The following is a 224202-nucleotide window of genomic DNA, read 5'->3' as shown; positions in this document are numbered from 1 at the left end:
CGGAAAAGTGTCTGGCTGACCGAACGTCCCCCGCTGAAGCGGAAGGCGGACCAGCCGGCCGGGCTGGACCTGGACAAGATCGTGGCGACGACCGTCCGGCTGCTGGACGCGGACGGGCTGGCGGCGTTCTCGATGCGCCGCCTGGCCGCCGCGCTCGGCGTCACGGCGATGTCGGTCTACTGGTACGTCGACACCAAGGACGACCTGCTGGAGCTGGCCATCGACGCGGTGGCCGGCGAGATCGAGCTGCCGGACGAGGACGACCCGGAGCAGGACTGGCGGGACCACCTGCGGCACCTCGCCGCCGAGTACCGCAAGGTGCTCGTCACCCACCGCTGGGCGCCGCGGCTGCTGGGGGAGTACCTCAACGTGGGCCCGCACGCGATCGCGTTCTCCAACGCGACGCTGCGGGTCATGCGGGACAGCGGGCTGACCCCGGAACAGGTCTCCGGCGCGCTCGGCTCGATCTTCCAGTTCGTCTACGGCTTCAGCACGGTCGAGGGGCTGCACGAGCAGCGCAGCCGGGAGACCGGCAAGTCGCTGGACGAGCAGTTCGACGAGGTCGTCGGGGCGGTGCAGGACCGCCCGGAGTTCGCCGAGACGATGGAGATGTCCGCCAGGTCCCTGGAGCTCCGGCAGGGCATCGGCGTCCGGGAGATGCGCGAGCGCGACTTCGCCTTCGCGCTGGACGTGCAGATCGCCGGCATCGAGGCGATGCGCGACCGGGGCCGCATGCCCTGAGGCGTACGTACGGTCGGCCGCTCCGACCGCGCCGCTCCGACCGCACGGGAAAGGGCGGTGGCTGTCCGCGCAGGGACAGCCACCGCCCTCTTTCTCTTCCGGGTGACCGGCCGGCCGTCGGGAGTGATCGGCCGGCGGCGGGCGCTCAGCCCGCCATCGGCAGCGAGTCCCCCTGGACCGCCTGGATGTCCAGCTCCACCCGGAGGGTGGTGCCGATGGCGGCGATGCCCGCCGCGACGACCTGGTTGTAGTTCATCTTGAAGTCCTCGCGGCGCAGCTCGGCGGTGGCGCTGAACGCCGCCCGCGTACCGCCCCACGGGTCCGGGCCCGTGCCCAGGTACGAGAGGTTCAGGTCCACCGGCCGCGAGACGCCGTGCAGCGAGAGGTCGCCGTGCACGGTCCAGCGGTCCGGCCCGGCCGCCTCAAGACCCGTGGAGCGGTAGGTCAGCTCCGGGTAGGTCTCCACGTCCAGGAAGTCGGCGTTGCGCAGGTGGCCGTCGCGCATCCCGTTGCCGGTGTCGATCGACGCGGCCTTGATGACGGCCTCGACGCGCGACTTCTCCAGGTCCTCGGAGATGTCGATGCGGCCCGCGAACTCGGTGAACCGGCCGCGCACGCTGGAGATTCCCAGGTGCTGCGCGGACGCCGCCACGGACGAATGCATCGGGTCGATCGTCCACGGTCCGGGCGGCGGCAGTTCGGCGCCGCCCTGGCGGGCCAGCGTCAGGTTGCCGACGTCCATCCGGCCGCTCGCCGTCACGATCGAGGTCGAGGCGACCGGCGTGTAGCCCACGGCCGTCACGATCACCGTGTACGGGCCGGGCTGCAGCGGCGTCGCGTCGCGCACGACGCCGTCCTCGTCGGCCGTTGCCCGCAGGACCTGCGTGCCCGTCATGTCCGTGACGGTCAGCACCGCGTGCTTGACCGCCCAGCCGTCGCGTGTCCGGACCTGTGCCCGAACGCCCGCGCCTGTCGAACTCATACCCACTCCCGATGTCGTGCTTGGTACATGTGGGCCCCGGCCGGCGGCGAGCAGGCCGTCCCCTGCCTTTGATGCCCGCCGCCGCCGGGGCCCTGTGGTCCGGTCCGGGGCGCGTCTCCGCTCAACGCGCGCCCCCGACCGGGGCTGTGCTACGGGGCGTGATGCCCCGGCCCCCGTTGGCTCTATCGCCGTGGCGGTGTCAGTCGCCCGGGTGGGCGAGTTCGACGTCGTAGCCGTCGGCCCCGCTCGCGTCCACCGACAGCGCGTTGGCCACCGGCGGGTATCCGCTGGCGATCACCGTGTAGTCGCCGGTGTCCAGGTCGGTGAAGGCGTACGCGCCGTCCTCACCGGTCGTGGAGGTGGCGACCACGTTGCCGGCCGCGTCGACCAGCGTGACCCGCGCGTCCGGCAGCGGACGGCGGTCCGCGCCGGCCCGGACGATGCCCTGGACACGGGCGCCGGACTGCAGCGCGATCTCCAGGCGGGTGATGCCCTGTCCGCTGACCTCGACCGGCTGTGCCGTCGGCCGGAAGTCGGTGGCGTTCACCGCGACGGTGTACGTACCGGCGGCCAGCTCGTCGAAGGCGAAGGAGCCCTCGGTGCCGGTCTTGCCGGTCGCCAGCACCTCACCGCGGATGTCCGTGACCACGACCATCGCGCCGTCCACCGGCTCGCCGGTGACCACGCTGCGGACCAGGCCGCGCAGGCCGCTGGTGCCGCTGAGCAGGATGTCGTAGCCGATCGGCTGGTCACCCACGACGACCGTGGACGCCTGCGGCTGGTGACCGTCGGCGGCCGCGATCAGGACGTACGAGCCGGCGCCGGGGGCGTTCAGCACGTACGAGCCGTTGGCCTGGGCCACCGAGCGGCCCAGCTGGCGGCCGCTGAGCGAGATCAGCGTGACCGCGGAGCGCGCCACCGGCTGGCCGTCGGCGTTCCGGACGAAGCCGGTGATGGCCGGGCCCTCCGGGGTGCCGGGGTCGCCGGCGGAGGCGTACGCCGCCAGGCGCTGACCCTGCGCTGCCACGGCCGGCTGGGGCTGGGCCCAGGACGGGGCGTGCTCGTCCGGGGCGACCGACGGGGCGCCGACCAGGGCCGGCTCCAGCGCCTCGGTCGAGGCGGCGGAAGCGGCGGCCGGGGCGGCGGCGGCGGCCGGGGCGGCGGCAGCGGCGTCCGTGGTGGCGCCGGACGCGGTGGCGTCCGAACCGTCGTCGGAGGACTGGGCCAGTCCACCCTTGGTCTTCAAGGCGACCTCCTTGATGAAAAGCGTCAGAAGGAAGGCGAGCAGCGCGCAGGGGGCGGCGATCAGGAAGATGTCGGCGACAGCGTGCCCGTAGGCACTCTCCATGACCGTCCGGAGGGGCGCCGGGAGGGCGTCCAGGTCCGGGATGCCTCCGCCGCCGGCACCGCCGGACTGGGCGGCCTTGGCGGCAGCCGGTCCGAGGTCGGCCAGGCCGTCCTTGACGTAGTGCGTGACTCGGGTTGCCAGCACCGCGCCGAGCGCCGAGACACCCACCGCACCGCCGAGGGAGCGGAAGAAGGTGACGACGGACGAGGCGGAGCCGAGGTCCTGGGGGTCGACCTGGTTCTGCGTGCAGAGGACCAGGTTCTGCATCATCATGCCGATGCCGAGACCCATCAGGGCCATGAAGATCGCGACGTGCCAGTACTCGGTGTCGTACCGGATCGTGCCCAGCAGGCCGAGACCCGCGGTCACGAGCACACCACCGGAGACCAGCCAGGCCTTCCACTTGCCGGTCTTGGTGATGACCTGGCCCGACACGGTCGAGGAGATGAACAGACCCGCGATCATCGGGATGGTCATCACGCCGGACATCGTCGGCGACTTGCCGCGCGCCAGCTGGAAGTACTGGCTGAAGAACACGGTGCCGGAGAACATCGCGATACCGACGAACAGGGAGGCCAGCGAGGCCAGGGTGATCGTCTTGTTGCGGAACAGCCGGAGCGGGATGATCGGCTCGGCGGCCTTGGTCTCCACGAAGACGAAGATCAGGGCGAGCACGACGGCACCGCCGACCATGGCAGCGGTCTGCCAGGACATCCAGTCGTACTTGTCACCGGCCAGGGTGACCCACACCAGCAGCAGGCAGACCGCCGCGCTGATGAAGAAGGCACCCGCCCAGTCGACCTTGACGCCCTCGCGCTTGACCACGGGGAGCTTCAGGGTCTTCTGGAGCACGATCAGCGCGATCACCGCGAAGGGCACGCCGACGTAGAAGCACCAGCGCCAGCCGAGCCACGAGGTGTCGGTGATGACACCGCCGAGCAGCGGGCCGCCGACGGTGGCGACGGCGAAGACGGCGCCGAGGTAGCCGCTGTACCGCCCGCGCTCACGCGGGGAGATCATCGCGGCCATCACGATCTGGGCCAGGGCGGAGAGACCGCCCACGCCTATGCCCTGCACGACGCGGCAGGCGATCAGCATGCCGCTGTTCTGCGAGAGACCGGCGACGACGGAGCCGCCGACGTAGATGACCAGCGAGAGCTGCACCAGCAGCTTCTTGCTGAACAGGTCGGACAGCTTGCCCCACAGCGGGGTCGTCGCGGTCATCGCCAGCAGCGAGGCCGTCACGACCCAGGTGTAGGCACTCTGCCCGCCGTCCAGATCATGAATGATCTGCGGGAGCGCGTTCGACACGATGGTCGAAGAAAGAATGGCGACGAACATACCGAGCAGCAGCCCGGACAGCGCCTCCATGATCTGACGGTGCGTCATGGGGGCTCCGGCGGAGGCGTTACCGCCGCCTCCGTGCTTGGCGTGGCCGCCCCGCACACCGGCTGGTGTGGTTGTAGCCATGTAATTCCTTCTCATCCTGCTGGTGTACGGGTGGTGTGGTCGTGTCCCGCCCGGGTGCGGCAGTCGCCGAAGCTTTCGTGCAACTTCGCGAGCAGCTCGTTCAGCCGGCCGACGTCGTCGTCGGACCAGTCGTCGAGGTACCGGGCGAGGGAGTCCGTGTAGCGGACGGCCAGCTCGGCGAGGAGCTCCCGTCCACGGGGTGTCAGTCGAAGCAGCCTGGACCGTTTGTCCAGAGGGTCGGGCTCCCGCTCGATCCAGCCGCGCTCCGCGATGTGGGCGACGTGCCGGCTGGTCACCGACATGTCGATCATCAACAGCTCGGCCAGCTTGCTCATCCGCATCTCGCCGTACCGGTCGAGGATGGTGAGCACGCCTACCGAGGCGGGCGGGCAGTCGTGGGGCAGGATGCGCCCGAGTTCGCGTTTCACAGCGCCGATGGCGGTGAGTTGCCTGGCCAGCTCCTGGTACTGACCCTGCGCTGCCATGGGCACCTCCACACATCTTTTGTTGCTTGAGGCAACCATAGAAGCATTTGGTTGCCACAGGCAAACGAATCCTGGGTTCATGAGGTAAAGGAAACCAAAAAGATGTACCGTGCATGAGTCAAGGGTGCGGATGTGCTCCGTAAATCCGCAGGTCAGGGCGGTGTGCGCACGCCCTCACAGGGGCATACGGGCTCCCCTGCGCCCCCTCCGGTGCTTTGCGCCGCTCTGACCGACTCGCCACCGGCCGCCGCCACTCCTGGCACGCGCCGCACCGGGGCCGTCCGGGGGTGTCCCCCTACCCGCCGGTTCGCTAGGGTCTCGCCCTATGGCGAACAACCCGCAGACGCCCGGCGGCAACCACGACCCGGCCGGCAGCACGCAGATGTTCCGCGCCTTCGTCGACGAAGGCGCCCCCCAGTCCCCCCGCGCCGCCGCGGCCACCCAGCAGACCTCCTCGGGCCCCCGCGCGGGCATCATCATCGGCGTGGTCGTCGCCATCGTGATCGTCGCCGCGGCGGCGTGGCTGGCACTGGCCTGAGGCCGCTTCTTCTCCGGGCCCGCGCGTGAGGCGCGCGGGCCGCACGTCCCACGTCCCCTTCTCCGCCCCCGTACGACCACAGGGCTTCTCCCGGACGGCTGCCGTTCCCCGGCGCCGTCGGGAGAAGCCCTCGCGCATGTGCGGGCCTGGTGCCCCTCAGTCGAACTCCCCGTCCCGCACCCCGGCGCAGAACGCGGTCCACTCCTGGGCCGTGAACCGAAGATCACCGCGCTCCGGATGACGCGAGTCCCGCAGCGCCACCGCTCCGCCGTCCAGCTCGGCGACCTGCGCGCACGCCCCGTCGGCCCAGCTCTTACTGCTCTTCCGCCACCGCGCGTCCGTCAGTTCCAGCCCGTACAGCCCGTCCTTCGCGTTCTCCATACCGTCTCCTCTCACGACCCCCCTTCTTCCACCGCTCACCCTCGCCCGCCCCGCGTGAGCGCGCACCACGACCGGGGCTGATCGGCAGGCCCTTCGGCTGTTGCGGTTACCGATGCATCCGCCCGGCACGGCTCTCCGCAATCCTGAGCGCGTCCCGCAACGCCTCCACGAGCCCGTACGCCACACACCGCACCTCATTGGGGCGCGCCCGCCGCGCCTGCCCCGTCGCGCCGAGCACCTCACCGGCCCGCTCGACCATCCGGGCCCCCATGGCAAGCTGCACGGCTTCCATCTCGTCCGCGAGCCGCGCGACGTACCCGCCCCCGTCCGCGTCCGTCGACAGATAACACCGCCGCCCGTCACTACCGGCCCAAGGCAACAACCGCAGCCGCTCGGGCCCGCTCACGCGGCGAACACCGCGTACACCGAGAACTGCCCGTCGTACGCGAAGAGACGAGCGGCCCGCTCCCGGGCGAGCCGCTCGCAGACGACGAGGTAGGGCCGCACGAGCCGGGAGGCGTCCCCGTCGATCAATTCTTCGGTCCCCCGAGGTGGTTGCGAAGGCAAGGGAGGGGGACTGGCCGCTTCACGGTTGCCGTAATCCGTACGGGAGTGGCTGACCGTAGCAACGGGCCGGGAGAACAGATCTCCCAGCCACGCCACGGCCCGGGCGATACGGTGACGCATGTCGGCGCTCCTCTTCAGGGCTTGCGTTGACCACACCCCGGGGCTGTTGCCGCAGCCGCCGGGGCCTCGAATTCTCAGCTCTGGTGCAGTCTGCTACCCCTAGCTCGCCTAGGCACCGTAGCTACGTCTCGCGTGGTATGGCGTGGGCTGCTTACCTTGGTCCCGTGATGGAGTTTGCACCGGACGAGCCACGATGGCGCCAAGTGGCACGGATCATCCGCGCGCGCATAGAGGACGGCACCTACCCACCCGGTACGCGAGTGCCGTCCGTGGCCGAGATGCTGGAGGAATTCGGCATCGCCACGTCCACCGGCCAGAAGGTCCACCGTGGACTGCGTGCAGAGGGCCTGATCCAGACCCAGGTCGGCATGGGCTCCTTCGTGACGAAGGGCGCCCAGGAGAAACTGGCCGAGAGTCCCCAGGACGGATGAAGGGCGCCCCGAAGAAACGCTTCCGTGCGCCTGGGAGAAGTAGCGTCCGGCTGTGACGGACTTCGAACCGGGGCGCCCGCGTTGGCAACAGGTCGCTGACGTAATCCGCCGCCGCATCGCGGACGGCACCTACGCCCCCGGTACGCGCGTGCCCTCCGTACTGGCTCTCTCGGCGGAGTTCGGCATCGCCACGACCACCTCACAGAAGGTCCACCGCGGCCTACGCGCAGAGGGCCTGATCCACACCCAGCACGGCATGGGCTCCTTCGTCTCGTAAGTGAGCCCGCGTCACTTCCAGTCCACATCCACATCCTTCGTGTCGATGTGCATGCCGAGCGGCACTCGCCACGCGTCGACGCAGATCTTCCAGGTGTGCTTCTTCGTGGTGCCGGCGGGGATCGGGGTCGGGAGGTCGCGGGTGGCCTTTCTCGTGCCCCAGTCGATGCCCAGGCCGCCGATGATGTGGGTGTGGAAGGTGAGGGTGCCTTCGCGTACCGGTTGGCCGCCGGTGTTGCGGAGGTTGAGGGTGACCTTTTCGCACCAGCGGGTGTCGGTCTCGGTCAGGTCGGGGGCCGAGAGTTCGAGGAGGGCGGGGGAGTCCGTGTCCGGGGTGGACGGTGTGGGGTCGTCGCCCGGGCGGTCGCTCGGGGTGCCGTCGGCAGGGGACGTGCCGTCGTCCGCCGGGGGGTCTGCGTCATCGCCGTCGGCGCCGCCGCCACCGGGGCCGTTGCTGTCGGACGGGGGAGCGTCCGAGGGGGCGTCGGGGGGATCGGGCTCGGTGGCCCCGTCGGGCCCGTTGGACGCTTCCGGGGCGTCGGACGGGGGGCTGTTGATCCCGTCCGGGCGGGAAGGGGCGGGGTGCTGGGGCCCGGAGGCGTCCGGGCCGTCCAGCGGAGTCAGGGTGACGTCGTCGGTGGGGGCCACGGGTTTGGACGGGTAGCGGCCGGCGTCCGCCGCGCCCGTTGCGATGTAGCCCTGTTCGTCGCTGCCTCCGGGGGCGGCCAGTAGGGCAGCGCCCAGTAGCAGTAGTACGCCTGTTGACGCGCCAGCTGTCCTCCGTCGCATCGCGCCAGTGTGGCTGACGGGGCGTCAGGTGTACAGACCCGCGGCAGTACACGGAGCGGTGTACGCGCATGGCTGTGCCCCGGGCCGGGACGGGTCCCTGGTGCCCGGGGGGCTTCGCGTCGTCAGTCCGTGGTCAGGCCGTCACGGAGTTGGGCGAGGGTGCGGGTGAGCAGGCGGGAGACGTGCATCTGGGAGATGCCGACCTCTTCGCCGATCTGCGACTGGGTCATGTTCGCGAAGAAGCGGAGCATGATGATCTGGCGTTCCCGCGGGGGGAGTTTGGCCAGGAGGGGCTTGAGGGACTCGCGGTACTCGACCCCCTCCAGCGCGCTGTCCTCGTAGCCGAGGCGGTCCGCGAGGGAGCCCTCGGTGCCGTCGTCCTCGGGGGACGGGGAGTCGAGGGAGGAGGCGGTGTAGGCGTTGCCGACGGCGAGGCCGTCGACCACGTCCTCCTCGGACACCCCCAGGCACGCCGCCAGTTCGGAGACGGTGGGGGAGCGGTCGAGCTTCTGGGACAGCTCGTCGCTGGCCTTCGTGAGCGCCAGCCGCAGCTCCTGGAGGCGGCGCGGGACCCGTACCGACCAGGAGGTGTCGCGGAAGAAGCGCTTGATCTCGCCGACGACGGTAGGCATGGCGAACGTCGGGAATTCGACGCCGCGTTCGCAGTCGAACCGGTCGATCGCCTTGATCAGGCCGATGGTGCCGACCTGGACGATGTCCTCCATGGGTTCGTTGCGGCTGCGGAAGCGGGCAGCGGCGTAACGCACCAGCGGGAGGTTCAGCTCGATGAGCGTGTCGCGGACGTACGTACGCTCCACGCTGTCCTTGTCGAGCGTGGCCAGCCGCAAGAAGAGGGAGCGGGAAAGCGTACGGGTGTTGAGGGCGTCGTCGTCATGCACTTGCGGTGCTGGTGCGGGAAGCACCTTCGAGCTGCCCAGTTCTACGGACATGCCACCCCCTTGAGGTCGCGGTCGGGTCGCCGCTGCGCCTCCTCTGCCCCATGCGGAGCGAAGAGTTCAGCCTCCACCTGAATACCGGAGGCGGCGCCACGGCAAACGCGGTTCCTGCAGAATGTCACATGTCGGCAACACGCTGTAGCGCCAAGTCGACATATCCCTGCAGGAAGGAGTGGTGTGACCGGGGTGGTCGTACCTCGTCCTGGTTAGGCGTCGATCCTGTTTGCGGATCTCAGCCGGGCGAAGCTCCGGGAGAGCAGCCGGGAGACGTGCATCTGGGACACGCCCAGCTCCGCGCTGATCTGGGACTGGGTGAGGTTGCTGTAGTAACGCAGCAGGAGGATGCGCTGCTCCCGTTCCGGGAGCTGGACCAGGAGGTGGCGCACCAGGTCGCGGTGTTCCACGCCGGCCAGCTCCGGGTCCTCGTAGCCGAGGCGGTCCAGGAGGCCCGGCAGGCCGTCACCTTCCTGCGCGGCTTCGAGGGACGTCGCGTGGTACGAGCGGCCGGCCTCCAGGCACGCGAGGACCTCCTCCTCGCCGATCTTCAGCCGCTCGGCGATCTCGGCCGTCGTGGGGGACCGGCCGTGCAGCACGGTGAGGTCCTCGGTGGCGCCGTTCACCTGTACCCACAGCTCGTGCAGGCGGCGCGGTACGTGGACCGTGCGGACGTTGTCCCGGAAGTACCGCTTGATCTCGCCGACGACGGTCGGCATGGCGAAGGTGGGGAACTGCACGCCGCGGTCCGGGTCGAACCGGTCGATCGCGTTGATCAGGCCGATGGTGCCGACCTGGACCACGTCCTCCATGGGCTCGTTGCGGCTGCGGAAGCGCGCGGCCGCGTAACGGACCAGGGGGAGGTTCGCCTCGATCAGCGCGTCCCGCACCCGGGCGTGCGCGGGGGTGCCCGGCTCCAGGCCCGCCAGCTCGGCGAAGAGGACTTGCGTGAGCGCCCGGGTGTCCGCACTCCTGCTCTGGCGGGATGGCGCCTTCGGCGCAGTACGGGCCGTCACGGTTCACGCCTCCCCTTCACAGGACTGGGCTTTGTGTCGGACTGGGCTGTGCCGAAGCGGATGTATCCGGCAAAAGCGGTCATAGCATCACAAGACATGTGCAGTGTGTGCAAGCACCGCATAACGCCGTGTTGAGCGGCAGTTGATACGGCCAGGCGCAGGTGGGGGTGGCGGGGAGGAGGCGCCGAGCGGTCGGCGGCGGGCGGTACGGGGCTGCCGGAGGGCGGCTTTTCGGGGGCGCCGGAAGGGGCGCCAACACGAAGAAACCCCTCGCCCGCTGGGGCGAGGGGCGCTGTCGGCCCGTGCCGGGCCGACGGCGGCGCGACCCGGACGCGGCCGGGGACGCCGTGGTCCGGACGCTGCCGGACCGGCGGATCAGATCTCGTAGTCGGCGATCACCCAGGTGGCGAACTCCGCCCACTGGCGGACGCCCGCCTGGTGGGCGGGGTGCTCCAGATAGCGCTTCAGGGCGTCCTTGTCGGCGACGGCCGAGTTGATCGCGAAGTCGTACGCGATCGGGCGGTCGGTGACGTTCCAGCCGCACTCCCAGAACTCCACGTCGGCGATGAGGTCGCCGAGCTCCTGGAACGCCTTCACGCCGGCCGCGACGCGCGGCTCGTCGCGCTCGACGCCCTCGTTGAGCTTGAACAGGACCAGGTGGCGGATCATGGGCGGGCCTCCGTGAGTGCGTACGTACGGGCGTGCGGGCCCGCTGGATCGTTTCTGCCGGACTGGCGGCGGGCGCCCGGCCCTACGGGTGGACGGGCCGGCGCGAGGGGCTCTGCCGGTCGGCTACTGGATCAGCGAGGTCATGAACTGGCCGACGCCCTGGGCGGCGTCCGAAATGCCCTCGAACCCTATCTGGACGAGATCGGCGGCCCGGGTGGGGGACGTGACGATCGTGTACAGGACGAAGACGACGACCACATACAGCGCGATCTTCTTCGTTTCCACCATTCGTCCCCGTCTCCCCTACGGCCTGTACCGGCAGCTCCCGCCCTGTGCGGTCGGGCGAGTGTAACCACACCGGCCCCAACGCAGCAGCCGCGTCCGGGGCGGCCCCCTTGCCCCGGGGTCGCTTTCGCGACTGCTGCACGCCGCCGCTCACCGGCGTCCGAGGACGAAAGTCCCGGTGATCGGGGCCGTTCGGCGGCCTGTCGGGCCGGGGCGCGGCAGCAGGCTGGACGGTGCGCCCGGCGGATCTGGCAGGAGTCCGCCGGCGGGACCGGGCCTCGCTGCGGGGTCCGCACCGTGTTCCTCCCGGCCGCGGTGCGGGCCAGAGGTCCGGATACGACGAAGGGCCCGACTCTGATGAGTCGGGCCCTTCGTGCGAGCGGTAGCGGTGGGATTTGAACCCACGGAGGAGTTGCCCCCTCACGCGCTTTCGAGGCGCGCTCCTTCGGCCGCTCGGACACGCTACCGAGGCAGAGCCTAGCCCATGAGGGGCCGTGTGCCGAAATCGGTTCCGGGAGGCGGGCGCGCGGACCTCCCGGAACGGCGTTCGGCAGTACCCGCCGAGGCCGGACGACGGCCCCTCCGCACCCGCCGGAGGCCGGGCGCCGGCCCCTCCGTACCCGCCGAACCGCCCTCGGCGGCCGCGGAAGGAGTCGGTTCAGCGGTCGCGGAAGAAGTCGGTCAGGAGCGCAGCGCAGTCCTCGGCCAGGACGTCGGTGATCACTTCGGGGCGGTGGTTGAGGCGTCGGTCACGTACGACGTCCCAGAGCGAGCCGGCCGCGCCCGCCTTCTCGTCGCGAGCGCCGTAGACCACCCGGTCGACCCGGGACAGCACGATCGCGCCCGCGCACATCGTGCAGGGTTCGAGCGTGACCACGAGAGTGCAGCCGGTCAGCCGCCAGTCGGTGGTGCGCCGTACGGAGCCGTCGCGCTCCCCGGCGACGGAGCTGTCGCCCTCCCCGGCAGCGGCCGCGTGCGCCTCCTCCTGGAGCGTGCGGGCCGCCGCCCTGATGGCGAGCACCTCGGCGTGGGCCGTCGGGTCGCCGGTGGCCTCGCGTGCGTTGTGGCCGGTGCCGATCACCCGCCCGTCAGCGGACAGCACAACGGCGCCCACCGGGACGTCTCCGGTCCCGGGGGCGAGCGCGGCCTCCGCCAGGGCCTGCCGCATGGGCGCGGCCCACGGGTCGCGCAACGGATGGGGTGCGGGGGCCGGGGCGGACTGTGCGTCGGTCATGACAACAGTGTCGGCGACCGCGGCGGTGCCGGGGACCGGCGGAGGCGGCCCCGCGGCGGGCGGCCGCCGGCCCGGGACGGGCGCGGCAGGCCGCACGGCGGGCGTACGAGGGCCCGCGGCGGGCGGACGGGGAGCGGCCGCGGTGCGCCGCTCCCCGTCCGTCACCGCACCGCCTCCAGCACGTCCGTGCAGCCCAGCGCGTCGGCGATCTCGCCCAACGCGTCACCGTTGCTGTCGAACGTCAGCAAGTCCTTGCCGGTGACGCCGAGGTCGTCGAGGAGGTCGACGTCACCGAGCGGCCCGGCCGGCAACCGCTCGTCGGCCTCGGCCTCCTCCGTCTCGTCCTCGGCGCCCTCGGGCTCACCGTCTTCCGTACCGTCCAGATTGGTCAGATCGTCGAGGTCCTCCGAGGCTTCCTCGTCGCGGCCGATCAGTTCGTCGGTCAGCATGGCGCCGTACGAGCTGCGGGACGCGGCGGTGGCATCCGAGACAAAGACGCGCGGGTCGTCCTCGCCGTCCACCCGGACGACGCCGAACCACGCGCCCTCCTGCTCGATGAACGCCACCACCGTGTCGTCGTCGACCGCTGCCTGCCGGGCCAGGTCGGCCAGGTCGGCAAGCGTCTCCACATTGTCGAGCTCTGTATCGCTCGCTTCCCACCCGTCTTCGGTGCGCGCGAGCAGTGCGGCGAAGTACACCGTGACTCTCCCACTGGTCAGAGGCGTATCCGGGCCGGGCGAGGGCGGCGCGTGAGCGCCCGGAGTCCCCGCCCCAATCGGAATCGTGGCAGAAACAACGCGTTCGCGCGGGGTCTTCGACGCTGCGTCGTGCCCGGGTTCTGCGAGATCCGGGTCGTGAGGGGGCCGGATGGGTGCCGTAACGGGGCCGGATCCGCCCCCCGGAAGGCCGGACGGGACCGGATGCGGGTGTCGGAAGCAGCGCCCGAATGGTGGCGCGTAAACGGCCCATATGTGGCGCGCGGAGGTCCTTGCGGCGGTGTGTCCGCGGCCGTGCGGTGACGCGTACGGGGATTCGTGGTGACGCGCAGGGGGCTTCCCGGCGCGGCGGGCCCGGGTGCGGCGGCGCGGCCGCTGAGGCGGTGGGCGCGGGTCCGGTCGGGTGGTCCCGTGCCCGTTGCGCTACCAGCGGAACGTGCGCATGCGCATCGCCTGCCGCATCCGGGCGGCGCGGGCGCGCCGGGGCTGGACGCGGTCGCGCAGCTCCTTGGCCTCGTTCAGCTCACGGAGGAACTGCGCCCGGCGCCGGCGGCGGGCCGCGTCCGGCTCGCCCTCCCCGCCGGCCGCCCGCGCGTCCATGGCCACCTTCTGCGCCGTGTCCTCGGGGCGGGGGGCCGCGGCGGGCGCCGGGTCGGGTCTGGTGCCGCCCCCGTCGCCTCTCGCCGCACCGCGCGCGGCACCGGTCCTGCGCGCGGCCGGCCGCGGGGTGCGCGAGCCCCCGGAAGGGCCGGGCGGGGGCAGGCTTCCTTCGGGCCGTGCGTCCTGATGGTTCTGGCGCGTCTGAGCGTTCTGGCGAGTCTGACCGCTCTGGCGACTCTGACGGTTCTGGCGAGTCTGACGGTTCTGCCGTGCGTCCTGACGGTTCTTCTGGTCGGGCATGAGCGACACCGCCTCGGGCCGAGGTCCTCGCCCGGAGGCCGGCCGGCGGTCCGGGCGTCTGTGCCCACTTTCCCCCGAAGTGCGGGGTTGATGCGAATCGTTTGACGTTGGCCGAGGGGCCGGGCGTGGCCGGCCGGTCTCCGTACGGCCACCGGCGGGCGCCTCAGGGTCCCGGCCTCGGTTACTGTCGATGTCATGCGGATCCACGTCGTCGACCACCCGCTGGTGGCGCACAAACTCACCACTCTGCGCGACAAGCGCACCGATTCCCCCACGTTCCGGCGTCTCGCCGACGAGCTGGTCACCCTGCTCGCGTACGAGGCGACCCGCGATGTGCGCACCGAACAGGTCGACATCGAGACCCCGGTGACGGCGACCACCGGCGTCCGGCTCTCCCACCCCCGCCCGATGGTCGTGCCGATCCTGCGCGCGGGCCTGGGCATGCTGGACGGCATGGTGCGGCTGCTGCCGACGGCCGAGGTCGGCTTCATGGGCATGGTCCGCAACGAGGAGACGTACGAGGCGCAGACGTACGCCACCCGTATGCCGGAAGACCTCTCCGGACGGCAGATCTACGTCGTGGACCCGATGCTCGCCACCGGCGGCACGCTGGTCGCGGCGATCAAGGAACTGATCCAGCGCGGGGCCGACGACGTGACGGCGCTCTGCCTGCTGGCCGCGCCCGAGGGCGTGAAGGTCATGGAGAAGGAGCTGGCCGGTACGCCGGTGACGCTGGTCACGGCCGCGGTCGACGAGCGGCTGAACGAGGACCGCTACATCGTCCCGGGCCTGGGCGACGCGGGCGACCGCATGTACGGCACGGCCGGCTGAGGCCAGGATCCGGGCGGGCGCGCCGGAGGCCCGGCGCCACAGGAGGCGCTCAGCAGCCCGGCGTGCCCGGCTTCTCCTTCGGCGGGGCGGTCAGCGCGGCGAGCGCGGCCTTGGCGTCCTTCTCCTTCGTCAGGGCCTTGAACTTGTTGCCGATGATCAGGTCGACCTCGCCGCCCTTGCGGCCGTCGGTCTTCCGCTCGACCCCGGCGGCCACCTGCGTGCCCAGCACCTTGAAGGAGCTGTCCGTCGCGGCCGGCGCGCCGAGCAGCAGGCCGGTGCCCTTGACCTTCTTGTCGTAGGCGGCGGGCGCGTTGCCCACCTCGCCGATCGTGAAGCCGCGCTTCTTGAGCGCGTCGGCGGTGCTCTTGGCGAGCCCGCTGCGGGTGGTCGCGTTGAGCACGTTGACCTTGACGGCCTTCGGCTTCGGCAGCGGCTTCGCCGTGCCGCGCGGCTTGGCGCCGTCCTGGCCCGGGGGACACTTCGGTTTCTCCTGGGCGGCCTGGGCGGTGCCGCTCTGCCCGGTGAAGACGTCGATGAGCTGTACGGCGCCCCAGGCGCCGACGGCCAGCACGCAGGCGGAGGCCACGACTGTCATGGCGATCCTGCGGTCACGGCGGGGACGGCGCATCCGCGGATACCTGTCGCCCGTGATGCGGTACTTCTTACCGCCCATGCCGGGGGGCGTCAGCATGCTCATGTCCGCAGCGTAGTGCGGTCATGGCGCTCTGCCTATTAAATGATCTGTTCGTGGCGCGAGACCTGACCCGAAAGGGCCAATACCGGGCGCCACGGCTACGTTCCGTGAGGCTCGGGGCCGGCCCGTCGCCGGGCTCCGACGCGCGTCAGTCCAGTTCGAGGACGCGGGCGTGCAGCACCTGGCGTTGCTGGAGGGCCGCCCGGACCGCGCGGTGCAGCCCGTCCTCCAGGTACAGGTCGCCCTGCCACTTCACGACGTGCGCGAACAGGTCGCCGTAGAAGGTCGAGTCCTCCGCGAGCAGCGTTTCCAGATCGAGCTGCTGCTTGGTGGTCACCAACTGGTCAAGGCGTACCGGGCGCGGGGCCACATCCGCCCACTGGCGGGTGCTCTCCCGGCCGTGATCGGGGTACGGCCGCCCATTTCCGATGCGCTTGAAGATCACACGGAAAGCCTACCGGTCACCCGGCCTCGGGCGCAGCCATGTCGCACGGGTGCGAAGTGGAGGCAACCGGTACAAGGGGAGCAATGCGCCCGTGGTCACCCGAGTACGGCGGAGCGTTCCGCCGGGGCGGGCCCGGCGGAACGCGGTGGTACGGGGCCCGGCCGGGGATCGGGGGTCGCTCCCCGGCCGGGAGCTGTCACCAGAGGAGGGCGTCGGCCGGGTTGTCCTGCCAGTACGTCACCTTGGCGACGCCCGGCTGGATGAAGACCGGGCCGCCCTTGACGGTGACGGACTTCAGGGCGGTGTCCCTGTCCACGGCCACCTCGATCCTGCCGGTCCTGAAGCCCTTCTCCGACGAGTCGGCGGCGGAGAGCGTCAGGCCCGCGTAGGCCGTCTCGCCGGGCGCGATGGTGACCACGGCCTGCGGCTGCGAGTCCTCGACGACCGGGGTGACCGCCTGCTGGTCCTTGTGGAGCCGCAGGAGCGGGTAGGTCTCGGCGGAGAAGTCGCAGGTCTTCTTCGAGGTGTTGGTCGCCTTGATCAGGACGTGGTTGATCGGGCGGCTGACGGTGCCGGCCTCGAACTTCAGCGCCGACGCCGCGCAGGGCGCGATCTTGGCGGCGGGCGCCGGGCGGGCGGTCTGCGCCAGGGCGGGGCCGGCGGTCGCGGCCAGCGCGCCGACGGCGATGAGGGAGGCGACGGCGGCCTTGACTGTCTTCTTCGACATGGTGGGTTCCCCCGTGGATGGTGACTTCGATGGCTGGTGGTGGTGCGGCCGGCTGGTCTCTCCGGCACGACAACCACTCTGTCCCCGGGCGCTATTGGTCCGCTAACGTCCGGCTAACGCCGTCTATCCACTACCAAATACGACGAAGCCGGGCGGCCGTCGGACGGCCACCCGGCTGCGCGGTAGGCGGGACCGTGCAGAGCGCACGGCCACCCGCCTTCGGGGATCACATCGTCGAGACGTCGATGACGAAGCGGTAGCGGACGTCGCTCGCCTGCACCCGCCGGTACGCGTCGTTGATCTCCTCGGCGGAGATCACCTCGATCTGCGCGCCGATGCCGTGCGCCGCGCAGAAGTCCAGCATCTCCTGGGTCTCGGGGATGCCGCCGATGGACGAGCCGGCCATCGCCCGGTTGTTCTGGATCAGTGCGAAGGGCGACGTGCGGAGCGGCTGCTCGGGCGCGCCGACCTGGACCAGCGTGCCGTTCGTGCGGAGCAGGCCCAGGTACGCGCCCAGGTCCAGGTCCGCGGAGACGGTGTTGATGATCAGGTCGAAGCTGTTGGCCAGCTCCTCGAAGGTGGCCGGGTCGGAGGTGGCGCGGTAGTCGGAGGCGCCCAGCTTCAGGCCGTCCTCCTTCTTGCGCAGCGACTGGCTGAGGACGGTGACCTCGGCGCCCTGGGCCGCGGCGATCTGCACGGCCATGTGGCCGAGGCCGCCGAGCCCGACGACCGCGACCTTCTTGCCGGGGGCCGCGCCCCAGCGGGCGAGCGGCGAGTACACGGTGATGCCGGCGCACAGCAGGGGTGCGGCGACGTCCAGCGCGAGGCCGTCGGGGATGCGGACGGCGAAGTCCTCGGTGACCACCACGTGGGTGGAGTAGCCGCCGTAGGTGGGCTCGCCGTCGCGGCCCGTGGCGTTGTACGTCATCACGGGGCCGGAGCCGGTGCAGTGCTGCTCGAAGCCGGCCTTGCAGTTGTCGCACTCCCGGCAGGAGTCGACCATGCAGCCGACGCCGACCCGGTCGCCCACCTGGTGGCGGGTGACCTCCGGGCCGGCCGCGGCGACCACGCCGGCGATCTCGTGGCCCGGGACCATCGGGAAGGTGCCCGGACCCCAGTCCGAGTCGACCTGGTGGATGTCGGAGTGGCAGATCCCCGCGTACTTGATCTCGATCAGGATGTCGTGCGCGCCGAGCTCACGGCGCGGAATGGTGGTGCGCTCCAGGGGTGCCTTGGGCGCGGGTGCTGCATACGCGGTGACAGAGGTGTGTGTCATGACATCGAGCCTGCGTCAGAAGCGGAAGCGGAGCCAGATCCCCCGTTTTCGTACGAACGCCGTTGGTACCAATGTCAGTGACACCCTCACGACCTGCGGTTTCGCAGAGTTGTCCACAGGCCACAACGGGTTGTCGCCAGGTTGCGGATACTGGCCATATGGACCAGCGCACCGAACTGAGCGAATTTCTGCGCACCCGCCGTGCCCGTCTGCAGCCCGAGGACGTCGGACTGCCGCGGCACGGCGGGCGGCGAAGGGTGCCGGGGCTGCGGCGGGAGGAGTTGGCGCAGCTGGCCGGCGTGAGCGTGGCGTACTACGTCCGCCTGGAGCAGGGCCACGGGCAGAACGTCTCCACGGCCGTCCTCGACGCGATATCCGGCGCCCTCCGGCTGAACGCCGCGGAGCGGGCGCACCTCAGTCACCTGGTCAAGCCGAAGGCCAAGCGTGCGCGCGGGGCCGGCCGCCCGCAGCGGGTGCGGCCCGCGCTCCAGCAGCTGCTGGACGCGATGGAGGGGATACCGGCGTATGTCGCGGGCCGCCGCCTGGACGTCATCGGGTGGAACCGCATGGCGTGCGCGCTGCTCGGTGACTACGCCGCGATGGAGCCGGAGCAGCGGAACGTCGCCTGGCAGGTCTTCCTGGACCCGGCGGCCCGCGACTTCTACGTCGACTGGGAGCGCAAGGCCGCCGACATCGTCTCCTACCTGCGGCTGGACGCCGGCTGTCACCCCGACGACCCCGAGCTCGCCTCGCTGATCGGGCGGCTGTCGGTCAAGAGCGAGGAGTTCCGGCAGCTCTGGGCCACGCACGACGTGCAGGACAAGGGCTTCGGGGTGAAGCGGCTGCACCACCCGGTGGTCGGGCCGCTGACCCTGTCGTACGAGACGCTGCGGCTGCCCGCCGACCCGGACCAGCAGCTGATCGTCTACAACGCGGAGCCCGGCTCGGCGTCGGCGGAGTCGCTGCGACTGCTGGGCAGCTGGGCGGCGGAGGGCCCGGCGGACCGTTCACCGCTGAGCCAGGACACCGCCGAACGACAGGACGCGGGGGGCTGACTGGGGATGGGCTGAGCGGAGGGGGAACGCCGGGCGTTTCCCGCCCGGCGCGTTCTCATCCCTCCGCCGCATCCCCGTCTTCCCAGCGCAGCAGGTCGCCCGGCTGGCATTCGAGCACCTCGCAGAGGGCGGCGAGCGTCGTGAAGCGCACCGCCTTGGCGCGGCCGTTCTTGAGTACCGCCAGGTTGGCGGGCGTGATGCCCACGCGGTCCGCGAGTTCACCCACGGACATCTTCCGCCTGGCCAGCATCACGTCGATGTCGACGGTGATCGGCATCAGATCACCTCGTCCAGCTCGGCCCGCATCAGCGACGCCTCGGCGTCGCGCGTGACGGCCTGGGCGAGCAGTGTCCGCAGCACGAGCACGAGGAGTGCGACGCCCAGAATGGCCACGCCGATCCCGCCCATGATGACGGTGACGCCCGGGTCGGCTCGCTGGCCCGGTGCGTTGAGGGCCGTGACCGCGAACCACATGAGGGCAGCCGCCACGATCGCGGCGATCACGCCGTCCACGTACCGGAAGGCGGTGTGGGAGAAGACGGTTCCGCGTCGCACCATCGTCACCAGCCGCCATACGCAGACCACGGCGACCTGGACCGACACCATGCCCAGGATCGTGATCACGCGCAGCGGGGTCAGCGGGAGCGTCCCGTCCTCCGGGTCGCTCCCGCTGACCAGCGTCCACGCCATCGATGCCTGTACGAAGACGGTGCCGGCGAGCACCACCCCGAGTACGACGCGCAGTGCGCCCACTGTCAGTTTTCCCATGACCCCGTCCCTCCATCGACTAGCGATGCAAATCTATCGAAATTCGATAGGTGAGGCAAGGGTCGGGGAGATGCGACGAGGTCGGGAAGGGGAAGCAGAGGGGGCAGCGAGGGTCGGGAAGGGGCGGGATAGAGTGACCCGGCCGTGGTGTTCGGGAAGACCGGTGCAGACCCGTTGGACCTGCAAGAACTGCAGACCTTCGGGTCCGATTCCGGAGCGGCCCTCGCCACTGTGATCGGGAAGTTTCCGACCCTTCCCGTGCGCCGGACGGATCCGGGCGTGCGGGGGCCACTGTCCGCGGAGTGCGGGCGGGAAGGCCGGGCCGGAGGCGTCCTCCTGCCGCCCCCGGGCGGACCGGGAGGTTCCCCGTAAGCCAGGAGACCGGCCACGGCATCTCACGAACCGATTCCACGAGGTGCTGGAGCGTGACGGCCGGATGACCGTGCCCACTGATCCCCCCACGACCGATCCCCCCACGACCGATCCCCCCACGACCGCTACCCCGACGACCGCCGGGGCGCAGCAGTTCCGCTGGCAGCGGCGGGACACCGTCCGTACGGCCGGCCTGCTGGCCGTCATCGCCGCGCTGCACGTCGTCGCCTTCGGCGTGCTCCTGCTGCTGGTGGTGCCGAACCACTACACGATCGGCACCCAGGTCTACGGCGTGGGCCTCGGCGTCACGGCGTACACCCTCGGCATGCGGCACGCCTTCGACGCCGACCACATCGCCGCGATCGACAACACCACCCGCAAGCTCATGGCCGACGGGAAGCGGCCGGTGTCGGTGGGCTTCTGGTTCGCGCTGGGCCACTCCAGCGTGGTCGTCGTGATGGCCGCCCTGGTGGCCGGCGGCGCGGCCATCGCGGGCACGCTGCTGGACGACGGCTCGCGTACGCACCAGTTGCTCGGCACGGTCGGCACCACGGTCTCCGGCGGGTTCCTGTACCTCATCGCGGCCCTCAACCTCGTCGCGCTGGCCGGCATCTGGCGGGTCTTCCGGTCCATGCGGGCCGGGACGTACGACGAGAACGAGCTGGAGAAGCAGCTGGACTCGCGCGGCTTCATGAACCGCCTCCTGGGCCGCTTCACCAAGTCGATCTCCCGCCCGGGCCAGATGTACCCGCTCGGCTTCCTCTTCGGCCTCGGCTTCGACACCGCCACCGAGGTCACGCTGATGGTGATGGCCGGCAGCGGGGCCGCGGCGGGCCTGCCGTGGTACGCGATCCTGTGTCTGCCGCTGCTGTTCGCGGCCGGCATGAGCCTGTTCGACACGCTCGACGGCACGTTCATGAACTTCGCGTACCAGTGGGCGTTCGCCAACCCGGTGCGCAAGGTCTACTACAACCTCACCATCACCGGGCTGTCGATCGTGGTGGCGTTCTTCATCGGCACGATCGAGCTGGTGAGCGTGTTGCACGACAAGCTCGGGCTCAAGGACGCGGTCACCGACTGGGTCTCCGGGCTGAACCTGGACAACGTCGGCTACCTCATCGCCGGCCTCTTCGTCGTGGTCTGGGCCGCGGCGATCGCCTACTGGCGGCTGTCCGGGGTCGAGCAGCGCTGGACGGCCCGGGCGGCGGCCGCCCAGGAGGGCTGAAGCCGCCCCCCGGACAGCACCGGGCCCGGGCCCTACTTGGCCGCCGCCTTCTTCGCCGCTCGCTTCATCTCCTGCTTGTAGGCGCGGACCTCGGCGAGGGATTCCGGGCCGGTGATGTCGGCCACCGACCGGCGGGAGTCCTCCTCGCCGTACGCGCCCGCCGCCTCGCGCCAGCCCTCGGGGCGCACGCCGAACTGCTTGCCGAGGAGGGCCAGGAAGATCTGCGCCTTCTGCTTGCCGAAGCCGGGCAGGTCGTTGAGGCGTTTCAGCAGCTCGGCGCCGGTGCCCGCGTCCCGCCAGACGGCTTCGGCGTCGCCGTCGTAGTGCTCGACGAGGTACTGGCACAGCTGCTGCACCCGCTTGGCCATGGACCGCGGGTAGCGGTGCACGGCCGGCTTGCGGGCCAGCAGCTCCTCGAACGCCTCCGGGTCCTGGGCCGCGATGGCGTGCGCGTCCAGGTCGTCGCCGCTCATCCGCCGGGCGATGGTGTACGGGCCGGTGAACGCCCACTCCATCGGCACCTGCTGGTCCAGCAGCATGCCCACCAGCGCGGCGAGCGGACTGCGGCCGAGCAGTTCGTCGGCTTCCTCCTGCTGTGCGACCCGCATCCTCACGTTCATGAGTCGATGATCCCTTCCGGCGCCGGACGGCGCATGTCCGGGCAAGCGTTTTCGTGCGACGATCCCCTGCATGCCGACACTGAGCGAACTGATCCCCGCCGACGCCGTGCGGCTGGACGTGGCGGCGGCGGACTGGCGGGAGGCCGTACGGGCGGCCGGCGACCTGATGGCCGCGACCGGTGCCAGTACCGGTGAGTACACCACGGAAATGATCGAGAACGTCGAGGAGAACGGGCCCTACATCGTCCTGGCGCCCGGCTTCGCCTTCGCGCACGCCCGCCCCTCGCCCGCGGTCCTGCGGACCGGCATGTCGTGGGTGCGGCTGGCCGAACCGGTGGAGTTCGGGCACGAGGCCAACGATCCCGTGACCCTCGTCGTCGGGCTCGCGGCGCGGGACTCCGGCGCGCACACCGACGCGATGGCCGCGCTGGCCCGGCTGCTGGCGGACCCGGAGAGCGAACGCGCGCTGCGCGAGGCGCCGACGCCGGAGGCGGTGCACGCGGTGCTGGCGAGCCTGGACGCCCCGGAGCGGCCCGCACCGGCCGCGGAATCGCCGGGGTCCGGGCGGTCGGCGGAGGTCGAGCGGTCGGCGGAGCCGGCGCGCCCGGAGGAGCGGCAGCCGGCCGGCGGCGGCGCCCCGCACAAGATCCTCACCGTCTGCGGCAACGGCCTGGGCACCAGCCTCTTCCTGAAGAACACCCTGGAGCAGGTGCTCGACCGCTGGGGCTGGTCCCGGTACGTCACCGTCGAGGCGACCGACACCATCTCCGCCAAGGGCAAGGCCGGCGAGGCCGTCGCCATCCTCACCTCGGGCGAGATCGCCAGGACGCTCGGCGACATCGGCGTCCCCGTGAAGGTCGTCGAGAACTTCACCAGTACGGGTGAGGTCGACCGCATCCTCCGCGACACCTACGACGTCCCGTAACGCATACGACGTCCAGTAACGAAGGAAAGCACCATGGACTGGCTCGTATCGATCGCCAAATTCCTCGTCAACGAGGTCCTCAGCCAGCCGGCGTATCTGGTCGGCCTGATCACGGCCACCGGCCTGATCGCCCTGAAGAAGTCCGCCGGTCAGGTCGTCGGCGGCGCCATCAAGGCGACGCTGGGCTTCCTGCTGATCGGGGCGGGCGCCGACCTCGTGGTCACGGCCCTCGCCCCGCTGGGCGAGATGATCCAGGGTGCGACCGGCGCGCACGGCGTCATCCCGACCAACGAGGCGATCGTCGGCATCGCGCAGCAGCAGTTCGGCGCCCGGGTCGCCTGGCTGATGATCGTCGGCTTCGCGGTCAGCCTGCTGCTGGCCCGCTTCACGCCGTTGCGGTACGTCTTCCTCACCGGCCACCACATGCTGTTCATGGCGACCCTGCTGACCATGGTGCTGGCCACGGCGGGCCAGTCCTCGGCGGTCGTGGTGCTGGCCGGCGGCGTGCTGCTGGGCATCCTGCTGGTCTCGATGCCGGCCTTCGCGCACCCGTGGACCAAGCGCATCACCGGTGACAACACCATCGCCATCGGCCACTTCGGCACGGCCGGGTACGTCGCCGCCGGCGCGACCGGGCAGCTGGTCGGCCGGCGCAGCCGCAGTACGGAGGACATGAAGCTGCCCGAGGGGCTGCGCTTCCTGCGCGACTCGATGGTGGCCACCGCGCTGTCCATGGTGCTGATCTACGTGATCCTGGCGATCCTCTTCCTGGCCAAGGCCGGGCGGGAGACCGCGTTCAAGGCGTTCGGCTCCGACGGCGGCGCCGCCGCGACCGGCATCGGCAACTACCTGATGCAGTCCGTCATGCAGGGCCTGCAGTTCGGCATCGCCGTCGCGATCATCCTCTTCGGCGTGCGGACGATCCTGGGCGAGCTGGTCCCGGCGTTCCAGGGCATCGCCAAGAAGGTCGTGCCCGGCGCGCTGCCCTCGCTGGACGCGCCGATCGTCTTCCCGTACGCGCAGAACGCCGTCCTCATCGGCTTCCTGTGCAGCTTCCTCGGCGGCCTGGTCAGCCTCGGGCTGCTGTCCGCGCTCTTCCACCCGTGGTTCGGTCTCGCGCTCGTCCTGCCGGGCCTGGTGCCGCACTTCTTCACCGGCGGCGCGGCCGGCGTCTACGGCAACGCGACGGGCGGCCGGCGCGGCGCGGCCCTCGGCGCCTTCGTCAACGGCGTCCTCATCACCTTCCTGCCCGCGCTGCTCCTGAAGGTGCTGGGCGCGTTCGGCGAGGAGAACACCACCTTCGGCGACGCCGACTTCGGCTGGTTCGGCTCGCTGATCGGCAACGCGGCGAAGGTGGGCGGCGCGGGCGCGGTCGTCCTGATGCTGGCCATCGGCGCGCTGGTGCTGGCCGGTGCCGTGGTGGTGCAGAAGCGGGTGGTGGAGACCGGCTGGGACCCGGGCGCCCGCCGGGACGCCGTACTGCCGCGGACCGGGACGCCCGCGGCGGGGGCCCCGGCCACCACCACGACCGCGTACGCGAAGATCGTCCCGCCGGCCGGCGCGCCCACCCCGCCCCCGCCGCCGGAGTCCGACTGAACGGCACAGGTCCGGCCGGCGGTCCGGCGCCCGAACGACCGGCGCCGGGCCGCCCGGCCGGGCGTCCGGTGTCCGCGGTTCAGCTGGAGTGCTGCTGCTGCAGCGGGCGGATGAGGAGCAGCATCGCGTCGTCGCGGGCGCGGGAGTCCCGGTGGCGCGCCAGGTCCGCTTCGAGCGTGTCCAGGACGACGGTCGGTTCGTGGCCGCAGAGCGAGGTGAGGCGCTCGGCGAGGGGGTAGAACTCCCCGTCCTGGTTCCGGCATTCGGCCACCCCGTCCGTGCAGAGCAGCAGCCAGTCGCCGGGCGCCGGACGCACCACCGTGGTCGGGCAGCGGTCCGCCACCATCCGCATGAGGCCGAGCGGGGCCGTCGCGTCCAGGCCGTGGAGCCACTGCGCCCGGCCGGCGCGGATCAGCAGGGGCGGCGGGTGGCCGCAGTTCAGCAGCTCGATCCGGCCGTCGTCGTGCATGTTGATGAGCAGCGCGGTCACGAAGCCTTCGTGGTGGTGGATGCGGGTGACGGAGGTGTCCATCCGCAGCGCGATGCCCGCCAGGCTGGGCTCGTGGTGCGCGAGCTCCCGCCAGATGTGCAGCGTCTCGGCGGCCGTCGCGACCACGTCCAGCCCCTTGCCGGACACGTCGCCGATGAGCAGCCGTACGCCGAAGGGGGTGCGTTCGGCGCCGCAGATGTCGCCGCCGACCGTGGCGCCGGGGGTGGCCGCTAGGTAGCGCGCCTCCAGCCGGACCCCGCCGACCCATTCGGGCGGCCGGGGCAGCACCGCCGCCTGGGTCACCTGGGCCAGCCGGCCGAGACAGGCGATCTTGGTCTCCTGGCGGCGGCCGCGGCGGGCGGCGGCCCGGACCAGCGCGGTCACCGTGAGGACGCCCGTCAGCGCCACGGCGACGTTCAGCGGCCGGGCGCCCCAGCCCAGTGCCGCCACGCCCGCGAGCGCGGCGGCGCCCGCCCCCAGCACCGACCGCACGCCCGGCCGTCCGATGGCGGGCAGCGCGGCGACGGCGGGCATCAGCGGGAGGAAGAGCGGGGCGAGATCCAGGGTGCGGCCCAGTGCGACGCAGAGCGCCGCGAGCAACAGCGGAAACGTTCCTCGAACCAGCCTCACGGATCTTCCGGGCGGTGGTGCGGCCGGTACGCCGGGAGGGACGCGTTCGGCCGCCGGAAGCTTCGGCATGACGGACCTGCCCGCTGAACGGCTGAAGCTCCTCAGCTTAGCCAGCGCACGATGCACAGATTGTGCATATCGCTGAAATTGCAGGTGAGCGAGGTACGTGAAGATCGCTTACGAGTCGGGGCGCGCACTGCGTGAGGCAGGAGCCGCAGGCGTCAGGAGTGGTTCATGGACCACGTCAGGAAACGGTTCGTGACCGTGCGCTCCTCACCCGAACGGGTCAGCTGCTGCCGTCCGTACGCCCGGGTCGCGCGCCGCATCCGGAAGGCGGTGGTCTCGGCGTCGTCCGGCACCGGCTCGATCAGCGACTGCCACGACAGGCCCGTGAAGGCCGCGGCGAGCGGGCCGGGCGGCAGCAGCCGGTGGTCGCCGCACACCTCCAGCGCGTGGGACAGCTCGAAGCCGCCGGGGAAGACGCTGCACCGCGCCCAGAGCAGCTGCTCCTGCGCCGTGCAGAGGCGGCGGCTCCAGCCGAGGGAGTCGCGCAGCGTCCGGTGGCGGCCGGGCAGGCCGGGGGCCGAGGCCGGCAGGTCGAGGGCGTCCTCGGGCCGGGCGAGGCAGGCGAGGACGTCGTCGGCCGAGTGGTGCCCGAGTTGGTCCGCCGCGATGAGCACGGCGAGCGGCAGGCCCTCCGCCAGCGCGCAGATGCGCCGGACCGTGCCGGGCGCCGCCGCCTCCGCGGCGCCCAGCCGCCGCGCGTGCGCCTCGAACAGCCCGGCTGCCGCCTCCAGCGGGAGGGGCGGCAGCAGGTACAGCCCCGGGGTCTTCAGCGGGGTGCGGCTGGTGGCCAGGATGTGCAGGCCGGGGCAGGCGTCGACAAGTTCGGTGAAGACCTCCGTGCACGGCGCGGCCAGGTGCTCGCAGGTGTCCACGACCAGCAGGGCCGGGCAGTCGCCCAGCGCTTCGGCCAGCGCGGTCAGTTGCGGCTTCCCGGGACAGCCGTCGAGGCGCAGCGCCCGGGCCAGCCGGTGCGGCACCAGGTCGGGATCGCCGAGCGAGGCCAGGTCGGTACGGCCGACCACCGCCTCCGGGACGAGCGCCGAGCGCCGGGCCACCGCGCCGGCGAGTGCGCTCTTGCCCACGCCGCCGGGCCCGGTCACGGTCACCAGGCGGGTGTGCCGCAGCAGTTCCTCGACCTCTGCCAGCTCCGTGTGCCGCCCGGCGAACATGAGCGGGCCGCTGTACTCCGAGTACTCCGATTCCTGCATGGGTCCCGCCTCCGAAGGTGGCCTTCCGGAGGGCCGTCTCCGGAAGAGGAGGCCAGCCTTTCCAATGGGGCGGGCTACCGGCATCGGTGAGCGGCCGGTGTAGGTATACCTACGGCGTCCGCCGCGGCATCGGGATCTCGAAGTGGACCGTCTCGACGCCCGGTCCGTGTTCGCCGGTCGCGCGGGCGTCGAAGACCTCCGTGGCCAGGCTGCGCCAGAAGGCGCCGCTGCCCTCGACCTTGACGTTGGTGTGCAGGTAGATCCGGGCGTAGCCGGGGGTGCCGGCCACGAAGTCGCAGGCGTGCCGGACCATCGTGCGGGCCAGGCCGTGGCGCCGGTGGGCCGGGTCGACGTAGACGCGGACGAGCTGGGCCGTGGAGCCGGACGGGTAGCGGTCGGCGAGCCAGCGGGGGTGCGGCGGATGGGCGGGGCCCGCCGACCGGATGCCGGTGGTGCCCACCACCTCGCCGTTCCGGACGGCGACGAGCAGCAGGTGCCGCGGGTCGTCGAGGTAGGTGCCGGGGATGTCGACGACGTCCTGGTGCCACCTGGGCACGTATCCGTAGTCGAATTCCCGGTAGAGCGTGTCGAGCATGACGCGGCGTGCGCCCGCCACGTCGGCGGGGGTGGCGGTCCGGACGGTGTACCCGGGAGTGCCGGGGGGCGCGGCGTGCGGGGTGACGGTGACAGTCATGGTGCTCCGTGCTTTCCGGTGGTCAGGGGGTCGGCAGGCCGGGGCCGGTGCAGTGCAGGTCGGCCGACGGTACGGTCCCGGCCGTCAGGTACGCGGCCGCCGCGCCGTCCACGCAGGCGTTGCCCCGGCTGGCGAACACTCCATGGGAGTAGTCGTCGTGCAGGGTGACCAGCCGGGAGCCGGGCAGCCGCCGCTGCATCGCGTGGGCCCCCGCGATCGGGGTGACGGGGTCGTGGTCGGAGGCGACCAGGAGGACGGGCGGCGCGGCGGGGCTGCCGAGCGCGGTGCGGTGGGCCGGCCGGTGATGCCAGTACGCGCACACCGGGGCCTCCATGCCGGTGAGCACCGGCTGCGGGTCCAGGCGGCGCATCCGGCGCAGGTCGGCGAGCACCCGGGCGGGCGTGGGCCCCGGCCCGTCCGCGCACTTGACGGTGCGGTTGGCGGCCTCGTACGTGCGTGAGTCGGCGCCGTCGAAGGGGTCGGCCGGGCGGAGCCCCTCGACGCTCCCGTCCCGCAGGTACGCGCGGATGCCGTCGGCGAGAGCCGCCCAGCGTTCGGTGCGGCCGAGCGCCCGGTACACGGTCCGGTCGAACTCCGCGGCGCCGAAGCGGGCCACGGGTCCGGAGGCGAGGCCGTCGCGGGCGCGTTGGTACGCGGCGCGGACCTCGGTGGCGCTGCCGCCCAGCCCGAAACGCTTCTCGTGCGCAGCGGCCCAGCCGAAGAAGGTGTCGCGCTGGCGCAGCAGGGCCCGGGTCTGCCGGAGGTCGAAATCGTACCAGTCCTCCGGGCCGACGACGCTGTCCAGCACCATCCGGCCGATGCGGTGCGGGAATTGCGCGGCGTAGGCGGCGCCCAGGTACGTGCCGTAGGACACGCCGAGATAGCTGATCGCCCGCTCGCCGAGGGCCGCGCGGATCGCGTCCATGTCGCGGGCCGTCTCGGTGGTGGAGAGGTGCGGGAGGGCGGCGCCGACGCCGGTGGCGCAGTCGTCGGCGGTGCGGCGGAGGGAGTCGAGGTAGCCGTGCTCGGCGGCGGGGGTCCGCGGCACGGGGTCCTGCCCCGGCGCGTCGAAGAGGCCGCCCATCGGACCGCAGTCGGCGGGCGCGCTGCGCCCCGTGCCGCGCGGGTCGAACCCGATCACGTCGTACGAACGCCGCACGCTCTCGGGGAGTTTGGCGCGTTTGGTGACGGCGTACGGGAGGCCGGGGCCGCCGGGGCCGCCGGGGTTCACGAGCAGGACGCCGCGTCGCTCGTCGGCCGGGCCGGAGGCCGGTACGCGCGAGACGGCGATGCGTATGTGCCGGCCCTCGGGGTGCTCGTGGTCCAGCGGGACGCTCAGCTCGCCGCACTCGACGCGGTCGGGGGCCGGCGGGTCCGGCACGGAGTCGGGGCAGGCGCCGAAGTGCAGGCCGGGTGCCCGGGGGGCGACGGCGTGCGCGGGGGCGGCGGGCAGCAGCGCGGCGGCGGTGGCCGCGAGGGCGCACAGCAGGCCGGAGCGGTGGACGGCGGTGGTCACAGGTCTCGCATTCAGGGCAGTGGCGGGGCACCGAGCATTCGGGGTGACTTGAAAATGATTATCGTTTACAGTGTGGGGCGGTCAAGCCGGACGGCTCCGTAAGGACGGGTCCCGGGCTCGGCCGACGACCGCAACACACCGCTGGAGAAGGGGAATCGTGGCTCATCTGCTGATGGTCGAGAGCTGGGTCGGAGCGATGAGCAGGCTGCTGCCGCGCGCGATCCGCGAGGGCGGGCACGAGTTCACCTTCCTCACCCGCGACCTGCACCACTACCTGCGGAGCGCGCCCGAGGGCGCCGCCCATCCGCTGCTCGGCGCCCGCAACGTGCTGACCGCCGACACCAACGACCTGGACACGCTGCTGCCGTACGCCGAGCGGCTGCACGCCGCGCTCGGCTTCGACGGCGTGCTCACCTCCTGCGACTACTACCTGCCCACCGTCGCGCGGATCGCCGGGCACCTGGGCCTCCCGGGCCCGGCGCCGGAGGCGGTCGAGAGCGCCTGCCGCAAGGACGCCACCCGCCGGGTGCTCGCGGACGCCGGGCTGCCCCAGCCGCGCTTCGCCGTCTGCGCCGACCGGTCCGAGGCGGCCGCCGCCGCGGCGGAGATCGGCTACCCGCTGGTCCTCAAGCCGGTGGACCTCTGTGCCGGGATGTTCGTACGCGAGGTGGCGGACGAGGCGGAGCTGCACCGCGCCTACCGCGCCGTCGAGGACTTCCCCGTCAACGCGCGCGGCCAGCGCCGGGCGCCCGTCGTCCTGCTCGAAGAGCTGCTCATCGGCCCCGAAGTCAGCGTCGAGACCGTGACGCACGGCGGCTCCACGCACGTCATCGGGGTGACCGACAAGAGCGTGGGCGGCGCGCCGGCCTTCATCGAGACCGAGCACATGTTCCCCGCGGCGCTCCCCGCCGCCGACACGGCTGCCGCGGCCGACACCGCCGTGCAGGCCCTCAAGGCGCTCGGCCTGGACGACGTCGTCGGGCACACCGAGATCAAGCTCACGCCCGGCGGACCGCGCGTCGTCGAGGTCAACCCGCGCCCCGCCGGCAACCGCATCACCGAGCTGATCCGCCATGTCACCGGCATCGACGTGGCCGCCGCCTGCGTGGACGTCGCGCTCGGCCGGCGCCCCGACGCGACCGTACGGGAGACCGGGCTGCGCAGCGCCGCGATCGGGTTCCTCGTGCCCCGGGAGGCGGGCGTACTGACCGGCATCGACGGCGGTGACACCGTGCGCGCGGCGGACGGCGTACTGGAACTCCAGCTCGCCGAGGCGGGCAAGGACGTCAAGGCGGCCGGCAGCAACAACGAGTACCTCGGCCACGTCATGGCCGGCGACCCGGACGGGCCGGGCGCCCGCGCCCGCGTCGAGGGCCTGCTGTCCGCACTGCGCCCGCGGGTGGCGGCCCGATGAGCCCCGCAGCCGGCGGCCCCTGTACCGCCGAGACCTCCCACGACGACCTGGTGGCCCGCGTCCTGGCGGGCGCGTACGGACCCGACCCGGCCGGCCTGCGGATCTCCGTCGCCTTCAGCACCCGGCAGGCGGTACGCCACGCCGGGCGCGGCGGCGGCTACCGCAACGAAGTGCTCAGCCTGCGGCTGGGCGCCGCGGTCGGCTCCTGCGCGGTGGAGCCCGGCGCGCTGACCGACGCGGCCGTCGAGGCGTGCGTCGGCGCGGACGTCGCCGCGCTGCTGGCGCACGAGCTGCTGCCGGTACGGATCGCGGCACTGGACGCGTACCTGATGCACGTCCTGCCGCACGAAGCGGCGCCCGGCGCCAGGCCCTTCCCGCTGCCCGCCGGCAGCTCGCTGGAGAAGTCCCGGGCCCGCGCGCGGGCCGTCGTCGAGCTGCTCGACGTGGCGCCCGGCGCCCGGGTGCTGGTCGTCGGCGTCGTCAACTCGCTGCTGGAGGCGCTGCGCGAGCGCGGCCTCACGTACGTGCCGTGCGACCTCAAGGGCGGGACGACCGAGTGGGACGAGCCGGTCGCCACCGACGCGCTCGCCGAACTGGACCGCTGCGACGCGGTGGTGGCGTCCGGCATGACGCTGGGCAACGGCACCTTCGAGGCGCTGCGCGCGCACGCCGCCGCGCGCGGCACCCCGCTGGTGATGTTCGCGCAGACCGGCAGCGCCGTGCTGCCGCGGTTCCTCGGAGCCGGGGTGAGCGCGGTGTGCGCCGAGCCGTACCCGTTCTTCTGGCTGGACGGCGGGCCGGGAACCGTCCACCGGTACCGCGACGCCGGGGCCGCCGCCGCTTCCGGCCGCCGTACCGCCGGGGCCGCCGCATGACCACGGCCGTCCTGCACCCCACCGCCAACCCGCAGCTGCTCGGCCTGCTGGGCCGCTCCCCGCTGGCCCGGATCACCGCGGACCTGCCCTGCCCGCACCCCGGCTTCTGGGCCAAGCTCGAAGGGCTCGCGCCGGGCGGCATGAAGGCGCGGGCCGCCGTTTCCATGCTGCTGGGCGCCAAGGAGCGCGGCGAACTCCGGCCCGGCGCACCCGTCGTGGAATCCACCTCCGGCACCCTCGGCGTCGGCCTGGCCTTCGCCGGACAGGCCCTCGGCCATCCCGTGGTCCTGGTCGGGGACACCGAACTGGAGCCGTCCATGCGGCAGTTGCTGCGGACGTACGGCGTCCGGCTGGAGCTGGTGGACCGCCCGGCGGCCGAGGGCGGCTGGCAGGCCGCGCGCCTCGCCAGGCTGCGGGCCCTGCGCGCCGAACTGCCCGACGCGTACTGGCCCGACCAGTACAACAACCCCGACAACATCGCCGGGTACGCCTCGCTCGCCGCCGAGATCGCCGCCGACCTGGACCATCTCGACGTCCTGGTGTGCAGCGTCGGGACCGGCGGCCACAGCGCGGGCATCATCGGCCCGCTGCGCCGGCACTGGCCGGGGCTGCGGCTGATCGGCGTCGACGCCACCGGCTCCACGATCTTCGGGCAGCCCGCCCGGCCACGGCTCATGCGCGGCCTGGGCAGCAGCATCCACCCGCGCAACGTCGCCTACGACGCGTTCGACGAGGTGCACTGGGTCGGCCCCGCCGAGTCCGCCGACACCTGCCGCCGGCTGGCCGCGGGGAACTTCGTCAGCGGCGGCTGGAGCACCGGCGCGGTCGCCCTGGTCGCGGCCTGGGCGGCCCGCGTCCACCCCGGCGCGGTCGTCGCCACCGTCTTCCCCGACGGCCCGCAGCGGTACCTCGGCACCGTCTTCGACGACGACTTCGCCGCCGCGCACGGGCTCGACCCGGCCACCGCCGCCACCCGCCCCGTCGAGATCCCGCACCCGCGGGCCGCCGAGGCCACGGGGTGGACCCGCTGCCGGACGGTCGCCGACCCGCTCGCCATCCCGCTCCCCGCCATCCGACCCGCCCCCTGGGAAGGGACCCCGTGAAGTCCATCCAGCGCACCGTACGGCTCCGGCTCACCGAGCCGCTGCGCATCTCCCGCTCCACGATGGCGGCCCGCGACGCCGTCTGGCTCGCCGTCGAACACCAAGGGCAGCGCGGCTACGGCGAGGCCGTGGCCAGCGTCTACTACGGCCTGGACGCCGCCACCATCGGCCGGCTGTTCCGCGAAACGGCGCTGGAACTCGCCCGCTTCGACGGCCCCGAAGCGGCGCTCGACGCGCTCCGCGCCGGGGAGCTGCCCGCGCCGGGCACCCCGCCCGCCGTGACCGCCGCCGTCGAGTCGGCCCTGCTCGACCTCGTCGGGAAGCGCGCCGAAGCGCCGGTGCACCGGCTCCTCGGGGCCGCCGACGCGCCGCGGGCCGCGACTGCCCGCACCATCGGCATCGGCTCGCGCCGCGCCGCCGGGGAGGAGGCCGGCCGGCTGGCCAGGCACGGCTTCTCCGTCCTCAAGGTCAAGGCCGGCTCGCCCGACCCCGAGGACGACCTGGAGCGGATACGCGCGGTGCGCGAGGCGGCGCCGTACGCCCGGCTGCTGCTCGACCCCAACGGCGCCTGGTCCGCCGAACAGGCCCGCGCCCTGCTGCCCCGGTACGCCGACCTCGGCGTCGAGGCCGTCGAGCAGCCGCTCGCGCCCGGCGATCCCGAGGCGCTGGCCCGGCTCGCCGAGCGGTCCCCGCTGCCCCTCATCGCCGACGAGGACGCGGTCTCCTTCGAGGACGCCCGGCGGCTGGCCGGGCGGGTGCACGGCATCAACGTCAAGCTCGCCAAGTGCGGCGGCGTGCACGCCGCCCTGCGCATCGCGGAGCTGATCGAGGGCAGCGGCACCGACCTGATGCTCGGCTGCCTGACCGCCAGCTCGCTCGGGCTCGCCCCCGCCGTCCACCTCGCCGACCGCGCCCGCTGGGCCGACCTCGACGGCCACCTGCTGCTCTCCCACGACCCCTGGACCGGCCTCGGCGGCACGGACGGCACCGTACGCGCCGGCAGCGGCCCCGGCCTGGGCGTACGCGCGGTACCCGGCGCCGACCTGCCGCACCCGGCCCCCGACCGGGACGGCGTGCTCGCGGAGGTGCCCCGGTGACGAAGATCTGGCACGAGATGCGCGGCTTCCCGCTCGCCATCCGCCTCCTGCTGGTCAACCAGCTCGGCGTCAACACCGGCTTCTACCTGCTCATCCCGTACCTCGCCGTGCACCTGGGCGAGGACCTGGGGATGTCGGCAGCGGTCGTCGGCATCGTCCTCGGCGTCCGCAACCTCAGCCAGCAGGGCCTGTTCCTCATCGGCGGCTCGGCCGCCGACCGGCTCGGCGCCCGCGGCGTCATCATCGCGGGCTGCGCCCTGCGCACCGTCGGCTTCGCCCTCTTCGCGCTCGGCGACGGCCTGGCCGTGCTGCTGGCCGCCTCCATCCTCAGCGGACTGGCCGGCGCGCTGTTCAACCCGGCCGTGCGCGCCTACCTCGCGCAGGAGGCGGGGGAGCGCAAGGCGGAGGCGTTCGCGCTGTTCAACGTGTTCGCGACCACCGGCGCGCTGGTCGGTCCGCTGCTCGGCTCCGCCCTGCTGCTGGTCGACTTCCGGGCCTCCGCGCTCACCGCCGCCGCGATCTTCGCCGTACTGACCGCGGCCCAGGCGGCCGTACTGCCCGCCCGCTCCGTCGTCCCCACGAAGAACTCCGTCCTCGGCGACTGGCGCGAGGTCGTCGGCAACCGCACCTTCCTGGCCTTCGCGCTCGCCATGGTCGGCATGTTCACCATGGAGAACCAGCTGTACCTGCTGCTGCCCGACGGCGCCCGCCGGGCCACCGGCTTCGACGGCGCCGCCGGCATCGTCTTCCTCGTCGGCACCGTCGCCAACCTCACCCTCCAACTGCGCCTGACCCGCGCACTGAAGGAACGCGGCAGCCGCGCCCGCTGGATCGCCGTCGGACTCGCCCTGATGGGCCTGGCGTTCGTCCCGCCGATGGCCGTCGCGGGGATGACCGGGCCGCCCGGCGGCATCGGCGCCGCCGCGCTGCGCGCCCTGCCCGTACTGCTCGGGGCGCTGCTGCTCTACCTCGGCGTCATGGTTGCCCAGCCGTTCGTGATGGAGCTGATCCCCGACTTCGGCCGCGCCGAGCTGACCGGCACCTACTTCGGCCTGTTCTACGTCGTCTCCGGCATCGCGGCCGCCGCCGGCAACGCCGTCGTCGGCTGGGCCATGGACACCGGCGGGCGCACCGGCGCCGGCTGGCTGCCCTGGGCCTGCTGCCTGGCGTTCGGGCTGCTGTCCGCCGCCGGCGTGGCCTGGCTGCACCGGCTGCGCGGACTGCCGGCCCGTACGCCCGCCGAGCCCGTGGCGGTGGCCGCGTGACCACCTTGGAAGGAACCACCGTGAGCAGCGGCATACCGGTGGCCGACGCCCCGTCGGCCCGCAATCTCCTGACCGACAACCCGGAGCTGTACGAGGCCCGCTTCCCCGACGAGGAGCGGCTGGCCGGCCGCTGGGCCGAGGACTGCCTGCTCCGCCACGGGTCGGGCCCGCGCGTCCTGGACATCGGCTGCGGCACCGGACGAGACGCCGCGCACCTGTACCGGGTCGGGCGGTCGGTCGTGGGCGCCGATCTCTCCGAGGCGATGCTGACGTACGCCCGCAGCCACCACCCCGGGCCTTCCTACGTACGGGCCGACCTGCGCCGCTTCCGCTTCCCCGCGCGCTCCTTCGACGCCGTGGTCTGCCTGGACAGCGCCCTGCTGTACTGCCACACCAACGACGACCTCGACGGCTTCCTCGCCTCCTGCCGGCGGAGCCTGGCGCCGGGCGGCCTGCTCGTCGCGGAGATGCGCAACGGCGCGTTCTTCCTCGGCCGCACCGAACTCCTCGACGCCCCGGCCACCACCGGCTTCACCTGGCAGGGCACCACCTGGACCGCGACCACCACCCTCACCGTCGACCGGGCCGCACAGCTGTTGCGCCGCACTCGCGTGTGGACCGCCGACGACGGCACCCCGCCGCACGAGCAGCGCTCAGCGTGGCGGCTGCTCTTCCCCCAGGAGCTGCGCCACCTCCTCGCCGCGCACGGCTTCGAGGTACTGGCCCTGCACGACGGGCCGGGACCGCGCTCCGCACCCGCCTGGCAGGAGGGCGACGGGCCGGGGCGGCGGCTGGACGCGGACCGGCTGCACCTCGTCGCCCGGCTCACGCACCCCGCCTGACGCACACCGTCTGCCGATGCCCACCGCCTGACCGCATCCGCTCGTACCCGTACGTCGTTCCGCGCACCTCGTACCCGAAGGACACCGTCATGCCCCCTGCCCCCCTCGACGACCCCCGCTTCCCCGGCCTGCGCCGCCGCGGATTCCTCGCAGCCGCCGGCGGCGCGGCCGGGCTCGGCGCGCTCGCGCTCGCGGGCTGCGGCGGCCCCGGCGGCTCCGGTGCCGCCGCGGGCGGCGGCAAGCCCCGGCGCGGCGGCACGCTGCGGGCCGCGTTCGCCGGCGGCGGCGCGAGCGAGACCCTCGACCCGCACCGCACCAACCTGTTCGCCGACGCCGCCAGGGCCAAGGCCCTCTTCGACAAGCTCGCCGACTACGGCAACGACCTCTCGGCACAGCCGCGGCTGGCCGCCTCCTGGGAGCCGAACGACGGCCTGGACCGCTGGCGGGTGAAGCTGCGCAAGGCCACCTTCCACGACGGCGGGCCGGTGACCGCCGACGACGTCCTCTACAGCTACCGCCGCATCGCCGACCCGAAGGAGGGCTTCCGCGCCAAGGCGTCCCTGGAGCCCATCGACCTCAAGGCGAGCCGGGCCGTCGACCGCCGCACGGTCGAGTTCGTCCTGAAGCGCCCCACCGCCGAATTCCCCAACGTGCTCGCCGCGTTCGGCGCGTACATCGTCCCCGACGGCGCGACCGAGTTCGACAGGAAGCCGGTGGGCAGCGGCCCGTTCCGCTTCGTCTCCTTCACGCCCGGCCGCTCCACCGTCGTCGAGCGGTACGGCGACCACTGGGACGGCGCGCCGCACCTGGACCGGCTGGAGTTCCTCGTCGCCAACGAGGAGTCGGCCCGCGTCAACTCCCTCCTGGGCGGACAGGTCGAGTACGCCCACGAACTGACCCCGACCACCGCCCGCGCCCACGAGGGCAAGGGCCAGATCGAGATCATCAGGCTGCGCAACAGCGCCATGCAGGCGTTCGCCATGAAGACCGACCGCGCGCCGTTCGACGACAAGCGGGTCCGCGAGGCGTTCTTCCTGATCGCCGACCGCAAGGAGCTGGTCGAGGGCGCGCTGTCCGGCGCCGGTGAGATCGGCAACGACCTGTTCGGCAAGGGGTACGAGTACTACGCCGACGGCCTGCCGCAGCGCACCCAGGACCTCGACAAGGCCCGCCACCTGCTGAAGAAGGCGGGCGCCGACGGCCTGAAGGTCACCCTGGACACCTCCGACGTCGCGTCCGGCTTCACCGAGGCCGCGTCGATCTTCCGCGACCAGGCCGCGAAGGCCGGGGTACGGGTGAAGGTCCGGACGGGCAGCAAGGACACCTACTGGGCCGACACCCTGGACTCCGGGACGCTCGCCAGCTACCGCTCCGGCGCCATGCCCATCGAGTCCCACCTCTCCCAGCGCCTCCTCACCGACTCCACCACCAACGCCACCCAGTGGCACCACAAGGACTTCGACGCCCTCTACCAGCAGGCCCAGTCGACCAAGGACAAGAAGGAGCGGGCCGCCGTCTACGGACGCATGCAGCGCCGTCTGTACGCCGAGGGCGGCTTCCTGGTCTGGGGTTTCGCCGACTGGATCCTCGGGACGGCGAAGAACGTCCGGGGCGTCACGCACGAAGCGCCCGCCAACACCCTGGACTGGGCCCGCTTCGACAAGGTGTGGCTGGCGTGACCGCCACCGGAGCCCCGAGCGCCGCGCGCTTCACCAAGGAAGCGCGCGGCAGCGGCCTGCGGTCCTGGGTGGCCCGCCGGCTGCTGCTCGGCGCCGGCCAGACCGTCGCCGTCGTCCTGCTGGTCTTCGCCCTCACCGAGGCGCTGCCCGGCGACGCCGCCGTGGCCCTCGCCGGCGACCAGCCCGACCCGGCGCGCATCGCCGCGATCCGTGAGGCCCTGCACCTGGACCGGCCCGCGCACGAACGCCTCGCCGACTGGGCGGCCGGCCTCCTGCACGGCGACTTCGGCACCTCCCTCACCTCGGGGCGCCCGGTCGCCACGTACCTCGCGAACGGCGTCGGCCCGACCGTGCTGCTCGCCGGCCTCACCGTCGCCCTGCTGGTACCGCTCTCCCTCGGCCTGGGCGTCCTCGCGGCCCGTCACGAGGGCCGGTTCGCCGACCGCGTCATCAGCGCGGTGACGCTGGGCATCTACGCCGTACCGGAGTTCGCCTTCGGCGTCCTCCTCGTCACGGTCTTCGCGCTGCGCCTGGGCTGGTTCCCGCCGACCGCCGTCGGCTACGGCAGCGACCTGCTCGCCCACCCCGCCGCCCTCGTCCTCCCGGTGCTCGTCCTGCTGGCCCGGCCGGTCTGCTCGCTGGTAAGGCTGGTCCGCGCCGGCATGATCGACGCGCTGGCGTCGCCGTACGCCGCACAGGCCCGCCGGTACGGCATCGCCGGCGCGCGTATCCGGTACACCCACGCCCTGCCCAACGCCGTCGCGCCCGCGGCCCAGCAGCTCGCCCGCACCATCGACTGGCTGCTGTGCGGCGTCATCGTGGTGGAGGCCCTCTTCGTGATCCCCGGGCTCGGCACGGTCCTGATGAACGCCGTCGCCGAGCGCGACGTCCCGGTCATCCAGGGCCTGGCGGTGGTCTTCGGCCTCACCGCAGTCGTCCTGAACCTCGGCGCGGACCTGGTGGCCCGCCGGTTCGCACCCCGAGCGGGGGTGGCCGCGTGAGTACGCCCGCGCCTCGCAGCGCTCCCGGGCGGACCGTACGTCCCCTCCGCCCGGGCCGCTTCCTCCTCGGCCTGCTCCTGGTCGCCGCCCCCCTGCTCCTCGCCCTCCTCGGCCCGCTGCTCGCGGGCGAACCGGGCCCCCGCGCCGCCTCCTTCACCCTCGGCGGCGGGCACTGGGCCGGCACCGACTTCGTCGGCCGGGACGTCTGGCGGCAGGTGCTGCTCGGCGGCCGCACCGTCGTCCTCACCGCGCTCTGCGCGACGGTACTGGCGTACGCGGTGGCCCTGCCGCTCGGCCTCGCCGCCGCGCTGACCCACCGCCGCCGGCTCGAAGACCTCCTGATGCGCCCGCTGGACGTGCTCCTCGCGATCCCGTCCCTGCTGCTGATCCTGCTGGTGGCGGCCGTCTTCTCGCCCGGCACCGTGGGCCTCGCGCTGCTCGTCGCCCTGGTCAACATCCCGGACGCCGCGCGCATCATCCGCGCCACCGCGGCGGAGGCGGCCGCCCGTCCGGCGGTCGAGGCGCTGCGGATGCAGGGCGAGAGCTGGTGGCGGATGGCCGTGGGCTACGTCGGCCGCTCGGCCCTGCGCACCCTCGCCGCCGACGCCGGAACCCGGCTGACCGGCGTCCTCTACCTCGTGGCCACCGCCGCCTTCCTCGGCGTCGGCGTGGCCCCGGACGCCGCGGACTGGGCGGTGATGGTCGACCGCAACCGCACGGGCCTGTTCGTCCAGCCCTGGGCCGTCGTCCTGCCCGCCGTACTGATCGTCGCCCTGACCATGGGCACCAACCTGCTCTTCGACGCGGCGCTGACGGGCCGGGCCCGACGCCGGACGCCCCTCCGCGCCCTGCCGCGGCCCCGGAAGGAGAAGCACGCGTGAACGGCACCGAACCCACCTCCCTGTACGCCGCGGCCACACCGGTCGCGGAGATCGTGGACCTGCGGGTGGCGATGCCGGAACGCGGCCGGCCCGGCGAGCACGGGCCCGCGGCCGCGGGCGGCGGCGGCCCGGACGATGCGGCCCCCGCCGCCCGCCCCCTCGTCGACGGCGTCTCCCTCCGCCTCCACCCCGGCCGGATCACCGCGCTCGTCGGCGCCTCCGGCAGCGGCAAGACGACCACCGGGCTGGCGCTGCTGGGCGAGTACCCGGAGGGTGCGCAGGTGACCGGCGAAGTCCGGGTACCGGACGGCCTCGTCGGCTACGTCCCCCAGCACCCGGCCGCCGCCCTCAACCCCGCGCGCCGGGTCGACGCCCTCCTCCGCGACATCGCCCGCGCGCAGGTCCGCGACCTGCCCCGCCGCGACCGCCGCGCGGCCGTCACCGAACGGGTCCTGCGCGCCTGCGCCGACGCCCAACTGACCGAAGCAGAAGAGCTGTTGAGCCGCTACCCGCACCAGCTCTCCGGCGGCCAGCAGCAGCGCGTCGTCCTCGCCCAGGCGCTCCTCACCGGGGCCCGGGTGGTGATCGCCGACGAGCCGACCACCGGCCAGGACGCGCTCACCAAGCGCCGCATCGTCGATCAGCTCGCCGCGGTGGCCCGCCGGGGCATCGCCGTACTCCTCCTCAGCCACGATCTGGACGTCGTACGGGCCCTGGCCGACGACCTCCACGTCCTGCGCGCGGGCCGCATCCTCGAATCCGGCCCGCCGGACCGCCTCCGGCAGGCCCCGCAGCACCCCTGGACCCGCGAACTCCTCGCGTCCGAAGCCACTCCGGCCACCACCTCGGTGGACGCCGCGGCGGGAGGCCCGTCCGTCGCCGGAGCCGGTGGCCGCGGCGACGCCGCCGCCTCAGAACCCCGCACGGTTCCCGAAGCCCCCCTCCTCCACATCCCCTCCCTCACCGCCCACCACCACCGCACCCCCGTCCTCCACCTCCCCGGCCTCTCCCTCGGCGCCGGTGAGTGCCTGGCCGTGGTGGGCAGGTCGGGCAGCGGCAAGACGACCCTCGGCCGCTGCATGGCCGGCCTGCACCGCACCTACGACGGCGAGATCCGGCTCGACGGCGAGGTCCTGCCGCGCAGCCTCCGCACCCGCACCCGCGAACAACTCGCCGCCGTCCAGTACGTCTTCCAGGACGCCCGCGCCGCCTTCGACGAACACCGCCCCGTCCTGGACCAGGTGGCCCGCACCGCCGTCCGGCTGCGCAACGTCCCCACCGCCGAGGCACTGACCGAGGCGGACGACACCCTCGCCGCCCTCGGCCTCCCCGCCGACCTCGTCCGCCGCCACCCCCAGCGGCTCTCCGGCGGCGAACTGCAGCGCGCCGCCCTGGCCCGCGCCCTCCTGGCCCGCCCCCGCGTCCTCATCTGCGACGAGATCACCTCGGGCCTGGACACCCTCACCCGCCGGTCGCTATTGGCTCACCTCACCGGCCTGCTCCGCACCCGCCCCGACCTGGCCCTGGTACTGATCACCCACGACCGCGACACCGCCGCCCTCGCCACCCACACCGCCGTCCTCGACCACGGCCGCCTGGCCGAACACGGCCCCACCCCCCACCTCCTGGATTCCCCCACCCACCCCACCACAGCAGCCCTCCTCCAACCCCCGGACACCTGGGCACCGGAGGTGTCCGTCTGACCGTCCCGCCGCCCGCTCACGACCGGGGGCCCGCACCGTGCGGTGCGGGCCCCCGGCCATCGGCAGAGCAGGCCGCTATGTGCCCGCGGTCTCCTGCTCCTGCGCGTGCTGGTTGGGGCCGGCGGCCTTTTCCTGGGAACGGAGCATCTGTGCCAGGGCCTCAAGGCTTTGCGCTGCGGCTGTGCCGCCACCGCAGGTCAAGGAGGCGATGAGGTTGCCGAGCAGGCCTGCCCGGTCGGCGACGATGCGTACCTGGCCGATTTCGACGACGAGGCCCAGCAGGTTCAGTCGCAGTCCCTGCGGGATGTTGAGTACGACGCATTCTTGAGGCGGTGTTGTCATCCGAGTCTCCCCCTCTGAAGGACCAACCGCGCTCCGGTACCCCTCGGGGGACACCCCATACGCGCCCGCACGCCTGCTTCTCAGGCCCCTTCGGGTGCCGGTGACCCGTGCCGGATTGTGGGCGCGCGCGGCGTGACAGGAGGCCGTTCCCGCGGTATGCGGGCCGGTCGTCGCAAGGTGTGCGGGGGAGCTGCCTGCGGGTTCGGGCGGGTGGCTGTCGCTTCGGGCCGTACGCCGGTCGCGGGCATGCGGAGCCGCGCGGCCCGGGTGTACCGGAGAGGGCCGGGCATTGCGCGGGAGGGGGCGTACGCGGTGCCGACCGGGCATTTCGGTGTGTGCGTCGAGGCGGGCGTCGGGCGGGGAGCCGAGGGAGTTGTGGGCGGGTCCGGCCGGTGCGCGGAGTACGTCGGGGCGAGGCCCGGTACGGCGAAGGCCCCGACATGGTCCGTCGGGGCCCGGCGGGAGGTGCCGCTGCTGACGCCGTTACTTGCCGGCGCCGACCGGGTCGACCGTGATGGCCGGCGTGGTGCTGTCGGAGGCGGGGACGTTGATGTTCAGGGGGAGGGAGTGCGAGTGGGTCTCACCGGGCGGGGTGACGAGGAGGGACGTGAAGGTCACGCCGCTGCCGCCGGAGTCGTTCATCGGGTGGTGGAGGGTGAAGCGGGTCTCCTCGCCGGGCGCGACGTCGACCTTCGACGGGCCGATCTTGCTGCGGGTGGCGCTGATCGTGCCGTCCTTGCCCTTCAGGTCCACGCCGGGGAAGCCCTGGAGGCTGCAGGTGGCGGACCCGGTGTTCTTGAGGTTGATGAGGGTCGTGCCCTCGCTCATGCCGTGGGAGCTGCTGAAGTCGAGCTGCGAGGTCTTGCAGGAGCCGGAGCCCGAGGGGCCGCTCCCGCCGGAGCCCGCGGAGCCGCCGCTGCTCGAACCGGACTCCGAGCCGGTCGCGTTGTCGTCCGCGGGCGCGCTGCTGCCCCCGGAGCCCTGCGACGAGGAGCTGTCACTGCTGCTGCCGCTCGCGGAGGTGCTGTCCCCGCCCTGGCAGGCGGTGAGCGAGAGGCCGGCGGCGACCGCCACGGCCAGTAGGGACAGCTTCTGAGCGCGCATCGTTTCTCCTTGGGGGATGTGTGGGGGGAGTGCCCACTCCTCGCGAGTGAGCCTTGCCGGTCACTGGGACCCGGCCGACGCCGGAGGCGTTGCGCATGATCATCTCCTGGTACGTGGCCGTGACAAACAGTTCCGGATGGTGAGACCAGCCCCGTCCCTCTGGGTGACAGCGTGCACATTCGTCCGACATGGGCGCGTGGCACTGTCGGTGGACACCCATGCAAGCCCCCCGCGCGCCGCTGTTGAGCCGGAAGAAGCTTCGTTATTTGTGAAGGGGCCTCGGATTTCAGGGAAACGGCGACAGCCGTCGCCCCCTGAGTGATGCGGCATTCAGGGGCATCCAACCCTCTTGGTGCTGGCCGATCGGCCGACGAAGCAAGCGCACGGTACGGCGAAACCCGGTGAGCGGAGGAATTTCGTGGTGGCACTGCGTACGGATTCGAGGGCGCCTGCCGGCGTGTCATTCGTGGATTACGGGGTTTCCACCCTCGCGCGTCTTCTGGACAGCGCGGGGATGGATGTCGAGCAAGGCGCAAGGGTACTGCGCGGAATGCTCTCGCCATGGGGCGGGGAGCGGATAGGTGAGCGACCACATTGGCATTCGGACGTGTGCGCCGACGGGTCGCCGATCGAGTTCTCCGCGGCCTTTTCGAGGCACTGCCGAGAGGTCCGCGTGCTGGTCGAGGCCCTGCCGGACCGGCTGACCACACCGGCCGCACAGCAATCGGCGGCCGAGCTCACCCGGATACTCGTCCAGGACTTCGGCGCGGACGGCGACCGGCTGGCGAAAATAACGGACCTGTTCCTCCCGGACGAGGAACCGACAGGATTCGCCATGATGCACGCGGTGGTCTTCACTCCCACCGAGCAGCCCGAGTTCAAGGTCTACCTGAATCCCGACGCCGACCGCAGCATGTCCGCCGCCGAGCGGACGCACGAGGCGCTGGACCGGCTGGGATTCGGGAAGTCCTGGACCGCGATCGCCGACTATGCCGATCGCGGATTCGACCTCGACCGGATCGTCTACGTCAGTCTCGACCTGGCCGACGGACCCGAGTCGCGCGTGAAGGTGTATTTCCGGCACTACGCCGTCACCCCGGAATACCTCGACACCCGCATGGAGATATCGGCCCAGCACGAGAGGGGATTCCTCGGGGAATTCTGCCGCAAGGTGACCGGGAGGGCGGGAGAGGTGCGGGACCAGCCGCTCGTCAGCAATCTGACCTTCGCGGCCGCCGGCGGGCATCTCCCGGTGTCCGCGACGCTGTACGTCCCCCTGTGGGTGCACGCCGAGAGCGATCTGACCGTACGGGACCGCATCAGCGCGGTCATGGCCGACCTGGGCCTTCCCGACAGCGGCTACCGCGCCCTGCTGGACCATGTGGCGCGCCGTCCGCTCCCGGACGGCCGGGGCATCCACACGTACGCGTCGGCACGTGTGCAGCACGGCCTTCCCCGGGTGACCACGTACTGGTCCTCGGAGCTGTACGACCGGTATCCGCCCGCCCGTTACCAGCGGGGCTGAGCGCCATGCCGCTCCACGAGATGGAGCATGCGGCGCGCCACGAGGTGGCGCACGACGAGAACCACGGTGCGACGCGTGAGGCGATGGGCTCGCTTTTCGACGACGCGCATGTCCGGCCCGGCCTGCTCCGGAACCGTTCGCACATACGGTGGGGCGCCTATCCGCCCGACGTCATTCCGCTGACCGCCGCCGAACCGGATTTCCCCGGCCCGCAGGTGGTGACCGACGCCATGATCTCGGCGCTGGCCGACGGCTACTTTCCCTATGCGTCACCGGAGGGACTCGACGAACTCCGGGAGACGTTCGCGGAGGTGGCCGAGGACCGTTACGGGATAGGCGCACACCCCGACCGCGTGGTGCCGGCACCGGGCACGGCAGCCGCACTCTGGGGCGTGGTGCACCTGCTGTGCGGGCAGGGCGACGAATGCATATTGCTGGATCCGGTGGATCTGCTCTTCGGCCAGGCCATAGACGCCGCGGGAGCCCAACGCGTCCATTGCCCCGTGGACAAGAGGACGGGGCGGCTCGACCCGGACCGGCTCGCCTCCCTGATCACCCCGCGCACCGCACTGATCTGCATGTGCAACCCGCACAACCCCCTGGGCACGGTCTTCCCCGAGGAAACCCTCCGCGCGGTGGCGGAAACAGCGGGCCGGCACGGAATCCCGGTCCTTTCCGACGAGGTCTGGAACGAAATCGTGTACCCGCCCGGCGCGCACGTCAGCATGGCGAGCCTGGACATGGAGACCGGTCCGCGCATTCACACGGTGACCGGACTCTCCAAGACCTTTGCCCTGCCCGGCCTTCGGATGGGATTCGTGATCGCCCCGAATGCGCGCGAGGCGAACGGCCTCCAGCGCATCTTCCAGCGACTCGGCGCCGCGTACAGTCTGACGCCCTTCACCCAGGCCGGCGCGCTGGCCGCGCTGCGCCACGGCTGGCCCTGGCGGAACGCGTTCCTGGCACACCTGCGGGAGACCCGGGACTACTGCGTGGCGCGGCTGAACGCGATTCCGGGAATGTCGTGCGGCCGCCCGGACGGCACATTCGTGCTGTTTCCCGATGTGTCGGCCACCGGCCTGAACAGCCGCGCGATGGGCGAATTCCTCCTGGCGGAAGCCCGGGTGGCGGTGGTGGCCGGTACGACGGAGTGGTTCGGCCCCGGCGCCGAAGGCAACATCCGCATCAGCTACGCCACGTCCCGGGCGGTGATGGAAGAGGCGCTCAACCGCGTGGAAAAGGCCGTCACCGGGCTTTCCGTACGCGCGCGGTCCCTCCCATCACGAGCCCTCCGGACCTCCTCATCCCCGTAGCCACGCCTTCAGCGAGCCCCACCAGGACCTACGACGCCGGGGAACCGGCACCGCCGGGGGCGGGAACGGGGGAGCGGGGGGAACCGGGAACCCGGCGGCGGGCCTCGGGCCGGTCACCGCCGACGCGTCCCGGGCGTCGCCGGCGGGGCCGCCGGGCGCCGGCACGTCACCCGCCGCATCGTCGGGCGGTGCGGGGGAGCGGCGCCGGGACGCGGTGAACGTCACCGGCAGACTGGCCAGATGGCGCGTCATCCAGCCCGACGTCCAGCGCAGGTCCTCCTCGGGGATGCTGAGCCGGATGTCGGGCAGCCGCGCCAGCAGCGCGTCGATGCCGGTGTCGGCGATGGCGCGCCCGATGTTCTGGCCGGGGCACTCCTGGGGGCCGCTGCTGAACGCGAGATGCCCGCGGTTCCCGTGCAGCGGGGTCGTGGGGTCCGGCCGGACGGCCGGGTCGTAATTCCCGGCGGCCAGCCCGAGCAGCAGCATGTCGCCCGCCGCGACCTTCTGACCGCCGACCTCCGTGTCCACGGCGGCCCAGCGGCCGGGGATGGTCATCAGCGGCGGCTCGCTCCAGAGCACCTGCTCCACCACGTCCGGCAGGGTCATCTGCCCGCCGGCCAGCGACGCGTGGCAACGGGGGTCGGTCAGCACCATCCGCAGCGTGCTCTTGAGCAGGTTGACCGTGGTCTCGTTCGCCGCGATGAGGATGACCCGCAGGTGGTTCCACACCTCCTCGTCGGTCAGCCCGGAGGAGTGGTCGATCAGCCAGGACGTGATGTCGTGGCCGCGGTCCTTGCGTTTGCGCCGTACGAGCTCCGCGAGCGTCTCCACGATGAACTCGTTGCTGGCCACGGACGTCTCGGTGCCCGCCACCATGTCCCGGCTGGCCGCGACCAGCCGCGGCCCGAAATCGTCGGACATGCCCAGGAGCTGCGTCAGCACGAGCATGGGCAGCTGTTCGGCGAACTCGCCGGCCAGATCGGCCTCCCCCCGCTCCGCGAAGCCGTCGGCCAGCTGGTGCGTGAAGCGGGTGATGTGCCGCCGGATACCGCGCCGGTTGAAGCGCTCCAGGCTGTCGGTGACCGCCAGCCGCAGCCGGTCGCGTTCCGCCCCGTCCAGGAACAGGCAGACCGGCTGCCAGGCGATCATCGGGAGCAGCGGGGAGTCCGGCGGGACCTTCCCCTCCTTGAACCAGCGCCACGTACGGGAGTCGCGGCTGAACCGGCCGGGCGTACCGGCGACCTCCAGGATCTCCCGGTAGCCGAGCACGATCCAGGCCGGCAGGTCGCCGTCGAGCAGGACGGGCGCGACGGGGCCGTGCTCGGCGCGCAGGCGCTCGTACAGGCCCATGGGGTCCGCGGCCGCCTCGGGGCCGAAGAGCCGCGCCAGTCCGTCGGTACTCCCGGACCCGGCGTGCGCCGGACACTCCGGAGGCGGCCCGGGCAGCGACGTGGGGCGGGTCTGGTCGGGGGAGGAGGAGGTCACCGTGGCTCCGTGGTCGTGGTGGTGAGGGCGTGCAGATAGCGCACGAGGGACAGCAGGCCGTCGCGGCTGGAGGCGCGTTCGCGGGCGTCGCAATCGATCACCGGTACCGCGTCGGGGATGTCCAGGGCCTCCCGGAGGTCGGACACCGGATAGGAGGGCGCGTCCGGGAAGGAGTTGATGGCGACGATGAAGGGCACCCCGCGCTCTTCGAGCCGGCCCATCACGTCGAAGCTGTCCTCCAGCCGCCGGGCGTCGACCAGGACCACGGCGCCGAGCGCGCCTTCGAAGAGGCCGTCCCACAGGAACCAGAAGCGCTGCTGACCGGGGGTGCCGAAGACGTACAGGACCAGTTCGTCGCTGAGGGTGATCCGGCCGAAGTCCATCGCCACGGTCGTCTCGCTCTTGCGCTCGACGCCGGCGATGTCGTCCACCCCGGCCCCGGCCTGCGTCATGGTCTCCTCGGTGGTGAGCGGTCTGATCTCACTGACCGATCCGACGAGGGTGGTCTTCCCGACGCCGAAGCCGCCGACGACGACGACCTTCACCGCTGTGGTGACCGATTCCGGCAGGACGTCTTCGGACCGAGGACCGACGACGGGCTCAGAGATTCTGTAGTCCATGCATCACCGCCTCCAAGAGTTCGACATCGGGCATCGACTTGGCGGGGATCGACGCCCGGGCTTCCACGTGGCCGCTCTCCAGCAGGCCCGTGAGCAGAATGGTGACCACGCTGACCGGCAGCTTGAGATACGCGGAGATCTCGGCGACGGAGAGCGGGTAATCGCAGATGCCGACGATGGCGGCGCGTTCGGGCTGCATGCCCGAACCGGCCTCGCTGCGGCTCACGATCAGCGTGACCACGTCCAGGGGGACGCGCTTCTCGGGCGGATTCCGGTCGGCGGACGCGAGGATGTAGAGCCGCTCGGGTCCGCCCTCTTCCCAGGGCCGGAGTTTCGCCTCTTCCGGGTCCTTCATGGCAGCTGCCGGTCGGACCGCGGTGGGCTGGTGAGGTGCTGCCCGATCCGGGCGACCAGGTCCCGCATGCGCTGCCCCATGAGGCCGGCGTCCACGTCGTCGTCGGCCAGTACCGCCAGATAAGCCCCGGCGCCGGCCGCCATCAAATAGAAGAAGCCACCGTCGACCTCGACCACGACGAGTTTCATGCGGCCGTCGCCGTGCGGGAATTCCGCCGCGATGGCCGCCGAAAGGCTCTGCAGTCCGGCGCAGGCGGCGGCGAGGCGATCAGCCGCGTCGCCGTCCGTACCGAATTGCGCCATGCACAGGCCGTCCGAGGACAGCACCACGATATTGCGGGTCTGCGGGACACTGGAAGCCAATTCCTCCAGCATCCAGTCCATATTGAGCCACTGCTTTGTCGCCACGTGCTTACTCATCCTTACCTCATGGCTCTGTTACTGCTCGGACTCTTCATCGATCGGGCCATCGGGACGAGGCGCTGGGGAATCGGCTCGGGACTCGCCGGAGACACCTTCGAGGAAGGCGGACATCCACAACCCGGCCTGCGGAGGCCCGCCGGCCTCCGCCGAGGACCGGGAGTCGGCGGTGGAGGCCGCCTGCTGCGGCGGCCGCAGATGGGGCGAGAGGGCGCGGGTACGCCGCCTGCGCTGCGGGAGACCGTTGGCGGTGCGCCGGGCGTTGGTGGGCGACGGCTCCTCCAGGGAGGCCCGGGAAACCGGCTTCCGGCCGTAGCTGGAGGGCTCGCGGGGCGGCGGCAGGCTGGGTGCCTTGGCCAGCGCCCCGCCGGGCACCGGAGTCACGGTGACCAGGTCGGGCGGGACGATCAGTACGACGCGTACGCCGCCGTACGCGGAGACCCGCAGGGACACCTTGAAGTGGTTCGTGTGGGACAGCCGGCCGACCACCGCCAGGCCGAGCCGCGGCGACTCACCCAGGTCGTCCAGGTCCAGCCCGCTGGCCGCGTCCTGGGCCAGGGCGTGCTCGGCGCGGATCCGGGCCTCGTCGGTCAGCCCGAGCCCGGCGTCCTCGATCTCGACGGCCACGCCGGACTGCACCTCGGACGCGGTCAGATGGACCCGGGTCTGGGGCGGGGAGTAGCGGGTGGCGTTGTCCAGGAGCTCGGCCACGGCGTGGATCAGCGGCTCGGCGGCGCGGCCGAGAATGCCGACGTCCGCCACCGAGTGCAGGTCCACCCGGCGGTAGTCGGTGATCCGGGACATGGCGCCGCGCAACACGTTGAACAGCGGAATGTCTTTCTGCCACTGACGCCCCGGCCGCGCCCCGCCCAGTACGGCGATGCTGTCCGCGAGCCGGCCGATCAGCGCGGTCCTGTGGTCCAGGTGCAGCAGGTCGTTGAAGACCTCGGGGTCCTGGCCGTGCTTGTCCTCCATCTCCCGCAGTTCCAGGGCCTGCTGGTGAACGATGGCCTGGACGCGGCGGGCGATGTTGACGAACGCCCGCTGGGCGGAGTCACGCAGGTCCTCCTCGGCCTCCACGGTCTGCAGGACGTAGCGCAGGACACCGTGGTGCGCGGCCTCGAAGCGCGGACTGACGCGGGACACCGGGCTGGTGGTGCGCAGTACGTCCTCGACCGAGTTGCCCTTCTGCAGCCGGGCCATGGCCGCGGGCAGCGTCTCCTTGGCCATCCGTACGGTCTCGGTCTCCTGCTCGGCCAGCTGCCGCTGCAGGAACTCCTCTCTCGCGGCGTACTGCCGGCGGAGTTCGTCGATGGTGCGGCCCCGGCGGGCCGCCGCCGCGGCCGCGACGGCCACCGCTGCCGTCGCGACGATGCCGATCCAGACGGCGTAGGGGCGGGCCGTCGGAGGCACCGACGAGGCGGCAACGGCCGTACATATGGCCAGTAGTGCGGGCGGCAGCAGCCACATCGTGGTGGCGGCGGGCCCCGGCCTTCCGGGTGACGCATCAGCACGGACCATCGGCATCCTCAGAGCACTAAGGGAAGGAATTGGGCGTCATGCACGGCATTCACGGGCCCGGGAAAAGGGCTGGGAACAACGGGCGACCGTCGGGCCACGCGCACCGGAAATCGGTCGCCGCACATGACTAATCGGCATTCCGCGCGGAGCCGGGTCCCCAGGACGCCCGAGCCCTCGTGCGGTGGGCGGCATCGCCACAGCCAGCAGCGACGCGTTGTTTCCGTCGCAACTCGCTGCGCGGCAATGAGCATAGCGGTGTGGGATTAGCTCCGTGGGGCGAGTGCACATAACACATGAATGCACTCACGTGCGAAATTCAGCAGAATCGTTTGGTGCTGGCCATTCGCTGAAATCTTCCGATCCCTTATTCGCGGCCGGCGACCGGCTCAAAGGGGCGGGTGCACGATTATGTCCGAGTCACGCGGCTTGCACGCCATATGACGCGAAGACGCAGCAAACCAGCGTCCTTGTCGGGGTGCCCGGCTTTGTCCAGGGGCCCGCCCGGTGAGGGGCTTGCCCACTGAGGGGCTTGCTTCCGCAGGGGCTTGAGTGAGTGGGCTCACACGAGTTGATAAGCGAGGCGGAAGCGCCGCAACCGCCACAAGAACGTCGAAGGGCCCCACCGCAAGCGGTGGGGCCCTTCGACGTAGTGCCCGGTGAGGCACTGGCGGAGGATACGAGATTCGAACTCGTGAGGGGTTGCCCCCAACACGCTTTCCAAGCGTGCGCCCTAGGCCTCTAGGCGAATCCTCCGCTGGAGACATTACATGACGTGGGGGAGTGCTCGCGAACTCGATCCCCGGGGGTGATCCGCCCGGGTCGGGGGGTGGGGGTGAGGGTCGTTTCGGGGGCGCTGGATCAGGTACTGTGGGCGCAGCCCCTCACGTGGCGCTATCTGACTGAACTCCCCCAGGGCCGGAAGGCAGCAAGGGTAGGTCGGCTCTGGCGGGTGCGTGGGGGGCGTTTGCGTTCCCGGGCCCCGGCGGGCGGGGCGGCCCGTAGGCAGGACCCGTAGGAAGGGCGGCCCCCAGGACGGGCGGCCTTCACGGCGGGCGGCCTTCAGTACGGGCGGTCGGGCCGGTCGAAGGCGCGGGGGCGGGCGCCTCCGCTCCGAGGGTGGCCGCGGGCATCGTCGGCGGGGACCGGTTGTCGGTGCGGGCCGATATCGTCGTATGCGTGTCATCCCTTGCGCTGTACCGCCGCTACCGCCCCGAGACCTTCGCCGAGGTCATCGGGCAAGAGCACGTGACCGACCCGCTGCAGCAGGCCCTGCGGAACAACCGCGTCAACCACGCGTATCTCTTCAGCGGACCCCGCGGCTGCGGCAAGACGACCAGCGCGCGGATCCTGGCGCGCTGCCTCAACTGTGAGCAAGGTCCCACTCCGAACCCCTGCGGGGAGTGCCACAGCTGCGTCGACCTCGCGCGCAACGGCCGCGGATCGATCGACGTCATCGAGATCGACGCCGCGTCGCACGGTGGTGTGGACGACGCGCGCGAGCTGCGCGAGAAGGCCTTCTTCGGGCCCGCCAGCAGCCGGTACAAGATCTACATCATCGACGAGGCGCACATGGTCACCTCGGCGGGCTTCAACGCCCTGCTGAAGGTGGTCGAGGAGCCGCCGGAGCATCTGAAGTTCATCTTCGCGACCACCGAGCCCGAGAAGGTCATCGGGACGATCCGGTCGCGTACGCACCACTACCCGTTCCGGCTGGTGCCGCCCGGCACCCTGCGCGATTACCTGCACGAGGTGTGCGGCCGGGAGGAGATCCCGGTCGACGAGGGCGTGCTGCCCCTGGTCGTACGGGCCGGCGCCGGTTCGGTGCGTGACTCGATGTCGGTGATGGACCAGCTGCTGGCCGGCGCCGGTGCCGACGGTGTGACATACGCCATGGCCACGGCCCTGCTGGGGTACACGGACGGGTCGCTGCTGGACTCGATCGTGGAGGCGTTCGCCTCCGGGGACGGGGCGGCGGCCTTCGAGGTCGTGGAGCGGGTGATCGAGGGCGGCAACGACCCCCGTCGGTTCGTCGCGGACCTGCTGGAGCGGCTGCGCGACCTGGTGATCCTGGCGGCCGTGCCGGACGCGGCGGAGAAGGGGCTGATCGACGCCCCGGCCGACGTCGTGGAGCGGATGGAGGCCCAGGCGTCCGTCTTCGGCGCCGCGGAGCTCAGCCGCGCCGCGGACCTGGTCAACTCCGGCCTGACGGAGATGCGCGGGGCCACCTCGCCGCGGCTGCAGCTGGAGCTGATCTGCGCGCGGGTGCTGCTGCCCGCCGCGTACGACGACGAGCGCTCGATGCAGGCACGGCTGGACCGCCTGGAGCGCGGGGTCGGCGTCGCGGCCCTCGGCGGCGGCATGCCGGGCGGCGCACCGGGCGCGGCCGGGATGCCGGTCGTGCAGTCCGGCGGCGAGCCCGCCGCGGGGTACGTGCCCGGGCCCGACACCCATGCGGCGCCGGGCGTGCCGGCGGGGCCGAGCGGTCCCGCGGCGGCACGGGCCGCGGTGCGCGGCGCCATGGGAGGCGCGGGAGGCGGCACCGGAGGAGGTACGGGGAACGGCCCGGCGGCCGCACCGGCGGTTGGCCCGACAGGTGGTCCCGCGGGCGGCGGGGCCGGGGAGGCGCCCGGTGCGGGGAGTGCGCCGGGGGATGCCTCGGGCGCGGCGCCCGTACCCGGCGGCAGCGGTGGCGCCGCGGCGGGCGCGTGGCCTTCGGGCGCGCAGCAGCCGGGCCGTACGCCGGGTGACGGCGGGCAGCCCGCGGGGGCCGGCGAGGAGGCCGGAGCCGGGGAGCGTCGGCCGGGCGCCTGGCCGGGCAGCGCGAGCGGGCCCGGCGGTGCGAGCGGCCCCGGTGGCGCCGGTGAGGAGTCCGGGCAGCGGCCCGGGGCCTGGCCGACCGCCGGCGGTGCCGGACCGCAGAGCGGACCTCAGGGCGGACCGGCGGCGGGCGGTGCCGAGGGCGGCGCGGCCGGTGGCCGGAGGCCGGGCGGCTGGCCGACCGCGGCCGCGCCCGGGAGCCAGGCGGGCGGCGGCCAGGGCGGCGCCCCCGTACAGCAGTCCGGCGGGCAGCCGTCGTACGCCCCTCAGCCGTCCGCACCGCAGCCGGCGGCCCCGCAGCAGCCCGCGGCCCAGCAGGGCGGGGGCGCGCCGGGGGCCGGTGGGCAGAGCAACGCCCAGGGGACCCAGCAGGTACGGCAGATGTGGCCGGACATCCTGGAGGCGGTGAAGGGCAAGCGGCGTTTCACCTGGATCCTGCTCAGCCAGAACGCTCAGGTGGCCGGGTTCGACGGCACGACGCTGCAGGTCGGCTTCCCCAATGCCGGCGCGCGCGACAGCTTCGCGAACGGCGGCAGCGAGGACGTGCTGCGGGAGGCGCTGGCCGAGCGGTTCGGCGTGCAGTGGCGGGTCGAGGCGATCATCGACCCGTCGGGCGGCGCCAGCCCGCCGAGCGGCGGCCCGGCCCCGCGCGGCGGCGGCTTCGGCGGCAGCGGCGCGAGCGGTGGCGGCTTCGGCGGCGGTGGTGGCGGCTTCGGCGGCGGCGGTGCCCCGGCCGGCCCGTCCCAGCCCGCGGCGGCGCCCGCACCGCCCGCGCAGGGCGGGCCCGACCGGAGCGCCGGCGCGGGCGGCGGCCAGGGCGCGCAGCGGGCGCGGCAGGCCGTGGCCTCGGCCGCAGCCCCGCAGGCGCCGGGTCCGGCTGCCGAGCCGGCGTACCGCGAACCGGAGCCCCCGCCCATGTCGATCGAGGAGGACATGCCGGCGGAGGACGACGCCGATCTCGTCGACTCGGCGCTGAGCGGCTACGACCTCATCGTCCGCGAGCTGGGTGCGACGGTCATAGAGGAGTACAACAACGAGTGATCTCGTGGGGCGACGACAGCGAGTGTCCTCGTGGGCGACGCCCACGAGTGATCTCGTACGACGACAACGAGTGACCTCCTGCGACAGCAGCGAGTAACTGTGTCGCTTTTTGTCGCTTTCCGTCATCGCCGCAGGCGCACCGCTGCCCATGACGGGCGCACATCCGTGCTCCTCCTCGCGACGTAGGGCGTCACGCTCCCGGAGCACGTAGGCTCGGGCTACCGCACCCATTTGTAGTCGTACGGCAGGAGTCCGCAGTGATCCCCGGTGGTCAGCCCGATATGCAGCAGCTGCTCCAGCAGGCCCAGAAGATGCAGCAGGACCTCGCGGCGGCCCAGCAGGAGCTGGCGCAGACGCCCGTGTCGGGGTCCGCAGGCGGTGGCCTCGTCAAGGCGACGGTGAACGGCGCCGGCGAGCTGAAGGGCCTGGAGATCGACCCCAAGGCGGTGGACCCGGAGGCGGCGACGCCCGAGGAGACGGCCGAGACCCTCGCGGACCTCGTCATCGCCGCGGTCCAGGACGCGAACGCCGCGGCCGCCAAGCTCCAGCAGGACAAGCTGGGCCCGCTCGCGCAGGGCCTCGGCGGCGGCAGCGGCATCCCCGGCCTCCCCTTCTGAGGCTGCCCTTTTCCGACGGGAGCCGGTCCGGTTCCGTAAGACGAGAGCCGGTCCGGTTCCGTAAGGGGCCGGGCCGAGCGGGTCACGGCGGGGAAGAACAGCAGAAGACCGGACGGCCGGCAGGCCAAGAGTTCCGGCAGGTTCCCTCTTCAGGGGGCCAAGACCTCCCCTTCGGACGGGAGGGCAACTAGCGTACGGAGCAGGGCGGACAAGGGAGAGAGCGTTCCGTGTACGAAGGCGTGGTCCAGGACCTGATCGAAGAGCTGGGGCGGCTGCCCGGCGTCGGTCCCAAGAGCGCGCAGCGGATCGCCTTCCATGTCCTCCAGGCCGAGCCGACCGACGTCCGGCGGCTGGCGAACGCGCTGATGGAGGTCAAGGCGAAGGTCCGGTTCTGTGCCGTGTGCGGCAATGTCGCGCAGGACGAGCAGTGCCAGGTCTGCCGTGACCCGCGCCGGGACCCCTCGGTCATCTGCGTGGTCGAGGAGCCCAAGGACGTCGTCGCCATCGAGCGGACGCGGGAGTTCCGCGGCCGGTACCACGTACTGGGCGGGGCGATCAGCCCCATCGAGGGCGTGGGCCCGGACGATCTGCGGATCAGGGAGCTGCTGGCCCGGCTCGCCGACGGCACCGTCGGCGAGCTGATCCTGGCCACCGACCCGAACCTGGAAGGCGAGGCCACCGCCACGTACCTCGCGCGCATGATCAAGCCCATGGGACTGAAGGTGACGCGCCTGGCCAGCGGCCTGCCGGTCGGGGGCGATCTGGAGTATGCCGACGAGGTCACGCTCGGGCGGGCCTTCGAAGGACGGAGACTTCTCGATGTCTGATCCCACGCTGCACAACGCGACGCAGAACCCGGACGACTTCGCGGTACAGGTCGCCGACTCCATCGACAGCTTCATCGTCGCGGTCACGGAAGTGGCCCGCGGCGACGAGCCGGACAGCGCCGTGCCCTTCCTGCTCCTGGAGATCTCCCAGCTGCTGCTCACCGGCGGCCGGCTGGGCGCCCACGAGGACATCGTCCCGGACGAGCGGTACGAGCCGGACATCGGCCCCGAGCCGGACGTGGACGAGCTGCGGGAGCGGTTCGCGACGCTGCTGGACCCGGTGGACGTCTACAACGAGCTGTTCGACCCGTACGTCCCGCGCAGCGCGCCGGTGGCCTGCCGGATCTCCGACGACCTCGCCGACATCATCACCGACCTGCGGCACGGCCTCGCGCACTACCGGGCCGGGCGGATCACCGAGGCCCTGTGGTGGTGGCAGTTCTCGTACCTGTCGAACTGGGGCCCCACCGCGAGCGCCGCGCTGCGCGCCCTGCAGTCGCTGGTCGCGCACGTACGCCTGGACCAGCCGCTGGACGAGCTGGACGGCCTGGACACCGACACGGGCGCCGACGGCAGTGGCGACCTGGAGGAAGAGGCCGGGAAGGTGATGGCGGCGGAGATCGCCGGCCCGCTCGGCCTGCGCCAGGCCTGAGCGCCGGGCGCGCGGGCAGGGCCCGGCGTGCCCTTGGGCGCCGCCGCGTAACACCGCGCGCCTTGTGAGCTGGCTTACGTTTCCGGGTGGTTTCCGTGTGCTCTTGGCCGGAGCGGGCAGGTGGCCTGCCGAGCGGGCGCGACGGAGCGCCACGCCGGCCGTTTCGGGAGATACTCGGAAAGAAAGACACGGGACGGCTCGTACCGGGTCAGGGCGGTGGGTGCGGCGGTCGGACGCGACCGGCATGCCGACCGTTTCGATCAGGTTGCGAGCAATGTGTCTCACGATGTGGTATTGGCGAGGCGGATTCCGCCTGCTCGATAGACTGAGCCGACCGCATGGCCCCTGAACCCGGGGGTCCGGAAACAACCGCAGACCTGCGGAATCCGCAGGCCACGGGGATCCGACAGACAGTTGCGAGGAGCGAGCACACGTGGGCCTTGTCGTGCAGAAGTACGGCGGCTCATCCGTTGCGGATGCCGAGGGCATCAAGCGCGTTGCCAAGCGAATCGTCGAGGCCAAGAAGAACGGCAACCAAGTTGTCGTAGTGGTCTCCGCGATGGGCGACACGACGGACGAGCTGATCGATCTCGCGGAGGAAGTTTCCCCGATTCCTTCGGGCCGCGAGTTCGACATGCTGCTGACCGCCGGAGAGCGGATCTCCATGGCCCTGCTGGCGATGGCGATCAAAAACCTCGGACACGAGGCGCAGTCCTTCACGGGCAGCCAGGCCGGTGTCATAACGGACTCCGTGCACAACAAGGCACGGATCATCGATGTCACGCCGGGCCGGATCAAGACGTCCGTCGACGAGGGCAACATCGCGATCGTCGCCGGCTTCCAGGGTGTGTCCCAGGACAAGAAGGACATCACCACCCTGGGCCGCGGTGGCTCGGACACGACCGCCGTCGCGCTGGCCGCCGCGCTCAACGCGGACGTCTGTGAGATCTACACCGACGTCGACGGTGTCTTCACCGCCGACCCGCGGGTCGTGAAGAAGGCCCGCAAGATCGACTGGATCTCCTTCGAGGACATGCTGGAGCTGGCCAGCTCCGGTTCCAAGGTGCTGCTGCACCGCTGCGTCGAGTACGCACGCCGTTACAACATCCCGATCCACGTCCGGTCCTCGTTCTCGGGGCTTCGGGGTACGTGGGTCAGCAACGAACCGCAAGGGGACGAGCCGATGGAGCAGGCGATCATCTCGGGTGTCGCGCACGACACCTCCGAGGCGAAGGTCACGGTCGTCGGCGTACCGGACAAGCCGGGCGAGGCCGCGACGATCTTCCGGGCGATCGCGGACGCCGAGATCAACATCGACATGGTCGTGCAGAACGTCTCGGCAGCCTCCACCGGCCTGACCGACATCTCCTTCACGCTGCCGAAGACCGAGGGCCGCAAGGCCATCGCGGCGCTGGAGAAGACCAAGCCGTCCGTCGGCTTCGACTCGCTCCGCTACGACGACCAGATCGCCAAGATCTCCCTGGTCGGCGCCGGCATGAAGACCAACCCCGGCGTCACCGCCGGCTTCTTCGAGGCGCTGTCCAACGCGGGCGTGAACATCGAGCTCATCTCGACCTCCGAGATCCGCATCTCGGTCGTCACCCGCGCCGATGACGTCAACGAGGCCGTCCAGGCCGTCCACAGCGCGTTCGGTCTCGACACCGATTCCGACGAGGCCGTGGTGTATGGCGGCACCGGCCGATGACATCGGCTGATGGGCCGATGCTGTCGGTCCAGGCGGGGCGCGCGGACGACCGCGCGCCCCGGCCGAACCTCGCCGTCGTCGGCGCCACCGGCGCCGTCGGCGGCGTACTGCTCGGCATCCTCTCCGAGCGTGCCGACATCTGGGGCGAGGTACGGCTGATCGCCTCGCCCCGCTCGGCGGGGCGCAAGCTGACCGTGCGCGGCGCGGAGACCGAGGTGCTGGCGCTCGCCGAAGAGGCCTTCGACGACATCGACATCGCGCTCTTCGACGTGCCGGACGAGGTCTCGGCGAAGTGGGCGCCGATCGCCGCCGCCAAGGGCGCGGTGGTCGTCGACAACTCCGCCGCCTTCCGGATGGACCCGGACGTGCCGCTGGTCGTACCGGAGGTCAACGCGCGAGCCGCCCGCGTCCGCCCGCGCGGCATCATCGCCAACCCGAACTGCACGACGCTCTCGATGATCGTCGCAATGGGCGCGCTGCATGCCGAGTACGGGCTGAGCGAGCTGATCGTGTCCTCGTACCAGGCGGTCTCCGGCGCGGGCAGGGCCGGCGTCGACGTCCTGCGCAGCCAGCTCTCCGAGGTGTCCGGCACCGAGCTGGGCACGACGCCCGGCGACGTACGGCGGGCCGTCGGGGACGACCTCGGGCCGTTCCCCGCGCCGATGGCGCTGAACGTCGTGCCGTGGGCCGGTTCCCTGCAGGAGGACGGCTGGTCCTCCGAGGAGCTGAGGGTCCGCAACGAGTCCCGCAAGATCCTCGGGCTGCCGGACCTCCGGGTCACCGCCACCTGCGTCCGGGTACCGGTGATCACCACGCACTCCCTGACCGTGCACGCGCGCTTCGAGCGCGAGGTCACGGTGGCGGGGGCGCACGAGATCCTGGCCGCCGCGCCCGGTGTGGTGCTGTGCGACGACCCCGGGGAGGGCGAGTTCCCGACGCCCGCCGATGTGGTCGGTACGGACCCGACCTGGGTCGGCCGGGTACGCAGGTCCCTGGACGACCCGCTCGCGCTGGAACTTTTCGTCTGTGGCGACAACCTCCGCAAGGGCGCGGCCCTGAACACCGCGCAGATCGGCGAGCTGGTCGCGGCGGAGCTGACGGGGCACTGATCCGCCGGGCGTCGGCGGAGAGCGGGGCCGTGGGTGGCCGGGGCTTCCGGGGCGGCGATGGCCCCGATTGATTGAACGTCGAAGAAACCCACTCCCCAAGATGTTCCCTGGTGGGTAATAATTCGAGGACTACTTGTGAAGGTCCTGTGAGCGGACGATCGACCCCGATCGCTTGAGCTGGGTCGATGGCCCGTTCGACTATTCGCTCCCCGTCGAGCTGCAACCGCAGCCGCGCGGGGAGCGTCTTTGTCGCCGCCCTTCCTGGGCGTTCGGCACGGCACGGTTCGGCGACGCGCCCTCACGGCGTACGGCGAAGGCCCCACAAGGGCCGCGGTAAGTGCGTAATACCGCCCATAGGGGCACGGGCAACATGGGGCATCAAGGAAGAGCTGGTACGCATGAGGGCATTCAACGCATCGCCAAAAACGGTGCCTTGCGCGTACAACCCTGACGGGGGGAAGCGTGTCCAACAGGCGTGGCAGAGGTACTCGGCATCGCGATCGGCCCGGCGGGCGCAGGCGGCACAGCTGTGGCGCGGCCGCCGCGTACTCGCATCCCCGGCGGTATGCCGGTGATCGCGCCCTGGCCCGCCGCGCGCCCCTCGCAGGCACCGTCCCAGCACGGGAACGCTGACGAGGCGATGGCAGCGGGCACCACAGTCGACCACCTCACCGAGACCTACAGAGCGCACTACCGCTCCCTCCTCGGTCTCGCCGCGCTGCTCCTGGACGACACCGCGTCCTGCGAGGACGTCGTCCAGGAAGCGTTCATCCGCGTGCACTCCGCGCGCAACCGTGTGCGCGACCCCGAGAAGACCCTCGCCTATCTCCGGCAGACGGTCGTCAACCTCTCCCGCTCCGCGCTGCGCCGCCGCATCCTCGGACTGAAGCTGCTGTCCAAGCCGATGCCCGACATGGCGAGCGCCGAAGAAGGCGCGTACGAACAGCTGGAACGGGACCAATTGATCAAGGCGATGCGCGGTCTGCAACGGCGCCAGCGCGAAGTCCTCGTGCTGCGCTACTTCGCCGACATGACCGAGGCACAGGTCGCCGAGACGCTGGGCATATCGCTCGGCTCGGTAAAGGCGTACGGCTCACGGGGTATCGCGGCGCTGCGCGTCGCCATGGAGGCTCCGGCATGACCAGCAAGCAGTACGGCCCGCACGAGCCCGGCTCCGAAGGCTCGACGGGCCGGCACGAAACGGCGCGCCCGGAGGACGGGGCGCCGGAGAGCGAGACGCGCCCGGAGGACGGGCCGCCGGACGGCGGTACGCGGCCGGGTGCGCATACGCCGGATGACAACGATGACAACGGTGCCATGGGGGACGGCCCCGGTGGTCTCGGTGGTCTCGGTGGCCATGGCGGTCTCGACGACCGTGGTGGTCTCGACGGCCGTGGTGGTGAGGAGGAGCTGCGGAACCTCCTCCGGTCCGCCGTCCGCGACCTGGAGCCGGCACCCGACTCCCTCGACCACCTCCGCCGCGCGGTACCGGCCCGGCGCAGGCGCCGCCGGCACGCCGTGGTCGGCGCCGCCGCCGTACTGCTCTTCGGCGGTACGGCCATGCCCGCCATGCTGCACGTCGCCAACGGCGGGGGCGATGACGCCGACCGCCAGGCCAACGCCGCCAGCAGCTCCCGGGCGCACGTCACGACCGGCGGCACGCACGGCGGGCCGGCCGGGCAGCACACCGACCGCCCGGCCGGCAAGGACGGCAAGAAGGGCGACAAGGACGACAAGAAGACCGACAAGGACAAGGGCAGGAACGAGGGCGGCAGCACCGAGCAGCCCGGCGACCCCGCCGCCGACCCGGCCGCCACGATGGACGTCACCTCCCCGGCCTGCCTGCGCGCACAGCTCGGCAACGGCAGCGCCAGCGTCGCCGCCCCCGACGCCGAAGGCCGCGTCTACGGCGCCCTCAAGGTCGTCAACGTCTCCACCACGTCCTGCTCCGTCGACGGCGGCGGCAGCGTCGTCGCCGTGGCCCAGGGCAGCGCCGACCCGACCCGTGTCCAGGTCGTCGACCACACGGCGGGCGACGCCGCGCCCGGCCTGCCGGACCCCGGCGCTGCACCCGGCCAGCTCGTGCTCAAGCCCGGCGAGGCGTACGAGGTGAAGTTCGCCTGGATCCCGGCGCAGGGCGGCGGCCCCTCCGGCTGCGCGACGACCGGTACGCCGACGCCCGGCACTTCGGAGGGGGCGGGCGGCGGCGAGCCGGCCAACACCTCCTCCGCCGAGGGCAACGGCGACGAGGCCGGCGGTGGCAGCGAGGGGCCCGGGGACGGCGGTACGCAGGCGGCCAGCGTCGCGGTCAGCCACACCCCGGAGGCCGGTGAACCGTCCGCGGCCTCCACCACGCTCAACGAGGCGTGCGCGGGCACGGTCTACCGCACCGGCGCACTGCCCGCGCAGTAGCGGCCCCGAGGTGTGCGTGCCGACCCGGGCCGCCGAGGCGCCGCTGGCCGGCGGATACGGGCCCGCCGTCCGGGTACGAGGCACGTGCCCGTACCTTTGATGGTGTGTACCGGTTCCTGCTCACCCCGCGATGGTGGGGAATCAACGTCTTCGTCCTGCTGGCGATCCCCGTGTGCATCTTCATGGGCAGCTGGCAGCTGAGCCGCTTCGAGGACCGCGTCGACAGCCACCAGCAGCAGGAACACCGGGCGGCCGACGCCAAGGCCGCGGCCGCCCGCCCGGTGACCCAGTTGCTGCCCGTCGACCAGAACACCTCGGGCCGGAGCGCCACCGCGACCGGGCAGTACGACACCGGTCACCAGATGCTCGTCCCCGGCCGGAAGCTCGGCGAGCGGACCGGCTTCTACGTGCTGACCATGCTGCGTACGGACGGCGGCAGGGCGCTGCCCGTCGTACGCGGCTGGCTGCCGGGCGACGCGGACTCCAAGGCCGCCACGGCGAAGGTGCCGGCGCCGCCGCGGGGGAAGGTCACCGTCACCGGCGCCCTCCAGGCCTCGGAGAGCCAGGGCACGCAGGGCGTCCAGACCGGCGGCGGCCTGCCGCAGGGCCAGCTCGGCATGATCAGCGCGGCGTCGCTGGTCAACATCGTGCCGTACGACGTGTACGACGCGTGGATCACCGTCTCCGACGCGCAGGCCCCCCTGAAGGCCGTGCCCCCGGCCGCGGCCGAGGGCAGCGGACTGGACCTGAAGGCGTTCCAGAACCTCGGCTACACCGGCGAGTGGTTCGTCTTCGCGGGCTTCGTGATCTTCATGTGGTTCCGCCTCTTCCGCCGCGAATCCGAAGCCGCCAGGGACGCGGCTTTGGGCATCCCTACGGACGAACTGGGCGGGCCGGCAGCGGGTCCGGGCGCGTCGACCTCGGGTCCGGGCGCTGCGGTGTCGGGTCCGAGCGCTTCGTCGTCGGGCACGGGCGCTTCGACGTCCGGACCGGGCGCTTCGGCGTCGGGCACGGGCGCTTCGACGTCCGGACCGGGCGCTTCGGCGTCGGGCCCGGATACTGCGGCGTCGGGTCCGGACACTCCAGCGGACGGGGAGTCGGCGGGGACGGCCGAGGCGAAAATCACCTCACGGTCCTGAGGGGCGGGCCTCCCTCCCCCCGGGGGCCGCCCCTCCCCCCCCCGCCCACCCCACCCCACCTCTGAAGCTCAGGTCAGCTGAGCTCCGCGCAGCGCAGCGCAGCGCAGCTCAGCTCCGCTCGGATCGTGGCTGGGGCAGGCAACCTCGTGCCCCAGCCCGGATCGCTTTCCGGGCCGAATCGCTTCCCAGCCCGGATCGCTTCCCGGCGCGGATCGCTTCCCGGCGCGGACCGCTTCCCGGCCCCGATCGCTCCGCAGCTCCGGCCGCGTCGCAGCTCCGGCCGCTTCGCCCCCGCGGTCATGGCGTCCCAGGCCGCAGGGGGAGCGGGCTCTTCGTTTCTCAGGGTTTGGTCATCCGACCTCCAGGTGGCGGCGGGCGAAGTCGAGTTCCAGGCGGAGCTGCTTGATGCGCTCCTCCACTACGAGGGAGCCGTGGCCCGCGTCGTAGCGGTAGACCTCGTGCGGGTGGGCGCGGGCCTTGAGGCGGTCGACGTAGTTCTCCACCTGGCGGATGGGGCAGCGCGGGTCGTTGACCCCGGCGGAGATGTACACCGGGGCGCGGACGGCGTCCACGTACGTCAGCGGGGAGGACGCCTCGAAGCGCTCCGGCACCTCCTCCGGCGTGCCGCCGAGGAGCGTGCGGTCCATCGCCTTCAGGGCCTCCATCTCGTCGTGGTACGCCGTGACGTAGTCCGCGACGGGGACGGCGGCCAGGCCGAGTGCCCAGGACTCGGGCTGGGTGCCGAGGCCGAGGAGGGTCAGGTAGCCGCCCCAGGAGCCGCCGGAGAGGACGAGCTTGTCCGGGTCGGCGAGGCCGGATTCCACCGCCCAGTCGCGGACGGCGGCGATGTCCTCCAGCTCGATCAGGCCGACGCGGTGCTTGAGCGCGTCCGTCCACTCGCGGCCGTATCCCGTCGAGCCGCGGTAGTTGACCCGTACGACGGCGAAGCCGTGGTCCACCCAGGCGGCCGGTGCCGAGGCGAAGGCGTCGCTGTCGTGCCAGGTCGGGCCGCCGTGGATGTCGAAGACGGTCGGGAAGGGGCCGTCGCCGGCGGGCGTCTGGACCAGGGCGTGGATGCGGCCGCCGGGGCCCTCGACCCAGGTGTCCGTCACCGGGACGGAGCCCGGGGCCTTCATGCCGGGCGGGTCGAGAACGACCGCGCCGCTCGTGGAGCGGACCTCCGGGGGCTGGGCGGCGGAGGACCAGAGGAACTCCACGGTGCCGTCGGGCCGGGCGGTGGCGCCCGAGACCGTGCCCGTCGGGGTCTCGACGCGGGTCAGCTCGCCGTCGGCGGGTGCGTACCGCCACAGCTCGCCGCGGGCCTGGAACTCGTGCTCCACCAGCAGCGCCGAACCGTCGGGGTACCAGTCGGCGCCGACGTCGCCGGGCAGGTCGATGGCGAGGGCGGTCTCCTCGCCGGTCAGCGGATCCCAGATCATCGGCTCCCAGCGGCCGCGGCGCTGGTGGCCCACCAGCAGCCGGGTGTCACCGTCGACCGGCGCGAAGCCCATCACGGACAGGCCCAGCTCCTCGGTGCCGCCCTTGGTGTCGTCCAGCTCGGCGACGGTGGAGCCGTCGGCGCGCACGACGCGGATCGCGGAGTGCATCGCGTCACCGTGCTCGGTGTGCTCGATGGCGATCAGGGAGCCGTCGTGGGAGAGGGCGCCGACGCCGGCCGACTCGCGGTGGCGGTAGATCTCCACCGGGTCCTGGCCGGGCCGGACGACGTGGACGGTCGAGCCCTCCTCGTCGGTGGAGCGGCCGATGACGGCCGAGCCGTCGCGGCCGAGGGCGAGTCCGCCGGGGTAGGAGGGGGCGAGGCCGGGCGCGGCCGGCTCGTCCTCGCCGCCGCCGAACGGCTGGCGCATCCAGACGCCGAACTCGTCGCCGTCGGTGTCGGAGAACCACCAGATCCACTCGCCGTCGGGGGTGAGCGTCCCGTCCGTCGTGCCGTTCGGCCGGTCCGTGACCTGGCGCTGCGCACCGCCGGCCCGGTCCCACGCGTACAGCTCGAAGGTGCCGGTGGCGTTCGACACGAACAGGGAGCGCTCGGGGGCGTCCTCCGCCCACTCGGGCAGCCCGACGCGGGGGGCCCGGAAGCGCTTCTCCCAGTCCGGGATGGACTCGGTGGTGGCAGTGGTCTCGTCAGTCATGGGACCCATTCTGCGCCCGGCGTGGGAGATCTTGTCGGGCCGTCCGTTCGCCTGTGGAAAACTCTCAGCGCGGGCATGTCAGGGATTGGTCGAGCCGGGCCGGGGCAGGGGGCCGGGAGGCGGCCAGCGGTCAGCGGTGCGCGGCCAGTAGAGTGCGGCTCCGAATCCGCTCGAACTCCGAGGTAGCCGGCTGTGACCCCCGCCACGTCCCCACCCCCCACGCCACCGGCCGTGACCGTCGTCGGGATCGGAGCCGACGGGTGGGCGGGCATCCCGGCCACGTCGCAGTACGTGCTGCGGGACGCGGACGTCCTCATCGGCGGGCCGCGCCAGCTGGACCTGCTGCCGGCGGAGTGCACGGGGCGCCGGGTGTCCTGGCCGTCCCCGCTGCGGCCCGCGGTGCCCGCACTGCTGGCGGCGCACGCCGGCCGCAAGGTCGCCGTACTGGCCAGCGGCGACCCGATGTTCTACGGCATCGGACGGACGCTCACCGAGGTGCTCGGCGACGGGGCGGTCGGAACCGACGCGCTGCGCATCCTGCCGCACCCCTCCTCCGTCTCCTACGCCTGCGCCCGGCTGGGCTGGCCGGTGGAGGAGACCGAGGTCGTCACGCTCGTCGGCCGGCCGCCCGCGCAGCTGTCCGCCGCCCTGCACGAGGGGCGTCGGCTGCTGGTCCTCAGCGCGGGCCCCGGCACGCCGGCCGAGGTCGCCCGGCTGCTGGGTGAACAGGGCTTCGGGCCGACGCGGATGCGGGTGCTCGAACAGCTCGGAGGCGAGCGGGAGCGCGTCCTGACCGGTACCGCCGGGGACTGGCCGCACCCGCCCGGGGACGCGCTGAACGTCATCGCCCTGGAGTGCCGCCGGTCCCCGGACGCGCTGCCGCTGGGTGCCGTGCCCGGACTGCCCGACGCCGCGTACGAGCACGACGGTCAGCTGACGAAGCGTCATGTGCGGGCGGCCACGCTGGGCGCGCTCGCCCCGGAGCCGGGCGAGCTGCTGTGGGACATCGGCGGCGGCTCTGGCTCCATCGCCATCGAGTGGATGCGGGCCCACCGTTCGTGCCGCGCCGTCTGCGTCGAGCGTGACCCCGTACGGGCCGAGCGCATCGGGCGCAACGCCGACCGGCTCGGCGTACCGGCCCTTCGGGTCGTCACCGGCCCGGCCCCCGAGGCGCTGGCCGAACTGCGCTCCCCGGACGCGGTCTTCATCGGTGGCGGGCTGACCACCCCGGGCCTGCTCGCGGCCTGCTGGGCCGCGCTGCCGCCGGGCGGCCGGCTGGTCGCCAACACCGTGACGCTGGAGTCCGAGGCGCTGCTCGCGGACTGGTACCGGAGGCACGGCGGCGAGCTGGTGCGGCTGGCCGTCTCGCACGCCGTACCGGTGGGCGGGTTCACCGGCTGGCGGCAGGCGATGCCGGTCACGCAGTGGGCGGTACGCAAGGACCCCGGTCGGCCGGGGGACGGGGCCGGCCCAGGGGCCTTCGACGGTCTGCGGGGAGGGACGTTCGATGCCCCTGCGGGCACCGGCGGCGTGCCCCGGACGGCGGCCGGGCCCGGCCACGGGCCCGAGGACGACGACTACGACGCACTTCCAGGAGACGACAGATGACCGTGTACTTCATCGGCGCGGGCCCCGGCGCGGCCGACCTGATCACGGTGCGCGGTGCCCGTACGCTCGCCGGCTGCCGGGTCTGCCTGTACGCGGGCAGCCTCGTGCCGCGTGAACTGCTCGCCGAGTGCCCGCCGGACGCGCGTCTGGTGGACACGGCGCAGCTGAACCTCGACGAGATCACCGCCGAGGTGCTGCGGGCGCACGAGGCCGGGCACGACGTGGCCCGGCTGCACTCCGGCGACCCGTCGGTGTTCTCCGCGGTCGCCGAGCAGATGCGGCGGCTGGACGCGGCGGGCGTGCCGTACGAGGTGGTGCCCGGCGTCCCGGCGTTCGCGGCGGCCGCCGCGGCGCTCAAGCGGGAGCTGACCGTGCCGACGGTCGGCCAGACGGTGATCCTCACCCGTATCGCGCAGCAGGCGACCGCGATGCCCGAGGGCGAGGACCTGGCCACCCTCGGGCGCAGCGGCGCCCTTCTGGTGCTGCATCTGGCCGCCCGGTACGCGGACCGCGTCGTGGCGGAACTGCTGCCGCACTACGGGGCCGACTGCCCGGCCGCGGTCGTCGCGATGGCCAGCCGGCCCGACGAGGTCGTGCTGCGCGGCACGCTGGAGGACATCGCGGACCAGGTGAAGGCGGCCGGGATCGTCCGCACGGCGGTCATCATCGTGGGCCGCACGCTGGCCGCCGAGCACTTCCGCGACAGCCACCTGTACTCGGCGGAGCGCGACCGCCACGTGTGCTGAGACGGTGCGCGACCGCCACATGTGCTGAGGCCGGGAGCCGGGAGACGGGAGACAGGGCGCGGGGAGACCGGAGCGCCGCTTCGTGCGGTCGGCCGGCCCCCGCGGCGGTGGGTCAGCGGGGGCTGCTGCGGCCCACCACGTTGCCCGCGCGGTCGATGCAGATGACGTCGACGGCCACGGGGGCGCCGCGCAGCACCTCAAGGGCCTGGTCCCGGGCGGTGGCCGCCACGAGGTCGCCCAGCGGGACCCCGGCCGCCGCGCACAACTGAAGTGCCGCGAGCCCGGTGTTGGCCTCCGCCACCTCGGCCGCCAGCGCCTCGTCCGCGCCGCCGCGGCGCGCCAGGCCGGCGAGGAAGCCCTTGTCGACCTGGGAGCGGGCGGAGTGCAGGTCCAGGTGGCCGGCGGCCAGCTTGGAGAGCTTGGCGAAGCCCCCGCAGACCGTCAGCCGGTCCACGGGGTGGCGGCGGATGTACTTCAGTACCGCGCCCGCGAAGTCGCCCATGTCCAGCAGCGCGTCCTCGGGCAGCCCGTACTCGGCCACCACCGTCTTCTCGGACGTCGAGCCGGTACAGCCCGCCACGTGCGTACGCCCGGCCGCGCGGGCCACGTCCACGCCGCGCCGGATGGAGTCGATCCACGCCGAGCACGAGTACGGCACGACGACGCCGGTCGTCCCGAGGATCGACAGCCCGCCCAGGATGCCGAGCCGCGGGTTCCACGTGGAGCGGGCGATCTCCTCGCCGTGGTCCACCGAGACGGTCAGCTCGACGTCCGCAGCGCCGCCCCCGTGGCGCGCGGCGACCTGCGCCAGATGGTCGCGCATCAGCCGGCGCGGTACCGGGTTGACGGCCGGCTCGCCGACATCGAGGGGGAGACCCGGGCGGGTCACCGTCCCCACCCCGGGGCCGGCCTTGAAGACCACCCCGGAGCCGGGCGGCAGGGCACGTACGGTGACGCGGACGAGCGCGCCGTGCGTGACGTCCGGGTCGTCCCCCGCGTCCTTGACCACGCCCGCCGTCGCGCGCCTCCCGGCGGGCTCCCCGGGCCCGCCCTCGGACAGCTCCTCGACCGCGAGCGCGAATGCCGGGGTCTGCCCCTTGGGCAGGGTGATCGTCACCGGGTCGGGGAAGTCGCCGGTCAGCAGCGCGGTGTACGCGGCGGTGGCCGCCGCGGTGGCACAGGCACCGGTCGTCCAGCCGGGCCGCAGACCGGTGTGCTTGAGTTGGGCGCTGCGCCCGCCGCTCGCCTCACTCATGGAAGGACCCGATGCACGCCACGCACGTACTGATCCTCGGCGGGACCACGGAGGCCCGCCGCCTCGCCACGGCGCTGGCCGACGGCCCGCTCGCCGGCGGGGTACGCGTGACGACCTCGCTCGCGGGCCGCGTCGCCCGTCCCGTGCTGCCGCCGGGCGAGGTACGCATCGGCGGCTTCGGCGGCGCCCAGGGGCTGGCCCAGTGGCTGCGCGCGCACCAGGTGGACGTGCTCATCGACGCCACCCATCCTTTCGCCGGAAAGATCAGTTTCAACGCGGCGACGGCCGCGGGCATGGCCCATGTTCCCCTGCTGGCGCTGCGCCGGCCCGGCTGGGTCCCCGGCGCGTGCGACGACTGGCACCCGGCCGGCTCCCTCCAGGAGGCCGCCGCACTCCTTCCGGAGCTGGGCCGCCGGGTCTTCCTCACCACCGGCCGGATGGGCCTGTCCGCCTTCGCGGACCTGACGGACCTGTGGTTCCTCATGCGGTCCGTGGACGCACCCGAAGGGCCGTGCCCGCCGCACATGGAGGTGCTGCTCGACCGCGGCCCGTTCACCCTGGACGGCGAGCGGGCGCTGCTGCGCGAGCACCGGATCGACGTCGTGGTCACGAAGGACAGCGGGGGAGCGGCCACCGCGCCGAAGCTCACCGCCGCCCGTGAGGCCGGCGTCCCGGTGGTCGTCGTCCGCCGCCCGGCGGCCCCGGCCGGCGTCCCCGTCGCGGACGGCCCCGAACAGGCCGTCCGCTGGCTGGCGGAGCACCTGGGCGAGGCCCTCCGTACGGAGGCGTGATCCCCGGAGGCGCGCCCCGAGGGCCACGCCTCCGTCGGTCCTCCGGGTACCGCCGCGGCATCAGTCCTCCGGGTACCGCCGCGGCGTCCAGACGATCTGCTCGTCGTTGCCTCGCCGTACCGTCTGCGTCTGGGAGGAGCCGACGATCAGAAGGGTGCGCATGTCGACCTCGGACGGGTCCAGGTCGGCCAGCCGCACGATGCGGACGCTCTCCTCGGGGCCGCCGATGTCGCGGCCGAGCACCACCGGGGTGTCCGGCGCGCGGTGTTCGAGGAGCAGCTCGCGGGCCTTGCCGACCTGCCAGGTACGGCTGCGCGAACCGGGGTTGTAGAGCGCCAGCACCAGGTCGGCCGCGGCCGCGGCGCGCAGCCGCTCGGCGATGACCTCCCAGGGCTTGAGCCGGTCGGACAGCGAGATCGTGGCGTAGTCGTGGCCGAGCGGGGCGCCCGCGCGGGCCGCTGCCGCGTTCGCCGCCGTCACGCCCGGCAGCACCCGTACCGGCACATCCGCGTACTCCGGCTGCGCGGCCGCCTCCAGGACGGCCGTGGCCATCGCGAAGACGCCGGGGTCGCCGCCGGAGACGACCGCCACCCGCCGCCCGCGGCGCGCCAGGTCCAGGGCGAACTCGGCGCGCTCGGACTCGACCTTGTTGTCCGACCCGTGCCGCAGCTGCCCGGCCCGTACCGGCACCCGGTCCAGGTACGTCGTGTAGCCGACCAGGTCGGTGGCGTTGTCCAGGGCGCCGCGCGACTCGGGCGTCAGCCACGGTGCCCCGGCGGGCCCGGTACCGACGACGGTCACCTCGCCGCGCTCCGGGGCCGCGGGGCCGCTGTCCACTCGGGACGGCAGCACGGCCACCGAGAAGTACGGCACCGACTCCGGGTCCACGTCCGCCAGCGCCGCCGTGCGCTCGCCCTCCATGTAGGCCCGCTCCATGTACCGTGCGTCCGCCAGCCGGCCCGCGCGCTCCAGGGCGCGGCGCACGGTCGGGAACGTACGGCCGAGCTTCATCACGACCGCCGAGTCGGCGGCGGCGAGCCGGGCCGTCAGCTCGTCCTCCGGCAGCGTGCCGGGCACGATCGTCAGGGTTTCCTCGGCCTCGACGAGCGGGGTGCCGAGCCGGGCGGCAGAGGCGCTGACCGAGGTGATCCCGGGGACGACCTCGGTGGGGAAGCGGTGCGCGAGCCGCTTGTGCATGTGCTGGTACGAGCCGTAGAAGAGCGGGTCGCCCTCGGCGAGGACGGCGACCGTGCGGCCCGCTTCGAGGTGCGCCGCGAGCCGGGCCGAGGCCTCCTCGTAGAAGTCGTCGAGCGCGCCCCGGTAGCCGCCGGGGTGGTCCGTCGTCTCGACCGTGACCGGGTACCGCAGCAGCTCCTCGATGTGGTCGGGGCGCAGGTACCGCTCGGCGATCGCCCGGGCGCGGGAGCGGCCGTGCCGGGCGCTGTGGTACGCGACGACGTCCGCCTCGCCGATGGCCTCGACGGCCCGCAGGGTCAGCAGGGACGGGTCGCCGGGCCCCAGCCCGACCCCGTACAGCTTCCCGGTGTTCCCGGCCTTCTCGGGGCCCCCTGCGCCCTCGGCGGCGCCGCTCTGCGTGGTCGTGCTCATTCCGCGGTGCTCGCAATCGCGTTGACGGCGGCCGCGGCCATCGCGCTGCCGCCGCGCCGGCCCCGCACCACCAGGTGGTCCAGGCCCAGCGCGTTGGCCGCCAGGGCGTCCTTCGACTCGGCCGCACCGATGAAGCCCACCGGTATGCCGAGCACGGCCGCCGGGCGCGGCGCGCCCTCCGCGACCATCTCCAGCAGGCGGAACAGGGCGGTCGGCGCGTTGCCCACGGCCACCACCGAGCCCTCCAGCAGGCCGCGGTCGCGCCACAGTTCCAGCGCGGCGGCGCTGCGCGTGGTGCCGAGCTTCGCGGCCAGCTCCGGTACGCCCGGCTCCGACAGGGTGCACACCACGTCGTTGTCAGCGGGCAGCCGCTTGCGGGTGACGCCGCTCGCGACCATCTGCGCGTCGCACAGCACCGGCGCGCCCGACTCCAGCGCGGCGCGGGCCCGGCCGATCACCTCCGGGCTGAAGGCGAGGTCGCGGACGAGGTCGGTCATCCCGCAGGCGTGGATCATCCGGACCGCGACCTGGGCGACGTCCGCGGGCAGCCCCGCGAGGTCCGCCTCCGCGCGGATGGTGGCAAAGGACTGGCGGTAGATCTCCGCCCCGTCCTTCTCGTAGTCGAACACTCTGCTCTCGCTCATCTCGTCGCTGTGGTCGCGGTGGTCGGGACCGCAGTGGTCACGTGGTGGCCGGGGCCGCTGCGCTCGTACGTGCTGCCGCCACGGCGACGGCAAGGTCCGCTGACGTCCGCCCGTCAGCGGGCCCGGGAAAGCCCGCGGGCGCAGGCGTGTCCGCGGACTCGCTCACACCAGATACATCTGAAGACCCGTTCATGTCTGCGGTGTCGGTCACGACAGTACGCAGGCGATCGCCGCGCTCCGTGACCCGGTACCCGTCGACCTCGTAGCCCTCGGGGGTGGCGACCACGTCCACCCAGTCGCCCTGCGGGTGGCCGCAGCGGCGCGCGCAGCCCGACCAGTACACGGGCAGCCCGCCGCCCGTGCCGAGGGCGGTGGCCGCGTCCGCCCGCACGTCGGCCAGCGACTTGGCGCAGCCGGGGCGGCCGATGCAGGCGCCCACGCCGTGCCAGGGGGAGGCCGGGTCGGTGATCAGGCCGGCCGCCTCCAGCTCCCGCAGCCGGGCGTCGGCCGACTCCTGGCACAGCCCGGGGACGACCACGCCGCGCCACGGGGTGAGCCGCAGCTCGCCGGCGCCGTCCGTGCGGGCCACGTCGGTCAGCAGCCTCCACTGTGCGGCGGTCAGCGTCCCCAGAGGGGCGAGGACGGACAGCGCCCGAAGGCCGTCGGGGCCGTCGACGATGCCGGGGGCGGGTGGCGCGGCTCCCGTGGGCAGCGAGGTCCGCTCCGTATCCGTAGCCGTGGCGGTATCCGTATACGTGCAGGGAATGCTCGCCGCATACGTGCAGGGAATGCCCGCCGCGTCCAGCCGTAGGGCCGTCTCGCGTGCCAACGCGTCGGCGCCGTCCGGCAGATCGCGTACCCGCCAGGTGCGGGACCGGCTCTCCGCCGCCGCGTTCGAGCGGCTCTCCGCAGCCACTTCCAGGAAGACCTCGGCGGCCGTCAGCGCGGCCCGGGGGCCGTCGGCGGCGCGTACCCGAAGAGCAGCGCCCGCAGCGCCGTCCGCAGCGCCCTCCGCCGCACCGATGTGCAGCAGGGCGGCCCCGTCGCCGAGGGCGAGCAATGTCACATCCGCGCCGAGCGCCGCCACGTCCCTGCGCCCGTCGTCCAGCGCGAACAGGAACCGCCCCGAGAGCGCCGCCGTGGCGTCGCTCGCGCACAGCAGCCCGTCGAGGCCGCGCAGCCACTCGCGTACGTCCGCGTGCCCGGCGCCGTCCAGCCCGGACAGCGGCGAGGCGACGATGTTCCGTACCCGTTCGTGCCGGTACGACGGCAGCAGTCCGGCCGCGTCGAGCAGGCCCGCGAGGGCCGCGCCGCAGTCGCCGTCCAGGCCGCGCAATTGCACATTTCCGCGCGAGGTGAGATGCAGCGAACCGTCCCCGAGCCGGAGCGCCGCATCGGCCAGCGCGCCCGCCTGAGCGGCGGTCAGTACGCCGCCGGGCACCCGGACGCGGGCCAGCGCACCGTCGTCCGCGCTGTGCAGCCGCAAAGTGCCCGGGCAGGCGTCGAGGCGAACCGGTATGGGGGGTTCGTCCCGGGGTGGTGGGTTGGTCGCCGTGGGCATGGCGGCGAGCATACCGATCCCGCCCCGGCCGTCCGCCCCGCGCCGGGGAGGTGGCCCTTACTATGACCACGGCGGACCACCCGGTCCGTCACTTCGCCGGCGACGGCGACAGGGGAGGAAGCCCGGTGCGAATCCGGCGCGGTCCCGCCACTGTGAGCCCGGCCCCTGCGGCCGGGTGAGTCAGGAACTCCCTTTCCCCCGCTCTCGGCCCTGCCGGAGCAGGGGAGATCCATTCCGACACCGCCCGGGGCGCGGACCCCGAGGAAGGCCGACGCCGCATGCTGCCCACGTCCGGTGAGTCCACCCCGCAGCAGGGGAACCTCCAGTCCGAGGACCCGCAGTCCGGGGAGAACGCCCCCCGTCAGATCCTGCTCCTGTCGACCTCCGACACCGATCTGCTCAGCGCCCGCGCGGCCGGCGGCCCGGTCGGCTACCGCTTCGCCAACCCCTCCCGGCTGGACCTCGACGAGCTGCCCGCCCTGCTGGACGGCTGCGACCTGGTCGTCGTACGCCTCCTCGGCGGCATCCGCGCCTGGCAGGAGGGCCTGGACCAGCTGCTCGCCGACGGCCGCCCGGTCGTCGTGCTCACCGGTGAACAGGCCCCCGACGCGCAGCTGATGGCCGCCTCCACCGTTCCGGTCGGCATCGCCGCCGAGGCGCACGCGTACCTGGCGCACGGCGGCCCGGCCAACCTGGAGCAGCTGGCCCGCTTCCTCTCCGACACCGTGCTCCTCACCGGCCACGGCTTCGAGCCGCCCGCCGCGGCGCCCTCCTGGGGCCCGCTGGAGCGCACCGCCCGTACGGACATCGCCACGGACGCCCCCACGGTTGCGGTGCTCTACTACCGCGCCCACCACATGAGCGGCAACACCGCCTTCGTGGACGCCCTGTGCGGCGCCGTCGAGGACGCCGGCGGCCGGCCGATGCCGCGGTACGTCGCCTCGCTGCGCGCGCCCGAGCCGGAGCTGATCGACGAGCTGCGCGCCGCCGACGTGATCATCACCACCGTGCTGGCGGCGGGCGGCACCAAGCCCGCCACCGCCTCGGCCGGCGGCGACGACGAGTCCTGGGACGCGGGCGCCCTCACCGGCCTCGACGTACCGGTCCTCCAGGCGCTCTGCCTGACCTCCTCGCGCGCCGACTGGGAGGAGAACGACGAGGGCGTCTCGCCGCTGGACGCGGCCAGCCAGATCGCCGTGCCCGAGTTCGACGGCCGCCTGATCACCGTGCCGTTCTCCTTCAAGGAGATCGACGAGGACGGCCTCCCGGCGTACATCGCCGACCCCGAGCGGGCCGCGCGGGTCGCCGGCACCGCCGTACGCCACGCCCGGCTGCGCCACATCGAGCCCGCCGACAAGCGCGTCGCGCTGGTGCTCTCCGCGTACCCGACCAAGCACTCCCGCATCGGCAACGCGGTGGGCCTGGACACCCCGGCCTCCGCCGTCGAGCTGCTGCGCCGCCTCCGCGCCGAGGGGTACGACTTCGGGCCCGAGGAGGAGATCCCCGGCCTGGTCTCCGGCGACGGTGACGAACTGATCCGCGCGCTCATCGAGGCCGGCGGCCACGACCAGGACTGGCTCACCGAGGAGCAGCTGGCCCGCAACCCCGTCCGCATCCCGGCGGCCGACTACAAGCGCTGGTACGCCACGCTGCCGGAGGAGCTGCGCACCGCGGTCGAGGAGCACTGGGGCCCGGCCCCCGGCGAGATGTTCCTGGACCGCAGCCGCAACCCGGAGGGCGACATCGTGCTGGCGGCCCTGCGCCGCGGCAACCTGCTGATCCTCATCCAGCCGCCGCGCGGCTTCGGCGAGAACCCGATCGCGATCTACCACGACCCCGATCTGCCGCCCTCGCACCACTACTTGGCCGCCTACCGCTGGATCGCCGCCGCGCAGTCCGACGGCGGATTCGGCGCCGACGCGATGATCCACCTGGGCAAGCACGGCAACCTGGAGTGGCTGCCCGGCAAGAACGCCGGCCTCTCCGCCGCCTGCGGCCCGGACGCCGCCCTCGGCGACCTGCCGCTGATCTACCCGTTCCTGGTCAACGACCCGGGCGAGGGCACCCAGGCCAAGCGCCGCGTGCACGCCACCCTCGTGGACCACCTCGTCCCGCCGATGGCCCGCGCCGACTCCTACGGCGACATCGCGCGCCTGGAGCAGCTGCTCGACGAGTACGCGCAGATCTCCTCCATGGACCCGGCCAAGCTGCCCGCGATCCGCGCGCAGATCTGGACCCTCATCCAGGCCGCCAAGCTCGACCACGACCTGGGCATGCAGGACCGCCCGGACGACGACGGCTTCGACGACTTCCTGCTGCACGTCGACGGCTGGCTGTGCGAGGTCAAGGACGCCCAGATCCGCGACGGACTGCACGTACTGGGCGGCGCGCCGACCGGCGCCACCCGCGTCGACCTGGTCCTCGCGATCCTCCGCGCCCGGCAGATCTGGGGCGGTACGTCCGCCCTGCCCGGCCTGCGCGAGGCGCTCGGCCTGGACGAGTCCGCGGCGACCCGCACCACCGCCGACGCCGCCGAGGAGCAGGCCCGCGCCCTGGTCCAGGCGATGGAGGACGCGGACTGGGCCCCCGAGGCCGTGGCCTCCGTGGCCGCGGACCACTCCCGGCAGGTCGCCGACATCCTCGACTTCGCCGCGCGCGAGGTCGTCCCGCGCCTGGCCGGCACGACGGCCGAACTGGACCACGTCGTGCACGCCCTGAAGGGCGGCTTCGTACCGGCCGGCCCCTCGGGATCGCCACTCCGCGGCCTGGTCAACGTCCTGCCGACCGGCCGCAACTTCTACTCCGTCGACCCCAAGGCCGTGCCCTCGCGCCTCGCCTGGGAGACCGGCCAGGCCCTGGCCGACTCCCTCCTGGAGCGGTACAAGGCGGACAACGGCGACTGGCCCACCTCCGTCGGCCTGTCCCTGTGGGGCACGAGCGCGATGCGCACCGCCGGCGACGACGTCGCCGAGGCCCTCGCGCTGCTCGGCGTCCGCCCCGTCTGGGACGACGCCTCCCGCCGGGTAACGGGACTTGAAGCTGTGGCTCCGGAGGAGCTGGGCCGCCCCCGCATCGACGTCACGCTCCGCATCTCCGGCTTCTTCCGGGACGCCTTCCCGCACACCATCGGCCTGCTGGACGACGCGGTCCGCCTGGTCGCGGGCCTCGACGAGCCCGCCGAGCAGAACTTCGTACGGGCCCACGCGCAGGCCGACCTCGCCGAGCACGGCGATGAACGCCGCGCCACCACCCGCATCTTCGGCTCCCGCCCGGGGACGTACGGCGCGGGCCTGCTCCAGCTGATCGACTCCCGTGACTGGCGCACCGACGCCGACCTCGCCGAGGTCTACACGGTCTGGGGCGGCTACGCCTACGGCCGCGGTCTCGACGGCTGTTCGGCCCGCGAGGAGATGGAGACGGCGTACAAGCGCATCGCCGTCGCCGCGAAGAACACCGACACCCGCGAGCACGACATCGCGGACTCCGACGACTACTTCCAGTACCACGGCGGCATGGTCGCCACCGTACGGGCGCTGCGGGGCACGGCCCCCGAGGCGTACATCGGCGACTCCACCCGCCCGGAGACGATCCGCACCCGCACCCTCGTGGAGGAGACCTCGCGCGTCTTCAGGGCGCGGGTCGTGAACCCCAAGTGGATCGAGGCGATGCGCCGCCACGGCTACAAGGGCGCCTTCGAGCTCGCCGCGACGGTCGACTACCTCTTCGGGTACGACGCCACCACCGGCGTGGTCGCCGACTGGATGTACGACAAGCTCACCGAGACCTACGTCCTGGACCCGGAGAACCGCGCGTTCCTCCAGGAGGCCAACCCCTGGGCCCTGCACGGCATCGCCGAGCGCCTCCTGGAGGCCGAGTCCCGTGGCATGTGGGCCAAGCCCGACCCCGCGGCGCTCGAAGCGCTCCGCGAGATCTTCCTGGAGACCGAGGGCGATCTGGAGGGCGAGGACTGAGCGCCGCCTGATGCCCGACGGCTCCCGGGACCCGGCTACCGCGCCGGGACCCGGGAGCCGTTCGCGCGGTTGAGGAAGGCGAGCAGGGCGCAGCACAGCACCGCCAGTGCCGCCGCCGCGGCCAGCAGCCGGGGCATCGGGACGGTGGTGCTGAGCGCGCTGAGCAGCAGGGGAGCGAACATCCCCAGGTAGGCGAGGCTCCAGAAGTACGACGTGAGGCGGGCGAGCGCGGCCGGGGTCGCGAGGGCGGCGGTGGTGGCCAGGCCGTAGGTGAGGGCGAGCCCGTATCCGGCGCCCAGCACCGCACCGGCGAGCAGTGCGAGCACCGGCTGCCGGTACGCGACGGCCGGTACGGCGAGCGCGAAGCCCGCGGCCATCACCAGCAGGCCGGCGGCCCCGGTGAGCAGCCGGCTGCGACCGCTCAGCCGCCGGGCCAGCGGCTGTACCGCCACCCCCGCACCGGGCACGACCGCGGTCGCCACCCCCGCGTACACCACCTGCCGGCCGGTGAGGCCGCCGTCCACCAGCCCCGGGAGGGTGGCGAACCCGACCGTCGGCGCGGCGAAGACCCAGGGGGCCAGGGGCAGCACGGCACGCCGGAAGCCGGCGGTACGGCCGGTGGTGACGCGTTCGCCGACGGGCCGGGTCTCAGGGCTGCGGGTACGCCCACGCGGGCCGGTGGGCCGGGTCTCCGGGCCGTCCAGGGCGAGGCAGCCGGCGAGGAGCGCCAGCGCCACGTGGGGCAGGTACGCCAGGACCATCGGCCAGGGGGCCCACTGCGCGATCAGGGAGGCGGACAGCCCGCCCGAGGCGAAGCCGAGCGAGACGAAGATCCCCGAGCGCCGGGCGGCCACGGTCTCCGTACCCGTCGGCGCGTACGGCGGCGAGGAGAGCTCCTTCACCCACGTGCCACCCGCCGCCAGCAGCGCACCGGCGCTGATCCCGGTGAGCAGCCGGCCGGGCGCCAGCCAGAACGTCGCGCCGGCGCCGAGCATCAGCAGCAGCGTGGCGGCCAGATTGAGGGCGAGCGCGGTGAACGCCACGGGGCGCCGGCCGTAGCGGTCGGCGAGCGGCGCGGCGGCGAGCAGCCCGGGTATCAGCCCCACCGCGTACACCGCGAGCAGCGCGTTCACCGCGGCGTCCGGGAGGCCGGCGGCGCGGTAGGCGCCGAGCAGCGCGGCGAACTGGTTGGCGCTCCAGCCGGAGGCGGTCATCATCAGCGCCGTCCGCAGGCCGTACCGGCGCGGGGCGGACGGCGTGCGGGGCGTGGGGGAGGGACGGGTCGGTATCAGTCCGGCGGTGTCGGTCACCCACCCGTTGTACGGGCCACAGGCCCCTCCCCGCCGCCCGCATTCACGATTCGTTAAGGACATACGCGCAGATAGCGGCTGCGTCGTACGCTGGACGACCATGGACCTCCGGCTGCTCCCGTCATTCCTGGCCGTGGTCGAAGAACAGCACTTCGGCCGGGCGGCGGCCCGCCTCTTCCTCACCCCGCCGGCCGTCACCCAGCACATCCGCCGCCTGGAGAGCGAGCTCGGTACCCCGCTGCTGCACCGGAACCCGGTACGGCCGACCGCCGCCGGGGCACGCCTCGCCGAGCACGCCCGCGCCCTGCTGGCCGCGGCGGACGCGGCGGTCGAGGACGTGCACGAGGTGGTGCGCCGGGACCGGGAGCGGACCACGCGCCCGCTGCGGATCGGGATCATGGGCCACGGCTCGGCGGAGATCACCCCGGCCGCGGTGAACGCCTACCGCAGGGCGCGCCCCGAGACACCCGTCGAAGTGATCCAGCTCAACTTCACCGAACACGTCACGGCGCTGGTCGAGGGCCGGGTGGACCTGGCCTTCATCCGGCCGATGCCCGACGACGACCGGCTGGTCGGCGACGTGCTCCTCACCGAGCAGCGCATCGTGGTCGTCCCCGAGTCCGACCGGCTCGCCGATGCCCGTACCGAGGGCGTGCACGTCGCCGACCTCGCCGACCTGCCGATCTTCCGGGTGCCGGACCACACGCCGTCGATCTTCAAGGACTACCTCTACTTCCACAACGAGGCCGCCCGCCGCGGCCGCAGCGTCGCCCTCTTCCCGCAGGAGGTGCTCACCGGCGTGCTCACCGGCCACGGCGCCGGCTCCGGCCTCCGCTCCTTCGCCCGCTACTACAACTGGCCCGGCGCGGTCTTCGTCCCGGTCCTGGACGCGCCCCTGGAGTCCAGCCACCTGGCGGCGCGCGCCGGCGACACCGACCCCGAGGTCGCCGTCTTCCGCGCCCTGGCCACCACCCTCGCCCGCGAACTGGCCCCGCGCATCAACGCCATGCCCCTGCCCTGACCCGGCAACGGGCCACGCGGAGGGGGAACCCGCGGTTCACCCCGTCCGTCGTCGTCATCGGCCGCCGGGGCGGACGCTCAGTCGCGCAACCAGCGGGCCGCCTCGACCGCCCAGTACGTCGCGATGGTTCCGGCGCCCGCCCGGCGGATGGCGGTCAGCGTCTCCAGCACCGTGCCCCTGCGGTCGAGCCAGCCGTGCGCCGCTGCCGCCTCGACCATCGCGTACTCGCCGGACACCTGGTACGCGGAGACCGGCACATGGGACGCCGCGGCGACCTGATGGACGACATCGAGGTTGGACAGGGCCGGCTTCACCATGACGATGTCCGCGCCCTCCGCGAGGTCGAGTTCGAGCTCCCGGAGCGCTTCCCGGCTGTTGGCCGGGTCCTGCTGGTAGGTCCGGCGGTCGCCGACGAGCGAGCAGTTGACCGCGTCGCGGAACGGGCCGAAGAACGCGGAGGCGTACTTGGCGGTGTAGGCCAGGATGGACACGTCCTGGTGGCCTTCGGCGTCCAGGGCCTGGCGGACGGCCCAGACCTGGCCGTCCATCATGCCGCTGGGGCCCACCATGTGTACGCCCGCCGCTGCCTGGGCGACGGCCATCTGCGCATAGCGCCGCAGCGTGGCGTCGTTGTCCACACCCCCGGCGTCGTCCAGCACCCCGCAGTGCCCGTGGTCGGTGAACTCGTCCAGGCAGAGGTCGGCGATGACGACGGCCGCGTCGCCGATCTCCGCCCGTACGCCGCTGATCGCCCGGTTCAGCACCCCGTCCGGGTCGTCGGCCGCGCTGCCCCGCGGATCCTTGCGGCCGGGATCCGGTACTCCGAAGAGCATGATGCCGCCCACGCCCGCCTCCACCGCTTCCCGGGCGCGGCGGCGCAGCGAGTCCTCGGTGTGCTGCACGATGCCCGGCAGGGACGGGATGGGAACGGGTTCGGCCGCTCCCTCGCGGACGAACAGCGGCAGGATCAGGTCCGCCGGGTCGATCCGCGTCTCCGCGACCAGCCGTCGTACGGCGGCCGAGCCGCGGAGCCTGCGGGGCCGTACGGTGGGAAACCCGTGCGGGGTGAGCGCCGGATGGTGGAGCCGGTCGGCAGGACCATCGGCGGTGCCATGTGCGTGCATGAGCGTTCTACTCCAGCGGTCGAGGTCTTCGGCGGACGTCGCGGCGGCGGCTTCCGAGCCGCCGGCGGGGTCAGAGCTGGTAGACGAGCCCGCCGTAGTACCAGCCGGAGCCGACGGCCGTGGACAGGACCGTGTCGCCCGGCTTCAGCACGCCGCTCTCGGTGAACTCCGACAGCGCGATCGGGATGGAAGCGCAGCCCGTGTTGCCGCGCTCGGCGAAGTTGGTGAGGAACTTGCGCGGGGGCAGGTCCAGGCCGTCCCGGACGCCCGCGTGGATGTCGTTGTTGCCCGGGTGCGGTACGAGCCAGTCGATGTCGTCCGCCGTCATCCCGTTCCGGCCGAGCAGGTGCTCGGCGACCTGGAGGCTGGACCGGACGGCGAGGCCGATCAGTTCGGGGCGGGGGCGCAGCCAGCCCTCCGGCGGGCGGGCGGCCACGGTGTCGGCCTCGGTGGCGTCGCAGTCCAGCACGGAGTCGATCAGGCGGCCGCCCCCTTCGGCCCCCTTCTCCAGGACGACGGCGCCCGCCGCGTCGCCGAAGACGAGGCGGCTGCGGGTCGCGGGCCGGGCCCGGCGGGAGAAGCGGTCGCCGGCGATGACCAGCGCACGCCGCCAGCCGGGGTGGCCGGCCAGCATGGCGCTCGCCGTCTGGACGGCATGCACGAATCCGGTGCAGGCACCGCAGACGTCGAAGGCCAGGGCGCGGTGGGCGCCGAGGGCGTGCGCCACGGCGGGCCCGCTCTCGGGGATCCACTGCCGGTCGGTCCAGTTGGCGAGGACGACGAGGTCCATGGCGTCGGCGTCGTGGCCGGACCTGGCGAGCGCGGCCTGCCCGGCGCGCACCGCCATGTACTCCAGCGTCTCGTCGTCGTCCGCGACATGGCGGCTGCGGACGCCCAGGGACTCCGCGGCCTCGGCGGGGAAGGTACGGCCGTCGACCGTCACCTCGCCCTCGTTGTGGACCACGGTGCGCGGGTAGTAGTGGCCGATCCCGGTGAAACCGAGGCCGGCCTCGGCCCAGGTACCCGCCTCCTCACGGGCCCCGGAGGGCTTGCTGTGGCGCTGGGGTACGGCGGACTGGGGTGTGCCGGACATCGCTTGGTGCTCCTTGTGCGGGCTTGCGTGCGGTGGTTCGGACGCTCGGGGCCCGGTGGGCCGGGCGGTACGAGCAGGGCGGGCCGCGCCACCGGCACGGGGAAGGCCGGTGGGCCGGTGGCACGGCCGCTTCGGGGTCAGCGGTAGTACCCCTGGGGATCGAGCGAGCGCAGGAGCTCCAGCTCGTCCGCGGTGATGGGCTTCTCCGCGGTGACGCCGTCGACCGGGGCCTGCCAGGCGGTGTACTCGGCCACCGCCCGGCGGGCCTCCTCCTCCAGCGGGACGGGCCCGTCGGTACGGGGCGCCGCGTCCTCGCTCAGGAGGCTGCGCAGCCGGAAGCCGGTGCCCTCGGTTCGGCCGTGGGCTTCTGTACGGCCGGTCGTTTCCGTACGGCCAGTGCCCCCCGTACGGTCGGTCGCTTCCGCGTCGCGGACGAAGCGGCCGAACTGGCTGACGACTTCGCGTACGCGGTGCCCCGGGCTCGTCCGGTAGGCGACCTCGGGCACGAAGCGGCGCGGCGAAGCGGTGGCGATCACCACGGCATCGGTGGTGGAGGCGATGTCGTTGGCGCCGCCGGAACCGGTCAGCCAACGGCCGTCGGACAGCATGCTGGTGTTGATCGCACCCGACGCGTCGATCTCCGCGGCGGCCAGGACGCCCAGCGCCCTGGGGTTGGCGGCCACCATGCCGCCGAGGATCTCCGGGATGCCGCTGAGCTGCTGGGCGCGCTCCGCGTGCCGCAGGCTGAACAGATACACGTCGCCCGCTTCCGGAGCGAAGCCGTACATGCCCAACTCGGCCACCACCTGCACCTCGTGGCCGCCGTGCCTGAGGAACTCGGCGGCGAGCCAGGTGGCGAGGTGGGAGGCGCCGATGCCGGAGAGCAGGGTGTCGTACCCGTCCTCGCGCACCCGGTCGGCCACGGCACGCGCGCCCAGGATGATCAGCCGCTCCTGACGCGTCGCGGTGGCGGGTGCCGTGTCCGCGCCGGCCCCCGACCGGGGTGCGTCCTCCTGCGCGGCGGGGGCGGGCCAGCGCAGCTCGGCACGTCGCCGTTCGCCCAGGTGCGCCAGGTAACCGTCGTGCGAGCCGGGGCCGGTGACCCACTCGCGGTACCAGTCGGCGCCGCGCTCCTCGCCCCGGCACCGCTCGACGACGTCCTCCAGGAACGCGTGGTCGTCGAGGTAACCGGCGACGCCCGCGACCCCGTTCGTGCGCAGCGCCTGCGGATGCGCGCCCAGCGGGGCCTCGCACACGCCGAGCACGCGCTGCCCGGGAACGACCACCCGGTCCGCGTACTGCCGCAGCTCCTCGCGCGGGACGATGCGCTCGACGGAGGCGATGACGCCGCGCCGGGCGGCGTACGCGGCCCAGGCGCCCTCGCCGAGCGGGGGCGCGAGCACGACGTTGCCGTCCTCGTCCGCCACCGCGCCGTGCACGAGCGTGACGTCGGGCGTCAGCGGGGTCAGCAGGGTGATCTCTTCGCCGGGACGGTTGGGGTCGGGAACGCGGTGCAGGTCCGCACCCTTGTCCTGCTCCAGGCGGGTGCCGGCGAGGGAGGACGTCACGGCGTACGGCAGGCCCATGGCACCGGCCATGAGGCGCTGGGTGTAGCTGAGCAGCGACCACGCCTCGTACGCGAACGGTTCGCCGGCGGCGAGGTCGCGGTAGAGGGGGTTGGGGCGGGGCGTCGGGCAGGTGTCGCCGATGAAGCCCGCGATGACCCGCTCCACGGCCCCGGCCAGGGTGAGGGCGTGGGCGCTGCCGTGGACGGCCGTGGTGCTGACCGTGAACCGGCCGCGCTCGCCGAACACCCGGCACAGGGCGTACGTCAGCGCGTTGGGGCGCGACGGGGTGCCGGCCAGATGCAGATGATCGCCGGGGCGTACGTGGCGGGCGACGAGCGCGTCCACGTCGGGGGAGACCTTGCCGGAGGCGGAGACCTTGGCGGAGGCGGGCGCCGCCGCGTCCGCGGGGTGCGGGCCGGTCATGCGGCGTTCCTCCCCAGCGCGACGACGGAGGTCTGGCTGCCGAAGGCGAACGACATCGACACGGCCAGGTCCACGTCCGTGGCGCGGGCGCCCTCGAAGACGTGGTCGTGGTCGCACTCGGGGTCGACGGTGCTGAGGTTCGCGGTGGGGGCCAGCGTCTGGTGGTGGAGCATCAGGCTGGTCGCCGCGACGTTGATGACACCGGCGATGCCGAAGGTGTGCCCGTAGATCGGCTTGTTGGAGCTGATCGGCGGCAGCTGGCCGGCCGTGTGCTCCGGGTAGAGGGCGCGCAGCGCCTGGGACTCGGCGAGGTCGTTGTAGCGGGTCGCGGTGCCGTGGGCGCAGAAGTAGTCCACCTCTTGCGCGGTGCGGCCGGCGTCGGCCAGCGCGTCGTGGATCAGGCCCGCGGTGACCTTGCCGGTCAGGTCCATGGTGGTGGGGTGGGCCGCTTCGTTCATGGTGCGGTGCGAGAGCAGCTCCGCGTAGATACGGGCGCCACGGGCGCGCGCCACGGAGGCCCGCTCCAGGCACAGGACCACGGAGCCCTCGCCGAGCGCGAATCCTTCCCGGTCGGCGCTGTACGGGCGGACCGCGCGCGAGGGGTCCGCGGACTCGGAAGAGATCACGCCCTTGCCCATCGCCAGGTAGCAGCGCGCGACCTCGGGCAGGATCGGGAACTCGTGACCGCCGACGAGGACGGCGTCGCTGGCGCCCGCCTGCAGTTCGCGCAGGGCGAGGCCGATGGCCTGGTGGCCGCCGACGCAGGCGTTGCTGACGGTGGTGACGAGGCCCTGCGCGCCGGTGTAGATCGCCGACAGGCTCGCCGGGCAGCCCGGCAGGCCGCGGAACATCGCGCCCTTGTCGCCGAAGGCGCCGGGGTCCGTGCCCTGGATGGCCGACTGCCACCAGCCGAGCGGCCCGCGGGACGAGGACATCACGACGCTCAGCCGGCGCGGGTCGATGTCGCCGTGGCGCAGGCCGGCGTCGCGGCGCGCCTCGGCCACCGCTGACATGGTGACGAGGATTTCCCGGGAGTACTTGGCGGCGTGTGCGGGCCGCAGCTCCGGGAGGTACGGGGTGTGCTCAAAATCGTGGATCTCGGCGGCGGCGTGCACGGGAATCCCGGCTTCCTCCGAGGTGAACCGGGTCAGGGCGCCGACCTGCGGCCGCCCGCCCGAGATGTTGTCCCAAAAGCCCTGCACTGTGGTCGTGTTGGGCAGCATCACGCCGATGCCCGTGACCACGACTCCGGAATCCGCTGCCATGTGTCCCCCTGTTCGGAAATCCATGGCTCGATCATGGGCGCGGGTTTTTCGCGGCCGGCCGGGAACGGGTACGGCCGGTACCGGATCGGCTCGGCACAGGTACCGGGAGTACTCGAATTTGCACTCTATTGACCCGTGTTGGGGGCCGCCATTACCCGCGAACGTCATGGTTTCGGCACCCGGGCGCCGACCGGGATTTCAGGTACGGCGAACGATTTCGGGTACGGCGAACGATTTCAGGTACGACGGACAGGGAGACCGCGACGTGGACGTAGTGACGACGGTGGGCCGGGACTGGTGGTCGTGGAGTTCGGCGCACGGCGGCCGGCTGGCGTCCCTGGCGCTCGGCGCGGCCCGCGGCGCGGCAGGCACCGGCCACACGCCCCGCTCCCTGACCGTCAACTTCCTCTCCGCCGTGACCGACGAGCCCCTGCTGCTGCGCCCGGTCCCCGTACGCGTCAGCCGCGGTGCCTCCGTGATCACGGTGGAGAGCGAGCACCAAGGCACCCGCCCGCTCCTCGCCGCGGCCACCTTCGGCGCCCCGCGCGAGGGACGTGACGTCGAGGCCGACGCGCCCGCCGCGGCACCGGAGCCGGACGAGTGCAAGCCGCTGGACTTCCTGGACGCGCACTTCGCCGTGTTGCGCAACGTCGAGATGCGCGCCGTCGGACCGCTCCCGCTGTCCGGCGCCCCGGAGGCAGACCTGCGCGCCTGGGTCCGCTACCGCGACGGCCGTCCGCTCGACGCCGAGGCCGCCACGATCCTCACCGACGTGCTGCCCTGCGGCGTGTACGCCCTGGCCGACGCGGTGTTCGCCGCCCCGACGGTCGACATGACGCTGCACTACGCCCCCGGGACCGAGACCCCGCCCGCCTCGCCCTGGGCGCTGTGCCGCATCCGGACGCGGCGGGCGGCGAACGGCTGGGCGGTGGACGACAGCGAGGTACGCGACGCCGAAGGGCGACTGCTCGTCCTCGGCCGCCAGTCCCGCCGACTGCTCGAACGGACGACCGGCCAGGGCGGGCTCGAACGGACCGGCCACGACGCCCCGCCACCGCCCGTCACGAACTCTCCGGGCACCGCCGGGTCCGTCACGACCGCGCCGGTCACGAGCTCTCCGGGTACCGCCGGCTGAACAGCTCCTTGCGCCCGGACATCCCCCGCTTCCGCAGCACCCGGCTCACGTAGTTCTTCACGGTCTGATGCGCCAGCTGCAGCTCCGCCGCGATCTCCTCGTTGGAGTACCGGCGCAGCAGCAGCGCGAGCACCTGCTGTTCGCGCGCCGTGAGATCGCTGACGGGCCGGCGGGCCCTGCTCTCGATCCGGTCGCCGAGGAACCACGGCGGGCGCCCGCGGCGCATGGTCGCCTCCACCGCTTGGACGAGCTGCTGGGGCTGGGCGGAGAGGTGGACGAACCCGTCCGCGCCGGCCTCCAGGCAGTCGGTGATCACATCGGGCTCGTTGCGTACGGAGACGATGATCACGTCCGGCGGCTTCGGGAGCTGCTTCAGCTCGCGGCACAGCGCGATGCCGTCCCGGGCCCACATCAGGTCGACGCTGGTGACCACGGTGTCGACCGGCCTGCGGCGGCACAGCGCCAGGCATTCGTCACGGGTCTCCGCCTCCCCGACCACCTCGACCGTGGCCGAGTCCCGCAGGGCGTGGGTGAGCGAGCTGCGCACCATCGGGAACGGCTCGGCCACCACCGTCCGGCACAGCGCGGCCGCCGGCCGCCGGCCGGCGAAAGGAGCGCTGCGATCGGCAGGATTCGTCGTAGCCGTCGTCGTAAAGGTCATCGCCTGCTGCTGCATGAGTTCGTGTGTCGTCCCCCGTCCGGCATTCACGAGTGGCCCGCCCCCGTGGTGGCGCGCTCCTGCGCCAGGGCCACCGCCAGGGCGCGGAAGAGCCGGACGTCGGAGCTCTCGTCGTCGGCCCGGCTGACCAGGACGCTGTCCTGCCAGGGCGCGTCGACGATCGGTACGCAGGTGGTGCCGGGCCACGGGTAGTAGCGGGCGAACGAGGCCAGCGCGGACCCGGCGCCACGGCCCGCCGCCACCCCGTTCAGCACCTCGTGCGGCGTACAGGCGTAGTCGCGGCTGCGCCGGGGCTCCTCGCCGCCGCGCGCCTCGGTGAAGTACAGGTAGTCGGTGAAGGCGCGGGGCGCGGACGGCGGGACCCTGAAGTACGGCAGGTTCAGCACGTCCGCGAGCTGCGCCTCCGGCGCGTGCGCGATCTCCCAGGTGTCCGGCACCACCACGATGCGCCGCTCGGTGGTCAGCACGTCCGCCACCACCCGGTCGTCCTCGGGGGCGGGCCGTACGAAGGCGACGTCCACCCGGTCCTCCAGCAGCGGCGAGAGGTGCTCGGTGAAGTCGAGGGTCTCGATGGAGACGCGGACGGCGGGGCGTACGCGCCGGAAGGCCCGGATCGTGGTCGGCGTGATCTCCGCCGAACCGTGGGCCATGATGCCGATGCGCAGCGGCCGGTCCGCGCCCGCGGGAGGAGTGGCCGCCGCGTCGGCGACGTCGTCGATGGCCTCGTTCGCCGCGTCCAGCAGCAGCCTGGCGTGCCGCAGCAGGCGCTGGCCCGCGGGCGTGAGCCGTACCGGCGTCCGGTGCAGCAGTGTCGTCCCCAACTCCCGCTCCAGCTGCTGCACGTGCCCCGTCAGCGCGGACGGCGACAGGAACAGGCGTGCCGCGGCACGTCCGAAGTGGCCTTCCTCGGCCACCGCGAGGAAAGACGACAGTTTGCGCAAATCCATGATCGACAAGCCTACGGACCTTTGGGGCGGGTCTGACACGTCCCTTCACGAATCGTGAACGCTCCGTGCGCGGGAGTCTCGGCCGCGCTTAGGAATGAGTCTCATGCCTAACGAAATACCGTCGACGGCGCGGCCGTCCCGGCCCGGACTGCGAGCGGCCTGGCTCCTGACCGCGGCCGGCTGGGGCGCCAACCAGTTCTCCTCGCTGCTCGACGCCTACCGCCACAACCTCGGCTTCTCGGCCGCCACCGCGACCGGCCTGTTCGCCCTGTACATCGTCGGCCTGCTGCCGGGCCTGCTGCTGGGCGGCCCGGTCGCCGACCGCATCGGCCGCAAGCCGGTGGTCCTCAGCGCCGTGGTGGCCGGCGCGCTCGGCACGGTCGCGCTGATGATCGGCGCCGAGGCCTCCACCGCAGCGCTCGTCTGGCTCGGCATCGGCCGCTGCCTCACCGGCCTGGGCACGGGCGCCGTACTGTCCTCGGGCAGCGCCTGGGTCAAGGAGCTCTCCCACGCCCCGTACGAGCCCATGGCCCACCCCGCCGCCGGTGCGCACCGCGCCAGTTACCTCCTCTCGGCCGGCTTCAGCGCCAGCGGCCTGGTCTCGGCGGTGATCGCCCAATGGGCCCCCGCGCCCATGCTCACCGCGTACATCCCCCACCTCCTGCTGACCGTCGGCGCCGTCATCGCGGCCCTCGCCGCCCCCGAGACGCACCAGCGCGCCCCACGGTCCGAACGTCAGGCGGCCCCGGCGCCCAGCCCCGCCCGCCACCCACGCTTCCTCCGCCTGGTCGTCCCCGTCGCCCCCTGGGTCTTCGCCGGGCCGACGATCGCCTTCGGCGTGCTGCCCGGCCTGGTCGGCGACCGCCTGCACGGCTACACCACGGTGTACGCCGGCATCGCCACGGCGGTCACCCCCGGCTGCGGCCTCCTGGTCCAGCCCTGGGCCCGCCGCCTGGCCGCCCGGTCCGCTGAACGCCCGGCCGTGATCGGCATGGCCGCGGTCACCCTCGGCCTCCTGATCGCGGTCCCCTCCGCGGCCTACCAGCAGCCGGTACCGGTACTGATCGCCGACGCCTTCCTCGGCGCCGGCTACGGCCTGTGCGTCACCTTCGGCCTCACCGAGGTGAGCAACCTTGCGGGCCGGGGACAACTCGCCGGCCTCACCGCGACCTTCTGGGCCGTCTCCTACCTCGGCTTCTGCGCTCCGTACGTCTTCACCCTCCTGTCGGCCATCGCCACCCCCACCACCATCCTCCTGACGGTAGCCGCACTGGCCGCCCTCACCTGCGGCACACTCCTCCTCCTGACCCGCACAGTCCCGCCCCCGACCCCGCCCCACACTCAGCCCCAGCCCCAACCCACCAAGACCCCAGCGACCACCCGGGGATGACACCGCCTCCCGCGAGGTAAAGACGCCCACTGCGATGTAAAGACAACGAAGCCCCGGCTCGAACAGCTCCCCGAGCCGGGGCCCGCCGCCTCGCCTCGCTGACGCGACCGGGCGGCCAGGCGCGCCCGTACGTCGAACAACTCAGGGGAGCGACGGTGTTCCTTACCGGCAGGGAGGCCCCGAAGCGCCTGGCGACAGCGTGACCCCCGACGCTCGACCGGCGATATGACCTACCCCACCCGTGACCGCGCTGAATGATCTCCTCCAGCAGCGCCTGACGGGCCGTCGGCGGCGGACCGCTGGGAGGCAGACCCCAAGATCTTCTCCCAGGTGTCTCTCAACAGGACCCTCTGGGCCACCGTTCGGAGTGCCACCGCCGCTGTCGGCGAATGCCTCGCCGACAGCGGGCAAGGACACCCCCAAGGCGCATCGCCACAGCGCCGGCCGATGGCACGCCATAGAAAATCATGGCTCCAGCTCGAGCGTTCGGTGCTGCTTGTTCCGTGCCTGTGGGCGTACTCAGCTTTTGCAGGGCCGGCTCGGCCTGATTCCCCTGCGGGCCGCTGATCTGCGGGCGGGCGTCGGTGACCCGGCCGTGTCAGGTGGGGCCGAGTCCGGTGATCAGAGACTGGACCACCATGTCGGCTCCCTGAGCGGTGGTCAGTTCCGGCATCTCGTGTGAAGCGATGTTGGTGAGGTGGATGAGCAGGGAGCGGGCCCAGCGGTCCGGAAGGCCGGAGCGGATGACCCCCTCACGCACCGCACGGGCCGCGAAGGCGTCGAGTTGTTCGATCAGCCGGCCGAGACGGTCGGCCGCGGCTTCGTCCTGTACTTGCTGCAGGTCCACCGGCCACCGTCTGCTGACGCTGATGATGCCCTCCGCATACCGATGCAGGGCCACCGGCACGGGTGCCTCGGTCAGCCGCGCCGCGGCGACAACCTTCTCGCAGGCGTCGAGCTTGGCCTTATGAACCGCCGCCAGGAGTGCCTCGCGAGTCTTGAAGCGGCGGTAGACGGTACGCCGGTCAACGCCCGCCGCCGCCGCGATCGCCGCGATGCTCGTACCGGGATCGCGCGCCAGCAAGCGCGCTCCGGTCTGCAGGACCGCGTCCAGGTTGCGTGCCGCGTCAGCTCTCATCGTGATCGGAGCATACGCAAGGGTGCGGCTGATGAGCTAAGAAGTGACACACATCTATTGCAAGTCAGATGTTAAGTGACACATAGTTGTGGCATTAAGCGCTTTGCTCGGCGCGCTAGCCGTCGCCTCTTCCTTCGTCCCAGGAGTCCTGCGTGAGCCCGGTCCACTTGTCCGAGAAATTGAAAGAAGTCCTCGATTCCAGGGTCTTCGTCACCGTGGCGACCCTTCAGCCTGATGGGAGCCCGCACCAGTCGTTGGTCTGGGTGGGGAGGGACGGCGACCGCGTCCTCTTCGTGACCGGCGTCGACAAGCTCAAGGTGCGCAATCTGCGCCGAGACCCCCGACTGAGCGTGGCGGTCAGCCCACCCGACGAGCCCTACAGCTACGCGGTGATCAGCGGCACGGCCCGGTTGGAGAGTGCGGGCAGCAGCAAGCGCATGGACGAACTTGCCGTCAAGTACACCGGCAAGCCCTACGCCGAACACCACCCGGAGTCGTATGCCACCCTCCCGGAACTGGTCACCGTCCACGTCACGCCCGAAAAGATCGCGTCCCGGTTCCTGTGAGGCGAAGAAGCAGAAAGGGATCACCGTGATGAAGACCTACGTCATCACTGGCGGCACGGACGGCATCGGCAAGGCCATCGCCGACACATACCTGGGAAGGGGGCAGGAGGTAGTGGTCGTCGGGCGCAGCATGGAGAAGGGTGAGGCGTGGCTCGATGGCGCAAGACGACGTGACGCGGCAGCTAGGGCGCACTTCATACACGCCGACCTGAGTCGGCTGTCCGAGACCAAGGCAGTCGTCGAACGCATCCGGTCCTCCTGCGCGCAGATCGACGCCCTGGTGCTGTGCGCCCGGCACTTCCGGACCAACCGCCTGGTCACCGCCGAAGGCTTCGAGAACACCTTTGCCCACTTCTACCTCAGCCGCTTCGTACTGAGCCATGGGCTGGTCGACCTGCTCGAATCCGCCGATGCGCCGGTCATCCTGAACATTGCTGGGCCTGGCGGCGAAGGGGAGATCTGCTGGGAAGACCTACAGCTTGCAAGGGGGTACGACGGGCAACGGGCGCTCATGCAAGGCGGGCGACTCAACGATCTGCTCGGTGTCGCCTTCGCGGACACCCGGCCGGGGACGAAGGTGCGGTATGTACTGCTCAACCCGGGCACGGTCGGCACCAGTTTCTCGGGGCAGTACACACCGGACGTCATGGCGCAGATCAACGTCATCCGCCGGTCCGCCCAGCCGGTCCACGAATCCATAGTGCCGATCGTCAGGCTCCTGGACGACCCGCCCACTGCCCCGCTCAGCGCCTACGTGCGGGACGTGCCGCTCAACCCACGCGGCCCGGGGTTCACGGTCGAGGAAGCGCGGCGGCTACACCTGCACACCAAAAAGCTGTTGGCCGACTGGGCAACAGGGATGACGAGAGGCTGAGATAGCAGACACCAGCTCCTCCACCTCCGGCCACGTCGCCGGCCTCCCGACGAACGTTACGTACAAGCTGCTGCGCGGCAACGCGATCCGGATGCTGGATCTCGACTTCGACAAGTAACGGGCGGGTAGTCGGTGAGGCAGCGCATCGCTGCCATTTCGCTCCTTGAGCGCGGCACTGCAGGCTCGCCCCTGGCCTTGCGTCTCAGCGCGGGAAACGCTGCAGAGGCCGCAGCATCCTTAGCGGCTTTGCACTGTCGGCCCTTTGCCGTCACACACGGGCTCTCGATGGAGTGCGCTAACCGTCGTCGAGGTCATTGTCGGCGCCAGCCTGGTTGTTGCTATCGGCGGTGTTCCGATTGTTGTTATTGAGCAAAAGTTCCCCTTGTTGGCTGTTTTGATCAGCTTGTACAGGTAGATCTGCTCCGCCGCAGTGGTTCAAGGCGCCGGCGAGCGGCACCTGCCCGAGGAGTCCCCCGAGGCCGCCGGCGAAGGCGGGGGTGCTGGTGGCGAAGCTGGTGCCGAGTGATGCCACGGTGAGCGCGAACCCAGTGAGCTTTTGGAGCATTGTCATACCCCATCAAACCGGCTCAGAGGATGATTGGTCACTCCGGTGATCGCGCACAGCACCAGCCTCGAAAACGTGTTGCTCCTGTCAGCCTCAGCGTCTTGGGTGGCCTCATTGGCCGACTCAAGGACGGGGCGGAATCGATGGGGCAGTCACAGCAGCTGGAGCAGCGATTCTTGGGCGGGACGGGGCTGCGCGTCAGCGAACTGTGCCTGGGCACCCTGACGTTCGGCGACAGTGCGGACGAGGCGACGTCGCACCGCATGCTGGACGCGTTTACGGAGGTGGGCGGCACCTTCATCGACACGGCCGACATCTACGGGCAGGGTGCATCCGAAGAGGTCGTAGGCCGGTGGCTCAAGGCCCGCGGGAATCGCGACGACCTCGTCATCGCGACCAAAGTGTTCGGGTCGATGGGCGAGGCCGGTGGGAACGCTTCGGGCCTGAGCCGTAAGCACATCCTGAAGGCCGTCGAAGGCAGCCTGCGCCGTCTTGGGACGGACTACATCGACCTGTACCAGACGCACATGTGGGATGCAGAGACACCTATCGAGGAGACCCTGTCGACCCTGGACACTCTCGTACGGGACGGCAAGGTGCGATACCTGGGCGCGAGCAGCGTGACGCCGTCGCAGCTGCAGAAGGCGCTCGATGTGGCGCGGTTCAATCGTTGGGAGCCATTCGTCTGTCTGCAGCCGCTCTACAACCTCCTGTCGCGGGAACTGGAGTGGGAGCTGCTCCCGCTGAGCGAGGCGGAGGGCGTTGGAGTCATACCGTGGAGTCCGCTGCAAGGCGGTTGGCTCTCTGGCAAGTACCGACGTGGCATGACGTCGGCCCCGGAAGGCTCGCGTGAGGCGGCGGTCCAGGAGCAGCAGGGCCGTGAAGGCTGGCGGGATCGGGACAACGAGGAGACCTGGCGCGTCGTCGACGCGGTTCTCGCGGTCGCCGAAGAATCCGGGCACACCCCGGCGCAAGTGGCGCTGCGCTGGCTGCTGCAGCGCCCGGGCGTGACGGCACCGATCATCGGGGCGCGCACCCTGGACCAGCTGACAGACAATCTTGGCGCCTGCGGCTGGCAGCTGACACCGGAGCAGGAAGCACGACTGGCGGAGGCGAGCGAACGTCCGCTGCCGCACCCGTACGATGTGCTGGCGCGCCCCAGGGAACGTTCACGCCCCTCCCGCCGGGGCTGATCGCACGAGAGAAGCTTCGCCCCGCGACGACGTGGTGCGCGATTGAGCCAGCGCTGGCCGTACCGGCACCGTCCTGCGTGACTTCGGCTCGCGAGCTCGCGGGAGCAGACACCGCCCACAGCGGGGGACACCGCAACAACTCCGTGGGCGGGCTACATGATGCCTCGCGGGTGGGCGCGGGTGGCGGCAGCCATGTTCCTCACCGAGGTCCTGTAAACCGCTGCGATGCGATCGCCAGAGAACAGCAAGTCCGCGACTTCCACGATTCGGCCGCGAGAGTCGACGGATGTCCTCTGTACGGCCAGAACGGAGACCCCGGGCGGGATCCCCAACACCCCGGCTTCGTCTGGCCGAGCTGGGGCAGTCCGCTGACGAGCTGCTGGAGACGTTCACCAAGCGCGAGTTCAACGTGTACCGGCTGGCCAATGACTACGCGGTCGGCAGCTACCCCGCTGCCCTGCGACACGGGGCCCAAGGGTCCGGTGGCGCGGACCGATCGCCGACGAGAGCGAGCTGATCTTCTCTCGGGTGGATGCCGAGAAATTGCCGTGAGTGCTCGAAGTGACGGCGTCACGACATGGCGAATGCTTTACTGGTCAATCAATCTTCGGCCGGTGGAAGCCCGTTATGGGTTGCTCCAAAAGATCAAGATCACGTAGGATCCTCGGGATTAGTTTCAATCGGGGAGAAAGTTATGAAGCGCGCCGCAAGGGGCTTCGCTCTTGCTGTCGCTGTTGCAGCGACGACCTTCGCAGGAATCCCAGCCGCAGAGGCCCAGACCACCTCTGCCGCGGCGATGGGGCAAATAACTTGCAAGGTGAACCCTAACCGTCCTCACGAATCCCACGGCAAGCCCGGGTGGATCGTTGGGAAGTCTCAGTACTGGTGCACCGCGGGTATTGACTCACTCGTGAACACCGTAAAGCTGCAGAAGAAGGTGAAGGGTAAGTGGGTCACTGCAGCGAAGAGCAAGTCTGAGAGCGTAAAGAAGCCCAAGGGAAATAAGAAGTACCGCAATCAGACCAGGAACTACAAGTGCCGCAAGGGCACGTTCAGGACGGCCAGTCGCGGTCACGGCGTGTACAGGGGAGTCCCCTCAAAGTCGATGCACTGGCAGTACAGCAAGGCTGTCAAGAACCCGTGCTGAGGACTCCTAGTTGAACGTACGCGGCCCTCTCCCGAGCCCACGGGTGAGGGCCGCCTGCGTTCCCCGCACCGCTAAAATGCGGTTCAAGATAAGCATCTTGGAAGGAAGCGCATGCGTGACGACGTTGTGTCGATCATCCGATCCTTCGAGGAAGACGGGAAGGTAATTTTCCGTCAACTCGATGAGCGCACCTGGATTCTGGTGCCAGTGGAGACCGGTTGCCCCATCGTTTTCGATGACCTCGGAGATTCGCTGGTCATGAGGACCGGTATTGATGTGCGTGTGTCCATGGATTATGAGCTTGAGACGTCGCGTGAAACTCTGCCCGAGGTTATCGCGGCTCTGGCTAATGGACAGACGGCAGAACGGTTTGCGACTACATACCGGAACCGCCTGTCTCCTTCTGGGTACAAGATTGAGTACCCCAGCGGAAGCCAGTTGGAGTCAGGCGAGCACCAGGGGCGCGAGTACTCCGTTCGCCTGCCTGCGTGGAACGCTGAATAAGGCCTTCTGCTGAAGAACATGCAGTGCCGATTCCCGTCATGAGGTAGCTGAGCGCGACAGGGGAGGAAGGTTCGGGAAGCAGGCCGATCTGCGGAAGCAGCGGTGGGGCGACTCGTTGTGATGCCGATCATCACCTTGAGTGGAACCGAATTGGTTGACCGCGCATCTGAGTCAGAATGCCCCTGATTTTACGGCCGGCACCCAATGTGTACCGCCCTACCAACGGCCGGGCGGCCAACAGCCACACGGATTCCTCTAGTTGCCGCAGTTCGATCGCCGAGGTTGAGGCGCTTGCACATCGCACGCTAAAGAGCAAATGAGACTTCCGCATAGCTCGTCCGTATGATCTTTCTGTCGACGGCTGCTGACCACGGCCGCCAGTTACACATAGGGGGATTTCTATGTCTCGTAGATCGACCATGCGAGCAGTCGGGGTCGCGCTGGCTCTTCTGTCCACCGCTTTCGCGACCACCGCAGCTCACGCCAGCACTGGTGAATCTGCACCTTCCGCCGTCCAGAAGCAGAACGGCGAGATTTCGACCCGAGCAGCTGTCGGGAAATACAGCAAGCTCATCAGTAAGACGTCGAAGAAGAACTATACAAATACCAAGAATGAAATAGCCCGCTGCACGGCGCAGACGAAGGGCATGACTTGCATGATCAATAAGACTGCGTCGGCGACGCGCACGATCGATGCAGGGTTCGGTATGAGCCATGACGGCGTCGCGGCGAGTCTGAACATCAGCAAGGCGAAGACGCAGTCCGTGTCAGTGACGTGCAGCGCAAAGGTAGGCAAGGGGCACTCGCTCGTCGCCTACCCGATTGGTACTCGGTACAAGTACAAGATTGAAAAGCACATCACCACGCCCCTTGACTACAAGGCCGGCACCAGTGGGTGGAAGTACGCTTTCGATCCTGCGCCCGCGAAGGTAAGCTGCAAGGTCATATGAGCCTACGTCGCTGTCATTTCACGTCCGCACTTCCCCGGGCCGGTGCGGTGGCCAGTGCCGCGGCAGTAGCAATAGTTCTTGCGGGGTGCGGTACAGATACTGAGCCTCACACGCCTGTGGACTCGCTCGTCGGCCAGTCCGTCGCTCAGGTGGAAGGCGAACTGCCGCAGGACTCCTCAATGGTCTCGTACGACCTGTCGAAGCCCGTCACCGGTAAGGATGCCAAGTACGGCATCTCGGATGACGAATCCCACGATGATTGGTTCGTGGTGGCGGCATGCGCGAATACGAAGAACGTTGAAGACGACACCCGGCTCGCAGTGGGGGTACTGAACGCCGACGCGTACTCCAAGGCCATTGCAGGCAAGGCGAAGAGCCATGCCTTTGACCACTACTTGTCGGAATGCAGGTAACCACGCCCCAGCGCGGTCGAAACTCTGAGGCACCGCCTTCGAGGAGCGGCGCAGGCTTCGCCTGACGAAGTCCGGGATGTGCCGGGGCGCGCCTACGGTTACAGCCCCGGCCGTACTCGTGCGGCCGGGGCTCAGTGCTGTCGGTTGGGAGTGGGTGTGCCGCAGAAACGAGTCCACGGGGGAGCGGCGCCGGGCCGTCGACGCAGGCGCCGGATGACTCTGATCAGTCGTCGTCGCTGTCGTGGTCGTCCTGGTCGACGTGCTGGTTGAGGACCTTGCCGCTGGCCGCGTCGATGGTGACGTCGTGGCTCTTGTGGTCCTTGCCGAGGACGTCGACCTCCCAGACGGTGGCACCGTTGCGGTCGTTGTCGTCGAGGCTGTAGGAGGTGACGGTGCCGGGGACGGCCTTCAGGGCCTTGTCGGTGGCCTTGTCGTGGCCGATCTTGTCGGCCTTGACCTGGGCCTGGGTCTCGGCGGCGTCCTGGGCGGCGTCGTCGTCGCGGTCGGTGTGCTGGTTGAGGACCTTGCCGTTGCCGGCGTCGATGGTGACGTCATGGTTCTTGTGGTCCTTGCCGAGCACGTCGACCTCCCAGATGAGGGAGCCGTTGCGGTCCGCGGTGTCCAGTTCGGCGGAGGTCGCGGTGCCGGGGACGGCCTTGAGGGCCTTGGCGGTGGCCTCGGACTGGCTGACCTTGTCGGCCTTGACCTGCGCGCGGTCCTTGGCCGTGTCGTCCAGGTGGCGCTCGTTCTGGGAGAGCTGGACCGAGGAGTGCGGGGCCGGGGCGTCGTCGTCGGCGAAGGCCGTCGCGGCACCCGTGCCACCGATCAGTGCGACGGCAGCGGCCGTGCCGAGGACGATGGCGCGGGGGGTGAGCGTGCGCTTGGCGGTGGCCTTCATGGGAACGTTCCTCCGGATCGTGGTGCGGTGTGGTTCCGCCGGCGGGCCCTGTCGCGCCCTTCCGACATTCACCACAGTGCACAACGGAACCTGAACGCAGCCTGAAATCCTGAAGCCCTTTTCAGGTTCCGGCCCCGGGACGAGCGAAGGAGTCATCCCCGCCGGGACAGTGTCGGTATCGCGTCAGCCCCTCTACGCGGTGCGCCTGCGGAAGCCGCCCGGAGCGATCCACCCCTGCCGTCCAGTCCCGATGTCCGGGACAACCACCAACCAACGGTGTAGAAAGGGGCCTTAGCCCTCACTCTCACGGTCGGTCAGGACGGCACGCGCGGTCCGGAGCTGCCGGAGCTTGGCGGTCTTCAGGCCATGGAAGTAGCGGTCGTGCTGACGCACGGTGCTTTCCTCGAGATTCTTCTCCGCGGCGAACCATGTCCGGACCAGATCGGTGCGTTGCTTGCACCGGACGTCGGCCCTGGCCGTGGTGATTTCCTGTCGTGAGGCGCCCGCCGTGGCATTTTCCCACCAGCGAGGATCATTCACCGCCTCCTCAGGGCTCGGGTAGTCGTATCCCTCGTCGTGCATGCACGTGCTCCACGCACGCATGGCCCTTTTCACAGCGGGCGCCGTTTGAGAGTCCTTGAAGTTCTTGGTGTCGAGTGTGTCGAGTGTGCGGTAGTCGGTGTCTGTACCGCGCAGAAGTTGGCGGTGGGCCTTGAGCGAGCACCCGTCGCTCGGGTCGAGAGCCGCCTTCTTGGCCTCAGGGGAGAGGGCCGCTTCACGTTCCTCTTCGAGCTGTGCCACCTGGTAGGGGTCGAGGAGCTCTTTGGGGGCGTGATAGCCGAAGTGCTCGGCCACGGCGGGTTCGATTACGCCGTAGCGGCGGCGGTTCTTCAGTTCCACCGCTCGGGCAGGGCGGTCGACGGATGTCCATTCGTGGCCGAGGCGCCCCATGCAGGCGCGGATCAACCGGTCCTGGGCGGTGGAGACGGTGTAGTACTCGGCGAGCGAGAGTTGGTAGGCGTCGAAGGGGAGGACAAGGCGGTGGACCTGTCGTGTGGGCGCAGGAAGAGACGGCCTTCCGTTCTCCTCAGGGGGAGTGGCCGGCGTTGCGCAGGCCCCCACCAGGAGCAGCGGTGCGAGAAGTGCCGTACGGCGGGTGTGTCGGATGGGCATGGGCTTTCTTCCGGACGGTCCTGCACGGGCCGCAAGGCTCGCGCCTTGCGGCCCGTGCAGAGGTGCTGCGTGCTAGCGGAACCGGATGGCGCTGGCCTTGTTGTCGAAGCCGTTGTTGGTGAGGTCGCTGTCCTCGGAGTGCGCCTTCGCGTAGTAGGTGCGGCCCGTGTAGCCCTTGCCGTCATAGAGGACGACCGCGTGCCCGGTCTTGTTCTTCATGGAGCTGGCGCCGTTGTTGCAGGAGTTCTTGGCGCCGATCCAGTCGTTGTTCCGCAGGTCCTTGTCGCTCTTGGTGACGGAGCAGTGACCGCCCTTGTAGTCGTCGTGGCGGTACAGGGTGAACTTGGCGGCTGCGAGGGGCGCGGAGGCAGCGGCAGTGGTCTGGGTGCTGGGGGACGCGGCGACAGCGGTAGCGGCCGGCGTGAGCAGGCCACCGGCGCACAGGGTGGCGATGCCGATTGCCGTAGCGGTCTTGCGCTTCATAGATCTGTCCTTGCGTTGAGGCGTTTGTCGGGTGCCGGGCGGCGTCTCGTCGCCTCGGCACCATCAACCTCTCGGGGTACGGAGTTGTCCGAAAGCGCTGGCAGCAGGCGACAAACAAAGCGAACAATGTGCTTGATGGGGTTTGTGTGACTCGGCATGGCAACGCGCCGGGTAGCGGGGGGAGTGGGTATGGCGGGGGACAGTCAGCAGGGCGTGGCCAAGCCGCGAAAGGCGCGGTTGGGCCGACCGGAAAAGCCGGTGGATCCCGCGGCCGGGCCCGTGGAGCGGCTGGCGTGGGAGCTGCGGCGCTTGCGGGAAGACTCTGGATCGCCGAGTTATCGGGCGCTGGCCAAGAAAGCTCATTACTCCGCCAGCACGTTGGCGGATGCGGCGAAGGGCGAGCGGCTGCCGTCCCTGGACGTCCTGCTGGCCTATGTCGAAGCGTGCGGAGGGGAGCGCGCGGAGTGGGAGGTGCGCTGGCAGGCGGCTGCGACCGCAGCGGCACGTGACCGCGCGAACAGCGTTCAGGTATCAAGCATTCCGTGCCCTTACCCCGGTCTGGCGGCCTTTGGGGTTGAGGACGCCGAGGTGTTCTTCGGGCGATCCGCTTTGACCAAGGAGTTGGCCAGGTGTGTGGAACGGGGGCCGCTGACGGTGGTGTTCGGCGCCTCGGGCAGCGGGAAGTCCTCACTGCTGCGGGCCGGGCTGATCGCTGACCTGGACGAGCGGTGGCACGCGGTACTGGTCACTCCCGGTGCGCGGCCCCTGGAAGAGATGGCCACCGCAGTGGCTCACCTCATCGATGCCGATGCCGACACGTTGCGGGGCCGGATCGCGCAAGACCCAGGCGCGCTCGATCTCGCCGTCCGGACCTGGCTGGCCGGCCGGCCCGAGGCCACCCGGGTCCTGGTGGTGGTCGACCAGTTCGAAGAGGTCTACACATCGGGCGCGCCGGACCCCGAGCGCACTGCCTTCCTGGACGCGATGGCCGATTTCGTACGGGCCGCCGAAAGCCGGACACACCTGATCATCGGGGTCCGGGCCGACTTCTACCCACGGTGCCTCACCCACCCCGGCTTCGCCGCGGCCGCTCGCACGGCCGCCCACCTACCCGTGGGACCACCGACCCGGGATGAGCTCGCCGAAATCATCACTGCCCCTGCCGCCCGCGGCGGCGTGAGCGTGGATGCCGACCTGCTGCAGGTCGTGCTCGGTGAAGCAGCCGACCAGCCCGGCGCCCTGCCGTTGGTTGCTCACGCGCTGCGCGAAGCATGGACCGGGCACCACGGCGCAGCCCTGCACTTGGCCGACTACCGCGCGACAGGGGGAATGCGCGGAGCCGTGGCACAGACCTGCGAACGGCTCTACCACGAGGCCACTGCTACTCAGCAGCAGATCATGCGGCAGACATTCCTGCGCCTGACCGCACTCGGCGATGCCACCGAGGACACCCGCCGCCGCCTCGCACGCACCGAACTGGACGGCCTCACGACACCGGGCGAGCTCGACACACTGCTGCGACGGCTGGCCGACAGACGCGTCCTCGTCCTCTCCCACGGCACGGTCGAGGTCGCCCACGAGGCAGTGATCCGCGCCTGGCCACGGCTACGTCGCTGGCTGGATGAGGACCGCGAATCCATCCGCACCCACCGCAGGCTCACCACCGCAGCCTCGACGTGGCATGAACTGAACCGCGACAACGCCGTCCTCTACCGGGGCACCCAGCTCGCCACCGCCCAAGCATGGATGCAGCACCAGGGCCATGCCCTCAACACCCTCGAACGGGAGTTCCTTCACCGGAGTGCCCGTACCGAGCAACGACGCTCCCGTCACGCGGGCTTCCTCACCGCGGCCCTGGCCACTCTCCTCGTGCTCGCCCTCATCGCGGCAGTCACCGCCTACATGCAACGCGAAGACGCCGAGAGCCAACGCCGTGTCGCGGTCGCGGCTCAGCAACAGGCCCAGTCCCGCGAACTCGCCGGCCGCTCCGACACGCTCATCGGCACCGACCCCGATCTCGCCGCCCTGCTCGCCGTCCAGGCGTACCGCACCAGCCCCACAGTCGAAGCCACCACCAGCCTCTACAAGGCAGCAGACCTCCCCCTTCGACACCGCCTCCCCGCCGTCAACGGCGAAGCGACGGACGACACCACAGGCGTCGCCGTGGCGTACAGCCCTGACGCGCGCACGTTGGCCACAGCCAGCTGGAGCGGAACGGTGCGTCTGTGGAATGCCGCCACCGGCCGGCTCCGCACCACTCTCACCGGCCACAAAGGAGAAGTGGCTTCCGTGGCGTTCAGCCCACACGGAGACACCCTCCTGATAGGCGGCGCTGACGGCGGCGTATGGCTCGCGAACACCAAGACCGGTCAGGTGCGCGCCATTCCTCTCACCCGGCAGGACGACCTGGGCTGGGTGTTCTTCAGCCCCGACGGCCGGACCCTGGCCATCACCGACTTCGACAACGGAGTGCGGCTGTGGAGCGTGAAGACCGGCCGTCCGAAGGCCACCCTCACAGGCCACGGCATCTCCTCGCTGGCCTTCAGCCCCGACGGTCGGACGCTGGCCACCACCGGCCTCGACAACAGAGTGCGGCTGTGGAACGCGACAACCGGGCATACCCGCGCCACCCTCGCCGACCGCCACGAAGAAGCGAACTCGCTGGCCTTCAGCCGGGACGGACGCACTTTGGCCACCGGCAGTACCGAAGGCACCGTGCGGCTGTGGAACGCGGCTACCGGCAAAGCCCGCACCACCTTCACCAGCCGTCACCCCGGTGAGGTGACCGCGATGGCCTTCAGCCCGGACGGGCACACCTTGGCCACCAGTGGCTACGGCCCGGTGCGCATGTGGGACACAGAGAGGGGCCGTACCCGGATGACTCTTCTCGGGCACAAAGGCCGGGTCGGATCGCTCGCCTTCAGCCCGGACGGACAGTCCTTGGTCACCGGCGGCGAGGCCTCGGCCCGGGTGTGGGACGCCGGGGTCGGCCGTACCGTCACCGGCCACAAGAAGGAGGTGTACTCGGTGGCGTTCAGCCCGGACGGGCGTACCTTGGCCACTGGAAGCGAGGACGGCACGGCGAGGGTGTCGACGACTGCCACCGGCCGCACTCGTACCACTGTCACCGGGCACAAGAGCTACGTGAACCTGGTGGAGTTCAGCCGGGACGGACACACTCTGATCACCGTTGGCAGCAACAGCGAAGGCAGTCAAGCCTCAGTGCGCGTGTCCGACATCAAGACCGGGCGCGCTCGTACCACTCGCACGGGCCCGGCTGACGGTTTTCCCTTCCCCCTGGCGTTCACCCGGGACAGGCGTACTCTGGCCGTCAGCGGAGGACGCCGCGGCGCCCTGGTGCGACTGTGGGACATCGAAACTGGCCGTACTCGCGCAGTTCTCACCGGCCACAAGCGAGGAGTTTCCGCAGCGGCGTTCAGCCCGGACGATCGCATTGTGGCCACGGGAGACAGCCAGGGCACGGTGCGGTTCTGGAGCGCCACGACAGGACGGTCGCGTGCTGTCGTCACCGACCACGATGAGGACGTGAGCGCCATGGCGTTCAGTCCGGACGGGCGCACCCTGGCGACCGGCGGTGAAACGGGAACCACAAAGTTGCGGGACGCGACTACCGGCCGCGTCCGCACCACTCTCACCGGCCACGAAGAAGGTGTGTACTCGGTGGCGTTCAGCCCGGATGGGCGCACGCTGGCCACCGGCAGCACAGATGGCACGGTACGACTGTGGGACACCAAAACTGGCCGCGCTCGCGAGACGCTCACCGGCGACCCACGTCCGCTGGGCACGGTCGCGTTCAGTCCGACTGGTCACACGCTGGCCGGCAGCGCCGGAAAGGCCGTACAGGTCTGGGACGTCGAGCTCCCGAAGGCGGCCGCCGCCGTCAAGGACGTCTGTACGGCTGTCGGACGCAATCTCACGAGGCAAGAACGTTCCACCTACCTCCCAGACGCATCGCCCGGCCCGGTCTGCAGGCCTTGAGGCCAGTTGTTCTTTCGGCCCTGTGGCGCGGATTGTCCTCGACCAGGCCGGACCGACGGCTCGGACGACAATCCGACATGCTCACCCTGGCCGTCGGCAGGGCCGAGGCCTGCAGGTGTGCTCTACCTTCTGCCACTCCCGGAGGGGGCAAAACCGCTGGCTACGGGGGCAGGCCATTGCCCACCGAAGGACGACAGCTACCGCACGATCAACGCGCCGCCCTGGCTCGTGAGTCTGCCGTCGAAGCACGTAGCGCGCACGAAGCCCACGCCCTGTCCCTGTCCCTGTCCCTGTCACGGAGGCACGTACGTCTTTCGCGGTCAGGGAGTCTCGCGAACTGGGGAGACCGGAGCGAAAGTCATCGATGTGGCGAGACGCGCCGGTGTCTCAACCGGCCCGGCCGCCTCCGGCTGGTATCCGAAGAAGGCGCCGCAGGAGGCTCGTCCCGTTCCGCTGCTCGGTGACCCGTGGCCGGGCGTTCCGGCGCGGGGGAGGGGCGCCCAAGGGCGGGCTGACGCCTGTTGGCTGCCGATAGCCAAGGCACTGACACCTCACGGGCTCCGGCACACGCACAAGACGCGCATGGAAGAGCGGATGGGGCATCTGGACGGGTCGGTTCAGGCTCGGCACACCCACATCACGCGGCAGATGCGCGAGGACCTGATTGCGGGGCTGACCGCGGAGTGGGAAACGGCGCTCGATGCGCGGCTGGCGATGTGTTCTACCTCACCCGTGGCCGCGCTGAATGATCTCCTCCAGCAGCGCCTGACGGGCCGTCGGCAGTGGGCCGCCGGGAGACGGATTCCAAGATCTTCTCCCGGATGTCCCTCAACAGGACTCCGGAAACCACTCAGCCCTGGCCTTCCTACCGGAAGGCCAGGGCTGACCTGGTGTTTCTTCAGTCGGGGTGGCGGGATTTGAACCCACGACCTCTTCGTCCCGAACGAAGCGCGCTGCCAAGCTGCGCTACACCCCGAAGCAACGAGCTCTACTTTAGCGGACCGATCCGCGAACGTGAAATCCGGTATCCGGGGCGCGGGGGAGCGGGCCTGAACTGGTCGATTGCGAGGAGGGCCAGGGCGAGGGCGAAGAAGGCCAGACCGTAGAGGACGGCGTGGAGCAGGACCCCGACGTACCCGTGGATCTCGACGTCCAGGAAGGGGTACGGGTAGCGGCCGGCCGTGCCGGGGGTGATCAGGGCGCCGCGGACCAGGGCGAAGGCCAGGTAGAGGAGCGGGTACGCCAGCCACTGCCAGGTGTGGCGCAGGCGGAAGTGGCGCGGGGTGGTCAGGAAGAGCCAGTCCAGTACGGCGGCCAGGGGCGTCACGGTGTGCAGGAGGTGGTTGGCGACCGTGCCGGTGGTGCCGCGCGCCGCGGTGCCGGTCATGGCGAAGTGGGTCGCGTCGCCGGCCAGGACGACGTGGTACACGAGGCCGGTGATCACCATGTAGAGCACCACGGCGCCGGTGATCCGGGGCGAGACGGGGCGGCGGCCGGTGGCGGTCCGGTAGGCCGACCACGTGGCGCAGACGGCCAGCGCCGCGTTGCTCTGGATCGTGAAATAGGACGCCAGCCGGGGCAGGTCCGTGGCGAGGGTGATCTCCAGGACGATGCCGGTGGCGGCGGCCGCGGCGATCAGCAGCCGGAGGACGGCGGCGAGCGGGCGGGGGCCGTGCGGCGCGACCGCCGAGGACGGGGTGAGCGCCGAGGCGCCGGCCGGGCCGGTCGCGTAGTGCGAGGAACGGGTGGGGTCGGACCGGGTCGGGTCGATCATCCCCCCACGCTAGACGGGATGCGCGGGGATCGGGAGCGGATCGGGGCGGCGCGGGCCTGGAAGCGGAACCTGAGGTTTCCGAGGCGGGTGCCTAGGCGGATGCCGGGGCGGATGTCGGGACGAGTCCGGGGCGGATTCCGAGGCGGGGGTCGACGCGGAGTCCGGGCGGGGGCCGGGGCCTGCGCGTGCCGGTTGGTGGTGCGCGCGGGCCCCGGGTTCGGTGGAACCGGGCGGCGGCTAGGCGCGTTCCGTCAGCGTCAGCAGGGTCGCCTCGGGCGGGCAGGCGAAGCGGACGGGGGTGTAGCGGTTGGTGCCGCAGCCCGCGGAGACGTGCAGGTAGGAGGTGTGCTCGCCGGCGGTGTGGGTGGACAGGCCCTTCACGCGGCCGGTGTCCAGGTCGCAGTTGGTGACCAGGGCGCCGTAGAAGGGGATGCACAGCTGGCCGCCGTGGGTGTGCCCGGCGAGGATCAGCGGGTAGCCGTCGGCGGTGAAGGCGTCCAGCGAGCGCAGGTACGGGGCGTGCACGACGGCGAGCGAGAGATCGGCGTCGTCCTCGGGGCCGCCGGCCACCTCGGCGTACCGGTCGCGCTTGATGTGCGGGTCGTCCAGACCGGTCAGCGCGATCTCGAAGCCGTCGAGCTTCAGCCGGCCGCGGGTGTTGGAGAGGCCGACCCAGCCCGCCGTGTCGAAGGCGTCCCGCAGCTCTTCCCACGGGTTGTGGATGGCGCCGACGACGGGCGCGTTGCCGTTGAGTCCGTGCCGGCCCTGGACCTTCTCGATCAGGTAACGGGCGGGATTGCGCAGCTTCGGCCCGTAGTAGTCGTTCGAGCCGAACACGTACGTACCGGGGAACTCCATCAGCGGGCCCAGCGCGTCCAGCACCTCCGGCACCCCTTCGGGGTCGGAGAGGTTGTCACCGGTGTTGACGACGAAGTCGGGGCGGAGGCCGGCCAGGGACTGCAGCCAGCGTCGCTTCTTGTGCTGCCCGCTGACCATGTGGATGTCCGACACCTGCAGCACCCGCAACGGCCGCATGCCGCGCGGCAGTACGGGGATCGTCACCCGGCGGAGCCGGAAGGACCGGGCCTCGATGCCGGCGGCGTAGGCGATGCCGGCCGCGCCGACCGCCGTGAGGGAAAGGGGTACTCCGTATCGCGCGCGCATGGCCCCATCGTGGCAGAGAGCGGGGCACGGAGGCATCACGGGGAGGGATGATCATGCTGTCGTACGGGGCTCGCGCCGGGCGCGGGCCGGGTCTCACGCCGGGTACGCGTCGGGCATGGGCCGGGTACGCGCCCGGCGGCGGGCGGGTTCCGGCGGCCGGGCTCGCCGGGGCCGGGGAGCCGTTCCGGCCCGATAACTCCGCGCGGTAGCGGGCGGGCCCTGGCAAACTTGGGTCATGACCACGCTCAAGACGAAGCTGCAGGACGACCTCACCGCAGCGATCAAGGCGCGCGACGAGCTGCGCTCCTCCACCCTCCGCCTCACGATCACCGCGATCCAGAAGGAGGAGGTCGCGGGGACCGAGGCCCGCGAACTGTCGGACGGCGAGGTCGAGAAGATCATCGCGCGCGAGGCGAAGAAGCGCCGCGAGGCCGCCGAGGCGTTCGACAAGGGCGGCCGGACCGAGCAGGCCGCGCGGGAGAAGGCCGAGGGCGAGGTGCTCGCCGACTACCTCCCCAAGCAGCTCACCGACGCGGAGCTGGAGAACATCGTCGCCGAGGCGGTGGCGGAGGCCGTCGGCAACGGCGCCGAGGGCCCGAAGGCCATGGGCGCGGTCATGAAGATCGTGAACCCGAAGGTCGCGGGCCGTGCCGAGGGCGGCCGGGTGGCCGCCACGGTGAAGAAGCTGCTGGCGGGCTGACCAGGCAGGCGTCGGCGGGCTGACCGCGTACGGATGGGCGGGGCTGACCGCGTACGCATAGGCGGGACTGACCGCGTACGGATACGCGAAGCCGGCCGCGTACGGGTAGGCGGGGCTGACCGCGTACGCATAGGCGGGACGGAACGCGTACGGATACGTGGGGCTGACCGCGTACGGGTACGCGAATCCGGCCGCGTACGGATGCGCGAAGGGGCGCCCCTCCGGAGAGGGGCGCCCCTTTTCGCGTGCTGCGTTTTCGCGTGATCCGTGCTTCGTGGCCCGGGCGCTACGCCTACGGGCGGCTGTGGGTCACGTGTTGTGTCCCCGGCCGTTCCCGCCGCCCGGCCAGTTCCAGCCGCCGCCGTCGCCGCCCCCTATGACGTCGGGCAGGTCCGGCAGGTCGGGGAGGTCGACGCCGCCCCCGCCGGGCTTGTTGTCGTCCGTACGGGCCGGCGGCTTGGCGCGGTTCTTCTTCTTGTCCTTGGGGCTGCGGATCGGCACCGTGTGGAAGCCCGGCGCGGGCTTGCCCGCGAGCGCCCCGGCCATCGCGTCCCGCCAGATCGGACCCGGTACCTCGCCACCGAAGACCTTGTCGTGCGGGCGGCCGCCGATGGTGATGTCGACCATCCGCCGCTTGTGCTCGGGGTCGCCGACCCACACCGCGCCCGCCATGTTCGGGGTGTAGCCCACGAACCAGGCGGCGTAACGGCCGTCCGTCGTACCGGTCTTGCCGGCGCTCGGCCGGCTGTTGAGCCCGGCCTCCTTGCCGGTGCCGTCCTCGACGACGCCCTGCAGGAGGGTGTTTATGGTGTCGGCCGTCTTCTCCGACATGGCCCGGCGGCAGCTGGTCTGCGGGACCTTCATCGCCTTGCCGTTCGGACCGGTGATCGACTCGATGGCGACCGGCGTGCAGTACTCGCCGCGGTTGGCGAACGCGGCGTACCCCGCGGCCATGGTCAGCGGCGACATCTCCTGGGTGCCCAGGGTGATCGACGGGACCTGGTCGATGTCCTTGCCGTCGGCGCGCTTGATGCCCATCTTGTCGGCCATCTTCGTGACCGGGCAGATGCCGACGTCGCTGATCAGCGACACGAAGTAGGTGTTGACCGACTTCGCGGTCGCCTCCTTCATGCCGTACGGGCCCTTCTCGCTGCGGTTCTCGTTCTCCACCGGAGCGCTGCCGTTCCACATGCCCTTGCAGGTGGAGACCGGGCTCGGGTACTGCATGCGGTACGGGGAGGGATAGACCTTGTTCGGGCTGACGCCCTGCTCCAGCGCGGCCGCCGCGATCACCGGCTTGAAGGTCGAGCCGGGCTGGTAACCGGCGCCGCCGCCCATGTCACCGTCCACCGACAGGTTCATCTGGGTCTGGTGCGCCTTGAAGCCGTACGGCCGGGACTGGCCCATGCCGCGGATCTTGCCGCTGCCCGGCTCGACCAGCGCCGCCGCCGTGGCGACCGGGTCCGAGTCGTACACGTGATCGCTCACCGACTTCTGCACGGCCTTCTGGGCCTGCGGGTCCAGCGTCGTACGGATCGTCATGCCGCCGCGCTGCCACCGGGCCAGCCGGGCCTTGGCCGTCTTGCCGAAGACCGGATCGTTCAGGAACGCCTCGCGGACGTAGTCGCAGAAGAAGCCGGCCCCGTCGACGGCGGTGATGCAGCCGTTGCGCGGGGTGCTGACGTGCAGCTCGATCGGCTTCTTCGCGGCCTCGGCGGCCTGCGCCCGGGTGATGTCGTGGACGTCGGCCATCCGCTGGAGCACGGTGTTGCGCCGCTTGGTGGCCTCTTCGGGGTCGTTGACCGGGTCGTACCGGCTCGGCGACTGGACGATGCCGGCCAGCAGCGCGGACTCGGCCAGGTCGAGGTCCTTGGCGGGCTTGCTGAAGTAGCGCTGGGCCGCGGCCTCGACGCCGTACGCCTGCTGCCCGAAGAAGGTGATGTTCAGGTAGTTCTGCAGGATCTTCTTCTTGCCCAGCTCCTTCTCGACCTGGATCGCGTACTTCAGCTCGCGGACCTTGCGGCCGATGGTCTGCTGGGTGGCCTCCGCGACCTTGTCCTGGTCGTTGCCCGCCTCCTCGACGAAGACGTTCTTCACGTACTGCTGCGTGAGCGTCGAGGCGCCCTGCGAGACCCCGCCGGACTGCGCGTTCTTGTTGACCGCGCGCAGGATGCCCTTCATGTCGACCGCGCCGTGCTGATAGAAGCGCGAGTCCTCGATGGCGACGATCGCCTTCTGCATGTACGGGGAGACGTCCTTCAGGTCCACCACCGTGCGGTTGCGGAAGTAGACCTTGGCGATCTCGCCGCCGTCGGCGTCCAGGATCGTCGTCCGCTGGCTCAGCGGTGGCGTCTTCATATTGGACGGGATCTCGTCGAACCCCTCGACCGTCCCCTTGGCGGCGAGGCCCAGCGCGCCGGCGGCGGGGAGTGCCAGGCCCGCCAGTACGGCTCCGGCCAGGACGCTCACGCCGAGGAACTTCGCGGCCTGCTGGGTTGCGGTGAGGCCGCCACCGTCGCGCTTCTTACCCATGAAAGCACCCTAATCCGTTGGCAAGGACGTTCCGAGGCAGCGGGTGCCTCCCGGGATGTTCGAGTACCGGATCGTGACATCGGGGGCGCCCGGGTGGGCTATGCCATAAGGAGTAACGGTGGGCCGTCCCGGACCGAGGAGGGACTGTTCGACGGTGAGGGGGTACGGCTTCACCGTGCGGGCAGTTCGTCGTGATGCCCCGGCAACGTGAGGCGCGTAGGTTCTCAATCACCGGACAGGGGCGCATCTGTTCGCATACTCTGTTCACGCCTGTCACTCGAACGTGGTTCCGCACCAGCACATCGCCGCTTTGTGTCGCGGGGCCGGTGGCCGGATCGCCCGTACGCGTCGTCCGCGCTCGTTCGTGGCTCGTGTGAAACACCCTGAACTGTCCTGGCCTGCCAGAAAAGCGACGTATGCCCCGCGCTCACTCCGTTGGGTGATCTGCCGCATACGCATAGTCCGTTCGGACCATTCAAGATTGGGCCCGAAGGGGGTGTTGCGCCCTGCCTGCCTTCCGTAACGTCCTCAACTGGCAACGGTGAATATGCCGCTTGCCGCCGTGGGGGAGCCTCGATTCGGGAGAGGACGGCGCCAGCATGAGCTGGGTAACCGACTGGAGTGCACAGGCAGCCTGCCGCACGACCGATCCGGATGAGCTGTTCGTTCAAGGGGCAGCCCAGAACCGCGCCAAGGCGGTCTGCACCGGATGCCCCGTGCGAACCGAGTGCCTTGCCGATGCCTTGGACAACCGCGTCGAATTCGGCGTGTGGGGCGGGATGACGGAGCGGGAGCGGAGGGCGTTGCTGCGCCGCCGCCCGACCGTCACCTCGTGGCGTCGGCTGCTGGAGACGGCTCGTACGGAATACGAACGCAGCGCGGGAATCCTCGTGGACTGCGACGAAGAAGTGGAGTACGACAACTTCGCCGCGGTCGGCTGAGCCGGCCGGTGGTGCCCGGCGTCCGCCGGGAAATGAACACCCGGCGCAGGACCGGCCGGACAGGGTGAGCGCTGATTGCGGCATGGCCGCCGGCGCTTGGGTCGGTGCGCGATCGCCGCGTGCATGAGCGCGGTGAGGTGCGGCACGTGACGGTGGCTTCGGCTGCCGTCGTGCACCGTCGCACGGAGGTCGGCGTGGGATGCGCCCCGTCGCGCCACGCTGCCCGTGCCTGAGCCGATGCCGTGCCGGGGTGCGCTGCCGTGTCGGTTCTCTGCGTGCGCCTACGCGAGCTCTCCCTGCTCGTCTCCCAATCGGCATGACCTGCCGTCGTACCGCGCTGCCACCGTGCTGCCTGGTCTCCGTGGCTCCGCGACGGTTCCGCGTGCCGGTAGGCCATCGGTCCGTGCCGACGAGTGCCCGGGATGCTCATCTCTATGCCCGTTGGGGCCGAGGAGCGTGCCCGAGCAGGCGCATGCCCGGACAGGCACGCGCCCGAAGGGGCAGGCCCGTGTGGTCATGGACGGAGTCGGCGTGCGTCAGACCGTCAGCATCAGCATCGGCGTGCGTCAGGCTGTCAGCTCGCGCCGTCGGCCGCGTCGTCGTGCGCCTCGTCCGTGTGCCCGGCCGCGAGGCGGTCAGCGATCTCGCGCAGTCCCGAGACGTCATGGACGTCACCGGGCAGCGCGGCGATCTCGGCCACCGGTACTTCCGGGTGCAGCGCGGTGAAGCGGTCGCGGGTGCGTCGCTCGCGCGCCAGAACCTGCATCCGTTCTGCGTGCAGGGTCAGCAGGCCTGCGGCCAGACGGGCCGACCGGGCCTCGGGGGACTGCTTCGATTCGGGAGTTGCGGAGGGGTCTTGCGGGTGCAGCGCCGGCGCAGTGGGGGAGGAAGCGTCGGCGGTACGTGATCCAGCCTTCCCGCCTCCGAGATCCACAATTCCGTCCTCGCCAAGATTTTCGGCGGCTTCCTCGTCGACCGAACCGGAGTTCCCGGCTCCGGCCAGGTCGGTCAGCGCTTCCGCCGCCGCCAGCGCCCGCTCGGCGCTCAACTGGTCGGCCCCGCTGCCGTGTACGCGGTTCAGTACCAGGCCGGCCAGCGGCATCTGCTCGGCGGCCAGCCGCTCCACGAAGTACGCCGCCTCGCGCAGCGCGTCCCGCTCCGGCGCGGCCACCACCAGGAAGGCCGTACCGGGCGCCTGGAGCAGCCGGTACGTGGCGTCCGCGCGGGTGCGGAAGCCGCCGAACATGGTGTCCATGGCGGCCACGAACGTCTGTACGTCCTTGAGCAGCTGGCCGCCCATCAGCTTGCTGAGCGTGCCGGTCATCATCGACATGCCGACGTTGAGGAACTTCATTCCGGCCCGGCCGCCGACCTTCGCGGGCGCCATCAGGACCCGGATGAACTTGCCGTCCAGGAAGGACCCCAGCCGCTTGGGCGCGTCCAGGAAGTCCAGCGCGGACCGGCTCGGCGGGGTGTCGACGATGATCAGGTCCCACTCGTCGCGGGAGCGCAGCTGGCCCAGCTTCTCCATGGCCATGTACTCCTGCGTACCGGCGAACCCGGCCGACAGGGACTGGTAGAAGGGGTTCTCCAGGATCGCCCTGGCCCGCTCCTTGTCCGCGTGCGCCTCGACGATCTCGTCGAACGTGCGCTTCATGTCCAGCATCATCGCGTACAGCTCGCCCCGGCCTTCGGGGCCGCTGACGTCCTTGACCTGCCGCGGGACGTTGTCCAGTTCGGAAATGCCCATCGACTGCGCGAGCCGGCGGGCCGGGTCGATGGTGAGGACGACGGCCCTCCGGCCGCGCTCCGCCGCACGGACGCCGAGCGCGGCCGCCGTGGTGGTCTTCCCGACGCCGCCCGCGCCGCAGCACACGATGATGCGGGTCTGCGGGTCGTCGAGCAGCGTGTCCACGTCCAGATGCGGAGCCGAAGCGTCCAAGGTCGTGTACTCCGATGTCATATCGGTCCCTGTGTCCGCAGGTCCCGGGCCAGCCGGTAGAGCCCCGCGAGGTCGACTCCCTCGGGGAGCTGTTCCAGTTCGTACGTGGGCAGCCCGAGGCCGGTGATCTCGGTGTGTTCCGCGCGCTCCAGCGCGACCCGCTCGGCGTGCTCGCGGGCCTGCTCCAGGAGCGGGTCGATGAGCCGCTCGGCACGGCCGCCGCGGCGCGCGCCGCCGAGCCCCGCGCTGGAGAGTGCCGCCGCGATGCCCGCGCGGGCGCCGTTCGCGGCGAGGTCCACCTCGTCGGGGTCGAGGACGGGCGGCCGGACCATGTTGATGACCACGCCGCCCACCGGGAGACCGGCGGCGCGCAGTTCGGTGACGCCGTCCACGGTCTCCTGGACCGGCATCTCCTCCAGCAGCGTCACCAGATGGACGGCCGTCTCGGGCGACTTCAGTACCCGCATGACGGCCTGCGCCTGATTGTGGATCGGCCCGATCTTCGCGAGCCCCGCCACCTCGTCGTTGACGTTCAGGAAGCGCGTGATGCGGCCCGTGGGCGGCGCGTCCATGACGACCGCGTCGTACACGAAGCGCCCGTGCTTGTCCTTGCGGCGGACGGCCTCGCAGGCCTTGCCGGTCAGCAGGACGTCCCGCAGTCCCGGCGCGATGGTCGTGGCGAAGTCGATCGCGCCGAGCTTCTTCAGGGCGCGGCCGGCGCCGCCGAGCTTGTAGAACATCTGGAGGTAGTCCAGCAGCGCGCGCTCGGCATCGATGGCCAGCGCGTGCACCTCGCCGCCTCCTGGGGAGACAGCGATCTTGCGCTCTTCATAAGGAAGCGCCTCGGTCTCGAACACCTGGGCAATGCCCTGCCGGCCCTCGACCTCGACCAGGAGGGTGCGCCGCCCCTCGGTGGCCAGGGCGAGGGCGAGGGCGGCGGCGACCGTGGTCTTTCCGGTACCGCCCTTGCCGCTGACGACATGGAGCCTGCTCACGCCATGGAGCCTAACCAGTCCGCCTCCCGGCTACGCACGAGACGCCGTGCCTGTCGCGTATGCCTCGGTCGGCGGCGCGCCCATGGGCCCCCTGGAGACGCGTACGGGGGCGCCGCGGACGCGCGTCCTCGGCCACCCTGTACAGGCATTACGCTCGCCCCATGACGAAGTGGGAATACGCGACCGTGCCGCTGCTGGTGCACGCGACGAAGCAGATTCTGGACACCTGGGGCGAGGACGGCTGGGAGCTGGTCCAGGTCGTGCCCGGCCCGAACAACCCCGAGCAGCTGGTTGCCTACCTGAAGCGGGAGAAGCAGGCATGAGCCAGGTCGAGGACAAGATCGAGTCGCTCGGCCTGAAGCTCCCCGCCCTGGTGCCGCCGCTGGCCGCGTACCAGCCGGCCGTGCGTACCGGGAAGTACGTGTACACCTCCGGCCAGCTGCCGATGGTGGACGGCTCGCTGCCGGCCACCGGCAAGGTCGGCGCCGAGGTCGGTGCCGACCAGGCCAAGGAGCTGGCCGCCGTCTGCGCGCTGAACGCGCTGGCCGCCGTGAAATCCGTGACCGGCGACCTGGACAAGATCGTCCGGGTCGTGAAGGTCGTCGGCTTCGTGGCCTCCGCGCCGGACTTCACCGGTCAGCCCGGCGTCATCAACGGTGCGAGCGAGCTGCTCGGCGAGATCCTCGGCGACAAGGGCGTGCACGCCCGCTCCGCCGTGGGCGTGGCCGTGCTGCCGGTCGACGCGCCGGTCGAGGTCGAGATCCAGGTCGAGATCGCGGACTGAGCGACCGGCCGGACGGCATTCTCCGAGGGGCGGTACGGCCCGCGGCACACGCTGCGGATCCGTACCGCCCCTCGTGTCTACGGGGCCACTGCCCTTCGGGTGCTCGTCCCCGCCGGCCTCCGGTGCCGGGCCCTCGCCGCCGCTGCCGTTCGCGCCTTCGCGCCCGCGGGCCCTCGTGTCCGTCGTGCTTCGTGCCCGTCGTGCCTCGCGTCTTCGGGGCCGCGGCCCTGCGGCGTTCGGGGCCTCGCCCCGGCGCCCCCTCGTGTGCTTGCGTGCGGCCTCTCCGAGGGAGGCCCGGGGGGTCGGTGCCCCCTCGAACATCCGCGCGTGAACGCATAGCATCCGGCCATGTCGACGACGACCAATGGCCAGTGGTACCCGCCCGAGTGGCCGGACCGGATCCGGGCGCTCGCCAGTGGGCAGCTGACGCCGGTCACGCCCCGTAGAGCGGCGACCGTCATGCTCCTGCGCGACTCCGGCCGGGGCCCGGCCGTCCACATGCTGCGCCGGCGCGCCTCCATGGCCTTCGCGGCCGGCGCGTACGCGTACCCGGGCGGCTCCGTCGACCCCCGGGACGAGCGGCCGGTCGCCTGGGCCGGGCCCTCGCGCGCCGAGTGGGCCGCCCGGCTGGGCGTCGAGGAGGCCGTGGCGCAGGCGGTGGTCTGCGCGGCGGTCCGCGAGACCTTCGAGGAGGCGGGCGTGCTGCTCGCCGGGCCGTCGGCCGGTACCGTCGTCGCCGACACCACCGGGGACGACTGGGAGGCCGACCGTGCCGCCCTGGTGGCCCGTGAGCTGTCGTTCGCCGACTTCCTGGAGCGCCGGGGCCTGGTGCTCCGGAGCGACCTGCTGGGGGCCTGGGCGCGCTGGATCACCCCCGAGTTCGAGCCGCGGCGCTACGACACGTGGTTCTTCGTGGCCGCCCTCCCCGAGGGCCAGCGCACACGCAACGCGTCCACGGAGGCCGACCGTACGGTGTGGACCCGGCCCGCCGAGGCGGCGGCCGGCTACGACCGCGGCGAGCTGCTGATGATGCCGCCGACCATCGCCACGCTGCGCACCCTGGCGCCGTACGGCACCGCCGCCGACGCGCTCGCCGGGGCGGCCCGGCAGGACCTCACCCCCGTACTGGCGCGCGCCGAGCTCGTCGAGGGGGAGATCGTGCTCAGCTGGCCGGGCCACGAAGAGTTCACCAAACACATCCCCTCGGGCGCGGCGGCCGGCCACGACGGCACCGCGTCCGGCTCCTCCGAAGGGCCTGCCGCATGACCGACGCAGCCGCACTCCCCGGCCAGCCGCGCGGCGGTGTCCTCTCCGGCGCCGCGACCGCCCGCGCGTACTGCGTACTGGCGCCGAACCCGTCCGCGATGACCCTGGACGGCACCAACACCTGGATCGTCGCCGAGCCGGACTCCGACCGCGCCGTGGTCATCGACCCGGGGCCGCTGGACGAGAGCCACCTGAAGACGGTCCTCGACACCGTCGAGCGGGCCGGCCGGCGCGTCGCGCTCACCCTGCTCACCCACGGTCACCCCGACCACGCCGAGGGCGCCGCCCGCTTCGCCGAGCTGACCCGTACGCCGGTACGGGCCCTGGACCCCGCGCTCCGCCTCGGGGACGAGGGCCTGGCCGCCGGGGACGTGATCACGACGGGAGGCCTGGAGCTGCGCGTCGTGCCCACTCCGGGGCACACCGCCGACTCGCTCTCGTTCCACCTGCCGGCCGACGCGGCCGTGCTGACCGGGGACACGATCCTCGGGCGCGGCACGACCGTGGTGGCGCACCCGGACGGCCGTCTCGGCGACTACCTGGACTCGCTGCGGCTGCTGCGTTCCCTGACGGTCGACGACGGCGTGACCACGGTCCTGCCGGGCCACGGGCCGGTGCTGAACGACGCGCAGGGTGCCGTGGAGTTCTACCTCGCGCACCGGGCCAAGCGGCTCGCCCAGGTGGAGACGGCCGTTGAGGCGGGCCACCGTACGGCCGCCGACGTCGTCGCCCACGTGTACGCCGACGTCGACCGTTCCCTGTGGCCGGCGGCGGAGCTGTCCGTACGGGCGCAGCTGGACTACCTGGGGGAGCACGGGCTGGTCTAGCCAACGGTCCAGCCAACACAGTCCGTCCGGCGTCCGAGGGCCGGGGACGGGGAGGCCGGGGGCGGAGCCCCGCGCGAACGCGAAAAGGCCCCGCACGGATGCGGGGCCTTTCAGTGCGTCAGTACGCGCGCTGACGCGCAGTGGTCAGCGCGACCGCTTCGCGAGGCGCTCGACGTCCAGGAGGATCACCGCGCGGGCCTCCAGACGCAGCCAGCCACGGCCGGCGAAGTCCGCGAGCGCCTTGTTGACCGTCTCACGGGAGGCGCCGACCAGCTGGGCCAGCTCTTCCTGGGTGAGGTCGTGGACGACGTGGATGCCTTCCTCGGACTGCACGCCGAAGCGGCGCGAGAGGTCCAGGAGGGCACGCGCCACACGACCGGGCACGTCCGAGAAGACCAGGTCGGACATCTGGTCGTTGGTCTTGCGCAGCCGGCGGGCGACGGCGCGCAGCAGGGCGGTGGCCACCTCCGGGCGGGCGTTCAGCCAGGGCTGCAGGTCGCCGTGTCCCAGACCCAGCAGCTTCACCTCGGTGAGCGCGGTGCCCGTGGCCGTGCGCGGGCCCGGGTCGAAGAGGGACAGCTCACCGATCAGCTCACCCGGGCCGAGGACGGCGAGCATGTTCTCGCGGCCATCGGGGGAGGTGCGGTGCAGCTTCACCTTGCCGTCGGTGACCACGTACAGGCGGTCGCCCGGGTCCCCTTCGTGGAACAGGGCGTCACCACGGGCAAGCGTGACCTCGGTCATCGAGGCACGCAGCTCGGCAGCCTGCTCGTCATCGAGCGCCGCGAAGAGCGGTGCGCGCCGCAGAACGTCGTCCACGAGTTCTCTCCTTGTCGACATGCTCCGGGTGACGTAGGTCCCCATCATGCCGGAATGCAAAACAGTGCGATCAATCACAAGGATGCCGGACAGGTGTCCGCCGCCATAAGGCAGGGGGCCGATTGGGGGCGCGATTCCTGGCGATCGGGCCGGATGTCGGTGGGTGGCCGTAGTCTGGCCGAGTGTCCAATACGCCGGTGAGAGCACAGGACAAGGGGGCCGGACGAGTGAGCGCAGGCCACGATTCTGCTGTGGGCGAACAGGCGGGCGCGAATGCCGCGAAGCCCTCGAAAGCGGACTCGGAGCTGGTGGGGTCCGTTACCGCCAAAAGGGCTCCTGCGGCGGAGAAGGCCGGGGTGACGGAGGTGCCGGACGGCTCCGCGCCAACCACCGCCGACCCGGATTCGGGCAGGGCACGCACCCGTAGGAAACCGGCCACCACGAGGCAGCCGGCGACGACCGCGGAGAAGAGCAAGGTGACGGCGGAGAAGAGCACGTCAGAGGCGAAGAAGACCGCTCGGGGCGGGCAGCGGACGGCCGCGGCGGCGAGGAAGTCGGCCGCCCCCGGGAAGGCCACCGGAACCGCCTCCGAAAAGACCGCGAAGGCGAAAAAAACCGCCGCGGTGGAGAAGACCACGGCCGGGAAAAACGCGGCGAAGAAGACCGCGGCGAAGAAGACCGCGGCAGTGAAGAAGACCGCGGCGAACAAGAGCACGGCGAAGAAGACCGCCGCGAAGAAGACGGCAGCGGAAAAGACCGCCGCCCCCGAGACGCCCGCCGTCCGCAAGGCCGAGTCCCGCGTCGCCCTGGTCCGCCGGGCCCGCCGGATGAACCGCGAGCTCGCCGAGGTCTATCCGTACGCCCACCCCGAGCTGGACTTCCGCAACCCCTTCGAGCTGCTGGTCGCCACCGTCCTGTCGGCGCAGACCACCGACCTGCGGGTCAACCAGACCACGCCGGCCCTGTTCGCCGCGTATCCGACGCCCGAGGACATGGCCGCCGCCGACCCCGAGGCGCTGGAGGAGCTGATCCGCCCGACCGGCTTCTTCCGGGCGAAGGCGAAGTCCCTGCTCGGCCTGTCTGCCGGGCTGCGTGACCGGTTCGGCGGCGAGGTCCCCGGCCGGCTGGAGGACCTGGTCACGCTGCCCGGCGTGGGCCGCAAGACCGCCAACGTGGTGCTCGGCAACGCCTTCGGCGTCCCGGGCCTCACCGTCGACACGCACTTCGGGCGGCTGGTCCGCCGCTTCGGGTGGACCACGCAGCAGGACCCGGAGAAGGTCGAGGCGGAGATCGCCGAGATCTTCCCCAAGAGCGAGTGGACGATGCTCTCGCACCGCCTGATCTTCCACGGCCGCCGCGTCTGCCACTCCCGCAAGCCCGCCTGCGGGGCCTGCCCCGTCGCGCCGCTGTGCCCGTCGTACGGCGAGGGCGAGACCGACCCGGAGAAGGCGAAGAAGCTGCTCAAGTACGAGATGGGTGGCAAGCCGGGGCAGCGGCTGCGGCCCCCGGCCGGCTTCCCCGGCGAGCCCGCGCCGCCCCTGGCGGCCCGCGTGACGGCCGGATGACGGAGGGCGGTCCCGGAGCCGGGACGTCGTGACCATCGCAGCGAGGGCCTGAGGGGGCGCGTATGACGAGAGCACAGGAGACGGCACGAGGGGCGTACGACCAGGACGCCCAGGGACGGCGGACGGACGGGCGGACGGTGTACGGACAGCAGACGGCCGGCGCGGGGGCGGCCGCCGGGGACGTACGCGTCACGACCGAGGGGCTGCCGGCGTGGCTGCGCCCGGTGGCCGACGCGGCGGCGACGGTCCAGCCGCATCAGCTGAGCCGCTTCCTGCCGCCCGCGACCGGCGGCCGGCAGTCCGCCGTGCTGATCCTCTTCGGCGAGGGCGCCCAGGGCCCCGAGCTGCTCCTCATGGAGCGCGCCGGGACGCTGCGCTCGCACGCGGGCCAGCCCTCCTTCCCGGGCGGCTCGCTGGACCCGGAGGACGGCGATCCGGACGGCGAGGGTCCGCTGCGCGCGGCGCTGCGCGAGGCCCGGGAGGAGACCGGCCTGGACCCGGCCGGTGTGCAGCTCTTCGGTGTGCTGCCCCGGCTCTACATCCCGGTGAGCGGCTTCGTGGTGACGCCGGTGCTCGGCTGGTGGCACGAGCCCAGCCCGGTCGGCGCGGTCGACCAGGCGGAGACGGCCCGGGTGTTCACGGTTCCCGTGGCCGATCTCACGGACCCCGCGCACCGTGTGACGACCCGCCATCCGAGTGGCCACGTCGGCCCGGCCTTCACGGTCGAAGGTGCTCTGGTCTGGGGTTTCACCGCCGGTCTGATCGACCGCATCCTGCATTACGCGGGGTGGGAAGTGCCCTGGGACCGGGACAAGCAGGTCCCGCTCGACTGGCGCTCGTGAGACGGTGGCGGGCGTGAACGTCCTGGACATCCTGCTGTTGGTCGCCGCCGTGTGGTTCGCGGTGGTCGGTTATCGCCAAGGTTTCGTCGTCGGCATCCTGTCCGTGATCGGGTTCCTCGGCGGCGGACTGATCGCGGTCTACCTGCTGCCCGTGATCTGGAACGAAGTGACCGAGGACGCCACACCGGGCTCCTTCGCCGCCATCGCGGCGGTCGCCATCGTGATCGTGTGCGCCTCCGTGGGGCAGGCGCTCACCACGCACCTGGGCAACAAGCTCCGGAGATACATCACCTGGTCACCGGCGCGCGCCCTGGACGCCACGGGCGGCGCGCTGGTGAACGTCGTGGCGATGCTGCTGGTGGCCTGGCTGATCGGCTCGGCCCTCGCGGGCACCTCCCTGCCGACGCTCGGCAAGGAGGTACGCAACTCCAAGGTGCTGCTCGGCGTCTCCCGGGTGATTCCGGCGCAGGCCGACACCTGGTTCGCCGACTTCTCCTCCGTCCTCGCGCAGAACGGCTTCCCGCAGGTCTTCACGCCGTTCTCCAACGAGCCGATCCAGGAGGTCGAGCCGCCCGACCCGGCGCTGGCCGGCAGCCCGGTCGCGGCCCGCGCCAAGCAGAGCATCGTGAAGGTCGTCGGCACGGCCACCGGCTGCGCCAAGGTCCTCGAAGGCAGCGGCTTCGTGTTCGCCCCGCACCGCGTCATGACCAACGCGCACGTCGTGGGCGGCGTGACCGAGCCGACCGTACAGATCGGCGGCGAGGGGCAGCGCTACGACGCGAAGGTCGTGCTCTACGACTGGCGGCGCGACATCGCCGTACTGGACGTCCCGGCGCTGCAGGCGCCCGCGCTGCGCTTCACCGACCAGGACGCGCGGAGCGGCAACAGCGCCATCGTCGCGGGCTTCCCCGAGAACGGCGGCTACGACGTCCGTTCGGCCCGTGTCCGCGGCCGTATCCAGGCCAACGGCCCGGACATCTACCACCGCGACACGGTCGCCCGCGATGTGTACTCCCTGTACGCCACGGTCCGGCAGGGCAACTCCGGCGGCCCGCTGCTCACCCCGGACGGCAGGGTCTACGGCGTGGTCTTCGCCAAGTCCCTCGACGACAACAGCACGGGGTACGCCCTGACGGCCGACGAGGTCCGCACCGACATCGAGCGGGGGCGTACGGCCCAGCAACCGGTCGACAGCCAGGGCTGTGCGATGTGAGAAGGGGCTCGGGGCGGCCGCTGCCGCTTCCGGGAGCCCCTACGGCCACTCCGGAGCGTCCGCCGTCCGCGAGCCCGTCCAGCGGGCTCCTGGCGGCGTGACCCCGGTCGGCCGGGGTCAGCTCCGCGGGTGGCGGAGCCGCGCGGTCATCCAGCGCGCACGGCGGCGCAGGATGCGCGGAATGCCGAGTGGATCGGCGAGCTCATGAGGTCCGCCCGCCCGGAGGTCCGGGGCGCCCCTCTCCTTGGTGCCCAGCGCAGCGGCGTTGCTGCGGCGGTTGCGTGCCACGTCACGGTAGTCGTGCGTCCAGCCCATACCCTCGACTCTGCCCGTGCCCCGCGGTCCGTAACCGCGCCGGTGTCGGTCAATTGGCCTATGCGCCAGGCAAGTGGCTGTTCGTCAGACGGGCGTTCGTATCCGTTCGGCGGGGCGTCACTTCCGTCACCGGAACCCCGCTGACGAGGGCGTCCGCGGGATCACCGGTCCGGCTCGGGGTCCTTCAGCCAGTTGATGAGCTCGGTGGTGAAGCCGACCGGATCCTCCTCGTGGGGGAAGTGCCCCAGGCCGTCGAAGAGCCGCCAGCGGTAGGGCGCCTCGACGTACTCACCGGAGCCGGCCGCGCTGCGGGTACGCATCACCGGGTCGAGCGAACCGTGGAGGTGCAGCGTCGGCACCCGCACCGGCCACTTCATCCGGCGGTTGAACTGGATCCCGTCCGGTCGCGCCATCGACCGCACCATCCAGCGGTACGGCTCGATCGAGCAGTGCGCCGTGGACGGGATGGTCATCGCACGCCGGTACGCCTCGACGGCCTCGTCCTCGGGCAGCCGCGGCCCGGACCAGTCCCGGATCAGCCGTCCGACCAGCGCCGCGTCGTCCGCCACCAGGGCCCGCTCGGGCAGCCAGGGCCGCTGGAAGCTCCAGATGTGTGAGGAGCGGCGGGTCTGCTTGGCATCGGAGAGCATGGCCGAGCGCCAGCGCCGCGGGTGCGGCATCGAGGACACCACGAGCCGCCGTACGAGCTTCGGCCGCATCACCGCGGCCGTCCAGGCCAGGTAGCCGCCCAGGTCGTGCCCGACGAGCGCGGCGTCCGGCTCGCCCAGCGAGCGCACCACGCCGGTGATGTCCAGCGCGAGGTTGGCCGGGTCGTAGCCGCGGGGCGTGCGGTCGCTGCCGCCCACGCCCCGCAGGTCCATCGCCACCGCCCGGAAGCCGGCCTCGGCGAGCGCGGGCAGCTGGTACCGCCAGGTCCACCAGAACTGCGGGAAGCCGTGCAGCAGCAGTACCAGCGGCCCGTCGCCCATCTCGGCGATGTGGAAACGCGCGCCATTGGCCGCGACGTCCCGGTGGGTCACCTCCTGGCCGCCGGGCAGATCGAGCCGTACGACCGAGGCGGGCGAGGGAGCCGGCGAGGATTCGGAAGCCGTCATACGGCCGAGCGTGTCACACTCTCGACCGCCGGGTGCTCCTCCACGGCCGGGCGCGGATGCGGCTTGACGTTCCCCAGCACGGCCGCGGTCTGCTTGGCCGACGCGACGGTCTTCTGGGGGCCCTTGCCCGCCTTGGCCTTCTTGAAGAACACCAGGGCGATCAGGCCCAGCAATCCGGCGACCAGCACGTTGGCCGCGAAGGAGAGCAGGAAGCAGACCGAGAGGTGCCAGCCGCTCCACGCCTGGATGCCGTAGGCCAGCGCGAAGCTGAGCATCGGGAGCGAGAACAGCAGCACGATCGCCGCCGCCCCGCCCGCCAGTCCGCCGACGCCGGCCCGCTTCACGTCGTTCCGCAGCTCGGCCTTGGCCAGCGCGATCTCGTCGTGGACCAGTGCGGACACTTCGGTGGTGGCGTGGGCCACGAGCTGCCCGAGGCTGCGGTCCGCGCCGTCGTCTGCTGTGCTCATCGACTGCTCCCGTTCTCTGTCTCCCGGTGATTACCTCTCAGATCATGCCGGACCATCCTGCCCGGAGTCGGAGGCGGCGGCCACATCGGCCCGTCGTCGGTGTTCGGCCGCCTTCGCTTCGAGGAGCGCGGCCATCCGGAGGTGGTAGTCGGGCGTGCCCTCTTCGTAGATGTCGGGGATGCCGTCCTGGTCCTCGTCGCGGTTCTCTTCCTCGTACAGGCGCCGGTACTTGGCGTTGCGGACCTTCAGCAGCACGGTGGCCAGCACGGCGGCGGTCAGGGACCCGGCCAGCACGGCGGCCTTGACCTCGTCGGCGAGCGCCGGTTCCGAGGAGAACGCCAGCTCGCCGATGAGCAGGGAGACCGTGAAGCCGATGCCGGCCAGCGCCGACACGGCGAAGACGTCCGGCCACTTCAGTTCGGGGCTGAGCGAGGCCTTGGTCAGCCGGGTGGTCAGCCAGGTCCCGCCGAAGATGCCGAGCGTCTTGCCGACGACGAGGCCGAGCACCACACCGAGCGTCTCCGGCTTGGTGAAGACATCGTGCAGCGCGCCGCCGGAGATGGACACACCGGCCGAGAAGAGGGCGAAGAGCGGGACCGCGAGACCGGCCGACAGGGGGCGCACGAGGTGCTCGATGCGCTCACCGGGGGAGTGCGACTCGTCCTCGCGCCGGTGGCAGCGGAGCATCAGGCCCATGGCCACGCCCGCGATGGTCGCGTGTACGCCGCTGTTGTACATCAGGCCCCAGATGACCAGCGCGAGCGGTACGTACACGTACCAGCCGCGTACCCCCTTGCGCAGCAGTACGTAGAAGACCACCAGTCCGGCCGCCGCGCCGCCGAGTGCCCAGAAGTTGATCGTCGAGGTGAAGAAGACCGCGATGATCAGGATCGCGAACAGGTCGTCGACGACGGCCAGGGTCAGCAGGAACGCGCGGAGCGCCGAGGGCAGGGACGTACCGATGACGGCCAGTACCGCCAGCGCGAAGGCGATGTCCGTCGCGGTGGGAACCGCCCAGCCCGCCAGTGAGCCGCCGCCCGTGCTGCTGACCACGGTGTAGACGACCGCGGGCATGACCATGCCGCACAGCGCCGCGACGACCGGCAGCGCGGCGGCCTTGGGGTCGCGCAGCTCGCCCGCGACCAGCTCGCGCTTGAGTTCGATGCCGGCCACGAAGAAGAAGACCGCCAGCAGGCCGTCGGCCGCCCAGTGCTCGACGGAGAGGTCCAGACCGAGGGAGGCGGGGCCGAGGTGGAAGCCGCGTACCGCTTCGTAGCTGTCGCCGAGCGGGGTGTTGGCCCAGACGAGCGCGATCACCGCGGCGGCCAGTAGCAGGACGCCGCCCACGGTCTCCGTACGGAGGAGGTCCGTGAGGTGGTTCCGCTCGGGCAGGGACATCCGCCCGAAGAGGACGGAGCGGCGGGGAGCGGGCGAGTTCACGCGGTGACCTCCGGGCGACGGCAGCTGAGCATGGCTGTGCAGTTGCCGACCAGACTTCCCGGCGCACCCTGAGTGTTTCGCGCATTTCTTGACGCGTTCTTCACTGTACCCGGGTGGCGCACAAACGATCCAGCGATCATCGGCGTGCGGATATAGAGCGATATTGGGGGGCCTTACGGGCGGGCCCAGCGGTGCGGCGGGGGCCTGTGAGCCGGGCGCGCGGCGGGGCGGCCGGTCGCTTCCGGGCTCGGGACCGCGCACGCAGAGGGGCGCCCCGCCGGCGTACGGCGGGGCGCCCCTCTGAAGTGCGTACCGGTCAGTCCTCGCTCGGCGCGCTCGACAGCTGGGACTGGATCAGCCCCATGACCGAGGAGTCGGTCAGCGTCGAGACGTCGCCCATGTCACGGTTCTCGGCGACATCGCGCAGCAGCCGGCGCATGATCTTGCCGGAGCGGGTCTTGGGCAGCTCCTGGACCGGCAGGATGCGCTTGGGCTTGGCGATCGGGCCCAGGCTCCGCGCGACGTGCGCCCGCAGCTCGTTGACCAGCTCCTCGTCCTGCTCGACGCCGCCGCGCAGGATCACGAAGGCGCAGATGGACTGGGTGGTCTGCGGGTCGGTGGCGCCGACGACGGCGGCCTCGGCCACCTTCGGGTGCGAGACCAGCGCGGACTCGACCTCGGTGGTCGAGATGTTGTGGCCGGAGACCAGCATGACGTCGTCCACCCGGCCCAGCAGCCAGATGTCGCCGTCGTCGTCCCGCTTCGCACCGTCGCCCGCGAAGTACTTGCCCTCGAAGCGGGACCAGTACGTGTCGAGGTAGCGCTGGTCGTCGCCCCAGATGGTGCGCAGCATGGACGGCCAGGGCTCGGTCAGGACGAGGTAGCCGCCGGCGCCGTCGGGCACCTCGTTGGCGTCGTCGTCGACCACGGTCGCGGAGATGCCGGGCAGCGGCACCTGCGCGGAGCCGGGCTTGGTCGCCGTGACGCCGGGCAGCGGGCTGAGCATGATGCCGCCGGTCTCGGTCTGCCACCAGGTGTCCACGACCGGGGTCCGGTCGGCCCCGATGTGCTTGCGGTACCAGACCCAGGCCTCGGGGTTGATCGGCTCGCCCACCGAACCCAGCACCCGCAGGCTCGACAGGTCGAACTTGGCGGGGATGTCGTCGCCCCACTTCATGCAGGCGCGGATCGCGGTCGGCGCGGTGTACAGGATCGTCACGCCGTACTTCTGGACGATCTCCCACCAGCGGCCCTGGTGCGGGGTGTCGGGTGTGCCTTCGTAGAGCACCTCGGTGGCGCCGTTGGAGAGCGGGCCGTAGGTGATGTACGAGTGGCCGGTCACCCAGCCGACGTCCGCGGTGCACCAGTAGACGTCGGTCTCCGGCTTGAGGTCGAAGACCGCGTGGTGGGTGTACGAGACCTGGGTGAGGTAGCCGCCCGTGGTGTGCAGGATGCCCTTGGGCTTACCCGTCGTGCCCGAGGTGTACAGGATGAACAGCGGGTGCTCGGCATCGAAGGCCTGCGGGGTGTGCTGGTCGCTCTGCTGCTCGACCAGCTCGTGCCACCAGACGTCGCGGCCCTCCATCCAGGCGGTGTCCTGGCCGGTGCGGCGGACCACGAGGACGTTGCGCACGTTCTCCGTGCCGGGCTTGGTCAGCGCCTCGTCGACGGCGGGCTTGAGCGCGGAGGGCTTGCCGCGGCGGTAGCCGCCGTCGGCGGTGATCACGACGCGGGCGTCCGCGTCGTTGATGCGGGTGGCCAGCGCGTCGGCCGAGAAGCCGCCGAAGACCACCGAATGGGGCGCGCCCAGACGGGCGCACGCCAGCATGGCGATGACCGTCTCCGGGATCATCGGCAGGTAGATCGCGACCCGGTCGCCGGCCTCGACGCCCAGCGACGTCAGCGCGTTGGCGGCCTTGGAGACCTCGCGCTGCAGCTCGGCGTAGGTGATGGCGCGGGTGTCGCCGGGCTCGCCCTCGAAGTGGATGGCCACCCGGTCGCCGTTGCCCGCCTCGACGTGCCGGTCGACGCAGTTGTACGCGACGTTGAGTTTGCCGTCGGCGAACCACTTCGCGAAGGGCGCGTTCGTCCAGTCCAGCGTCTGGGTGGGCTCGGTGGCCCAGGTCAGACGCTTTGCCTGCTCGGCCCAGAAGCCCAGCCGGTCCGCCGCGGCCTGCTCGTACGCCGCGGCCTTGACGTTGGCGTTCGCGGCCAGGTCTGCGGGCGGAGCGAACCGCCGCTCCTCCTTCATCAGGTTGGCCAGGCTCTCGTTGCTCACGGCATCTCCCAGTCTCCGGGCGTCCGGTGTGTACCGAGCCTTAGCTCATCAGCCGATGGGGCGCTCTGACAAGGGCTGTTGATAAAAATTGGTGTAGACCTTTGGGTGCTCTTGGGGCCGGCGGGTGAATCCGGCACGGTCCGCGCGGGACGCGACCGCCGCAGGTCACGGCGGTCCGCCCGGAGACCAGGACCTTCGGTCCGCTACGCGGTGACCGGTGTCGACTCGGGGCGCACGGCCGAGAACCGGTCGGAGCCGTGCTCCAGGACGTATGCCTGTGCCTCACCCACGTGGAAGTACATGCCGTACAGGGCCAGCGAACCCTCGGCCACGCGGCGCGCCACGCACTGATGCGACATCAGGTGGTCGAGCTGCTGCATGACGTTGACGAGCGCCAGCCGCTCCAGATCGTCGGCGACCGGCCGTTCCGCCAGCCGGACGGTCGCGCCTTCCGGCCGCTCCATCCGGTCCAGGCTCGGATGACCGTGGCGCAGCCAGCGCGCGAGCGGGGTCTGCGCCCCGGGCTCATTGCGGTGCGAGCTGAGCAGCGCCTGCATCGCGCCGCAGCCCGAATGCCCGCACACGGTGAGCGAGCCGACCTTCAGCACCTCGACGGCGTACTCGATGGCGGCGCCCACGGAGTCGCAGGCGGCCTCCGTGCCCGGCGGCGGCATCAGATTGCCGATGTTGCGCACCGTGAAGAGGTCGCCCGGCCCACTCGACGTGATCATGCTCGTCACGAGGCGGGAGTCGGCGCACGTCAGAAAGAGGTTGGTGGGCCGCTGCCCCTCTCGGGCGAGCCGTGCCAGCTCCTCCCGGACGAGCGGGGCGGTGTTCCGCTGGAAGGCGCTGACCCCGCCGAGCAGCTGGCCGCCGCCCAGGAGCTGGACCTCGTCCGTACCGGTGTGCGGCGCGGGGCGGGTGCAGTGGTGGTTGCGCCACGGCGTCCAGGGGCGGCAGGCGTGCGTGCCGCCCGGCTCGCCGATCGGCCTGCCGCCGCGCCCGCCCACGGTGACCTCGCCGCCGCGCGCCCGGTGCGCACTCGACCAGGACTGCAGCGCTTCGTAGGCGGCGTGGTCCATGAACGAGCCGTGCAGCTCGATGACCGCGTGGGCCTTGGCGGGTACCTGTGCCAGCGCCCGGGTCAGCCGCGGTACGGCCAGGAACGTCAACTGGCCGGTGACGCGAACCCGGTGCTGCGTGCCGTCCTCGATGACCGAGACCCGGGTGTGGGTGAGCCGGTGCATCGCCAGGAAGACGGCGACCGCGATACCCAGGCCCACGCCCTGCAGCACTCCGAAGGCCACCACGCCGCCCAGCGTGACGGCGTAGACGGGGAACTCGCGGTGCCGCTGCACGTGCCGGATGTGCGCGAAGCTCACCATCCGTACGCCCACGAGCATCACCAGCGCGGCGAGCGCGGCCAGCGGGATCAGCTCCAGCGCCCCGGCGAGCAGCCCGGAGCAGAGCACCACCCACACGCCGTGCAGCACCGTCGACGCGCGACCTGTCGCGCCGGCCTTCACGTTCGCCGAGCCGCGCATGGCGCCGCCGGCGATCGGCAGGCCGCACAGCATCCCGGAGACCACGTTCGACACACCCTGACCGGCCAGCTCACGGTCCAGCTGGGTGCCTCCGGAGCGGGCGCCGGGCTGTTCGGCGGCCAGCTTGTCGACCGCGACGGCCGACAGCAGCGACTCCATGCTCGCCACCAGCGTGACCGTCAGAACGGCGGCGATCAGGCCGAGCACCGGCGTGTCCGGGAGGGTGGGCAGTGTCGGCGCGTCCCACGAAGGCAGCTCGACCCGCGGCACTTCGAAGCCCGCGCTCAGGGCGGTGGCCACGGCGACGGCGGGCAGCGGCGCGGGAACCTTGCGCAGCGCGTGGCCCACCCGCCCGGGCACCCGGGGCCAGCCGACCAGGACGGCGACGGTGAGCGCGGCGATCACCACGGAGGCGCCGTGCAGACTCGCCAGCTGGCCCGGCAGCTCCGCGATGTTGGTCAGCGAAGAGCTGTGCGCGTCGCCGCCGAGCATCACGTGCAGCTGGCCGAGCGCGATGGTCACACCGATGCCGGCGAGCATGCCGTGCACGATGGCGGGGCTGATCGCGAGCGCCGCGCGGGCCACTCGGAGCGCGCCCAGGAGGAGCTGCGCGAGTCCGGCCAGCACGGTGATGGCGCAGGTGGTCCGCCAGCCGTACCGCTGCACGAGGTCGGCGGTGACGACCAGGAGGCCGGTGGCGGCGCCGCTGACCTGGAGCGGGGCGCCGCCGAGCAGGCCCGCCACGAGGCCGCCGACGGCCGCGGCGATGAGGCCGGCCTGCGGCGGCGCGCCGATGGCCAGCGCGATGCCCAGCGAGAGGGGAATGGCGATCAGGAAGATGACGAAGGAAGCGCCCAGATCGCGGCGCCAGTCCTCTCCCGAGGAGCGGCGGAAGGACCGGAACGGTCCCCCGGAGCCCTGCTGTCTGTCGTGGTCCTGCTGCTCGGTACGCGGGTCCTGGGACCCTGGCGTGGCCGGCTCGGATGCGTAAGGCTGCGGCATTCCCGTCTCCTCCGGGGCGACGCGGCCGCGCTCGGGGCGCGGTCGTGGGCGGCGGTGTACTGCGGGGCTGAGCCGTCCGGGATGCGTCGCGGTGGGTGACGGTCCGGTGACTCTTCGGCTTCGGTAAAGAGATCGTAATGTCGCGTCGGGTCCCCACGAAGCCGTGACAGGCAAACGGGCTGATTGTTCCGCCTATCAGGTGAACGTCCGCGCCGGCTGACGGCGTGTGCGTTGCCGCGCGGCCGGGGCGCGGTCGGCCGGGAGCCGCAGTGTCGCGGTGGTCGGCGGGGGCGTGAGTCCGCCGCTGAAGGCGTACCGGAGGGGTTCTGCCGGTCGGCGGTGCCCCGGTGGGCCGATCCCGGGGCGAGCCGCCGTACGGCCGTCAGGCGGGCTGTGGCGCGGTCGTGGCCGGCGCTTCGGAGAGTACGAAGCCGGGATCGACCTGGGCCGTCAGATCGGCTCCGGTCTTTCCGTTGCCCCAGCTCTCGGCGTTCTTGAGATGGAAGTGCACCATCTGCTGGGTGTAACGCTCCCAGTCACGCCCCTCGTACGCGGCGTCGGCAGTGGTGTGCAGCGTGCGCAGCGCCTCCTGGTTGGCGCCCTCCAGCTCCACGAAGGGCGCCGGCCGGCCCTTCTCCATGGCGCGGACCCAGTCGGACTGGCCGAACGTCACCAGCAGGTCGTCGCCCACCTGGTCGCGCAGGAAGGCGAGGTCGTCCGGGCCCTGCACCTTGTTGCCGACGACCTTCAGCCGGACCCCGAAGTCCCGCGCGTACTCCTTGTACTGGCGGTACACGGCGATGCCCTTACGGGTCGGCTCGGCCACCAGGAAGGTGACGTCGAAGCGGGTGAACATGCCCGAGGCGAACGAGTCCGAGCCCGCCGTCATGTCGACGACCATGTACTCCTCGCGGCCGTCCACGAGGTGGTTCAGGCACAGCTCCACCGCGCCGACCTTGGAGTGGTAGCAGGCCACCCCGAGGTCGGACTCGGTGAACGGGCCGGTGGCCATCAGCCGGACCGACCGGTCGTCGAGGAGCACGTCCCGGGCGCAGGCGGCGTACACGGGGTTGTCCTCGACGACCCGCAGCAGTCGGGAGCCGGCGCCCGGAGGTGTCGTTTTGATCATCGTGTCGGCGGACGCGATGCGCGGGTTGGTGCCGCGCAAGTAGTCCTTGATGAGCGGGAGATGGGAGCCCATCGCGGGAAGCGCGGCGGCCTGGCTCTCGTCCAGGCCGAGCGCGGCTCCCAGGTGCTGGTTGATGTCGGCGTCCACCGCGATCACGGGGACGTCGGTGGCGGCGAGGTGACGGATGAACAGCGAGGACAGCGTGGTCTTGCCACTTCCGCCCTTGCCTACGAAAGCGATCTTCATGTTCACGAAGGGTAATTGTGAAATTGCCTTGCGTGAGGGGTTTACGTGAAGAAGACCACTCCAACGAGGGGTCCGTCCTTGCGGTGCGTAGGGTCGTCCTCATGAGTACGACAGCCGATCCGCTCGCGACCCTTGCCTCGCTCCCCGGTGTCGCCGACAGCGTGGACTCCGTACGCAAGAGCATCGACCGGGTCTACGGGCACCGGATCATGCGCCGTCGCAGCAACGAGGTCACCGGTGAGGCCGCCCTGCGCAGCGCGCGCGGCTCGGCGGCCCTGTCCGGTGCCGACTGGGCGCTGGAAGAGGTGCGCAGGCGCACGGACTTCAGTGGCGACGAGGAGGCGCGCACCGTGGGCGCGGCGCTGCGGCTGTCGGCCGAGGCGGGGCAGCTCTTGAGTGTGTGGCGGCAGTCGCCGCTCCGGGTGCTGGCGCGGCTGCACCTGGTGGCGGCCGGCGGCGACGCGCCCGATGAGAGCGTGGGCCGGCCGCGACTGGCCGGTGAGGCCGTGGACGAGCCGCTGGTCGAGCTGGAGCTGCCGGACGCCGACGAGGTGGCCGGGCGGCTGGACGGGCTGGCGCGCCTGCTGCTGTCGGGGACGCAGGCCCCGGCCCTGGTCACGGCCGCCGTGGTGCACGGTGAGCTGCTCGCACTGCGGCCCTTCGGGTCCTGCAATGGCCTGGTGGCACGTACGGCGGAACGTATCGTCCTGGTCGGCAGCGGCCTCGACCCGAAGTCGATCTGCCCCTCGGAGGTCGGCTACGCGGAGCTGGGCCGGGCGGCGTACGTGGCCGCCCTGGAGAACTATGTCTCCGGCACTCCGGAGGGGATGGCGGCCTGGATCGCCCACTGCGGGCGCGCGGTCGAACTCGGCGCGCGGGAGAGCACGGCGGTGTGCGAGGCGCTTCAGAGGGGCGCTGCGTAAGCGCCGCGCAGAGGGGCCACGCGGGGCCCGGACAAAGGGTTGCGGCGGTACCTGATCCTGCTCGGTACCGCCGCGCTGCACGTTCGTCGGGTTACCAAGCGTGCTCGATAGTTGCCGACAGGTCGGAGTCTTTGTCCGTCACCTGATGCGGCTGGCCCGTAATCGACGGGTCGGCGTCGCGTGGGTGCCTGGCGTTCGTGCGCGGTCCGTGGGCCTTACTGCGTTACAGGTTTTCCTCTCGGAGATCCTTGGTCTCGCGGGCCGTTAATTCCTTTGTACTCCTGCAGCCCGGCAAGCGGAACCCCTCGCTGCACATCTTTACTTTTGCCTTCAAAAGAGGGCGATTCGGGCGCGTGTTCCGGGAGCGCGGTACCGGGGCTCCCGTGAGGGGCGGACGCGCTCAGGCCGAGAGGGCGCGCGCCGGCGTACCGCGGCGCCGGCTGGCGTACCAGACCAGGCCCGCCGTGGCGGCCGCGGCGCCCACCGCGACGGCGACCAGTGCCGGGCGCGCCGGCATGGCGAGCGACGGGATCCGCTGCTTCAGCCGGACCGGCCGGTTGAAGGTGAGGACCGGCCAGCCGCGGGAGGCGGCCTCCCGGCGCAGCGTCCGGCCGGGGTTGACCGCGTGCGGATGGCCGACCGCCTCCAGCATCGGGACGTCGGTCGCCGAGTCGCTGTACGCGTAGCACCGCGCGAGGTCGTACCCCTCGGACGCGGCCAGCTCCCGGATCGCCTCGGCCTTGGTGGGGCCGTAGGCGTAGTACTCGATCTCGCCCGTGAAGCGGCCGTCCGCGCCGACGACCATGCGCGTGGCCACCACGCGGTCGGCTCCCAGCAGTTCGCCGATCGGCTCGACCACCTCGGCGCCCGAGGAGGAGACGATGACGACGTCGCGGCCGGCGGTGTGGTGCTCCTCGATGAGGGAGGCCGCCTCGTCGTAGATGAGGGGATCGATCAGGTCGTGGAGGGTCTCGGCGACAATCGCCCGTACCTGAGCCACGTCCCACCCACGGCAGAGGGCGGAGAGGTACTCCCGCATCCGCTCCATCTGGTCGTGGTCCGCACCGCCCGCGAGGAAGACGAACTGGGCGTAGGCGGTGCGCAGCGCGGCCCTTCGATTGATCAGGCCGCCTTGGTAGAACGACTTGCTGAAGGTCAGCGTGCTCGACTTAGCAATGACTGTCTTGTCCAGGTCGAAGAACGCGGCCGTACGGGGAGCCGAGTGGGGTGCTGAAGGAAGCGAGCTTCGGATTTCCACAAGGCGAGCATAGGGGGGCACCATTCGGCGTAAGGTGTGGCGCGTGGGTTTGCCTGAGAAGGCTCTCGGGTACACCATGGAAGTCACGGATCGTTCGCGACCGTGCTAACCCGGCCCGACTCCTCCCCCCCCGAGTCGGCCGTGGGGACGACCCCCGCTCTCCCCCCCGGCGGGGGTCGTCGCATGTCCGGACGCATTTCTGGGCCTCGGGGGCCTCTTTTTGATCTTCCTTCGGCGATCGGTCGCCGCGCCTCGTCGCGCACGTCGTTCGTAACTTACCGTAATCAGAGGGATGCGCTCAGGAAGTTTTCCATAGTCGCTGGTATAGGTGACCGGGATATTCACAGCCCCAGTAGTTGTCCACAGTTTTCGACCAAGATCCACGAGATTTCCCGGATCGCTGCACCGTGAAAGTCCGCGAAGTTCGCGGATGTGCGAGTTGTGTAGCGACAGGGGGACAGAACGTGGTCGGAAGCAGCGATTGGGACGGTACGAAGCGCGATGCGCAAGAGTCCGGTCCGTTGATCGTCACGGAGGACGAAAACCTCCTCGACGATCTTCTGAGGCTCTGCGCGGCGGCGGGCACGATGCCGGCCGTGTCGCACGGCGGGGGAGCGGGGGCGGCCGGCTGGGACACGGCCCCGCTGGTGATCGTCGGAGAGGACTGTGTCCACCGGCTGTGCGGCGCCGGGCGCCGGTCCGGCGTCGTCCTCATCGGACAGCAGCCGGACGACACCCGCGTGTGGCAGCAGGCCGTGGAGATCGGCGCCGAGCGGGTCCTCGGGCTGCCGGACGGCGAGAGCTGGCTGGTGGACCGCATCGCGGACGCGGTGGAAGGAGACCGGAGCCCGGCCCTGACGGTGGGCGTCCTCGGCGGCCGGGGCGGCTCCGGCGCGAGCACCCTCGCCTGCGCCCTGGCCGTGACGGCAGCGCGGCAGGGCCACCGGACGATACTGATCGACGCCGATCCACTGGGCGGCGGCCTCGATGTCCTGCTCTGCGGCGAGCGGGAGAAGGGGCTGCGCTGGCCCGCCTTCGCCGAATCCCGCGGCCGGGTCGCCGGTGGTGCCCTGGCCGACTCCCTGCCACGGCTCCATGCGCTGCGCGTACTGAGCTGGGACCGCGGCGAGTCCGTGACGATCCCGCCGCAGGCCATGCGCGCGGTGATGTCGGCGGCCCGCAGGCGCGGCGGCGTCGTGGTGGTCGACCTGCCGCGCCGCCTCGACGGAGCCGTGGCGGAAGCGCTCACCCAGATCGACGTGGGGCTGCTGCTGGTCCCGGCCGAGCTGCGCGCGACGGTCGCGGCCGGGCGCGTCGCCGCCTCGGCCCGGACTCTCCTGCGTGACCTGCGCGTCGTGGCCCGCGAGGTGTCGGGGCCCGGTCTGCCGGACGGCGAGCCGGCCCGGCTGCTCTCCCTGCCCCCGGTCGGCACTCTGCCCTGGGACCCGCAGCTCGCGGATGCCCTCGGCCGCGGCATCCCACCGGGAGCGCATCCACGGTCACCGCTGAGCCGCTTCTGTACGGAGTTCTGGGCGCGGGTACTGGACGGACGAGAGGCCGCGAGCCCCTGCTCCGAGGGGCGTGACGTAGTCGGTACGGGTGCCGGCCGCCGCTCCCGGCACGAAGAGGGCGGCCTCTCATGAACGGCCTCGGCACCCGGCTCAGGGATCCGGGGGCGCCCCGGAGGGCCGCGCCGACCGCCACCACGCAACGCTCCACGGAGCTTTCCCACGGCGCAACCGAGGCCGGCATCAGCGGCCCTGTGCAGGACGGAACCACTTCCGGCGGCACCGGACAACAGCTCCTGGAAGCCGTGCGGCTGCGCCTCGCCAGGGCCGGCGCCGAACCCACACCCGCCCGCGTGGCCGTGGCGCTGCGCGAGGAAGGACGGCTGCTCGGAGACGCCGAGGTACTGGGCGTCGTGACGGCGCTGCGCTCCGAAATGACCGGCAGCGGCCCCTTGGAGCCGCTGCTCGCCGCACCGGAGGTGACGGACGTACTGGTCACCGCGCCCGACGAGGTGTGGGTGGACCGCGGCGGCGGTCTGCGCCGCGCCGACGTGCGCTTCCCCGATGCCGCGGCCGTCCGCAGACTCGCCCAGCGACTGGCGGCGGTGGCGGGCCGGCGGCTGGACGACGCGCACCCATGGGTGGACGCGCGCCTGCCCGACGGGACCCGCCTGCACGCCGTGCTCCCGCCGGTGGCCGTCGGCTCGACCTGCCTCTCACTGCGTGTGCTGCGCCCGAAGGCGTTCACGCTGGACGAGCTGGTCGCGGCGGGCACGGTCCCGCCGGGCGGCGACCTCCTGCTCCGCTCGGTCCTCGCCGCCCGGCTGTCCTTCCTGATCAGCGGCGGCACCGGCAGCGGCAAGACCACGCTGCTCAGCGCCCTGCTGGGCCTGGTGGGCACGGAGGAGCGCATCGTCCTCGCCGAGGACTCCGCCGAACTGCGGCCCGACCACCCGCACGTCGTACGGCTGGAGACCCGCCCGGCCAACCAGGAAGGCGCCGGCCTGGTCACGCTGCGGGACCTGGTGCGCCAAGCGCTGCGCATGCGGCCGGACCGGCTGGTCGTGGGCGAGGTCCGCGGCCCGGAGGTCACCGACCTGCTGGCCGCGCTCAACACCGGCCATGAGGGCGGCTGCGGCACCGTGCACGCCAATGCCGCCGCCGATGTGCCGGCCCGTCTGGAGGCGCTCGGCTCGACCGCAGGGCTGGACAGGGCGGCCCTGCACAGCCAGTTGGCCGCCGCGCTCTCCCTCGTGCTCCACCTCGTACGCGACCGTACGGGCCATCGACGCATCGCCGAGATCCATGTCCTCGACCGCGCCCCCTCCGGCCTGGTCACCACCACACCCGCCGCCGTCTGGCACCCGGCCGGCTTCCGCCGGGCCGAAGGCTGGCCCCGCCTGGCCGAACTCTGCGACCGGGGGAACGCGCGGAACGGGGGAGCGCCATGACCGCGCAGCTCACGACGGACGCGATGACACCCGTGTGCGCGGCGCTGCTGTGCGCGGGGGCGGGCCTCTGGACGGTCGGCGGCCGGAACAACAACCCCGTACGCCGCGCCCGTCTGCTGCTGGCGGGCGGCGAGACATCCGGCCCCGGGCATGCGGTACGGCAATGGGGCGCCGGGGATCGGCCCCGGCGCGGTGCCGGGAGCAGGTCTCGCCGCGGCCGACTTCGGGCGTACGGCGAACGTACGGTCCTGCGGTGCCGACCCTGGACGGCCCGTCTGGCGCGACTGGGCCACGCGTGGTGGTGCCTCCCACTCGGTGCCGGACTGGCACTCCTGGGCCAGTCGTTGCTGCCGCTGATTCTCGGAACGCTGGCCGTGCCGGTCGTCCATCGACGACTGTGCGGGCGCGAGGACCGGCGGGAGCGTGACCGACGTCGCGACCACGTGATCGCGCTCTGCGCCGCGGTCGCCGCCGAACTGCGCTCGGGACAGCAACCAGGACAGGCGCTGCTGCTCGCCGGTACGGAGTCGGCGTCGGACGCGGGCCAGGAGGGGTTGGGTGAGCCGGGGGCAGCGGTGCTGGCGGCGGCGCGGTACGGCGGGGACGTGCCGGCCGCGCTGCGGGAGGCGGCGCGTTTACCGGGCGCCGAGGGGCTGACCGGTGTGGCCGCCTGCTGGCAGGTCGCGGTCGAGGGCGGTGTGGGACTCGCAGCCGGCGTCGAACGCGTCACGGCGGGGCTTCGAGCCCAGCGATATCAACAGGCCGAGCTGAACGCCCAGTTGGCAGGCGCCCGGACGACCGCCCTGATGCTCGCCCTCCTCCCGGCGTTCGGACTGCTGATGGGCAGCGCGCTGGGAGCCGACCCGCTCCACGTGCTTCTGCACACTCCGGCCGGCTGGGGTCTGCTGGCCGTCGGCGGACTGCTGGAGTGGGCCGGGGTGCTCTGGACGATCCGTATCGTCCGCGCGGCCGAGGGGCGGCGAGCCGATGATAACCGCTGAAGTTATCCACAGCCTGGGGATTGTTTTCCCGCCCACCGCTACCGTGATCTGTCTCGCCACTCCCGTCATCTGTACGGCGCTCGGCACGACATCGGCCCTTCGGCAGGTCGTCCATGCGCGCGCTGCCCGGCGACGCGCGACCCGTATCTTCTCAGCCGCGCACCCGGCAGCCGTCTTCTCGGCGCGGCGCGGTGCGTCTCGCCGAGGGCCGGAGGGGCGGGCCCGCGCGGAGCGGCGGACGGCGGCCGTCCGGGAGTGGACCGTGGTCGTGGCCGCTGCCGTGACCGGCTTCGTCCTGGTCGGCGGGGCAGTCGGCGCCGCACTGGGAGTCGTGGCCGCGTACGCCACGCGACGCCGACGGCGTCAGGTACGCGTCCGGTCCGCCGCCCGTGCGGTGGAGATGGCCGTACGCGAACAACTGGCCTCCGCGGCCGACTTGCTGGCCGGCTGCCTCGCGGCGGGTGCGAGTCCCGGTGAGGCGGCGGCCGCGGTGGGTGAGTCTCTGGGCGGCCCGGTCGGCGAACGCCTGCGGCACACCGCGGCGGAACTCCGCCTCGGGGGCGAAGGGCCCGCCAGCTGGGGGCGGTTCGCAAAGCTACCCGGTGCACGGGAGCTGGGGCGTTGCCTGGCGCGTGCGGACATATCCGGTGCGCCGGCCGTGGAGCCGGTCGCGCGCGTCGCGGCGGACCTGCGGTCCGAGTGGGGCCGCACGGCGACCGAGGCGGCACGCAAAGCCGGGGTTCTGGTCACCCTGCCGCTGGCGGTGTGCTTCCTGCCGGCCTTCCTGACACTCGGGGTCGCTCCTGTGCTCATGGGGCTGTCCCAGGGGCTGCTGGCCCAGGTGTGACCTCAACTCCGCATCAGACGGCGGAGGCAGGCGGCCGGCAGCAGGCGGCGGGCAATAGGCGGCAGCTCAGCGAACTGAACACCCATCACCACATATCGAAACGTCCATCACCACACATCAACAGGCACTACCTACACAGGCATTGCCTCCAGGGGGATCTCATGACGACAGCAGCGTGGAAGCAGCCCGGAGCGACGGCAGAGGAAGCGGCGCACGAGTCGTCGAGCGAATCAACGAGCAAGTCAACGAGCGAAACGTCGAGCGAAACGACGAAGGGAGCCGTGACGGGAGCGGCGGAGGTGCCGCGTACGGCCGTGCCCGTGCCCGAGTGGGCGGTAGCGGCCGGTGGTGTCGCACGCGGGGCGCGGGCAGCGCGGGCGGCGGCTGTGGCCGGTGGCCAGGAACGGGTGACAGTGACGGGAGGGCCCGCCGGCTGGGCCTCGTGGGCCGTCGCTCGCCTCACCTTCGGGAGGGTGACGCGACGGCCGGCGAGGAGGCGCCGGGCGGCGCGTAGCGGGAGCGGGAGCAGTCGACGCTGGACGGCGCTGCGGAAGCGTGCGGATCGCGGGATGACGACGGCCGAGTACGCCATGGGCACGTTGGCGGCCTGTGCGTTCGCCGCGGTGCTTTTCAAGGTCGTGACGAGCGGGTCGGTGAGTTCGGCCCTGAGTTCATTGATCGGCAGGGCGCTCCATGCCCCGGTCTGACACCGGGGTCGTCACGAGGGCGACAGCCGCCTCGGCGAAGGCGTCGGCGGACCGGGGGATGGTGACGGCCGAGGCGGCGGCGGTGATTCCGACGCTGGTGCTGCTCGTGGCGATGCTCCTGTGGGGGCTGATGGCGGCGTGCGCGCAGATCCAGTGCGTGGACGCCGCCCGCGCCGGGGCTCGGGCGGCGGCGCGGGCGGAGGCCGAGGCCGGCACGCTGGCGGCCGCCCGGGCGATCGCCCCGCGGGGCGCGCGGGTGGCGCTCGAACGGGAGGGCGACCTGGTCCGCGTACGGGTCGCGGCGGTGGCTCCGGCGCTGGGGCCGCTGAACATGACGCTCAGAGGGGAGGCGGTCGCTCTTGCTGAGGAGACGGTGGGGCGGTGAGCCGCGGGGACGCAGAGGCGACGAGGGGGCTGCGACGGTCTGTGCGGCGGTGAGTGCGATGGCGCTGTGCGCGGTGTTCGCCGTGGTGCTCACGCTCGGGCAGGCGACGATCGCCCGTCACCGGGCGGGCGCTGCGGCCGACCTGGCGGCGCTGGCCGCCGCGGGGCGGAGCCTGTACGGCGAGGCCGAGGCGTGCGACGCGGCCCGGCAGGTCGCGGCGGCGCAGCACGCACGGCTGGTGCGGTGCTCCGTGCGGGCCGAGATCGCCGACGTGGCGACGGAGGCCCGCGCGGGGCCGTTCGCCCCGAGGATCCGCTCCCGAGCGGGCCCCTCGGACGCGCCCCTCAACCCGGTGCCGCCGGATGCATCCAAGGGGCAGGGGCCGGGGCCGGGTGCCCCTACGGGCTCGGGCATGGCCACGGGCCCAGTTGGCTCCACAGCTGCCCTACCGCCCGTACCGTCCATACCGTCCACAGTGCCGGGAGTTACCGGCGTCGCGCCCTGACCGGCCCGCCCCCTGGCGGGTCACCCCGCCTCCCCGGCGTCCCCGGACGATCCGGTGCCGGCCTCGGGTGGCCCGGTGATGGCGCCGGGCGACCCGGTGGCGGCCTCGGGTGGCCCGGTGATGGCCTCATGCGGCCCGGTGGGGCGGGAGTTTGACGCCGCCGCGTCCGCTCCGCGGAGCAGTTCGGTCAGCAGGCGGATGGCGCCTCGCTTGTGCAGTGGCTCGTTGCCGTTGCCGCACTTGGGGGACTGGATGCAGGACGGACAGCCGGCGTCGCACTCGCAGGAGGCGATGGCCTTGCGGGTGGCGGCGAGCCAGTCGGCGGCGGTGTGGAAGGCGCGTTCAGCGAAGCCCGCGCCGCCGGGGTGGCCGTCGTAGACGAAGACCGTCGGAAGGAGGGTGTCCGGGTGCAGGGGCACGGAGACGCCGCCGATGTCCCAGCGGTCGCAGGTGGCGAAGAGCGGAAGGATGCCGATGGAGGCGTGTTCGGCGGCGTGCAGGGCGCCGCCCAGCTGTTCCGGATTGACCCGGGCCGCGTCGAGCTGGTCCTCGGTCATGGTCCACCACACGGCGCGGGTGCGCAGCGTACGCGGCGGGAGATCGAGTTTGGTCTCGCCGAGTACCTCGCCGGTGATCAGTTTGCGGCGCAGGAAGGAGACGACCTGGTTGGTCACTTCGACGGAGCCGAAGCACAGGCGCCCGTCGCCCCACGGCACCTCGGTGTCGGTCTCCAGGATGGAGATGGCGGTGGTGTCACGGGCGGCCGTGGAGTAGGGCGGCGTGGCCTCATCGACCAGGGCGGCGCTGTCCTCCAGGTCCAGGTGCTTCACCACGTACGTGCGGCCCTGGTGCAGATGGACGGCGCCCTCGTGGACGGTGGAGTGCGCGGCGGCCTCGTCGACCGTGCCCAGGAGCCGGCCCGTGGCGGCCTCCACGACCTGGACGGGGGAACCGCCCTGGCCGCGGATGTCGGTGAGGTCGGCGGCACGTTCGCGGCGGGTCCAGTACCAGGACTTACCGCGGCGGCGCAGCAGTCGGCGGCGCTCCAGGCCCGCGAGCACGTCCGGGGCCTCCGGGCCGAAGAGGGCCAGGTCCTCGGGGCCGAGCGGGATCTCCGCGGCGGCGGCGCACAGGTGCGGCCAGAGCACGTACGGGTTGTCGGGGTCGAGGACGGTCGACTCGACCGGCCGGTCGAAGAGGGCTTCGGGGTGGTGGACGAGATAGGTGTCCAGGGGATCGTCGCGGGCGACGAGTACGGCGAGCGCGCCCTGCCCGGCGCGCCCCGCGCGGCCGGCCTGCTGCCACAAGGACGCGCGGGTGCCGGGATATCCGGAGATGAGGACGGCGTCCAGGCCGGAGACGTCGATGCCCAGTTCCAGTGCCGTGGTGGCGGCGAGGCCGAGCAGGTCACCGGTGTGCAGGGCGCGCTCCAGGGCGCGGCGTTCCTCGGGCAGATAGCCGCCCCGGTACGCGGCAACCCGGCCGGTGAGCGACCGGTCGACCTCGGCCAGCCGTTCCTGGGCGATCAGGGCGATCAGCTCGGCGCCGCGCCGGGAGCGTACGAAGGCGACGCTGCGGACGCCCTGTACGGCGAGGTCGGTGAGGAGGTCGGCGGTCTCGGCGGTGGCGGTGCGGCGGACGGGCGCGCCGTGCTCACCGTGGAGTTCGGTCAGCGGCGGCTCCCACAGCGCGAAGACGACCTCACCGCGTGGCGAGGTGTCCTCGGTGATCTGCACGACCGGCGCGCCGATGAGCCGCCCGGCCGATTCGGCCGGCTCGGCGGAGGTGGCGGAGGCCAGCAGGAAGACCGGTTCGGAGCCGTAGCGCGCGCAGACCCGGCGCAGCCGGCGTATGACCTGGGCGACGTGCGACCCGAAGACACCGCGGTAGGTGTGGCACTCGTCGATGACCACGTAGCGCAGCGCGCGCAGGAAGGAGGACCAGCGGGGGTGGGCCGGGAGGATGCCGCGGTGCAGCATGTCGGGGTTGGTGAGGACGTAATTGCCGTACTGGCGCACCCATTCGCGTTCTTCGACCGGCGTGTCGCCGTCGTACACGGCCGGGCGGATCGCGGTGCCGAGCGGGGCGGCCAGATTGCGGACGGCGCGCCGCTGGTCGGCGGCGAGGGCCTTGGTGGGGGCGAGGTACAGGGCAGTGGCGCCCCGGCCGTTGGGGGCCTCGGAACCGTCCAGCAGCCCGGACAGCACGGGGGCGAGGTACGCCAGCGATTTACCGGAGGCGGTGCCGGTGGCGACGATGACCGATTCGCCGTGCAACGCGTGTTCCGCCACGCGGGCTTGGTGCTTCCAGGGGCGCTCGATGCCCGCGGTACGGATGGCGTCGATCACTTCCGTACGGATAGATGCGGGCCAGTCGGCATGGCTGCCGATCCGCGGGGGCAAGTGCTCCGTATGAGTGATGCGCGTAGCGCGGATCTCTCCCCTGGCGAGACGGTCGAGGACCATGCCCGGGGAGGGGCGTGCACCCGCATCCGGCGGAGGTTGATTGGAGGCCATCGGCACCGAGTGTGTCACCGGTGTGACGGACAATGCTCTTAAGGCGTCGTGCGCGCCTGCTGGTAAGTGATTGAATGCCATCGCGGCTGCCGATCCATGGGGGGCGACCGCTCGATAGCAAGGTGCTGGAGGATCCGTGGACCTGTCCCTGTCGACCCGTACCGTTGGCGACCGTACGGTCGTCGACGTCGGTGGCGAGATTGATGTATATACCGCGCCCAAGCTGCGGGAGCAGCTGGTCGAGCTCGTGAACGACGGCAGCTACCACCTCGTGGTGGACATGGAGCGCGTCGACTTCCTCGACTCCACCGGGCTCGGCGTTCTGGTGGGTGGCCTGAAGCGGGTGCGTGCCCACGAGGGCTCGCTGCGCCTGGTCTGCAACCAGGAGCGCATTCTCAAGATCTTCCGTATTACCGGACTGACGAAGGTGTTCCCGATTCACACCTCGGTCGACGAGGCCGTCTCGGCAACCGACTGACAGCTGTCCGGTGCCCCGCGCCGCGTGCGCGGGGGCAGGAAGCAGTGGGGGGTACCGGGCGACGCGTCCGGCCCCCTGCCTAGCACGCCCGCATACCGAGGGGGATGGCAATGGCCACCGTCGAACTTCGTTTCAGTGCCCTTCCCGAGCACGTCCGGACCGCGCGCCTGGTCGCGGCCGCCGTGGCACGACGGGCCGGGGTGGACGAGGCGGTGCTCGACGAGGTGCGCCTCGCCGTCGGTGAGGCGTGCAGTCGCGCCGTGGGTCTGCACCGCAGCAATGACGTCGCCGCGCCGATCACGGTCATGCTGATCGAGGACGAGAAGAAGTTCTCCATCGAGGTCGGCGACGAGGTGCCGGGGTCGGCCGCGAGTTCCGTACCGGGCGTGCAGCACGCGGCGGACGGCGATCCGGACGGCGCGGAGTCCGCGGTCGTCGACGAGGCCGAGGACGAGATGGGCCTCGCGGTGATCAGTGGTCTGGTCGACGACGTCGAGGTGACCTCCAGCGACAACGGCGGCGTCATCCGGATGAGCTGGCCGACGGTCCCGGACCCGGTCATGCCGTAACGCGCGCGTCTGCGGGTCCGAACGCCGGCCGATCACGCCGCCGTCCGGCCGACCACGCCGCCCCGCCGCCACCCGGCCGACCGAGCCGCGGCCGATCACGTCGCCCGCTGCCATTCGGCCGATTTCCCGGGCTCCGCTGCGGCATGGCCACCCGGCGCCTTGGCCGACCTCTCGCCGCCACTGTTGCCGAGCACCCGCCCGGAGCCTGGCCGACCTCGCGCGGCCACCGGCACCGCGCACCGCCGCCGTAGACGCCTGCCGCCATAGATGCCTGCCTGCATCGTGCGCCCAGCCGGGCCCCGATCCGGGCCCCGATCCGGGTCCATCCTCGCATCCGCCGCCACGTGCCGAATCGAGCCCCGAGCGGACCGTTCGCGCCACAATCCCTGCCGCAGCCCGCACCGGGATCTCCCGTCGCAGCCCCGGCCCGAGAGCCGTGTCGTGGCCGCGTACTCGCCTTTGCGGTCCTCCGACGCCGGCACCCGTACGCCGCAGCCATGTCTGCCGGGATCCCGCGACCGCCGGAGCCGGACGCGCACGGCTACGGGACGCGCACGGCTACCAGAGGCGCGCGAGCGCCTGACGCGCACGAACCCCTGACGCGCACGACTCCGGAACCCGGACCGTTACTGGGGTCGGGCCGGCCTCCCGCCGCGCCGCGAGCGTCCACGGGCCGCCCCTGCCCGGTCCCCGACCCCCGTCAGCCCCCGCCCCCTCCTACCGTCGCCGTACCGCTTCGCACGCTGTTCGGCCGGGGCGGTGGGTGGGGGCGGGTGTACCGGTGGGGCTACGCCTACGCCTACATGTTCGTACGCGTACGCACACGCGGGACGTTCCGTCAGCGCCGCGTGCCGGAGCGGAGGGTGCGGCTCCGCGGTGCGCCCCGTACCGCCTGCGGGAAAAGGATCTCGCGCTCGGCTCTGAGCAGCGGCGTTCAATAGGACATCTAGATCATCCGCGCGCGGTCAGCGAATTTGCTGCATTCCGTCGTACGGGCGAATTCTCGGAGCGATCACCTATTGATCTTCGCGGCTGCAGGCGAATTCCCTTTGACGCGTACTGTTTTGATCTAGTGCGGCTCCCTACAATCCGTCCACATCTTTGCTCAGGACGCCTGAGCGTGCATTCGCGCGCCCATGTGCCAAACGTCAAGGAGGACGAATGGCGGGGCCTTACACCCCTCAGATGCTCGACACCCCCACATACCTGGCCGAGCCATCACTGACGAGCGGCAACCGCGGCATCGTGCTGGTGATCGCTGTCGTGGCCCTGGCGGCGCTCGCCGTCGCGGCCGTACTGGTACGGCAAGTGCTCGCGGCCGGCGAGGGCACCGACAGTATGAAGAAGATCGCCGCTGCCGTGCAGGAAGGCGCGAATGCCTATCTCGCGCGGCAGCTGCGCACCCTCGGCGTATTCGCCGTCGTGGTGTTCTTCCTGCTCATGCTGCTGCCCGCGGACACGTGGACGCAGCGCATCGGGCGCAGCGTGTTCTTCTTGATCGGCGCGGGATTCTCCGCGGCCACCGGCTATATCGGCATGTGGCTCGCCGTGCGCAGCAATGTGCGCGTGGCCGCGGCCGCCCGGGAAGCCACCCCCGCCGAAGGCGATACGGCCCCCCGTGATCTGACGGCCGTTTCGCACAAGGCGATGAAGATCGCTTTCCGCACGGGCGGGGTCGTCGGCATGTTCACGGTGGGCCTCGGCCTGCTGGGTGCCTCCTGCGTCGTCCTGGTCTACGCGGTCGACGCGCCGAAGGTGCTGGAGGGCTTCGGCCTCGGCGCCGCGCTGATCGCCATGTTCATGCGAGTCGGTGGCGGCATCTTCACCAAGGCGGCCGACGTCGGCGCCGACCTCGTCGGCAAGGTGGAGCAGGGCATCCCCGAGGACGACCCGCGCAACGCCGCGACCATCGCGGACAACGTGGGCGACAACGTCGGCGACTGCGCCGGCATGGCGGCCGACCTGTTCGAGTCGTACGCCGTCACCCTGGTCGCCGCGCTGATCCTCGGCATGGCCGCCTTCGGTGACTCGGGCCTCGCCTTCCCGCTGCTCGTCCCGGCCATCGGCGTGGTCACGGCGATGATCGGCATCTTCGTCGTCGCGCCCCGGCGTTCCGACCGCAGCGGCATGACCGCCATCAACCGCGGCTTCTTCATCTCCGCCGCCATCTCGCTGGTCCTGGTGGCGATCGCCGCCTTCACCTACCTGCCGTCCAGCTACGCGGGCCTGACCGGCGTCACCGACGAGGCGATCACCGGCCGCGCGGGCGACCCGCGCGTCCTGGCCCTGGTCGCGGTCGCCATCGGCATCGTGCTCGCCGCGCTCATCCAGCAACTGACCGGCTACTTCACCGAGACCAACCGGCGCCCCGTACGGGACATCGGCAAGACCTCGCTGACCGGTCCCGCGACCGTCGTGCTGTCCGGCATCTCCATCGGCCTGGAGTCGGCGGTCTACTCGGCCGTGCTGATCGGCCTGGCCGTGTACGGCGCGTTCCTGCTGGGCGGCACGTCCATCATGCTGGCGCTGTTCGCCGTCGCGCTCGCCGGTACGGGCCTGCTCACCACGGTCGGCGTCATCGTCGCCATGGACACCTTCGGGCCGGTCTCCGACAACGCGCAGGGCATCGCCGAGATGTCCGGTGACGTGGAGGGCGACGGCGCGCAGGTCCTCACCGACCTGGACGCCGTCGGCAACACCACGAAGGCCATCACCAAGGGCATCGCCATCGCGACGGCGGTGCTCGCGGCGGCCGCGCTGTTCGGCTCGTACCGCGACGCGATCGCCACGGCCGTACGGGAAGTGGGCGACGCCGCGCAGGGCATGGGCCTGAGCCTGGACATCTCGCAGCCCAACAACCTGGTCGGGCTGGTCCTGGGCGCCGCGGTGGTCTTCCTCTTCTCCGGACTGGCCATCAATGCCGTGTCCCGCTCGGCGGGTTCGGTGGTCTTCGAGGTGCGCCGGCAGTTCCGGGAGAAGCCCGGGATCATGGACTACACCGAGAAGCCGGAGTACGGCCGGGTCGTCGACATCTGCACCAAGGACGCGCTCCGCGAGCTGGCCACCCCCGGCCTGCTGGCGGTGCTCACGCCCATCGCGGTCGGCTTCTCGCTCGGCGTCGGCGCGCTCGGCTCCTTCCTGGCGGGCGCGATCGGCACCGGCACCCTGATGGCGGTGTTCCTCGCCAACTCCGGCGGTGCCTGGGACAACGCCAAGAAGCTGGTCGAGGACGGCCACCACGGCGGCAAGGGCAGCGAGGCGCACGCGGCCACCGTCATCGGTGACACCGTGGGCGACCCCTTCAAGGACACCGCGGGCCCGGCCATCAACCCGCTGCTGAAGGTGATGAACCTGGTGGCGCTGCTCATCGCGCCCGCCGTGGTCAAGTTCAGCTACGGCAACGACGCGAACATGGGCGTACGGGTCGCGGTCGCGGTCCTCGCGCTGCTCATCATCGTGGTCGCGGTGTACCTCTCCAAGCGCCGCGGAATCGCCGTGGGTGACGAAGACAACTCCGGCAAGGTCGCTCAGACGGCCGACCCGGCGGTCGTTTCCTAGCGGGCGACGCCACAGCCCCTCAACGGGCGGGTGGCCGAGGCGTTTTGTGCGCCTCGGCCACCCGCCCGTACGTATGCCGGGAGCGAGAGGTATCGGTCACCGTCCCTTGGTGCAAATGGCTTCAATGCGGGTCGTACGGGATGCTCGTCTCATGGTCAAAGCCTGTTGGGCGTGTATGTTCCGGGGCCGAGAGCCATGGAAGGGACCAATCCGGTGAACAAGAAGCTTGCGGCTGCACTGTCCGGCGGTGCGGCACTGGTGCTCGCGCTGACCGGCTGCAGCGACGACAGCAACAAGAAGCTCGATGACTGGGCCAAGCGTTTCTGCGATCCGGCGCAGGCTCAGTTCAAGCAGATCCAGGACGCCAACGCGTCGATGCAGACCGCGGACGACGGGACGACCGACTCCAAGAAGGTCCAGCAGACCGATTCGCAGGCGTTCCAGCGGATCTCGGACGCTTACGGCTCGCTGGCCAAGTCGCTGGACAAGGCGGGCGCCCCGCCGGTCGACGGCGGCGCCGCTGACCAGAAGAACGCGGTCAAGGAGCTGAAGGGACTCTCCTCGGGCTACGCGGACCTCAAGAAGGAGGTCGACGGCCTGGACACCAAGGACAAGCAGAAGTTCGCCGACGGGCTGCGCTCGCTGTCGGACGGCATCAACAAGCTCAACAAGAAGAGCGAGGCCGCCTTCAAGAAACTGGAGTCCGGCGACGTCGGCAAGGCGATGTCGGGTCAGAAGGGCTGCCAGACCCAGAAGGCGTCGACCTCGCCGCAGAAGGGCTCCTGAGCGGTAGCCGTACACACGGCGGCGGCCCGGCCCTCCTGACGCTTCGTCCGTACGGGACCGGCCGGGGCGCCGCCGTCGTGCCGGTGGTTCGCCGCCGACGGTTGCCCTGACAATGGGGAGTGTGAGTACGCACCTCCCCGTCGCAGACGACCGAGACCCCCAGTCCGCCGCCCGCACCGCCCGGCTGCGGGAGGCGCTGCTGGCCGCCGGCTTCACCGCCGACGGCCTGCTGGAGCTGCTCGGTGCCACCGCCTACGCCGCGCTGGCCCGCAGCGAGACCGTGCCGGCCCTGCGCGCCACCAGAGGCGAGGGCCCGCTGCCGGCTCTGGTGCGGCTCTTCCTGCTCCAGCAGCCGGTGCCGGCCGCCCGCGCGGGCGCCGCGCTGCCCCTGGACGACGGCCTTGCCGACGGCTGGCTCGTCCAGGACGGCGACGAGGTACGCGCGACCGTGGACGTACGCCCGTACGGCGGCCCCGAGGGCCAGGACTGGTGGATCGTCTCCGATCTGGGCTGCGCGGTCGGCGGCGCGGGCGGCATCGGCCGCGGCCCGGCCGGCGTGGACCGCGGCGAGCTGGTGCTCGGCGTGGGCGGCGCGTCCACCACGCTCGCGGGCCTCATGCTGCGCCCCCAGGCCGGCGCGCCGGCCGCCGGGCCGCACTTCGACTCCGTCCTCGACCTCGGCACGGGCTCCGGCGTCCAGGCGCTGCACGCCGCCGAGTACGCGACCCGCGTCACCGCGACGGACCTGAACCCGCGGGCGCTGCGCATCGCAGCGCTCACCCTCGCGCTGTCCGGTGCCCGGCCCGCCGATCTCCGGGAGGGCTCACTGTTCGAGCCGGTCGGCGAGGAGACGTACGACCTGATCGTCTCGAACCCGCCCTTCGTGATCTCTCCGGGGGCCCGGCTCACCTACCGCGACGGCGGCATGGGCGGCGACGACCTGTGCCGCACGCTGGTGCAGCAGTCGGCCGGCCACCTGAACGACGGCGGGTACTGCCAGCTGCTGGCGAACTGGCAGCACGTCGAGGGCGAGGACTGGAAGGACCGGGTGCGCTCCTGGGTGCCGCGTGGCTGCGACGCCTGGATCGTGCAGCGCGAGGTGCAGGACGTCACGCAGTACGCCGAGCTGTGGCTGCGGGACGCCGGCGACCACCGCGCCGGCCCCGAGGAGTACGCCGCGCGGTACGAGGCGTGGCTGGAGGAGTTCGAGGCGCGCAAGACCAAGGCGATCGGCTTCGGGTGGATCACGCTGCGCAAGTCCGGCGCCGACGAGCCGTCGATCACGATCGAGGAGTGGCCGCACCCGGTCGAGCAGCCGCTCGGCCCCGCCGTCCTCGGCCATTTCGCGCGGCAGGACTTCCTGCGGGCCACGGATGACGCGGCGCTGCTGGCCGGGCGGTTCAAGCTTGCCCCCGAGGTCGTGCAGGAGCAGGTCGGGCTGCCGGGCGCGGAGGACCCGGAGCACGTGGTGCTCCGTCAGAACCGGGGCATGCGGCGGGCCACGAAGGTCGACACGGTCGGCGCGGGCTTCGCCGGGGTCTGTGACGGCTCGCTCCCGGCCGGGCGCATCCTGGACGCCATCGCGCAGCTGGTCGGCGATGACCCGGTACTGCTGCGGGACCGCACCCCCGAGGCGATCCGCATGCTGGTCGAACAGGGCTTCCTGGAGCCGGTCGGCGGCCCGGCGGACGACGGGGACCCGGCCGAGGGCTGACACGGCCCGGCGGGGGGCGTACGTGAAGCCCCCGGGGAGGCCGTGGGGAGCCCGTACGGGGGAGGGGGCGCGCGTGTTCACCCGGCGTTCGCCGGGGGGACGCGCGCGGCTGCCAGGCTGCGGCCATGGAAAGTGGACCCGCGCTGTTCTCCGGTGCTGCCTTCACGCTCTTCGGCGGCGGACTGCTGCTCTGGCTGGTGGCGCGCCTCGGCCTCCACGCACCGGTCGCTCACGGTGTCAGCCGCCCGCTCGCGGTGACCATGACCGCGCTCTTCGGCACGCTGTTCCTCGCGGTGGGCGGCTGGCTGCTCTCGGTCGCCTGACGCTCCGGGAGTCCGGCAGCGCCGGCTGCCCCGGCAGTCCGTGAGGGCACCGGCCCGACCGTCGGCCCCGGCCCCACTCCCGGCTTCCTCAGCCCGTCACGTTCCGTACGACGCCCCAGACGACCGCGACCACCAGGGCGACGGCGAGCGTGCGTGTCCTGGGCCGGACACGGTAGCGGCGTCCCCGCAGTCCTTCGTAGAGCAGCCGCCCGCCCACGTAGGCGGCGAGCGGCACCCCGAGGACCAGCAGCGCCGCGTTGTCGTGGAACGCCGCGGACAGGTCGCCGTGCAGCAGGTCGTACGCCATGCGGGTGCCCCCGCACACCGGGCAGAGCAGCCCGGTCATGACATTGAACGGGCAGCGCGGAAGCAGCTGTCCCGGCCGGTGCGGGTCGGTGTGCCACAGATACGCGCAGGCCGCCGCGGTGAGACCGGTCACCCCCACCGCCCCGAGCAGCGTCGTCCGCCGCACCCGTCGCGGGTCGTCCGGCTTCCCGCCGGCCGGCTCCCCGCCGTCCGGTGCTGCGTACGACGGCCCACTGGGCGCTGCGTACGACGGCCCCCTGGGTGCCGCGTACGGCGACTCACCGGGGGCTGCGTACGGCGACGCTTCCGAAGGGGCGGCCGGCGACGCGCCCGGAGTGGTGTGCGACGGCGCGCCCGAGGTGGCGTGGGGCGACGCGCCCGAGGAGGCGGTCCGCGACGCGCCCGGAGCGGGCGGGGCCGTCGGTGTCGCCGCACCCGGTACCGCGTGCGCGTGACCGCCGTGCTGCTCCGCCATGGCCGGCGCCCCCGAAGACGTATGAGTGTGTGACCGGCCACCCATCCTGCCAGCCGCCCCGGCACCGGGTGCCGGCCCCTGTCCTGCGCCGTCCGGCACCCGCTTCCCGGCGCGGTGCCGGCCCGGAAACGGAATTTCCGCCGGACCCCTTCCGTTCCAGCCGGGCGGAGTGCACGGAGCCGCATCCGGAGCGTCTCCTTCCGTGCCGCGCCGGTCCCCGGCGCGCCCCGTGGCGGCCCCTTCCGCTGCCCCCGTAGGGCACGTGATCACGCAGTGTGCCGGGACCGGCGGAGCGTGGTCCGGGCGGCACGAAGGGCTGGACTCGGGTTACCGTTCGAGTGGCGTTGTGGGCTTTTTCCGTTTGACACGGGGGCGGGATGTACCGTCACACTCCGCAGCGTCACCGCAGAGTCGCCCTCGGGAGTTCCGTCCCGGGGTACCCCCCAGCGTCGACCGGAGAGAAGAGCGAAGTTGTCCCCGACCAGCGACACCGCACAAGGCGGCGGCCGCCGACTCGTCATCGTCGAGTCGCCTGCCAAGGCGAAGACGATCAAGGGCTACCTCGGCCCTGGATACGTCGTCGAAGCGAGCGTCGGGCACATCCGTGACCTTCCGAACGGCGCGGCCGAGGTCCCGGCGAAGTACAAGGGCGAGTCCTGGGCCCGCCTCGGCGTGAACGTCGACGCCGATTTCCAGCCGATCTATGTCGTGAACAGCGACAAGAAGGACCAGGTCAAAAAGCTCAAGGAGCTGCTGGCCGAGTCCGACGAACTCTTCCTCGCCACCGATGAGGACCGCGAGGGCGAGGCCATCGCCTGGCATCTCCAGGAGATCCTCAAGCCCAAGGTCCCCGTCCACCGCATGGTCTTCCACGAGATCACCAAGGACGCCATCCGGGACGCCGTGGCGAACCCGCGCGAGCTGAACAAGAAGCTCGTCGACGCCCAGGAGACCCGCCGCATCCTCGACCGCCTCTACGGCTACGAGGTCTCGCCGGTGCTGTGGAAGAAGGTCATGCCCCGGCTGTCGGCCGGCCGTGTGCAGTCCGTCGCCACCCGCCTCGTCGTCGAGCGGGAGCGCGAGCGCATCGCCTTCCGCTCCGCCGAGTACTGGGACCTGACCGGCACCTTCGCCACCGGCCGCGAGGGCGACGCGAGCGACCCGGGCACCTTCGGCGCCCGCCTGACCACCGTCGACGGCCGCCGCGTGGCCCAGGGCCGCGACTTCGGCGCCGACGGCCGGCTCAAGAGCGACCAGGTCCTGCACCTGGACGAGGCGAACGCCCGCGCGCTGGCCGCGGCTCTCGAGGACACGCGTTTCGCGGTCCGCTCGGTCGAGTCCAAGCCGTACCGCCGCTCCCCGTACGCCCCGTTCCGTACGACGACGCTGCAGCAGGAGGCCAGCCGCAAGCTGGGCTTCGGTGCGAAGTCGACCATGCAGGTGGCCCAGAAGCTGTACGAGAACGGCTTCATCACCTATATGCGTACGGACTCCACGACGCTGTCGGACACCGCCATCGCGGCGGCCCGTACGCAGGTCACGCAGCTCTACGGTGCCGACTACCTCCCGGAGAAGCCGCGCTCCTACGCGGGCAAGGTCAAGAACGCGCAGGAGGCGCACGAGGCGATCCGCCCCTCCGGCGACCGCTTCCGTACGCCCGCCGAGACCGGCCTGACCGGCGACCAGTTCAAGCTGTACGAGCTGATCTGGAAGCGCACCGTCGCGTCGCAGATGAAGGACGCCACCGGCAACAGCGTCACCGTCAAGCTCGGCGGCACGGCGAGCGACGGCCGGGACGCCGAGTTCAGCGCGTCCGGCAAGACCATCACCTTCCACGGCTTCCTCAAGGCGTACGTCGAGGGCGCCGACGACCCGAACGCCGAGCTGGACGACCGCGAGCGCCGGCTGCCGCAGGTCGCCGAGGGCGACCCGCTGACCGCCCGCGAGATGTCGGTCGACGGCCACGCCACCAAGCCGCCGGCCCGCTACACCGAGGCCACGCTGGTCAAGGAGCTGGAGGAGCGGGAGATCGGCCGTCCGTCGACGTACGCGTCGATCATCGGCACCATCCTGGACCGCGGCTACGTCTTCAAGAAGGGCACGGCCCTGGTGCCGTCCTTCTTGTCCTTCGCCGTGGTCAACCTCCTGGAGAAGCACTTCGGGCGGCTCGTCGACTACGACTTCACCGCCAAGATGGAGGACGACCTCGACGCCATCGCGCGCGGCGAGGCCCAGTCCGTGCCGTGGCTGCGCCGCTTCTACTTCGGCGAGGGCGAGGCCGAGGGCGCCGCCTCCGAGGCGGGCAACGGCGACGGCGACCACCTGGGCGGCCTGAAGGAACTGGTCACCGACCTGGGCGCGATCGACGCCCGTGAGGTGTCCTCCTTCCCGGTCGGCAGCGGCATCGTCCTCCGGGTGGGCCGCTACGGCCCCTACGTGGAGCGCGGCGAGAAGGACACCGACAACCACCAGCGCGCCGACGTGCCGGACGATCTGGCGCCCGACGAGCTGACCGTGGAGTTCGCCGAGGAGCTGCTGGCCAAGCCCAGCGGCGACTTCGAGCTGGGCACGGACCCGGAGTCCGGCCACCAGATCGTGGCCAAGGACGGCCGGTACGGCCCGTACGTCACCGAGATCCTGCCCGACGGCACCCCGAAGACCGGCAAGAACGCGGTCAAGCCGCGCACGGCCTCGCTCTTCAAGTCGATGTCCCTGGACACCGTGACCCTCGCGGACGCGCTGAAGCTGATGTCGCTGCCGCGGGTGGTCGGCCAGGACGCCGAGGGCGTGGACATCACCGCGCAGAACGGCCGCTACGGCCCGTACCTGAAGAAGGGCACGGACTCGCGCTCCCTGGAGAGCGAGGAGCAGCTCTTCACCATCACGGTCGACGAGGCGCTGGAGATCTACTCCAAGCCCAAGCAGCGCGGGCGGGCCGCCGCCAAGCCGCCGCTGAAGGAGTTGGGTACCGACCCGGTCAGCGAGAAGCCGGTCGTGGTCAAGGACGGCCGCTTCGGCCCGTACGTCACCGACGGCGAGACCAACGCGACGCTGCGGCGGGACGACGACGTCGAGTCGATCACTCCCGAGCGCGGGTACGAGCTGCTCGCCGAGAAGCGCGCCAAGGGTCCGGCCAAGAAGAAGACCGCGGCGAAGAAGACGACGGCCAAGAAGGCGCCGGCGAAGAAGGCCGCCGCCAAGAAGACGGCCGCGAAGAAGACGACGGCCAAGAAGACGACCGCGAAGAAGACGACCGCGAAGAAGACCGCGGCCAAGAAGACGGCCAAAACCAGCCCGTCCGGCGAATGAGGCCGGCGCCCGGCGGGCGTCCCTCGGAGCAGGACCGCCAGGTCCGCTCCTATGTTCGGGCAGGGACCCGGTGTGTCACCGGGTCCCGCTAGGCTGGCGGAATGACGCGTACCGAGCAGCCAACGGTCGTGACCCCCACATCCGGCGCCCTCGCCGCGGATTCCCGCGAGCGCGCCGTGCGAGCCCTGTTGCGCTTCCCTCCCCTCAAACGGCTGTGGAGCGCCCAGTTCGTCGGTGGCATCGGTGATGCCCTCGGCGTACTGGTCCTGGTGCTGCTCGCGCTTCAAGCGGCGGTCTTCACCCCCCACGGAGGCGCCGCGGCCTTCGGTGGCGGATACCGGGGCGCGGCCTTCGCGGTCGCCGCCGTCTTCGGTGCCCGCCTGCTGTCGACGTTGCTCTTCGGTGCCGTGCTGCTCGGCCCGCTCTCCGCGCTGACCGCCCCCGACGGCCCGCTGGACCGTCGCTGGACGATGATCGCCGCGGACGGCGTACGTGCCCTGGCGCTGATCGTCGCCCCCCTGTGGATCGACTGGCTCCCGGGCAACGCCCTGGCCTGCGTGCTGATCACGGCCTTCGTGACCGGCGTCGCCGAGCGCTTCTGGACGGTGTGCCGAGAGAGCGCGGCGCCCGGGCTGCTGCCCGCGCCTCCCGCCGAGGGCGACGCCGTGAGACCGCAGCCGGAACACCACGACGCGCTGCGCCGGCTCTTCCTGCGCACGGGCTTCGTGTCGCTGCCCATCGCCGCCGCCGGCCTCCTGGTCGTCACCCTCATCGGCAACGCCCTGGGCGCCGGCATCGAGTGGTTCCACACCCACCAGGCGGCCCTCGGCTCGTACGTGGCCGCCGGCCTGTTCGCCGCGTCCGTCTCGATCCTGTACTTCCTCGCGTTCCCCGGCTCCCGTACGCCGCGCCCGCGCTCGCCCCTGGAGGGGCTGCGCCGCCCCAAGAGCGGCACCAACGTCGACAAGGGGCGCACGGGCGCGATCCCGCTCCTCGTGCTGGCCTGCGCGGCGGTGGCCGCCGCGATCGCCGCCGCCGTCGCCGTCAGCGTCCTGCACGTGCGCGACCTCGGGGGCGGCCCGGTCGGCTTCGGCCTCTTCGTGCTGGCACTGAGCGGCGGCCCGGTCGTCGGCATCCGCAGGGCCCGCAAGATCCTGCCCGGCTTCTCCCGCCGCCGGCTCCTCGCCCTCTCGGTCGCCGTCACCGGCCTCGCGCTGCTGGCCATGGGCCTGGTCCCCGACCCGACCACGGTCCTGCTGCTGGCGCTGCTCGCCGGGGTGAGCGCCGGTGTCGCGGCCAACACCGGGCACGTCCTCCTCGACCAGGAGGCCGAGGAGTTCCGTACCTCCCGTACGACCGAGCACCTGCACGCCGTCGTACGGCTCGCCGTCGCGCCCGCCGCGATCATCGGCCCGCTGCTGGCCGCCGGCATCGGCCCGCACCACCTCGGGAACGGCTCGTTCGTCTTCGCGCACGGCGGCGCCGCGTTCACGCTCATGCTCGTCGGCGCGCTGCTGCTGCCGGTCGCCGCGTGGGTGCTGGGCAAGACCGACGACCGGCAGGGCGTACCGCTCCGCCGCGACCTGCGCGAGGCGCTGCGCGGCGGCGACCCGGAGCAGGCCCCGGCGTCGACCGGCTTCTTCATCGCCCTGGAGGGCGGCGACGGGGCCGGCAAGTCCACCCAGGTCGAGGCGCTCGCCGACTGGATAAGGGCCAAGGGCCACGAGGTCGTGGTGACCCGCGAGCCGGGCGCCACCGCCATCGGCAAGCGGCTGCGCTCGATCATCCTGGACGTCTCCACGAGCGGCCTGTCCGACCGGGCCGAGGCCCTGATGTTCGCCGCGGACCGCGCCGAGCACGTGAACAGCGTGATCCGGCCCGCCCTGGAGCGCGGCGCCGTCGTCATCACCGACCGGTACATCGACTCCTCGGTGGCGTACCAGGGCGCGGGCCGCAACCTCGCCCCCACCGAGATCGCCCGCATCTCCCGCTGGGCCACCGACGGCCTCGTCCCGCACCTCACGGTCCTGCTGGACGTCTCCCCGGAGACCGCGCGCGAGCGCTTCACCGAGGCGCCGGACCGGCTGGAGTCCGAGCCGGCGGAGTTCCACGAGCGGGTGCGCAGCGGCTTCCTCGCGCTCGCCTCCGCCGACCCGGCGCGCTATCTGGTCGTGGACGCCGGGCAGGAGCCCGAGGCCGTCACCACGGTCGTACGGCACCGCTTGGACCAGGTGCTGCCGCTGTCCGAGAGCGAGGTCGAGGCCCAGGCCGAGGCGCGCAAGGCCGCCGAGGAGGAGGCGCGCAGGAAGGCCGAGGAAGAGGCCGCGCGCAAGGCCGAGGAGGAGCGGCAGGAGCGCGAGCGCCAGGAGCAGCTCGCCCGGCTGCGCGCCGAGGAGGAGGAGCGCAAGCGCCGCGAGATCGAGGCCGCCAAGGCGCGCGAGGCCGCGCGGCAGGCGGAGGAGGCCCGGCAGCGTGCCGAGGAGGCCCGCCGCCAGGCCGAGGAGGAGCGCCGGCGCCGGGAGGCCGAGGAGGCCGCCCGCCAGGCCGAGCAGGAGCGGCTGCGCCGGCAGCACGAGGAGGAGAAGCGGCTCCGCCAGGAGGCCGAGGAGCGCCGCCTGGAGAAGCAGCGCAAGGCGGAGGAGGCGCTGCTCCGCGCCGAGCAGGCGCGGCTCGCCGCGGCCTCGGCGGCCGAGGGCGTCCACGACGCCGACGCGCCGACCACCGAGACGCCGGTCTTCAGCATGCGCAAGGAGTACCTGGAGGACGCGCCGGGCTCCGCTTCGGACGCGGCGGAGACCGTGCCCGGTGGGACGCCGCGGGTGGACATGCACAAGGAGGCGGCGCTCGGCTCCGGGAACGCGCCCCGCTCCGGTGCGGAAACCGGTGACCGGGACGCCCGGCCCGGCTCCGACCCCGAGGAGACCGCGGTGCTCCCGCAGCCCGAGGTGGCCCCGGACGACGACCGGCCCGAGCCCGGCCGCCGGACGTCCCCCGCGGGCTCCGGCGCCGCCGACGAGACCGCCGTCCTGCCGTCCGTACGGCCGGAGGAGGCGGAGCGGAGCCGTGCGGCCGATGAGACCGCCGTCCTGCCGCCCGTGCGGCCGGAGGAGGCGGAGCGGAGCCGTGCGGCCGATGAGACCGCCGTCCTGCCGCCCGTGCGCCCCGAGGGCCCGGAGGACCGGGTGCCGTCGTGGATGTTCCGCCCGGAGGAGGGCGGCACGCGACGGCCGGCGGCCGAGTCGAGCACCGAGCGCACTGCCGAGCTGCCGCAGATCGACCCGGCGACCGGCCGGCCCACCGGGCAGTCGCCGTACGAGTCGTACGCGCCGCAGCAGCCGCACCCGCAGTACGAGCAGCAGGCGCGGCCGGCCGGCCGCCGGCGCCCGGAGTGGGCCGAGGAGACCCCGCTGGACGACCTCCCGACCCTCGCGGACGAGCTGCTCGGCCCGCGCGACACGGAAGAGGAGGAGCAGCGCGGCCGCCGCGGCCGCCGCTGATCCTCCCCCGCCTCTCGGCCCTCGGTACGTGTACGTGCCGGGGGCCGGTGGCGTTTTCGGGTGCGGGTGCGGGTGCGGGCTCCGGCGCTGTTGCGGGCGGCGGTGCGTGGGGCAGGGGAGCTGTCGGACCGCCGATGCCGCGATGCCGCCAGTGGATGCCTGTGGATACTGCCGCCCCCCGGAGGTTTTCCACAGGCGGTCGGGAGTGTCGGTGCCGTCCACCACAATGGAACGCGACGGACCGACCGGGCGCGGCGACGGCACGGGGACGGCGGCGTGCCGGGAGGCGCGCGGCGGCGGTACGGCAACGGCACGGTACGGCGACGGCACGGCAGACACGGACAGGACGGCGGAGCGGCAATGGCGGTGTGGGACGACCTGGTGGGCCAGGAGCGGGTGACGGATCAGCTCGCCGCCGCGGCGCGCGACGCCGACGCCCTGGTCACGGCCGAGGAGATGGGCGACGCTGCGCCGGAGGCCGCGCCGGCCTCCATGAGCGCGTCCAGGATGACGCACGCCTGGCTCTTCACCGGCCCGCCCGGCTCGGGCCGGTCCACCGCGGCCCGCGCCTTCGCGGCGGCGCTGCAGTGCGTGAGCCCGGACCGCGCGCTGGGCGGCACCCCCGGCTGCGGTTTCTGCGACGGCTGCCACACCGCGCTGGTGGGGACGCACGCCGATGTCGAGGTGGTCCGTACGGATCTGCTGTCCATCGGTGTGAAGGAGACCCGCGACCTGGTCCGCAGGGCCTCCATGTCACCGGCCGGCGGACGCTGGCAGGTGATCGTCCTGGAGGACGCCGACCGCCTCACCGAGGGCGCGGGCAACGTCCTCCTGAAAGCCGTCGAGGAGCCCGCGCCGCGTACGGTCTGGCTGCTCTGCGCGCCCTCCATCGAGGACGTGCTGCCCACCATCCGGTCGCGCTGCCGCCTGCTGACGCTGCGGACGCCCGCCACGTCGGCCGTGGCCGACATGCTGATGCGGCGCGACGGCATCGAGCCGACCGCCGCCGCTGCCGCGGCCCGCGCCACCCAGGGGCACATCGGCCGGGCCCGCCGGCTGGCGACGGACGAGCGCGCCCGTGCCCGCCGCGCCGCCGTCCTCAAGCTGCCGCTCCGGGTCGACGACATCGGCGGCTGCCTGAAGGCCGCACAGGAGCTGATCGACGCGGCGGGGGAGGATGCCAAGCAGGTCGCCGAGGAGGTCGACACCAAGGAGACCGAGGAGCTGCGGGCCGCGCTGGGCGCAGCGGCCGGCACCGGCGGGCGGCTGCCGCGCGGTACGGCGGGCGTGATGAAGGACCTTCAGGACAGGCAGAAGCGCCGCTCCACGCGTACCCAGCGCGACAGCCTGGACCTCGCCCTCAGCGACCTGACGGGCTTCTACCGCGACGTCCTGGCCCTCCAGCTCGGCACCGCCGCCGAGCTGGCCAACGAGGACGTACGGGACAGCGTCCAGCGCATCGCCACCGGCTCCACGCCCGAGCGCACCCTGCGCCGCATAGAAGCGGTGCTCGCCTGCCGCCAGGCGCTGGACCGCAACGTGGCCCCGCTCCTCGCCGTCGAAGCCATGACCGTCGCCCTGCGAGCGGGCTGACCGGCCCCGACCCGCGCCCACCGAGTCCCGCGTGCCCGCCGGTGGGCTGCCGGAGCGCCCCCTCGGCCACCGGGCACCCGTCCAGCTCGCCCGGCCTCTTCGGCCACCGGCACCCCGCCGGTTTGGCCGAGCCGTGCCCACCAAGCGGCTGAAGTCACTCGGACGAGGGCAATAGGCCGGGCACGGGCGCACCGGTACGGATACGCTCCCCAGAGCTGTCGCCAACTGTCACCATTGGTCACGAACAGTCACGAGCCGAGCGCCGCCACCGCCGCCGACCGAGGGACCGCCCCATGGACACCAGCCGTCTGTTTCGCACCTCCGGCGCCGTGCTCGCGGCCGCCGCGCTACTCGTCTCCTGCAGCTCGTCCGCGAGCAAGGGAGGCGACACCGTCGCCTCCCCGGCACAGAACGGCCCCGACGCGCGCCCGGACAGCGACAAGGCGACCAAGGTCCTCGATCCGCTGCCCGCGGCCGTACCGGCGGCGCTGCGCCCGTACTACGACCAGAAGCCGGCCTGGCGCTCCTGCGGCCCCAAGGGCTTCGAGTGCGCCACCCTCAAGGCCCCCCTCGACTACGCGAAGCCCAGCCGCGCCACCGACCTGAAGCTTGCCGTCTCCCGCAAGAAGGCCACCGGTCCCGGCAAGCGGCTCGGCTCCCTGATGGTCGACCCGGGCGGCCCCGGCGCCTCCGCGATCAACTACCTCCAGCAGTACGCGCCGGAGCCGGCCGCCGTGAAGGCCCGCTACGACATGGTCGCGATGGACCCGCGCGGCGTCGCCCGCAGCGAGCCGGTGCGCTGCCTCTCGGACCAGCGGATGGACGCGTACACGCAGGTCGACCAGACCCCGGACGACAAGGCGGAGCAGCAGAAGCTCACCACCGCCTTCAAGACCTTCGCGGACGGCTGCAAGGCCCGCTCCGGCAAGGTGCTCGGCCACGTCTCGACCGTCGAGGCCGCGCGCGACATGGACATCTTCCGGGCCGTCCTGGGCGACCGGAAGCTGACCTACGTGGGCGCCTCGTACGGCACCTTCCTCGGCGCGACGTACGCGGGCCTGTACCCGTCCCGCGTCGGCCGGCTCGTCCTGGACGGAGCGATGGACCCCTCGCTCACCTCGCGGCAGCTCAACGAGGACCAGACCGCCGGGTTCAACACCGCCTTCACCTCCTTCGCCGCCGACTGCATCAAGAAGCGCGACTGCCCGCTGGGCACCAAGAGCACCGCGGACGCGGGCAAGCAGCTCTCCGCCTTCTTCCGGCAGGTGGACGCGCACCCCGTCGCCACGGGCGACTCCCGCAAGCTCACCGAGTCCCTGGCGACCAGCGGCGTCATCGCCGCCATGTACGACCAGACGGCCTGGCCGCTGCTCCGCGAGTACCTCGGCAAGGCGAAGAAGGGCGACGGCAGCGGCCTGCTCGCGCTCTCCGACTCCTACTACGAGCGTGACCCCGACGGCAGCTACGCCAACCAGATGTTCGCCAACCCCGCGGTGAACTGCCTCGACCTCCCGCCCGCCTTCTCCTCGCCCGCCCAGGTCGAGGCCGCGCTCCCCGCCTTCCGCAAGGCCTCCCCGGTCTTCGGCGACAACTTCGCGTGGTCCCCGCTGAACTGCGCGTACTGGCCCGCCAAGGCCACCGGAGAGCCGCACCGCATCGAGGCGAAGGGCGCGGCCCCGATCATGGTCATCGGCACCACCCGCGACCCCGCGACCCCGTACCCCTGGGCCCGCGGCCTGGCCTCCCAGCTCTCCTCGGGCCGCCTGCTGACGTACGAGGGCGACGGCCACACCGCGTACGGCCGCGGCAGCGACTGCGTCGACACCGCCGTGAACACCTACCTCCTGGAAGGCACCCCGCCGGCCAAGAACAAGCGCTGCTCCTGACCTCGGAGCCCGCCCCCAAAGGCGATTACGAACCACCCCTCCGCCATGTGTAGACTGGGCCGCGCACCACGCCGCCTTAGCTCAGTCGGCCAGAGCGACGCACTCGTAATGCGTAGGTCAAGGGTTCGATTCCCTTAGGCGGCTCCGTGAAAGGGCCAGGTCAGAAGCTTCTGACCTGGCCCTTTGCTGTGTGCGGGGGGGCGGTGCGGGGTCTGAGCCGGTCCGTGGTCGGGCCGCGTGGGGTCCGGGGGCGGGAGGTCCGGTCCGGCAGGTCGTGTCGGGGGACTCGGGCCCGCGGCAACTGGCGGCCGGGGAAGTGGGCCTTGCTGTCCGTGCACAAGGCCCCACGTGGGCTTCCCGTCGTGCGGCTTCGCGTAGACAGGCGCTGCCGGGGGCCGACGGCTCCGGGCGGCCGGAAGCGTCCGAGCTGGGCGGATGGAGCGACCGGTGGCACGCGCGCGGCCACCCCGTCGGCGCCGCGCGCGCCAGGCCGGGAAAGCGGCGGAACGGCGGTTCCGGAAGTGGCTGCTTCGGTCCGCGCGGTCCGGTTTCCGGCCTGCGGCTCCGGCTACGCGGATGCGGTCACGCCAAGCCGAGGAGGGTGAAAGTGATCACCCAGGACCAGATACCCGTAGTGCTGGAGCACCCGGTCTACGACGCCGAGGGGAACAAGATCGGCGACGCCAAGCACGTGTTCTTCGACGACCTCACGGGCCGGCCCGACTGGGTCACCGTCAAGACCGGTCTGTTCGGCACGAAGGAGACCTTCGTGCCCACCCTGGAAGCCACCGTCGTGGAGGATCACCTGGAGGTTCCGTACCCCAAGAGCACGATCAAGGACGCCCCGCACGTCGACGTGGACGCCGGCGGCCATCTGTCCCAGTCCGATGAGGAACGGCTGTTCGTGCACTACGGCCTCGTCGACGAGGCCGCGGAGCAGCGTTCCGGGCAGCCGGAGGAAGGCCTGCGCGCGGACACCGGCCGGCCGGACGAAGAGCGGTCCGACAGGCCCATGACCTCGGCACCGGGAGCCATCGCCGAGGAGCCCACGGCCGCAGAACCCGCTGCCGCCGGGCCCGCGGTCCCGGGAGAGCCCGCGGACGATGCGATGACCCGTTCCGAGGAGCGGTTGCGCACCGGTACCGAGCGCAGGGAGGCCGGTCGGGCGCGGCTGCGCAAGTACGTGGTCACCGAGGAGGTCCAGCGGACCGTTCCGGTGCGGCGCGAGGAGGCCCGTATCGAGCGGGAACCGATCACCGAGGCCAACCGTGACGCGGCGATGGCCGGCCCGGACATCACCGAGGCCGAGCACGAGGTGACGCTGCACGAGGAGCGGCCGGTGGTGGAGACCGAGGCCGTACCGGTGGAGCGGGTCCGTCTGACGACCGAGGAGCGCACCGACGAGGAGACCGTCCGGGGCGAGGTCCGTAAGGAGCGGATCGAGACCGACCTGCCCGGGGAGACCGACCTGCCCGGGGAGCGTGAGCGCACCGGTCGGGCCGAGGAACCCCCTCGGACGGACCCGCCCGAGGAGCGCGAGCGCTGAGTGATGCGGCTGCCCGGCCGGGCTGCGGGCCGGGCAGCGGCAGGCTGTCGTGAATGAGGCTGTCCGGCGGCGGGGTGGAGGTTCTAGCCTCGGACCGTACGGAAGTTCCGTACCGGCAGGTGGAACAGCGCGTACCGGTACGGCGTGCAGCCATGGATCTCCGAGCCCCCGAGATCGTCATCCGGGCCCATGAGCGGCCGGAGATCCGCTGAGTCTGCGGCGACGTCGCGGTCTTCCGGCCCCGCCCTCCCGGACTTGTCCCGCCGGGGTCATTCCCGCGCTCCCGGCGGCCGGTGACGGGCGAAACCAGCGCCAGAAGACGCGGACGGGGAGCCACGCCTTCTCGCGCACGGTCGCCGCCGGAGCCGACTCACGTTCCCGGCGGCGACCCCTCGCCGGCGCCCCGCGCCCCGGTTCTGCGGGAATTTTTCTTTTTCCGGGCCGGTCGGCCGACCGGGTGCCGCATTCGGCCGTTCGATTGAATAATCAAACGACTGCGGCTCGCGGGGCACCGTAACGCCGGGGTGCCAGGGACGCGAGAATGCGGCCGCCGGATTCCCCCACCGGGGTTATTAGTAGGGCTGGGCGAGCGCCGGGCCGGACGCGGCTGTAATCATTTTTGTGTCCCACTTCTGCGCAAAAGGAGAGAAACCATGCGCAAGTTCATCGGACGCTTCGCCGCCACCGCCGCGCTCACCGCGGCAGCCGTTGTCCCGCTCTCAGGTGTGGCCTCGGCGCAGTCGCAGGAGGCTGCTGCCGCACCGACATCCGTCTCGGCGGCCGGGCCCTGCTGGTTCGGCAGCTGCTGGGGTGGCTGGGGCCACAACCACTACTACTCCGACAACGACGTCGTCAATCTCGGCGGAATCCTTCTCTGACGGAGGAGCGCGCCGGTAGTCACGGGGGAAACGGAAAGCGGAAGGGCCTCGCTCCCGCGGGGCCCTTCCGCCGTTCCTGCCGTCGCGCGAACGTCAGTCGTTCACGCAGGTGTTGCCGAAGGCGGGGTTCAGCAGACCGATGACGTTGATGGTGTTGCCGCAGACGTTCACCGGAACGTGCACCGGAACCTGGACGGCGTTGCCGGAAAGCACACCGGGCGAACCGACGGCGGCACCGGAAGCACCGCTGTCGGCCAGCGCGGCACCGGAAGCGGCACCCGTGGCGAGGCCGGCAGCAGCCAGGACCAGAGCGGCCTTGTGGGCATTCTTCATGGGGAATCCCTCCAGGGATGGTTACCGCGGCTCCGGACGGGCGCCGCACCGTGCTGAACGCAGTTCCGGTCGATCGGCTACGGGCAGCCACCGATAAACCTTCGATCGGCTCAATGCGCTGAATGTGCGGGGCCGACCGACTGCGCTCCGAATTCTGGCCGGTGCGGCACGCGGGAGCGCGCAACGCTTGCCCGAGAGCACCTTCGGCGTGTTGCGATCCGCACACCTGACCAGCGATTCACCCGATCGAAACCGCACCCGTCGACCTGTTGATGCGTTGATCGGTTTGTTAGCCCAACTGGGCGACGGAAATCGAAGCCGACGTTACTGTCCGCTGTTCAGTGAAGAGGTACTGCTATGTCGCGCGTTGCCAAGACCGCCCTGCTCACCGCCGTGGCCGGGGCCGCCGTACTCGGTGCATCCGGTATGGCCTCCGCCACCTCCGGTTCGGGTGCGTTCGGCGCCGCCGAGAACTCCCCGGGCGTCGGTTCCGGGAACCTCGTCCAGGCCCCCGTTCACATTCCGGTGAACGCCTGCGGCAACACCGCCACCGTCATCGGTGCGCTCAACCCGGTTTTCGGCAACCCCTGCGTCAACCAGTGACGGGAGCGCCGGGCGGCGGGAGTTGAGCCGACCGGCGGCACGGCTGCGGACCGTTTTCCTGCGGCGCGGTGACCTGATGTCCTTGCGGGCGTCAGGGCGCCGCGCCGTTCCACGTTCATTCGAGTGACAGCACGCAACCAAACTCACCCGGTCCCGTTGTCCAGTTCGCTCCGACTACGGGCATTCCGTATTGAGAAGGGTGAATCGTGTTCAAGAAGGTTCTTGCCACGGGTGCCGTGGCGGCGTCCATTGTGGGTATGTCGGCGGCGGCTGCTCCGCAGGCACTGGCGCTCGGTGACGACGGAGGTGCCACGAACGCGAGCGGAAACGGCGCCTCGACGTCGTTCGGTAACCAGACGACTGCCGGTCACATGAGCACGCAGCTCGGACTGGTCCAGGGCACGCTGAACAAGCCCTGTGTCGGTCTGCCGCTCAAGGCGAACGTCGGCGCGCTCGTCGGCCTGGTGCCGATCGCCGTCCAGGACATCAACGTCCTGTCGAACCCGCAGAACCAGCAGTGCACCGACAACTCGTCGCAGAACAAGGGCGACGAGCCGCTGTCGCACATCGTGGACGGTGTTCCGGTGCTGTCGGCCAACGGTTCCGGCAACGGCTGATCACAACGGCTGTGAAGGCCCGGACCGCCAGTCCTCTCCTCCTGGGCGGTCCGGGCCTTTCCGCGTCTCCGAAAACCCGCACCGAGTACCGGTCGTATCAACCGAGTTGAGTACCGGAGAGGCGGCCGGAGGAAATTCTTACAAGCATTCCTTCAGGCCGAGTCGTTGGGTCATTAGGGGGTGTTCCGGGGAAAGTTCCGGAGATGTGGTTTCGATTCTCCGGGGTGCTCGTTACCAGTCACGGCAGCGTAGTTACGGGCGATCTGGATAGCGCTCGTGCGGCACGAAGGTCGTGACCGTTTCGTACTCCGCTGCAGAAAGGGCTGAAAGTGAAGTACACGAAGGTCGCCGCGGTCGCCGCTGGAACGCTGATGGCTGCGGGCGTTGCCGCGCCGGCGTTCGCCGACTCGGGTGCCAGCGGTGCCGCCAACAACTCGCCGGGCGTGCTGTCCGGCAACGTCGCCCAGATTCCCGTTCACATCCCCGTGAACGTCTGCGGCAACACCATCGACGTCATCGGCCTGCTGAACCCCGCCTTCGGCAACACCTGCGTCAACGACTGACGTCCGCACGCACGCTGGTGCGAGTTCGACCCGGACGGCCTCGGGACGCATGCCATGCGCCCCGGGGCCGCCTTGTGATTACGGGCGTACGGGCAGCAGGCCCTTACGCGACGGCAAGCGAAGACAGGAAGACCAATGCGACAGGTCCTGGCAAAGGGTCTCCTCGCCGCCGCGGCCACCACCGGTGTACTCGGGGTGACCGGAGGCACCGCGTTCGCGGACGCGGGGGCGAGCGGCGAGAGCGGGAACTCCCCGGGCGTGCTCTCGGGGAACACCGTCCAAGCGCCGGTGGAACTGCCCGCGAACGCCTGCGGGAACAGCGTGGACGTGGTCGGCGGGCTCAACCCCGCCTTCGGCAACGGCTGTGCCAGTGACGGGGGCGGCGACAACGGCAACGGGCATGCGCAGGGAGCGCACGAGCAGCGCGCGGGAGGCGGCGGCAGCAGCGACGGGAACGGCGCGAGCGCGACCGGCTCGGCGCAGAACTCGCCGGGCGTCGGATCGGGCAACAACGCCCAGGCGCCCGTCGACGTGCCGGTCAACGCCTGCGGCAACTCCGCGGACGTCGTCGGTCTGCTGAACCCCGTCTTCGGTAACAGCTGCGACTCCTCGACGGGTGAGAAGCAGCACGCCGAGGAGGCCGCACCGGACCCCGTGCCCGAGACGCACACGCGTCCGGCGCAGCAGGAGAGGCCCGCCGCACCCCGTGCCGCCGAGCCCGAGGTCATGGGGGCGCAGCTGGCCCACACCGGTACGGCGCAGATGGGTCTGGCCGCCGGCACCGGCGCCGCGCTGGTGCTCGGTGGGGCGATCCTGTACCGCCGGGCGCGTACGGCCGGGCGCTGAATCCCGCTGCCCGGCGTCGCCCACCCGGTCTCCGCGGCGGCGCCGGGCGGCGCGGTGGGCGGGCTGCCCGTACCGCCGGGAAGTAATTCAGATTTCCGTATGGATGGGTGTGCATAACGCCGGGCGGGCTTCTGGCCGGTGTGCAGGGAAATCCACGGAATCCCCGTCGTTCGAGTGGTACGGGAAAAAGGGAGCGGGCCCGCAGTTTCCGCGCGGGAAGCGGGTCGTTACGCATGACGACAGCGGCGGTACGTACGGCACGCCAAACTGCCTGCGCGACGCGCAGGGCGTCCTTGTCGCCCTCGCCGCTGCGGAAAGGAACGCTGAAGATGAAGCTCGCGAAGACCGCGGCGATCCTCGCCGGCTCCGTGGTGGCGCTGGGGGCCGCGACCCCCGCGTTCGCCGCACCCGCCCCCTCGACCTCGCCGAGCATGAGCCTGAACGCCGGGCTGTACAACGCGCTCGAGAACGCCGGCAAGGCCGAGGTCGACCCGCTGGTGGAGCACGCGCACCACACCACGCACGCGCTGGCCGCCGGCGACGGCGAGGGGCTTGTGGAAGGCGCCACCGGTGTCGCGGGAAACCTTCCGCTGGCCGGTCTGCCGCTCGGGAAGTGACGCCGCCGCACCGCCGGGCGGCCGATCCGGCGCAAGGATCAGCCGCCGTGCAGCGGGACGGCGTACGGCCCGTCCGGGCCCGCGACCGCGAGGACGGTTCCAGGATGAAGGGGATCGGAATCGCCCCCGCTGATCGGCCGCTCGATCAACATACCTTGCTCCGGTCCGTTATCCGGCGCACCGGAGAATTTACCGTCGAACGGCGCATTCGGGCCGTCACGCCGTTTTCCCTGAACAGTGCACGGAATTCCCGGGTCGTACATGCGCACGCGCGTTGCGCATTCCACCGTACGGCCGTTCCGGAACGGTGAATTCGAAGACCGCACGAAGAACCATATGGGTGAAAGTGCAAAACCAAACCCGCTGAGAAGAGTTGGGCAGAGCGCTCCGGATGCGGGCATTCAGTAACAAGAAGGGTGAATCGTGATCAAGAAGTTCATGGCCTCGGCCGCAGTTGCGGCGTCCATCGTCGGTGTCTCGGCCGCAGCCGCCCCGCAGGCGATGGCTGTTGGTGACGACGAAGGTGCCAGCGCCTTCAGCGGCAACGGTGCCTCGCAGTCGTACGGCAACTCCACCACCCACGGCAACATGAGCCCGCAGATCGGCCTGATCCAGGGCTCCCTGAACAAGCCCTGCATCGGCCTGCCGGCCAAGGCGAACATCGGCTCGCTCGTCGGCCTGGTGCCGATCGCGATCCAGGACATCAACGTCCTCTCCTCCCCGCAGAACCAGCAGTGCACCGAGAACTCCACCCAGAACAAGGGTGACGAGGCGCTGTCGCACCTGCTCGACGACATCCCGGTCCTGTCCGCGAACGGTGCCGGCAACGAGTAAGTGCCACCGGGAACCCGGGTCGTTCACCCCTCACGGGGTGCGGCCCGGGTTTCCTGCTGTCCGGCCGGCGGGCGGGCGTTCCCCGGGCGCATCCCTTGGCGGACACGGCGACGGCCCCGGGCGCCGCGGGTGGGCGGCGGCCGGGGCAATCCGTACGAACGGCCGCGGTCCGTACGGTGCGGAGGCCGTACGGTCAGAGTTCGTACGGCCGCTGGCGGGGCGGCCGGGGCCGCGGCGGGTCGGGCACCCGTGGTGCCCGGCGCGGCGGCCGGTCCGGCCCGGCCTGCGGCTCCCCGTCGTCGGGGAGTTCGCGGCGCGGCGGGAACGGGCCCCGCGCGTGCCACTCGGCCAGCAGCCGGTCGTAGATCGGCGTCGGCTCCTCCCGCACCCAGCGGCCGGGCCGGGGCACGCGCGGCGGCTGCCGGTCCGCGTGCTCGTCGTCGTCCATCATGTCCACGTCCACGTACAACCGACGGTCACGGCCGCGGGTTATGCCGGGTGTGGGCCGAAGGAGTTAGCCCGGGTGCGGGAGGAGCCGAGCAGGGCCTGCGACGCTCAGTAGTCCACGTCCGGCGTCTCGCCGGCCGGCGGCCGGGAGTACGGCGACTGCTGGGGCATGCCGGACGCGCCGGGCGCCTGGCCCCAGGGCCGCTGGACGTTGCCGAGGATGGTCTTGGCCAGGTCGCTGGTGGCGAAGACGGTCTCCTCGGCGGCCGTCGCGAGGTCCTCCCGGTCGTTGGAGCCGAGGGCCGCCACCAGGCCGAGAAGCTTGTGGTGCAGGACGCCGATGGCCTGCTCCTGCGCGCGCTGCGGGGCCGGCACCTGGCTGTCGGGGCGCGCCGGGGCCCTGGTGCCCGTCCCGGAGTGGTCGGTGGGGGCGTACGGGTCGGCCTGGGCGTAGATGTCGGCGGGCGCGTCGCTGCCGGTCAGGCCCGACTGGTCCGCGGGGTATTCCGGGGTGGACATCAGGTCGCGGCCCTGGAGCCTGGACAGCTCACCGGCGATGGCCTGGGCCTCGGTCTTGGTCTCCGCGGCGGACTTGCGGTCATCGGTCTTCAGCGCGTTCCCGACCACATGGAGTACGTCGGAGAGGGCGCCCAGCAGGCCGCCGGAACTGTTGCTCTGCGGGGTGTCGGCGCCGGGGGCCGGGGCGGCCACGTCGGGGGGCGCGGCGGTCCGTTCGGTGGCCGCAGCGGTGGCCGGGCCGGCCGTACCGAGGACTAGGGCGCCGCAGACGGCGGAGGTGACGACGAGTCCGGGCTTCCGGGGCATGCGCATGGGGGTCCTTTCGGGTGACCGGTCGTGGCGGTCGGCGGTGGGCAAGGCAGTACCTGGGAAGGGCACTGCCGAGCGGTGCGTCGGGGACGCCGAGATACCGTCACGGTGCAAAGGGCGGTCGCCACGCGCAATTCATCGACTACCGACGGTGTGGGGCAGTTGCTCCCGGTCACATTGTCTGACCTGCCGTTTCGCGCGGAGCGGCGGAAGCGGCGGGGCTGCGGCCATTCGGGGCGCGCGGCGGACGGCCGGTGCGTACGGCCGGCCGGCCCGCCGGAGTGCCCGGCCGGGTGGCAGTGGGCCCGGAATCATTACCTCCCGGCCCGCACGGCGTTGCACTGGGTGTGGCGGAACGTGTCACCGGCCGTGATGCGTGGGCCTTCGCGGGGCGGTGCCGTCCTCACCCTCCGGCACCGTCCCGCCTCCCGTTCACAGCAGGCCTGTTCGGAGGCGGTGGAACGTATCTTCATGTCGTCCCCGGTGCAGGCGTATTCGGGGCCCGGTCCGGGTGCGGGCCGCAACCTCCGGCCATGGCTCCGAGTTGGTCCGGACGTGGAGCTCTTTCTCGAAAGACAGCGCCCCGGAGCCGTGCCGCGCCCCGGGATGGAGCCGACCCCGATCTACGACCGGCTGCTCGCCGAGTGGCGGGCGGGCACCGTCCGGAGGCCCGCCGCTGCCGGCTGGCCGCACGAGGACACGGTGTGCGGTACCGGCCAGGGGCCCGGCGGTCCCGGCCGGCCCGGCGGTCCGCCCGGTACGCGGCTGCCCGCCGTGGTGACGGGACCGGCGAGGGTGCCCGCACGGGGCGCGGCGCCTGTGCGGGGCGCGGCGCCGGTTCCCGTGGCGGCCCCGGCGCGCGCCGGTTCCCGTGGCGGCCCCGGCATGCCCGTACGCGCCGCGGTGCCGGCTCGTACGGCGGCGCGGGCGCCGATGGCACGGATGGGCCGGGTGCCCGTGGCGCCGCGCACGGTGTCCACCTCGCATCCGCTGTGAGCCGCTGCCGGGCGTCCTGAGCCACGGTCCGACGATCTGAGTCGCTGCCCGGCGTCCCGGGCCACTGCTCGGCGTCCCGGGCCACTGCTCGGTGGCCCGAGTCCTGCCCGTCGACGTGGGGGAGGGCGGGTGGTCGGCGCCTCTCCTCGGCGCTCAGCGCCGGGTGTTCGTACGGTCCGTCGGGGAGCCGCGCGGCCGGGGGATGGTGGGCCCGAAGGAGAGCGCCTGGCGGACGACTTCCTCGGCGCTGGGCGGCACGTCGGGCCAGAAGATCAAGTCGCTGATGTAACGGCAGCGCAGGGCCTGCTCCAGCCAGTCCAGGTGGGCGTAGAGCTCGGCCTCGCCCTCGTACGCGCGGTCCAGGATCTGCTGGACGAGGGCGACGGCTCGCTGCCGCACGGCCTCGTCCGGGGCGGTACCGCAGTCGTCGTCGCCGCTGCCGCTGTGGTCGCTTTCCACACGAGGCTCCCTGTCGAGGCTGACCGGTCCCCCAGAGACTGTCACTCTTCGGCCGCCGTCAAAACCTCCTGGACGGCGGACGGACAGCAGCCGTACTGCCGCGGATCCGGCTCGGCGGTTGCGCTCCCCCGACGGGCGGTGTGCGCGCCGGCGCACCGACGGGCCGGATCCGATGTGACGATCTCATCGGACGGGTCCAACGGCTGACTAACATGTGGCCAACCACGGGGCCAACGGGTCGGCCTGTACGGAGGAGCAACATGCGGTTCGGCCTGCTGGGCCCGTTGACGGTGGACGACGGCGCGGGCGGAGCCCGGCCGTTGAACAGTGCGAAGGGCCAGGCACTGCTGGCCGCCCTCCTGTTGCGCGCGAACCGCGTCGTGCCGGTCGAGGTGCTCAAGGAGGCGCTGTGGGGCGCGCGGGCCCCCGCCTCGGCCAACGCCTCGCTCTACAACCACGTCACGCGGCTGCGCCGCACGCTCGGCCCGGACGGCGACGGCCGGCTCCGTTCGGTGGCGCCCGGCTATCTGCTGCGGGTCGGCGCCGGTGAGCTGGACAGCACCGAGTTCACCGCGGCCGTACGGCGGGCCCGGGAGGCGTACACCCAGGGGGACTGGACCGCGGTGCTCCGGGAGGCCGCCGGCGCGGCGGTCCTGTGGCGCGGCCGGCCGCTGGACGGCCTGCCCGAGGAGGTGCACGAGGCGCTGGACGCGCAGCCGTTCGTGCGCCAATTGGAGGAGGAACGTCTCCAGTTGCTGGAGTGGCGGTACGACGCCGAGCTGCGGCTGGGGCGGCACGGGGGCCTCGCGCCCGAGCTGTCGCGGCTGGTCGCCGAGCATCCGCTGCGCGAGTCCTGCCACCGACAGCTGATGCTGGTACTGCGGCGCACGGGGCGGCAGGCGGAGGCGCTCGCGGTGTTCCACGCACTGCGCCGGCGGCTGGTGGAGGACCTGGGCGTCGAGCCGGGCGCGGCGGTACAGGAGGCGTACCAGGAGGTGCTGCGGGACGACCCGGAGCCCGAGACGGGCGTCTCCGGCCGAAGAGGGGCGGGCATCCCTGGCCAAAGGGCGGCGCAACAAGGCGCAGGGAGAGCCGCCCTTGAGGGGGGCCACGAACGCTGCGTACCGGATGCGGCGGACGACGGGGCTCCGCCCGTCAGCACGGAAGCCGGTGCCGGGCCGAGTCCGGACACCGGTGCCGACCCCGCGCCCCGGCCCGCCCAACTCCCACCGCCGCCGACCCCGTTCCTGGGCCGCGACGCGCAGGTGGAGGCGCTGTACGAGGCGCTGGCGCCGCACGCCGGCCGGCCCGCCACCGCCGTCCTGAGCGGCATGGCCGGGGTCGGCAAGAGCGCGCTGGCCGTGCACGTCGCCCACGGGCTGCGCGACCGCTACCCGGACGGGCAGCTCTTCCTGAACCTGCGCGGCGCCAACCCCGGTGGCGCGCCGATGACCGCGCTTCAGGGGCTGGAGGCGCTGCTGCGCGACCTCGGTGTACCGAGGGGCCGGGTGCCGGACGACGTGCACGCCGCCGCGGCGCTGTTCCGCTCGACGCTCGCCGGGGCCCGGGTGCTCCTCGTCCTCGACGACGCGGCCGGCGCCGCCCAGGTGCGCCCGCTGCTCCCGGCGGATCCCGGGTGCGCGGTGCTGGTCACCAGCCGGTCGCCGCTGGCGGCGCTGGACGGCGCGGTGCACCTGCCGCTGGCCCGGCTCACCGAGCGGGACAGCGTGGACCTGATCAGCCGGGTCTCGGGGCAGGGCCGGGTGCCGGCCGGCAGTCCGGCGGCGCGGCGGCTGGCGGAGCTGTGCGGCCAGCTGCCGCTGGCGCTGCGGGTGGTCGCGGCGCGGCTGGCCGCCCGCCGCGCGCTGACCGTCGAGGCGCTGGTCGAGCTGCTGGACGGGCAGGACGGGCGGCTGGACCACCTGGAGTACGACGACCTGAGCGTGCGGCGTTCGCTGGCCGTCGCGTACGACGCGCTGGTCGCCTCGGAGCGGTCGGCCGACCGGGACGCGGCGCTGGTGCTGCGCCGGATGGGGACGCTGGACCTGCCGGAGTACGAGACGGAGCTGACGGCCCGGCTGATGGAGGCCGGCGTCCGGCGGGCCTGTGCCGCCCTGGACCGGCTGGTGGACGTGGCCCTGCTGGAGGAGGTGGCGTTCGGCCGGTACGCGCCGCACGACCTCGTACGGGATTTCGCGCGCGAGCTGGCCGCGCGGCACGAGGAGGCCGCGGAGCGGGCGGCGGCGGTGCGGCGCGGCGTGGAGTGGTTCGCGGCCCGGGCCGCGCAGTCCGTCAGGGTGTTCCTGCCGGCGACGCGCTTCCGGGAGGTGCGGCTGGCGGGCGAGCCGGCGGAGCAGGCGGTGCCCTTCACGGCCGGCGAGGAGGCGTGTGCCTGGGGCGACCGCGAACTGGCGGTGATGCGCTGCCTGGTGACCCGGCACATCCGTACGGAGCACGCCCGGGACGCGGCGGTGACACTGGTGCGGATGCTCGCGCCGTACCTGCAGGGCCGCGGCCGGATGCAGGAGTTGACCGAGCTGAGCGGCCTGGCACGCACGGCCGCGCGGGAGTCGGGGGACGCGGGCGCGGAACTGGTCGCGATGAGCGACCTGGCAGGCGCGTACTACATGTCGGGGCGCTACGCGAAGGCGCTCGCGCTGATCGACGAGGCGATCGCGAAGTCGCGGCTGCTGGGCGACGACGAGTGGCTCCAGCGGGCGCTCGGCAACCGCGGGCTGCTCCTGTACGTGCTGGGGCGACCCGAGGAGTCCGCGGCGGCGCAGGAGGAGGCGCTGGCGTACGCGCACCGGCTCGGCGACGACCACGCGGTGGCGGTCTGCCTCAGCAACCTGGGGAACCTCTTCGAGCTGACCGACGCCCGCAAGGCCATCGAGTTCCACCGCCGGAGCCTGGAGACGGGCGTACGGCTGGACAGCGCACCGTTGCAGCAGACGGCGCGCTGCAACATCGGCTGCGCCTACCTCACGCTCGGCGAACCGGAGGCGGCGATCGGCCACTTCGAGGCGGCGCTGCACTCGCCGGGGGACGCCGCCGACTGGCACACGGTCTCCGAGAGCCGGCTCGGGCTCATCCGCGCGCTCCGGCGGCTGACGCGGGCGGACCGCGCGGCGCGCGAGTGCGAGGCGCTGCTGGCCCTGGCCGAGGTGCGTGGCGACGCGTACACCTCGGGCAAGGCGCGGTACGAGTACGGCCATGTGCTGCGTGCACTGGGGCGCGGTGCCGAGTCCGGCGCGCAGTGGCGGCTGTCGCTGGCCGCGCTGGACGGTACGGACGCCGATGTGCTGCCGGAGTTGCGGTCCCTCGTGTGACGTGCTGGGGCGTGCGGGCCGAGCGTTGGCCAATCAATTACTGAGCGTCTTTTCGCCATGTCCCGGCCCTCTTCCGGCCCGTTTGCCGGGGGTGGGTAGCCCGCCTGGCGCACAGGAATGGGAAAACGGATAAACTGGTGCAATTGTGGTGGTAGTTGTCATGGGCTCTCCGGCGCCCGGCAGGGGTGGTCCGCCCTGTCCGGCGTGCGAGGCCCGCCGCCAGCGTCCAGGAGGCCCCATGCTCCGAAGCGCCGTCCGCAGCGCCGCAGCCGGTTTCGTCCTTCTCTTCGCGGCGGTGCTCGCCGCCGACGCGGGTGCCGGGGGCGGTGGTGCCGTTGCCCCGCCGGCCCCGGTCCACCTGGTCTCCGCCAAGAAGGGGCTGCCGCTCGACGGCCCCACCGTGGTCGCACACCGGGGGGCCGCCAAGTACGCACCCGAGAACACCCTCGCCGCCGTCGACGAGGCCGACCGGCGCGACGTCGAGTGGGTCGAGAACGACGTACAGCGCACCAAGGACGGCAAGCTGGTCGTCATCCACGACGCCACGCTCACACGGACCACCAACGCGAAGAAGGTCTTCCCCAAGCGGTCGCCGTGGCGGGTGGCGGACTTCACCGCGGCGGAGATCGCCAAGCTGGACGCCGGGAGCTGGTTCAGCAAGAAGTACGCGGGCCAGCGGGTGCCCACCCTCGCGTCCTACCTCGACCGGCTGGACAGCAACGGCCAGAACCTCCTGCTGGAGATCAAGAATCCGGAGAAGTACCCCGGCATCGAGAAGCAGGTACTCAGGCAGCTGGGGAGTTCCGGTTGGCTGGACCCGGCGCACGTCATGGACGGACTCGTCATCCAGAGCTTCGGGGTGGACGCCGTCCGCGAGGTGCACGCGCTCCAGCCGGACGTCCGTACCGCGGTGCTCGGTACGCCGAGCCGGGCCAAGCTCCCGGAGTACGCCCGGTTCGCCGACTGGATCAATCCGCCCTTCAAGGACCTGAGTTCGACCTATGTGTCCGCTGTGCACAGCCTGTGGGGGCCGCACGCCGAGCGGCTCGAAGTGCACACCTGGGGCGTGTCGGCCAATCAGGCCAAACGGGCGTTCTCCGCCTTCGGAATCGACGGCGTCATCCTCTGACCTGCGCATTCCGCTTACCCGCCCGGCGTGTGACGTAGATGGCATGTGAAGCATGTGAGGAGAGGATTTACGGGATTCGGCGTGCCGGGCTAGGGTGCCTCTGATGTTCTCAGCTGCCTCGCTCCCCGCAATTCCGGTAAGACGGAGAATTCTCTCCCTGGGTTGCCTGGGGGAGGGGACGTGAACAATCTCGCGCAGTCGCAGAGCGAGCGACGCACTCCCCTTCCTCCCACCCGGACCGCACCGGCGCCCGCGGACACCGCGGTCAAGGACCATGCGGTCACCGGCGGCGGGCAGCAGACCGGCCGGAAGCGGGACACGCAGCCGAAGAACGGCAAACAGCGCGACGCCTTCTTCGACAACGCCAAGTACCTCGCCATCGTCCTCGTGGCGATGGGGCATTCGTGGGAACCGCTGCGGGACGGCAGCCGGTCGGCGGCCGCGCTGTACATCACCGTGTACGCGTTCCACATGCCGGCGTTCATCATCATCTCCGGCTACTTCTCGCGCAGTTTCGACATGCGCAAGGACCGGCTGCAGCGGCTGATCACCGGCGTCGCCGTGCCGTACATCCTCTTCGAGACGGCGTACACGCTGTTCAAGCGGGTGGCGGACGACGACCCTTCGTACCCCATCAGCCTGCTGGACCCGTGGTACCTGACCTGGTTCCTGATCGCGCTGTTCGTCTGGCGGCTCACCACGCCGATCTGGAAGATCGTGCGCTGGCCCGTCCCGCTGGCGCTGGCCATCGCCGTCCTGGCGTCCGTCTCGCCGGACATCGGTGACGACCTCGACCTGCAACGCGTGCTGCAGTTCCTGCCGTTCTTCGTCATCGGCCTGTGCCTCAAGCCCGAGCACTTCCTGCTGGTGCGCAACAAGCGCGCCCGCATGCTGGCGGTGCCGGTCTTCGCGGCCGCGCTGGTCTTCGCGTACTGGGCCGCGCCCCGGATGAACGCCGCGTGGTTCTACCACCGCGACAGCGCCCAGGAGATGGCCGCGCCGTGGTGGTCCGGTGCGGTCATGACGCTGGCGATGTTCGGCTGCTCGCTGGTCCTGGTGGCGTGCTTCTTCGCCTGGGTCCCGGGCCGCAAGATGTGGTTCACCGCGCTCGGCGCCGGCACCCTGTACGGCTACCTCCTGCACGGCTTCCTGGCCAAGGGGTCGCGCTTCTGGGACTGGTACGACGCCCACTGGATGCACACCCCGCTCGGCGCGATCGCGCTGACGCTGATCGCCGGCTCGATCATCACGGTGCTGTGCACCCCACCGGTGCAGCGGATGTTCCGGTTCGCCATGGAACCCAAGATGACCTGGGCGTTCAAGAAGGACGCCGCCGAGGTGGCCCGCCACCGGAAGTGACATGACGGGCAGGCAGAATCGCCTGTGCCATCCGGGGCCCGGTTCGCGCGCGGACCGGGCCCCGTCGTCCGTCCGGAGGAGACACCATGTCCGAGTCGGCCTGGTCCGGTGAACAGCTGGACCTGGACGCCTACCTGGCGCGCATCGGGTACGCGGGGGACCGCGCGCCCACCCTGGAGACGCTGCGCGCGGTCCAGGCCGCCCACGTCACCGCCATCGGCTTCGAGAACATCGACGTGCTCCTCGGCCGGCCGGTGGCGCTGGACGTGCCGAGTCTCCAGGACAAGCTCGTCAGCGGCGGCCGCGGCGGCTACTGCTACGAGCACAACCTGCTCTACGCTGCGGCCCTGGAGCGGCTCGGCTTCGCCGTCTCCGGGCTCGGCGCCCGCATCCGGATGGGCGACGACAGGATCCGCCCCACCACGCACGCGCTGCTGAAGGTGCGGCTGGACGGCGAGGACTGGATCACCGACGTGGGCTTCGGCGGCGAGGCGCTGCTCGCGCCGCTGCCGCTGCGCGCCGGGTACCAGGAGCGGCAGGGCGGCTGGACCTTCGGCATCGACCGGGCCGACGCGGCGGAAGCGGACGGTGAGCGCACGTGGGTCGTGCGGTCGCTGCACCCCGAGGGCTGGTTCGACCTGTACTCCTTCGGGGCGGAGCCGCAGTACGCCGTCGACTTCGCCGTCTTCAACCACTACATCGCGACCCATCCGCGGTCGCCGTTCGTTCAGCGCCTCGTGGTGCAGCGCCCGGACCACGGCCTGCGGCGCACCCTGATCGGTACGGAGCTGACGCTGACCGGTACCGACTACGCCCGCGACGTGCGGGAGGTCGGCGCCACCGAGCTGCCGCGGGTGCTCGGCGAACTCTTCCGGATCACGCTCACGGACGCGGACGAGAAGACGCTGGTGGGCTGGTACGGCCGGTGAGAGCCGGGGGCCGGCGCGCCGTCGCTTCGCGGCCGGCCGTGGTCAGGAGACGACCGCGATGCCCTCGATCTCGACGAGCGCGGCCTCGTCCCACAGGCGGGTCGTGCCGATCACGGCCATCGCGGGGTAGTCGGTGCCGACCAGCCGCTTCCAGACCCGGCCGATCGCGGCGGCGTTGCGGCGGTAGTCGGCCACGTCCACCGCGTACACCGTCAGCTTGCCCAGGTCCCCGGGGCCGGCCCCGGCCGCCTCCGCGGCGGCCAGCAGGTTCGTCAGCGCCTGTTCGAACTGCTCGACGACGCCCGTGCCGACGATCCGGCCAGCGCCGTCCAGCGCCGTCTGCCCGGCGAGCAGGACGATCGTCCCGGGAGCGGCCCGCACGGCGTGGCTGAAGCCGGTGGGCGGGGACAGCCGCGCCGGGTTGATCCGCTCCAGCTCACTCATGCACCGCTCCGTCCCGTGGTCCGCGCCCGTCCGCTCAGCAGTTCACGCACGTCCGCCCGCCTCCGCCTCAGCCGTCGGTCGCCACCAATTCGTAGCGCACACCCAGCGATTGAAGCGCCTCCTGCTCCTCCTGCGGAAGATCCTGGTCGGAGATGACGAGATCGAAGTCGGCCAGCGGGGCCAGTTCGTACAGCGCCTGGCGGCTGAACTTGGAGTGGTCCACCAGCAGCACCTTGCGCCGGGCCGCCGCCATCAGAGCCCGCTTGACCAGCACGTTCTCCTGCGCCTGGTGATAGCAGTGGCCGTTGTCGACGGCTGAGGTGGACAGGAAGGCGACATCGGCGCGGAAGCTGCGCGCGATGTCGGCGGTGGACATGCCGAGGAAGGCGTTGAACGCGGCGTGGTACTCGCCGCCCAGCGCGATCACCCGGATGTCGGGCTCGTCGGCCAGCTCGTTGATCACCTGCAGGGAGTTGGTGATCACGGTGTACGCGCCCCGGCCGGAGAGCGAACGGGCCAGCGGAAGCGCCGTGCTGGAGTCGTCGATGATCACCGCCTGGCCGGGCTCCGCGATGGCCAGCGCTGCCGCGCAGATCGCCTCCTTCGCGGCGACGTGCTCGCTGCCGCGCCAGCGCGCGTTGGACTCGAACAGGGCGTTGGGCGCCGCGGTGGCGCCGCCGCGCACCTTCCGGAGCCAGCCCTGGTGCTCCAGGCTGTCCAGATCGCGGTGGACGGTCATCTGGCTGACGCCCAGCTCCCTGACCAGGTCCTCGATGCTGACCTGGCCCTCCGCCAGCACCCGGTCCGCGATCCGTTTCCGGCGGTCCTTGGGGCCGAGCTTGGCCGGGGACGTGGCGTCGTCGGCCGGGGGCACGGCGTCAGGAGTCCCCTCGGCAGTGCCGTCGGCTGTCCCTTCGGTACCGGTCAACGCTGGTCCTCTTCCGGTTGGCGGTCATCGACGTCCTCACGGCCCGGCCGGCCGCACCGGGGCCTCCACGGAGTTTAGAGCCTGTACGGGCGCCGTCCCCCGGCTCGTACACGGCCTCGTGCCGGGCCGTACGGCGCCCCGCCCGGCCGTGCCGCGCCTCACTTCGCGTCCGCGTAGCACTCCACCACCGCCGTGCTGAACGGGAAGCGGACCGGGGTGGGCCCGAAGGCGATGCGGCCCGCCAGATCGGCCGCCGCCGCGATGGCCTCGGCGACCGCGGGCGCTTCCTCCTCGGGACAGTGCACGATCACCTCGTCGTGCTGGAAGAAGACCAGCTCAGCGCGCATGCCGGCCTCGTGCAGCGACCGGCGGAGCGCGGCCAGCACCAGCAGCGCCCAGTCGGCCGCGCTGCCCTGCACGACGAAGTTGCGGGTGAAGCGGCCGCGGGCCCGGTCGCCGGCCGTGCTGCCGTACGAGGCCGGAGCCTCCTCCTGCGGCAGGCCCGCCTCGTCGGGCAGGGCCACCGAGGCGGGCGTGCACGTACGGCCGAGCCAGGTGCGCACCAGGCGGCCCTCCTCGCCCGCCCGCGCCGCGTCGTCCACGTACGCCACCGCTGCCGGATAGCGGCGCCGCAGATCCGCCATGTGTTTGAGCGCGTCGCCCGAGGTCTGGCCGTAGATCGCGCCGAGCAGCGCCAGCTTGGCCTGCGCGCGGTCCCCGCCGAAGGCACGGGCCGCCAGGTCGGCGTACAGGTCGCGGCCGCTGCCCGCCACCTCCATCAGCCCGGGGTCCCGGGAGACGGCGGCCAGCACCCGCGGCTCCATCTGGTCGGCGTCCGCGACCACCAGCCGCCAGCCGGGGTCGGCGACCACGGCCCGCCGGATCACCTTGGGGATCTGGAGCGCGCCGCCGCCGTTGGTGGCCCAGCGCCCGGAGACCGTGCCGCCGGGGAGGTACTCCGGGCGGAACCGGCCCTCGTGCACCCACTGCTGGAGCCACGACCAGCCGTGCGCCGTGTGCACGCGGTAGAGCCGCTTGTACTCCAGGATCGGGGCGACGGCCGGATGGTCGAGGGCGAGCAGCGCCCACTTGCGGGTGGAGGTCAGCTTGATGCCGGCCTGCCCGAAGGCCCGGATGATGTCGGCGGGCAGGTCGGGGCGGACCCGTACGCCCTCCCCGAAGGCCCGGGACACCTCGTCCGCCAGCTCGGCCAGCCGCTGGGGCTCCAGGCCGCCCGGATAGCGCTCGCCGAGCAGCTCGTCCAGCAGCGCGCGGTGCACGTCCGCGCGCCAGGGCACCCCCGCCCGCCACATCTCGGCGGCGACCAGCATCCCGGCCGACTCCGACGCCAGCAGCAGCCGCACCCGCTCCGGCCGCTCGGTCTTCTCCGTACGCGCCAGCTGTCCCGCGTACACCTCCAGCAGCGCCGAGAACTCGTCCGTGCCCGGCGGCAGCGGCACCGGGCCCGCCTCGAAGAGCGAGGGCTGCGTGTCCGCGCTCCGCACGGGCGGGTCCTCGGGCACCGGCAGGCCGCGCAGCCGCGCCCAGGCCGCCGCGAGCGACCGCGGCTGGCCCGACTGGCCCTCCTCGTGCCCGATGAGCAGCGCCTCGGCGGCCTCGACGTCGTAACAGCGCTCGACCCGCACCCCCGCCGCCAGCAGCTTCCGGTACGACTCCGCCGTGGACCGCCACACCCAGCGCTCCACCTCGGGCCGCGCCCGCACCGCCGTCACCAGGTCCGGCTCCTCGGCCACCGGCCCGGCCGGCCGCCCCGCCCCGTCCACCGCGCACAGCCGCACACCCCCGCTCCCGGAAGCACCCACCACCCACCGCATACGCCCGAGTTTCGCACCGGGGTCCGACAATCCCCTTCGGCGACGGCTCCCGCCGCCCGCCCGGCCCTCAGATCACCCGGACGGACACCGGGCGGTCGACGCCCGTGCACCGCGCCAGGTGCGCCGCCTCGGCCGCCAGGCCCTCGTCCGGCACCGGCCCCCGCTCCGCCGCGTGATCCTTGAAGAGGGCGACGTCCACGGCGGTGTCGGAGAAGGCCCAGACGCCCGCGACCCGCCCGCCGTGCACGACGACGGGGGAGATCCACCCGGCCGTACGGCTGACCTCCTTGCGGTACTGGGCCGGGACGAGCCGGGGGTCGGCCGTGCCGGGCCCGAGGACGTACTGATCGAAGCCGGCCAGCAGCCGCACCTCGCGGGAGGGCCGCGCGGCCGCCAGCGCGTCGGCGTCCTCGCTGCGCACGTACGCGCCGGGCACCCCGTCCACCTCGACCGGCGTGAGCGCGTCGCCGAGCGCCGCGAACCAGCCCCGCAGCACCGCCTTACGGGTCGCGCCGCGCAGCAGCCACGCGTCGAAGGCCGCCGGCGTGGCCGGGCCGTGCGCCCCCAGATACGCGGCGAGCACCGTGCCCGACGCCTCCTCCGGGTCCGGCACACCGGCCCAGTCCGGCACCCAGGACCGCGGCGCGGTGAAGGTCACGTTCCGCCCCCGGGGCAGGCCCTGGCACAGCCGGCCGGTCCACGCCAGCGGCTTGAGCACCGCGCTCCATCCCGAAGAGAGCTGCTCGCCGAGCCCGGACAGGCCCTTGCGGGAGCAGACGGCCGCCACCAGCTCCTCGCGGGTCAGCTGCCGACCCTCCAGCTCCTCGTCGACCGCCTCGCCCAGCGCCGCCACTTGCCGCGGGCTCACCCCGAACGCCTTCTGCCAGGCCGGCTTCTCCCACGTGCGGGCGGCGCCGAGCAGCGAGAGGTACGCACCGAGCACCGGGGCGGGCAGCAGGTGCAGCGTCCCCCGCATGGCCCAGGTCCTGACCACCGAACGGTCCGCGAGCGCGGCGTCCACGGCGCCGGCGGCGGGCCGGCGGCGGCGGACGGCGACGGCCAGCTCGGCGGACGAGGCGACCTGGGCCTGCACACCGGCCAGCCGCCCGGCGAGCCCGGCGACGGACGCGGCGCCGCGGGGGACGAGGCTCTGCTGCCGCAGCCGCCAGGCCAGCACCTGGTCGTGGGAGACCTTGAGCGTCGGTGTCATGGCTCCATTGGACCGCAGGCCCCTGACAATCGCCCGGTACGCAATTCACCCCGGTGGCATAGGTGTTCGTGACGGTCTGCGTCTGTGCCGGGGCCGTGGACGGCGGGACCATACGAGGCGAGCACAACGGGACCGGCCGTCTATGAGGGAGCCGCCGCATGACCAGTACCGAGCAGACCGTCACTCACCGTCTCGTGGGCTCCGGCCCGCGCCACGTCATCGTGCTGCACGACTGGTTCGACACCTGTGCGGCCTGGGGCACGGCACTGGAGTACCTCGACGGCGACGCCTTCACGTACGCGCTGCTCGACTACCGCGGGTACGGCGAGCGCAGGGACGTGCCCGGCCGCTACGACCTGGGGGAGATCGCCGACGACGTGCTCGCCCTCGCGGACCAGCTCGGCTGGGACCGCTTCGCGCTGGTCGGGCACTCGATGGGCGGGAAGGCGATCCAGCAGGTGCTGGTCCGCGCGCCCGGCCGGGTGACCCGCCTGCTCGGCCTCGCCCCCGTGCCCGCCGGGCCGTACCCGATGGACGAGCCGACGCGGGCCCTCTTCTACGGAGCGTCCGAGGACCCCGAGAAGCGCCGTACGATCCTCGACCTCGTGACCGGCCACCGTACGGGCCGGGTGTGGCAGCAGCGGATGATCAGCAACTCGATGGCGGCCTCCCGCACGGAGGCGCACGCCCGCTACCTCGCCAGCTGGCACACGCTGGACCTCTCGGAGGCGGTGCGCGGCAACCCCGTCCCCGTGCGCGTCGTGGTCGGGGAGCACGATCTCGCCCTGACCGCCGACGTCATGCGGGCCACGTGGCAGGTCTGGTATCCGAACGCCGAGGTGATCACCCTGCCGGCCGCGGGCCACTACCCGATGCACGAGACGCCGGTGATGCTGGCGTCGGTCATGGAGGAGTTCCTCTGGACCTTCTGACGGCCCATCCGACGCCCCCCAGGGTCAGGGCCGGGCGGTGCGGGCCGTCACTCCCGGCCGGCGTCGACGGTCGCCCGGGCGCGCTCGGGGCTCGCGGTCCCGTCCGCCTCGGACTTCATGGCCTTGGTCTCGGACTTCAGGATGCGCATCGACTTGCCGAGGCCGCGGGCCATGTCGGGCAGCTTCTTCGAGCCGAAGAGCAGGACGAGGACCGCGAGGATCAGCACCAGGTGCCAGGGCTCGAGGGCATTGCGGAACATGGGGGCTCGCTCTCGTAGGGGTGCGTTCCCGTGGGGTGCGCAGCCGCGCGCCCGTACGCGCGGTACGGAATAGGACGTTCCGCTCAGTATGCCCCGTACAAGGGTACGAAAGGGAAACCGGGGCCGAGGGGCGCGTGAACGCGGCCCCCGGCCCCGGTGCCGCCGGGTGGTCTACCAGCTGGACTTCGTCACGCCCGGCAGGTGGCCGGCGTGCGCCTGTCCGCGCAGGTTGACGCGGGAAAGGCCGAAGGCGCGGAGGTAGCCGCGCGGCCGGCCGTCGATGCTGTCCCGGTTGCGGACCCGGGTGGCGCTGGCGTCGCGCGGCTGGCGGGCCAGTTCGCGCTGGGCACTGAGGCGCTCCTCGTCCGCCGTCTTCGGGTCGCGGATGATCGCCTTCAGGGCGGCGCGGCGGGCCGCGTACCGGGCGACGACGACGCGGCGCTTCTCGTTCTTCGCGATCTTGCTCTTCTTGGCCATGTCAGACGCGCTCCCCTCGGGCACGGATGCGGGCGACGGCGGCTTCGACGCCGATGGTGTCGACGGTCTTGATCGCCCTGGTGCTCAGCCGCAGGCGTACGTAGCGGTTCTCGCTCGGCAGCCAGTAGCGCTTGCGCTGGATGTTGGGGTCGAAGCGGCGGGACGTACGCCGGTGCGAGTGGGAGATCGAGTTGCCGAAGGCCGGCGCGCGGCCGGTCAGCTGGCAGTGGGCGGACAAGTGAGCTACCTCCTACTGAGTGCTTAATGAAAATGACTTTCGTTTCTGTATAGTAGCCCGTATGGCCCGCAACGAACTACGTCCCGTGATCAAGCTCCGGTCCACCGCCGGCACGGGCTACACGTACGTCACCCGCAAGAACCGCCGTAACAACCCCGACCGGCTGGTGCTGAAGAAGTACGACCCGGTCGCCGGGCGGCACGTCGACTTCCGAGAGGAGCGCTGAGCAGCGTCATGAAGCCTGGAATCCACCCCGCGTACGGGCCCGTCGTCTTCCGCGACCGGGCCGCCGACTTCGCCTTCCTCACCCGGTCGACCGCCACCAGCGACAAGACGGTCGAGTGGGAGGACGGCAACACCTACCCGGTGATCGACGTGGAGATCTCGTCGGCGAGCCACCCCTTCTACACGGGGACGGCGCGCGTACTGGACACCGCGGGCCGTGTGGAGCGCTTCGAGCGCCGGTACGGCACGCGGACACCCGGCGGCCGGCGCACGGCCGGCGACGAGCGCGGGGACCGCTGATGGACCGCGACCGGCTCTCCGTGGTGATCGTCGGCGGGCTGCACGCGGAAGCCCGCCGGGCCGCCGTCGAGCAGCTGCTGCGCAAGGTCCCCGGCAGCGTCGCGCTCCACCACGACCTCGCCACCGCCGCCGACGGCCGCGTGCGGCGCACCGTGCGGGACGTCACCGGTCTGCTGGACAGCGGCGAGGCGCCGCTGGTCAACGACTGCGCGTGCTGCGCGCTGCGCGAGGACCTGGTGCCCGAGCTGGAGCGGCTGGCGGACGGCCGGACCTGCCGGCTGGCCGTCGTGGAGCTGTGGGACTCCGTCGAGCCCAAGGCGATGGCCGAGGTGCTCGACGCGTGCGGCAGTGACGCGCTCGCGCTGACCGGCGTCATGACGGCCGTCGACCCGGCGCTGCTGCTGCCGTACCTCGGGTGCGGCGACGACCTCGCCGAGGCGGGGCTGGCGGCCGCCGCCTCCGACCAGCGGACCGTAGCGGACACCTGGGCGCGTCAGCTGGAGTACCCGTCGGCGCTGGTCCTCGCGCCCGGCGAGGAGCCGGGCGACGAGTCGGACCACGCGCTGCTGACGCAGCTGCATCCCACGGCGCTGCGCATCCCGGTGGAGTCGCCGGAGCTGGTGGCCGCGGCGACGGCGGGCTTCGACGTGGCGGCCGCCGCCGCACGCCAGCACCCGGCCTGTGCGCTGCTGCCGCAGGAGGCCGAGGACGAGGACGTCTCGACCCTGGTCTGGCACCGCGCGCGGCCGTTCCACCCCGGCCGGCTGCACGCCGCGCTGGAGGACCTGTGCTGTGCCGCCGCGCGCAGCCGGGGCCGTTTCTGGCTGGCCGACCGGCCGGACACGCTGCTGTCCTGGGACGCGGCGGGCGGTGCGCTCTGCGTGGAGAACACCGGGCCCTGGCTGGCCTCGCTGCCGGACGCCGCCTGGGAGATGGTGCCGCCGGTGCGCCGGGCCGCCGCCGCGCTGGACTGGGACCCCGAGCACGGGGACCGGGCGCAGCACCTGGTCTTCACCTCGCCCGGCCTGGACCGGGAGGGGCTGACGGCGCTGCTGGAGTCCTGCCTGCTCACCGACGAGGAGTACGCGCGGGGGCGGGAGCACTGGCGGCGGCTGTCCACCGCGTTCGACGCGCTCCTCGACCCGGTGCCGTAGGGCGCGTCCGTCAACCGCAATACGCGTGCGTCATGCAACTACATCAATTCTCAGTCGTCTTTTGACCGTACGAGTTCGTAAGGAAATGTCTGCCATGCCCCGTCGCCCCGATCCGCGCAAGAAGAGCGCGCCGCGTCCCAACCCGCTCGACGCGGCCGGGATCACGTACGTCGACTACAAGGACACCGACCTGCTGCGGAAGTTTCTTTCCGATCGCGGAAAGATCCGCAGCCGCCGCATCACCAGGGTTTCTGCACAGCAGCAGCGGCAGATCGCCGCGGCGATCAAGAACGCCCGGGAGATGGCGCTGCTGCCGTACGCCTCGCGCTGACCGTACTCCGCCGGGCATGGGGGAGGGGGCGGCGGGGAAGGCGTCCGGCGGACACGAACGGGCTCGACGAGCTGTGACGGGCTGGCCACCCGCTGTCGTGCACGTGCATCTGCGCGAGCATCGGCATATGAACAGAGTTATGATCCCGGGCAGTTGACACCATTTCTCACCGGGAGAGACCTGTGCCCCACGCGTACAACGGCATGGCCGCATCGGATCTCGTCGGAGTGGTGTGGCAGAAGAGCCGGCACAGCAACTCCAACGGTACGTGCGTGGAGTTCGCGAAGTTGCCGGAGGGTGATGTGGCCGTGCGCAATTCCCGTTTCCCCGACGGGCCCGCGCTGGTCTACACGCCGGCCGAGATCGAGGCGATGCTGCTCGGCATCAAGGATGGTGAATTCGATCACCTCATGCGGGACTGACCGCAGTCGTCCCGAGAGGCGGGTTACCGGCCCGTACGAGGCCGATTGCGGGGTCGCGCGGGAGGGGTTTCCGCCGCGGGAATGACCGCTGCGCCTGCATGCCATATATGCACGTGCATATATCTGTGCGAATGGCGCCGGGAGTTGCTCAGCTCGCCTGGGAGGCCGGCGCCTGAGCCGGTATCTGAGGCAGCTGGAAGAGCGCCCAGACGACCTTGCCGTGCGCGGCGTCCTCCAGCCGGTGCCAGCCCCAGCTGTCGCTGAAGGAGTCCACCAGATAGAGCCCGCGCCCGGATTCGGCGGAGAAATCCGCCTCGCCCTCGACCGGAGAGGCGTCACTGCTGTCCCGTACGGCGCAGACCAGCCGACCGGCCCAGCGGATCAGGTGCAGCATGGGGGGAGCCGCGTCGGCCGCCCGGTAAGCCTCTTCGTACGCCGCGCCTTCCACCAATTCGCCCGGTTCCGGTGCCGCGTGCCGCAGCGCGTTGGTGACCAGCTCGGAAACGACCAGCGCGACGCTGTCGAAAAGCTCGTCCATGTTCCAGCGCTGGAGCGTTTCCCTGGTGAACTGGCGCGCGCCGCGCACTGATTCGTACTGCGGTCGCAGGGTCCAGGTGACGGCGCCCGATATGGCTGCGGGGTCGACTGGCGGAAGCCCCTGCCATAACGGCGCGAGCATGGTCGAAACCTTGGTCCCCATGCGAGGCACTCCTGGCGTTCGCGGACGTCACGATCCAGACGGGTGTGCCCAGATCTCGCGGGTCTTTCACGAGCGTGCATGTGTGCGAGGTCCATGGTTCCGAATGCGTACGGCAGATGCAAGGGCAGATGCACGTGCAGACGTCCACTTTGTGTACGGCCGTAGGCATTGCGGCGTAATTCTTCCTACGCCCTCTTGTCCAGCTCTTTACCGGCGGTGCCAGAAGGGGCTCATATCCGTAACCGGTTGAGCACGCAACGGAGCCCGGACGTGGCAGACTGCCGCTCACTGTTGGACGGGGTGGGCCACGGGAGGGTCTGAGTTGTGACCGCAAGTGAGTCGAGCGGATCTGTGGTGCGGCGCATCCTGCTGGGGTCGCAGCTGCGGAGGCTGCGAGAGTCCCGCGGGATAACACGTGAGGCTGCCGGCTACTCGATCCGCGCTTCGGAATCGAAGATCAGCCGCATGGAGCTGGGTCGCGTGAGCTTCAAGGCGCGGGACGTGGCGGACCTGCTCACCCTCTACGGCGTCGGTGACGAGGCCGAGCGTGACTCCCTCCTCGGGCTGGCCCGTGAGGCCAATGTGGCGGGGTGGTGGCACAGTTTCGGCGATGTGCTGCCCGGCTGGTTCCAGACATATGTGGGGCTGGAAGGGGCCGCGTCCCACATCCGCACCTATGAAGTGCAGTTCGTGCACGGTCTTCTGCAGACGGAGGGCTACGCCCATGCCGTCGTCAGCCGCGGCATGCCCGACGCCGCCGGCTCCGAGATCGACCGCCGGGTCGCGCTGCGCCAGGAACGGCAGAAGCTCCTCATAGCCGAGCGGGCGCCGCAGTTCGACTGCGTGCTGGACGAGGCGGCGCTGCGCCGCCCCTACGGGGACCGCACCGTCATGCGCGGCCAGCTCCAGCATCTGATCGACATATCCGAGCGTCCGAACGTGCGGCTCCAGGTCGTGCCGTTCAATTTCGGCGGGCACGCGGGCGAGAGCGGTGCCTTCACGATGCTGCGTTTCCCGGAGTCCGATCTCTCCGACATCGTCTATCTGGAACAGCTCACCAGCGCGCTGTATCTGGACAAGGCCGAGGAGGTCGGGCAGTACGAGCGGGTGATGAGCAGCCTGCAGGAGGAGAGCCTCGATCCCTCCCGCACCCGGGATCTTCTTCGCGGTCTGCTCCAATTGACGTGACTCGTCAGTAGAATGACGTCGGATCAGCCACCCCACAGGCGCCCGCACAGAGTAGGAACGACCATGTCCTTCTTCTCCGACCTGGCCTACCAGTACATCGACGGTGAGTGGCGGGTCGGCAGCGGCTCGTGGGACATCATCGATTTCAATCCGTACGACCAGGAAAAGCTGGCGTCGGTCACCGTCGCGGGCGTGGACCAGGTCGACGAGGCCTACCGGGCGGCCGAACGCGCACAGCGCGACTGGGCGCGGACCAATCCCTACAGCCGCCGGCTGATATTCGAGAACGCGCTGCGCATCGTCCAGGAGCGCGAGGACGAGATCATCGAGGCGATCGTCGTCGAGCTCGGCGGTACGCGCGTCAAAGCGGCCTACGAAGTGCGCACGGCGCAGGAGTTCCTGCGCGAGTCGGTGCAGCTCGCGCTCCGCCCCGAGGGCCGCATCGTGCCGTCCCCCGTGGAGGGCAAGGAGAACCGCGTCTACCGGCTCCCCGTCGGCGTCATCGGCGTGATCAGCCCCTACAACTTCCCGTTCCTGGTCACCCTGAAGTCGGTGGCGCCCGCGCTGGCGCTGGGCAACGCCGTCGTCGTCAAGCCCAACCAGAACACCCCGGTGGTCGGCGGCGGCCTGATCGCCAAGATCTTCGAGGACGCCGGGCTGCCGGCCGGTCTGCTGAACGTCCTGATCACCGACATCGCCGAGATCGGCGACGCGCTCATAGAGCACCCGGTGCCGCGCGTCATCTCCTTCACCGGCTCGGACAAGGTCGGCCGCCACGTCGCCGCCGTCACCGCGGGCCACTTCAAGCGGGCCGTCCTCGAACTGAGCGGCAACAGCGCGCTGATCGTGCTGGACGACGCGGACATCGACTACGCCGTGGACGCCGCTGTCTTCAGCCGCTTCGTGTACCAGGGCCAGGTCTGTATGGCGGCCAACCGCGTCCTCGTGGACCGCAAGGTCGAGCAGGAGTTCACCGAGAAGTTCGTGGCCAAGGTCAAGAAGCTGCGGACCGGCGACCCGCGCGATCCGGACACCCACATCGGTCCGCTCATCAACAGCTTTCAGGCGGAGGCGCTGACCGCGCTGGTGGAGCGGGCGGTCGCCGAGGGCGCCACGCCCCTCGTGCGCGGCCGTACGCAGGGCAACCTGGTCGAGCCGACGGTGCTCGCCGGACTGCCCGCCGACTCCGTGCTGTACACGCAGGAGATCTTCGGGCCCGTGGTGCTGCTCCGCTCCTTCGAGGGCGAGGACGAGGCGGTACGCCTGGCCAACGACTCCCCGTACGGGCTGAGCGGCGCCGTGCACACGGGCAACGTGGAGCGCGGCGCACGAGTGGCGCGGCAGATCGAGACCGGCATGATCCACATCAACGACAGCACGGTCCACGACGAGCCGCTGATCGCCTTCGGCGGCGAGAAGGCGTCCGGCGTCGGCCGGCTCAACGGGGAGTCGACGGTGGAGGCCTTCACCACGCAGAAGTGGGTGTCGATCCAGCACGAGCGGACGGTTTTCCCGTTCTGAGGACGTACCGGGAACGTGCCGAGCCCTTGCGGACAGAAGGTGTCCGCAAGGGCTCGTAGCTTCTGCGGTGCCGGCGGGATTCCCCGCCGGCGCCCGAAGCGACGAAAGGCGGCTGCCATGCCCACTCACGTACGTGCCGAGGCCCGCGGCGACGAGCGCGGCGCGCTCCTGCAGTTCCTGGCGGCCCAGCGCGGCGGGCTGCGCCGCGCGCTGCTCGGGCTGACCGACGAGGCGGCCGCGAGCCGTCCCAGCGCCAGCGAGCTGTCCCTGTCCGGGCTGCTCAAGCACGTCGCGGAGACCGAGCTGAACTGGCTGGACATGGCCGAGCGGCGCCCGTCCACCATCGAGCGGGACGAGACCACCTGGCACCTCGGCTTCCGGCTGGCGGAGGACGAGACGGTCGCCGGGATGCTCGCCTTCTACGACCGGGTGGCAGCGGAGACCGAGGAGTTCATCCGCTCGGTGCCGAGCCTGGACGACACCTTCCCGCTGCCCGAGGCGCCGTGGTTCCCGCCGCAGGCCGAGCAGTCCATGCGCTGGCTGGTGCTGCACCTCATCGAGGAGACGGCCCGGCACGCGGGCCATGCCGACATCATCCGCGAGTCCCTGGACGGCAGGACCGCCTTCGGCCTGGTGGACGAGGAGCGGGCGCTGCGCGAGAAGGAGGGGCAGCAGGGGGCGGGCGCCGCCGGGCAGTAGCGTGCTCCCGGAAGGTCACGTCCGGGGACGAGGAGAGCGCGGAGCGATGTCGGCGATCCGGCTGCTGGTACTGGGAGCCGTGCGGCAGCACGGCCGGACCCACGGCTACCAGGTGCGGAACGACCTGGAGTACTGGGGCGCCCACGAGTGGTCCCACGCCAAGCCCGGCTCGATCTACCACGCACTGAAGCAGATGGCGAAGCAGGGCCTGCTCCACGCGCACGAGACGGCGCCGAGCACGGCCGGCGGCCCGCCGCGCACGGAGTACGAGCTGACGGACGCCGGTGAGGCGGAGTACTTCGCGCTGCTGCGGGCCGCGCTCTCCCAGCACGACCAGAAGCTGGACGTGCTGAGCGCCGGCATCGGCTTCATGGTCGACCTGCCCCGCGCGGAGGCGGCGGCCCTGCTGACGGAGCGGGTCCGGGACCTGGAGGCCTGGCGCGCCGAGGTCACCGGGCACTATGTGCCCGAGGACGGCCCGGAGCAGCTCGGCCACATCGGCGAGATCATGAACATGTGGGTGCACGCCGCGGACACCGGGGCGGCCTGGGCCCGCTCCCTGATCGCCCGTATCGAAGGCGGCGCGTACGTGTTCGCGGGCGAGGGCGAGCCGTTCGTCGGCGTCCTCCCCGAGGGCACGGAGAACCCCTTCGCGGACAAACCGCCCTTCCCCGGGGGCGGCCCGCCCGCTTCCTAGCCGTCGGCCGTACGGGTCAGCCCGTACCGGCCATCGAGAGCTTCGCGGCGAACCCCAGGAACGCCGCACCGGCGCCCGCGGTCAGCCCCGCGGTCAGGCGCCGGCGCTTGCGGAAGGTCGCCGCCAGGTACGTACCGCTGAAGATCAGGATCGACAGGTACGTGAGGCTGAACGCCTGTGCCCATGCGCCGAGCGCCAGGAAGGACAGCGTCTGGTGCGCGTAGTGCGGGTCGACGAACTGCACGAAGAAGGAGATGAAGAAGAGGATCGCCTTCGGGTTGAGCAGGCTGACCACGAAGGCGCGGCGGTACGGCCGCTCGTTCTCCTCCTTGGGGCGCGCGGCGGAGCCCTCCTCCGTGGCCTTGCGGGCCTCCCGGCCGCGCCAGAGCGCCACCGCGCCGCGCAGCATCCCGAAGGCCAGCCACGTCAGATAGCCCGCGCCCGCGAACTTCACGATCCCGAAGGCCAGCGGGCTGGCCTTCAGCAGCGACGCCACACCGCCCGCCGACAGCGTCATCAGCACCGTGTCCCCGCACAGCACACCCGCGGCCGCGCGGTAGGCCACCTTCGGGCCTCGCCGCGCCGCCACCGAGACGACGTACAGCGAGTTCGGCCCCGGCAGCAGGATGATCAGCGCCAGTCCGGCGAGATACGTAGGAAGATCCGTTATCCCCAGCATGAGGCGAAGGATGCCATTGGTTGTATCCGCCCTCCACTTTCTTCCGGCATGCGGACTTGCACCTCACGCGACGTGAGGGCCCATCGTGAGGCGCGTACCGGGAAGGGAGCGGAGATGACGTACTCCGTGGGACAGGTCGCCGGGTTCGCCGGCGTCACCGTGCGGACCCTGCACCACTACGACGAGATCGGGCTGCTCCCGCCGAGCGCGCGCAACCACGCGGGCCACCGGCGCTACGACGACGCCGACCTCGACCGGCTGCAGCGCGTCCGGTTCTACCGCGAGCTCGGCTTCCCGCTCGACGAGGTCACCGCCCTCCTGGACGACCCGGAGGCGGACCCTCCCCCAAGCTCTTACGAGCAGGGGGTACCCCCAGCACCTCCGGCGCCGGCACGACCTGCTGACCGCCCGGATCACCAGGCTCCAGGAGATGGCCGCGGCCGTGAAGACAGCGATGGAGGCACACAGGATGGGCATCGACCTCACCCCTGAGGAGAAGTTCGAGGTCTTCGGCGACCACGACCCCGACCAGTACGCGGAGGAGGCCGAGCGCCGCTGGGGCGGCACCGACGCGTACAAGGAGTCGCAGCGCCGCGCCGCCTCGTACACCAAGGAGGACTGGAAGCGGCTGACGGCCGACTTCGACGCGATCCACCGCCGGATGGGCGAGCTGCAGGGCGTGCCCGCCGACTCCGAAGCGGCGATGGACGTGGCCGAGGAGCACCGCCGGTTCATCAGCGGGCATCACTACGAGTGCGCGCACGAGATGCACGCCGGCCTCGGCGAGATGTATGTCGCGGACGAGCGGTTCACCGCCACGTACGAGGCGATCAGGCCGGGGCTCGCGGTCTACATGCGGGACGCGATGCTGGCGAACGCGGTCCGCCACTCCTGAGGACGGGCGCCGGGGCCGCCGGACAGCGGACCGTCCGGTTCCGGCGCTCGGACGGGCCTCGGACGGGCGTACCTGACAGCTGGAACCAAGGGGCGTCATGAGGCGTTGATAGCTTTGGGCCGCACAATGCGCCTGTACCCCGCATTCCGCGTACTGCCCGCCCCGGCGCCCTCGACCCAGGAGCCCTGCACACCGTGAACACTCTCGCGCTCGGCCCCCAGTGGCTGGACCCGGACTATCTGATCGGCACCTTCGGCCTGATCGGCGTGCTGGTCATCGTCTTCGCGGAGTCCGGCCTGCTGATCGGCTTCTTCCTGCCCGGCGACTCCCTGCTGTTCACGACCGGCCTGCTGGTCACGGCGGGCAAGCTGGACCGGCCGCTGTGGCTGGTGTGCGTGCTGATCGTGCTGGCCGCGGTCCTCGGCGACCAGGCGGGCTATCTCTTCGGCCGCAAGGTCGGGCCGTCGCTGTTCAAGCGGCCCGACTCCAAGCTGTTCAAGCAGGAGAACGTCGAGAAGGCGCACGAGTTCTTCGAGAAGCACGGCCCGAAGTCGCTGATCCTGGCGCGTTTCGTACCGATCGTGCGGACGTTCACGCCGATCATCGCGGGCGTCAGCCGGATGAACTACCGCTCCTTCATCACCTTCAACGTCATCGGCGGCGCCCTGTGGGGTGCGGGCGTGACGCTGCTGGGCGCCGCGCTGGGCGGCATCGAGTTCGTGCACAAGAACATCGAGGCGATCCTCGTCCTCATCGTGCTGATCTCCGTCGTCCCGATCGTCATCGAGTACCTCCGCGGCCGCAGCAAGTCCAAGAAGGCGGCCGCCGCCGGCGAGGACACCCCGGCGGCCGGCCCGGCCGCGGGCGGCCCCGCGGACGCCACCCAGCCGATGCCGCGCATCGCGCAGGACGAGGACCACGCGCCGTACGGCGCCGCGGGCGGGCAGCAGCGCGCTCCGTACGGCGGCAAGGACGGCCGGGGCGGTCACGGGGCCCCGTACGGCGGCGGCCAGGAGCGGCCCCCGTACGGCCACCAGCAGCAGCCGTACGACCGTCAGGAGCCGCCGTACGGCCAGGGCCGGGCCCCCTACGGCCAGGCGCAGGCTCCGTACGGCCAGGACCGTGGGCAGGCCCAGGGGCAGCACCCGTACGGCCGCCAGGAGCAGCCCTCGTACGGACAGCAGCCGCAGCAGCCGCAGTACGGCCGTCAGGAGCCCCCGCGGGCGCCCAACGGACAGCAGCCGCAGCACCCCCAGCAGCCCCCGTACGGCGGGCAGTCCGGGGACGCTCCGTACGGCGGTCCCGGGCAGCAGGAGGCCCGGCCGGACCAGTATCATTCACCTTCGCAGCAGCCTCAGCAGGGGCCGCAGCAGCCGCATCCGCAGGACCCTCAGCAGCCCCCGGGCGACGGCCGCCGCGGCCGCCACGCCAAGCGCTGACCGGCTGCGCAGCCCTTCACCCCGTACCGCACCGCCCTTCGGCGTCCCTTCCGTTCCGCACCGCCGCGGAACGGTCCAGGGGCGCCTTTGCGGCGTCCGGGGCGGGTACTCACCCCCCAATTCCCGCCTTGCGAACCCCCCGCCCCGCGCGCCAAGGGCGGCGATCAGGCATGGTGGCACTTGACGACGGACGGCAGAGGCGCACGAGGAGCGAGGAGCAGTGGCGTCGGACGCGGAGTCCCCCGAGGACCGCAAACCCCAAACGGACGAGGCGCGGAGCGCGTTCACCCCGCCGCTCGGCATGCCCTACACCCCGCTGCCCGAGGACGAGCACCCCACCTCCGAGTTCGCCGTGCCGCAGGGCATGCGGACCGAAGCGCCCGTCGAGCCGGAGGGGTCGGCCTTCGCGCCGCCGGGCAGCAGCACGAGCGGCGGCAACGGCTCCACCACGGGCACCCATCCGCTGCCGACGACGCCCGCCGGCTGGCCCGCCTTCACCCCGCCGCACGGCATACCGGCCATCAGCCTCACCAAGGACGTGCCGTGGCAGGACCGGATGCGCACGATGCTGCGGATGCCGGTCACCGAGCGCCCGGCTCCGGAGCGGAGCGAACGCGCCGACGAGGCCGGGCCCGCCGTGCCGCGCGTGCTCGACCTCACCCTCCGTATCGGCGAGATCCTGCTCGCGGGCGGTGAGGGCGCCGAGGACGTCGAGGCGGCGATGTTCGGCGTGGCCCACGCCTATGGGCTGGAGCGCGTCGAGCCCACCGTGACCTTCACGCTGCTGTCGATCTCGTACCAGCCGTCGCTGGTGGACGACCCGGTGACGGCCAGCCGCACGGTCCGCCGGCGCGGTGTGGACTACACCCGGCTCTCCGCGGTCTTCCGGCTGGTCGACGACATCACCTCCGACGGCATCACGCTGGAGGAGGCCTACCGCGGCCTCGCCGAGATCCGCCGTAACCGCCACCCGTTCCCCAGCTGGGCGCTCACCGTGGCGTCCGGACTGCTGTCCGGCGCGGCGAGCATGCTGGTGGGCGGCGGTCTGACGGTCTTCATCGCGGCCGCCATAGGGTCCATGCTCGGCGACCGGCTGGCCTGGCTGGCCTCCGGGCGCGGGCTGCCGGAGTTCTACCAGTTCGTGGCCGCGGCGATGCCGCCCGCGGCAATGGGAGTGGCGCTGAGCATGACGGACACCGGCGTGCAGGCGTCGGCGGTCATCACCGGTGGCCTCTTCGCGCTGATCCCGGGACGGGCGCTGGTGGCCGGCGTGCAGGACGGCCTGACGGGCTACTACATCACCGCGGCCGCCCGTCTGCTGGAGGTCGGCTACCTCATCGTCGGCATCGTGATCGGCGTGCTCGGCGTGCTCTATCTGGGCGTCCAGCTCAGTGCCCACACGCTGAACCCTGAAGAGGCGCTGGGCACGTACGACGAGCCGGTGGTGCAGATCATCGCCTCGCTGCTGCTGGCGCTGGCCTTCTGTGTCCTGCTTCAGCAGGAACGTCACACCGTGCTGTTCGCGACGTTCAACGGCGGCGTGGCCTGGGTGGCGTACGGCGTCCTCGTGCAGGCCAACGTCAACCCGGTGGTCGGCACGACGATCGCGGCCGGCCTGGTCGGCCTCTTCGGGCAGCTGCTGTCGCGGTACCGCTATGCCTCGGCTCTGCCGTACGTCACGGCCGCCATCGGCCCGCTGCTGCCCGGTAGCGCGACGTACTTCGCGCTGCTCAACTTCGCCCAGGGCAATCTGAACGAGGGCATCTCCTCGCTGATCAAGGCGGTCTCGCTGGCGCTGGCCATCGCGGTCGGCGTGAACCTCGGAGGCGAGGTGGCCCGCCTCTTCATCAGGGCCCCGAGCGGCGAGGACGCCGCCAACCGCCGCGCCGCGAAGCGCACGCGCGGCTTCTGAGGCCGCGGCCGCCGCCGGTCCGGCAGGATCCGGCCCGTTCGGCGGCCGCCACCGGCCATGTACGCCGATGGGCGGACACCCGCAGGTGTCCGCCCATCAGTACAACCGCCCACCGGTACCGGTAGTGGTCGGAAAAACCGAGCCGAACAGGCTCAGTGCTTGCCGCCCTGCGCCTCCAGGCGCTTGAAGGAGGCCTCGATCTCGGCCTCGGCCTCGCTGCGGCCCACCCAGTTGGCGCCCTCGACCGACTTGCCCGGCTCCAGGTCCTTGTAGACCTCGAAGAAGTGCTGGATCTCCAGGCGGTCGAACTCGGACACGTGGTGGATGTCGCGCAGGTGCTCCACGCGCGGGTCCGAGGCGGGGACGCACAGCAGCTTGTCGTCGCCGCCGGCCTCGTCGGTCATGCGGAACATGCCGATGGCGCGGCACTTGATGAGGCAACCCGGGAAGGTCGGCTCGTCCAGGATGACCAGCGCGTCCAGCGGGTCACCGTCCTCGCCGAGGGTGTTCTCGACGAAGCCGTAGTCCGCCGGGTAGCTGGTCGAGGTGAAGAGTCGACGGTCCAGGCGGATCCGACCGGTCTCGTGGTCCACCTCGTACTTGTTCCGCGAACCCTTCGGGATCTCGATGGTGACGTCGAACTCCACGGGTGGCTCCTCCATGATCAACACATACGTCTGGTGATTAAGTGTCCCCCACGCAGGTGTGTGGTGGCGAAAGGGGCTGGTCCAAAGTGCCGGAGACCAGGTCGTGGCAGGTCAGGTGGGTCGGCCGGTGCCGGTCCTGTATACGGGCGACGGCCGGTGCGGGCCGGGGTGCCGCACAGTTCGTGGCCGACGAGTGGTTCTTCGCCCGCCAGTGGTGGCGAAAGACCCCTGTCCAGCGGAAACGGACGTGGCAGCTGTCGGCGGGCTCCGCCGTCGCCGGTCTCGCGGTCGCGGCCGGCGCGGTCGCGGCGGCCGGTCCGTGGGACTCCGGTCAGACTACGGCCGAACGGGCCCGCGCGGCCCGCTGGGACGACAGGGGTGGTGAGCATCACGGCGACGGACCGGCGGCCCCCGGCGCGGCACCCGTCCTGGCGGCCCTGGGCGCCCCTGTGAAGGGCGGCGGGGACGGCGCGCCCCCGCCGACCGGCAGCGGCCTCGCGGACGCCCTGGCACCCCTGCTGAAGGCTCCGGCGCTGGGCCCGGTCCGAACCGCCTCGGTCATGGACGTCGCCACCGGCCGCGAGGTCTTCGCGAGCCGCCCGGACCGGACCGCGACCCCCGCCTCCACGATCAAGCTCGGCACCGCCGTGGCCGCCCTCACCGCCCTCGGGCCCGACCACCGCTTCACCACGAAGGCCGTCCAGGACGGCCGCACGAAGGACGGCACTCCCCGGGTCGTCCTGGTCGGCGGCGGCGACCCCACCCTCACCGCCCGCACCCCGAAGAGCGGGACGCCGGCCGCCCAGCGCCCCGCCGCCCTCGGGGACCTCGCCGCCGACACCGCCCGCGCCCTCAAGAAACGCGGCGCGAAGAAGGTCACCCTGCGGTACGACGACTCGCTGTACGAGGGGCCGGCCCTGCACTCGATCGGCCCCAACGAGAACCTCGCCCCCATCACCGCCCTCACCGCCGACGAGGGCCGCCTGGACGACAGCGGCCACGGCCCCGCGCCCCGCGCCACCGACCCGTCCGCCGCGGCCGCCCGGGCCTTCGCCGACGACCTGCGCGCCCACGGCATCGAGGTCACCGGCGGGACCCAGGACACCGAAGCGCGGCGCGCGGCCACCCGGCTGGCCGCCGCGCCCTCCCTGCCGCTCTCCTCGATCGTCGAGCGCATGCTCACCCACAGCGACAACGACATCGCCGAGCAGCTGGCCCGGCAGACCGCCGTGGCCACCGGACAGCCCACGACCTTCAAGGGCGGCGGACGCGCCGTACAGCGCACTCTCGGACAGCTCCGCATCCCCGTGGCGAAGACCGACTTCGAGGACGGCAGCGGCCTGGACCGCGACGACCGGGTCTCGGCCCGCCTGCTCTCCCATGTACTGCTGCTCGCCGCGGCCCCGGACCACCCGGAGCTGCGCCCGGTCCTCACCGGCCTCCCCGTGGCCGGTTTCACCGGCACCCTGGAGAGCCGGTACGCCGACGAGGCCGCGGGCGCCGGTGCCGTACGCGCCAAGACCGGCACCCTCACCGGCGTGAACACGCTCGCCGGCACGGTCGTCGACGCCGACGGCCGCCTGCTGACCTTCGCCTTCATGACCAACGGCGCGGGCGACGGGGCCGCTGCCCAGCAGGCCCTCGACCGGCTCGCCTCGGCGGTGGCCAACTGCGGCTGCCGGTGAGGCCGGCGCCGCCGTACGGGACGGCCGGGTACCGCCGCTCGCCGCGAATCGGCTACCCCCCGGCCGGGCGCACCCGTACCGTGAAGTCATGACGAGCATCGGTGGTGCCGAGATGGTCGACTGGAATCTCGCGGTGACGACCGCTTCCCGCTTCGTAAGGCCGGGGCCCGAGGTGAGCCGGGACGAGGCCCGCGCGGTCGTCGCCGAGCTGCGCCGGCACGCCAAGGCCGCCGAGGAGCACGTACGGGCGTTCACCCGCATGACGCCGCCCGGCGGCGAGGACGCGATCCACGACACGCCCGTACTGGTCGTGGACCGGCCCGGCTGGATCCGCGCCAACGTGGCCGGCTTCCGCGCCGTACTGAAGCCGCTGCTGGAGAAGATGCAGGAGCGCCGCTCCTCGCTCCCCGGCGGCGCGGTGATAGGCGCGGTCGGCGGCAAGGTCACCGGCGTGGAGCTGGGCATGCTGCTGTCGTTCCTGGCGTCCCGCGTGCTCGGCCAGTACGAGACGTTCGCGCCGCCCACCAGGGACCTCCCGGCGGGCGCCAAGGGCGGCCGGCTGCTGCTCGTCGCGCCGAACATCGTCCACGTCGAGCGCGAGCTGGAGGTGGCGCCGCACGACTTCCGGCTGTGGGTCTGCCTGCACGAAGAGACGCACCGTACGCAGTTCACCGCGGTGCCCTGGCTGCGCGACCACATCGAGGGCGAGGTGCAGGCGTTCCTCGCCGAGACCGAGATCGACCCGGGCACGCTCCTGGAGAGGCTGCGCGAGGCCGCCCAGTCCCTCGCCGGGGCCCGCCCCGAGGGCGAGGCGGGCGAGGACGGCGGCCGGAGCCTCGTCGACCTCGTGCAGACCCGGGCGCAGCGCGAGATCCTCGGCCGGCTGACCGCCGTGATGTCCCTGCTGGAGGGGCACGCCGACTACGTCATGGACGGCGTGGGGCCGCAGGTCGTGCCGTCGGTGACGGAGATCCGGGAGAAGTTCCAGCAGCGCCGGGCGAGCGGCGCTGGACGCCTGGACCAGGCGCTGCGCAAGCTGCTGGGCCTGGACGCCAAGCTGCGGCAGTACCGGGACGGCGAGCGCTTCGTGCGGGCCGTCGTCGACGAGGTCGGCATGGACGGCTTCAACCGCGTGTGGACCTCGCCGAACACGCTTCCGACCAAGCAGGAGATCGCCAAACCGGCGGACTGGGTCGCGCGGGTGCATCGCAAGGCGGAGGGTGCGCCGTAGGAAGGCGGCGCGGCGCGGGCGCGCCGTAGGACAGACGAACGCCCCCTCAATCACCCTTCTGAGGGACCGTGGCTCGGGGAGAGGCGTGCAATGCTCGGGTAACTGCTCTTCTCTGTCACCATCGAGACACTCTGAGTGACCGCCCCGGGGGCCGCCCGGCGCGATCCCCCCGGCGCTCGCTCCCGAGATGCTCCCGGTGGGCCGGACGGTCACGCGCCGCCCGGCCCGTGGCTCCCCCAGCTGAACGATTGGAAACGGACATGGGTCCCCATCCAGCGGTCGCCGCAATACGCCTGGCGGTCCGCCGCGTACTCCACGACGTCCTGACGTCCCACAGTCGGCGGTCCGGTCCCGACGCCCCGCCGCCCCTGGTGCTCGCCGCCTGCTCCGGCGGCGCCGACTCCATGGCGCTCGCCTCCGCGCTCGCCTTCGAAGCCCCGCGCCTCGGCGTCCGCGCGGGCGGCGTCACGGTCGACCACGGTCTTCAGCACGGCTCCGACGCCCGGGCGGCGGAGGTGGTCCTCCGGATGCAGGCGCTCCGGCTGGACCCGGCCGAGGCCGTCGCCGTCGAGGTGGGCAGGGACGGCGGCCCCGAGGCGGCCGCCCGCGAGGCCCGATACGCCGCCCTGGACGACGCCGCGCGGCGGCACGGCGCGGACGCCGTCCTCCTCGGCCACACCCGTGACGACCAGGCCGAGACCGTCCTCCTCGGTCTCGCCCGCGGCTCCGGGACCCGCTCGCTGTCCGGCATGGCCGCCGTCTCCGGCTCCGAAGGCCGGTACCGCCGCCCGTTCCTCGGGATCGACCGCCAGACCGCCCGCAAGGCCTGCCTGATCCAGTCGCTGCCCGTGTGGGACGACCCGCACAACACCGACCCCTCGTACACCCGCTCCCGGCTCCGCCACGAGGGCCTGCCCGCCCTGGAGAAGGCGCTCGGCAAAGGCGTCGTCGAGGCCCTCGCCCGTACGGCCCAGCTCTCCCGCGACGACGCCGACGCGCTGGACTCCTGGGCCACGGAGGCCGAGCACGGTGTGGCCGATGCCACCGGCGCGCTGGACGTCGCCGCGCTCTACGCACTGCCCGCCGCGGTCCGCCGACGAGTGCTCCGCCGGGCCCTGTTGCGCGCCGGTTCACCTGCGGGTTCGCTCTTCGCCCGGCACATCGAGGAAGTCGACCGGCTGATCACCGCCTGGCGCGGTCAGGGAGCGATCGACCTCCCCGGGCTGGTGGGTGTGCGACGGCAGGGTGGCAAACTGGTCATCCGGCAGGGCTGAGCCGCGCGGGACCGCCCGGCCGGACGAGTCACATGACACCGAACCGAGCGAGAGTGGCACGGGTGGACGACAAGGACATGGGTTCCGACCTTCAGTCGGTGCTCATCACCAAAGAAGAGATCGACGCGAAGCTGGCCGAGCTGGCCGCGAAGATCGACGCGGAGTACGCGGGCAAGGAGCTGCTCATCGTCGGCGTTCTGAAGGGCGCCGTGATGGTGATGGCGGACCTGGCGCGTGCGCTCTCCACCCCCGTCACGATGGACTGGATGGCCGTGTCGTCGTACGGCGCGGGCACCCAGTCCTCGGGCGTGGTCCGGATCCTGAAGGACCTGGACACCGACATCAAGGGCAAGCACGTCCTGATCGTCGAGGACATCATCGACTCCGGCCTGACGCTGTCTTGGCTGCTGTCGAACCTCGGCTCGCGCGAGCCGGCCTCGCTGGAGGTCTGCACGCTGCTGCGCAAGCCCGAGGCGGCCAAGGTCGACATCGACGTGAAGTGGATCGGCTTCGACATCCCCAACGAATTCGTCGTGGGTTACGGCCTGGACTTCGCCGAGAAGTACCGGAACCTGCCGTTCGTGGGCACGCTCGCGCCGCACGTCTACGGCGGCTGACGCCCCGTCGGAAGCGACGGAAGGGCCCGGAAGAACCCCCGGAAAGCCCCTCGCGCCGGACGGCGGGAACCCTTTGCGGCCTCCCGCCGTTGGAGCAGGGAGGGCGGAATCCAAGCCGCATTGTTCACCACGGGCAGCGGCGTCGGGTGACAATGCTGGGGTACCGTCCGAAGGTCAGTCTTTTTCGGGCCAGTAATACACCGTACGCACGACCAGACCTCCCCGAGGGCTGGAGTGCCTCACTGTGGCAGGAGGGACGGGGCCTCAAGGCTCCGTATGGATGGACGTGAAGCGATACTTCCGTGGGCCGGTCATGTGGATCGTGCTGGCCGTCCTCGCCGTGGTCGTGTTGATGCAGGTCGTCAGTTCGTCTGGCGGCTACAAAACGGTGGACACCGGTCAGGTCGTCAAGGCGATCACTGACAACAAGGTCAAGTCCGCCGAGCTGACCACCGGCGACGAAATGAAGGTCAAGGTCGAGCTCTCCGGCAGCAACAAGGTCGAGGGCTCCGACAAGATCCAGTCGAGCTACATCGGCGACCAGGGCGTCGAGCTCGCCAAGACCCTGCAGGCCAAGTACCAGACGGGCGACATCAAGGACGGGTACACCGTCTCGCCGCAGAAGCAGAGCCCCTTCGTGGGCATGCTGCTCTCGCTGCTGCCGTTCGTTCTGATCGTCGTCGTCTTCCTGTTCCTGATGAATCAGATGCAGGGCGGCGGCTCCCGGGTCATGAACTTCGGCAAGTCCAAGGCGAAGCTCATCACCAAGGACACCCCCAAGACGACCTTCACGGACGTCGCGGGATCGGACGAGGCCGTCGAGGAGCTCCACGAGATCAAGGAGTTCCTGCAGGAGCCGGCGAAGTTCCAGGCCGTCGGCGCCAAGATTCCCAAGGGCGTGCTGCTGTACGGCCCGCCCGGTACGGGCAAGACGCTCCTCGCGCGCGCCGTCGCGGGCGAGGCGGGCGTGCCCTTCTACTCGATCTCCGGCTCCGACTTCGTCGAGATGTTCGTGGGTGTCGGCGCCTCGCGTGTCCGTGACCTCTTCGAGCAGGCCAAGGCGAACGCCCCGGCGATCGTCTTCGTCGACGAGATCGACGCCGTCGGCCGGCACCGCGGTGCGGGCCTCGGCGGTGGCCACGACGAGCGCGAGCAGACGCTGAACCAGCTGCTCGTCGAGATGGACGGCTTCGACGTGAAGGGCGGCGTCATCCTGATCGCCGCCACGAACCGGCCGGACATCCTGGACCCGGCGCTGCTGCGTCCGGGCCGCTTCGACCGGCAGATCGCGGTCGACCGCCCCGACATGCAGGGCCGTCTGGAGATCCTCAAGGTCCACCAGAAGGGCAAGCCGGTCGCGCCCGACGTCGACCTGGGTGCGGTCGCGCGCCGTACGCCGGGCTTCACCGGTGCGGACCTGAGCAACGTCCTCAACGAGGCCGCACTGCTCACCGCCCGCAGCGACAAGAAGCTGATCGACAACCACTTCCTGGACGAAGCGATCGACCGGGTCGTGGCGGGACCGCAGAAGCGGACCCGGATCATGTCGGACAAGGAAAAGAAGATCACCGCGTACCACGAGGGCGGACACGCCCTGGTCGCGGCGGCCTCACCGAACTCCGACCCGGTCCACAAGATCACGATCCTGTCCCGGGGCCGTGCGCTCGGCTACACGATGGTGCTCCCGGACGAGGACAAGTACTCCACCACGCGCAACGAAATGCTCGACCAGCTGGCGTACATGCTGGGCGGCCGCGCGGCGGAGGAGCTGGTCTTCCACGACCCGACGACGGGTGCGGCGAACGACATCGAGAAGGCGACCGCCACGGCTCGCGCGATGGTCACGCAGTACGGCATGACCGAGCGGCTCGGCGCGATCAAGTTCGGCTCCGACAACTCCGAGCCCTTCCTGGGCCGCGAGATGTCCCACCAGCGCGACTACTCCGAAGAGGTCGCGGCGCTGGTGGACGAGGAGGTCAAGAAGCTGATCGAGACCGCGCACAACGAGGCGTGGGAGATCCTCGTCGAGAACCGCGACGTGCTCGACAACCTGGTCCTGGCGCTCCTGGAGAAGGAGACCCTGGGCAAGGAGGAGATCGCCGAGGTCTTCAAGCACATCGTGAAGCGCCCGGCCCGCCCCGCGTGGACCGGCTCCTCGCGGCGTACGCCGTCCACCCGCCCGCCGGTGCTCGCTCCCAAGGAGCTGGCCGCGGCCAACGGTGCGACGTCCGTGACGCCGACCGTCTCGACGGAGAAGGCAGAGCTTCCGGAGGATTCCTCCGGAAGCAGCGAGGGGTGACCGCCGGGCCCCGGCCCGCCGGATCCCCCGGCCGCCACGTGACCGGCCCGCCGGTCGCCACACCGGCCCCGGAATGAATGCCGCGCCCCCCAGGTTCTAGCCTGGGGGGCGCGGCATTTCGCGTTCGTAGCGGAATGAAGAAGGAACGAGGCACCAGATGACCGACCCCGTGACGCTGGACGGCGAGGGCACGATCGGCGAATTCGACGAGAAGCGTGCCGCGGACGCCGTGCGCGAGCTTCTGATCGCGGTCGGCGAGGACCCGGACCGCGAGGGCCTCCTGGAGACGCCGGGGCGTGTGGCGCGGGCGTACAAGGAGCTCCTGGCCGGGCTGCGGCAGGAGCCGGAGGACGTCCTCACCACGACCTTCGATCTCGGACACGACGAGATGGTCCTGGTCAAGGACATCGAAATCGTAAGCCTGTGCGAACATCATCTCCTGCCGTTCCATGGCGTCGCGCACGTCGGATACATCCCGGCCGAGAGCGGAAAGATCACGGGGCTGTCGAAGCTCGCCCGCCTCGTCGAGGTCTACGCCCGCCGTCCGCAGGTGCAGGAACGCCTCACCACGCAGATCGCGGACTCGCTGATGCGCATCCTCGAGGCCCGTGGGGCGATCGTCGTCGTCGAGGCCGAGCACATGTGCATGTCGGTACGGGGCATCCGCAAGCCGGGGGCCAAGACGACCACCTCGGCGGTACGGGGCCAGCTGCGCGACGCGACGACCCGGGCCGAGGCGATGAGCCTGATACTGGCGCGCTAGTCGCGCTGTCAGTGGCGGCCGATACCGTTCCTGTTCAGTGACTCAGATCACTGAACAGGGGGGATCGGGATGCGGGGCGGGCTACCGAGCAAGCAGATCGTGAACGCGGTCGGGGGCCTTCGCCAGGCGCGGTGCATCCGCGCGGGCGACGAACTCTGGACGCTCGACGGGCGAAGAACGGTCCGGACCACGGTGACCGGCGTCTCGGCGGTCAAGGTCCGTGAGCTGGTGGCCGTGACCACCGACCGCGTCACGTTTTCCCTGGGCGTGGACCAGTTGCTGAGAGGTACGGCCGGCTGGTTGCCCGCGACCGGAGCGGCGGCATCGCAGGTGACGTGGACGCCCGCGCCCAAACTGTGCCGCGAGCGGCTGAAGATCGTTCCCGGGTACGACCTCGGCTATCTCATCGGCGCCACGTGCGCGGACGGCGCGGTCGGCAAGAACTACGTGTCGCTGGTCGTGAACGAGGAAATCTTCGCCGCGAACTACGCCATCTGCCTCCACGCTGCCACGGGGCCGGCCGCGCGGGTCGAGCCGGTCGCCCGGCTATCTGGCGCGTGATCTGCCCGGCTTCCGGGTGCGAGTCGTCTCCTCGTACCTGGCAGACCTGTTGCGGCAGTACGTGGGCGGTGATGCGCACCACATGCGCCAGCGGTTCCCGCGCGTCGTGCTGCGCGACATGGCGACCTTCGCAGGATTCCTGGACGGCTACTGCGACGGCGATGGTCATCGACTCGAGCGATGGGACGCCCGCATCGTGACCAAGACCAGTGTGCCCTTCCTGGAAGAACTCTCAGTGATCATCGGTGCGAAGTTCACGCCGAAGAAGAACGGCCGGGCATCGCAGCTGTGCATCGCCGACAGATGGCATCGGCGTGGCACCTTCAAGCCCGAGGTGCATCCCCCCGACCTCACCGAGTCCGAGCGGGCTTCGGTCCGCTCGGTCAGCCCTGTCCTCGCGGTGGGCACAAAGCCGTACACGCTGTACGCGTACCGCCTGGACCCGCATCCGACGTTTCTGGTCAACGGGCATCTGGTGCTTTCCCCGCCGTGACGGGGGCCTGGGCGCGATTCGCTCCGCGGGGGCTGCCGACATTGCTGGGTGCGGGGTCGTTTGCTGCCGCGGGGCGTGTTTGTGCGTTGCCGGGTGCGGCGCCGGTTGTCTTTGTTGCCGCTGCGCGGGGCTTGACGTCACGGGGCCGGGCCTCCGCGGGTGGGGGTGCCGGACTGCTTCGGTTTACGTCCGGTACCCCACCCGCTGCGGCCCGGCCCCTCCCGTCGGTGGTGGGTGAAAGAGCCGGGGTGCGGGTGTTTTTATGCGGTCAGGCGGGTGCTCAGCCAGGTGAGGGCCGGGGGGATTTCTCGGCGCCAGGTGTTGAAGTTGTGGCCGCCGCTTTCGAGGACGATGGAGGAGACCCGGGTGGGGGCCTTGGCCTGCTGTATGAAGCGCATCGTGTCGGCGTAGTTGGTTTCGCCCTGCTTGCTGGTGGTGACCAGCAGGTTCACCGGCGGGGGCGGTAGGTGGCGCTGGCGCCAGAGCAGGTCGTTCTCGCGCTGGAGCCGGGGGTCGCCGGCGAAGAGGTCGCCGGTGGTGGGGTCGAGCGGGGCCTTGTAGTAGCCGGAGAGGGCGGCGCCCGCCGAGAAGGCCTCCGGGTGGCGCATGGTCATCTTGAGCGCGCAGTAGCCGCCCGTGGAGTCGCCGATGATGCCCCAGTTACGGGCCTGGGTGCCGGTCCGGTAGTGCGCCGCGATGTCCGCGCGGAGTTCCTTGGTGAAGAAGGTCTCGGTCTGCGGGCCGCCCGGTATGTCCATGCATTCCGTGTCGCGGGGCGGGGCGACCGTCGGGCGCATCATGACCAGGATCGTCGGCTGCATCTTTCCCTGGGTGACCAGGCGGCGCTGGGTCTGCGGGTAGTGCAGTTTGGTGTAGAGAGCCTCTGCCGTGCCGGGGTAGCCGGTGAGGACTACTGCTGTGGGGAAACGCTTCTGCGCGTTCTGGGGCTGGAAGTACTCCGGCGGCAGATAGACGTACGCGGGGCTGGTGATACCGGTGTTCTCGCCGCGTACGAGGACCTTGTCCAGCCGGCCCGCGACGTCCGCCCGCCGGTTGTCCTGCGGGAGGCCGGTCCGTTCGACGCCCTGCCGCTTCGTCGAGTGGTCGACCACCACTCCGGTCTCGGTCTCCTGGCCGAAGAGGTCGGCCCAGGACGCGTAGAAGCCGAAGGCGTTGTTGACCACGAGCCCGACAGCGGCGAAGAGGGTCAGCTGGGTCGCCAGCAGCAGGCCGATCCGGCCGGTCACCGCACGCCAGGTGCGGCTCGCGAGCCGCGGCCAGAGCAGCACGGTGGCGGCGAAGAGTGCCACCGCGACCAGCACGGTGAGCAGCAGAACGGTCTTACTGGTGAGGTCCATGTCCACTTCCTGCTGGGTGGCCGGACGGCCGGACCGGCTGATGGAACCCGGGGCCCTGAAGCGCCGTCCTACAGGGCGCGAATTGTCCAGGTAACTGCTCCGCAATCCGGAGATCAGGGGACCTGAGGAGCGGGCGACGGGAAAGTGATGTCTGACAGGCTAGATGGGGAAAAATCCGGAGTGGTTGCGTGGCGTCGCACACGCTGGGTGCGGGGTCCGCGCCCGGAGTCGGTGCCCACGGCCGTCGGTACGGCCTGCACGCTGATCGGTCTGCTGAACGTGGCGGCCGGCGTCTTTCCGCGCTTCCGGCACAGCCGTATGCACGCACTGGCGGAGGTGCTGCCGGGGGCGGTGAGCCCGCTGGCCGCGGCCGCCTCGATCGTGGTGGGCCTGCTGCTCCTGCTGCTGGCGCACGGGCTGAAGCGGCGCAAGCGGCGGGTGTGGGTCGCGGCCGTCGCGCTGCTGCCCGTGGGGGCCGTGGCGCAGTTCGCGTACCGCCACTCCGTTTTCGGAGCGGTGCTCTCGCTGGCGCTGCTGGCCTACCTCGTCCGGCACCGGCGCGAGTTCGCCGCGCTGCCGGATCCGCGCAGCCGCTGGAAGGCGCTGCTGAACTTCGTCGTGCTGGGCGGCGTGAGCATCGCTCTCGGCATGGTGATCGTCAACTCCCACCCGCACCGCACCGTCGGTGACCCGTCGGTCTGGGCGGAGCTGCAGCACGTCGTGGTCGGCCTGTTCGGCTTCGAGGGCCCGGTGGCCTTCACCCACCACGTCGACTACACCGTCGGCTACTCCCTGGGCGCGCTCGGCCTGCTGACGCTGGGCACCACCGCGTACCTGGCGTTCCGGCCCGAGCGGCCCGTCGCGCGGCTCACCGAGGAGGACGAGGACCGGCTGCGTGCGCTGCTGGACAAGCACGGCCGCCGGGACTCCCTCGGCCACTTCGCGCTCCGCCGCGACAAGGGCGCGGTCTTCTCGCCGAGCGGCAAGGCGGCCGTCTGCTATCGCGTCGTCTCCGGCGTGATGCTGGCCAGCGGCGACCCGATCGGTGACGTCGAGGCGTGGCCCGGCGCGATCGAGCGCTTCATGGAGGAGGCCAGGGCGCACTCCTGGACGCCCGCGGTGATGGGCTGCTCCGAGACCGGCGGCGAGGTCTGGACCCGGGAGACCGGCCTGGACGCGCTGGAGCTGGGCGACGAGGCCATCGTGGACGTGGCGGACTTCACGCTCTCCGGACGCGCGATGCGCAACGTACGGCAGATGGTCAAGCGCATCGAGCGCAACGGCTACGAGACCAAGGTCCGCCGGGTGTCGGAGCTGTCCCCCGAGGAGGTCGAGGCGGTCCAGCGGGCCGCCGACGGCTGGCGGGGCACCGACACCGAGCGCGGCTTCTCCATGGCGCTGGGGCGGATCGGCGACGAGCGGGACGGCGACGCGGTGATCGCCACCGCGCACCGCGCACCCGAGGAGGGCGAGGCGCCGGGCCCGTACGGGGACCTGAAGGCCGTGCTGCACTTCGTGCCGTGGGGCACGGACGGCATGTCGCTGGACCTGATGCGCCGCGACCGGAGCGCCGACCCCGGCATGAACGAGCTGCTGATCGTCGCGGCCCTGGAGGCGGCGCCGAAGCTGGACGTGGAGCGGGTCTCGCTGAACTTCGCGATGTTCCGGTCGGCGCTGGCGCGGGGCGAGAAGCTGGGCGCGGGGCCGGTGCTGCGGACCTGGCGGGGGCTGCTGGTGTTCCTCTCGCGCTGGTTCCAGATCGAGTCGCTGTACAAGTTCAATGCCAAGTTCCAGCCCCGCTGGGAGCCGCGCTTCGTGGTCTTCCGGCACACCCGTGACCTGCCGCGGATCGGCTTCGCGGCGATGCAGGCGGAGGGGTTCGTGCAGCTGGGGCTGCCCCGGCTGCTGCGCCGGCGGAGTGCGGAGCCCGCGGCCCGCCCGTGTGCGCACGAGCACACGGCCCTCCGTGGCACGTCGGTCGAGCGGGCCGCCTGAGCGGGCGGGGCCATCGTGACGTCCGGAAACTGCCTTTACGGGGGCGGGCCGCGCTGCGTACTCGTGGGCAGACAGGCGTACAGGTGTGCCCATACGTCCGCGTTCGCCCAGGTACGCGGGGTGCGCGGGGCGAGCGGACCGGCCACACCGCCTAGGCTGGAAGTATGAGTACCTTGCGTGGCCGGGTGGCCGGTCTTCCCGAGTGGGACCGGTGCGCGGTCATGGGCGTGGTCAATGTGACCCCCGACTCGTTCTCCGACGGCGGCGACTGGTTCGACACCGAGCTCGCGGTCAAGCACGGCCTGGACCTGGTGGCCCAGGGGGCCGACCTGGTGGACGTGGGCGGCGAGTCGACCCGGCCCGGTGCCGCGCGGGTGGACGAGGCGGAGGAGCTGCGCCGGGTGATCCCGGTCGTGCGCGAGCTGTCGGCGGCCGGCGTGGTCGTCTCCGTGGACACCATGCGGGCCTCCGTCGCCGAGCGGTCCCTGGAGGCCGGCGCGCAGCTGGTCAACGACGTCAGCGCGGGCGCCGCCGACCCGGCGATGATCCCGGTGGTGGCGGCCGCGCACGCGCCGTTCGTGGTGATGCACTGGCGCGGCCAGTCCGTCGACATGAACGACCGGGCGGTCTACGGAGACGTCGTCGGCGAGGTCGTGGCCGAGCTGCGGGTCGCCATGGACCGGGCGGTGTCCGGGGGGATCGACCCGGAGCGCATCGTGATCGACCCGGGGCTGGGCTTCGCCAAGGCCGCCGAACACGATCTCGCGCTGGTCGCGGGCCTGGACCGGCTGCGCGATCTGGGCCGGCCGCTGCTGGTGGCCGCGTCGCGCAAGCGGTTCCTGGGGCGCGTACTGGCCGGCGCCGGTGCCTCGGCCTCGGTGCCGCCGGCCCGGGAGCGGGACGCGGCGACGGCGGCGGTCACCGCGCTGTCGGCGCGCGAGGGCGCCTGGGCGGTCCGCGTGCACGAAGTGCGGGCGAGCGCCGACGCGGTACGGGTGGCCCGCGCCGTGGAGGCCGCGCGTTCCGCGGCCCCCGGCGCGGCGTAGAACGGGGCCGGGCAGGGCACAGGGCAGCCAGGCGGCGTACGGGGCGCCCGGTGCCCGCCGCAGGCACGTATCCGTGCGCGTGCCTGCGCACGTCCGGAAAGACGCACGAGGACCACGACGGGAGCGGTGTGAGCGGATTGAGCCCACGTACGGACATCGAGCTGGTGGAGCAGGCGAACACCGCGTTCTACGAGGCCATCGAGCGCGGTGATCATGAGGCGATGTCCGAGCTGTGGCTGGACGGCCAGGTGAGTGTCGTGCATCCTGGCTGGCCGGTGCTGCGCGGCCGCAGCGAAGTGCTGCGCTCCTATGCACTGATCATGGCGAACACCGAGTACATCCAGTTCTTCCTCACCGATGTGGAGATCGACGTGGTGGCCGACACCGCGCTGGTGACCTGCACGGAGAACATCCTCAGCGGCGGCCCCGCCGAGGAGGACGGCTCGGTCGGGCCGCTGATCGGCCAGCTGGTCGTGGCCACCAACGTCTTCCGGCGCACGGAGGACGGCTGGCGGGTGTGGTCGCACCACGGGTCGCCGGTGCTCGCCGACCGCGACGACGAGGACGACGAGGACGGCCCCGAGGACGAGGACGACGGCGTCGGCGGGCTGCCGGGCGGGCTGTGAGGCCGGTACCGGGAGTCAGCGGCCGGGGTCAGCGGGGTGACCGGTGGCGCACTCGTTCGAGCCAAGTCGTACCCGGGTAGGGGTGGGGCGCGGGGCGGCGGGGTAAGTGGCCGCGCGGGCGGGACCCGGCTGTGCGGCAGCTGTGCGGGGTGCCTGTCCAGGGCCCCCGTGAGCGAGTGCTGTCAGTGCTCGCAGGTAAATTCGATGACTGGGCGGAGTTCCGGACGATGTCCGGCACGTGCCCGTTCATCCAACGATCAGTGGTACCAGTGGGAGTGATTCGCGTGGACCGTGTCGCGCTGCGCGGGCTGAAGGCCCGGGGACACCACGGTGTGTTCGCCCAGGAACGCGAGGCGGGCCAGGCGTTCGTCGTGGACCTGGTGCTCGGTCTGGACACCCGTCCCGCGGCGGCGACCGACGACCTCGCGAAGACCGTGCACTACGGAATCGTGGCGGAGGAGGTCGTGGCGATCGTCGAGGGCGAGCCCGTCGACCTCATCGAGACGCTCGCCGAGCGGATCGCCGCCCAGTGTCTGAAGCACCAGGGGGTGGAGGAGGTCGAGGTCGTCGTCCACAAGCCCGACGCCCCGATCACGGTCCCCTTTGACGACGTGACCATCACCATCACCCGGAGCCGAGTATGACCAGCAGTGACCCGACCGTACAGCCGGTGCCCGCTTCCGTGGTGGAGCAGGTCGACGCGGCGGATGTGACGCTCACCAACCCGAAGCGCGCCGTGATCTCCCTCGGGAGCAACCTCGGCAACCGTCTGGAGACGCTCCAGGGCGCCGTCGACGCCCTGGAGGACACTCCCGGGGTGCGGGTGAAAGCCGTCTCGCCGGTGTACGAGACCGAGCCGTGGGGCGTCGAGCCGGGCACCCAGCCGTCGTATTTCAACGCCGTGGTGATCGTGAAGACGACGCTGCCCCCGGACTCGCTCCTGGAGCGCGGGCACGCGATCGAGGAGGCCTTCGAGCGGGTGCGGGACGAGCGCTGGGGTCCGCGCACGATCGACGTGGACATCGTCGCGTACCAGGACGTCGTCTCCCAGGACCCGGTGCTCACGCTGCCGCACCCGCGGGCCCATGAGCGCGCCTTCGTCCTCGTGCCGTGGCACGACATCGACCCCGAGGCCAAGGTGCCCGGGCACGGCGCGGTGGCCGAGCTCCTGGACGAGCTGGGCCGGGACGGCGTCGCGGCCCGCGCCGACCTGGAACTGCGGCTGCCCGAGTGATCGTTGTCCGTACGGCCCGCGAGGGCTCGTAGCGGGATGATGGTCCGGTGGACATGATGGCCGCCGCGCCCGGCGCGGCGCGGGCGGCCAGGACGGTGTGAGGGGCGAAGAGCTCGGTGAAGCAGCTAAAGATCAAGGTGCTGGTCGGGCTGTTCGTGGTGGCGGGCGTGCTGGCGTGGGCCGGCGCCCGCCTGTGGGACGCGCTCGGCAGCCTGCCCAGCGTGCCGCTGGCGGCTCCGATCGTGCTGGCGCTGATCGCCGCGGTGCTGGCCGCGACGGCCCTGTCGCTGCGCAGCCGCCTGAAGGCCCAGCGCGAGCGGGTGCAGGGCGCCAAGGGCGTCGAGCCGATGATGGCGGCCAGGGCCGTGCTGTTCGGCCAGGCGAGCGCGCTGGTCGCCTCGCTGGTGAGCGGGCTGTACGGCGGCGTCGCGGTCTTCCTGCTGACCTCGGGCTCGGCGGGCCCGGGACGTACGGACCAGACGGTGTACGCCGGCCTGTCGGTGCTCGCGGGCATCGCGGTGGTCGCGGCCGCGGTCTTCCTGGAGCGCGTCTGCAAGCTCCCGGACGATGACGACGAGGCGGGGGCCGCGGCGGCGTGACGCCGCGGCGGTACGGGGCCGGTGCGACGCCGCCCGGCCCCGTTCCCCTCACGCGTCCAGCACCGTCTGGAGTTCCACGTCGGCGCGGGAGATGTTCGCCGCGTCCGCCGTCGTCGAGCGGCGCAGCGCTTCGTGGAGGCGGCCCGGGGTGAGGACGCCGAGGAAGCGGTCGCCGTCCAGGACCGCGATCCAGCCCGCGTCGTGCTGCAGCATCGTGCTGAACGCCTGCTTCAGGGGCGCGCCGACCGGCAGCCAGGCCTCCATGCGCCGGGCGTGCTCGCGGACCGTCCCGTCCTCCGCCGACTGCCCGAGGACATCGGCGGCGACCCAGCCGTGCAGCCGGTCCTCGCTGTCCAGGACGACCGCCCAGCGCGCGCCGTCCGCCGCCATCCCGGCCAGCGCCCGGCCCACCGGGTCGTCCAGGTGGATCACCGGGGGCTGCTCCAGGTCCCCGGTCTCGATCGGCGTGACGGACAGCCGCTTCAGCCCTCGGTCGGCGCCCACGAACTCCGCTACGTACGGCGTCGCCGGCGCACCCAGCACCGTCGCCGGAGTGTCGAACTGTTCGATGCGTCCGGATCCGTAGACGGCGATGCGGTCCCCGAGCCGTACCGCCTCCTCGATGTCGTGCGTCACGAAGAGGACCGTCTTGTGGAGCGAGGACTGCAGGCGCAGGAACTCCGTCTGCAGGTGCTCGCGGACGACCGGGTCCACCGCGCCGAACGGCTCGTCCATCAGCAGGACGGGCGGATCGGCGGCGAGCGCGCGGGCCACGCCGACGCGCTGGCGCTGGCCGCCGGAGAGCTGTTCCGGGTACCGCGAGCCGTACACCGACGGGTCCAGGCCGACCAGGTCGAGCAGTTCGGCGGCCCGGGCGCGGGCCTGCTTGCGCGGCCGGCCGAGCAGGTGCGGGACCGTGGCGGTGTTGTCGAGCACGGTCTTGTGCGGGAACAGACCGATCTGCTGGATCACGTAACCGATGCGGCGGCGCAGCTCGACCGGGTCGACCGTGGCGATGTCGTCGCTGTCCAGGAAGATGCGGCCTTCCGTGGGCTCGATGAGCCGGTTGACCATCTTCATGGTCGTGGTCTTGCCGCAGCCGGACGGGCCGACGAGCGTGACGAGCTCGCCCTCCGCGACCTCGAAGGAGAGGTCGTCGACGGCGGTGGTGCCGTCCGCGTAACGCTTGGTGACGTGCTCGAAACGGATCATGCTTCCCCATTGTCGTCGGTCCGCCCGGGGCGGGATGAACGGGATGTTGCGAGTCGATGGCGGTCCGGGCCGATTGTCAGTGGCGGGGGATAGGGTCGCAGACAGTCACCGGATTTGTGAGCGAGCGGACGGGGGAGGTGACGTGGCGTGAGCACGCCCTTGAGTACGTACCCGAGTACGGCCATGAGCCGAGCAGCGGGCCCGCGGAACTGTCTGCAGGCCAATGACTGGATCTGCGGCGAGTATCTCCACAGTCGTGGCCAGGAGCTGGTGGACGCCACCGTCCAGCACATCTGGATCACGGTCGCCTCGGTGGTCATCGGACTGCTGATCGCCTTTCCGCTGGCGCTGCTCGCCCGGCAGCGGCGCGGCGCGGCGGGCCCGGTGCTCGGCCTGACGACGATTCTGTACACGGTCCCGTCGCTGGCCATGTTCGCGCTGCTGACCCCGGTGTTCGGGGTCTCGGCCGCGGTGGTCGTGACGGGCCTGGTGCTCTATTCACTGACGATCCTGGTGCGCAACATACTCGCGGGGCTCCAGGCGGTCCCCGAGGAGGTGCGCGAGGCGGCCCGCGGGATGGGGTACGGCCCGCTGCGGCTGCTCTTCCAGGTCGAACTGCCGCTGGCGCTGCCCGCCATGATGGCCGGGCTGCGGATCGCCACGGTCTCGACGGTGGCGATGACGACGATCGGCGCGGTGGTCGGCTTCGGCGGCCTGGGCAATCTCATCGACAGCGGGATGCAGGGCTTCTTCAAGGCGGAGGTGCTGACCGCCTCGGTGCTGTGCGTGCTGCTCGCGCTGGTCGCCGACCTGCTGCTGGTGGGGCTCCAGCGGGCGCTGACGCCCTGGACCCGGGCCGGCCGGGCGGGGTCCGGCGGCGCGGGGGCCGGGGGCAGGGACACGGACGGCGAGGGCGGCGGACGCCCGGGGGCCGGCCGGACGCGGGGGTTCGGGCGCGAGCGGAAGGCGGTGGCCTGAGCGGTGGACGCGATCACGGGCGCGTGGGGCTGGCTGGGCTCCGCGGCCAACTGGGCCGGTGAGAACGGCGTCTGGCACCGCCTCGGGCAGCACGTGCAGCTGAGCGTGGTGTGCCTGGCCATCTCCTGTCTGCTGGCGCTGCCGGTGGCGCTGTACCTGGGCCACATCGGCAAGGGCGGGGCGCTGGCCGTGAACCTCGCCAACGTCGGCCGCGCGGTGCCGACGTTCGCCGTGCTGGTGCTGCTGACGCTCAGCCCGCTGGGCAAGGCGGGGGACTGGCCGACGATCGTGGCGCTGGTGCTCTTCGCGGTGCCCCCGCTGCTGACCAATGCGTACGTCGGCATGCGCGAGGCGGACCGCGATGTGGTGGAGGCGGCCCGGGGGATGGGCATGTCCGGCCGGCAGCTGCTGCTCCGCGTGGAGCTGCCGCTCGCGTACCCGTTGATCATGACGGGGCTGCGGTCGGCCTCGGTGCAGGTGGTGGCGACGGTCACGCTGGCCGCGCTGGCCGGCGGTGGCGGCCTGGGCCGGATCATCACGGCGGGCTTCGGCAACTACGACACCCCGCAGGTGGTGGCCGGCGCGGTGCTGGTCGCCGGGCTGGCGCTGCTCGTCGAGGCGGTGCTGGTGGCGGTGGAGCGGCTGTGCGACCCGATGCGCGGCAAGCGGCCGGCGCGTACGGGCCGCCGCGGCATACGGGCGTCCCGCAAGGAAACGGCGGCCGCCTGAGCCGGCATCGGATGCGGTCTCCGGCAGGAGCGGCTCCGGCCGGGTGAGTGCGGATGCCGGGTACGAGCGGGTGCCTCGTACGGGTGGCCGCCGGGCCCGGGCCGGCGGTGGGCATGACCCGGTATCAGAAGTGCTCCGGTGCCGGGTGTGGTGACGTCTCCCGCCCCACGTGCGAACATCCGTCCGCTCCCTCTGCTGTACTCCCTGCTCGACCGCCGCAGCCCGCTCGGCCTTCTCGACGTTCTCGACCTGCCCGATCAACCTGCTCGACCCGCTCAACTCGATCAGCCCGCTCGACTTCAACGACCTGCCGGTGTCCGACCGGTGACCGCATGGACGACTGGATGGTGAAACCGATGAACAGCACGTCGCGTACCGCGCGGACGGCCCTCGTCGCGGGGACGGTGCTGGCGCTGGCCGCGGGGCTCTCCGCGTGCGGCGGCCAGAGCCTGGAGGAAAAGGGCGGCAAGAGCGAGGGCGGGAAGGGCGCGATCGTCGTCGGTTCCGCCGGATTCACCGAGTCGCAGGTGCTCGCCGAGCTCTATTCCAAGATCATTTCCAATGCCGGGTACAAGGCGTCCGTACAGACGCTGAAGAATCGCGAGCTCTACGAACCCGCCCTGGAGAAGGGTGAGATCGACGTCGTTCCGGAATACGCCTCCACGCTCGCCGATTTTCTCAACGCCAAGAAGAACGGCGCCAAGCCGGAGTCGGTCGCGTCCAACGACCCGGACGAGACCGTCGCGGCACTGAAGAAGCTCGCCACGCCGCGCGGACTGAAGGTTCTCCCGCACGGCTCCGCGACGGACCAGAACGCCTTCGCGGTCACCAAGGAATTCGCCGCGAAGCACAAGTTGAAGACCCTCTCCGACCTCGGCAGGTCCGGGGAGAAGGTGAAGCTCGCGGCGGGCGAGGAGTGCGAGACGCGGCCGTACTGCCTGCCGGGCCTGAAGAAGACGTACGGCATAGACGTCACGGGCATCGACCCCAAGGGCGTGGGCACGGTGCAGGCCAAGCAGGCCGTCAAGGACGGCACGGACCAGCTCGTGCTGACGACCACAACGGACGCCACGCTCGGCGACTTCGGGCTGGTGCTGCTCAAGGACGACAAGCACCTGCAGAACGCCGAAAATGTGCTGCCGGTGGTGAATGCCAAGAGCGCCGGGGACAGCGCGCTGGCGAGTGCGCTCGGCAAGCTCACGAAGGTGCTCACCACCAAGGACTTGATCGAGCTGAACCGTCAGGTCGATGCCGACCGGCGCAAGCCGGCGGATGTCGCGGAGGCCTATCTGAAGGAGAAGGACCTGCTCAAGAAGTAACCAGCGGGAAACGGATTGGCGGGCGGGGCCCCACCGGCCTCGTACGCACGGTAAATTTCAGGCCATGCCACGAGGACGCCACCGCCATTCCCCACCCCTGCACAGGCTTCTTCCCCCTGCGACGGTCGCCGGTGCGTCAATTGCCTGCGCCGCCGGTGCCTGGTTGGTCGGCGACGCGCTCGTGCTCAGAGTCCTGGTCGCCGCCGCGGCAGTGGCCGCGGTCGGCGGCGCCGTGCTGGCCCGCCGTTGGGACCGTACGGCCGGCAAGCGGGTCGCCGACCTCACCCGCGCCCGGGTCCGCGACGAGTGGAGGACCGAGGAGCGCATAGCCGAGCTGGAGACGGACGTCGAGGAGGGCCGGGAGATCCGGACCGCTCTGGAGACGAAGCTGCGCGCCAAGCGCGCGGAGCTGGCCCGGCTGCGCAACGAGCACGCCGCGCTGCTGCGCCGGTACGCCACGGCGGAGACCGAGCGGGCCACTGCCCTGGAGGGCCGTCGCCGGCTCGCGATCGATGCCGCCGTCCCGGCCCGCGAGCTGACCGCGGGCGGCGCGGTGCCGGTGCCGGGCCTGACGGCTGTCGCTCCCGCGGCGGTTGCCCCCGTCGCCGACGGCACGGCCGCGGCCGACATCATCCCCGGTGCCCCGGGTTCCGCGGCCCGCACCGCCCCCACGGCCCCGGCGGGCCGTGGCCCCGCGCACGCGGCCCCCGCCCCGGCTCCCACCGCCGCCGACTTCCGCAAGGCGGACGAGGCGCTGCTGCGGCTGAACGACAGCGCGGTACGACAGGAGGCCGCCCGTCAGGAGGCCGCCCGCCGCGCGGAGCGGGAGCGTGCCGAGCGGCAGCGCGCCGCCGAGCAGGCCAGGGCCGCCGCGCAGGTACGCGGGGCCTCCGCGGGCGTTCCCGCGCTGCGTCCGGTGCCGGCCGCGGCGGTCGCGCCGCTCGCCCCGCAGCAGCGGCCCGCTTCGCGGGCGACCGGCGGCTTCGACTTCTTCGGCACGGGCACGGCCGCCCCGGACACCGCCGGTACGGACACGGTCTCCGCTTCGGGCACGGTCGCCGTGCCGAAGGAGGCCCCCACGGCGCCGCTGGAGGAGGATCTGGCGGACGTGGTGGGCGACGAGGCGGTGGCCGAGCAGTCGGCCCGCGCCACGGCGGCCCCGCGCTCCGCTCAGCCGCTCGAAGGGCCCGCGCCGACCGCTCAGGAGGCCGCTGAGACCTCCCGCGAGGCGGAGGCCTCCCGCGAGGCGGAGGCCCGGCCGGAGCCCGCAGCGGCGGAGAACGGGCCGGAGGCCGGGACGGAGGCTGGGACCGACGAGCCCACGGCCGACGCCGGTACCGACACGGACGCCGACGCCGGGCCCGAGTCCGACACCGCCGCCGAGTCCGACACCGTTGCCGAGTCCGGTGCCGAGTCTGCTTCCGGCGAGCGTGCTGCCGGTGAGGTCATCGACCTGACCGCGCACGACGAGACGGAGCAGTTCGACGTCGCGGAGCTGCGCAGCGCGGCCGCGCAGTAAGCGGCGGCGGCAGCAGCAACAGGCAGGGCGAATGACGATGCCCGCGCCGGTCACCGACCGGCGCGGGCATCGTCATTCGCCCTGAGAGGCCGTCGTCCTGAGAGGCCGTCGTCGTCCTCCAGTCGGTCAGTCAGTCAGTCAGTCAGCCAGCCAGTCGGCCGGTCGTCCGTCCTGGCGGGGAAGCTTCCGCCCTGACGGCGAAAAGTTATCCACAGCCTGTGGATTGCCCTGTTGGTGTTGGCCCGGGCGACACTCCGCGTACAGCGGATCGCGCCCCGCCCGTCACCAGCGGCCCGCGCCTCACTTGTCGATGTCGCCGACCACGAAGAACAGCGACCCCAGGATCGCGACCATGTCGGCGACCAGGGTGCCCGGCAGCAGCTCCGTCAGCGCCTGGATGTTGTTGAACGAGGCGGAGCGCAGCTTCAGGCGGTACGGCGTCTTCTCGCCCTTGGAGACGAGGTAGTAGCCGTTGATGCCGAGCGGGTTCTCCGTCCAGGCGTACGTCGCGCCCTCGGGGGCCTTGAGCACCTTCGGGAGCCGCTGGTTGATCGGCCCCGGGGGCAGCTCGGCAATCCGCTCCAGGCAGGCGTCGGCCAGGTCCAGCGCATTGTGGGTCTGCTCCAGCAGCACCTCGAAGCGGGCCAGGCAGTCGCCCTCGGAGCGGGTGACGACCTTCAGGGTGTCCTGCAGCTCCCCGTAGGCCAGGTACGGCTCGTCGCGGCGCAGGTCGAAGTCGACGCCCGAGGCGCGGCCGATCGGGCCGGAGACGCCGTACGAGTGCACGGCCTCCGGGGTCAGCACGCCGACGCCGCGGGTCCGGCCGCGGAAGATCTCGTTGCCCAGGACGAGGCGGTCGAAGACGTCCATGCGGGAGCGGACCGCGGCCACCGCGTCGCGGGCGCGGCCGAGCCAGCCGGCCGGCAGGTCCTCCTTGAGGCCGCCGACGCGGTTGAACATGTAGTGCATCCGGCCGCCGGAGATCTCCTCCATGACGTTCTGCAGCTCTTCGCGCTCGCGGAAGGCGTGGAAGACCGGGGTGATCCCGCCCAGCTCCAGCGGGTAGGAGCCGAGGAACATCAGGTGGTTGAGCACGCGGTTCAGTTCGGCGAGCAGCGTACGGGTCCAGACGGCCCGCTCGGGGACCTCCATGCCGAGCATCCGTTCGACGGCCATCACGACGCCGAGCTCGTTGGAGAACGCCGACAGCCAGTCGTGGCGGTTGGCGAGCACGATGATCTGGCGGTAGTCGCGCGCCTCGAAGAGCTTCTCGGCGCCGCGGTGCATGTAACCGATCACCGGTTCGGCGTGACTGATGCGCTCGCCGTCCAGTACCAGGCGCAGCCGCAGCACTCCGTGCGTGGAGGGGTGCTGGGGCCCGATGTTGAGCACCATGTCCGTGCTCTCCGCCGCACCGCCAATACCGACCATCGTCTCCGTCATGGGGACAGTCTGACAGCTCCGGCAGGCAGCCCGACCGGCTGGACCAGCCACTGGAAGGCCCCCAGGCCGCCCGGGTCGGTCAGCTCGGCGGCCTCGCCGGCCCCGCCGAGTGCCCGCAGGTAGGCGGCCGGGTCGGTGGACGCGAGGGACAGCGGCGGCCGCCCGCCGTCGACGCCGAGGGCGCGCAGCGCGGCCCGCTGGGTGAGCAGCAGCGCCCCGGTACCGCCGGCCGCCGCGCAGGCGTCCAGCGCGACGTGCGCGGTGATGTCGCAGCCGCCGTCCGGTACGGCGGCCACCTCGCGGCCGTCACGGAAGCCGGTGAGCGTGCCGTACGGCGGGCGTGCGTCCCGTACGTGCGCGTAGTCCGCGGTCACGGCGAACCCGCGGCGGAGCGTCCCCACCGCGCGCGCCCAGGCGGCGTCCCGCGGCCGTCCGATCTCGGCGCGCCCGCCCGGCCCCTCGGGGCCCGCGTCCCCGGCCCCCGAAGCGGTGCCCGCTGCGTCCCCGGCCTCCGAAGCGGTGCCCGCCGAGCCTCCGGCCTCCGAAGCGCTGCCCGCCGCGTCCGCGGCCTCCGAAGCGCTGTTCGCCGTGTCGCCCGAAGGCCACCACTCCGCCAGCCAGGCGGCGTCCTCGCCCGTCACGGGAGGGCCGAGCCGCTCGGCGCCGTCGGCGGGCCGGACGAGCACGTGGCGGAGTACGCCCTCGGAGTCCGTCTCGGCGACGTCCACCGGGACGTTGTCCAGCCACTCGTTCGCGAAGACCAGGCCGGTGAGCGTCCCGGGGGCGGGCAGCTCGTCGCGCCAGGCGATCCGCGGGTCCAGCCCTTCCGGGCGGGGCGCCTTCTCCACGACGTGCGCGCGCAGCCGCGCGGGCAGGCCGCCGGCCGCCGGATCGCCGGGTGTCGCGTCCAGGGCGGTCAGCACGCCGCTCAGCAGCTCGCCGCGGCCCGCGCCGATGTCCAGGACGTCCAGCCGCTCCGGGCGCCCCAGCGCCTCGTCCACGCGCTCCAGCAGCCGCGCCACGGCGCCCGCGTACAGCCGCGAGGCGTGCACCGAGGTGCGGAAGTGCCCGGCGGGCCCGGGGCCGTCCGCGCGCGTGTAGAAGCCGCCGGGCCCGTACAGCGCCCGTTCCGTCGCGTCCCGCCAGCCGTACCACTCGTTCGTCACGGCTTCACGGTACGGGCGGCCCGGGCGCTCTCCGGCATCCACCTTGGGGAGTACGGAGCGCGCACAGGATCGCCCCTTCGGTTGACTCGTACACCTATCCGCGCTGCCTACGCTGGGTTACGTGCAGCGTCTCTACGACTTCTTCCGCAGGCACCCGACAGGTGTGGACACCTTCTGGGCGCTGCTGCTCCTCGGGTTCGCCGGACTGTGGCTGATGTCGGACATCCTCCGGGGTTCGCTCCAGTACGCGGTCGCGGTGGTCGTCGTCCTGTCGCTGTGCACGGTGGTAGCGCTGCGTCGCCGGGCACCGGTGAAGATGCTGCTGCTGGCGACCGCCGCCGGCCTCGCGCAGCTGGCCTTCGACGTGGAGCCGAACCCGGCCGACTTCGCGATGCTGGTGATCATCTACACCGTCGCGTGCGGCAACGTCCGCTGGGCCTCCCGGTACGCGCTGATCGGCGGCATCCTCTCGCCGGTCCTCTCCAGGCTCCGCTGGCACGAGCCCGACCCGTACACCACGGCCTGGCAGGACGTCGTCGTCACCGTCTTCCTGGGCGTGCCGTTCGTACTGGCCTGGGTGATGGGCGACTCGCTGCGCACGCGTCGTGCCTACTGGGCGCAGCTGGAGGAGCGCGCGGCCCGCCTGGAGAAGGAACGCGAGACGCAGTCGCGGATCGCGGTGGCGGCGGAGCGCGCCCGCATCGCCCGGGAGCTGCACGACGTCGTCGCGCACAACGTGTCGGTGATGGTGGTGCAGGCCGACGGCGCCGCCTACGTCCTCAAATCCGCGCCCGACCAGGCCCGGCAGGCGCTGGAGACCATCTCCGGCACCGGCCGGCAGGCGCTCGCCGAGATGCGCCGGCTGCTGGGCGTGCTGCGGACCGGCGAGGGTGCCGAGGGCGGCGAGTACGTGCCGCAGCCCGGCGTCGAACAGCTCGCCGACCTCGTGGAGCAGGTGCGGGGCGCGGGCCTGTCCGTGGAGTTCACGGTCCACGGCGAGGAGCGGCCGCTGCCCAGCGGCGTGGAGCTGACCGCGTACCGCATCGTCCAGGAGGCGCTGACCAACACCCGCAAACACGGCGGCCCCGGCGTCGGTGCGTCGGTCAGCATCGTCTACGGGGAGCAGAACCTCGAACTGCTCGTCGAGGACGACGGACGCGGCGCGCAGCACGAGCTGTACGAGGACGGCGGCGCCGACGGGCTGGGCCACGGCCTGATCGGCATGCGGGAGCGCGTCGGTATGGTCGGCGGCAGTCTGGACGCGGGGCCGCGGCCGGGCGGCGGCTTCCGTATCAGTGCCGTGCTGCCGCTCGCTCCGGTGCGCTGACGGGCGCGCCACTACGGACGCGCCGGCCGGCGTGTCCTCTTGTTGACCGAAGCCCCGAAGGGACGGACCCCTGCCATGACCATCCGCGTGATGCTCGTCGACGACCAGGTGTTGCTGCGCACCGGCTTCCGGATGGTGCTCGCCGCCCAGCCGGACATGGAGGTCGTCGCGGAGGCGGGCGACGGGGTGGCCGCCCTGGAGGCACTGCGGGCGACCCGGGTCGACGTGATCCTGATGGACGTGCGGATGCCGAACCTGGACGGCGTGGAGACCACCCGGCGGATCTGCGGGGACGGCACGGTGGAGGACGCGCCCAAGGTGCTCATCCTGACCACCTTCGACCTGGACGAGTACGCGTTCTCCGCGCTCAAGGCCGGGGCCAGCGGCTTCATGCTCAAGGACGTGCCGCCGGACGAGCTGCTGGCGGCGATCCGCGCCGTGCACAGCGGCGACGCGGTCGTCGCGCCCTCCACCACCCGCCGGCTGCTGGACCGCTTCACGCCGATGCTGCCGTCGGCCACGCCGCAGGAGGGCCGCCCGGAGCTGGGCCGGCTCACCGAACGGGAGCGCGAGGTGCTGCTCCTCGTGGCGCAGGGCCTGTCCAACGGGGAGATCGCCGCGCGTCTCGTCCTCTCCGAAGCCACGGTCAAGACGCACGTGGGCCGCATCCTCACCAAGCTCGAACTGCGCGACCGCGTGCAGGCCGTCGTGCTGGCCTACGAAACGGGCCTGGTACGGGCGGGCGGCGGCGCATCATAGAAGGACCGCTGTCTCCTACTTCCAGGGAGAGCACCGTGACCGACCGCAAGCCGCCGGGCGTCAGCTTCGAGACCTGGGTCGACCGGCAGATCAGGGAGGCCGCCGAGCGGGGTGAGTTCGACGACCTGCCCGGTGCCGGGAAGCCCCTCACGGGCCTGAACAAGCCGTACGACGAGCTGTGGTGGGTGCGGGACAAGATGGTGCGGGAGGGCGTGTCCTACCTGCCGCCCACGCTCGCGCTGCGCAAGGAGGCCGAGGACGCGCGGGCCGCGGCGCGCGCCGCCCGGTCCGAACGCGAGGTGCGGCGGATCGTCGCGGACGTCAACGCCAGGATCCGGGAAGCCCTGAAGAACCCGCCTCCGGGGCCGCCGCTGGGCATCGGGCCGCTCGATCCCGAAGAGGTCGTCGGGGAGTGGCGCGCCGATCTCCGGGAGCGGGTCCGCAAGCGCGACGCCTCCTGAGAGCACGCGGCCGCGGCGCTTCGGAGGCCGCGGCCGGTCAGCGCAGTACGCCCTCCAGGAAGTCACTGCCGAGCCGGGCGACGACCGGGAGGTCCAGCTGGTGCAGCACGTACCGGCCGCGGCGCCGGGTCCGGATCAGGCCCGCCTTCTTCAGGATGGCCAGGTGCCGGGAGACCTCGGGTGCGGTGATGCCGTGCTCGGCGGCCAGCTCTCCGGTGGTGAACGCGGTCCTGGCGAGGTTGCGGCAGATCCGGACACGCATCGGGTGGGCCAGCGCCTCCAGACGCTGCTGGAGCAGCTCCACGGAGGCCGTGCCGGACAGCTCGGGCCTGGCCACCGGGTAGTGGACCACCGGCCGCCAGCCCGGCGCGTGCAGCACCATCAGGTGCGGCCAGCCCAGGGACGACGGCACGAACGTCAGGCCGGCGCCGACCGCGGGATTCACGGCGGTGGCACGCCCGTTGCTGAGCTTGTCCACCGTGATGCGGCGCTGCTCCTCGTCCAGGGACAGGGCAGTGGACACCTCGGACAGCGCGTCGGCCAGCCCCTTGTGGCGCAGCACCTCCGCCTTGTGCCGCGCGTCGGCCGCCAGTTCCACGCGGACCCGCTGCCACACGTCCCCGAAGAACGCCGCGTCGCAGTCCTCGAAGAAGCGGCGCAGCCAGGCCCGTACGGCGGGCGGATCGGCCAGCAGCCGCCGGGCGAACTCCGCCTGGCGCGGCCCGCGCGCCATCGCCCGCTCCAGCGCCTGTTCCCGTGCCTCGGCGTCGACCAGCGGGGACGGGCCGCCGCGGCAGTAGAGGCTGGCGCAGGAGATCTCCAGCGCGGCGGCGACGTACAGCTCGTCGTCCAGCCGGTCCATCAGGTCCAGGTCCTCGGCGAGCGTCGCGCCGGGCAGCCCATGGGTGTCGGCGAGCGCGGCGAACGGCAGCGAGATGTCGGAGAACGTCGGGCCCCACAGGAAGTCCGCCTCGTGCAGCCGGTCCGCCAGGTCCGGCTTGAGCGCGGCGCAGGTCGCCGTGGTCCAGCCGTGCAGCCCGGGGTGGTGGCCCGGCTCGGTCAGCGCGTGCAGGGCGGTGCCGAGCTCCGCGAGGGGGGAGGGGGCGAAGACGATGCGCTCCTCCGGCAGGCCGGTGATGTCGATCTGGATGCCCATGCGTCCTCCCCGCTTCGTACGCGCCGTCCCCCGGCCCCGTACGCCCATCATGCGTGACCTGCGGAGCATCGCCGGCGACGGTTGACGGCTCCCGTCAATCCACGTGCCTCCGCCGGCGCCCGCCGCCCACCGTTGAGGACATGAACGCGATGCAGCAGCACATGATCGATGCCTACCGCGCCGCGCAACGGGGAGAGGCCGCACCGCCGTTGCCGGGCGCCGGCGATGTACGGGCACTGCGCGCCCTGCGGGACTGGCGGCGCTTCGAAGCCGTCGTCACCGCGCCCGCCGACCGCCTCCCGGCCCGGCTCCGGCGCGCCGTACGGAGCCTCCTGAGCCCCCGTACGGCCGTCTCAGCCCCCGTCGGCCACCGTCCGTACCCGGGCGAGGAAGTCCGCGAGAACGCCCCGCACGTCGGCGGCAGTCCAGCCCAGTGCGGCTGAGGCCACGTGCACCTCGGTGACCGCCAGGCCCGGTACGCCCCCGTCCCGCCAGCGGCGGAAGAGCGCCGTACGGGTCTCCTCGGCCAGCCGCAGGCCCGCCTCGTCCAGCACCTCGGGGGAGTACGGCAGCCACACCTGGAAGTCGTGGGTGTGCGGCGGGTCCGGGTGCACCCGGAACCACGGCACGCCGTGCTCCGCCAGGCCCTCGTTCAGCGCCCCGGCGACGACCTTCGCGTGGGCGACGTACTCCGGGAGCCGGGGCAGTTCCCGGTCCAGCCCCGACAGTGCGGCCAGCGCGGCCGGCCACTGCTGGAAGGGCAGCCCGCCGTATCGGTGCCGCCACGCCCGCGCCTCGGCCACGAAGTCCTCGGTGCCGGCCAGCGCGGCCCCCGATATCCCGCCGAGCGACTTGTAGAACGACACGTACACGCTGTCGGCCAGCTCGGCGATCTCCCGGAGCGGCCGCCCGAAGTGCGGTGCCGACTCCCACAGCCGCGCCCCGTCGAAGTGCACCACCGCGTCCCGCTCCCGTGCCGCGTCCACCACGGCGACCAGCTCGTCCCACGAAGGCAGCACGAGCCCGGCGTCCCGTAGCGGCAGCTCCAGCGCGAGCGTCCCGAAGGGCTCGTCCAGGGCGCTCACCTCCTCGGCGGTCGGCAGCCGCGGCTCCCGCGTCGGATGGATCATCCGCAACCCGCTGACCACGGCGTACGCGTCCCGCTCGTACAGTTCCAGGTGGGAGAGCGGATGCCCGGCCACCGTGGCGTTCCCCGTGCGCCCCGCCCAGCAGCGCAGCGCGACCTGCTGCGCCATCGTGCCGGTGGGGAAGAACGCCGCGTCCTCGGTGCCCAGCAGCTCCGCCGTGCGGCGCTCCAGGACGCCGACGATGCCCTCCTCGTCGGCGTAGAAGTCCACGGGGCCGTCCAGGTCGTGGCTCTCGGCGCCCTCCGCCGTGAGGCGCCGCAACCGCTCGGCAAGGGAGTCGTCGGTGACGCTGCGCGTCAGCATCCGCTCGCAGCCGCGCCATGCCGCCAGCCGCCGCGTCCGCTCTTCCTGGTCGGCCATCCGCTGCCCGCCTCCCGGCCTCGCCCGCGCACTGCCCGTGCAGGGGCCCGATCATCCCGTACCGGCTTGCGGGCGGCGACCGACTTTTGCGCGATCACGAGACGCCCGTCTCACCTGCCCGCCGTCCCTCGGGCCCGCGGGGAACACCGCGTAGCATGACCAGGAAACGTCCGGTACCCCCCGCGGACTGGAACGGAAGGCCATCGCCGCGTGAATGACATTCCCTCCACAGAAGCCCAGGACCGCCCCGCCCGGCTCACCGTCGGCGTCGTCGGGGCCGGCCGCGTAGGGCCCGCGCTCGCCGCGGCACTGCAGCTCGCCGGGCATCGTCCGGTCGCCGTCTCGGGCGTCTCCGACGCCTCCCGGCGGCGCGCCGCCGCGCTCCTGCCCGACGTGCCGCTCGTGCCGCCGGAGGAGGTCCTCGCGCGCGCCGACCTGGTGCTGCTGACGGTCCCCGACGACGCGCTGCCCGGCCTGGTCGCCGGGCTCGCCGAGACCGGCGCCGTACGGCCCGGACAGCTGCTCGTGCACACCTCGGGGCGGTTCGGCGCCGGCGTGCTGGACGAGGCCACCCGGGCCGGCGCGCTGCCGCTGGCGCTGCACCCCGCGATGACGTTCACCGGCACGTCCGTCGACGTCCAGCGGCTGGCCGGCTGCTCCTTCGGGGTCACCGCGCCCGAGCAGCTCCGGATGGCCGCCGAGGCGCTGGTCATCGAGATGGGCGGCGAGCCGGAGTGGATCGAGGAGGCCGCCCGGCCGCTGTACCACGCGGCCCTGGCCATGGGCGCCAACCACCTCGTCACCCTGGT

General features: G+C 72.0%; 208 protein-coding genes, 4 tRNA genes, 1 other RNA gene, 2 pseudogenes and 2 riboswitches (2 of these 217 only partly in view). Of the genes and pseudogenes, 125 read left to right on the top strand and 90 right to left on the bottom strand.

Annotated features, from left to right (window positions below; translation table 11 throughout):
* Positions 1 to 741: the 3' portion of a TetR/AcrR family transcriptional regulator gene (locus tag ACZ6WH_RS20595; protein WP_469729818.1), read on the top strand. The gene continues 33 nt to the left of window position 1, outside the view; only the last 741 of its 774 coding nucleotides appear in the window; its start codon lies beyond the left edge, outside the window; the stop codon is at positions 739 to 741.
* Positions 742 to 886: 145 nt separating this feature from the next.
* Here ACZ6WH_RS20595 and ACZ6WH_RS20590 read toward each other — a convergent pair whose 3' ends face one another.
* From ACZ6WH_RS20590 to ACZ6WH_RS20580, 3 genes are all read right to left on the bottom strand, one after another.
* Positions 887 to 1723, bottom strand: coding sequence for a YceI family protein (locus ACZ6WH_RS20590; RefSeq protein ID WP_361553022.1), 837 nt, complete (start codon positions 1721 to 1723; stop codon positions 887 to 889).
* 199 nt (positions 1724 to 1922) lie between these two features.
* The gene (locus tag ACZ6WH_RS20585) at positions 1923 to 4460 is read right to left on the bottom strand and encodes an MFS transporter (RefSeq protein ID WP_469729817.1); all 2538 of its coding nucleotides are present in this window, start codon (positions 4458 to 4460) and stop codon (positions 1923 to 1925) included.
* A 92-nt stretch (positions 4461 to 4552) separates the two neighbouring features.
* Positions 4553 to 5026, bottom strand: coding sequence for a MarR family winged helix-turn-helix transcriptional regulator (locus ACZ6WH_RS20580; protein WP_362212287.1), 474 nt, complete (start codon positions 5024 to 5026; stop codon positions 4553 to 4555).
* 325 nt (positions 5027 to 5351) lie between these two features.
* Between ACZ6WH_RS20580 and ACZ6WH_RS20575 the strand changes: the two genes are divergently transcribed.
* Complete coding sequence (locus tag ACZ6WH_RS20575) at positions 5352 to 5564, top strand: hypothetical protein (RefSeq protein ID WP_469729816.1); 213 nt, start codon at positions 5352 to 5354, stop codon at positions 5562 to 5564.
* A gap of 156 nt (positions 5565 to 5720) precedes the next feature.
* Here ACZ6WH_RS20575 and ACZ6WH_RS20570 read toward each other — a convergent pair whose 3' ends face one another.
* The 3 genes from ACZ6WH_RS20570 to ACZ6WH_RS20560 all read right to left on the bottom strand — a co-directional run bounded on the left by ACZ6WH_RS20570 (position 5721) and on the right by ACZ6WH_RS20560 (position 6479).
* A complete protein-coding gene (locus ACZ6WH_RS20570) occupies positions 5721 to 5945 on the bottom strand; it encodes a DUF397 domain-containing protein (protein WP_469729815.1) in 225 nt (74 codons plus the stop codon).
* 106 nt (positions 5946 to 6051) lie between these two features.
* Positions 6052 to 6351, bottom strand: coding sequence for a hypothetical protein (locus ACZ6WH_RS20565; RefSeq protein WP_469729814.1), 300 nt, complete (start codon positions 6349 to 6351; stop codon positions 6052 to 6054).
* Positions 6348 to 6479, bottom strand: coding sequence for a hypothetical protein (locus ACZ6WH_RS20560; RefSeq protein WP_469729813.1), 132 nt, complete (start codon positions 6477 to 6479; stop codon positions 6348 to 6350). Before ACZ6WH_RS20560 ends, ACZ6WH_RS20565 begins: the two co-directional genes overlap by 4 nt.
* 356 nt (positions 6480 to 6835) lie before the next feature.
* Between ACZ6WH_RS20560 and ACZ6WH_RS20555 the strand changes: the two genes are divergently transcribed.
* Entirely contained in the window at positions 6836 to 7063 is a 228-nt protein-coding gene (locus ACZ6WH_RS20555) for a GntR family transcriptional regulator (RefSeq protein ID WP_469729812.1), read from the top strand.
* Positions 7064 to 7115: 52 nt separating this feature from the next.
* The gene (locus ACZ6WH_RS20550; protein WP_469729811.1) at positions 7116 to 7340 is read left to right on the top strand and encodes a GntR family transcriptional regulator; all 225 of its coding nucleotides are present in this window, start codon (positions 7116 to 7118) and stop codon (positions 7338 to 7340) included.
* A gap of 11 nt (positions 7341 to 7351) precedes the next feature.
* Here ACZ6WH_RS20550 and ACZ6WH_RS20545 read toward each other — a convergent pair whose 3' ends face one another.
* From ACZ6WH_RS20545 to ACZ6WH_RS20505, 9 genes are all read right to left on the bottom strand, one after another.
* On the bottom strand, positions 7352 to 8128 hold the full coding sequence (locus ACZ6WH_RS20545; protein WP_469729810.1) for a hypothetical protein: 777 nt from the start codon (positions 8126 to 8128) through the stop codon (positions 7352 to 7354).
* 122 nt (positions 8129 to 8250) lie between these two features.
* Positions 8251 to 9078, bottom strand: a complete 828-nt coding sequence (locus ACZ6WH_RS20540; RefSeq protein ID WP_362212275.1) for an RNA polymerase sigma factor SigF — start codon at positions 9076 to 9078, stop codon at positions 8251 to 8253.
* 212 nt (positions 9079 to 9290) lie between these two features.
* Positions 9291 to 10094: an RNA polymerase sigma factor SigF gene (locus ACZ6WH_RS20535; protein ID WP_432857166.1), complete on the bottom strand. Its 804-nt coding sequence runs from the start codon at positions 10092 to 10094 to the stop codon at positions 9291 to 9293.
* Positions 10095 to 10469: 375 nt separating this feature from the next.
* Complete coding sequence (locus tag ACZ6WH_RS20530) at positions 10470 to 10763, bottom strand: Dabb family protein (RefSeq protein WP_469729809.1); 294 nt, start codon at positions 10761 to 10763, stop codon at positions 10470 to 10472.
* A gap of 123 nt (positions 10764 to 10886) precedes the next feature.
* A complete protein-coding gene (locus ACZ6WH_RS20525; protein WP_181138704.1) occupies positions 10887 to 11051 on the bottom strand; it encodes a hypothetical protein in 165 nt (54 codons plus the stop codon).
* A 377-nt stretch (positions 11052 to 11428) separates the two neighbouring features.
* Positions 11429 to 11515, bottom strand: a tRNA-Ser gene (locus ACZ6WH_RS20520).
* A 191-nt stretch (positions 11516 to 11706) separates the two neighbouring features.
* Complete coding sequence (locus tag ACZ6WH_RS20515; RefSeq protein WP_469729808.1) at positions 11707 to 12282, bottom strand: nucleoside deaminase; 576 nt, start codon at positions 12280 to 12282, stop codon at positions 11707 to 11709.
* Positions 12283 to 12443: 161 nt separating this feature from the next.
* Positions 12444 to 12980, bottom strand: a complete 537-nt coding sequence (locus tag ACZ6WH_RS20510) for a tRNA adenosine deaminase-associated protein (protein ID WP_469729807.1) — start codon at positions 12978 to 12980, stop codon at positions 12444 to 12446.
* Between the two features lie 441 nt (positions 12981 to 13421).
* The gene (locus ACZ6WH_RS20505; protein WP_399715133.1) at positions 13422 to 13598 is read right to left on the bottom strand and encodes a hypothetical protein; all 177 of its coding nucleotides are present in this window, start codon (positions 13596 to 13598) and stop codon (positions 13422 to 13424) included.
* Positions 13599 to 14093: 495 nt separating this feature from the next.
* On the opposite strand from ACZ6WH_RS20505, the gene upp reads away from it, so the two are divergent.
* The gene (upp, locus tag ACZ6WH_RS20500; RefSeq protein ID WP_469729806.1) at positions 14094 to 14729 is read left to right on the top strand and encodes a uracil phosphoribosyltransferase; all 636 of its coding nucleotides are present in this window, start codon (positions 14094 to 14096) and stop codon (positions 14727 to 14729) included.
* Between the two features lie 49 nt (positions 14730 to 14778).
* Here upp and ACZ6WH_RS20495 read toward each other — a convergent pair whose 3' ends face one another.
* The 4 genes from ACZ6WH_RS20495 to ACZ6WH_RS20480 all read right to left on the bottom strand — a co-directional run bounded on the left by ACZ6WH_RS20495 (position 14779) and on the right by ACZ6WH_RS20480 (position 17871).
* Entirely contained in the window at positions 14779 to 15426 is a 648-nt protein-coding gene (locus ACZ6WH_RS20495) for a LytR C-terminal domain-containing protein (protein ID WP_469729805.1), read from the bottom strand.
* Positions 15427 to 15571: 145 nt separating this feature from the next.
* Positions 15572 to 15868, bottom strand: a complete 297-nt coding sequence (locus ACZ6WH_RS20490) for a type II toxin-antitoxin system VapB family antitoxin (protein ID WP_004943146.1) — start codon at positions 15866 to 15868, stop codon at positions 15572 to 15574.
* A 196-nt stretch (positions 15869 to 16064) separates the two neighbouring features.
* Positions 16065 to 16595, bottom strand: a complete 531-nt coding sequence (locus tag ACZ6WH_RS20485) for a DUF4232 domain-containing protein (RefSeq protein WP_469729804.1) — start codon at positions 16593 to 16595, stop codon at positions 16065 to 16067.
* A 226-nt stretch (positions 16596 to 16821) separates the two neighbouring features.
* Positions 16822 to 17871 carry an NAD(P)-dependent alcohol dehydrogenase gene (locus tag ACZ6WH_RS20480; protein WP_469729803.1) on the bottom strand — a complete coding sequence of 350 codons (1050 nt, stop codon included), beginning with the start codon at positions 17869 to 17871 and terminating at the stop codon, positions 16822 to 16824.
* A 158-nt stretch (positions 17872 to 18029) separates the two neighbouring features.
* Between ACZ6WH_RS20480 and ACZ6WH_RS20475 the strand changes: the two genes are divergently transcribed.
* Positions 18030 to 18926, top strand: a complete 897-nt coding sequence (locus tag ACZ6WH_RS20475) for a helix-turn-helix domain-containing protein (RefSeq protein WP_469729802.1) — start codon at positions 18030 to 18032, stop codon at positions 18924 to 18926.
* Positions 18927 to 18981: 55 nt separating this feature from the next.
* Here ACZ6WH_RS20475 and ACZ6WH_RS20470 read toward each other — a convergent pair whose 3' ends face one another.
* Entirely contained in the window at positions 18982 to 19203 is a 222-nt protein-coding gene (locus tag ACZ6WH_RS20470; RefSeq protein ID WP_469729801.1) for a helix-turn-helix domain-containing protein, read from the bottom strand.
* Positions 19203 to 19694: a DUF2975 domain-containing protein gene (locus ACZ6WH_RS20465; protein WP_469729800.1), complete on the bottom strand. Its 492-nt coding sequence runs from the start codon at positions 19692 to 19694 to the stop codon at positions 19203 to 19205. Before ACZ6WH_RS20465 ends, ACZ6WH_RS20470 begins: the two co-directional genes overlap by 1 nt.
* 128 nt (positions 19695 to 19822) lie before the next feature.
* Positions 19823 to 20098: riboswitch (cobalamin riboswitch) on the top strand.
* 32 nt (positions 20099 to 20130) lie between these two features.
* Between ACZ6WH_RS20465 and nicT the strand changes: the two genes are divergently transcribed.
* Complete coding sequence (nicT, locus tag ACZ6WH_RS20460) at positions 20131 to 21291, top strand: Nickel transporter NicT (protein ID WP_469729799.1); 1161 nt, start codon at positions 20131 to 20133, stop codon at positions 21289 to 21291.
* A gap of 32 nt (positions 21292 to 21323) precedes the next feature.
* Here nicT and ACZ6WH_RS20455 read toward each other — a convergent pair whose 3' ends face one another.
* Positions 21324 to 21911: an HhH-GPD-type base excision DNA repair protein gene (locus ACZ6WH_RS20455; protein WP_432857195.1), complete on the bottom strand. Its 588-nt coding sequence runs from the start codon at positions 21909 to 21911 to the stop codon at positions 21324 to 21326.
* 70 nt (positions 21912 to 21981) lie between these two features.
* On the opposite strand from ACZ6WH_RS20455, the gene ACZ6WH_RS20450 reads away from it, so the two are divergent.
* A complete protein-coding gene (locus ACZ6WH_RS20450) occupies positions 21982 to 22836 on the top strand; it encodes a PTS sugar transporter subunit IIAB (protein WP_469729798.1) in 855 nt (284 codons plus the stop codon).
* 33 nt (positions 22837 to 22869) lie between these two features.
* Positions 22870 to 24432, top strand: a complete 1563-nt coding sequence (locus ACZ6WH_RS20445) for a PTS ascorbate transporter subunit IIC (RefSeq protein ID WP_469729797.1) — start codon at positions 22870 to 22872, stop codon at positions 24430 to 24432.
* A gap of 79 nt (positions 24433 to 24511) precedes the next feature.
* On the opposite strand, the gene ACZ6WH_RS20440 is transcribed toward ACZ6WH_RS20445, so the two are convergent.
* From ACZ6WH_RS20440 to ACZ6WH_RS20425, 4 genes are all read right to left on the bottom strand, one after another.
* Positions 24512 to 25552, bottom strand: coding sequence for a PP2C family protein-serine/threonine phosphatase (locus ACZ6WH_RS20440; protein ID WP_469729796.1), 1041 nt, complete (start codon positions 25550 to 25552; stop codon positions 24512 to 24514).
* A gap of 221 nt (positions 25553 to 25773) precedes the next feature.
* Complete coding sequence (locus ACZ6WH_RS20435; RefSeq protein WP_469729795.1) at positions 25774 to 26826, bottom strand: ATP-binding protein; 1053 nt, start codon at positions 26824 to 26826, stop codon at positions 25774 to 25776.
* 109 nt (positions 26827 to 26935) lie between these two features.
* Positions 26936 to 27520, bottom strand: coding sequence for a GNAT family N-acetyltransferase (locus ACZ6WH_RS20430; protein ID WP_469729794.1), 585 nt, complete (start codon positions 27518 to 27520; stop codon positions 26936 to 26938).
* A 22-nt stretch (positions 27521 to 27542) separates the two neighbouring features.
* A complete protein-coding gene (locus tag ACZ6WH_RS20425; RefSeq protein WP_469729793.1) occupies positions 27543 to 29036 on the bottom strand; it encodes an alpha/beta fold hydrolase in 1494 nt (497 codons plus the stop codon).
* 157 nt (positions 29037 to 29193) lie between these two features.
* On the opposite strand from ACZ6WH_RS20425, the gene ACZ6WH_RS20420 reads away from it, so the two are divergent.
* The 10 genes from ACZ6WH_RS20420 to ACZ6WH_RS20375 all read left to right on the top strand — a co-directional run bounded on the left by ACZ6WH_RS20420 (position 29194) and on the right by ACZ6WH_RS20375 (position 40896).
* The gene (locus ACZ6WH_RS20420; RefSeq protein ID WP_469729792.1) at positions 29194 to 30450 is read left to right on the top strand and encodes an ATP-grasp domain-containing protein; all 1257 of its coding nucleotides are present in this window, start codon (positions 29194 to 29196) and stop codon (positions 30448 to 30450) included.
* The gene (locus ACZ6WH_RS20415; protein ID WP_469729791.1) at positions 30447 to 31325 is read left to right on the top strand and encodes a Rossmann-like domain-containing protein; all 879 of its coding nucleotides are present in this window, start codon (positions 30447 to 30449) and stop codon (positions 31323 to 31325) included. Before ACZ6WH_RS20420 ends, ACZ6WH_RS20415 begins: the two co-directional genes overlap by 4 nt.
* The gene (locus tag ACZ6WH_RS20410) at positions 31322 to 32428 is read left to right on the top strand and encodes a PLP-dependent cysteine synthase family protein (RefSeq protein WP_469729790.1); all 1107 of its coding nucleotides are present in this window, start codon (positions 31322 to 31324) and stop codon (positions 32426 to 32428) included. Before ACZ6WH_RS20415 ends, ACZ6WH_RS20410 begins: the two co-directional genes overlap by 4 nt.
* Positions 32425 to 33525, top strand: coding sequence for a dipeptide epimerase (locus ACZ6WH_RS20405; protein ID WP_469729789.1), 1101 nt, complete (start codon positions 32425 to 32427; stop codon positions 33523 to 33525). The genes ACZ6WH_RS20410 and ACZ6WH_RS20405 overlap by 4 nt, the downstream gene beginning before the upstream one ends.
* Before the next feature lie 17 nt (positions 33526 to 33542).
* Positions 33543 to 34790 carry an MFS transporter gene (locus ACZ6WH_RS20400; protein ID WP_469730011.1) on the top strand — a complete coding sequence of 416 codons (1248 nt, stop codon included), beginning with the start codon at positions 33543 to 33545 and terminating at the stop codon, positions 34788 to 34790.
* 20 nt (positions 34791 to 34810) lie between these two features.
* Positions 34811 to 35632: a class I SAM-dependent DNA methyltransferase gene (locus ACZ6WH_RS20395; RefSeq protein ID WP_469729788.1), complete on the top strand. Its 822-nt coding sequence runs from the start codon at positions 34811 to 34813 to the stop codon at positions 35630 to 35632.
* Positions 35633 to 35721: 89 nt separating this feature from the next.
* Complete coding sequence (locus ACZ6WH_RS20390; RefSeq protein ID WP_469729787.1) at positions 35722 to 37311, top strand: ABC transporter substrate-binding protein; 1590 nt, start codon at positions 35722 to 35724, stop codon at positions 37309 to 37311.
* Complete coding sequence (locus ACZ6WH_RS20385; RefSeq protein WP_469729786.1) at positions 37308 to 38312, top strand: ABC transporter permease; 1005 nt, start codon at positions 37308 to 37310, stop codon at positions 38310 to 38312. Before ACZ6WH_RS20390 ends, ACZ6WH_RS20385 begins: the two co-directional genes overlap by 4 nt.
* Positions 38309 to 39193, top strand: a complete 885-nt coding sequence (locus ACZ6WH_RS20380) for an ABC transporter permease subunit (RefSeq protein ID WP_469729785.1) — start codon at positions 38309 to 38311, stop codon at positions 39191 to 39193. Before ACZ6WH_RS20385 ends, ACZ6WH_RS20380 begins: the two co-directional genes overlap by 4 nt.
* Positions 39190 to 40896 carry an ABC transporter ATP-binding protein gene (locus ACZ6WH_RS20375; RefSeq protein WP_469729784.1) on the top strand — a complete coding sequence of 569 codons (1707 nt, stop codon included), beginning with the start codon at positions 39190 to 39192 and terminating at the stop codon, positions 40894 to 40896. The genes ACZ6WH_RS20380 and ACZ6WH_RS20375 overlap by 4 nt, the downstream gene beginning before the upstream one ends.
* Before the next feature lie 75 nt (positions 40897 to 40971).
* Here ACZ6WH_RS20375 and ACZ6WH_RS20370 read toward each other — a convergent pair whose 3' ends face one another.
* Entirely contained in the window at positions 40972 to 41238 is a 267-nt protein-coding gene (locus tag ACZ6WH_RS20370; protein WP_432857231.1) for a hypothetical protein, read from the bottom strand.
* Positions 41239 to 41721: 483 nt separating this feature from the next.
* The gene (locus ACZ6WH_RS20365) at positions 41722 to 42342 is read right to left on the bottom strand and encodes a DUF4232 domain-containing protein (protein ID WP_469729783.1); all 621 of its coding nucleotides are present in this window, start codon (positions 42340 to 42342) and stop codon (positions 41722 to 41724) included.
* 352 nt (positions 42343 to 42694) lie between these two features.
* Here ACZ6WH_RS20365 and ACZ6WH_RS20360 point away from each other — a divergent pair, with 352 nt between their 5' ends.
* Positions 42695 to 43867 (top strand): tryptophan dimethylallyltransferase family protein, encoded by a 1173-nt coding sequence (locus ACZ6WH_RS20360; protein WP_469730010.1) that lies wholly within the window; start codon positions 42695 to 42697, stop codon positions 43865 to 43867.
* Between the two features lie 5 nt (positions 43868 to 43872).
* Complete coding sequence (locus tag ACZ6WH_RS20355; RefSeq protein ID WP_469729782.1) at positions 43873 to 45180, top strand: pyridoxal phosphate-dependent aminotransferase; 1308 nt, start codon at positions 43873 to 43875, stop codon at positions 45178 to 45180.
* On the opposite strand, the gene ACZ6WH_RS20350 is transcribed toward ACZ6WH_RS20355, so the two are convergent.
* The 6 genes from ACZ6WH_RS20350 to ACZ6WH_RS20325 form a co-directional block, all read right to left on the bottom strand.
* Entirely contained in the window at positions 45169 to 46665 is a 1497-nt protein-coding gene (locus tag ACZ6WH_RS20350) for a cytochrome P450 (RefSeq protein ID WP_469729781.1), read from the bottom strand. The two genes, ACZ6WH_RS20355 and ACZ6WH_RS20350, sit on opposite strands and share 12 nt — an antisense overlap.
* Entirely contained in the window at positions 46662 to 47285 is a 624-nt protein-coding gene (locus ACZ6WH_RS20345) for a GTP-binding protein (protein ID WP_432857242.1), read from the bottom strand. Before ACZ6WH_RS20345 ends, ACZ6WH_RS20350 begins: the two co-directional genes overlap by 4 nt.
* Positions 47266 to 47640 (bottom strand): DUF742 domain-containing protein, encoded by a 375-nt coding sequence (locus tag ACZ6WH_RS20340; protein WP_469729780.1) that lies wholly within the window; start codon positions 47638 to 47640, stop codon positions 47266 to 47268. Before ACZ6WH_RS20340 ends, ACZ6WH_RS20345 begins: the two co-directional genes overlap by 20 nt.
* Positions 47637 to 48023, bottom strand: coding sequence for a roadblock/LC7 domain-containing protein (locus ACZ6WH_RS20335; protein ID WP_361553890.1), 387 nt, complete (start codon positions 48021 to 48023; stop codon positions 47637 to 47639). Before ACZ6WH_RS20335 ends, ACZ6WH_RS20340 begins: the two co-directional genes overlap by 4 nt.
* Before the next feature lie 54 nt (positions 48024 to 48077).
* On the bottom strand, positions 48078 to 49580 hold the full coding sequence (locus tag ACZ6WH_RS20330) for an ATP-binding protein (RefSeq protein ID WP_469729779.1): 1503 nt from the start codon (positions 49578 to 49580) through the stop codon (positions 48078 to 48080).
* Between the two features lie 665 nt (positions 49581 to 50245).
* A tRNA-Ser gene (locus tag ACZ6WH_RS20325) sits at positions 50246 to 50333 on the bottom strand.
* A 119-nt stretch (positions 50334 to 50452) separates the two neighbouring features.
* On the opposite strand from ACZ6WH_RS20325, the gene ffs reads away from it, so the two are divergent.
* From ffs to ACZ6WH_RS20275, 10 genes are all read left to right on the top strand, one after another.
* Positions 50453 to 50551, top strand: an RNA gene (ffs, locus tag ACZ6WH_RS20320) — signal recognition particle sRNA small type.
* A gap of 205 nt (positions 50552 to 50756) precedes the next feature.
* The gene (locus ACZ6WH_RS20315; RefSeq protein WP_469729778.1) at positions 50757 to 53438 is read left to right on the top strand and encodes a DNA polymerase III subunit gamma and tau; all 2682 of its coding nucleotides are present in this window, start codon (positions 50757 to 50759) and stop codon (positions 53436 to 53438) included.
* Positions 53439 to 53695: 257 nt separating this feature from the next.
* Positions 53696 to 54055: a YbaB/EbfC family nucleoid-associated protein gene (locus ACZ6WH_RS20310; RefSeq protein ID WP_362212222.1), complete on the top strand. Its 360-nt coding sequence runs from the start codon at positions 53696 to 53698 to the stop codon at positions 54053 to 54055.
* A gap of 227 nt (positions 54056 to 54282) precedes the next feature.
* Positions 54283 to 54882 carry a recombination mediator RecR gene (gene recR, locus ACZ6WH_RS20305; RefSeq protein ID WP_469729777.1) on the top strand — a complete coding sequence of 200 codons (600 nt, stop codon included), beginning with the start codon at positions 54283 to 54285 and terminating at the stop codon, positions 54880 to 54882.
* Positions 54875 to 55534, top strand: coding sequence for a DUF5063 domain-containing protein (locus ACZ6WH_RS20300; protein ID WP_432857254.1), 660 nt, complete (start codon positions 54875 to 54877; stop codon positions 55532 to 55534). The genes recR and ACZ6WH_RS20300 overlap by 8 nt, the downstream gene beginning before the upstream one ends.
* 433 nt (positions 55535 to 55967) lie before the next feature.
* Positions 55968 to 57239 (top strand): aspartate kinase, encoded by a 1272-nt coding sequence (locus tag ACZ6WH_RS20295; RefSeq protein ID WP_469729776.1) that lies wholly within the window; start codon positions 55968 to 55970, stop codon positions 57237 to 57239.
* A 17-nt stretch (positions 57240 to 57256) separates the two neighbouring features.
* Positions 57257 to 58348, top strand: coding sequence for an aspartate-semialdehyde dehydrogenase (locus tag ACZ6WH_RS20290; RefSeq protein WP_469730009.1), 1092 nt, complete (start codon positions 57257 to 57259; stop codon positions 58346 to 58348).
* Between the two features lie 475 nt (positions 58349 to 58823).
* Complete coding sequence (locus tag ACZ6WH_RS20285) at positions 58824 to 59489, top strand: SigE family RNA polymerase sigma factor (RefSeq protein WP_399714711.1); 666 nt, start codon at positions 58824 to 58826, stop codon at positions 59487 to 59489.
* On the top strand, positions 59486 to 60760 hold the full coding sequence (locus ACZ6WH_RS20280; protein ID WP_469729775.1) for a hypothetical protein: 1275 nt from the start codon (positions 59486 to 59488) through the stop codon (positions 60758 to 60760). The genes ACZ6WH_RS20285 and ACZ6WH_RS20280 overlap by 4 nt, the downstream gene beginning before the upstream one ends.
* A 104-nt stretch (positions 60761 to 60864) precedes the next feature.
* Positions 60865 to 61899, top strand: a complete 1035-nt coding sequence (locus ACZ6WH_RS20275) for an SURF1 family protein (RefSeq protein WP_469729774.1) — start codon at positions 60865 to 60867, stop codon at positions 61897 to 61899.
* Positions 61900 to 62249: 350 nt separating this feature from the next.
* Here the strand turns inward: ACZ6WH_RS20275 and ACZ6WH_RS20270 are convergent, their stop codons facing one another.
* Positions 62250 to 64052, bottom strand: a complete 1803-nt coding sequence (locus ACZ6WH_RS20270) for a S9 family peptidase (RefSeq protein ID WP_469729773.1) — start codon at positions 64050 to 64052, stop codon at positions 62250 to 62252.
* A gap of 192 nt (positions 64053 to 64244) precedes the next feature.
* Here ACZ6WH_RS20270 and cbiE point away from each other — a divergent pair, with 192 nt between their 5' ends.
* Together cbiE and cobM are read left to right on the top strand one after the other, a co-directional pair.
* Positions 64245 to 65660: a precorrin-6y C5,15-methyltransferase (decarboxylating) subunit CbiE gene (cbiE, locus tag ACZ6WH_RS20265; protein WP_469729772.1), complete on the top strand. Its 1416-nt coding sequence runs from the start codon at positions 64245 to 64247 to the stop codon at positions 65658 to 65660.
* Positions 65657 to 66406, top strand: coding sequence for a precorrin-4 C(11)-methyltransferase (gene cobM, locus ACZ6WH_RS20260; protein WP_469729771.1), 750 nt, complete (start codon positions 65657 to 65659; stop codon positions 66404 to 66406). The genes cbiE and cobM overlap by 4 nt, the downstream gene beginning before the upstream one ends.
* Before the next feature lie 112 nt (positions 66407 to 66518).
* Here the strand turns inward: cobM and ACZ6WH_RS20255 are convergent, their stop codons facing one another.
* A complete protein-coding gene (locus ACZ6WH_RS20255; RefSeq protein WP_469729770.1) occupies positions 66519 to 67661 on the bottom strand; it encodes a cobalt-precorrin-5B (C(1))-methyltransferase in 1143 nt (380 codons plus the stop codon).
* Positions 67662 to 67672: 11 nt separating this feature from the next.
* Here ACZ6WH_RS20255 and ACZ6WH_RS20250 point away from each other — a divergent pair, with 11 nt between their 5' ends.
* The gene (locus ACZ6WH_RS20250; RefSeq protein WP_469729769.1) at positions 67673 to 68452 is read left to right on the top strand and encodes a cobalt-precorrin-6A reductase; all 780 of its coding nucleotides are present in this window, start codon (positions 67673 to 67675) and stop codon (positions 68450 to 68452) included.
* 60 nt (positions 68453 to 68512) lie between these two features.
* On the opposite strand, the gene ACZ6WH_RS20245 is transcribed toward ACZ6WH_RS20250, so the two are convergent.
* From ACZ6WH_RS20245 to cobG, 3 genes are read right to left on the bottom strand one after another with little or no spacing between them, the layout of a single operon-like run.
* Positions 68513 to 70060 (bottom strand): precorrin-2 C(20)-methyltransferase, encoded by a 1548-nt coding sequence (locus ACZ6WH_RS20245; protein ID WP_469729768.1) that lies wholly within the window; start codon positions 70058 to 70060, stop codon positions 68513 to 68515.
* Positions 70057 to 70704 carry a precorrin-8X methylmutase gene (locus ACZ6WH_RS20240; protein WP_469729767.1) on the bottom strand — a complete coding sequence of 216 codons (648 nt, stop codon included), beginning with the start codon at positions 70702 to 70704 and terminating at the stop codon, positions 70057 to 70059. The genes ACZ6WH_RS20245 and ACZ6WH_RS20240 overlap by 4 nt, the downstream gene beginning before the upstream one ends.
* 37 nt (positions 70705 to 70741) lie before the next feature.
* On the bottom strand, positions 70742 to 72277 hold the full coding sequence (gene cobG / locus ACZ6WH_RS20235; protein WP_469729766.1) for a precorrin-3B synthase: 1536 nt from the start codon (positions 72275 to 72277) through the stop codon (positions 70742 to 70744).
* Positions 72278 to 72379: 102 nt separating this feature from the next.
* Positions 72380 to 72455: riboswitch (cobalamin riboswitch) on the top strand.
* A gap of 88 nt (positions 72456 to 72543) precedes the next feature.
* Between cobG and cobN the strand changes: the two genes are divergently transcribed.
* Positions 72544 to 76236, top strand: a complete 3693-nt coding sequence (cobN, locus tag ACZ6WH_RS20230) for a cobaltochelatase subunit CobN (protein WP_469729765.1) — start codon at positions 72544 to 72546, stop codon at positions 76234 to 76236.
* 35 nt (positions 76237 to 76271) lie between these two features.
* On the opposite strand, the gene ACZ6WH_RS20225 is transcribed toward cobN, so the two are convergent.
* The gene (locus ACZ6WH_RS20225; RefSeq protein WP_469729764.1) at positions 76272 to 77546 is read right to left on the bottom strand and encodes an MFS transporter; all 1275 of its coding nucleotides are present in this window, start codon (positions 77544 to 77546) and stop codon (positions 76272 to 76274) included.
* Positions 77547 to 77646: 100 nt separating this feature from the next.
* On the opposite strand from ACZ6WH_RS20225, the gene ACZ6WH_RS20220 reads away from it, so the two are divergent.
* On the top strand, positions 77647 to 78567 hold the full coding sequence (locus ACZ6WH_RS20220; protein WP_469729763.1) for a LysR family transcriptional regulator: 921 nt from the start codon (positions 77647 to 77649) through the stop codon (positions 78565 to 78567).
* A 77-nt stretch (positions 78568 to 78644) separates the two neighbouring features.
* On the opposite strand, the gene hemB is transcribed toward ACZ6WH_RS20220, so the two are convergent.
* The 4 genes from hemB to ACZ6WH_RS20200 all read right to left on the bottom strand — a co-directional run bounded on the left by hemB (position 78645) and on the right by ACZ6WH_RS20200 (position 84040).
* On the bottom strand, positions 78645 to 79691 hold the full coding sequence (gene hemB, locus ACZ6WH_RS20215) for a porphobilinogen synthase (RefSeq protein WP_469729762.1): 1047 nt from the start codon (positions 79689 to 79691) through the stop codon (positions 78645 to 78647).
* Between the two features lie 70 nt (positions 79692 to 79761).
* Positions 79762 to 80784 (bottom strand): ketoacyl-ACP synthase III, encoded by a 1023-nt coding sequence (locus ACZ6WH_RS20210; RefSeq protein WP_469729761.1) that lies wholly within the window; start codon positions 80782 to 80784, stop codon positions 79762 to 79764.
* Between the two features lie 137 nt (positions 80785 to 80921).
* The gene (locus ACZ6WH_RS20205) at positions 80922 to 82775 is read right to left on the bottom strand and encodes a CoA-transferase (RefSeq protein ID WP_469729760.1); all 1854 of its coding nucleotides are present in this window, start codon (positions 82773 to 82775) and stop codon (positions 80922 to 80924) included.
* Positions 82772 to 84040 (bottom strand): beta-ketoacyl-[acyl-carrier-protein] synthase family protein, encoded by a 1269-nt coding sequence (locus ACZ6WH_RS20200; RefSeq protein WP_432857300.1) that lies wholly within the window; start codon positions 84038 to 84040, stop codon positions 82772 to 82774. Before ACZ6WH_RS20200 ends, ACZ6WH_RS20205 begins: the two co-directional genes overlap by 4 nt.
* A gap of 265 nt (positions 84041 to 84305) precedes the next feature.
* On the opposite strand from ACZ6WH_RS20200, the gene ACZ6WH_RS20195 reads away from it, so the two are divergent.
* Positions 84306 to 85175 (top strand): thioesterase family protein, encoded by an 870-nt coding sequence (locus ACZ6WH_RS20195; protein ID WP_469729759.1) that lies wholly within the window; start codon positions 84306 to 84308, stop codon positions 85173 to 85175.
* Here ACZ6WH_RS20195 and ACZ6WH_RS20190 read toward each other — a convergent pair.
* Both ACZ6WH_RS20190 and ACZ6WH_RS20185 read right to left on the bottom strand, forming a co-directional pair.
* A complete protein-coding gene (locus ACZ6WH_RS20190) occupies positions 85147 to 85851 on the bottom strand; it encodes a response regulator transcription factor (protein ID WP_469729758.1) in 705 nt (234 codons plus the stop codon). The two genes, ACZ6WH_RS20195 and ACZ6WH_RS20190, sit on opposite strands and share 29 nt — an antisense overlap.
* A gap of 29 nt (positions 85852 to 85880) precedes the next feature.
* Entirely contained in the window at positions 85881 to 86801 is a 921-nt protein-coding gene (locus tag ACZ6WH_RS20185; protein WP_432857308.1) for a LysR family transcriptional regulator, read from the bottom strand.
* A 103-nt stretch (positions 86802 to 86904) separates the two neighbouring features.
* Here ACZ6WH_RS20185 and ACZ6WH_RS20180 point away from each other — a divergent pair, with 103 nt between their 5' ends.
* Positions 86905 to 88191 carry an MFS transporter gene (locus tag ACZ6WH_RS20180; RefSeq protein ID WP_469729757.1) on the top strand — a complete coding sequence of 429 codons (1287 nt, stop codon included), beginning with the start codon at positions 86905 to 86907 and terminating at the stop codon, positions 88189 to 88191.
* A gap of 598 nt (positions 88192 to 88789) precedes the next feature.
* Here ACZ6WH_RS20180 and ACZ6WH_RS20175 read toward each other — a convergent pair.
* A complete protein-coding gene (locus ACZ6WH_RS20175) occupies positions 88790 to 89329 on the bottom strand; it encodes a TetR/AcrR family transcriptional regulator (RefSeq protein ID WP_469729756.1) in 540 nt (179 codons plus the stop codon).
* A gap of 152 nt (positions 89330 to 89481) precedes the next feature.
* On the opposite strand from ACZ6WH_RS20175, the gene ACZ6WH_RS20170 reads away from it, so the two are divergent.
* On the top strand, positions 89482 to 89895 hold the full coding sequence (locus ACZ6WH_RS20170) for a PPOX class F420-dependent oxidoreductase (RefSeq protein WP_469729755.1): 414 nt from the start codon (positions 89482 to 89484) through the stop codon (positions 89893 to 89895).
* A 28-nt stretch (positions 89896 to 89923) separates the two neighbouring features.
* Positions 89924 to 90769, top strand: a complete 846-nt coding sequence (locus tag ACZ6WH_RS20165; RefSeq protein ID WP_469729754.1) for an SDR family NAD(P)-dependent oxidoreductase — start codon at positions 89924 to 89926, stop codon at positions 90767 to 90769.
* Positions 90770 to 91064: 295 nt separating this feature from the next.
* Here the strand turns inward: ACZ6WH_RS20165 and ACZ6WH_RS20160 are convergent, their stop codons facing one another.
* Positions 91065 to 91334 (bottom strand): hypothetical protein, encoded by a 270-nt coding sequence (locus tag ACZ6WH_RS20160; RefSeq protein ID WP_469729753.1) that lies wholly within the window; start codon positions 91332 to 91334, stop codon positions 91065 to 91067.
* A gap of 161 nt (positions 91335 to 91495) precedes the next feature.
* Between ACZ6WH_RS20160 and ACZ6WH_RS20155 the strand changes: the two genes are divergently transcribed.
* Positions 91496 to 92527 carry an aldo/keto reductase gene (locus ACZ6WH_RS20155; protein ID WP_469730008.1) on the top strand — a complete coding sequence of 344 codons (1032 nt, stop codon included), beginning with the start codon at positions 91496 to 91498 and terminating at the stop codon, positions 92525 to 92527.
* Between the two features lie 152 nt (positions 92528 to 92679).
* Here ACZ6WH_RS20155 and ACZ6WH_RS20150 read toward each other — a convergent pair whose 3' ends face one another.
* Entirely contained in the window at positions 92680 to 92862 is a 183-nt protein-coding gene (locus ACZ6WH_RS20150; protein WP_469729752.1) for a UTRA domain-containing protein, read from the bottom strand.
* 359 nt (positions 92863 to 93221) lie between these two features.
* Here ACZ6WH_RS20150 and ACZ6WH_RS20145 point away from each other — a divergent pair, with 359 nt between their 5' ends.
* From ACZ6WH_RS20145 to ACZ6WH_RS20130, 4 genes are all read left to right on the top strand, one after another.
* A complete protein-coding gene (locus ACZ6WH_RS20145) occupies positions 93222 to 93674 on the top strand; it encodes a hypothetical protein (protein WP_469729751.1) in 453 nt (150 codons plus the stop codon).
* 111 nt (positions 93675 to 93785) lie between these two features.
* A complete protein-coding gene (locus ACZ6WH_RS20140) occupies positions 93786 to 94178 on the top strand; it encodes a hypothetical protein (RefSeq protein WP_469729750.1) in 393 nt (130 codons plus the stop codon).
* A 419-nt stretch (positions 94179 to 94597) separates the two neighbouring features.
* On the top strand, positions 94598 to 95128 hold the full coding sequence (locus ACZ6WH_RS20135) for a hypothetical protein (protein WP_469729749.1): 531 nt from the start codon (positions 94598 to 94600) through the stop codon (positions 95126 to 95128).
* A gap of 116 nt (positions 95129 to 95244) precedes the next feature.
* Positions 95245 to 95541, top strand: a complete 297-nt coding sequence (locus tag ACZ6WH_RS20130) for a hypothetical protein (RefSeq protein ID WP_469729748.1) — start codon at positions 95245 to 95247, stop codon at positions 95539 to 95541.
* Between the two features lie 223 nt (positions 95542 to 95764).
* Here the strand turns inward: ACZ6WH_RS20130 and ACZ6WH_RS20125 are convergent, their stop codons facing one another.
* From ACZ6WH_RS20125 to ACZ6WH_RS20115, 3 genes are all read right to left on the bottom strand, one after another.
* Positions 95765 to 96439 (bottom strand): PepSY domain-containing protein, encoded by a 675-nt coding sequence (locus ACZ6WH_RS20125; protein WP_469729747.1) that lies wholly within the window; start codon positions 96437 to 96439, stop codon positions 95765 to 95767.
* A 291-nt stretch (positions 96440 to 96730) separates the two neighbouring features.
* On the bottom strand, positions 96731 to 97612 hold the full coding sequence (locus ACZ6WH_RS20120; protein WP_469729746.1) for a hypothetical protein: 882 nt from the start codon (positions 97610 to 97612) through the stop codon (positions 96731 to 96733).
* 72 nt (positions 97613 to 97684) lie between these two features.
* Entirely contained in the window at positions 97685 to 98095 is a 411-nt protein-coding gene (locus ACZ6WH_RS20115) for a peptidase inhibitor family I36 protein (RefSeq protein ID WP_469729745.1), read from the bottom strand.
* A 189-nt stretch (positions 98096 to 98284) separates the two neighbouring features.
* Between ACZ6WH_RS20115 and ACZ6WH_RS20110 the strand changes: the two genes are divergently transcribed.
* Both ACZ6WH_RS20110 and ACZ6WH_RS20105 read left to right on the top strand, forming a co-directional pair.
* The gene (locus ACZ6WH_RS20110) at positions 98285 to 102094 is read left to right on the top strand and encodes an nSTAND1 domain-containing NTPase (RefSeq protein ID WP_469729744.1); all 3810 of its coding nucleotides are present in this window, start codon (positions 98285 to 98287) and stop codon (positions 102092 to 102094) included.
* Between the two features lie 177 nt (positions 102095 to 102271).
* Positions 102272 to 103015 (top strand): annotated as a pseudogene (locus ACZ6WH_RS20105) (hypothetical protein); the annotation flags it as partial.
* Here ACZ6WH_RS20105 and ACZ6WH_RS20100 read toward each other — a convergent pair.
* The 3 genes from ACZ6WH_RS20100 to ACZ6WH_RS20090 all read right to left on the bottom strand — a co-directional run bounded on the left by ACZ6WH_RS20100 (position 102997) and on the right by ACZ6WH_RS20090 (position 105032).
* Positions 102997 to 103070: transfer RNA gene (locus ACZ6WH_RS20100), tRNA-Pro, on the bottom strand. The pseudogene ACZ6WH_RS20105 and the gene ACZ6WH_RS20100 overlap by 19 nt on opposite strands.
* 12 nt (positions 103071 to 103082) lie before the next feature.
* A complete protein-coding gene (locus tag ACZ6WH_RS20095) occupies positions 103083 to 103868 on the bottom strand; it encodes a Pr6Pr family membrane protein (protein ID WP_469729743.1) in 786 nt (261 codons plus the stop codon).
* Between the two features lie 237 nt (positions 103869 to 104105).
* Entirely contained in the window at positions 104106 to 105032 is a 927-nt protein-coding gene (locus ACZ6WH_RS20090) for a metallophosphoesterase (protein WP_432857338.1), read from the bottom strand.
* 235 nt (positions 105033 to 105267) lie between these two features.
* Between ACZ6WH_RS20090 and ACZ6WH_RS20085 the strand changes: the two genes are divergently transcribed.
* A complete protein-coding gene (locus ACZ6WH_RS20085; RefSeq protein WP_469729742.1) occupies positions 105268 to 105732 on the top strand; it encodes a GatB/YqeY domain-containing protein in 465 nt (154 codons plus the stop codon).
* 309 nt (positions 105733 to 106041) lie between these two features.
* Here the strand turns inward: ACZ6WH_RS20085 and ACZ6WH_RS20080 are convergent, their stop codons facing one another.
* Positions 106042 to 108264 (bottom strand): transglycosylase domain-containing protein, encoded by a 2223-nt coding sequence (locus tag ACZ6WH_RS20080; protein WP_469729741.1) that lies wholly within the window; start codon positions 108262 to 108264, stop codon positions 106042 to 106044.
* 599 nt (positions 108265 to 108863) lie between these two features.
* On the opposite strand from ACZ6WH_RS20080, the gene ACZ6WH_RS20075 reads away from it, so the two are divergent.
* Positions 108864 to 109205, top strand: a complete 342-nt coding sequence (locus tag ACZ6WH_RS20075; protein ID WP_432857343.1) for a WhiB family transcriptional regulator — start codon at positions 108864 to 108866, stop codon at positions 109203 to 109205.
* 574 nt (positions 109206 to 109779) lie between these two features.
* Here ACZ6WH_RS20075 and bagB read toward each other — a convergent pair.
* A complete protein-coding gene (gene bagB, locus ACZ6WH_RS20070) occupies positions 109780 to 111168 on the bottom strand; it encodes an ATPase BagB (RefSeq protein ID WP_469729740.1) in 1389 nt (462 codons plus the stop codon).
* A complete protein-coding gene (gene bagA, locus ACZ6WH_RS20065) occupies positions 111165 to 112142 on the bottom strand; it encodes an ATPase BagA (RefSeq protein ID WP_432857348.1) in 978 nt (325 codons plus the stop codon). Before bagA ends, bagB begins: the two co-directional genes overlap by 4 nt.
* A 161-nt stretch (positions 112143 to 112303) precedes the next feature.
* Here bagA and ACZ6WH_RS20060 point away from each other — a divergent pair, with 161 nt between their 5' ends.
* The 4 genes from ACZ6WH_RS20060 to ACZ6WH_RS20045 all read left to right on the top strand — a co-directional run bounded on the left by ACZ6WH_RS20060 (position 112304) and on the right by ACZ6WH_RS20045 (position 115019).
* Positions 112304 to 112465: a DUF4177 domain-containing protein gene (locus tag ACZ6WH_RS20060; RefSeq protein ID WP_003975360.1), complete on the top strand. Its 162-nt coding sequence runs from the start codon at positions 112304 to 112306 to the stop codon at positions 112463 to 112465.
* The gene (locus ACZ6WH_RS20055; RefSeq protein ID WP_469729739.1) at positions 112462 to 112926 is read left to right on the top strand and encodes a RidA family protein; all 465 of its coding nucleotides are present in this window, start codon (positions 112462 to 112464) and stop codon (positions 112924 to 112926) included. The genes ACZ6WH_RS20060 and ACZ6WH_RS20055 overlap by 4 nt, the downstream gene beginning before the upstream one ends.
* Positions 112927 to 113274: 348 nt before the next feature.
* Entirely contained in the window at positions 113275 to 114192 is a 918-nt protein-coding gene (locus tag ACZ6WH_RS20050) for an NUDIX hydrolase (protein WP_469729738.1), read from the top strand.
* Complete coding sequence (locus ACZ6WH_RS20045) at positions 114189 to 115019, top strand: MBL fold metallo-hydrolase (RefSeq protein ID WP_399714773.1); 831 nt, start codon at positions 114189 to 114191, stop codon at positions 115017 to 115019. Before ACZ6WH_RS20050 ends, ACZ6WH_RS20045 begins: the two co-directional genes overlap by 4 nt.
* 144 nt (positions 115020 to 115163) lie before the next feature.
* On the opposite strand, the gene ACZ6WH_RS20040 is transcribed toward ACZ6WH_RS20045, so the two are convergent.
* Entirely contained in the window at positions 115164 to 115838 is a 675-nt protein-coding gene (locus ACZ6WH_RS20040) for a Crp/Fnr family transcriptional regulator (protein ID WP_030260115.1), read from the bottom strand.
* A gap of 623 nt (positions 115839 to 116461) precedes the next feature.
* Between ACZ6WH_RS20040 and nth the strand changes: the two genes are divergently transcribed.
* The 3 genes from nth to ACZ6WH_RS20025 all read left to right on the top strand — a co-directional run bounded on the left by nth (position 116462) and on the right by ACZ6WH_RS20025 (position 119458).
* Entirely contained in the window at positions 116462 to 117403 is a 942-nt protein-coding gene (gene nth, locus ACZ6WH_RS20035) for an endonuclease III (protein WP_469730007.1), read from the top strand.
* A gap of 62 nt (positions 117404 to 117465) precedes the next feature.
* Positions 117466 to 118245, top strand: coding sequence for an NUDIX hydrolase (locus tag ACZ6WH_RS20030; protein WP_469729737.1), 780 nt, complete (start codon positions 117466 to 117468; stop codon positions 118243 to 118245).
* A 13-nt stretch (positions 118246 to 118258) separates the two neighbouring features.
* On the top strand, positions 118259 to 119458 hold the full coding sequence (locus tag ACZ6WH_RS20025; protein WP_469729736.1) for a MarP family serine protease: 1200 nt from the start codon (positions 118259 to 118261) through the stop codon (positions 119456 to 119458).
* A gap of 117 nt (positions 119459 to 119575) precedes the next feature.
* Here ACZ6WH_RS20025 and ACZ6WH_RS20020 read toward each other — a convergent pair whose 3' ends face one another.
* From ACZ6WH_RS20020 to ACZ6WH_RS19990, 7 genes are all read right to left on the bottom strand, one after another.
* Positions 119576 to 119773: a hypothetical protein gene (locus ACZ6WH_RS20020; RefSeq protein ID WP_469729735.1), complete on the bottom strand. Its 198-nt coding sequence runs from the start codon at positions 119771 to 119773 to the stop codon at positions 119576 to 119578.
* A 161-nt stretch (positions 119774 to 119934) separates the two neighbouring features.
* Complete coding sequence (locus tag ACZ6WH_RS20015; RefSeq protein ID WP_432857363.1) at positions 119935 to 120888, bottom strand: alpha/beta fold hydrolase; 954 nt, start codon at positions 120886 to 120888, stop codon at positions 119935 to 119937.
* Positions 120885 to 121355, bottom strand: coding sequence for a phage holin family protein (locus tag ACZ6WH_RS20010; RefSeq protein WP_432857365.1), 471 nt, complete (start codon positions 121353 to 121355; stop codon positions 120885 to 120887). The genes ACZ6WH_RS20015 and ACZ6WH_RS20010 overlap by 4 nt, the downstream gene beginning before the upstream one ends.
* A 42-nt stretch (positions 121356 to 121397) precedes the next feature.
* Positions 121398 to 122753 carry a Na+/H+ antiporter NhaA gene (gene nhaA, locus ACZ6WH_RS20005; protein WP_469730006.1) on the bottom strand — a complete coding sequence of 452 codons (1356 nt, stop codon included), beginning with the start codon at positions 122751 to 122753 and terminating at the stop codon, positions 121398 to 121400.
* 358 nt (positions 122754 to 123111) lie between these two features.
* A complete protein-coding gene (gene acs / locus ACZ6WH_RS20000) occupies positions 123112 to 125073 on the bottom strand; it encodes an acetate--CoA ligase (RefSeq protein ID WP_469729734.1) in 1962 nt (653 codons plus the stop codon).
* 203 nt (positions 125074 to 125276) lie between these two features.
* The gene (locus ACZ6WH_RS19995) at positions 125277 to 127619 is read right to left on the bottom strand and encodes a SulP family inorganic anion transporter (protein WP_469729733.1); all 2343 of its coding nucleotides are present in this window, start codon (positions 127617 to 127619) and stop codon (positions 125277 to 125279) included.
* Between the two features lie 382 nt (positions 127620 to 128001).
* Positions 128002 to 128994 carry an ATP-binding protein gene (locus tag ACZ6WH_RS19990; RefSeq protein ID WP_469729732.1) on the bottom strand — a complete coding sequence of 331 codons (993 nt, stop codon included), beginning with the start codon at positions 128992 to 128994 and terminating at the stop codon, positions 128002 to 128004.
* A gap of 101 nt (positions 128995 to 129095) precedes the next feature.
* Here ACZ6WH_RS19990 and ACZ6WH_RS19985 point away from each other — a divergent pair, with 101 nt between their 5' ends.
* Complete coding sequence (locus tag ACZ6WH_RS19985; RefSeq protein ID WP_432857375.1) at positions 129096 to 129917, top strand: Fic family protein; 822 nt, start codon at positions 129096 to 129098, stop codon at positions 129915 to 129917.
* Between the two features lie 400 nt (positions 129918 to 130317).
* On the opposite strand, the gene ACZ6WH_RS19980 is transcribed toward ACZ6WH_RS19985, so the two are convergent.
* The gene (locus ACZ6WH_RS19980; RefSeq protein WP_432857377.1) at positions 130318 to 131199 is read right to left on the bottom strand and encodes an HAD family hydrolase; all 882 of its coding nucleotides are present in this window, start codon (positions 131197 to 131199) and stop codon (positions 130318 to 130320) included.
* Between the two features lie 440 nt (positions 131200 to 131639).
* Between ACZ6WH_RS19980 and ssd the strand changes: the two genes are divergently transcribed.
* From ssd to ACZ6WH_RS19945, 7 genes are all read left to right on the top strand, one after another.
* A complete protein-coding gene (gene ssd, locus ACZ6WH_RS19975; protein ID WP_469729731.1) occupies positions 131640 to 132818 on the top strand; it encodes a septum site-determining protein Ssd in 1179 nt (392 codons plus the stop codon).
* 119 nt (positions 132819 to 132937) lie between these two features.
* Positions 132938 to 134134 carry a TadA family conjugal transfer-associated ATPase gene (locus tag ACZ6WH_RS19970; protein WP_469729730.1) on the top strand — a complete coding sequence of 399 codons (1197 nt, stop codon included), beginning with the start codon at positions 132938 to 132940 and terminating at the stop codon, positions 134132 to 134134.
* Entirely contained in the window at positions 134131 to 135135 is a 1005-nt protein-coding gene (locus tag ACZ6WH_RS19965) for a type II secretion system F family protein (protein WP_469729729.1), read from the top strand. The genes ACZ6WH_RS19970 and ACZ6WH_RS19965 overlap by 4 nt, the downstream gene beginning before the upstream one ends.
* A 262-nt stretch (positions 135136 to 135397) precedes the next feature.
* The gene (locus ACZ6WH_RS19960; RefSeq protein ID WP_469729728.1) at positions 135398 to 135982 is read left to right on the top strand and encodes a type II secretion system F family protein; all 585 of its coding nucleotides are present in this window, start codon (positions 135398 to 135400) and stop codon (positions 135980 to 135982) included.
* 161 nt (positions 135983 to 136143) lie between these two features.
* On the top strand, positions 136144 to 136689 hold the full coding sequence (locus ACZ6WH_RS19955) for a DUF4244 domain-containing protein (protein WP_469729727.1): 546 nt from the start codon (positions 136144 to 136146) through the stop codon (positions 136687 to 136689).
* On the top strand, positions 136676 to 137074 hold the full coding sequence (locus ACZ6WH_RS19950; protein WP_469729726.1) for a TadE family type IV pilus minor pilin: 399 nt from the start codon (positions 136676 to 136678) through the stop codon (positions 137072 to 137074). Before ACZ6WH_RS19955 ends, ACZ6WH_RS19950 begins: the two co-directional genes overlap by 14 nt.
* Positions 137049 to 137579 carry an Rv3654c family TadE-like protein gene (locus ACZ6WH_RS19945; protein WP_469729725.1) on the top strand — a complete coding sequence of 177 codons (531 nt, stop codon included), beginning with the start codon at positions 137049 to 137051 and terminating at the stop codon, positions 137577 to 137579. Before ACZ6WH_RS19950 ends, ACZ6WH_RS19945 begins: the two co-directional genes overlap by 26 nt.
* 20 nt (positions 137580 to 137599) lie before the next feature.
* Here ACZ6WH_RS19945 and ACZ6WH_RS19940 read toward each other — a convergent pair whose 3' ends face one another.
* Positions 137600 to 140176, bottom strand: a complete 2577-nt coding sequence (locus ACZ6WH_RS19940; protein WP_469729724.1) for a DEAD/DEAH box helicase — start codon at positions 140174 to 140176, stop codon at positions 137600 to 137602.
* A 55-nt stretch (positions 140177 to 140231) separates the two neighbouring features.
* Between ACZ6WH_RS19940 and bldG the strand changes: the two genes are divergently transcribed.
* From bldG to ACZ6WH_RS19910, 6 genes are all read left to right on the top strand, one after another.
* The gene (gene bldG, locus ACZ6WH_RS19935; RefSeq protein WP_052866070.1) at positions 140232 to 140573 is read left to right on the top strand and encodes an anti-sigma factor antagonist BldG; all 342 of its coding nucleotides are present in this window, start codon (positions 140232 to 140234) and stop codon (positions 140571 to 140573) included.
* Between the two features lie 110 nt (positions 140574 to 140683).
* On the top strand, positions 140684 to 141142 hold the full coding sequence (locus tag ACZ6WH_RS19930; protein ID WP_469729723.1) for an ATP-binding protein: 459 nt from the start codon (positions 140684 to 140686) through the stop codon (positions 141140 to 141142).
* 1161 nt (positions 141143 to 142303) lie between these two features.
* Positions 142304 to 144700 carry a sodium-translocating pyrophosphatase gene (locus tag ACZ6WH_RS19925; RefSeq protein WP_469729722.1) on the top strand — a complete coding sequence of 799 codons (2397 nt, stop codon included), beginning with the start codon at positions 142304 to 142306 and terminating at the stop codon, positions 144698 to 144700.
* 213 nt (positions 144701 to 144913) lie between these two features.
* Entirely contained in the window at positions 144914 to 145486 is a 573-nt protein-coding gene (locus ACZ6WH_RS19920) for a small secreted protein (protein ID WP_432857396.1), read from the top strand.
* Positions 145487 to 145607: 121 nt separating this feature from the next.
* Positions 145608 to 147200 carry a DUF7059 domain-containing protein gene (locus ACZ6WH_RS19915; RefSeq protein ID WP_469729721.1) on the top strand — a complete coding sequence of 531 codons (1593 nt, stop codon included), beginning with the start codon at positions 145608 to 145610 and terminating at the stop codon, positions 147198 to 147200.
* Between the two features lie 125 nt (positions 147201 to 147325).
* Positions 147326 to 147523, top strand: coding sequence for a hypothetical protein (locus ACZ6WH_RS19910; protein WP_469729720.1), 198 nt, complete (start codon positions 147326 to 147328; stop codon positions 147521 to 147523).
* Positions 147524 to 147611: 88 nt separating this feature from the next.
* Here the strand turns inward: ACZ6WH_RS19910 and ACZ6WH_RS19905 are convergent, their stop codons facing one another.
* The gene (locus tag ACZ6WH_RS19905; RefSeq protein WP_469729719.1) at positions 147612 to 147962 is read right to left on the bottom strand and encodes a DUF2752 domain-containing protein; all 351 of its coding nucleotides are present in this window, start codon (positions 147960 to 147962) and stop codon (positions 147612 to 147614) included.
* Between ACZ6WH_RS19905 and ACZ6WH_RS19900 the strand changes: the two genes are divergently transcribed.
* From ACZ6WH_RS19900 to ACZ6WH_RS19865, 8 genes are all read left to right on the top strand, one after another.
* Positions 147949 to 148284: a hypothetical protein gene (locus ACZ6WH_RS19900; RefSeq protein ID WP_469729718.1), complete on the top strand. Its 336-nt coding sequence runs from the start codon at positions 147949 to 147951 to the stop codon at positions 148282 to 148284. The two genes, ACZ6WH_RS19905 and ACZ6WH_RS19900, sit on opposite strands and share 14 nt — an antisense overlap.
* Before the next feature lie 491 nt (positions 148285 to 148775).
* The gene (gene topA, locus ACZ6WH_RS19895) at positions 148776 to 151613 is read left to right on the top strand and encodes a type I DNA topoisomerase (protein ID WP_469729717.1); all 2838 of its coding nucleotides are present in this window, start codon (positions 148776 to 148778) and stop codon (positions 151611 to 151613) included.
* Positions 151614 to 151714: 101 nt separating this feature from the next.
* Positions 151715 to 155110: a dTMP kinase gene (gene tmk, locus ACZ6WH_RS19890; protein WP_469729716.1), complete on the top strand. Its 3396-nt coding sequence runs from the start codon at positions 151715 to 151717 to the stop codon at positions 155108 to 155110.
* Between the two features lie 360 nt (positions 155111 to 155470).
* Positions 155471 to 156703: a DNA polymerase III subunit delta' gene (locus tag ACZ6WH_RS19885; protein ID WP_469729715.1), complete on the top strand. Its 1233-nt coding sequence runs from the start codon at positions 155471 to 155473 to the stop codon at positions 156701 to 156703.
* A gap of 293 nt (positions 156704 to 156996) precedes the next feature.
* The gene (locus ACZ6WH_RS19880; RefSeq protein ID WP_469729714.1) at positions 156997 to 158589 is read left to right on the top strand and encodes an alpha/beta hydrolase; all 1593 of its coding nucleotides are present in this window, start codon (positions 156997 to 156999) and stop codon (positions 158587 to 158589) included.
* Positions 158590 to 158659: 70 nt separating this feature from the next.
* Positions 158660 to 158733: transfer RNA gene (locus ACZ6WH_RS19875), tRNA-Thr, on the top strand.
* Between the two features lie 463 nt (positions 158734 to 159196).
* Complete coding sequence (locus ACZ6WH_RS19870) at positions 159197 to 160135, top strand: DUF2382 domain-containing protein (protein WP_469729713.1); 939 nt, start codon at positions 159197 to 159199, stop codon at positions 160133 to 160135.
* Between the two features lie 653 nt (positions 160136 to 160788).
* Complete coding sequence (locus tag ACZ6WH_RS19865; protein WP_432857414.1) at positions 160789 to 161013, top strand: hypothetical protein; 225 nt, start codon at positions 160789 to 160791, stop codon at positions 161011 to 161013.
* A gap of 93 nt (positions 161014 to 161106) precedes the next feature.
* Here the strand turns inward: ACZ6WH_RS19865 and ACZ6WH_RS19860 are convergent, their stop codons facing one another.
* Positions 161107 to 161346 carry a chaplin gene (locus tag ACZ6WH_RS19860; protein ID WP_361552730.1) on the bottom strand — a complete coding sequence of 80 codons (240 nt, stop codon included), beginning with the start codon at positions 161344 to 161346 and terminating at the stop codon, positions 161107 to 161109.
* Between the two features lie 357 nt (positions 161347 to 161703).
* On the opposite strand from ACZ6WH_RS19860, the gene ACZ6WH_RS19855 reads away from it, so the two are divergent.
* The 5 genes from ACZ6WH_RS19855 (at position 161704) to ACZ6WH_RS19835 (ending at position 164592) form a co-directional block, all read left to right on the top strand.
* On the top strand, positions 161704 to 161949 hold the full coding sequence (locus ACZ6WH_RS19855) for a chaplin (RefSeq protein WP_432857416.1): 246 nt from the start codon (positions 161704 to 161706) through the stop codon (positions 161947 to 161949).
* A gap of 206 nt (positions 161950 to 162155) precedes the next feature.
* On the top strand, positions 162156 to 162566 hold the full coding sequence (locus tag ACZ6WH_RS19850; RefSeq protein ID WP_432857418.1) for a rodlin: 411 nt from the start codon (positions 162156 to 162158) through the stop codon (positions 162564 to 162566).
* Between the two features lie 329 nt (positions 162567 to 162895).
* Complete coding sequence (locus ACZ6WH_RS19845) at positions 162896 to 163129, top strand: chaplin (RefSeq protein ID WP_361552721.1); 234 nt, start codon at positions 162896 to 162898, stop codon at positions 163127 to 163129.
* Positions 163130 to 163264: 135 nt separating this feature from the next.
* Positions 163265 to 163975, top strand: coding sequence for a chaplin (locus ACZ6WH_RS19840; RefSeq protein WP_469729712.1), 711 nt, complete (start codon positions 163265 to 163267; stop codon positions 163973 to 163975).
* 329 nt (positions 163976 to 164304) lie between these two features.
* On the top strand, positions 164305 to 164592 hold the full coding sequence (locus tag ACZ6WH_RS19835) for a hypothetical protein (protein ID WP_432857422.1): 288 nt from the start codon (positions 164305 to 164307) through the stop codon (positions 164590 to 164592).
* Between the two features lie 38 nt (positions 164593 to 164630).
* On the opposite strand, the gene ACZ6WH_RS19830 is transcribed toward ACZ6WH_RS19835, so the two are convergent.
* Positions 164631 to 164861: a hypothetical protein gene (locus ACZ6WH_RS19830; RefSeq protein WP_469729711.1), complete on the bottom strand. Its 231-nt coding sequence runs from the start codon at positions 164859 to 164861 to the stop codon at positions 164631 to 164633.
* A 154-nt stretch (positions 164862 to 165015) separates the two neighbouring features.
* Here ACZ6WH_RS19830 and ACZ6WH_RS19825 point away from each other — a divergent pair, with 154 nt between their 5' ends.
* The gene (locus tag ACZ6WH_RS19825; protein ID WP_432857426.1) at positions 165016 to 165426 is read left to right on the top strand and encodes a rodlin; all 411 of its coding nucleotides are present in this window, start codon (positions 165016 to 165018) and stop codon (positions 165424 to 165426) included.
* Between the two features lie 193 nt (positions 165427 to 165619).
* On the opposite strand, the gene ACZ6WH_RS19820 is transcribed toward ACZ6WH_RS19825, so the two are convergent.
* Positions 165620 to 165889 (bottom strand): hypothetical protein, encoded by a 270-nt coding sequence (locus ACZ6WH_RS19820; protein WP_432857428.1) that lies wholly within the window; start codon positions 165887 to 165889, stop codon positions 165620 to 165622.
* 92 nt (positions 165890 to 165981) lie between these two features.
* Positions 165982 to 166698: a hypothetical protein gene (locus ACZ6WH_RS19815; RefSeq protein WP_469729710.1), complete on the bottom strand. Its 717-nt coding sequence runs from the start codon at positions 166696 to 166698 to the stop codon at positions 165982 to 165984.
* Between the two features lie 594 nt (positions 166699 to 167292).
* Between ACZ6WH_RS19815 and ACZ6WH_RS19810 the strand changes: the two genes are divergently transcribed.
* On the top strand, positions 167293 to 167697 hold the full coding sequence (locus tag ACZ6WH_RS19810; protein WP_469729709.1) for a hypothetical protein: 405 nt from the start codon (positions 167293 to 167295) through the stop codon (positions 167695 to 167697).
* A gap of 153 nt (positions 167698 to 167850) precedes the next feature.
* Here the strand turns inward: ACZ6WH_RS19810 and ACZ6WH_RS19805 are convergent, their stop codons facing one another.
* Entirely contained in the window at positions 167851 to 168156 is a 306-nt protein-coding gene (locus tag ACZ6WH_RS19805; protein WP_432857433.1) for a hypothetical protein, read from the bottom strand.
* 260 nt (positions 168157 to 168416) lie between these two features.
* Here ACZ6WH_RS19805 and ACZ6WH_RS19800 point away from each other — a divergent pair, with 260 nt between their 5' ends.
* The 4 genes from ACZ6WH_RS19800 to ACZ6WH_RS19785 all read left to right on the top strand — a co-directional run bounded on the left by ACZ6WH_RS19800 (position 168417) and on the right by ACZ6WH_RS19785 (position 174902).
* The gene (locus tag ACZ6WH_RS19800) at positions 168417 to 171485 is read left to right on the top strand and encodes an AfsR/SARP family transcriptional regulator (protein ID WP_469729708.1); all 3069 of its coding nucleotides are present in this window, start codon (positions 168417 to 168419) and stop codon (positions 171483 to 171485) included.
* A 238-nt stretch (positions 171486 to 171723) separates the two neighbouring features.
* Positions 171724 to 172614: a glycerophosphodiester phosphodiesterase gene (locus ACZ6WH_RS19795; RefSeq protein WP_469729707.1), complete on the top strand. Its 891-nt coding sequence runs from the start codon at positions 171724 to 171726 to the stop codon at positions 172612 to 172614.
* Between the two features lie 180 nt (positions 172615 to 172794).
* Positions 172795 to 173973 carry an acyltransferase family protein gene (locus ACZ6WH_RS19790; protein WP_432857439.1) on the top strand — a complete coding sequence of 393 codons (1179 nt, stop codon included), beginning with the start codon at positions 172795 to 172797 and terminating at the stop codon, positions 173971 to 173973.
* A gap of 86 nt (positions 173974 to 174059) precedes the next feature.
* Positions 174060 to 174902, top strand: coding sequence for an arylamine N-acetyltransferase family protein (locus ACZ6WH_RS19785; protein ID WP_469729706.1), 843 nt, complete (start codon positions 174060 to 174062; stop codon positions 174900 to 174902).
* Between the two features lie 42 nt (positions 174903 to 174944).
* On the opposite strand, the gene ACZ6WH_RS19780 is transcribed toward ACZ6WH_RS19785, so the two are convergent.
* From ACZ6WH_RS19780 to ACZ6WH_RS19765, 4 genes are all read right to left on the bottom strand, one after another.
* Positions 174945 to 175346, bottom strand: coding sequence for a RidA family protein (locus ACZ6WH_RS19780; RefSeq protein ID WP_469729705.1), 402 nt, complete (start codon positions 175344 to 175346; stop codon positions 174945 to 174947).
* A gap of 67 nt (positions 175347 to 175413) precedes the next feature.
* Positions 175414 to 176274 (bottom strand): DeoR/GlpR family DNA-binding transcription regulator, encoded by an 861-nt coding sequence (locus ACZ6WH_RS19775; RefSeq protein WP_469729704.1) that lies wholly within the window; start codon positions 176272 to 176274, stop codon positions 175414 to 175416.
* 158 nt (positions 176275 to 176432) lie between these two features.
* Positions 176433 to 178109, bottom strand: coding sequence for a bifunctional 3'-5' exonuclease/DNA polymerase (locus ACZ6WH_RS19770; protein WP_469729703.1), 1677 nt, complete (start codon positions 178107 to 178109; stop codon positions 176433 to 176435).
* Between the two features lie 67 nt (positions 178110 to 178176).
* On the bottom strand, positions 178177 to 179319 hold the full coding sequence (locus ACZ6WH_RS19765) for a winged helix DNA-binding domain-containing protein (protein ID WP_469729702.1): 1143 nt from the start codon (positions 179317 to 179319) through the stop codon (positions 178177 to 178179).
* 158 nt (positions 179320 to 179477) lie between these two features.
* Between ACZ6WH_RS19765 and ACZ6WH_RS19760 the strand changes: the two genes are divergently transcribed.
* Complete coding sequence (locus tag ACZ6WH_RS19760) at positions 179478 to 180251, top strand: alpha/beta fold hydrolase (RefSeq protein WP_469729701.1); 774 nt, start codon at positions 179478 to 179480, stop codon at positions 180249 to 180251.
* 47 nt (positions 180252 to 180298) lie between these two features.
* On the opposite strand, the gene tatA is transcribed toward ACZ6WH_RS19760, so the two are convergent.
* From tatA to rpmB, 3 genes are all read right to left on the bottom strand, one after another.
* Positions 180299 to 180511, bottom strand: a complete 213-nt coding sequence (gene tatA, locus ACZ6WH_RS19755; protein ID WP_399714895.1) for a Sec-independent protein translocase subunit TatA — start codon at positions 180509 to 180511, stop codon at positions 180299 to 180301.
* 171 nt (positions 180512 to 180682) lie between these two features.
* The gene (rpsN, locus tag ACZ6WH_RS19750; protein ID WP_361552668.1) at positions 180683 to 180988 is read right to left on the bottom strand and encodes a 30S ribosomal protein S14; all 306 of its coding nucleotides are present in this window, start codon (positions 180986 to 180988) and stop codon (positions 180683 to 180685) included.
* Between the two features lies 1 nt (position 180989).
* The gene (gene rpmB / locus ACZ6WH_RS19745) at positions 180990 to 181226 is read right to left on the bottom strand and encodes a 50S ribosomal protein L28 (RefSeq protein WP_469729700.1); all 237 of its coding nucleotides are present in this window, start codon (positions 181224 to 181226) and stop codon (positions 180990 to 180992) included.
* A 61-nt stretch (positions 181227 to 181287) separates the two neighbouring features.
* Here rpmB and rpmG point away from each other — a divergent pair, with 61 nt between their 5' ends.
* The 5 genes from rpmG to ACZ6WH_RS19720 all read left to right on the top strand — a co-directional run bounded on the left by rpmG (position 181288) and on the right by ACZ6WH_RS19720 (position 183658).
* Positions 181288 to 181452, top strand: coding sequence for a 50S ribosomal protein L33 (gene rpmG, locus ACZ6WH_RS19740; RefSeq protein WP_030260286.1), 165 nt, complete (start codon positions 181288 to 181290; stop codon positions 181450 to 181452).
* A gap of 8 nt (positions 181453 to 181460) precedes the next feature.
* Positions 181461 to 181751: a type B 50S ribosomal protein L31 gene (locus ACZ6WH_RS19735; RefSeq protein ID WP_432857454.1), complete on the top strand. Its 291-nt coding sequence runs from the start codon at positions 181461 to 181463 to the stop codon at positions 181749 to 181751.
* Positions 181751 to 182905, top strand: coding sequence for a GTP-binding protein (locus tag ACZ6WH_RS19730; RefSeq protein WP_469729699.1), 1155 nt, complete (start codon positions 181751 to 181753; stop codon positions 182903 to 182905). Before ACZ6WH_RS19735 ends, ACZ6WH_RS19730 begins: the two co-directional genes overlap by 1 nt.
* 94 nt (positions 182906 to 182999) lie before the next feature.
* Positions 183000 to 183236 (top strand): 30S ribosomal protein S18, encoded by a 237-nt coding sequence (rpsR, locus tag ACZ6WH_RS19725; RefSeq protein ID WP_031058550.1) that lies wholly within the window; start codon positions 183000 to 183002, stop codon positions 183234 to 183236.
* 182 nt (positions 183237 to 183418) lie between these two features.
* Positions 183419 to 183658, top strand: coding sequence for a DUF397 domain-containing protein (locus tag ACZ6WH_RS19720; protein WP_399714909.1), 240 nt, complete (start codon positions 183419 to 183421; stop codon positions 183656 to 183658).
* Positions 183659 to 183806: 148 nt separating this feature from the next.
* Here ACZ6WH_RS19720 and ACZ6WH_RS19715 read toward each other — a convergent pair whose 3' ends face one another.
* A complete protein-coding gene (locus tag ACZ6WH_RS19715) occupies positions 183807 to 184358 on the bottom strand; it encodes an ATP-binding protein (protein WP_469729698.1) in 552 nt (183 codons plus the stop codon).
* 324 nt (positions 184359 to 184682) lie between these two features.
* Between ACZ6WH_RS19715 and ACZ6WH_RS19710 the strand changes: the two genes are divergently transcribed.
* The 4 genes from ACZ6WH_RS19710 to ACZ6WH_RS19695 all read left to right on the top strand — a co-directional run bounded on the left by ACZ6WH_RS19710 (position 184683) and on the right by ACZ6WH_RS19695 (position 188463).
* The gene (locus tag ACZ6WH_RS19710) at positions 184683 to 185546 is read left to right on the top strand and encodes a helix-turn-helix domain-containing protein (RefSeq protein ID WP_432857460.1); all 864 of its coding nucleotides are present in this window, start codon (positions 184683 to 184685) and stop codon (positions 185544 to 185546) included.
* A gap of 63 nt (positions 185547 to 185609) precedes the next feature.
* Positions 185610 to 187067, top strand: a complete 1458-nt coding sequence (locus ACZ6WH_RS19705; protein ID WP_469729697.1) for an aldehyde dehydrogenase family protein — start codon at positions 185610 to 185612, stop codon at positions 187065 to 187067.
* A 117-nt stretch (positions 187068 to 187184) separates the two neighbouring features.
* Entirely contained in the window at positions 187185 to 187766 is a 582-nt protein-coding gene (locus ACZ6WH_RS19700) for a DinB family protein (protein WP_469729696.1), read from the top strand.
* 46 nt (positions 187767 to 187812) lie between these two features.
* Positions 187813 to 188463 carry a PadR family transcriptional regulator gene (locus tag ACZ6WH_RS19695; protein ID WP_469729695.1) on the top strand — a complete coding sequence of 217 codons (651 nt, stop codon included), beginning with the start codon at positions 187813 to 187815 and terminating at the stop codon, positions 188461 to 188463.
* A gap of 16 nt (positions 188464 to 188479) precedes the next feature.
* Here ACZ6WH_RS19695 and leuE read toward each other — a convergent pair whose 3' ends face one another.
* Positions 188480 to 189142: a leucine efflux protein LeuE gene (gene leuE, locus ACZ6WH_RS19690; protein ID WP_432857466.1), complete on the bottom strand. Its 663-nt coding sequence runs from the start codon at positions 189140 to 189142 to the stop codon at positions 188480 to 188482.
* Between the two features lie 114 nt (positions 189143 to 189256).
* Here leuE and ACZ6WH_RS19685 point away from each other — a divergent pair.
* The 3 genes and pseudogenes from ACZ6WH_RS19685 (at position 189257) to ACZ6WH_RS19675 (ending at position 193388) form a co-directional block, all read left to right on the top strand.
* Positions 189257 to 190037 (top strand): annotated as a pseudogene (locus ACZ6WH_RS19685) (MerR family transcriptional regulator).
* 194 nt (positions 190038 to 190231) lie between these two features.
* Positions 190232 to 191476 (top strand): DedA family protein, encoded by a 1245-nt coding sequence (locus ACZ6WH_RS19680; RefSeq protein ID WP_469729694.1) that lies wholly within the window; start codon positions 190232 to 190234, stop codon positions 191474 to 191476.
* Positions 191477 to 191696: 220 nt separating this feature from the next.
* Positions 191697 to 193388, top strand: coding sequence for a threonine/serine exporter family protein (locus ACZ6WH_RS19675; protein ID WP_469729693.1), 1692 nt, complete (start codon positions 191697 to 191699; stop codon positions 193386 to 193388).
* A gap of 152 nt (positions 193389 to 193540) precedes the next feature.
* Here the strand turns inward: ACZ6WH_RS19675 and ACZ6WH_RS19670 are convergent, their stop codons facing one another.
* Positions 193541 to 194035, bottom strand: a complete 495-nt coding sequence (locus ACZ6WH_RS19670) for an inorganic diphosphatase (RefSeq protein WP_030260327.1) — start codon at positions 194033 to 194035, stop codon at positions 193541 to 193543.
* 86 nt (positions 194036 to 194121) lie between these two features.
* Between ACZ6WH_RS19670 and dacB the strand changes: the two genes are divergently transcribed.
* The 8 genes from dacB to ACZ6WH_RS19630 all read left to right on the top strand — a co-directional run bounded on the left by dacB (position 194122) and on the right by ACZ6WH_RS19630 (position 202958).
* Positions 194122 to 195720: a D-alanyl-D-alanine carboxypeptidase/D-alanyl-D-alanine endopeptidase gene (dacB, locus tag ACZ6WH_RS19665; protein WP_469729692.1), complete on the top strand. Its 1599-nt coding sequence runs from the start codon at positions 194122 to 194124 to the stop codon at positions 195718 to 195720.
* An 88-nt stretch (positions 195721 to 195808) separates the two neighbouring features.
* On the top strand, positions 195809 to 196951 hold the full coding sequence (locus ACZ6WH_RS19660) for a zinc-dependent metalloprotease (protein ID WP_432857476.1): 1143 nt from the start codon (positions 195809 to 195811) through the stop codon (positions 196949 to 196951).
* 260 nt (positions 196952 to 197211) lie between these two features.
* Entirely contained in the window at positions 197212 to 198225 is a 1014-nt protein-coding gene (tilS, locus tag ACZ6WH_RS19655) for a tRNA lysidine(34) synthetase TilS (RefSeq protein ID WP_432857478.1), read from the top strand.
* Positions 198226 to 198302: 77 nt separating this feature from the next.
* Positions 198303 to 198842: a hypoxanthine phosphoribosyltransferase gene (gene hpt, locus ACZ6WH_RS19650; RefSeq protein WP_031058519.1), complete on the top strand. Its 540-nt coding sequence runs from the start codon at positions 198303 to 198305 to the stop codon at positions 198840 to 198842.
* Between the two features lie 280 nt (positions 198843 to 199122).
* The gene (ftsH, locus tag ACZ6WH_RS19645) at positions 199123 to 201141 is read left to right on the top strand and encodes an ATP-dependent zinc metalloprotease FtsH (RefSeq protein WP_469729691.1); all 2019 of its coding nucleotides are present in this window, start codon (positions 199123 to 199125) and stop codon (positions 201139 to 201141) included.
* Between the two features lie 157 nt (positions 201142 to 201298).
* A complete protein-coding gene (gene folE, locus ACZ6WH_RS19640; protein WP_432857482.1) occupies positions 201299 to 201904 on the top strand; it encodes a GTP cyclohydrolase I FolE in 606 nt (201 codons plus the stop codon).
* A gap of 99 nt (positions 201905 to 202003) precedes the next feature.
* On the top strand, positions 202004 to 202465 hold the full coding sequence (locus ACZ6WH_RS19635) for a hypothetical protein (RefSeq protein WP_469729690.1): 462 nt from the start codon (positions 202004 to 202006) through the stop codon (positions 202463 to 202465).
* Positions 202466 to 202547: 82 nt separating this feature from the next.
* The gene (locus ACZ6WH_RS19630) at positions 202548 to 202958 is read left to right on the top strand and encodes a hypothetical protein (protein WP_469729689.1); all 411 of its coding nucleotides are present in this window, start codon (positions 202548 to 202550) and stop codon (positions 202956 to 202958) included.
* Positions 202959 to 203218: 260 nt separating this feature from the next.
* Here ACZ6WH_RS19630 and ACZ6WH_RS19625 read toward each other — a convergent pair whose 3' ends face one another.
* Positions 203219 to 204316: an alpha/beta hydrolase gene (locus ACZ6WH_RS19625; RefSeq protein WP_469729688.1), complete on the bottom strand. Its 1098-nt coding sequence runs from the start codon at positions 204314 to 204316 to the stop codon at positions 203219 to 203221.
* A 147-nt stretch (positions 204317 to 204463) separates the two neighbouring features.
* Between ACZ6WH_RS19625 and ACZ6WH_RS19620 the strand changes: the two genes are divergently transcribed.
* The 6 genes from ACZ6WH_RS19620 (at position 204464) to ACZ6WH_RS19595 (ending at position 209816) form a co-directional block, all read left to right on the top strand.
* Positions 204464 to 206311 carry a phosphatidylglycerol lysyltransferase domain-containing protein gene (locus ACZ6WH_RS19620; protein ID WP_432857486.1) on the top strand — a complete coding sequence of 616 codons (1848 nt, stop codon included), beginning with the start codon at positions 204464 to 204466 and terminating at the stop codon, positions 206309 to 206311.
* A gap of 164 nt (positions 206312 to 206475) precedes the next feature.
* On the top strand, positions 206476 to 207357 hold the full coding sequence (gene folP / locus ACZ6WH_RS19615; RefSeq protein WP_469729687.1) for a dihydropteroate synthase: 882 nt from the start codon (positions 206476 to 206478) through the stop codon (positions 207355 to 207357).
* 137 nt (positions 207358 to 207494) lie between these two features.
* Complete coding sequence (locus ACZ6WH_RS19610) at positions 207495 to 207983, top strand: nuclear transport factor 2 family protein (RefSeq protein WP_030260354.1); 489 nt, start codon at positions 207495 to 207497, stop codon at positions 207981 to 207983.
* 284 nt (positions 207984 to 208267) lie between these two features.
* Positions 208268 to 208627, top strand: a complete 360-nt coding sequence (gene folB, locus ACZ6WH_RS19605) for a dihydroneopterin aldolase (RefSeq protein WP_030260356.1) — start codon at positions 208268 to 208270, stop codon at positions 208625 to 208627.
* Positions 208624 to 209217 (top strand): 2-amino-4-hydroxy-6-hydroxymethyldihydropteridine diphosphokinase, encoded by a 594-nt coding sequence (gene folK, locus ACZ6WH_RS19600; RefSeq protein WP_432857490.1) that lies wholly within the window; start codon positions 208624 to 208626, stop codon positions 209215 to 209217. Before folB ends, folK begins: the two co-directional genes overlap by 4 nt.
* A gap of 116 nt (positions 209218 to 209333) precedes the next feature.
* Positions 209334 to 209816 (top strand): DUF3180 domain-containing protein, encoded by a 483-nt coding sequence (locus tag ACZ6WH_RS19595; RefSeq protein WP_432857492.1) that lies wholly within the window; start codon positions 209334 to 209336, stop codon positions 209814 to 209816.
* Positions 209817 to 209864: 48 nt separating this feature from the next.
* On the opposite strand, the gene ACZ6WH_RS19590 is transcribed toward ACZ6WH_RS19595, so the two are convergent.
* Positions 209865 to 211028: a betaine/proline/choline family ABC transporter ATP-binding protein gene (locus ACZ6WH_RS19590; RefSeq protein ID WP_469729686.1), complete on the bottom strand. Its 1164-nt coding sequence runs from the start codon at positions 211026 to 211028 to the stop codon at positions 209865 to 209867.
* A gap of 183 nt (positions 211029 to 211211) precedes the next feature.
* Between ACZ6WH_RS19590 and ACZ6WH_RS19585 the strand changes: the two genes are divergently transcribed.
* The 5 genes from ACZ6WH_RS19585 (at position 211212) to ACZ6WH_RS19565 (ending at position 215573) form a co-directional block, all read left to right on the top strand.
* Entirely contained in the window at positions 211212 to 212006 is a 795-nt protein-coding gene (locus tag ACZ6WH_RS19585) for an ABC transporter permease (RefSeq protein WP_469729685.1), read from the top strand.
* Positions 212007 to 212009: 3 nt separating this feature from the next.
* The gene (locus ACZ6WH_RS19580) at positions 212010 to 212735 is read left to right on the top strand and encodes an ABC transporter permease (protein ID WP_432857498.1); all 726 of its coding nucleotides are present in this window, start codon (positions 212010 to 212012) and stop codon (positions 212733 to 212735) included.
* Between the two features lie 169 nt (positions 212736 to 212904).
* On the top strand, positions 212905 to 213063 hold the full coding sequence (locus ACZ6WH_RS19575) for a hypothetical protein (RefSeq protein WP_469729684.1): 159 nt from the start codon (positions 212905 to 212907) through the stop codon (positions 213061 to 213063).
* Between the two features lie 28 nt (positions 213064 to 213091).
* Entirely contained in the window at positions 213092 to 214054 is a 963-nt protein-coding gene (locus ACZ6WH_RS19570) for an ABC transporter substrate-binding protein (protein WP_469729683.1), read from the top strand.
* A 163-nt stretch (positions 214055 to 214217) separates the two neighbouring features.
* Entirely contained in the window at positions 214218 to 215573 is a 1356-nt protein-coding gene (locus tag ACZ6WH_RS19565) for a hypothetical protein (RefSeq protein WP_469729682.1), read from the top strand.
* A 300-nt stretch (positions 215574 to 215873) separates the two neighbouring features.
* On the opposite strand, the gene ACZ6WH_RS19560 is transcribed toward ACZ6WH_RS19565, so the two are convergent.
* Positions 215874 to 217016: an NADH-quinone oxidoreductase subunit D gene (locus ACZ6WH_RS19560; RefSeq protein ID WP_399714975.1), complete on the bottom strand. Its 1143-nt coding sequence runs from the start codon at positions 217014 to 217016 to the stop codon at positions 215874 to 215876.
* On the bottom strand, positions 217013 to 218182 hold the full coding sequence (locus ACZ6WH_RS19555; RefSeq protein ID WP_469729681.1) for an SAM-dependent methyltransferase: 1170 nt from the start codon (positions 218180 to 218182) through the stop codon (positions 217013 to 217015). The genes ACZ6WH_RS19560 and ACZ6WH_RS19555 overlap by 4 nt, the downstream gene beginning before the upstream one ends.
* Before the next feature lie 121 nt (positions 218183 to 218303).
* On the opposite strand from ACZ6WH_RS19555, the gene ACZ6WH_RS19550 reads away from it, so the two are divergent.
* From ACZ6WH_RS19550 to ACZ6WH_RS19540, 3 genes are all read left to right on the top strand, one after another.
* Positions 218304 to 219509 carry a sensor histidine kinase gene (locus ACZ6WH_RS19550; RefSeq protein WP_432857508.1) on the top strand — a complete coding sequence of 402 codons (1206 nt, stop codon included), beginning with the start codon at positions 218304 to 218306 and terminating at the stop codon, positions 219507 to 219509.
* Positions 219510 to 219584: 75 nt separating this feature from the next.
* The gene (locus tag ACZ6WH_RS19545) at positions 219585 to 220268 is read left to right on the top strand and encodes a response regulator (RefSeq protein ID WP_432857510.1); all 684 of its coding nucleotides are present in this window, start codon (positions 219585 to 219587) and stop codon (positions 220266 to 220268) included.
* Positions 220269 to 220303: 35 nt separating this feature from the next.
* Positions 220304 to 220729: a DnaJ family domain-containing protein gene (locus ACZ6WH_RS19540; protein WP_469729680.1), complete on the top strand. Its 426-nt coding sequence runs from the start codon at positions 220304 to 220306 to the stop codon at positions 220727 to 220729.
* A 37-nt stretch (positions 220730 to 220766) separates the two neighbouring features.
* On the opposite strand, the gene ACZ6WH_RS19535 is transcribed toward ACZ6WH_RS19540, so the two are convergent.
* Together ACZ6WH_RS19535 and ACZ6WH_RS19530 are read right to left on the bottom strand one after the other, a co-directional pair.
* A complete protein-coding gene (locus tag ACZ6WH_RS19535) occupies positions 220767 to 221879 on the bottom strand; it encodes a DUF5937 family protein (RefSeq protein ID WP_469730005.1) in 1113 nt (370 codons plus the stop codon).
* Positions 221880 to 222238: 359 nt separating this feature from the next.
* Entirely contained in the window at positions 222239 to 223393 is a 1155-nt protein-coding gene (locus ACZ6WH_RS19530) for a threonine aldolase family protein (RefSeq protein WP_469729679.1), read from the bottom strand.
* 210 nt (positions 223394 to 223603) lie between these two features.
* Between ACZ6WH_RS19530 and ACZ6WH_RS19525 the strand changes: the two genes are divergently transcribed.
* Positions 223604 to 224202, top strand: partial view of a Rossmann-like and DUF2520 domain-containing protein gene (locus ACZ6WH_RS19525; protein ID WP_432857518.1) — the 5' portion only. 331 nt of this gene lie beyond the right edge of the window; 599 of the gene's 930 nt are visible here — the first part of the coding sequence; its start codon is at positions 223604 to 223606; the stop codon falls past the right edge of the window.

It is taken from the genome of Streptomyces sp. NPDC050806 (genome assembly GCF_055586425.1).
The sequence above is the reverse complement of the archived record's forward strand: the minus strand, read 5'-3'. Positions and strand labels throughout refer to the sequence as shown.

What these genes read in the sequence shown, in the direction of transcription:
- ACZ6WH_RS20590 (WP_361553022.1), bottom strand. Translation starts at nt 1,723, where the DNA reads ATGAGTTCGACAGGCGCGGGCGTTCGGGCACAGGTCCGGACACGCGAC.
- ACZ6WH_RS20585 (WP_469729817.1), bottom strand. Translation starts at nt 4,460, where the DNA reads ATGACGCACCGTCAGATCATGGAGGCGCTGTCCGGGCTGCTGCTCGGT.
- ACZ6WH_RS20580 (WP_362212287.1), bottom strand. Translation starts at nt 5,026, where the DNA reads ATGGCAGCGCAGGGTCAGTACCAGGAGCTGGCCAGGCAACTCACCGCC.
- ACZ6WH_RS20575 (WP_469729816.1), top strand. Translation starts at nt 5,352, where the DNA reads ATGGCGAACAACCCGCAGACGCCCGGCGGCAACCACGACCCGGCCGGC.
- ACZ6WH_RS20570 (WP_469729815.1), bottom strand. Translation starts at nt 5,945, where the DNA reads ATGGAGAACGCGAAGGACGGGCTGTACGGGCTGGAACTGACGGACGCG.
- ACZ6WH_RS20545 (WP_469729810.1), bottom strand. Translation starts at nt 8,128, where the DNA reads ATGCGACGGAGGACAGCTGGCGCGTCAACAGGCGTACTACTGCTACTG.
- ACZ6WH_RS20540 (WP_362212275.1), bottom strand. Translation starts at nt 9,078, where the DNA reads ATGTCCGTAGAACTGGGCAGCTCGAAGGTGCTTCCCGCACCAGCACCG.
- ACZ6WH_RS20530 (WP_469729809.1), bottom strand. Translation starts at nt 10,763, where the DNA reads ATGATCCGCCACCTGGTCCTGTTCAAGCTCAACGAGGGCGTCGAGCGC.
- ACZ6WH_RS20525 (WP_181138704.1), bottom strand. Translation starts at nt 11,051, where the DNA reads ATGGTGGAAACGAAGAAGATCGCGCTGTATGTGGTCGTCGTCTTCGTC.
- ACZ6WH_RS20515 (WP_469729808.1), bottom strand. Translation starts at nt 12,282, where the DNA reads ATGACCGACGCACAGTCCGCCCCGGCCCCCGCACCCCATCCGTTGCGC.
- ACZ6WH_RS20505 (WP_399715133.1), bottom strand. Translation starts at nt 13,598, where the DNA reads ATGGACGCGCGGGCGGCCGGCGGGGAGGGCGAGCCGGACGCGGCCCGC.
- upp (WP_469729806.1), top strand. Translation starts at nt 14,094, where the DNA reads ATGCGGATCCACGTCGTCGACCACCCGCTGGTGGCGCACAAACTCACC.
- ACZ6WH_RS20495 (WP_469729805.1), bottom strand. Translation starts at nt 15,426, where the DNA reads ATGAGCATGCTGACGCCCCCCGGCATGGGCGGTAAGAAGTACCGCATC.
- ACZ6WH_RS20485 (WP_469729804.1), bottom strand. Translation starts at nt 16,595, where the DNA reads ATGTCGAAGAAGACAGTCAAGGCCGCCGTCGCCTCCCTCATCGCCGTC.
- ACZ6WH_RS20480 (WP_469729803.1), bottom strand. Translation starts at nt 17,871, where the DNA reads ATGACACACACCTCTGTCACCGCGTATGCAGCACCCGCGCCCAAGGCA.
- ACZ6WH_RS20475 (WP_469729802.1), top strand. Translation starts at nt 18,030, where the DNA reads ATGGACCAGCGCACCGAACTGAGCGAATTTCTGCGCACCCGCCGTGCC.
- ACZ6WH_RS20470 (WP_469729801.1), bottom strand. Translation starts at nt 19,203, where the DNA reads ATGCCGATCACCGTCGACATCGACGTGATGCTGGCCAGGCGGAAGATG.
- ACZ6WH_RS20465 (WP_469729800.1), bottom strand. Translation starts at nt 19,694, where the DNA reads ATGGGAAAACTGACAGTGGGCGCACTGCGCGTCGTACTCGGGGTGGTG.
- nicT (WP_469729799.1), top strand. Translation starts at nt 20,131, where the DNA reads ATGACCGTGCCCACTGATCCCCCCACGACCGATCCCCCCACGACCGAT.
- ACZ6WH_RS20455 (WP_432857195.1), bottom strand. Translation starts at nt 21,911, where the DNA reads ATGAACGTGAGGATGCGGGTCGCACAGCAGGAGGAAGCCGACGAACTG.
- ACZ6WH_RS20450 (WP_469729798.1), top strand. Translation starts at nt 21,982, where the DNA reads ATGCCGACACTGAGCGAACTGATCCCCGCCGACGCCGTGCGGCTGGAC.
- ACZ6WH_RS20445 (WP_469729797.1), top strand. Translation starts at nt 22,870, where the DNA reads ATGGACTGGCTCGTATCGATCGCCAAATTCCTCGTCAACGAGGTCCTC.
- ACZ6WH_RS20435 (WP_469729795.1), bottom strand. Translation starts at nt 26,826, where the DNA reads ATGCAGGAATCGGAGTACTCGGAGTACAGCGGCCCGCTCATGTTCGCC.
- ACZ6WH_RS20430 (WP_469729794.1), bottom strand. Translation starts at nt 27,520, where the DNA reads ATGACTGTCACCGTCACCCCGCACGCCGCGCCCCCCGGCACTCCCGGG.
- ACZ6WH_RS20415 (WP_469729791.1), top strand. Translation starts at nt 30,447, where the DNA reads ATGAGCCCCGCAGCCGGCGGCCCCTGTACCGCCGAGACCTCCCACGAC.
- ACZ6WH_RS20410 (WP_469729790.1), top strand. Translation starts at nt 31,322, where the DNA reads ATGACCACGGCCGTCCTGCACCCCACCGCCAACCCGCAGCTGCTCGGC.
- ACZ6WH_RS20400 (WP_469730011.1), top strand. Translation starts at nt 33,543, where the DNA reads ATGCGCGGCTTCCCGCTCGCCATCCGCCTCCTGCTGGTCAACCAGCTC.
- ACZ6WH_RS20390 (WP_469729787.1), top strand. Translation starts at nt 35,722, where the DNA reads ATGCCCCCTGCCCCCCTCGACGACCCCCGCTTCCCCGGCCTGCGCCGC.
- ACZ6WH_RS20370 (WP_432857231.1), bottom strand. Translation starts at nt 41,238, where the DNA reads ATGACAACACCGCCTCAAGAATGCGTCGTACTCAACATCCCGCAGGGA.
- ACZ6WH_RS20365 (WP_469729783.1), bottom strand. Translation starts at nt 42,342, where the DNA reads ATGCGCGCTCAGAAGCTGTCCCTACTGGCCGTGGCGGTCGCCGCCGGC.
- ACZ6WH_RS20355 (WP_469729782.1), top strand. Translation starts at nt 43,873, where the DNA reads ATGCCGCTCCACGAGATGGAGCATGCGGCGCGCCACGAGGTGGCGCAC.
- ACZ6WH_RS20345 (WP_432857242.1), bottom strand. Translation starts at nt 47,285, where the DNA reads ATGGACTACAGAATCTCTGAGCCCGTCGTCGGTCCTCGGTCCGAAGAC.
- ACZ6WH_RS20340 (WP_469729780.1), bottom strand. Translation starts at nt 47,640, where the DNA reads ATGAAGGACCCGGAAGAGGCGAAACTCCGGCCCTGGGAAGAGGGCGGA.
- ACZ6WH_RS20335 (WP_361553890.1), bottom strand. Translation starts at nt 48,023, where the DNA reads ATGGACTGGATGCTGGAGGAATTGGCTTCCAGTGTCCCGCAGACCCGC.
- ACZ6WH_RS20330 (WP_469729779.1), bottom strand. Translation starts at nt 49,580, where the DNA reads ATGGTCCGTGCTGATGCGTCACCCGGAAGGCCGGGGCCCGCCGCCACC.
- ACZ6WH_RS20300 (WP_432857254.1), top strand. Translation starts at nt 54,875, where the DNA reads ATGTCTGATCCCACGCTGCACAACGCGACGCAGAACCCGGACGACTTC.
- ACZ6WH_RS20290 (WP_469730009.1), top strand. Translation starts at nt 57,257, where the DNA reads ATGCTGTCGGTCCAGGCGGGGCGCGCGGACGACCGCGCGCCCCGGCCG.
- ACZ6WH_RS20280 (WP_469729775.1), top strand. Translation starts at nt 59,486, where the DNA reads ATGACCAGCAAGCAGTACGGCCCGCACGAGCCCGGCTCCGAAGGCTCG.
- ACZ6WH_RS20270 (WP_469729773.1), bottom strand. Translation starts at nt 64,052, where the DNA reads ATGACTGACGAGACCACTGCCACCACCGAGTCCATCCCGGACTGGGAG.
- cobM (WP_469729771.1), top strand. Translation starts at nt 65,657, where the DNA reads ATGACCGTGTACTTCATCGGCGCGGGCCCCGGCGCGGCCGACCTGATC.
- ACZ6WH_RS20255 (WP_469729770.1), bottom strand. Translation starts at nt 67,661, where the DNA reads ATGAGTGAGGCGAGCGGCGGGCGCAGCGCCCAACTCAAGCACACCGGT.
- ACZ6WH_RS20250 (WP_469729769.1), top strand. Translation starts at nt 67,673, where the DNA reads ATGCACGCCACGCACGTACTGATCCTCGGCGGGACCACGGAGGCCCGC.
- ACZ6WH_RS20245 (WP_469729768.1), bottom strand. Translation starts at nt 70,060, where the DNA reads ATGAGCACGACCACGCAGAGCGGCGCCGCCGAGGGCGCAGGGGGCCCC.
- ACZ6WH_RS20240 (WP_469729767.1), bottom strand. Translation starts at nt 70,704, where the DNA reads ATGAGCGAGAGCAGAGTGTTCGACTACGAGAAGGACGGGGCGGAGATC.
- cobG (WP_469729766.1), bottom strand. Translation starts at nt 72,277, where the DNA reads ATGCTCGCCGCCATGCCCACGGCGACCAACCCACCACCCCGGGACGAA.
- cobN (WP_469729765.1), top strand. Translation starts at nt 72,544, where the DNA reads ATGCTGCCCACGTCCGGTGAGTCCACCCCGCAGCAGGGGAACCTCCAG.
- ACZ6WH_RS20220 (WP_469729763.1), top strand. Translation starts at nt 77,647, where the DNA reads ATGGACCTCCGGCTGCTCCCGTCATTCCTGGCCGTGGTCGAAGAACAG.
- hemB (WP_469729762.1), bottom strand. Translation starts at nt 79,691, where the DNA reads ATGCACGCACATGGCACCGCCGATGGTCCTGCCGACCGGCTCCACCAT.
- ACZ6WH_RS20210 (WP_469729761.1), bottom strand. Translation starts at nt 80,784, where the DNA reads ATGTCCGGCACACCCCAGTCCGCCGTACCCCAGCGCCACAGCAAGCCC.
- ACZ6WH_RS20205 (WP_469729760.1), bottom strand. Translation starts at nt 82,775, where the DNA reads ATGACCGGCCCGCACCCCGCGGACGCGGCGGCGCCCGCCTCCGCCAAG.
- ACZ6WH_RS20200 (WP_432857300.1), bottom strand. Translation starts at nt 84,040, where the DNA reads ATGGCAGCGGATTCCGGAGTCGTGGTCACGGGCATCGGCGTGATGCTG.
- ACZ6WH_RS20190 (WP_469729758.1), bottom strand. Translation starts at nt 85,851, where the DNA reads ATGCAGCAGCAGGCGATGACCTTTACGACGACGGCTACGACGAATCCT.
- ACZ6WH_RS20185 (WP_432857308.1), bottom strand. Translation starts at nt 86,801, where the DNA reads ATGGATTTGCGCAAACTGTCGTCTTTCCTCGCGGTGGCCGAGGAAGGC.
- ACZ6WH_RS20180 (WP_469729757.1), top strand. Translation starts at nt 86,905, where the DNA reads ATGCCTAACGAAATACCGTCGACGGCGCGGCCGTCCCGGCCCGGACTG.
- ACZ6WH_RS20175 (WP_469729756.1), bottom strand. Translation starts at nt 89,329, where the DNA reads ATGAGAGCTGACGCGGCACGCAACCTGGACGCGGTCCTGCAGACCGGA.
- ACZ6WH_RS20165 (WP_469729754.1), top strand. Translation starts at nt 89,924, where the DNA reads ATGAAGACCTACGTCATCACTGGCGGCACGGACGGCATCGGCAAGGCC.
- ACZ6WH_RS20160 (WP_469729753.1), bottom strand. Translation starts at nt 91,334, where the DNA reads ATGCTCCAAAAGCTCACTGGGTTCGCGCTCACCGTGGCATCACTCGGC.
- ACZ6WH_RS20145 (WP_469729751.1), top strand. Translation starts at nt 93,222, where the DNA reads ATGAAGCGCGCCGCAAGGGGCTTCGCTCTTGCTGTCGCTGTTGCAGCG.
- ACZ6WH_RS20140 (WP_469729750.1), top strand. Translation starts at nt 93,786, where the DNA reads ATGCGTGACGACGTTGTGTCGATCATCCGATCCTTCGAGGAAGACGGG.
- ACZ6WH_RS20135 (WP_469729749.1), top strand. Translation starts at nt 94,598, where the DNA reads ATGCGAGCAGTCGGGGTCGCGCTGGCTCTTCTGTCCACCGCTTTCGCG.
- ACZ6WH_RS20125 (WP_469729747.1), bottom strand. Translation starts at nt 96,439, where the DNA reads ATGAAGGCCACCGCCAAGCGCACGCTCACCCCCCGCGCCATCGTCCTC.
- ACZ6WH_RS20120 (WP_469729746.1), bottom strand. Translation starts at nt 97,612, where the DNA reads ATGCCCATCCGACACACCCGCCGTACGGCACTTCTCGCACCGCTGCTC.
- ACZ6WH_RS20115 (WP_469729745.1), bottom strand. Translation starts at nt 98,095, where the DNA reads ATGAAGCGCAAGACCGCTACGGCAATCGGCATCGCCACCCTGTGCGCC.
- ACZ6WH_RS20110 (WP_469729744.1), top strand. Translation starts at nt 98,285, where the DNA reads ATGGCGGGGGACAGTCAGCAGGGCGTGGCCAAGCCGCGAAAGGCGCGG.
- ACZ6WH_RS20095 (WP_469729743.1), bottom strand. Translation starts at nt 103,868, where the DNA reads ATGATCGACCCGACCCGGTCCGACCCCACCCGTTCCTCGCACTACGCG.
- ACZ6WH_RS20090 (WP_432857338.1), bottom strand. Translation starts at nt 105,032, where the DNA reads ATGCGCGCGCGATACGGAGTACCCCTTTCCCTCACGGCGGTCGGCGCG.
- ACZ6WH_RS20085 (WP_469729742.1), top strand. Translation starts at nt 105,268, where the DNA reads ATGACCACGCTCAAGACGAAGCTGCAGGACGACCTCACCGCAGCGATC.
- ACZ6WH_RS20080 (WP_469729741.1), bottom strand. Translation starts at nt 108,264, where the DNA reads ATGGGTAAGAAGCGCGACGGTGGCGGCCTCACCGCAACCCAGCAGGCC.
- ACZ6WH_RS20075 (WP_432857343.1), top strand. Translation starts at nt 108,864, where the DNA reads ATGAGCTGGGTAACCGACTGGAGTGCACAGGCAGCCTGCCGCACGACC.
- bagB (WP_469729740.1), bottom strand. Translation starts at nt 111,168, where the DNA reads ATGACATCGGAGTACACGACCTTGGACGCTTCGGCTCCGCATCTGGAC.
- ACZ6WH_RS20060 (WP_003975360.1), top strand. Translation starts at nt 112,304, where the DNA reads ATGACGAAGTGGGAATACGCGACCGTGCCGCTGCTGGTGCACGCGACG.
- ACZ6WH_RS20055 (WP_469729739.1), top strand. Translation starts at nt 112,462, where the DNA reads ATGAGCCAGGTCGAGGACAAGATCGAGTCGCTCGGCCTGAAGCTCCCC.
- ACZ6WH_RS20050 (WP_469729738.1), top strand. Translation starts at nt 113,275, where the DNA reads ATGTCGACGACGACCAATGGCCAGTGGTACCCGCCCGAGTGGCCGGAC.
- ACZ6WH_RS20045 (WP_399714773.1), top strand. Translation starts at nt 114,189, where the DNA reads ATGACCGACGCAGCCGCACTCCCCGGCCAGCCGCGCGGCGGTGTCCTC.
- ACZ6WH_RS20030 (WP_469729737.1), top strand. Translation starts at nt 117,466, where the DNA reads ATGACGAGAGCACAGGAGACGGCACGAGGGGCGTACGACCAGGACGCC.
- ACZ6WH_RS20020 (WP_469729735.1), bottom strand. Translation starts at nt 119,773, where the DNA reads ATGGGCTGGACGCACGACTACCGTGACGTGGCACGCAACCGCCGCAGC.
- ACZ6WH_RS20015 (WP_432857363.1), bottom strand. Translation starts at nt 120,888, where the DNA reads ATGACGGCTTCCGAATCCTCGCCGGCTCCCTCGCCCGCCTCGGTCGTA.
- ACZ6WH_RS20010 (WP_432857365.1), bottom strand. Translation starts at nt 121,355, where the DNA reads ATGAGCACAGCAGACGACGGCGCGGACCGCAGCCTCGGGCAGCTCGTG.
- nhaA (WP_469730006.1), bottom strand. Translation starts at nt 122,753, where the DNA reads ATGTCCCTGCCCGAGCGGAACCACCTCACGGACCTCCTCCGTACGGAG.
- ACZ6WH_RS19995 (WP_469729733.1), bottom strand. Translation starts at nt 127,619, where the DNA reads ATGCCGCAGCCTTACGCATCCGAGCCGGCCACGCCAGGGTCCCAGGAC.
- ACZ6WH_RS19990 (WP_469729732.1), bottom strand. Translation starts at nt 128,994, where the DNA reads ATGAAGATCGCTTTCGTAGGCAAGGGCGGAAGTGGCAAGACCACGCTG.
- ACZ6WH_RS19985 (WP_432857375.1), top strand. Translation starts at nt 129,096, where the DNA reads ATGAGTACGACAGCCGATCCGCTCGCGACCCTTGCCTCGCTCCCCGGT.
- ACZ6WH_RS19980 (WP_432857377.1), bottom strand. Translation starts at nt 131,199, where the DNA reads ATGGTGCCCCCCTATGCTCGCCTTGTGGAAATCCGAAGCTCGCTTCCT.
- ACZ6WH_RS19965 (WP_469729729.1), top strand. Translation starts at nt 134,131, where the DNA reads ATGACCGCGCAGCTCACGACGGACGCGATGACACCCGTGTGCGCGGCG.
- ACZ6WH_RS19955 (WP_469729727.1), top strand. Translation starts at nt 136,144, where the DNA reads ATGACGACAGCAGCGTGGAAGCAGCCCGGAGCGACGGCAGAGGAAGCG.
- ACZ6WH_RS19950 (WP_469729726.1), top strand. Translation starts at nt 136,676, where the DNA reads ATGCCCCGGTCTGACACCGGGGTCGTCACGAGGGCGACAGCCGCCTCG.
- ACZ6WH_RS19940 (WP_469729724.1), bottom strand. Translation starts at nt 140,176, where the DNA reads ATGGCATTCAATCACTTACCAGCAGGCGCGCACGACGCCTTAAGAGCA.
- ACZ6WH_RS19930 (WP_469729723.1), top strand. Translation starts at nt 140,684, where the DNA reads ATGGCCACCGTCGAACTTCGTTTCAGTGCCCTTCCCGAGCACGTCCGG.
- ACZ6WH_RS19925 (WP_469729722.1), top strand. Translation starts at nt 142,304, where the DNA reads ATGGCGGGGCCTTACACCCCTCAGATGCTCGACACCCCCACATACCTG.
- ACZ6WH_RS19910 (WP_469729720.1), top strand. Translation starts at nt 147,326, where the DNA reads ATGGAAAGTGGACCCGCGCTGTTCTCCGGTGCTGCCTTCACGCTCTTC.
- tmk (WP_469729716.1), top strand. Translation starts at nt 151,715, where the DNA reads ATGACGCGTACCGAGCAGCCAACGGTCGTGACCCCCACATCCGGCGCC.
- ACZ6WH_RS19885 (WP_469729715.1), top strand. Translation starts at nt 155,471, where the DNA reads ATGGCGGTGTGGGACGACCTGGTGGGCCAGGAGCGGGTGACGGATCAG.
- ACZ6WH_RS19880 (WP_469729714.1), top strand. Translation starts at nt 156,997, where the DNA reads ATGGACACCAGCCGTCTGTTTCGCACCTCCGGCGCCGTGCTCGCGGCC.
- ACZ6WH_RS19865 (WP_432857414.1), top strand. Translation starts at nt 160,789, where the DNA reads ATGCGCAAGTTCATCGGACGCTTCGCCGCCACCGCCGCGCTCACCGCG.
- ACZ6WH_RS19860 (WP_361552730.1), bottom strand. Translation starts at nt 161,346, where the DNA reads ATGAAGAATGCCCACAAGGCCGCTCTGGTCCTGGCTGCTGCCGGCCTC.
- ACZ6WH_RS19855 (WP_432857416.1), top strand. Translation starts at nt 161,704, where the DNA reads ATGTCGCGCGTTGCCAAGACCGCCCTGCTCACCGCCGTGGCCGGGGCC.
- ACZ6WH_RS19840 (WP_469729712.1), top strand. Translation starts at nt 163,265, where the DNA reads ATGCGACAGGTCCTGGCAAAGGGTCTCCTCGCCGCCGCGGCCACCACC.
- ACZ6WH_RS19835 (WP_432857422.1), top strand. Translation starts at nt 164,305, where the DNA reads ATGAAGCTCGCGAAGACCGCGGCGATCCTCGCCGGCTCCGTGGTGGCG.
- ACZ6WH_RS19815 (WP_469729710.1), bottom strand. Translation starts at nt 166,698, where the DNA reads ATGCCCCGGAAGCCCGGACTCGTCGTCACCTCCGCCGTCTGCGGCGCC.
- ACZ6WH_RS19800 (WP_469729708.1), top strand. Translation starts at nt 168,417, where the DNA reads ATGCGGTTCGGCCTGCTGGGCCCGTTGACGGTGGACGACGGCGCGGGC.
- ACZ6WH_RS19795 (WP_469729707.1), top strand. Translation starts at nt 171,724, where the DNA reads ATGCTCCGAAGCGCCGTCCGCAGCGCCGCAGCCGGTTTCGTCCTTCTC.
- ACZ6WH_RS19785 (WP_469729706.1), top strand. Translation starts at nt 174,060, where the DNA reads ATGTCCGAGTCGGCCTGGTCCGGTGAACAGCTGGACCTGGACGCCTAC.
- ACZ6WH_RS19780 (WP_469729705.1), bottom strand. Translation starts at nt 175,346, where the DNA reads ATGAGTGAGCTGGAGCGGATCAACCCGGCGCGGCTGTCCCCGCCCACC.
- ACZ6WH_RS19770 (WP_469729703.1), bottom strand. Translation starts at nt 178,109, where the DNA reads ATGCGGTGGGTGGTGGGTGCTTCCGGGAGCGGGGGTGTGCGGCTGTGC.
- ACZ6WH_RS19765 (WP_469729702.1), bottom strand. Translation starts at nt 179,319, where the DNA reads ATGACACCGACGCTCAAGGTCTCCCACGACCAGGTGCTGGCCTGGCGG.
- ACZ6WH_RS19760 (WP_469729701.1), top strand. Translation starts at nt 179,478, where the DNA reads ATGACCAGTACCGAGCAGACCGTCACTCACCGTCTCGTGGGCTCCGGC.
- tatA (WP_399714895.1), bottom strand. Translation starts at nt 180,511, where the DNA reads ATGTTCCGCAATGCCCTCGAGCCCTGGCACCTGGTGCTGATCCTCGCG.
- rpsN (WP_361552668.1), bottom strand. Translation starts at nt 180,988, where the DNA reads ATGGCCAAGAAGAGCAAGATCGCGAAGAACGAGAAGCGCCGCGTCGTC.
- rpmG (WP_030260286.1), top strand. Translation starts at nt 181,288, where the DNA reads ATGGCCCGCAACGAACTACGTCCCGTGATCAAGCTCCGGTCCACCGCC.
- ACZ6WH_RS19735 (WP_432857454.1), top strand. Translation starts at nt 181,461, where the DNA reads ATGAAGCCTGGAATCCACCCCGCGTACGGGCCCGTCGTCTTCCGCGAC.
- ACZ6WH_RS19730 (WP_469729699.1), top strand. Translation starts at nt 181,751, where the DNA reads ATGGACCGCGACCGGCTCTCCGTGGTGATCGTCGGCGGGCTGCACGCG.
- rpsR (WP_031058550.1), top strand. Translation starts at nt 183,000, where the DNA reads ATGCCCCGTCGCCCCGATCCGCGCAAGAAGAGCGCGCCGCGTCCCAAC.
- ACZ6WH_RS19715 (WP_469729698.1), bottom strand. Translation starts at nt 184,358, where the DNA reads ATGGGGACCAAGGTTTCGACCATGCTCGCGCCGTTATGGCAGGGGCTT.
- ACZ6WH_RS19705 (WP_469729697.1), top strand. Translation starts at nt 185,610, where the DNA reads ATGTCCTTCTTCTCCGACCTGGCCTACCAGTACATCGACGGTGAGTGG.
- ACZ6WH_RS19700 (WP_469729696.1), top strand. Translation starts at nt 187,185, where the DNA reads ATGCCCACTCACGTACGTGCCGAGGCCCGCGGCGACGAGCGCGGCGCG.
- ACZ6WH_RS19695 (WP_469729695.1), top strand. Translation starts at nt 187,813, where the DNA reads ATGTCGGCGATCCGGCTGCTGGTACTGGGAGCCGTGCGGCAGCACGGC.
- leuE (WP_432857466.1), bottom strand. Translation starts at nt 189,142, where the DNA reads ATGCTGGGGATAACGGATCTTCCTACGTATCTCGCCGGACTGGCGCTG.
- ACZ6WH_RS19660 (WP_432857476.1), top strand. Translation starts at nt 195,809, where the DNA reads ATGACGAGCATCGGTGGTGCCGAGATGGTCGACTGGAATCTCGCGGTG.
- tilS (WP_432857478.1), top strand. Translation starts at nt 197,212, where the DNA reads ATGGGTCCCCATCCAGCGGTCGCCGCAATACGCCTGGCGGTCCGCCGC.
- hpt (WP_031058519.1), top strand. Translation starts at nt 198,303, where the DNA reads ATGGGTTCCGACCTTCAGTCGGTGCTCATCACCAAAGAAGAGATCGAC.
- ftsH (WP_469729691.1), top strand. Translation starts at nt 199,123, where the DNA reads ATGGACGTGAAGCGATACTTCCGTGGGCCGGTCATGTGGATCGTGCTG.
- folE (WP_432857482.1), top strand. Translation starts at nt 201,299, where the DNA reads ATGACCGACCCCGTGACGCTGGACGGCGAGGGCACGATCGGCGAATTC.
- ACZ6WH_RS19630 (WP_469729689.1), top strand. Translation starts at nt 202,548, where the DNA reads ATGCGCCAGCGGTTCCCGCGCGTCGTGCTGCGCGACATGGCGACCTTC.
- ACZ6WH_RS19625 (WP_469729688.1), bottom strand. Translation starts at nt 204,316, where the DNA reads ATGGACCTCACCAGTAAGACCGTTCTGCTGCTCACCGTGCTGGTCGCG.
- ACZ6WH_RS19620 (WP_432857486.1), top strand. Translation starts at nt 204,464, where the DNA reads ATGTCTGACAGGCTAGATGGGGAAAAATCCGGAGTGGTTGCGTGGCGT.
- folP (WP_469729687.1), top strand. Translation starts at nt 206,476, where the DNA reads ATGAGTACCTTGCGTGGCCGGGTGGCCGGTCTTCCCGAGTGGGACCGG.
- folK (WP_432857490.1), top strand. Translation starts at nt 208,624, where the DNA reads ATGACCAGCAGTGACCCGACCGTACAGCCGGTGCCCGCTTCCGTGGTG.
- ACZ6WH_RS19590 (WP_469729686.1), bottom strand. Translation starts at nt 211,028, where the DNA reads ATGATCCGTTTCGAGCACGTCACCAAGCGTTACGCGGACGGCACCACC.
- ACZ6WH_RS19585 (WP_469729685.1), top strand. Translation starts at nt 211,212, where the DNA reads ATGAGCCGAGCAGCGGGCCCGCGGAACTGTCTGCAGGCCAATGACTGG.
- ACZ6WH_RS19570 (WP_469729683.1), top strand. Translation starts at nt 213,092, where the DNA reads ATGAACAGCACGTCGCGTACCGCGCGGACGGCCCTCGTCGCGGGGACG.
- ACZ6WH_RS19560 (WP_399714975.1), bottom strand. Translation starts at nt 217,016, where the DNA reads ATGACGGAGACGATGGTCGGTATTGGCGGTGCGGCGGAGAGCACGGAC.
- ACZ6WH_RS19545 (WP_432857510.1), top strand. Translation starts at nt 219,585, where the DNA reads ATGACCATCCGCGTGATGCTCGTCGACGACCAGGTGTTGCTGCGCACC.
- ACZ6WH_RS19530 (WP_469729679.1), bottom strand. Translation starts at nt 223,393, where the DNA reads ATGGCCGACCAGGAAGAGCGGACGCGGCGGCTGGCGGCATGGCGCGGC.